We start from the raw sequence: 162,693 nt of genomic DNA, 5'->3' as shown, positions 1-162,693 counted from the left end.
GTCTCACATCTCTGACACTCCTTGCCAACACTCTCTCGCAAGGGCCGATAAGCGATACCGTTGCCCACAACATGGCACGCAATGGTCTGCTGCAAGCAGCGCGTTGCAATGCCGAGGTCGTGCAAGCTCTCGGTCTTGGAAAGCGGATCGCTGCCCGATGGCAAAAGGCCAATGCCAAGTGTCTGGCCGCCAACCGGAAAGCTGGGGATGTGGCAGGTGGGCTGGGTGCCATTTCAAAGTCGCTGCGCGTGCTGCTGCAATCGGCCATTCTTGCCGTCGGTGCGTACCTTGTCGTCAGGGAAGAGGCTACGGCCGGGGTCATGATTGCCAGTTCGATCATGATGGGGCGTGCGCTGGCTCCGGTCGACCTCGCCATTTCAAGCTGGAAACCCTTCCTCATGGCGCGCCAGGGTTGGGCGCGGCTGGAGGACCTCTTGGAAAAGGTTCCTGAAACCGCTCCTGTTATGCTAATGCCTGCACCTGAACGCGAACTGCGCCTCGAAAGCGTGACAATCGTTCCGCCCGGCGAAAGCAAGCCGACCGTGACCGGCCTTGCGTTTGCCATTCAGGCGGGAAGCGCACTCGGGGTCATCGGCCCGTCGGGCTCGGGCAAGTCGACACTCTCGCGCGCCATCGTCGGCGCATGGACGCCGGTCGCCGGGAAGGTTCGCATCGACAGCGCAAGCCTCGATCAATGGGACCGGGAAGCACTAGGCCGTCACATCGGCTATCTGCCACAAGGTGTTGAATTGTTCGATGGCACCATTGCCGAAAACATCGCTCGTTTTGAAGATGATCCTGACCCTGAGGCTATTGTCGACGCGGCGAAAGCAGCGGGCACGCACGAACTGATCCTCCGATTTGAGCACGGATACGAAACTCCGATTGGTGAGGCCGGATCGGCACTTTCCGCCGGGCAGCGTCAGCTTATCGGTCTTGCCCGGGCCCTTTATCGAGACCCTTTCCTTGTCGTGCTGGATGAACCCAATGCCCATCTCGACGCGGAAGGCGAAGCTGCAGTCGTTAATGCGATCGCCTCCGTGCGCGAGCGCAAGGGCATTGCGGTTGTCGTCGCCCATCGGCCGAGCGCCATCCGCGCCGTCGATTTGGTGTTGGTGATGGAAGGTGGACGGCAGCGATCATTCGGTGCGCGTTCCAAAGTCCTGAAGGCCATCCAGTCTACACAGGATCACGTGGCAGAGCGCGCTGACATGGAGGATCCCGGTGTCCGGCATTCATCAGAACAATGACGTTTCGAGTCCATTCGCCGGCACCTTGTGGCGGGCCTTCTGGCGAGCGTGATCTTTGTGGGAGGAGCCGGAGCCTGGGCGACCGACCTTCACGAATCTCTCCGGTGCGGTTGTAGCGTCCGGACACTTTGTCGTCGTTTCCTAGTGAGAAGATACAGCACCCGACTGGCGGGGTGGTCGGAGAAATCCTGGTGAACCCGGCATTTCGTACTACCTGGTGCGCCTGTCGGTTCCGATCTCGGCTCGCGCGAACGCGCTCCCTAACGTTCCATTGCTCGCAATGGGCAGTGCCGGCGCGACTCGGCAACACAGCCCCATGCCCGTTCTTCCGAGGGCGGCCCAACCAGGACGACCGGTTGCCAAGTTTTCCTGGACCGTTCTTTGAGTGTGAATGTTCGGGCCGATTGCCTGGGGCGTGTCCCCGCCGCCTGCGAGCCCGCAACTGCTCAGCAGAAGGGCGAAGTGAACGAGAATGCATCCATTTCGTAAATGTATGCCTATCCAAGCAATCGATTTCTCCAATTGTCCGATGACGAATATGAACGACTCAGGCAGGGGCATCATTAGGAGTATTTTCAATGGCAAAGATTATCGAAGGTGGCCCGAGTTCCGAAACACTCCTCGGCACCGAGGGTGTTGACTGGATCGAGGGTTACCAGGGCGGTGACTGGCTTGACGGTCGTGGCGGCAACGACGAGATCTCGGGTGGCGCGGGCAGTGACCGAGCCATCGGCGGCAAGGGTAACGACCGCATCTTCGGCGGAGATGGCTGGGACGATCTCTCCGGCGACAACGGCCGCTTCAACGCGCGCGTCTCCGGTGAGGACAATGACAGGCTCAGCGGCGGACCCGGCCAGGATGTCCTCTACGTGGGTGACGGCCAGGACACGTTGACCGGGGGCAGCGACAGTGACACGTTCGTGTTCCAGTTCCACAATCCGGTGCCTGGGGTTGTCGGGTCGACGTCGGACATTACCACTATCACCGATTTCAACCCGGCGGAGGACAAGTTCGCCTTCGATGCGGTGGGCCTCTACAACGATGGTTTTGGCGCGAACTTCGTCAACAACGCCAGCATACAGTCCGGCTACCCGGTGAGCAGCTTCTACAGCGGTGCGGCCTCGGGTGCGAACGGCGAACACGTCGTGGTGATCACTGGCGAATCTTTCAACTCTGCTAATGAGGCGGCGAGTGCGATCTCCGGCGAGCACGCCGGCGACATCATTGTCTACCAAAGCAGCTACACCGACAGACTCGCAACTCTGGCCTATGTCACCGCCGACGGCAGCGCGCACGAGTTCGCCCACCTGGGCGGTGTGGTCACCGTGGCAGACCTGGGCCTGACCGCGTCCGACTTCACCTTCGTTTGATCCAGAAAACCCATACGGAACCGCGCCCGCCCCGCCCCCCTGGGCGGGCGCTTTCCCGTTTCCGCTACTTGCCATGGGCCGGGGCGCCCGAGAGCAGTCAGCGTGTACAGTGACGAAGCCCTGCGCGTCGCGCTGGTCGTGCACCGAAATCTCCCTGAAGGTGTGGAGGCGGATTCGCCTGTTCGGGCCCTTGCGGCCGACCACGATGAATCCCTTCCAAACTTTCAGCCGGACGGTGTTGTTGACCCGCTCCATTAAATGCTGGGACCAAACATATTCGGCGGGAGCACTGATCCTGAACCAGGTAGCGGATGCAGTCGGTTGCCGGTCGGGGAGCAATATAGGGAGCTGGGTCGCCAGCCTCCGGAGACTTACGTGACAACCATTCCTTAAAGGATTCAGCTTTGAGACCCTTCCCTCTGACTTCCGCGATTTGGGGCATTGTGTTGATCAGCGGCGTGGTCAACGTGCTTGCGCTCATCTCGCCGCTGTTCATGCTTCAGGTCTATGACCGCGTTCTGGCAAGTGGCAGCGTATCCACTCTAGTGGGGCTCGTCGTGCTTGCTGCGGGGCTTTATGCGTTCCAATGCCTGCTCGACATTTTGCGCGCCCGCGTGCTGCTGCGGATTGGCGAGCGTTTCGATGGACAGTTTTCCGGACGCGTTCACGATGCGATCGTTCGCCTTCCGCTTTCAACGCGCATGCCGGGCGACGGCTTGCAGCCGCTTCGCGATCTCGACAATGTTCGCGGCTTCTTAGGTGGAAACGGTCCGACAGCGTTCTTTGATCTGCCATGGATGCTGTTTTATCTTGGCATTTGCTTCCTCCTTCATTTCTGGATCGGCATGACGGCACTTATCGGGGCGGTCGGTCTCACATCTCTGACACTCCTTGCCAACACTCTCTCGCAAGGGCCGATAAGCGATACCGTTGCCCACAACATGGCACGCAATGGCCTGCTGCAAGCAGCGCGATGTAATGCCGACTTGCGCCTGCAGGTGCAATCGGCCATTCTTACCGTCGGTGCGTACCTTGTCGTCAGGGAAGAGGCTACGGCCGGGGTCATGATTGTCAGTTCGATCATGATGGGGCGTGCGCTGGCTCCGGTCGATCTGGTCATTTCAAGCTGGAAACCCTTCCTCATTGCGCGCCAGAGTTGGGCGCGGCTGGAGGACCTCTTGGAAAGGGTTCCTGAAATCGCTCCTGTTGTGCCTATGCCTGCACCTGAACGCGAACTGCGCTTGGAAGGCGTGACAATCGTTCCGCCCGGCGAAAGCAAGCCGACCGTGACCGGCATTGCGTTTGCCATTCAGGCGGGAAGCGCACTCGGGGTCATCGGTCCATCGGGTTCGGGCAAGTCGACACTCTCGCGCGCCATCGTCGGCGCATGGACGCCGGTCGCCGGGAAGGTTCGCATTGACAGCGCAAGCCTCGAACAATGGGACCGGGAAGCACTAGGCCGTCATATCGGCTATCTACCACAAGGTGTTGAACTGTTCGACGGCACCATTGCCGAAAACATTGCTCGTTTTGAACATGATCCTGACCCTGAGGCTATGGTCGCCGCGGCGAAAGCAGCGGGCACGCACGAACTGATCCTCCGATTTGAGCACGGATACGAAACTCCGATTGGTGAGGTCGGATCGGCACTTTCCGCCGGGCAGCGCCAGCTTATCGGTCTTGCCCGTGCCCTTTATCGAGACCCTTTCCTTGTTGTGCTGGATGAACCCAATATCCATCTCGACGCGGAAGGCGAAGCTGCAGTCGCTAAGGCGATCGCCTCCGTGCGCGAGCGCAAGGGCATTGCGGTTGTTGTCTGCCATCAGCCGAGCGTCATCCGCGCCGTGGATTTGGTGTTGGTGATGGAAGGTGGACGGCAGCGATCATTCGGTGCGCCTTCCAAAGTCCTGAAGGCCATCGAGTCTACGCAGGATAACGTGGCAGAGCGCGCTGACATGGAGGATACCGGTGTCCGGCATTGATCAGAACAATGACGTTTCAAGCTCCATTCGCCGCCACCTGGTGGCGGGCCTTCTGGCGAGCGTGATCTTTGTGGGAGGAGCCGGAGCCTGGGCGAACTTCACGAATCTCTCCGGTGCGGTTGTAGCGTCCGGACACTTTGTCGTCGTTTCCTATGTCAAGAAGGTGCAGCACCCGACTGGCGGGGTGGTGGGAGAAATCCTTGTGCGCGAAGGCGATAAAGTAAAAGCCGGCGACATCCTCATGCGGCTCGATGCCACCCAGACGCGCGCTAATCTCGCCATAGTCACCAAGCGGCTCGATGAGCTGGCCGCCTACCTGGCAAGACTCGATGCTGAGCGTGACGATCTCGCGGAAATCGCCTTCCCGGACTGGCTACTCGCCCGAAGAGATGTTCCGGACGTAGCTTCGGCAATAGATAGCGAGACGTTGCTGTTCGAATTCCGCAGGCAATCCCGCGACGGGAAGCAGGCGCAATTGGCGGAACGCATTACTCAATATCACCACCAGATCGAAGGACTCAAGGCGCAGGAAATTGCTTGTGAAAAAATGATCCAGGTTCTCCAAAAGGAAATTGCTGTTCTAAGTGGGCTGCGCAACCAAGGCATTGTCTCGGACCAACGGTTGAACAGCCTGAAGATCCAGGTTGCCACTTTCGGTGGCGAACGCGGTGAGAAGATCGCAGATCAGGCACAGACGGCAGCCCGCATAGCCGAAACGCGCCTGCAGATCCCGCAGATCGATCAGGATTTCAAGTCGGAAGTGGGCCAGGAGCTCAGAGAGGTTCAGGCGCAGGTCGGGGAGTATGTTGAGCGCAAGGTGGCGGTTGAACAGGAACTGCGGCGGATCGATATCGTCGCGCCGCAGTCAGGCACCATTCAACAACTCGCAGTTCATACGGTCGGCGGAGTGATTACGCCCGCCGATCCGATCATGCTAATCGTGCCGGAAGGCGACGATCTTGCGCTTGAAGTACGAATCACCCCGAAGGACATCGACCAAATCCAGCTTGGTCACAAGGCCGTGCTGCGGATGTCAGCCTTCAATCTGAGAACCACGCCGATATTGAACGGATATGTCAGCCGGATCGCAGCGGATCTGGCGACGGATGAAAAAAACGGCATTTCGTACTACCTGGTGCGCCTGTCGGTTCCGCAGGCGGAACTGACGAAGCTCAAGGGCCTGACGCTCGTGCCCGGTATGCCGGCCGAAGCAATGGTCCAGACGGGCGAGCGTACGGCGCTTTCCTATTTCGTGAAGCCGCTGTCGGACCAAATCAGTCGGACATTCCGGGAGGAATGAAATAACCCACCAGAATATATTGTTGGTATTTCTGTTGGTTGTCCGCAGGCCATGTGCGTGGTAAGATCTGAAAGCACAGACATTTCCTACTTGCCCCTGGGCACCACTTGTTTCTGTAATATTCAGCTCATGTTACACCATGTAGCAACTGAGTATCCTTGGTTTCCGACGGTTTTTACTGATGCGCGGCTGATGGACGCGACATGAAACGCGACATGAAAAACCCGCCACCAGCAGCAGCGGGCTGTTCGTTTCTCTTCTGCGGAATGAAAGTCAGTCAGTGCCGCGTGGCTGACATCGCCTCGAACATATCCCAAGCCGCATCTCGGTTTCGGTGCTTGCCGGGAATGGGGACCCAGCACTGCTTCGCAAAGATCCGAGCTTCTAGATCGTCGTCAGGATGCGTATCGGTGACAAGCGCCGCCCAGTCCCACTTCCGGGCTTCGCGGCGCATCACGTCGACCACAAACCAGCCGGAAGGCGGTCGATCACGTTCGGTCGTTCGCATGGCAGTTTCCTTCTGAACGAAAGATCATTGCCGTTCACTCAGCGGCCTGAAGTCAACGCCGACAGTCTGCAAGACGAGCAGCGCACGCGTGGCTGGCGAGGGCACCGTTTCCCATGTCGGGCTATAACTCTCGGTCATCGTAGCGGGAAATGGTAATGCGCCGCAAGAGTGTTGCAGGGCACGAGGGCTGTTTGGCGGTAGGGGTTGCGCTCGCCAGGGTAGATGTCGCGCATAAGCAGCAGACGTTCGAAGAACAGCCACTCACTGTAGGCTTGCAGCAGTTCCTCCTGGGAGGGCAGAGGCGCCGGTTGCGGCGAGACATGCGCCGCGGCCGCGCCTCTTATGCCCGGAATAGAGGCGATGGCACCGAGCAGGGCGCGGGAAAATCTTCTAAGGGAAGGCAGCGGCCATAGCTTCGCCGGCCTCCAGAAGAGGGGTGTTAGGCATTTGGGTCTGCATTTGCGATAACGTTGCACTAATGGTATAAGGCTGCACGTATCGTACAGTCGCACTTTAATGTAAGGTTTAACTAAAATGACAATTTCGCCATCTCAATGCCGGGCAGCCCGGGCGCTTGTTGGATGGTCGCAGGATCAGCTGGCAGCGGCCTCCCAGGTGGCCAAGACGACCATTGCCAATTTCGAAGCTGGCAAGCGGACGCCATACGACCGCACGTTGGTCGACCTGCAGGCCGCTCTGGAGGCTGCCGGGGTTGAGCTCATTCCGCAGAATGGAGGAGGCGCCGGCGTGAGGCTCGCAAAGCCGTAGCCGGGCCGGCGCTTGCGTTCGCGCTCAACCGGCGCGAAGCTGCCTTTTGAGGAACGGGAGGGCATACGTATGGCAATCAGCTATCGGGCGACGACAACGATCCGGCTCAACACGGATGGCATATGGGGTGCTTGGATGTTGATCGTGTCTCCGCTGGTGCAGGCGATTAGCTGGTACTACTATTTTGCGAAGCCGGACTATGGATGGCTCGGCCTTATTGCCCTCACCAGCGTGACAGTGCCCTGCGGCTTCGTGCTGCTACTGATCGGCCGCGACTATGACAGTATCGTCGGCGAGACGAACTGACGCCTCGCCGATGGATCGGCGCGATGCCCAAGGACAATACGTCTGGCATGCAGCGGGGGGAGGAAGACCTAGGCTGGCGCGTCCCGATGGGCTTTGCCGCGTCGCTCTGGCTGCATTCCTGCTTGGAAGGCATTGGCCCGACTACTCGACGATCTGCCGAGATGGCCAAGGCGGCGCCATTTGCGCCCGAGAATGGATCGGCGCGGATGTGGCCTGGATCGGCCAGCTGAGCACGGAGGGGCGTTGGATCGTCATCTCTGGCGATCGACGCATTACCCGGAACAAGGTCGAATATGCTGCATTTCGAAGCTCTCGGCTCGTCGGGTTTTTTCTTTCGAAGGGCCTCTACAAGGCTCCGGTCCTCAAGCAAATGGAGCGGCTACTCGCCCTTTGGAGCACGATCGAAAAGCAATCGGAAATTGTCGCGGGCGGCGCGATGTTCGAACTTCCAATAAAGAGCACGCGCATCGAGCAACTGAAGGTGTAGTCTAAAGGCAATCGCTACACTTTCGCTTTCCGCCAGCCCGCCCACCACGCTTCCCATTGTGAGCAGAACCAGCGCTCTCCTCGAGCTGGGTTGACGCGCGTAGCAGAGTAATATTCCTGCCCCGGCATATGGTAGATATGCTCGCCGCGCTCGTTAATGTTGCCCTTGATATCGCAGCCCGCCTCGCGGACAGCCGCGTTGCTGGCCGACGAATCGCCGCCATGGTGAACGCGCGGCAGCTCGTGCCGATCGTCGCCGACTGCAAGATAGCCCGCGGAAGTCGCCCCGAGCATCACCAGAACGGCGGCGAGACGATAGCGGAAAAGCGAGCGCCACCAAGGCCGTCGCCTCTGCAACCTCCTGGCATGAACAGAATTGCCCATGATCCCTTCCCCGAGGCGAGAATGCATCGTCTGAAGCCGGGAGTCCAGTATCAGGCCGCAGCGCTGTAGCCCGCTTCCTTGATGCGGCGCCCGCGACGCTACAGGCGCGAGACATGGTCGGCATGACCGCTTCCCTCCTGATGGTGGCGCTTGGCGCCTGGCCCTATCGCTCCTGTGAGAGTAGGCCAGGAGCTGCACTTGTCAGGCAGCGTGGCATGTAGGACTATGGTCCGCGTTGCGGCGAACCCCATCAAGCGGAGATCGCCAATGGCCCAGAACCAAACCTTCCGAACAGCTTTCTCGGGCTGAAATCCGAGCGCTTCCTGGCGGCAGCCGAAGCGGCTGCACAAGAGCATCGTCGGGCCGCTTCTGCGATCGATTGGGCTCAGAAGACGGAAACCCGTCAACTCCACAATACAAGTATTTGGCCCGGAACATTAGTGGTCCCTTAAGCATTTCTCCACAATCGGTACTTGTCCGGCTTGGCGCGTTTTGCTAATGATTCTGTACAAACGGGGGTTTGAATAATGTCGAAACGCAATTTCCTGTCACCAATGGCCTTGTCGGCCACGATGATTCTCGGCGGCCAAGTTCAGGCTGCAGTCCTTGTCGAATCGGCAAATCAGCCTTCGACCAAGCTCGCTGAAGCTGGCACTGTCCCGGCGGACCTCGGCTACGGTGAGGTGCTAGACCGCTCAAATGGTACGGACGTTATCATGGCGTACCACACCAGCCATTCGAGCCATGCTAGTCACGGGTCTCACTGCTCTGGCTACAGCTATTGTTGATGGCGGACACCTCTCGCGAGAGCGAGCTCGTCCAGACTGCCCAAGTCAAGTTTGATCTGTCAGTCTTCAGCCTCGACTGTGTAAAGCGCGCAGCGTATCGGGTAACCGGAAACGCTGCGGTTGAGATCACGATCGAGGGCGGCTTCGCAGTATGCACGATCAACTTCAGCAAGGCGGCCGCGCGAACTTCGGCCGACGCAGCGGTAGAAAGACTGCGGCTAGAGGTCTTGGATCAGGACCTGCGTAGCAGCATCGCCGCCGAAACCGCCACTGTTAGAAACGCGATACTGGCGCTTGCGTTTTCCAGATCGGGCCTGCAGTCCGATGACTAAGTTTGCTCCGGCAACTGAGTTCCAACGACCGTTGGACGACATTTATCAGCTCGCGTACTTCCGTTTTTCCCAGTTGGACGACGAGCGGTATGTGCTGACCAACCAAGCGGGCGAATATCTGGTATTGCCGCGCGCCGTGCTGGCCTCGTTTGTCAGGCACGAGCTTCCCAGCACACACCCCGCCTACTCCCGCCTGCGCAGCAGGCAATTCCTCTTTGATGCATCCTCCAATATCGGCAAGGAGCTGCTGGCGCTGAAGGTTCGGACTAAAGCAAAAAGGCTGGAGAACTTCACATCGCTTCACATAATGGTCGTGTCTTTGCGGTGCGAGCACTCTTGCCCTTACTGTCAGGTATCTCGTCAAAGCGAAGATCGATCAGCCTTCGATATGACCGAGGAGACAGCCGAGAAGGCCTTGGGACTCATTTTTCAATCTCCAAGCCCGGCTATCAAGATCGAGTTCCAGGGTGGCGAGCCGCTTTTGAACTTCCCATTGATCCAACACGTCGTGCATCGGGCTGAAGCGATCAACAAAGTCGCCGGGCGGTCGCTGCAGTTCGTTATTACGACGAACCTCGCTGTCGTTACGGACGAAATCTTGGAGTTTTGCCGCGAGCACAGCGTCCTAATTTCTACGTCGCTTGATGGTCCGGCCACTCTTCACAATGCCAATCGACCGCGCCCGGGAAAAAACAGCTATGAATTGGCTGTGGCAGGTATCCACAAGGCCAGACTGGCCCTCGGCCATGAACGCGTCAGCGCACTTATGACGACGACCAAAGCCAGCCTTCCACTGGTACGCGAGATCATTGACGAATATGTCCGGCTAGATTTCCCCGGAACATTTCTTCGGCCACTTTCTCCGTACGGTTTTGCGGTCAAGACGAAGTCATACGCCGCCTATGATGTGGACCGCTGGCTCGACTTCTATTTTGATGGGCTGAACTACATCCTGGAACTGAATCGGAACGGCATTCCTTTCAAGGAATTTTACGCAGCCACCATCCTCACAAAGATGCTCACGCCTTTCGAGCCGGGATATGTGGACCTGATGAGCCCGGCAGGCATTGGCATCTCCGCCGTTGTCTACAACTATGACGCCAGCGTCTACGCGTCCGACGAAGCGCGAATGTTGGCCGAAATGGGCGACAAGACATTTCTGCTCGGGAATGTCCACGAAAACAACTACGCTGAGATTTTCGGGTCCGACGCTCTCCTCGATCCTATCGAGCAGTCTTTTGCAGGCTCCGTACCGATGTGCGCCGACTGCGCTTATGAACCGTTCTGTGGCTCCGATCCGGTGTTCCATACCGCAACGCAGGGCGACTTTGTTGGCCTCAAAACGCGCTCGGGATTCTGCAATCGCAATATGTCGATCTTCAAGAGGCTGATCGACCTCATGGAGAAGGACGTTACCGCCCGAGAACTCTTTCTAAGTTGGGCGAATTAGGATGTTGCGACTGAGTGGCTTCGCTGCGTCAGCAAGCGTCGGTGATTTTTCACAGCGAGTGGCTCTTAGGCTCGTGACGGGTCAAGCTGATCAAGCGTCCAACCCGGAGCATGATGCGTATCTTTTCAAGGGGCAGGCGTTTCATCCTGAATGCCAGTGGGTTGTCACCTTTGAGGAGCATCGGCCGGAGGCTGAGCGACTGTTTTCAGACCGACGACTAGTCGTTCTGCCCCACGAGTTCGACTACCTCAGCGAGGGAGACGTTATCCGCTTTGTGCCGGATCGGAAGGCAGTGCGTGTCCTGTTCAGAAAGGATGCCAACGCGAACTATTTCCTCGTAACGGAGCGGTGCAACCACCTGTGCTTGATGTGCTCCCAGCCACCCAAAGACGTTGACGATCGCTGGTTGGCGCGGGAGATTTTGGATGTGCTGCCCCTGCTGCCCGCAACGACCCCGTTTCTCGGGATCACTGGCGGTGAGCCAACGCTGGTGGGTGAGGACTTTTTTGACATTTTGTCCTCGGCTCGTGACCACCTTCCTACGACGCCAATTCATATTCTTTCCAACGGCCGGACATTTAAGGACAAGGCGTTTGCTGAGCGGTATCAAGCAATTGGACATCGCCGCCTTTCGGTCGGCATACCGATCTATTCCGCCGACCCGGAAGTTCACGATTACGTGGTTCAGTCCAAGGGCGCTTTTGACGAAACAATCCGCGGAATCATGAACCTTAAGTCCGTTGGTGCTGAGGTCGAGATACGAGTTGTCGTTCACAAGCAGACCTATCAAGGTCTCGCCGACCTGTCGGATTTCATCTTCAGAAACCTGACTTTTGTTGATCACGTGACGTTTATGGGGCTTGAGATCACCGGGTACACGAGAGCAAACATGGATAAGCTCTGGATGGACCCGTACGACTATCGGAGTCAGCTGCGGGCGGCCGTGCAATATCTGGCTGCGGCCAGGATCAACGTTTCAGTTTACAACCACCAGCTCTGCCTCCTCGACGGATCGATACATAAGTACGCAAAGCGGTCGATCAGCGATTGGAAAAACGAGTACGTCGATGAGTGCAAAGGCTGCTCCAGACGGAGCGAGTGTGGCGGGTTCTTTTCATCAAGCAATCTCGCGCGAAGTTCTCATATCTCGGCGTTTCGGTAACTATTTAGATCCTAGTGGAGGGGGTGGATGGCACGAACAGGCTGCGAGAGCCGGGCATTTGTATTCCGGCAGTCGTGCCATGTCCTGCTACGACAGCCCTTGTCGGCTTACGTCACGTATAGTGTGGATGACATCCAAATCAGGAGCGGCATTTGAGTTTCAACCTCGTCAGGCTAACGCTCTATGGACTCATCACAGCGATCGATGCTGACTTGCGCGCGCTTGTGAGGTTTCAGTTGGGTTCATCAACGGCCATCGAGGCGATTTTCCCTGCAGATACCTTGGCCAAGTTGCGAGATCGGGCCGCTCGAGACGGCGCGGCCGACGACGACGACATTTATGAGTATCTGGACTTCGCCGATTCGGCGCAAATTCTGCGTGCGCACAAAGCATCACTGGACCCGGCGATCGCCAAATTTGTCAATGTAAATTCAACTGAACTCGACCGTCTGATCCCGATTCGGAATCGCGTTATGCACGCTCGACCACTTCAATTTGCTGATTACTCTACCGTTGATATATTTGTTAAGCAACTACACTCTTACCCGAAGGCCTTATTCCCTCGCGTCATCGAATTTGAGGAGCGTGTTAGAGAAAATCCTAACTTTGTTTACTCGGTCGACATCTCGCAGGCCGATCAACAGGTCGATCGTATCCCGCATAATTTGCCATTGCCTGACTATGATGAAACGGGTTTTCTGGGGCGAGAGCAGGAGACAAGCGAGCTTCTCGCGGCCTGCAAGAGCAATTGGCCTGTGGTGACTGTGGTTGGAGAGGGCGGCTTCGGCAAGACTGCCCTCGCTTTGAGAGTGGCTTACGATCTATTAGACGACGAAACCGCAGGCTTCGAAGCGATCGTGTGGACCACCGCCAAGCGCACGGTTCTCACGCTCAATGATATTCAGACCATTGATGGCGCTATTCAAAACTCGCTTGGGTTGATTAGATCGGCGTCTGATGTCTTGGGGGGCGTCGGATCCGATGAGGCAATACTCGACGAAGTGGCCTCCTATCTCAACACCTTCAAGATTCTGCTGGTTCTCGACAATTTGGAGACCGTGCTTGATCCGCTCCTCACGCGTTTCATCAGAAAATCTAGCGGCAACAGCAAGATCTTGGCGACGTCACGTGTCGGGATCGGTGAGATGAGCTATCCATTTAAATTGGGCGGACTCAATAGCCAAGAGGCCGTGCAACTCCTCAGGTTAACGGCCAAGGTTCGCCGGGTTCCGGATATCTATAAGGCGAAAAATGAAAGCCTGAAGAAATACGTGCAACAGATGAAATTGAACCCGGGCTTCATAAAATGGTTCGTGTCTAGCGTCCAATGTGGGAAGCGGCCGGAACAAGCGCTGGCCAATCCGAAGATCTTCTTGGATTTTTGCCTTTCCAACGTCTACGAATTCCTGACAGCTGACGGAAAGACGGTCTGCAAAGCTATGATTGCGGTTCCGGGAAAGCAATCACTTCCGCTCATATCTTATTTGACCGAGATTTCTGGAGATCGCCTGCAAGAGGCGCTCGCGGGACTTCAATCGGCGAATATTCTTCAAATGTCCAGCACGTTAACGGAGGCTGGATCTGAAACGGTCTTTCAACTGAATGAGCTTCCCCGTTTGTTCATACTCCGCAACCATCCGCCGAACGCGGTGGAGGATGCTATTTTCAAGCAGCGAATGCGTGACGTCTCGACGCAGTACGAAAGGCTGCAAGCAGAACGAGGAGCCAATAAATACAATCCCCGTGTGATTGCGTGTCGCAATCAAGCTGACGCGATAACTGCCAAGCTACTATCGGAAGCGCTAGGGAGTGTTTACTCCAACGACAGGGAGAAGGCGCTGAACCTAGTGGAGCGAGCAAAAGAACTCGACCCTGCCTTTTATGAGGTGTACCGGGTTGAGGCATGGGTGCACGCGCACACAGATAATCCTGCTGCTGCCGCCGACGCGTATCAGAGTGCGATAGTGTTCGAGCCCCGATCCGCTCCGACACGCTACTGGTATGCTGGCTTCCTGCTGAGAGCCGCACATGATCCAGATGGAGCCCGCGAGCAGCTTTTGGTGGCCGAGGGGCTTGACCCGGATTCCGCCGCCGTCCTCGTGGAACTGGCACGCGTGGAGATGTTTCTTGGGCACAATGCAGAGGCCGACGGCCGCCTGCAGCGCGTGTTCCATAATCCAGACGTCTCGACTAGGCAACAGCGTGTCGCTTACGACACTTGGTGTCAGGTGGCACTCAGGAAAGCTTCCGCATTCTTTGACGAAGGGCGCTATTCGGACAGTCTATCTGCTTGCCAAGATGTTCTGACGCGATTTCGTAGCGTACCTGACGAATTGTTAGATGAGCGAATTGTTTCGACCGGGAAGCGTACTCTTGGCGTACTTTCCCAACTGGCCGATCAACTCTCTCTAAGCAGCCTGCTGCCGGAAGTGCAGCGATGCTATGCTGATATAGAGGATATTAGGTTCAATCCCGTTGCAAATATCAAGCTTCCGTTTTCATCTCGCGGTGACGCGACTGGGGACCTCGCCCTATTGCAGCGAATCGGGACGATCTGCACAGGCTCTATCGACAGGGTGAACGTCCCCAAACGCTACGGGTTCATTCGCTTCGAGGGCGACAAGAGGGTTTTCTTCCACTTCTCGGCCTTTCCTCACGCCCTCACCTTTGCGATACCTGGGAATGAGGTCCGTTTCACGATAGTCGAACGAGAGGGGCGGCCAGCCGCCGGTGAAATTGCGATGGTGGGCAGTCAATTGGCTGCCGAGGAACCGAGCCAGCCGGGTTGGATAAAGAGTGTATTTCCCGATAAATCGTTCGCTTTCCTTACTGACTCTGCCGGTCATGACTATTTCTTTCACCGAAGTAATTTGGCAGCTAGGGTGGAGCTGGAATCTCTAAATGTAGGTGACCGTGTGACATTCCGGATTGGCCAGAACCACAAGGGTCCTGTCGCGGACGATGTTCGCCCACATCCAAGCGAGTTGATCGTTGTCGGACCGTCTTCACCCGCCGGTGCAGACGTCTAGCGATCATGTGGGTATACCCCTGGGTGACGTAACCAGCCGGCGATGCGTCAGCGTAACATCTGGGTTGACATCGACTATTTGTGACAAGGTAGCGTTGAGCCTAAACCTTGAGGTGACAGGCTATGGCTCGCATTGGTTACGCTCGCGTCAGCACAATTGATCAAGATCTCGAAAGCCAGCATGCAAAGCTGAAGGCTGAGGGCTGCGAAATTGTCCGTTCCGAGAAGGTGTCGGGTGGCAGTCGCGACGGGCGTACCGAGTTGGCGACTGTTTTGGACTTCCTACGGCCAGGTGATGAACTTGTGGTCACAAGGCTGGATCGCCTCGGCCGCGATACACGCGACGTCCTAAATCTAATCTACGAGTGTGAACAGAAGGGAGCGTTCGTCACTGTCCTTGACCCGCACGTTTCTGACCTGCCACTGAACTGTCATCCAGCTGCGATTAGAGCCTCGACCGTTTTTGATCCGATACCATTCTTTGGACCGCCGGAAGGTGGAGTTTTCCGGCTGTTTCACGATGGCGGGCTGACGGCGCCATCGGGATTGATCAACGAGATCGGAACCTTGTGCCCGATTGCGCCATGTGGGCGCACCTCGTTGTAGTATCTGCGCCAATCCTCCAACTTTTCGGCCGCGTCGGCAAGCGTCAGGAACCAGTGGGCGTTCAAACATTCCGCCCTGAAGCGGCCGTTGAAGCCTTCGATGTAAGCGTTGTCCGTTGGCTTTCCCGGTCGCGAGAAGTCGAGCGTGACGCCCCTGGTGTAGGCCCACAGGTCGAGGTCGCGGGAGACGAACTCCGAGCCTTGATCGACCCGGATCGTCTTTGGATAGCCGATCTTGGGGCAGACCTGTTCCAGCATCCTGACCACATCCTCGGCGCGGTAACTGAAGCGTGGGTCGAGCACCGGCACGTAGCGTGAGAACGTATCTACGACCGTCAGGACCCGGATCTTCTTGCCCGTCGCGAGCTGGTCGTGAACGAAGTCCATCGCCCAGACGTCGTTGGGTTCGACGGCTGGCTGGCGATCGTCTCGCAGCTTCGCCTTCACCCGGCGCTTCGGCGTCTTGTTCCTCAGTTGAAGGCCCAAGTCCCTGTAAATGCGATAGGTCCGCTTCATGTTGATGTCCCAGCCCTCCCGCGTGAGCATCACGTGCACGCGCCGGTAGCCATAGCGAACCCGCGTCGCGCAGATGTCTTTGATCCGAGCTTCGAGGCCGGCCTGGTCACGGCGGCGGGACTTGTAGTGATAGGTCGAGGTGTCGAACTCCAGAACACGGCACGCTCGCCGGATCGACACGTTCCAATCAGCACAGGTATCGGCCACCAGCTCGCGTTTGCGACCAGGCCTCACAGTTTTCGGCGGATCACGTCCTGCAGCATCTCCTTGTCCAGCGACAGGTCGCGACCAGCTTTCTGAGCTTGCCGTTCTCGTCCTCGAGTTGCTTCAGCCGCTTCATCTCTGTCGGCAGCAGCCCGTCATATTTCTTCTTCCAGTTGAAATAGGTCGCCTGGCTGATCCCGGCCCTCCGGCAGATCTCCGCCACAGGAAACCCATCCGCTCCCTGCTTCAGAATGAACGCCTTCTGCGCGTCCGAAAACTTCGATGCTTTCATCGCTTCCGCTCCTCTCCCAGCCGGGAAACTACAGCGGAAAACTCCAATTCTGAACGGTCCAGTTTCTGGGGATCAGATCATTTCGACAAGAGGTGAGATGGGCCACATTGTGCTTCGGTTCTTGGGATGGTCGCCCAAATGGAGCGCCGGCTCATTAAAGAGCGGCAGCGTGACGGCATCGAGCAGGCTAAACGTAATGGCATCTACAAGGGTGGTCAGCAGCGCTTAGATTACCACCGAGTGATCCAACTCCACGGCGACGGGGTCAAACCCACCGAAATAGCGAAAGCTGTTGGCTGTTCTCGGATGCAGGTTTACCGCATTTTGGACGGGAGAGCTAAGAAGTGAACCGATCGTCCTAAGGCAGCAACGCTGGGCGGTCATTGAATGACCAGAATGGGGCCGGCAGCGGTCTGTCCGGTCTTCGGAGCGATGTGCGAGCAAATTGCCATTCGAGACGGTGGGGCCCGGACGAACTTGAGCTGCTTGCACTCTGCCTCACTCGACTGCGTTGGAGCTGCTTGGACGGAAGCCCGAAATCAACGTGCAGTTGCCGACACATCGCTCACGTGTCAAAAAAGGAGGTGCAACTGAGCTGGGGCGTGCCAACATTGCAACGGCCATTCAGATCGAAGTCGCCATCCTACTTGTCCTTGCCAATACAGGGCGATAGCCTTGTGACGCACGTGAAAATCTAGCCCCGAAGAGGCGTGCTTGTGCGTTGAGTGAAACACCAGGGCATTTCCGGTCGAGGAGTCCGTGGTCTTCACAGCCCGGCGCAAGGCTGCCGGGCTTGCAATTACTTGTTACAAGACCGCCCTCGGTCTATGTCTTGCTATAGGCTCGTCCATAAATGGCTTCGGCCACTTTCTGGCCGGCCTCCTTGCCGCCCTCTGCGTCGAATTGCCAGTGAACACCTAACAAGACTCTGCTGCGGTTGTTATCATCAATTGCCTTCTCGATGTCACGAAAATCATCGGTACGACGCCCACGAAGCTCCGGCTTGAAATTGTCCACAGCAATGCCATCGAGTTCATTGGACGGAAACCGATCGACTCCAATCCAATCTGGATCCTTCAATCTCTCCGCTCTGACCTTGCGCAGCATCACTAGACACGCTGTTCCAAACGTTGCGTGTCCAGATGGATAAGCTGGAAAGTTCGGCGTGAACGCGGCAGCTTTGTAGTTATCGTCGGGGACCGGCTCGGCAGCTTTGCTAGATCCAGCTAAAAGGCTCTGGGCAGACTCTTGGCCCTCAAGTGCCACCGATACCAAGCTCTGCAGTTCCGCATCGGCCGCAAAGGGCATATTGAAGGCAAAGTCAGACCGATTTGTTTTTGGCGAACCATGTGGCACCCACTTGATATCCTCCTTCTTAGGCTGCTTCGGCAGATCAGGATTCAACCCTCTGACGGGACGCCACACTTTATGCAAATATTTTGCGTGCCATGCCACGTTGCCCGCATCTGACATCGCCAAGTTGCACAGAGCGAGAAGTCGGGCCAGTCGACGCGGACCCAATTTATCCTGCCGTGCAACTTGGCGAACGAACTGATTATAAAGTCTCGGCGGCGTACCAATAAACGGCGGGGCATCGTACGCCCAGAATAAGCCTGGGACAATTTGCTCCGGTGTTCGCTGTGGGTTCTCAATCCCTCCTCGCAATTCGCCGACGAGCCGAACGTCATTTGAATCTCTTTTGTAATCTGGAGTTCCGATCGCCGGAGGATCAGACGGAGCGCAGCCACCTTGCGCAATCTTCTTCGTTACTTCATCCGGCGTCAGAGCTAGCGGTTTCGGTTCGACACCCCAACTGTGACCGTAGTAACCTTGGTCCGGATTAAATGGGTCGACTGTATGTTGTTGAGGCCCAGGAGTGTAGGTGAATTTCTGGTTGTCTATGCGCGCCCATATATCAGTCCAGTCCCATTTGTCTTTAAAAACAGAATCGCTCCCAAAAACCTGGCCAAGCTGCCACGAACTCCGGTTGCCAAGACCGATTCGCCTAAGAAACTCGGCCCTCTTCATCCTTAAGAACGTCTCGTGTTCGGGCCCTTGGTATATATGGGACATAATCGCCGCGCACGCACCTCCCACGAACGCTGCTGGTGATGACGGTTTCTCCTTAAGGGCGACGGTGTATAGAAACGGCTTGTAAAGTGGATCGGGATATGAGCGAGCCACAGCGTCTGCGAGCACCGTGTGGATCAATCCCAAAGCTCTAGCCGAAGCGACTGGTCCTGGCGCACGGGCTTGACCGACCTTAATCGTATGGTCATTTGCATTCAGCTCAAGGGCTACATCATTCCAGTATTCGACAGCGTTTCGGTTATCACCACCGAACACATCCGCTTCCGCTTCTGACAATTTACTTGGTTCGACGTCATCATTTTGCGATTGCGTGGCCGCCGCGCGCGACATGGCAGCCCCGGCTGTGGCAGACAAACCCAAGAAGATCGCACTGCGCCGGCTCAAATTAGACATGGATATTTCCTCTAACAGTGTGTTTTAAGTTACAGGTAGAGCGCATCAACAAAGCGCATAACGCTAAGAATTGAGTTTTACCGCCTGCAACTCGTCGCCTTTGGTCCACAGACTCACAGTAATGGCCTTGTCTTTGGGGGGATGGAAATTAGACTGGTGCTCTCATTCCCGATTTTCGGGTGCCGCATCGGGGATGGATCCATTGCTATAAATGAGCGAAACTGAGTTCCGCGACGAACCAGAAGCGAGTGGTCGATACTGAGAATCTCGCGGACACTTGCCAGCGCCGCGTCATTCACCTCGATATACGCCACGATGTACCATTCGCCGTTTTCTTCCCTCGCCATCCCCATCGGCTCGGCGCGCCATTTGAGGGCGCCGTGGTGCGGCATGAAGTAGGTTTCCTGGATGCCGCCGACGGCGCTGAGGCCCTCCTCGAGAGCAAATTCCATCACGGCGCAGCACAGTTGCGTGAGCGTGCCCCGCAGCCCGGTTGAGCGTTTGTCGGGGACAACGAAAGTGCGTGTCCATTCGGCCCAGTCAGGGCGCCTCGGAACACCCGATTTTTCACACATATGCGGAAAGACTTCGGAGACCATATGCGGTTCGCTGGTCGGAATCAGCCGAGCCGACGTCACCACGCGACCGTCTTCGATACCCAGCAGGTAAGTCGCCGCGTCCGTATCGAATTGGTCGAGCTCGCGACCATCCGGGCTTGGAGGGCGCCAATGTTTCTGGTGCACGAAGAAGTCGTGCCGACGGCGCAAAAACTCGTCGAATTCGTTTTGATAGAGATGCTTGTTATGCGAATTGACCACGTGAGCCGTTATCATGGCGCAATACCCCGACCGTTCTCGGATGGGATAGTCGCAGCCGCGCTAATATACGTCACCTGTCCGATCGGACAGTTGACGCAGTTATGGATGGATCAGCCGCCTGCGCACCGCCTCTACGACGGCTTGCGTGGTCGTCGCGACGCCAAATGCCTCGCGGGCGCGCGTTGCGTGCCATTTGACAGTGCGCTCTGTCAGGCCGAGGATTTGCGAGGTTTCCGAAGAAGTCTTGCCACCGGCGGCCCATAGCAGGACTTCTTTTTCCCGGTCGGTCAGCGGGCCCTCACCATCTTCGTCATCATTGGAAAGAGCCTGGATGGTCATGCCGGCGTAAACGGCCATGGTGACCAGTTGCACTTGCTGGCGCGGCGACAGCTTGCAGGACTTCGCGGAAGAGGCAAACGACAGCACGGATTGCCAATGATGGACGCTTAACATCGGCACGGCAAAGCCACTCCAGATGCCGAACTCCGTCGCTTCGCCGGCAACGCGCCGCGAAGCCTCCGTTCCAGACCACTTGATAGGGACTTCGGACCAAAGGAACGGCTTCAAAGTCTTTGCCGAATAGATGCAGACGCCATCCACCTCGGCGTGCTCGGCTTCGACATAGCGCTCGAACCAGCCGTTGGGCCAACCGTTCAGCTCCACCATTGGCGCGAGCTTCTGCCCACCCAGAGGGACGCCGCTCAAGATAAGATGTTCGAAACCAAGGTTTTTTACAGTGTCAAGGAGATCGCTCAAAAGCGCGCCGGTTGCCGTATGCTTCCTGCAACGTTCGACAAAGTCGAATACGTCCGAGTCAATCATGTTAGAGATCCCCATCCCCACACAATCGATTATAGCATATTTTAGCAGTTCCGAATACTGCAAACGCGGGATACAGAGGTTAGCCTGAAGTAAGCCGCGACATCACGCCCAGCGGCGAGAGTGCGTCGGATCGTCGATCGCCGTCATCTCTCCATAGCGCCGCGCGCGCCGACACCATGGCTCCCAAGTCTCCTCCGTTATTGCGGAGGATCCGTGGGTTGATTTGTGGCCCCATTCGACCAGCTTTTCCCGTCTCATTTTCAAGGCGAACACGGTTGGCGTGGCATCCAGAGGGACGATGGGGGACGACAACAACACCGCAGGAACATCCGCTGATGGCAAAGCCGCGAGCGACAAGTTCACCAGTCGCTGACAGCTCTGTCCAGGCCGAAGGTGGAGCCTGAGCCCGAGCTCGTCCCGGCGGTGCCGATCAAAAAGTCCGTGACGCGGGACTATAAGCGCCCGCAATAGCATCAAGTCGCAGGCAAGATCGCAGACAAGATCGACGTGGAGTTCGTACTGGGCGCTCCACCGCTGGTACAACGGCGGGTCCCAATCCTCAATCTTATAGAACTTCATAGTGAATAGCAGCTCGCCGCGCCGCGGCGATCGAGATGGTTACGAAGCGTTTCATGAAAGTCTTGGGGTACCCGCTGAAAATTCCGGAACGCGGTCTCGAGACTGACGTACCTACCCGGCCAGATTCGTCCTAGTAGCCATTGCCGGAGTGTTTCCAGATCATCATCGTTTCGGCGCGGATGCGGGGTTGGCCGCTGCCGAGAATGTAGCTGCTACAGCCGGTCCAGGTGTCGACGTGCGAAAGGCGGGCAGACTAGTCGATATAATCGGCGTATGTCGTGTCCTCGCGCAGTTTGATCCGGTCGAGCCCAAGCGATTGCTCGATCCACGCTTCGTGCGCCTGCTTAAGCTGCTTAAGCGCCTCGACCGTCCACGTCTTCTCGTTATCGTCGACGATCTTGTGATGAATATTGCATAGAAGGACAAGTTTCCATATCGATTGCGGTCTTCTACGGGCAAACTCGGATCGCCGCGCGGGCCGTCATCCTTCTCGGCAACGATGTGGCAGTTTCGCCGACGAGCGTGGGATCATCGGTTTCGGCGATGTCTTCCACCAGGTGTCGCCAACGTTAAGGAAAGGCGCGGCGCGCGGCCGCGCGACCCCATAGCACCTTTTGCACGGGTTCGATACTCCAGAGAATTGAACCGGCCTTTTCGATGAATGTTCGCTTTATGGCAATAAGGATCGATCGACCCAACGGCGAGCACCTGCATTTACTTGCGAAGCTGTTCCATAGGACCCAACGGCAAAAGGCCGGCTGTGTTCCCAAAACGGAAAAGGCCGGCGCACACAAGCGGTCGACGGGCATTAAGTTCCATTGCTAGATCACCAGCAAGCGCGCTTACCTGCAGCGGAACCTGATGGCCACTACGACCGTTGTTCGAAAGGACAACGAAAGGAGATCGCCATCATGGACTGGAACCGCGTCGAAGGAAATTGGAAGCAATTCAAAGGCAAGGTCAAGGAGCAGTGGGGCAAGCTCACTGATGATGATCTCGACCGCATAGCCGGCAACCGCGATCAGCTCGAAGGTACGATCCAGGAACGCTACGGCATTGAGAAGGATCGCGTGCGGCGAGACGTCGACGACTGGTATGGTCGACAAGACTCGTAGGCAGGACAGTTGAACCTAGTCAAATAAAGGGCGCGGTCATGAACCGCGCCCTTTTCGCGTTTTTGGCATCCGTGCGCCGTTCGGCCCGGCCTTGAACAAGCGATTTATGGGAACGTGTCGGCTTCCAGCCGCGTTGATTTCTACATGGAGATTGTAGCAATGTCCATCCACAAAGAAGACTATCGAACGAACAAGGCTGACTACCTGATAGCGAAAAGGCCAGATCTGGTTGAGAAGACCAAGCCGAAAAAGAAGACATTGCGGCGTACAGATCAGCGTTCCGCAAAGTTATTGGAAAACCCCGCCGCGTTATCCGAGAAGCCGGCCTCACGCCGTTAGAAATCGCAGAAGGTCAAGAGGAACATTTTAGCGATATTGAATGTTCGACTGTCTATGAACAGCCGAACCGTACTCTCAGCAGACCAATCCAGAGCAGCACGAGCCCTACTGAACTGGTCGCGTGTGCGACTTGCCGCTAAGGCCAATCTTAGCGAAATGGTGATCAGCGATCTTGAGAACGGATTCAGCAAATCGCGTCCCCACAACATCGCAGCCATCCGCAAAGCGTTTGAAGACGCCGGAATTGTCTTCACAGTCGAAGGCACTCCATCGCTCGCCCGCTCAGAAGGTGATAGCGGCCTCGCCGCCGATAATAGACAGTGGCGCCGCCGGGAGAAAAAAGGATAAGGGGAAAAGCCTGTGTACCCTCCTCTGCAACCCGATCTCTAAAGCGGCCGCTGACAAGGGCGGTTGTTCACTGACTTTGTTCCGACTTCAGTCAGGCGAACCCTCCGGGGAACCTCCCTTGAGATAGCCTCTGCTTCAGGTCGTTGGCATTCAGGATGGCGGCCAGCTCTTCGGCATACTCCATGTCGGGAAGGTCGACAGATGGGTGGCCCGCTACAATAGCCGGCAGCCCGGTGAACACGTCGAACACCGTCCACGTCGCATCCGGTTCCCGCCTTACGCCGTACCGCAGAGTTGCCATGAGGGGATGCTAATGGAAGTCGGGAATATGTTGTACAAAAATGCGAGCGGGCGATCGGTGCCGGAACCCGGAACTTTTCCCGCTGCAACGGGTTAGGCCGGGCATAACCAGAATAGCCGACCTCGGACCGCCCATGCCCGGCAAGCCATATGACCCTGACTGGGAATTCTATGCGCGCCCCATCTGCGGCCAGCGGGTCGACCGGCGTGACTTCCGCCAGGTCATGGGGCACGAGCAACCGGCCCATGAGCCGCTCGAACTGGATCAGTGAGGCAGGAAAAACTGGGCAGCCTTCATTTTTCAGTATCGAACCAGCGTTTGCGCGCCACCGCTTCTAAGCGCATGGTGCATAGATGAGCTCCATCGATCGGAAGCTGGCGGAATTGAATCACATTCAGGAGGCCTTGACTGAAGAGGCTATAATCCTGCGCTATCTCTCCGAGATTTCGCGCCAAGACGCGAGAGAGATATGCGAAGAGCTCCGCCAAATGGTAGGTGTGGCTCGCAGCAGCAACAAATTCGCGTCCGTCATCACCGGCTCGTGCAAAGGCTAGGCGACGGCGGCCCGCGCCACCCCAGGAAGGAAAGCACGGGCCCGACTGTTGCTGTCTTCCATCTTCCGGAGGGCGAAGACGATGGCGTCATCGGGCAAAAACTTGGCACCACTCCACGCATGATGAGACAAGGTGCAGGTGCAAGGCATTGAGAGAAATAGGAACCGAACCAATCCACAGGAATATTTTGTTGGTATTTATGTTGGTAGCAGATGCGGCTAACATTCCCCTAAGTATCTGAAAGCAAAGCGGGATTTTCTTCACTTGAATTCCGCCTCTGGGCACCAGTTTTCTCTGAACATCAAGGGCTTGACTTCCTGGCGCCGCACCGACGGATTCCTGATTTCGGCCTGCCGGCTGTGCCGGCAAGCCTGCGCAACCGAGTTATGAACTTTCGGGGCGCACGGTCTCCACGCGCAGCGAGCCGGCTGGAAGCGGCTGCAGCAGTTCGGCTTCCGGCTTCGTCAGACTGAGCCAAGCCGCCCAATCGCCGGGCCGAAGCACCACGACCTGCCGACTGTGATAGGGCGCAATATCCGGTCCAAGCTCGGTTGTCAGCATGGTGAAGGTTGGCGGCTTGTTGCCGGCAGCTTCACGCCAAAGCCCTGCGATGGCCATGAACGGCGAGCCGTTGAGCGTGAAGCGATGCTTTGCCTTCGGATACTTCGTGCCCGTGAACTCGAAGAAGGCGGATGCCGGCACGAGGCAGCGTTTGCTGCCGGCGAATTGCCGGCCTTCGGAGCGGAAGTTGAACACTGGTCCGCCTTTCGGGCCGGCCGGCGGAAATCCAAACGTCATCGACGTCAGTTCAACAACGCCAGTGTCGCCGGCGGCGCGCATGATCGGGGCTGGATCGTTGATATGGATGTCATCAACCCGCGGCAGGTCAAGTTCGGTCTGATGGGTCGGGATCTCGAGTGCCAGCGACTCCAGCATCCGGCAATATTCAGCCCAGAGAATATGCTGCTCATAGTCGTTGCACATGGACGGCTCCCGACCGGTCTGCCAGTTTACCTCACGCCAAAGAAAGAGGCGATGGACCGCTCAACTCTCGCGGTCGCGCTCGAGCAGTATATCGGCCTCGATCGCCGCGTTGACGAAGGCGGCGCGGGCATAGCGCGCCTCTTGAAGGCCTTCCAGAACGCCAAGGCAGGCTTTGCGGGCGGCGACGTGATAGCCGCCTGTCTTCACGGGCCATCGGTTCATGAGGATGTCAGCGGCCTGCGCGACACGCTCCACCTTGTAGATCGTGTTTCTGGACCTGCCGAGCGCCACGCGAACCGGCTCATCGAAATGCTGATCTTGCATGCTTCCCCTCCCGAACGCGATCGCGAGTCAATTCGGGGGAGGCAAGTTCGGTTCCACGGGAGCGATTTGCCAACGCAATAAACCCGCCTTCTGAAATCACTTTGCGCGCATCGGCCAAATGGCGGATTTGATTTGCTTGGTGATCCCCTCTCCCTGGGGCAAACTGCCTGCCGGGGCTGCAGGAGGAGAAATGCGAGCACGCGCAGCTACGATCGGCGATCTCGAAAGTGTCTTCCGTGATCTGTCCACGCGGATGTCGGACGAGTATGTGGCCGCCGGCAAGGACAGCAAGGTCGCCTACGACAATCTGATGATGAATTTGAAGGAAGGCCGAGCGCACGCGCTGGTCGAGGGCGACAAGACGGTGGCGATCGTCGCCTGGCACGAGAACAGCGACGCCGCCGACACGCTGTTTGCCGCGCAGGAGGGTTTCTTCAGCGCCGCGACGGTCCGCTTCTGCAGGCGCCACATCCGCCACATTCAGGCGCTGGCCGGCAACCTTCCCATCCACTCGCGCAGCTGGCTGCAGCGGGCCGACGTCGGCAAATGGTTCCGTGTCATCGGTTATGTCGAACGCGGCCGAGAGAACGGCGCCACTGTGTTCGAATTGCCGCCGGCACGGGGAGCGTCAGCTGCGCGGGCTGCCTAGGGCTGCGCACCCACGGATGCCATCACGGAAAAGCCCCCCGCCAAGATGGCGATGGGCCAATATCGCCTGCAATGGCCTCATATCGGGGGCTCAGATGTCGGGGCTCAGATATCGGGCTGATCCAGCGCCTCGAAAATCACCCGTTCCAGCGGACCGAGATCCTCTTCGATCTCGCTGACCTCAAGGCCTAAATGCCGAGCATCCAGGGCAGCTCGCGTGGTTAGGGTTCGAGCCGTTGCCTTGTCGGCAGGCAGTTCGCCCGGCAGGTGCTCGTGGATCCAGCCCTGCAGGAAATCAACGCCGCGCTCGCTCATCGATTTATCCCTTCCGTTATCTGGGGGATCATTCCCCCAGAATGACCCCAGAAGCGACGATCTGAGCCGTCAGGCTGGTGAGCCTGCCTCGCTTCACGAGCGTCGGCTTTTGGTAGATTTTCTTCATGGCGGTGCCTTTCGCGACAAATCGCTCGTCGGCAACAACGTCCGTCGCGGGGCAGCGTTCCATGGCGGGCTGTTGAGCCCGACCCCCTGACACATCGTATTTGAGAACAGCCCCGCTCCCGCGACCCGTGATGTTGGTGCCGCGGCAGGTTGCGAAGCCGATGCAGGGCGTGGCAATTGTCGATGCCGATCATTGGGATGGCAAGCAGGACATGGGACGGCCACCAGACATCGCCCGACACCAGGCCGCGAGCGCAGGCGTCAGCCTGAACCGGGCGCTTTCCAAACTCGGCCTGTGTTCGCGCAAGCAGGCCGAGCTGCTGATCGCCGAAGGGCGCGTGCGGGTTGGCGGCAAGGTGGTGCGCGATCGGTCGCTGCGCGTCGATCTCGGCCGCGACCGCATCGCTGTCGACGGCGAGCAGATCGTCGGCGAGGCAAAAGTCTACCTGATGATCAATAAGCCGCGCGGACAGGTCACCACGCGCGATGACCCGCAGGATCGTGGCACCGTCTATGACTGCCTGGTGGATCTGGAGTTGCCTTTCGTGTCGCCGGTCGGCCGCCTCGACAAGGCCAGCGAAGGCCTGTTGCTGATGACCAACGACACGCGCTGGGCCAACGGCCTGCTCGATCCGGCCTCGCATGTCGCCAAGACCTATCATGTGCAGATCGGTACCGCGCCCGACGATGCGATGCTGGCGCGCTTTCGCGACGGAGCGATCGTCGACGGCGAACTGCTGATCGCAAGTTCGATCGAACTGCTGCGCAGCGGCGGCCGCACTGCCTGGCTGGAAATCGTGCTCGACGAGGGCCGCAACCGCCAGATCCGCCGCCTGCTCGGGGCATTCGATATCGAGGTGCTGAGGCTGGTTCGGGTGGCGATCGGCGGTTTGCAGCTCGGCGAACTCGCCAAGGGCAAGGCGCGGCATCTGACATCGGAGGAATTGGCGGTGCTCGCGCGTTAAGAGGCAGGCTTGCCGCGAAACCCTACTTCTGGTTCCACCTGCGTATCACCGGCTCGCTCAGATCGTGCTCATAGCCGAGGATGCTGAGGCTCGCGGTATCAAGTACGAAGTGCGCACCGCCTTCGGGTGGCAGACCGAGCCAGCGCGCGGCCAGCACGCGCAGGAAATGCGAGCTTGAAAACACCAGCACATTGCCCTCGATTGCCCGCAGCCCGGCGATGATCCTGTCGGCCCTGGCGCCAACATCCGCTACCGACTCGCCGTCGGGACAGCCGTCACGGAACAATTGCCAGCCGGGGCGCTGCACAAGAATCTCCTTGGTCTTAACGCCCTCATAGGCGCCATAGTCCCATTCCTGCAGGTCGTCCTTCTTGACGGCAGCAGCGCCGAAGCCGGCAAGCGTGCAGGTGCTGTAGGCGCGCTGCGACGGGCTCGACCACACCGCCTGGAAGGACAGATCCTTGAGCCGGTCTGCCACGCCGCGAGCTGCCGCCTCGCCCTTTGCCGTCAACGGTATGTCGGTGCGGCCGGTGTGTTTTCCCGAAGCGCTCCACTCCGTCTCGCCGTGACGGACCAGATAGATCTCGGGGTATGCACTGCTCATTCGCCGGCCTTTCGGTTGAAAACCGCCGACATCCTAGCCGGGAAGCTTTGGCCAACACCAGCCGCCATGCGCGCCAAAACAAAAGGCCGCAACGGGCGAACCGGCTGCGGCCTTGTGGCGAACGTCTGCGTTCAGTAATCAGGCGGGCTGCAGATCGCCCGACAGCGCCAGGTCGGCTTCCTCGGACAATGTGCCGGCCATGGCGGCGGCGAACTTGGTCTGGTCGAGTTCGCCTTCCCAGCGCGCCACAACGATCGTAGCCACTGCATTGCCGACGAAGTTGGTCAGCGCCCGGCATTCCGACATGAAGCGGTCGACCCCTAGGATCAGCGCCATGCCGGCAACGGGTACCGTAGGCACGACAGAGAGCGTGGCGGCCAGCGTGATAAAGCCGGCGCCGGTGATGCCGGCGGCACCCTTGGAGCTCAGCATGGCAACCAGCAGCAGCAGAATCTGGTCGCCATAGGTGAGCGGCGTATCGGTCGCCTGGGCGATGAACAGCGCCGCCAGCGTCATGTAGATGTTGGTGCCGTCGAGGTTGAAGGAATAGCCGGTCGGGATGACCAGGCCGACCACCGAGCGGTTGCAGCCGGCGCGCTCCATCTTGGCCATCAGGCCGGGAAGAGCGGCTTCCGAGGACGAGGTGCCGAGCACCAGCAGCAGCTCTTCCTTGATGTAGCGGATCAAGGCGAGGATCGAGAAGCCGTTGTACCAAGCGACAGCGCCGAGCACGACCAGCACGAAGAGCAGCGACGTCAGGTAGAAGGTGCCGATCAGAAAGGCGAGGTTGGCAATCGCGCCGATGCCGTATTTGCCGACGGTGAAGGCCATGGCGCCGAAGGCGCCGATGGGGGCGGCCTTCATCAGGATGGCGACCAGGCGGAAGATAGGCGAGGTCAGCGCCTGCAGGAAATCGACGACCGGGCGGCCGCGCTCGCCGACCAGAGCGAGAGAGATGCCGAACAGTACCGAGAAGAACAGCACTTGCAGAATGTCGCCTTGCGCGAAGGCGCCAGTGATGGTGTCGGGGATGATGTTGAGCAGGAAGCCGACGATGGTCGTGTCATGCGCCTTCTCGGTGAAGGTGGCGACCTTCGAGGGGTCGAGCGTCGCCGCATTGATGTGCATGCCGGCGCCCGGTTGGACGACGTTGGAGACGACCATGCCGACGACCAGCGCCAGGGTCGAAAAGACCAGGAAATAGATCATCGCCTTGCCGGCGACGCGGCCAACCTTTTTCAGGTCGGAGACGCCGGCAATGCCGGTGGTCACCGTCAGGAAGATGACCGGCGCGATCACCATCTTGACCAGCTTGATGAAGGCATCGCCGAGCGGCTTCAGCGAAGCACCGAGTTCGGGATAGAAATGACCGAGCAGCACGCCGGCGGCGATCGCCGTCAGGACCTGCACGTAGAGATGACGGTAAAAGGGTAGCTTGCCGCGCGGTTCGGCGGCAGCGAATGCTGGCTGCATGACGTCCTCCATGGCGCCCCGATCGAAAGCTCGACCTCCCGGGGCAGTTGTTTCCGCAGCCTTGCGACTGCTGTATCGGTGATTGCAACTGCCGTGCCAGACTGTGCGGCATTACCGCAGCCATTGATTTTGTTGGGTATTCGACCGATGGAGGCTGATGCCGCTTAACCGCAAGTGCGGACATCCGCATGATTGAATTGTGCTTTGTGCGAAATTATGCACAAATAGGGAATGCTGCAACGCCCTGCCGCGGTCCTGTCGCCGACGTCCGAGCAACTCGGCAAAAGCGCGCGTCGCGCCTGGCTGCTGTTTGCGGCGATCGCGCTGGTGATCGTTGCCACGGCGCTCACCGGCGCCGGCTTCTACGCGCGCCGCGCCGAGGTCGCGGCACTGGCGGCGCAAGGCCGCACCGATGCCAATCTGAAGGTAGCGTTGCTGCGCGCCGTGCTGGAAAGCCCGCGGGCGCTGCCGCTGCTCTTGTCCGAGGACCAGCAGGTGCACGACGCCCTGCAGAACAAGGGCGCTGTCACGATCGACGTGCTCAACCGCAAGCTCGAAGGGCTGGTCTCCGGCACCAAGGCTTCGGTGCTTTACGTCACCGGCGTCGACGGGTTTGCGATCGCCTCCAGCAACTGGCGCGAAACAACCAGCTTCGTCGGCAACGACTATGGCTTCCGCGCCTATTTCTCCGGCGCCATGCAATCGGGAACGGCCGAATATTTTGCGCTGGGCAACACCAGCAAGCGCCCCGGCCTCTACATTTCGCGTCGCGTCGGCAATGCGGCGGCACCGCTCGGCGTCGTCGTCGTCAAGATGGAATTCGACCAGCTTGAAGCCGACTGGCATGAGGCCAACCGGCCGGCCTATGTCAGCGACGACCACGGCGTCGTGCTGATCACCAGCGTGCCGTCCTGGCGCTTCATGACCACCGCGCCGCTGGCCGGCCCGGTGGCTGCCGCCATCCGGAGCAGCCAGCAATTCGGCAACGCGCCGCTGATCCCCTTGCCGATCACACGCCCCGAGGCATTGAGCCCTGACGTGTCGATGGTGCATGCGATAACACCGGGCGGCAGCGATGCCGAATATCTCAGGCTTTCGACACTGGTCCAATCGACGCCATGGCGGCTCGATTATCTCGTGCCGGTCGAAGCGCCGATCGCGGCTGCGGTGCGTGAGATGCGGCTGCTGGCGCTGGGCGTCGTGGTGCCGTTGCTGGCGCTGGCCGGCTACCTCCTGTGGCGCCGTCAGTCGGCGCAGATGCGCATCGCCGCCGAACAGGCAGCGCGCATCGAGCTCGAGCGCCGCGTCGTCGAGCGTACGCATGACCTCAGCCTGGCTCGCGACCGGCTGCAGGCCGAGATCACCGATCACCGCAGCACCGAAGCCAAGCTGCAGGTCATGCAGCAGGAATTGGTGCAGGCCAACCGTCTTGCTACCCTCGGCCAGGTTGCCGCCGGCGTCGCGCATGAGATCAACCAGCCGGTGGCGACCATCCGCGCCTATGCCGACAATGCGCGTGTGTTCCTGGAGCGCAAGCAGACCGCCTCGGCCGAGGAGAACCTTGGAGCGATTGCCGCGCTGACCGAGCGCATCGGCGGCATCACCGAAGAGTTGAAGGTCTTTGCCCGCAAGGGGCGCACGGCAGCCGAACCGGTCGAACTGCGCGGCGTCATCGAGGGCGCCGTGGTGCTGCTCAGAAGCCGCTTTGCCGGCCGGCTGGACGCGCTCGATATCACGCTGCCGCCGGTAACGCTCAAGGTGATGGGCAACCGGCTGCGGCTCGAACAGGTGCTGATCAACCTGTTCCAGAATGCGCTGGAAGCGCTGGACGGGCGCGACGGCGCCAGGGTGCAGGTGTCGGCCCAGGAGACGGCCGACGGCGTGGCGCTTGCCGTCGCCGACAATGGGCCGGGCATTTCGCCTGCCATCCTCAAGTCATTGTTCACGCCGTTCAACACCTCGAAGGAAAAAGGCCTCGGGCTCGGCCTCGTCATCTCGCAGGACATCGTCGCCGACTATGGCGGACGCATCGAGGTGGCGAGCGGCCAGGCCGGCACGCGCTTTACCATTCACCTCGCCAGGGCAGCATGATGGACACCGCACCGGTCGTATTGATCGACGACGACAGCGAATTGCTGAGGGCCACGCGGCAGACGCTGGAACTCGCTGGTTTTTCTGTCTCGGCCTTTGCGGTGGCGGCCGAGGCGCTGGCCGGGCTCGACGCCAATTTTCCCGGCGTGGTGGTGTCCGACATCCGCATGCCCGGCATTGACGGCCTGCAGCTCTTCGACCGCGTCTTGCAGCTTGATGCCGACATTCCGGTAATCCTGGTCACCGGACATGGCGACATCGCGGTTGCGGTCAAGGCGATCAAGGACGGCGCCTACGACTTCATCACCAAGCCGTTCGCCGCCGACCGGCTGGCGCAAAGTGTGGCGCGGGCGGCGGAAAAACGCCGACTGGTGATGGAGAACCGCGCGCTGCGCGAAAGCGCCGAACAGGCGCAGGACGGCCTGCCGCTGATCGGCCAGACGCCGGCGATGGAGCGGCTGCGCCGCACGCTGCGGCAGATCGCCGACACCGATGTCGACGTGCTGGTGACTGGCGAGACCGGCTCCGGCAAGGAGGTGGTGGCGAGCCTGCTGCACCGCTGGAGCCGCCGCGCCAAGGGCAATTTCGTGGCGCTGAATTGCGGCACGCTGCCGGATACGGTGATCGAAAGCGAACTGTTCGGCCATGAGGCCGGCGCGTTCACCGGCGCACAGAAGAAGCGCATCGGCCGCATCGAGCATTCGAGCGGCGGCACGCTGTTTCTCGACGAGATCGAAAGCATGCCGGCCTCGACCCAGGTGCAGATGCTGCGGGTGCTGGAAATGCGCGAGGTGACGCCGCTCGGCACCAATGAAATCCGGCCGGTCGACCTGCGCGTCGTCGCCGCCGCCAAGGTCGATCTCGGCGATGCCAGCCGGCGCGGCGCCTTCCGCGAGGATCTCTACTACCGGCTCAATGTGGTGACGATCTCGATCCCGCCGCTGCGCGAACGCCGCGACGACGTCGCCCTGCTGTTCTTCTACTTCGCAGAGCGTGCAGCCGCCCGCTTCCGCCGGCAAATGCCAGCCGTGCCTGCCTCAGTGCACCGCCATCTGAGCCAGCACGACTGGCCGGGCAATGTGCGTGAACTCGCGCATTTCGCCGAGCGTTTCGTGCTGGGACTCGAGGAAGCGGCGCAAGCGCCACCTTCCGCCCCGGCGGAGCCGGATGACGCCAGCTCACTGCCGGAACGGCTGGAACGCTATGAAGCCAATGTCATCCGCGAGGCGCTTGGCCGCAATGACGGCGATGTCCGGCGCACGATCGAAGCGCTCGGCATTCCGCGCAAGACCTTCTACGACAAGCTGCAGCGGCACGGCATCGTGCGCAGCGATTTTTCCAGGTAATTCATTTTCCAGGCAATTCAGGCGTGTGGACCCGAAAGCAGGGTAGATTTTGTGAACCGGCGCAAAAAAACCGTGGCAAGTCGGCATCAGAAAGTGTTGAAGACCGCATCGGCGGCCTTCGGCACGGCGCGATCCGGTTGCGCTCGGCAGATGTTGATGATTTGTTGCCGGTCAGCGGAGAATGAATGATGCGAGAACCTGTCGGTCAAGATGAATATGGATCGACCAATCCGTTCGATCCGGACGATCTGACGAATTTGAACGCGATCGGCCCGGCCATGGGCGGCGGCAACGACTTCGAGAAATACGCCGTTGCCGTGATCATCGTCTTCGGCGCGCTGATCATTGGCGGGCTGATGGCCGCTTCCATGACCTTTGGTCACCGGAACGGCTTCCTGTTTGCGCTTGGCGGCGCAACCGCGGCCTGGATATCGGGCAATGCGCTGCTCCTCGACCGTCCCCGCATCTACGCGGCGTTCGTCGTGATCGCCGCGCTGATGCTCGTCGGGTCGACGCTTACGCTCGTCCTCTGATCAATCTCTTGTTTTGATCAGTAGCCAATCGCCTCGCCGGATGCGGCGCGGCTGTCGATGGCGCCGTTGTAGCGGGAGCCGCCGCCCTTCTCGATTTCCGCCAGGCTCTTGCCGCCGACAAGAATGCCGGCCGCCTGCCCCCAAGTAGAATCCGCGAGATCGAGGTGGTAGCCCATGCCGGCCAGCAGTTTTTCAGTGTCGGGCGACAGGCCGAAGGGTTCGACATAGATCGTGTCGGGCAGCCATTGATGGTGGATGCGCGATGCGTCGATCGCCTCCTGGATGTTCATGCCGTGGTCGATGACGTTGACGATGGCTTCCAGCGTGATGGTGATGATGCGCGAGCCGCCGGGGCTGCCGATAACCATGAACGGCTTGCCGTCCCTGGCGACGATAGTCGGGCTCATCGATGACAGCGGCGTCTTCTTCGGCTGGATAGCATTGGCCTCTCCCTGCACGAGACCGTAGAGGTTGGGCACGCCAGGCTTCTGGGTGAAATCATCCATCTCGTTGTTGAGCAGGATGCCGGTGCCGTCCGCGACCACGCCGGCGCCGAACGAGCCGTTCAGCGTATAAGTGACCGCGACCGCATTGCCGTCATCGTCGATGATCGAATAGTGCGTCGTTTCCTTCGACTCGCCGAAGCCCTTCGGCATCAAATCCTGCGAGACGCCGGCGCGGAACGGGTCGATCTTGTCGCGGATCTCCTTGGCGTAACCCTTGTCGAGCAGTTTCGAGACCGGATTGTCGACGAAATCTGGATCGCCGAGCGCCGAGTTGCGGTCCACATAGGCGTAACGCATCGCCTCGACCATGACATGCACCGTCTCGGCCGAGCCGGCGCCGAGATAGGACAGCGGGTAGCCCTCCAGCACGTTGAGGATTTCGCAGATGATAACGCCGCCGGAGCTTGGCGGCGGCGAGGACGTGATCTCATAGCCGCGATAGGTGCAGCTCACCGGTTGCAGCTCGCGTACCTTATATTGCTCGAAGTCTGCCTTGGCCAGAATGCCGCCCCTGGCGCCGCTCGCCTTGACGATGGCGCCGGCGATGGCGCCTTTGTAGAAGGCGTCGGCGCCTTTTTCGGAGATGGCGGCGAGCGAGGCTGCAAGATCGGGCTGGAGGAGACGCTCGCCGGCGCCATAGGGTTTGCCGTCCGGCTTCAGGAAGATGGCGGCGGCGGCAGGGTCCTTCGCCAGCCGTGCGGCATTGCTTGCGAATGAAGCAGCGTCGCCCTGGTCGAGGATGAAGCCATCCTTGGCATAGGCAATTGCCGGCGCCATCAAATCCTGGCGTGGCAGCGTGCCATATTTTTCACGAGCCATCTCGAACCCTGCCACGGAACCCGGTACGCCGACCGCAAGGTAGCCATCAAGGCTGGCGCCCTTCACCGGATTGCCGTCCTTGTCGAGATACATGATCTTGGTTGCCGCCAGCGGCGCGCGCTCGCGGAAATCGAGGAAGGTCGATTTGCCGTCCTTGAAGCGGATGGTCATGAACCCGCCACCGCCGATATTGCCGGCATTAGGGTAGACGACGGCGAGCGCATAGCCGACGGCGACCGCCGCATCGACGGCATTGCCGCCCTTCTTCAGCACCTCGACGCCGGCTTCCGACGCCAGATGCTGGGCAGTGACGACCATGCCGTGCTCGCCCTTCGCCGGTTGAGGCGAGGCGGCATGGAGCGCGCCGGATGGCGCGAGCGCAATTGCGAGCGAAAGGGTGACGCCAATCAGCGTCCGGCGGGTCAAGGGCATGGCGGTGCTCCAAGTGCGGTGTGCCTAGAAGAGCTACATGGAGCGGCCGAGTCCATCATCAATATGAGCGAACACATATTGGTGTTCGCCTGCCGGCAGAGGCAAGCTGATCTCCCCCCTGTGGTGGAGATTAGCCAATCTCAAACAATCCCGCCTGAACCGCCCACAACCGCCGGCCGTTCCGCCGCGACCTTCGCCCGGTAGCCCGCCGCGCGATATGCGGCGACTGGATCGATGGCGCCGCCTGTGTTCAGCCGCGCCATGGCAAGGATCGGCTCGACATCGGTGCGGTAGGCAGCTTTCAGAGTCTGCGTCGCCATCAGCGCATCATTGCCGTCTTGGAAACCCTCGAGCGCCTTGCGGTCGACCAGCAGCGCCTGCGCATAGGCGCGCTGCACCTCGACTGCCGACAGCATCAGGCTTTCGATCGGGTCGGTGACGTTGTGGCTCTGGTCGAGCATGTGGGCGGGATCGAAACCCTCGGCGCCGGAAAGCTCTGCATCAACCAGTTCGTTGAAGACCAGGAACAGCCGATAGGGATCGATCGAGCCGGCATCGAGATCGTCGTCGCCATACTTCGAATCGTTGAAATGGAAGCCGCCCAGTTTTTTGAACTGGATCAGCCGCGACACGATCATCTCGATGTTGACATTGGGCGCATGGTGGCCCAGGTCGACCAGGCAGAACGCCTTGTCGCCCAGCTCCTTGGCGATCATGTAATTGGTGCCCCAGTCCTGCACGACCGTGGAGTAGAAAGCCGGCTCGTACATTTTGTGTTCGGTGAACAGTTTCCAGTCGGCGGGCAGTCCGGCATAGATCTCCTTCATGGCGTCGAGATAGCGCTCGAAGGCTTTGGCGAAATTGACCTGGCCGGGGAAATTCGAGCCGTCGCCGATCCACACTGTCAGCGCCCTGGACCCCAGCGTCTTGCCGATCTCGATGCATTCGAGATTATGCTCGACGGCCTGGCGGCGCGTGCCGGCATCGGCATGCGAAAGCGAGCCGAATTTGTAGGAGAGCGTCTGATCCCTGGCATCCGAAAAGGTGTTGGAGTTCATGGCGTCGAAGCCGAGGCCGAAGCGCGAGGCGGCCTGCTTCAGCCGGTTCGGATCGGCCTTGTCCCACGGGATGTGCAACGAGACGGTCGGTGTCGCCTGCGTCAGCTGGCTGATGACGGCGCAGTCCTCGATCTTGTCGAAAATGTCGCGCGGCTCGCCGGCGCCGGGAAAGCGGGCAAAGCGTGTGCCGCCGGTGCCGACGCCCCAGGACGGAATGGCGACGGCGAATTTCTCGACCTTGCCGCGGATGGCGTCGATGGCGATGCCGCGACGGTCGAGGCGTTCCCCGAGCGAGGCGTAGTCGCGTTCGAGGTCGGGTTTGCGCTGGGCGTTGTGGCTGGAGACGAGATCGGCGGCGATGATGGTTTCGGACAAGTGCTATTCCTCCCAATGCGTTCAGTCAGCGCTGCCCCTCATCCGGCCCTTCGGGCCACCTTCTCCCCGTATAGTGACGGGGAGAAGAGAAGCGCTCCGCCCTTAACTCAGCGCGTAAAGCTCTGCGCGTTGCCGGCGTCGACGTTGATGATGTTGCCGGTGGATTTGGCCGACATGTCGGACGCCAGGAAATAAATCGCTTCGGCAATGTCTTCCGGAAGCACCGAGCGCTTCAGCATCGAGCGCGAGCGGTAGTGCTCTTCGAGGTCGTCGGTCGACATCTTGTAGGCGGCGGCGCGCTGTTCCTTCCACTCGCCGGTCCAGATCTTCGAACCGCGCAACACGGCGTCCGGATTGACGACGTTGACGCGGATCTGGGCTTCCGCGCCTTCCAGCGCCAGGCAGCGGGCGAGATGGATTTCGGCCGCCTTGGCGGTGCAATAGGCGGCGGCGTTGGGTGACGCGGCAAGACCGTTCTTGGAGGCGACGAAGACGACATTGCCGCCGATCTTCTGGGCGCGAAACAGCCGGAAGGCTTCGCGCGAGACCAGGAAATAGCCGGTCGACAATATGTCCATGTTCTTGTTCCACAGCGCCAGCGTCGTCTCCTCGATCGGCGCCGAGGAGGCGAGGCCTGCGTTGGAGACGAGAATATCAATGCCGCCGAACTCGACGGCTGTCTGGGCGAAGCCGGAAATCACCTGCTCCTCCGCGGTGACGTTGATCAGCACCGGCCGGACGAAGTCCTTGCCATAGGCTTTCGCCAGTTCGTCATTGGCGCTGGCAAGTGCGGCCTCGTCGATATCGGCCAGCACCACGCAGGCGCCTTCGCGCAGCAGCCGGCTGGCGGTGGCGCGGCCGATGCCGCCGGCGCCGCCGGTGACCAGCGCGATTTGGCCGGCGAGCGACTTCGGCTTCGGCATGCGCTGCAGCTTCAAATCCTCGAGCAGCCAGTATTCGATGTCGAAGGCCTCCTGCGCCGGCAGGCCGACATAGGACGAGACGGTCGAGGCTCCGCGCATGACGTTGATGGCGTTGACGTAGAATTCGCCAGAGATGCGGGCGGTGGCCTTGTCGCCGGCGAAGGTGAACATGCCGACGCCGGGCATCAGGTAGACCACGGCATTGGGGTCGCGGATCGGGGGCGAGTCCGGATGCTTGCAGCTGTCGTAATAGGCCTGGTAGCCGACACGGTACTCAGCAATATCGTCGGCGAGGCGCGCAATCACGGCTTCGACGTCGGGCTTCGCTGGGTCGAACTCGATAACCAGCGGGCGGATTTTTGTGCGCAGGAAATGATCCGGGCATGAGGTACCGAGTGCCGCCAGCGGGCGCAAATCCCTGGAGTTGACGAATTCGAGCACAGCGGCGGAATCGTCGAAATGGCCGAGCTTGTGGCTCTTCTCCGAAATCAGGCCGCGGATCCTCGGCATCAGTCTCGCCGCGATGGCGCGGCGCTCAGCGGCGTCTAGCGATTTGACGACTTCGCCGCCGAAGATGGCGAGACCCTCGGAGCGGCGCTCGAACCATTCGATCCCCTGGTTGATGACCGAGATCGTCGTCTCATAGCACTCCTTGGGTGTGTCGCCCCAGGTGAACAAGCCGTGGCTTTCGAGGATGACGCCCTTGGCCTCGGGGTGTTCGACGCAGAATTTCTCCAGCCAGAGGCCAAGTTCGAAGCCCGGCCGCTTCCACGGCAGCCAGCCGATGGCGTCACCGAATATCTCCTTGGTCAACGCCTTGGAATCCTTGGCCGCGGCAATCGCGATAATGGCATCGGGATGCATGTGATCGACGAACGGCTTCGGCACATAGGCGTGCAGCGGCGTGTCGATCGAGGCCGCGCGCGGGTTGAGATTGAAGGTGCAGTGGGGAAGATAGCCCACCATCTCGTCCTCATGCGCGACGCCGCGATAAAGGCCTTTCAGCGCCTGCAGTTTGTCCATGTAAAGCGTGGCGAAACCGTCCAGCTTGATCGAGGCGCTGTCGCCGCCCGAGCCCTTGACCCATAGCACTTCGACTTCGGCGCCGGAGAGCGGGTCCTTCTGCCGGATCTTGGACGAGGTGTTGCCGCCGCCATAATTGGTGACACGCTTGTCGGAGCCGAGCGTGTTGGAGCGATAGACCAGAAGCTCAGGCTCGCTCAGCCCCTTGGCTTTAGCATCGTCCCAAAGGTTGGCAAGGCGCGAGCCGGAGCGCTTGTCGAGCATGATTATCCTCCCTGGACGCAAAAGGCGCGGTCCATTTTGCCGGAAATGTCTACGCAAGCATCTCGGTTGTCAATCATAAACGATCAAGATCGATCATATTGCACTGCACAATGAAATTATATGAGCGGAAATGATTGACACTGGTGGTTTTCTAGTGCCTCATGACCATGCAGGGAGGAACCATGCACGAAAAAGAGCGCCACAGGATCATTCTGTCCGCCGTCCAGGAAAAGCCTGTGGTGACGGTGCAGGAGATGGTCGACCTGACGGACTCCTCCGAGGCGACGATCCGGCGCGATATCGCGGCTCTTCATGTGCAAAAGCGCCTGCGTCGCGTGCGTGGCGGCGCCGAGGCGATCTCGCCACCGCAGTTCATCGGCCTCGCCGGCCGGCCCTTTTCCGTCAACGAAACGCTTAACGCTTCGCAGAAGCGCGCGATTGCGCGCGAAGCGGTGGAGCTGTGCAAGGACGGCGAACCGATCATCATCAATGGCGGCACCACCACCTTCCAGATGGTGCATTTCCTGACCGGACGCCGCATGCCGATCTTCACCAATTCGTTCCCCATCGCCGAGCACCTGCTCAAGCATTCGAAGAACACCGTCATGCTGTCGGGCGGCACCATCTACCGCGAGCAGAACATCATCCTCTCGCCCTTCGACAATGACGTGACGCGTAATTTCTACGCGCGCCGCATGTTCATGGGCGCTCAAGGGCTCGGGCCGCTTGGCCTGATGGAAGGCGACCCGCTGCTGATCCAGGCGGAGCAGAAACTGATCGACCAGGCCGACGAACTGGTGGTGCTGGTCGACTCATCGAAATTCCGCCAGCGCTCGAGCCTGATCCTGTGCGGGCTCAAGCGCATCGCCACCGTCATCACCGATGACGGCATCGAGGATCGCGAAGCCAACATGCTGGAGGCCGCGGGTGTGACGCTGATCGTCGCCCGCAAGTCGGCAAAGGAAGAATCCTCGCTGCAGGCCTGAGGCCAACCGCAGCGACGATGGAATGCAACGCTCAAGGGAGGAAATACGATGAGCTTTCTGAAGAAATTGATGGTGACGGCCGCGTTCTCGGCCGCCATGTTCGTGAATGCCGCCTATGCCGAGAACGTCAAGATCGCGCTGGTGGCGAAGTCGCTCGGCAACGGCTTCTTCGACGCCGCCAATAAGGGCGCCGAAGAGGCGGCCAAGGAACTCGGCGATGTCGACATCATCTACACCGGCCCGACCAAGGCGACCGCCGAAGCGCAGATCGAAGTGGTCAATTCGCTGATCGCGCAGAAGGTCAACGCCATTGCGATTTCGGCCAATGACGCCGACGCGCTGGTGCCGGTGCTGAAGAAGGCCATGGAGCGCGGCATCACCGTCATCTCGTGGGATTCGGGCGTCGCCAAGGAAGGCCGCCAGCTGCATCTCAACCCGTCCGACACCGGCCTGATCGGCGAGACCATCATCAAGCTGGCCGCCGACTATCTGCCGGAAGGCGGCGAAGTCGCCATTCTGTCGGCTTCGTCGACCGCGACCAACCAGAACGCCTGGATCGACGCGGCCAAGAAGATCCTGCCGGAGAAATTCCCCAAGATCAAACTCGTCGCCACCGTCTACGGCGATGACGATTCGGCCAAGAGCACCGACGAAGCCAAGGGCCTGCTGAAATCCTATCCGAACCTCAAGGCGATCATCGCGCCGACCACCGTCGGCGTCGTTGCCGCTGCCCAGGTCGTCACCGACGCGAACCTGATCGGCAAGGTCAATGTCACGGGTCTGGCGCTGCCGTCGGAGTTCAAGAAGTTCATCGACAACGGTTCCAGCCAGGCGGTTGCCCTCTGGAATCCGATCGACCTCGGCTACTCCGCCGTCTACCTCGCTCATGATCTGGCGGTGAAGAAGGAAGAGGCAAAGCCGGGCGCAACGCTGTCGATCGGCCGCGTCGGCAAGGTCACGCTCGATGACAGCAACTCGGCTGCGATGGCTCCGCCCTTCCAGTTCGACAAGTCCAACATCGAAAAGTTCTCCAAGATCTATTGATCTCGGACGTCTCGGACCAAGCGCGGCGGGACCAAAATCCCGCCGCGACTTTAAACGGACCTTGTTTCAGGGCTTGATACGGATATGGACACGACAGCCCAGCACGGCATTGCGAAGGAGGAGCCCACGGGTCCTGCCCCGCGCCTGACGCTGTCCGGCGTCTCCAAAAGCTTTCCCGGCGTGCGCGCGCTGCACAATGTCAGCCTGTCGCTTTACCCCGGCCAGGTTACGGCGCTGATCGGTGAAAACGGTGCCGGCAAGTCGACGCTGGTCAAGATCATGACCGGCATCTACCAGCCCGACGCCGGCACGATCAGCATTGACGGCCAGGCCGTCACCCTGCCCAGCGCGCATGCCGCCTTCGGCCACGGCGTCACCGCCATTCATCAGGAAACCGTGCTGTTCGACGATCTGAGCGTCGCCGAAAACATTTTTCTCGGCCATGCGCCGCGCACGCGGCTAGGCACCATCGACTGGCGCACCATGCGAAAACACGCGCGCGAAGTGCTCGACACCATGCATGCCGGCCATATCAACGCCGATGCGCGGCTGAAAGACCTCGGCATCGCCAACAAGCATCTGGTAGCGGTTGCTCGCGCGATGTCGATCGATGCGCAGATCGTCATCATGGATGAGCCGACCGCAGCCCTTTCGATGAAGGAGATCGAGGAGCTTTTCCTGCTGATCGAATTCCTCAAGGAGGAAGGCAAGGCGATCCTGTTCATCAGCCACAAGTTCGACGAGATCTATCGGATCGCCGATCGCTACACCGTGTTCCGCGACGGCGAGATGGTTGGCGAGGGCCTTATAAAGGATGCCGGCCAGAGCCAGATCGTGCGCATGATGGTCGGCCGCTCGGTCGACCACATCTTCCCGCAACGCAAGGCCGAGATCGGCGCGCCGGTGCTGTCTGTATCCGGCCTGTCGCACCCGACCGAATTCAGCGATATCGGCTTCGAGCTGCACGAGGGCGAGATCCTCGGTTTCTATGGCCTGGTCGGCGCCGGGCGGTCAGAGGTGATGCAGGCGATTTCAGGCATCACCCGCATATCGGGCGGCACGATCACGCTGGAAGGCAAGGTGATCACGCCGAAATCGGCGGCGGATTCCATCGAAGCCGGCATCGTCTACGTGCCGGAGGAGCGCGGCAAGCAGGGCGTGGTGATCGGCCTGCCGATCTTCCAAAACGTCTCGCTTCCCTCGCTCAAGCGCACCTCCAAATCCGGCCTGCTGCGATTGTCGGACGAATTCGCGCTCGCCCGCTCCTACACCGAGCGGCTAGACCTGCGCGCCTCGTCGCTGAGCCAGGATGTCGGCACGCTGTCGGGCGGCAACCAACAGAAGATCGTCATCGCCAAATGGCTGGCGACAGCGCCCAAGGTGATCATCCTGGATGAGCCGACCAAGGGCATCGACATCGGCTCCAAGGCCGCCGTGCACGGCTTCATGGCGGAGCTCGTCGCGCAGGGCCTGTCGGTGATCATGGTGTCGTCGGAACTGCCGGAGATTCTGGGCATGTCCGACCGCGTCGTCGTCATGCGCGAAGGGCTGGTTGCGGCGGTCTACGATAATAAGGGGCTGGACGCCGAAACGCTGGTCCGGACGGCAGCGGGGATCGCGGCATGAAGGCTCTCCTTAAATACCGCGAGATCTGGCTGGCAGCGGCGATCGTCGTTTTGATTGCTGTGATCTCGACGCGTTTCCCGGCCTTTGCCGACCCCGGCAATCTCGCCCAGGTGTTCAACGACACCTCGATCCTGATGATCCTGGCGCTGGGACAGATGGTCGTCATCCTGACCCGCTCGATCGACCTGTCGATGGCCTCCAACCTGTGCTTCACCGGCATGGTGGTGGCGATGCTGAACGCCGCGCATCCGGCGATCCCGATCCCGCTGCTGATCGTCATTGCGCTGGCCGTCGGACTGGTGCTCGGCGCCATCAACGGCCTGCTGGTGTGGCGGCTGAACATCCCTTCGATCGTGGTGACATTGGGCACGCTCACCATCTATCGCGGCGCCACCTTCGTCCTGTCCGGCGGCGCATGGGTCAATGCCGACAAGATGAGTCCTGAGTTCATCGGCTTCCAGCGCGCAGCTTTCCTGGGCATTCCGGTTCTGTCCTGGATCGCCATACTGGTCATCGCGCTGTTCTTCGTGGTGATGACGCGAACCGCGCTTGGCCGTTCGATCTATGCCATCGGCGTCAACCCGACGGCGTCGGTCTATGCCGGCATCGATGTCGGCCGAACCAAATTCATCGTCTTCTGCATTTCCGGCATGATCGGCGGGCTCGCCGGTTATCTCTGGATTTCTCGTTATGTCATCGCCTCGGTCGAGGTCGCCAACGGCTATGAACTCAACATCATCGCCGCCTGCGTCATCGGCGGCATTTCGATTGCCGGCGGCATCGGCTCGGTCGGGGGCGCGGTGTTAGGGGCGCTGTTCCTCGGCATCATTTCCAACGCGCTGCCCGTCATCAACATCTCGCCCTTCTGGCAGATGGCGATTTCAGGCAGCGCCATCATCCTGGCCGTCGTGCTCAACGCGCGTGGCGAACGTCAGCAGGGGCGGATCATTCTGAGGAAGGCGGAGGCGGCATGACCGACACCCCCGCCCCGCGCCACATTCCCGACCGGCTCGACAAGCCGCTCTCCTCGGCGATCTTTTCCTGGGAAGCGCTGCTGGTCGTCGTGGCGGTCGCCATCTTCGCCATCAACAGCTTCGCATCGCCCTATTTCCTCGATGCCTATTCGCTGTCGGACCTGACCTTCAATTTCACCGAGAAAGGCCTGATCGCCTTCGCCATGGCGCTGCTGATCATTTCGGGCGAGATCGACCTGTCGGTCGCCGCCATCATCGCGCTCGCCTCGACCATGATGGGCATGGCGGTACAGGCCGGCGCCGACACGCCGGTGCTGGTGGCTATCGGCATCGTCGTCGGGCTCGGTTGCGGCGCCTTCAACGGCCTGTTGGTGACGAGGCTCGGCCTGCCGTCCATCGTCGTTACCATCGGCACGATGAGCCTGTTTCGCGGCATTGCCTTCATCATCCTCGGTGACCAGGCCTACAAGGGCTATCCCGAGAGTTTTGCTTTCTTCGGCCAGGGCTATGTCTGGTGGGTGGTGTCGTTCGAACTGGTGCTCTTCCTCATCGCGGCCGTCGCCTACTGGTTCCTGCTGCATCGCACCAGCTTCGGCCGCCGTGTCTTTGCCATCGGCAACAATCCGGTCGCGGCACAGTTTTCCGGCGTTCGTGTCGGCCGCATCAAATTCATCCTGTTTTGCCTGACCGGGCTGATGGCCGGCATGGCCTCGGTGCTGATCACCTCGCGGCTCGGCTCGACGCGGCCGTCGATCGCGCAGGGCTATGAGCTTGAGGTCATCACCATGGTGGTGCTGGGCGGCGTCAGCATTCTGGGCGGCTCCGGCAGCATTGTTGGCGTCGTGCTCGCCGCCTTTATCATGGGGCTGGTGACCTTCGGCCTCGGCCTGCTCAACGTGCCCGGCATCGTCATGTCGATCTTCATCGGCCTGCTCTTGATCGTCGTCATCGCGCTGCCGATCGTCTGGCGGCGGCTGCGTGGTAACGGCTGATGCCTGAGAAATACGCCTTCAAGATGCAGCTCAAACCCGGCATGAAAGCCGAGTACAAAAAGCGCCACGATGAGATCTGGCCGTCGCTGGTGGCGCTGCTGAGAGAGGCCGGCGTCGCCGATTATTCGATCCATCTCGATGAAGACACCAACATCCTGTTCGGCGTGCTGTGGCGGCGCGACGACCATGGCATGGCCGACCTGCCGAAGCACCCGGTGATGCAGCGCTGGTGGGCGCACATGGCCGACATCATGGAGACCAGGCCGGACAACCAACCGGTGGCCATCCCCCTGGAAACAATGTTCCATTTGGCATGAGTGGGCTGCGCCATATCGCCGTCATCGACATCGGCAAGACCAACGCCAAGGTCGCGCTGGTCGATCTCGTCACGTTGAGCGAAGTGGGGTTGCGCCGCATGGCGAACGCGCCGCTGCGGCAAGCGCCCTACCCGCATCACGATGTCGAGGCGCTGTGGACGTTCATCCTCAACAGCCTTGCCAGCCTCAACCGCGAACAGCGTATCGAAGCGATTTCGATCACCACGCATGGTGCGACCGGCGTGCTGGTCGACGCAGCGGGCGAACTGGTGCTGCCTGTCCTCGACTATGAGTTCGACGGCCCCGACAGGCTGGCTACAGAGTATAGTGCGATCCGTCCGCCCTTCATTGAGACTGGGACGCCGCGCCTGCCGCTCGGCCTCAATCTCGGTGCGCAATTCTTCTGGCTTGAGAAGCGTTTTCCCACCGAATTCGCCAGGGCCGCCGCGATGCTGATGTATCCGCAATACTGGGCGCTGCGCCTGACCGGCGTTGCCGCCAACGAGGTGACCTCGCTCGGCTGCCACACCGATCTGTGGAGCCCTTGGGAGGCGGACTTTTCCTCGATGGTCGACAGGCTGGATTGGCGCAGGCTGATGGCATCGGTGCGGCCGGCCAGGGACCAGCTCGGCCCGATCCTGCCGGCGCTTGCCGCGCGCACCGGGCTCGATCCGCAGACGCCGGTATTCTGTGGCCTGCACGATTCCAACGCCTCCCTATTGCCGCATCTTCTGTCCGACGAGCCGCCCTTCTCGGTCGTCTCGACCGGCACCTGGGTGGTATCGATGGCGGTCGGCGGCAGAGAGATTGCGCTCGATGCTGCGCGCGACACGCTGGTCAATGTCAGCGCGCTTGGCGCTCCCGTCCCCTCGGCGCGGTTCATGGGTGGCCGCGAGTTTTCCCAGCTGACCAAGGACAAGCCGCAGGACTGCAGCGGCAGCGAGGTGCTGGCCGTTCTGACAAAAAAGATGCTGCTTTTGCCTTCTACCCAGCAGGGATCAGGACCGTTCCCGCACCATGCCGCGGCATGGCTTGGTGCCGAGGGCATCAGCAAAGGCGAGCGGTTCGCCGCCATTTCCTTCTATCTGGCACTGATGACGGCGACCTGCCTCGAGCTGATCGGCGCCGACGGCCCGACCACCGTGGAAGGACCGTTTGCTCGCAACCGGCTCTTTGTCGGCATGCTGGCGGCAGCGACCGCGCGCATCGTCATCGCCTCCGAGGCGGCCACCGGCACCAGCATCGGCGCGGCACTGCTCGCATTCGATCAGCCAGTGACGCACGGCAAGGGCGAAAGAATTGAGCCGCAGACCGACCCGGTCTGGGCGGCCTATGTCACCGCGTGGCGCGGCAGTCGACGCGCAAGGCTGATCACAAAATCCGCTTCCCAAAGGCCGACATGACGAAGTTGACGGCGTCGGCGCCGATCCGCGGCTCCAGACCGGCGGTCAGCCCGGAAACATCCATCGACAGCAGACCGCCGGACAGCGAGATCGCCTCCATTGCCTGATGCGTCTCGCGCACCGTCAGCCCGCCCGAGCCCGCAGCCCAGCCGGTAAATTCGGTCGCCGTCGGCGAATAGCTGACGTGAAAGCCCTGCGTGCCCGACGTCGCGATGCGGATCGCCTCATGCATGAGGTCGCGCATGCCCATGGCGTCGATGTCGGTCATGGTGAAGGCCGAGACACGCGAATCCTTGAGCACCCTTGCCTCCGCCGGATCGGCATGGCGCAGGCCCACGATGACGACATTTTCCGGCGACAGCTGCGGCTGCAGCGCGCCGGGCTTGTGATCGAGACCGAGCGCGCGGGCCAGCACCGAGACTTCAGGCATGTCTTCGGCCTCCTCGTCCTCGGGCATCAGGGCGGCGAGGGAATCGATCCAGATCAGGCCAAAGGAATGCGTCGCCCGCGCCGTTGCGGTCAGCGCCTTGTGGGCGATACGGCGATCTGCGCCGGCGGCGAGACGGACGAGGCCCGAGGGCGGCCGCTCGACGTCGGCGAGTTCGACCACGTCGAAATTCATTGCCTCCAGACGCGCGCCGGTTCCCTCGCGGGCGATAATCCCGCCGGCTTCCGGTTCGGCCGAGATCGACACCATCTTGCGGCCGGAGAAATCCGCGACGTCGTGCATCGGCGCCTTCTCGACATATTCCGAGGTCATCGCCAGAAGCATGGCGCCATAATTCATTCGGAAGGCGACACGGTCGCCGACGGTAGGTCGCGGATCGGCATCCTGCACATCGAGCAGCAGATGGTCGCTGGAAGCGCCGAGCACCCTCACCCCCTTGGCGATCGGCGTCAGCCCTTCGACCAGCACGTCCTCGCGGCCTATATTGGCGATGGCGCGCAGCCGGTCGCCCTCGTCGGCGAAGACCGGCTGGTTGCCGAAGGCGTCGTAGCCGGATGTGCCGATCGGCCGCGAAGGCTTGAGTTTGACCTCGATGATGTCGCTGGTCAGCCGGCAGGCATCGGGTTCGAGTTCGGGCCACGGCACGTCGCGAAAGGTTTCGACACCGCCTTGCAGGATCGCCTCGCCCACGCGCAGATTGTTGATGCCGGGCGGCAGCTTGCCTTCGAGCAGCAGCGTCAGCGATGACGAGGCGCCGCCGGAAATGAAGTCGAGGCTTTTGCCGGACAGGCGCTCGGTTTTGTAGGCATGGGCGACGAGTTGGCCAAGGTTCTCCGGCGTCGGCATTATGGCGCCGAAGCAGCCGAGATTGGTGCCGATGCCGGCGATGCGCACGCCCTTGAATTGTAGGATCTGCTCGACGGTGGGGATCAGGTCGCTTGGCCAGATGCCTTCGCGGAGATCGCCGAGATCGATCATCAGCATGATATCGTGGACGCGGCCCATGCGCTCGGCAATGCGCGATATCTCGCGGATGGTGGTCAGTTCCGACTGCAGGCTGATGTCGACGGTGCGCACGACCTCCTCTACGCGCGCCATGGGCGGGCTGCGCAGCAGCATGACCGGCGCATTGATGCCGCTGTCGCGCAGCCGGCGGATGTTTTCGAAGCGCGATTCCGCGATGCCGGCAACACCGCCGCGCAGCATGGCCCGCGCCACTTGCGGCATGCCGCATGTGCCCTTCGTAACTCCGAACACCTTGATGCCGGACAGCGCGCAGCGCTCGACGATGGTGCGGGCGTTGCGCTCGATGCGGCCAAGGTCGATAGCGACTTGCGGTCCCGACATTTCGTCACTCAGGGTTTGTAGAATCTGTCAGCCAGATGCATCTTCCAGATCGTCGTACGATATTTGTCAAACTTTGCGCAGTGACGGCCTCAATGTTGGAAACCAGAGCAATTGTATGTGGGCACGTCTTTCGATCGGAGAGGCCGGTGACGCTGGTCGTTCATCATTTCGATGGTGAGTGGCAACTGACCTGCGGCGAACATGATCATCCCGCGGACTGTGGAGATTTCGAAGTTATCGGTCTCGGCCATTTGACCTCCAGGCAGGAAAACTTGGCACAGATTGGCCAGCTTGAGCGCGGATGGCTTGCCGAATGGGTGCACGACGAATGGACTCGATGCCAACACGACGATTAGAGCTCCCTCAGTTCCCGTAGACCAGCCCTTGCGGGTCGATCTCCGGCTTGCGGCCGGCGACGAGGTCGGCCAGGAACTTGCCCGAGCCGCAGGCCATGGTCCAGCCGACATGGCCGTGGCCGGTGTCGAGGTAAAGGTTCTTGTATTTCGCCTTGCCGATGACCGGCACCGAGTTGGGCATCATAGGTCGCAGACCTGCCCACAACAGCGCCTTCTTCTCGTCGAAAGCGCCGGGGAAAAGGTCTTTGCCGGTGCTCAGCATGGACTTGAAGTCGCTGAGCTTGAAGCTGCGGTCGAAGCCGGTGAACTCGGCTGTCGAGGACATGCGCAGGCGGTTTCCGAGCCTGGAGTAACCAACCAGCCGGTCCTCGTCGGCGCCGCCCATGGTCGGTCCCTTGCTCTCGTCCTCCAGCGGGATGGTCGCGCTATAGCCTTTAACCGGATAGACGGGCAGGTCGATACCGTAGCGGCGACCGATCAGGCCGCTCTCGGGGCCCATGGCGATGACGACGGCGTCGCCCGTCACCGGGCCGGCCGATGTCATGACCGCACGCACCCAGTCGCCCTCTATGTCGAGCCCCTCGATCGTGGTGTCGAACAGGAATCTGACGCCAAGCTTTTCGGCCGCATAGGCGGCGAGCCCGTCGACGAATATCCTGGAATCCCCGGTCTGGTCGATCGGCGAATAAACGCCGCCGGCGATCTTTTCCTTCACGCCCGCGAGCCCGGGCTCAAGTTCGACCAGCCGGTCGCGGCCCACTATCTCGATCGGCAGGCCATGCTTCGCCAGAAACTGGTAGTTGTCGGTGCCGGTGTCGAGGCTGTGCTGCGAGCGGAAGAAATAAAGAATGCCCTTCTTGCGCTCGTCATAGTGGATGCCGGTGGCGTCGGAGAGCGCGTTGATGCAGTCGCGCGAATAGAGCGCCAGGCGCAGTTTGACCTGGCTGTTGGCGCGCAGCCGGGCCACGGTGCACTGGCGCAGGAAACGCAGGCTCCAGGCGAGGAAATAAGGATCGAAGCGCAGCCTGACCTTGATGCCGAGATCATGGTTCCAGAGCGCGCGCAGGAAGGTCTTCAGCGCCGCCGGCGAGGCCCAGGCGGTGGCGTCGCCCGGCGACACCAGACCGGCATTGGACTGGCTGGTGCCGCGCGCCGGCGCCGGATGGCGCTCGATCACGGTGACCTCATGGCCGTCGGCGGCCAGATAATAGGCGGCCGCGGTACCGACAACGCCGGCTCCAAGCACCGTTATCTTCATGCCACCCCCTCTTCGCGGCACAGCGCCTCCACGCCGCACCGCCATTGCTTCAATAGCGCTTCGCCGCGCGCCTTGCGAGCCCTCGGAAGTGCCCGGCTCAGCCCCGCGCGGAGTTCTTGCCGGTGAGGATACGCTCCCAGGCGAGTGCATCGGCGACGATCTGGTCGAGGTCGTCGCGTTGCGGGGTCCAGCCGAGTTCAGCGCGTGCAAGGTCCGAATTGGCAACCACGGCGGCGGCGTCGCCGGGGCGCCGGTCGCCCATCTTGACCTCGAAATCCCGGCCGAAGGCGCGCCGCACGCTGTCGATGACCTCGAGCACCGAATAGCCGTGGCTGTAGCCGCAATTGGCGACGAGGCTGCCGCCGCCGGCGCGCAGGCGCTGCAGCGCCAGCCGGTGCGCCGCAGCCAGGTCGCTGACATGGATATAATCGCGCATGCAGGTGCCGTCCGGCGTCGGATAATCGGTGCCGAACACCTGCATGAAGGGGCGTTTGCCGAGCGCGGTCTCGCAGGCGACCTTGATCAGATGCGTGGCGCCAGGCGTCGACTGCCCCGTCCGGCCCCTGGGATCGGCGCCGGCGACGTTGAAGTAGCGCAGCGCCGTGTAGCGCAAGGGATGCGCAAGCGCTGCGTCGCGCAGCATCCATTCGCTCATCAGCTTGGACAGGCCGTAGGGCGATTCCGGCGCCAGGCGGGCATCCTCGCGCACCGGCTCCAGGCCGGCGCCGCCATAGACGGCGGCGGTCGAGGAGAAGATGAAATGCGGCACGCCCTCGTGCACCGCGGTTTCGATCAGCGTGCGGGTCTTGGAGGTGTTATTCTCGTAATAGGCGAGCGGGTCGGCAACCGATTCCGGCACCACGATGGAACCGGCGAAGTGGATGATCGCGTCGACCTCGTTATCCCGGATGATCTGGCCGACCAATTCCCTATCGGCGACATCGCCGACGACAAGCTTGGCTTCCGGCGCTACCGCCCATTCGAAGCCCGTGGAAAGGCGGTCGAGAACGACGACGCTCTCGCCGGCATCCAGCAGTTCCCAGACCATGTGGCTGCCGATATAGCCGGCGCCGCCCGTTACCAAAACCGTCATCCGCGTCCTCTTTTACTCATGATTTATCGGAAACTGTCTCAATCACCGCCTTACTGGAAAGCCTGCGGCAAGGCCATTAGAAACGCCTGAATGTTAAATCCGTAACAGTCTCACCGGCCTGTGGCATCGTACGGAAACAAAATTGATCCACATCAAGGGAATAGGCCACGATCCGGGGTCGTTAGGAACAGGCTTGGGGCGTGGCATTTTGACCAAAACGGCCCGGTGGACGACGAATGGCCCAACGATTATGATCCCGCGCAAAACTGGGAAGGCGACATGAACTATCAGCGGTTCTTCGAGGAAGCGATCGACCAGCTCCACGCCGAGCGGCGCTACCGGGTTTTCGCCGATCTCGAGCGCATTGTCGGCAAGTTTCCGCGCGCCATCTGGCGTTCAAACGGCCGCGCCGAGGAAATCACCGTCTGGTGCTCCAACGACTATCTCGGCATGGGCCAGAACCCCGATGTCATTGCCGCGTTCCAGAATGCAGCCGGCAAGATGGGTTCGGGCGCCGGCGGCACCCGCAACATTTCCGGCACCTCGAACCCGCTCGTCGAGCTCGAGCTGGAACTGGCCGACCTGCACGACAAGGAAGCGGCGCTGGTCTTCACCTCCGGCTTCGTCTCCAACGAGGCCTCGATCTCGACCATTGCGCGGCTTTTGCCCAATTGCCTGATCATTTCGGACGAGTTGAACCATGCCTCGATGATCGAAGGCGTACGGCGCTCGGGCGCCGAAAAGAAGATTTTCCGCCACAACGACGTCGCGCATCTCGAAAGCCTGCTGCAGGTGGCGGGCCGCGAACGCGCCAAGCTGATCGTGTTCGAGAGCGTCTATTCGATGGATGGCGACATCGCGCCGATCAAGCAGATCGTCGAACTGGCCGAACGCTACAACGCCATGACCTATATTGACGAGGTCCATGCCGTCGGCATGTACGGACCGCGCGGCGGCGGCATCACCGAGCGCGAGGGGCTGGCCGACCGTATCGACATCATCGAAGGCACGCTGGCCAAGGCGTTCGGCACGCTGGGCGGCTATATCGCCGGCAACAGCGCCGTCATCGACGCGGTGCGCTCCTATGCGCCGGGCTTCATCTTCACCACGGCGCTGCCGCCGGCGATCGCTGCCGCCGCCACCACCTCCATCCGTCACCTCAAGCGCTCGCAAGCCGAGCGCGATGCGCAGCAACAGCAGGCATCGCGGACCAAGGAGGTTCTGTCTGCAGCCGGCCTGCCGGTGATGGAATCGCCGACACACATCGTGCCGGTGCTGGTCGGTGACCCCGAACTCTGCAAGATGGCCAGCGACCGTCTGCTCGGCGTGCACGGCATCTACATCCAGCCGATCAACTATCCGACCGTGCCGCGCGGCACCGAGCGGCTGCGCATCACCCCGACGCCGTTCCATACCGATGCGCTGATTGCGGGACTTCAGGGCGCGCTGATCGAGACATGGGATGCGCTCGGCATTCCTTACGGCTCCGCCGGACGGCCCACTGTCGCCAAGAGCGACCGGATTGTGCCGCTGCTTGTGCCGAAGTCGGGCGGCTGAAGCCGCCGCCCATTCACCTCAAACCGTCCTCATCCATCCCGCCAGCCGGTGTGCCGCTTCCTCGAGTTGGTCGAGGCGGCGGTGGAAGCACAGGCGCAAAAACGCCTCTCCGCCAGGGCCGAAGGCGGTGCCCGGCGCCAGGCCGACATTGGCCTTGTCGACGATGTCGAAAGCAGCCCGGCGCGGATCGGTGATGCCGTCGACCGTGAAAAACAAATAGAACGCGCCTTGCGGCACGGTGAAGCGCGCTTTGCCGGTTGCGCCGAGAATATCGCAGACCAGGTCGCGCGCCTTTCGCGCCCGCTCAACCTGTTCGACGATGAACGCATCACCGTGGTCCAGCGCCGCGACGGCGCCGCGCTGCATGAACTGGGCGACGCCTGAGGTCGAATACTGGATCAGGTTCTCGAACACCTGCTGCAGCTCGGGATGGGTCTTGATCCAGCCGACGCGCCAGCCGGTCATCGCCCAGTTCTTGGAAAAGGAGTTGACGAACAGGATGCGGTCTTCCGAGGTCGAAATGTCGAGGAAGGACGGCGCACGGCCGTGGCCGTAGTGGAACAGCGAATAGATCTCGTCGGCGATGATCCACAGGCCCTTTTGGCGGGCGAGATTCAGGATCGCCTGCAGCGTTTCCTTATCGGCCGTCCAGCCGGTGGGGTTCGATGGCGTGTTGACGAACAGCGCCTTGGTGCGCGGCGTCACCGCAGCCGCAATCTTGTCGACATCGCAGGACCAGCCATTGCCCGACTGGTCGAGCGTGACCGCAACCGGGGTAGCGCCGGAAATACCGGCGGCGGCGGCGAAATTCGGCCAGGCCGGGGAGAGATAGACCACCTCGTCGCCGCTGCCGGCGACCGCGGCTAACGCCAACTGAATGGCATGCATGCCGGAACCGGTGGCGATGAATTCCTCTTCGGCGAAGCTCTTGCCGAAATGCCTGGCATAGTAGCGGGAAAGCGCTTGCCTCAGCTCCGGAATGCCTTTCTGCCAGGTATAGAATGTCTCGCCATTGGCGAGCCCCTTGGCGGCGGCTTCCGAAATGAAGGCAGGCGTCGGCAAATCGCCTTCACCGGCCCAGAGCGGGATCATGCCCTCGCGCGTACGGCCGTAATTGACGACGGCGACAATGCCGCTTTCGGGGGCGGCCACCGCTTCGGCGCGCAAGCTATCGATCAGGGTCATGAACAGGTCCGTTTTGATGTCTGCTTTGATGCATGTCATTATCCAGAACCGCTGCGCACTTGTGGGCGACATGCATTGGCGGATGCTCTTAGCAGATGCGGCAACAGAAAACCCCGGCCGCGAACGACCGGGGTTTTGGTCCAGAAATCTGGCCTTGTCTATTTCCTGGCGAGGAGATCGCGAATTTCGGTGAGCAAAGCGACGTCGGCCGGTGGCGGAGCCGCAGGTGCGGCCGGCTTCTCCCGCTCGAGCCGCTTGCGCATGTTGTTCACGGCCTTGACCATCAGGAAGATGATGAAAGCCAGGATGACGAAATTCAGCGCCACGGTGATAAAATTGCCGTAGGCGAACACCGCGCCTTCCTTACGCGCGTCGGCAAGATTGGTCGAATGCACTGTTGATGAGAGGCCTATGAAGTAGTTGGAAAAGTCGACGCCACCAAGTGCGCCGATGAAAGGCATGATGATGTCGTTGACAAGAGAATCGACGATCTTGCTGAAGGCCGCGCCGATGATGACGCCGACCGCAAGGTCCATCACATTTCCTTTGGAAATGAATTCCTGGAATTCTTTCAGCATTCGACCCTCCTTGTCATGACGGACCGCGCTGCCGCCGTCCCTCCGGCGTCGGCCCGTGCGCACCATAACAAAAACCTGCGGTTGCAACAGAAGCAAAAGCTGGAAAACACCGCTTTCTCCTTACCTTGGTTCACGGTTCGACAGGGCGGCGTCGCGACCATGCGCCGAAAGCCGCGATGGACTTGACCTTAGAGCTGTGATTGCCTCTGGGCAGGCCGGGGTGAAAACTGGCCGAGGAGGATTTTCGGGCCGTGCAGGGCTGGTTCATCGTCATCATTGCCGTCGCCTATGTGACGCTGCTGTTCGCCATCGCTAGCCTCGGCGACCGGCGGTCGACGGCGTCGGGACCCGGCCGCGCCCGGCCCTTCATCTATGCACTCAGCCTCGCCATCTACTGCACCTCCTGGACCTTTTTCGGCTCGGTCGGCCTGTCCTCCGAGCGCGGCCTCGAATTTCTCGGCATCTATACCGGCCCGGTGCTGGTGTTCGTGTTCGGCTTTCCGCTGCTCAATCGCATCGTGCGGCTGGCCAAGAGCGAGAAGATCACCTCGATCGCCGACTTCCTGGGCGCCCGCTATGGCAAGAGCTTTGCCGTCTCGGCGATCGCCACGCTGATCGCCACCATCGGCGCGGTGCCCTATATCGCACTGCAATTGAAGGCGATCTCCGGTTCGGTCGGCCTGATGGTCGAGCATTATACGGGATCGCCGCCCTCCTTCGATCCCTTCGTCAGCGACATCTCGCTGGTGGTGGCCATGCTCTTGGCGCTGTTTGCGGTGCTGTTCGGCACCCGCCATGCCGACGCCACCGAGCACCAGGACGGGCTGGTGCTGGCGGTGGCGGTCGAAACCGTGGTCAAGCTCGCCGCCTTCCTGGCGATCGGCCTTATGGTCACCTTCCTGATCTTCGGCGGCCCGGGCGACATGATCGACAAGCTGGCCGAAAACAGCCAGGTGCGGCAGGCCATGGGCTACGACACCTCGCTCGCCACCTGGCTGGTGCTGACTTGCCTGAGCGGCTTTGCCATCATCATGCTGCCGCGCCAGTTCTACGTCACCATCGTCGAGAACCGCGGCGAGGCCGAACTGCGCACCGCGACCTGGGTGTTCCCGCTCTATCTCGTAGCGATAAACCTGTTCGTGCTGCCGATCGCCTTCGCCGGCCTGGCGCTGGTCGGCACCAAAACCACCAGTGACCTCTATGTGCTGGCGCTGCCCTTGTTCGGCGGCCATGACTTCCTCGCCATGGCCGCCTTCATCGGTGGGCTGTCGGCGGCGACCGCCATGGTGATCGTCGAAAGCGTGGCGCTGTCGATCATGATCTCCAACGACCTCGTCATCCCGCTGTTCGTGCGCCGCCTGCTCAAGACCACGACCTCGGAGAATGAGGATTGGTCGACGCTGATCCTCAACGTGCGGCGCGGCGCCATCTTCATCCTGTTGTTCATTGCCTTCCTCTACTACCGCGAAAGCACCAACTCGGCGCGGCTGTCGTCGATCGGCCTGATGTCGTTCGCGGCAATCGCCCAATTCGCGCCGGCGCTGATCGGCGGGCTGATCTGGCGGGGCGCCAATGGCCGCGGCGCGGCCCTTGGCATGGTCGCCGGCATCCTCGTCTGGGGCTATACGCTGCTTTTGCCGTCGCTCTCGGCAGCCGACGCGGACATCGTCGTGCAGGGGTTGTTCGGTTTCGAGGCGCTGCGGCCGCAGGCTCTGTTCGGCACCGTCGCCGAGCCGTTGAACCACGGCGTGCTCTGGAGCCTGTCGGTCAACACGCTGTTCTTCGTGCTCGGCTCGCTGTCGCGCGCGTCAGTGCCGCTGGAGCGGATCCAGGCGTCGATCTTCGTGCCGCGCGAATCCGGCCCGATGCCCAGCCTGCGCCGCTTCCGCACCGCCATCACCGTCAACGTGCTGAAGGACACCATCTCGCGCTACCTCGGCGTCGAGCGCACCGAGCGCTCCTTCCAATCCTTCGAGAAAAGCAATGGCGTCTCGCTGCACGGCAATGAGCAGGCCAGCATGGATGTCATCCGCTTTTCCGAGCAGCTGCTGGCGAGCGCGGTCGGCTCGTCTTCGGCGCGGCTGATCCTGTCGCTGCTGTTTCGCCGCAACGACCGCGAGTCCAAGGACGCCTTTCGCCTGCTCGACGACGCCACCGAAGCGCTGCAGCACAATCGCGACCTGCTGCAGATCGCGCTCGACCAGATGGAGCAGGGCATCACCGTATTCGACCGCGATTTTCGTCTGATATGCTGGAACAGACAATATCGCGCGCTGTTCGACCTGCCCGACGAGATGGGCCAGGTCGGCGTCTCGCTCGACCGCATCCTGCGCCACCTCGCCGAGCGCGGCGATATTCCGGCCGACCAGCGCGTGGCGATGCTCAACCGGCTGACCAGCTTCGTCAGCCCATGGCAGATGGAGTTGAAGACCAGTGGCCGTATCCTCGAACTGCGCTCCAACCCGATGCCGGACGGCGGAATCGTCGCCACCTATGCCGACATATCAGGACGCGTCGAACAGGATTTGGCGCTGAAGCGGGCCAATGAATCGCTGGAGCAGCGGGTCAAGACGCGGACCATCGAACTGACTAGGGTCAACGAGGAGCTGGCGCAGGCGCAGATGCTGGCCGAGGAGGCTAATCTGGGCAAGACGCGCTTCCTCGCCGCCGCCGGCCACGACATCCTGCAGCCTTTGAACGCCGCCCGGCTCTACTGCTCGTCGCTGATCGAAAAAGCCGGCAAGGGGCCGGCGGGCAAGGCTGCCGTCAACATCGAATCCTCGCTGGAATCGGTCGAGACGATCCTGGGCGCCGTGCTCGACATTTCGCGCCTCGACGCCGGTGCAATGAAGCCGGACGACAGCGCCTTCCGCCTGGACGGGCTGCTGCGCCAGATCGGCAACGACTTCCAGCCGCTCGCCGCCGAAAAGAAACTCGATCTGACGATCATGGCCTCGTCGCTCAGCGTGATGACGGACCGCAACTTGCTGCGCCGGCTGATCCAGAATCTGGTCTCCAACGCCATCAAATACACCCCCCATGGCCGCATCCTGGTCGGCGTGCGACGGCACGGCGAACTCGCCGAGATCCAGGTGATCGACACTGGTATCGGCATTGCCGGCGACAAGCTGAACACGGTCTTCAACGAGTTCACCCGGCTGGACGAAGGCGTGCGCGAGGCCGAAGGTCTCGGCCTTGGCCTGTCCATCGTCGACCGCATCGCGCGGGTGCTGCGGCTCGAGATCCAGATCTTTTCCAACCCGGGCAAGGGTACGCGCTTTTCCGTTATCCTGCCGGTTGCGGCGGTTGAGGCGCCGCGGCGCGAGGTCGAGCCGAAGGCGCCTGCCCGCACCGCGAATTCGCTGGCCGGCCTGCGCGTCATGTGCATCGACAACGACGCGCGCATTCTCGATGGCATGCGGCTTCTGCTCGAAGGCTGGGGCTGCAGCGTCGGCACGTTTTCGGGCTTGGAGGATTTTGACAGAGCCGATCGTCCCGACATCGTGCTGGCCGACTATCATCTCGATGGCAGAACAGGCCTCGACATGATCGCGCGGCTGCGTGACGTCCACGGCCGTGACCTGTCAGCCGTGCTGGTCACCGCCGACCGTTCCACCGAGGTCCGCACTGCCGCCGCTGCGCTGGACGTGCCTGTGATCAACAAGCCGCTGAAGCCGGCCGTGCTGCGCTCGATGATGGCCAGGGTCAGGCCGCTGGCCTCGGCGGCCGAGTAGGGTTCAATGCATGTCGCCCAGAAGTGTGCCGCGGTTCTGGGACCACGACATGAATCAAACAAAGAGCTAAAGCGGGTCGCATGAATCCGTTTCAGCGCGACGCGCTTTAGCCTGCTGGCTGCAACGGATCGCTGCCGATCTTGGACAACTGGATCACCGCCTGGGTGCGGCTGTCGACGCCGAGCTTTTGCAGGATGGCCGAGACATGCGCCTTGACAGTCGCTTCGGAGACGCTGAGCTCGTAGGCGATCTGCTTGTTGAGCAGGCCTTCGGCCAGCATGCCGAGGACACGCGTCTGCTGCGGCGTCAGCGCCTGCAGCCGCTTGATCAGGTCGGATATTTCGGGGTCGCGCTCGATGCCGAGGTCGATGCCGACGGGCGCGGCGATGTCGCCGGCCAGCACCGTCTGCACGGCGCCGCGGATCTCTTCCATACTGGCCGATTTGGAGATGAAGCCGGACGCGCCAAGCTCGAGCGCGCGCCGGATGGTCACCGGGTCGTCGTGGGCCGACACCACCACCAGCGGCACCGCCGGGTGGATGCCGCGCAGCGCGATCAAGCCGGACAGGCCGCTGGCGCCCGGCATCGACAGATCGAGCAGCACGAGGTCGACATCCTCATGGGCCACGACCAGCGCCTTGGCGCTTTCGAAATCGCCGGCCTCGTGAATGGCGGCGACATCGCCGACGCCGGCAAGCGCCTCTTTCAAGGCGCCGCGGAACAGCGGATGGTCGTCGGCAATGACGAAGGTGTAGCCCGACGGCAAATGTTCCTCCCCAAATCCCGTTGTTGCCCAAACTTCGTTATCGATTGACGGCTTTTACGGGATCGGACGATTATGCGGCGAAGCGCTTTGTTTTCAAGCGGCAATGGCCGGACGGCACTTTGCGCCGGGCAGCTCAGGTCTTTTGCGAGTTGAGCTTGGCGCCGTCGCCATTGTCCTTGTCCATCTCCTTGACGATGCCCATGAAGCCGCGCAGCATGCGCTCCATATAGCTCATCGTCTTGTCGAAATCCTCTTCGCTCGGCAATTTCGACTCGAGACGGGCCGACAGCGAATTCTCCAACCTGGTGACGCGTTCGTTCATGGCCTTCATCGAGGCCTGCAAACGATCGATCTCATCCTGGAAGGCGGCGCGTTCGTCGGCCGCTATCTTGCAGACGAGCTGGCCGGAGCGCTCCTCGCAGATCGACATGGCGCCGGTCTGGGTGTCCATGCGGACATAGCCGTTGGCCGATTTTTCCAGCCGGTAGTGGTCGGTCTCCTCCGACCAGGCCGATGCCGCGACCAGCGAGACCAGTGCGGCGGGGATCAGTATGTGCTGCAGACGCATGTTCCATCCTCCACGAGCCAGTGTGCGCAACCTATCACAGCTTTGCGCCGTAAATGCGGACGAGTTGCCCTTCCGTGCATGAGCCATCTGGACCAGAGCGGGTCGCCGTTCCACGGCGCTCCGCTCTATCTCCTTGTTTTAACGCAATTCCGGCGGAAAACCGCTTCACACTTTTCCTGGAATTGCTTTATAGCGCAACAATGTCTCAGATCATCTACAAGATCGCGCCCGAAGCCCTTTGGCGCGAGGCCGAGAAAAACGGCCGCTTCACCGGCGCTCCGATCGACGTCGCCGACGGCTTCATCCATTTCTCCACTGCTGATCAGGCCAGGGAGACGGCGGCGAAGCATTTCGCCGGCCAGACGGATTTGCTGCTGATCGCCATCGACGGGGCGCTGCTCGGTGACGCGCTGAAATACGAGGTCTCGCGCGGCGGCGCGCTGTTTCCGCATCTCTATGGCGTGCTCGACATGAACGCCGTGCTGTGGGTGCGGCCACTGCCGCTCGGGGCCGACGGCGCCCATCAATTCCCGGCGCTGGAGGCCGAATGATCGTGTTCGATCGCATCGGCCAGAAACTGCTGTTCACCTTCGATCCGGAAACGGCGCATGGCATGTCGATCGCGGCGCTGCGATGCGGTCTGCCGGTCGGCGCGCGGACGGTGCGCGACGATAGGTTGAAGCTCAGCCTCTGTGGCATCGCCTTCCCCAATCCGCTCGGCATGGCCGCAGGCTACGACAAGAACGCCGAGGTGCCCGACGCGCTGCTTGGCCTCGGCTTCGGCTTTGCCGAAGTCGGCACCGTGACGCCGCTGCCGCAGGCCGGCAATCCGAAGCCGCGCATTTTCCGGCTGACTGAGGATGATGCGGTGATCAACCGCCTGGGCTTCAACAATGAGGGCCACGAGGCGGCGGAAAAACGCCTTGCCGCGCGCCAGGGACGCGGCGGCATTGTCGGCGTCAACATCGGCGCCAACAAGGACAGCGCCGATCGTGTCCGTGACTATGAGTTGGGCGTTTCCCGCTTTGCAAAATACGCCAGCTATCTCACCGTCAACATCTCGTCGCCCAACACGCCCGGCCTGCGCACCATGCAGGCGCGCGAACAGCTCGGCGAACTGTTGTCTCGGGTCATGTCGGTGCGTGCAGCAGCTTCGGCGCAGCCGCCCCTCTTCCTCAAGATCGCGCCCGATCTGGTCGAGGCCGAGCTTGAAGACATCGCCGCCGAAGTCAGCGAGAAGCAGATCGACGGCGTCATCGTCTCCAACACGACGCTCTCGCGATCCGGATTGCGTAGCCCAAGCGGCGCCGGCGAGACCGGCGGTCTCTCGGGAAAACCGCTGTTCGAGCGCTCGACCATCGTGCTCGCCAAGATGCGTCGGCTGCTCGGGCCGGATCGCGCCATCATCGGGGTCGGCGGCGTCGATTCCACTGATGCCGCGCTGGAAAAGATCCGCGCCGGCGCCGATCTGGTGCAGCTCTACACCGGTATGATCTATGCCGGGCCGGCGCTGCCGGGGCGCATCCTTGCCGGGATGGTGCGATTTGCCGACAAGGAGCGGCTGAAATCATTGCGCGAACTGCGCGACAGCCGGCTCGATCAGTGGGCTGCCAGGCCGCTCTAAAACGCCGTGCGCAACCGGAGCCGCAGGATGGCCAGCAGGCTGAAGCCGCGCACCAGCAGGAAAACGTGCAGCGCCGCCCACAGGCCGTGATTGCCGAGAGACGGCGCCAAGCTGAATAATGCGGCGCTGAAGGCCAGGAACGACACCAGCATCATGTTGCGCATATCGCGCGACCACGTGGCGCCGATGAAGACGCCGTCCATCTGGAAGGCCAGCACGCCGCTCAGCGGTGTCAGTGCCGCCCACGGCAGATAGATGTCGGCAACAGCACGAACGTCCTGCGACGTGGTGATCAAAGAAATCAGGCCGGCGCCGCCGAGCCAGAAGATCAGCGTCGCGGTTCCGGCGAGGCCGAACCCCCAGAACAAGGTCAGACGCACCGCCCGGCGGAACGCCGTCTCGGCGCGTGCGCCGATCGCGCGTCCCGCCAACTGCTCGGCGGCTGTGGCAAAACCGTCGAGGAAATAGCCGGCGACGAGAAAGAAGTTCATCAGCACGGCATTGGCGGCCAGCGTCAGCGTGCCGAACTGCGCGCCTTGGCGGGTGAACAGCGCGAAGGCGGCGAGCAGCGAGAACGAGCGGATCATGATATCGCGGTTGAGCGACAGCATGCGCAGGAAAGCGGGCATGTCGAGCAGGCGATGCCGCGGCAGGCGGGGTGCGGCCCGGAAGCGCCAGACAACGATGGCGAGACCCAGCAGCATGGCCAGACATTCGCCGGTGACGGTCGCCCAGGCCACGCCGGCGACGCCCCAGCCAAGCTTCAGGCCGAGCAGGATGCAAAGCACGATGTTGATGCCGTTGAGCACCGCCTGCAGCATCAGCCCAAGCCCGCCCTCGCCGCGTCCAAGGACATAGCCGAGGATGGCGTAGTTGATAAGCGTGAAGGGGGCGGCGAGCATTCTGATGTGGATATAGACGCCCATCGCCTCGCCGACGCGCGCTTCGCCGCCGATGAATTTCTGGCCGGCGATGGCAATCAGCGGCGCAAGGACGACAAGCACGATGCCGGCGGCGACCGCGATCAGCACGGCGCGCCAGAACACCGCCTGCTCCTCCAGTTCGTCGCCGCGCCCAAACGCCTGGGCGACGAGGCCGGTGGTGCCGGAGCGCAGGAAATTGAAGGTGCTGAAGACCACGTCGAAGACCAGCGCCCCGGCCGCCAGGCCGCCGAGCAGGGCGGCATCGCCGAACTGCCCGACCACCGCCGTGTCGACGATGCCGAGCAGCGGCGTCGTCAGATAGGCGAGCGTCATCGGCACGGCGATGGCGAGCACCGAACGGTTAGTGACGGCGAAGGGTCTCGCGTCGGCTGGGATTGCACCCGTGTCCAGGGGACTGCTGCCTTGCTGATTGCGGCTTGATCGAACAGCCGATGTGCCCCATTTTCCGGCCACCGCGCAATCACTCTTGCCGTGACGGCCAACCGAAATGTTCTTCTGGCGCGAGCCCGCCGGATCCGAGTACTGGTTTTAAGCAATTCCCAAGGGGAAGCGCTACGCGCTTCTCCCGGGAAAACCGCTGCCCACTTTTCCTGGAATTGCTTTAGCCATGCCTTTGCAGATCGTCCATCACCCCGACTACGATGCCGGCTTCGCGGTCAATCATCGCTTTCCGATGAGCAAATATCCGCTGCTGATGCAGGCCTTGCATATCAGGGGTCTGATCCACGCCGAGGCGCTTGCGATGCCCGAGCCGGCGCCGGCCTCCTGGCTGAAGCTTGCCCATGCGGCTGATTATGTCGACCAGGTCATCGCTTGTTCGGTGCCTGAGAAGATCGAGCGCGAGATCGGCTTTCCCGTGGGTCCGCGCGTTTCGCTCAGGGCGCAACTCGCCGCCGGTGGTACGGTGCTGGCCGCACGGCTGGCGCTTATCAACGGCATTGCCTGTAACACTGCCGGCGGCAGCCACCATGCGCGGCGTGCGCAAGGCGCGGGCTTCTGCACTTTCAACGATGTCGCCGTCGCTTCGCTGGTGCTGCTAGCCGAAGGTTCCGCCCAAAAAATCCTGATCGTCGATCTCGATGTGCATCAGGGCGACGGCACGGCGGATATACTGAGAGACGAACCACGCGCCTTCACCTTCTCCATGCATGGCGAGCGCAATTATCCGGTGCGCAAGATTGCCTCCGATCTCGACGTTGCGCTGCCGGACGGCACCGGCGATGGCGCCTATCTCGAGCGGCTGGGCGCCCTCCTGCCGGAGCTCTCGGCCAAGGCGCACTGGGACATCGTCTTCTACAATGCCGGCGTCGACGTGCATGCCGAGGACCGGCTCGGCCGGCTATCGCTCAGCGATGACGGCGTGCGTGCCCGCGACGCCATGGTGATCGGTCATTTCCGCGCGCTGGGCATCCCGGTCTGCGGTGTCATCGGCGGCGGCTATTCGACCGATGTCGCAGCGCTGGCCGCGCGCCACGCCATCCTGTTCGAGGTGGCGTCGGACTTTGCCTGAGTGGCCTTCGGTTTGAGCACAATCTTTTCCGAAAACCGGTTGCCACTTTTAGGGATCATGCCTCCGCTTCACTTCCGGTAGTTCGCGACCCTGAGCAGGATGAACACCGGCACGACGATCGCGGCGCCGAGCAGGATATAGCCCAAGAAGCGATAGACCGCGTTGAAGCCGAGGTTCCACAAATCGATGAAGAAACCCTGGATGCGGTAGAAGACGTCCATCGGCGTCCAGCCGAACGCATTCATGACCAGGCCGACGAGGAACGACACGACCAGCAGCTTGACGATCACCCTGACGGGCGAGTCACCGAGAAAGCGCGTCACTGTGGACAAGGGGCTGCCTCCAGATTGGTATGCCCGGATTCGGGGTACAAACCCACGAATACGCACTTGCTGCGCCCGCATCAAGGCAGGCGGACTGGTGCAATCGGTCGGGGTTTCCAACAGCCGTTTCCGAAGAGCTGTCCAAGGGCGATTGCCCGAAGCACGCCCCTCATGATATCGAGAGGCAAATGCGGGTATGATGTAATGGTAGCTTGTCAGCTTCCCAAGCTGAACGCGAGGGTTCGATTCCCTCTACCCGCTCCAGTTCCTATCCCACTTCCCGCAAGATAAAATCGTGCAGCATCTTGGCTGCCGGCGACAACACGCGGTTCTTCACCGTGATCAGGCTGTAGGGGCGGACCTCGATGTCGAACTCGGTCTGGACGACATCGATGGCGCCGGCGAGACCGTCGGGGTTCTGGATGAATTTTGCCACCTGAATCGACACCGGGGCGATGGCGTCGGACTGCGCCACCATGACCAAAGTCAGCAGCAGCGAAGAGGTGTTGAGGATGCGGTCAGGCAGGGCGATGTTGCGGTTCAGGAAATTGCTCTCCATCGCTTGGCGCAGCGGCGACCCGCCCGACTGGAACACCCAGTCAAAGGCGGCGGTGTCCTCCAGCCGCACCGCCTTCCCATTGTTGAGAGGATGGCCGTTGCTCAGCGGGTGGCCTCGGCGCACGATCAGGCAGGCCTTCTCGACGCCGATGACACGCGATTCGAACAGCCGCGGATTGAGGTCTTCGGGAACACGGGCGATGATGAAATCATGGCGCGTGGCGATCAGTTCGCGCGCCAGCACATTCGACGTCTCGACCTGCATGGTAATCTCGATGCGCGGATAGAGGCGGCGTATCTCGCGGATCGCCGGGACCGCCAGTTCGATCGCCGGCGCCGTCACCGCGCCAAGGAACACCGAGCCGCCCTTGCCGGCCTTGAGCTCCGATATTTCGCGGTCGGCCTCGCGCATTTCGAGCAGGATCGAGCGCGCGCGCCGGGCCAGCGCCTTGCCGTAAGGGGTGAGCGTGATGCCGCGCGGCAGCCTTTCGCACAGCTTGACCTCAAGCACCGCTTCCATCTCGGAAATCATGCGCGAGGCCGCCGGCTGCGAGATGTTCATCACCTGGGCCGCCGCGCTCACCCGACCGTGATCGTCGAGTGCTGCGATCATGCGCATGTGACGCAGGCTCAAGCCACTGCGCAGAAGTGTCTCGCCATCGCCCGGCAATTCATCGTAACCGCTTGAAATTCCCTGAGGACCTCGTAAAGCCGCCATGCCTTTTCCCGCTTCCGCCACTGTTCCAGCCCGGTCTAGTCATATACCGGTTTTGGTATAGCAACCACCGAAGATCGCATTTGACAGTTATGGCAAAGGGTCACACTTTCGCGCGTCCTCAAGACTTGACGGTCGATGACGAGCAAAATCATATCGATTTAAATCAAGACTGAGGGCCGATTGGGAGGATACCGGAGATCGATTATGACGGCGGCGGCGCTTTGGCGCATCCGCCCGACTGCGCGGCCCGCGAAGCCCCGAGGTGTCGCGTCCATCAACCAGGGAGAGTTTTACGTGAAAATCATCAAGACACTGGCCGCCGTCGCGGCCCTTGGCATCGCTGCCATGACCTACTCGGCGCACGCAGCCGACAAGGGTCTTGTCGGCGTGCTGATGCCGACCAAGACCTCGCAGCGCTGGATCAATGACGGCGATGCCGTCAAGTCCCAGCTCGAAGCTCTCGGCTACACGGTCGACCTGCAGTACGCGCAGGACGACATCCCCAACCAGCTCAGCCAGCTGGAAAACGAAATCACCAAGGGCCCGAAGGCGCTGATCATCGCTTCGATCGACGGCACGACCCTGTCGGACGCGCTGCAGAAGGCCGCTGACGCCGGCGTCGTCGTCGTCGCCTATGACCGCCTGATCAAGAAGACCGCCAATGTCGATTACTACACCACCTTCGACAATTTCGGCGTCGGCGTGATCCAGGCGAACTCGCTGGTCAAGGGCCTCAAGGAGCGCTTCCCGAACACCAAGCCGTGGAACGTCGAACTGTTCGGCGGCTCGCCGGACGACAACAACGCCTTCTTCTTCTACAACGGCGCAATCTCGGTGCTGCAGCCGCTGATCGATGACGGCTCGATCAAGATCAAGTCCGGCCAGACCGGCATGGACAAGGTCGGCACGCTGCGCTGGCTCGCCGCCACCGCCCAGGCGCGCATGGACAACCTGCTGTCGGCCAACTACTCGGACGGCAGCCGCGTCGATGGCGTTCTTTCGCCCTATGACGGCCTGTCGCGCGGCATCACCGCTTCGCTGCGCGCCGTGGGTTACGGCACCGACGCCCAGCCGTGGCCGATCGTGACCGGCCAGGACGCCGAGACTGCTTCGGTCAAGCTGATCATCACGGGCGAGCAATACTCGACCGTGTTCAAGGACACCCGCGAACTGGCCAAGGCCACCGTCGAGCTCGTCGACAAGGTGCTCTCGGGCGGCAAGCCGGACGGCCTCGACGAAAAGACCTACAATAACGACGTCAAGGTCGTTCCCTCGATCCTTTTGACGCCGCATGAGGTCGACAAGTCGAACTACCAGGCACTGGTCGTCGACTCCGGCTACATCAAGGCCGACGAACTGAAGTAATCCCGGTTACAAAATCAGGGGTCCTGCGCAACGCAGGGCCCCTTTTCGTTCACCAGCGAGCCCGGTATTGTTACCGACCTCGCCGGCAGTGTTTGCCAACCTCTCAAGGAGCGGTAGTTCCCATGGCCTCGACGATTTTGGAGATGCGCGACATCACCAAGACCTTCCCCGGCGTGAAGGCGCTGTCGAACGTCAACCTCAGCGTCGAGGAAGGCGAGATCCACGCCGTGGTTGGCGAGAACGGCGCCGGCAAGTCGACGCTGATGAAGGTCCTGTCGGGCGTCTATCCCGCCGGCACCTATGACGGCCAGATCATTTTTCAGGGTCAGGAATGCCAGTTCAAAGGCATTCATGACAGCGAACACAAGGGCATCGTCATCATCCACCAGGAACTTGCTCTGGTGCCGATGCTGTCGATCACCGAAAATATCTTCCTCGGCAACGAAAACGCCCGATACGGCGTCATCGACTGGGATGCCAACGAGGCGCGCACCGCTGCCCTGTTGAAGAAGGTGGGCCTCAAGGAGGACCCCAAGACACTGATCACCAATATCGGCGTCGGCAAGCAGCAGCTGGTCGAGATCGCCAAGGCGCTGAGCAAGGACGTCAAGCTTTTGATCCTCGATGAGCCGACCGCGTCGCTCAGCGAGAAAGACAGCCAGGCGCTGCTCGATCTTCTGCTCGAATTCAAGCGGCAAGGCATGACCTCGATCCTGATCTCGCACAAGCTCAACGAGATCAACCGGGTCGCCGACAAGGTAACCGTCATCCGTGACGGGCGCACCATCGAGACGCTGGCCAAGAAGGATATCTCCGAAGACCGCATCATCACCTCGATGGTCGGCCGTTCGCTAGACGACCGCTATCCGCCGCGCGAGCCCAAGATCGGCGAAGTCGTGTTCGAGGTGAAGAACTGGTCGGTCTATCACCCGCTCCATGCCGAGCGGCAGGTGATCAAGGGCATCGACATCAATGTGCGCAAGGGCGAGGTGGTCGGCATCGCCGGGCTGATGGGCGCCGGCCGCACCGAATTCGCCATGAGCCTGTTCGGCCGCTCCTATGGCCGCCGCATCACCGGCGAAGTGCTGCTCAAGGGCAAGCCGGTCGATGTCTCCTCGGTAAGCAAGGCGGTCCAACACGGCATCGCCTATGTCACCGAGGACCGCAAGACCTACGGCCTCAACCTCATCGACCATATCAAGCATAACATTACGCTGGCCAATCTCGACGGCGTGTCGCGCCACAGCGTGATCGACGACATGCGCGAACTTGCGGTCGCCAACGACTATCGCAAGAAGACCAATATCCGTGCGTCAAGCGTCTATCAGATGACCGGCAATCTTTCCGGCGGCAACCAGCAGAAGGTGGTGCTGTCGAAATGGTTGTTTGCCGACCCTGACGTGCTGATCCTCGACGAGCCGACACGCGGCATCGATGTCGGCGCCAAGTATGAAATCTACACGATCATCGCGCGCCTTGCCTCGGAGGGTAAGGCGATCGTGGTCATCTCGTCGGAAATGCCGGAATTGCTGGGGATTACCGACCGCATCTACGTCATGAACGAAGGGCGCATGGTGGGCGAAATGCCGGCGGCGGAAGCAAGCCAGGAAAAGATAATGCGCGCCATCGTCCGGGGAGAAGGAAAAGCAGCATGAGCACCGAAAGCGCCCCCGCCCCGCAGGGCAACGTCGCCGACGAACAGCGCCCGCGCATCGCCGTCTCGGCGCTGGCGACGAATTTACGCGAATACGGACTGATCATAGCCCTGATCGTCATCATGCTGTTCTTCCAGTTCACCACGTCGGGGACGTTGTTCAAGCCGGTCAACCTCAGCAATCTGGTGCAGCAGAACTCCTTCATCATCGTGATGGCGCTGGGCATGCTGCTGGTGATCGTATCGGGCTATATCGACCTCAGCGTCGGATCGGTCGCCGGTTTCATTGGCGCGCTGGCGGCAAACATGATGGTCATCTGGCAACTCGGACCGCTGAGCAATCCCCTGGTGGTTTCGATCGTCTGCCTGGTCGCGGGTGGCCTGATCGGCGCCGCGCAAGGGTATTGGATCGCCTATCACCGGATACCGAGCTTCATTGTCACGCTGGCCGGCATGCTGATCTTCCGCGGCATTTGCCAGGCGTTGCTTGGCGGCGGCTCGTCGGTGGGTCCGCTTCCCGACGACTTCAAGATGCTCAGCTCCGGCTTCATCCCGGATGTGATCGGCCCACTGACGCTCGTCCCGCCGGTCGTGAACGCAGCCGGCAAGACCATCATGGGCAGCGGCGTGACCCTGCACATGACGACGGTCGTGCTGGGGCTGATCGCCGTGCTCGCCTATGCCTATTTCGGGGTCCGCACCCGGCGCAAACGAGAACGCCATGGTTATGAGGCCGAGCCCTTCACCCTGTTCGTGGTCAAGACGCTGGTCGCCAGCGCGCTGGCGCTGTTCCTGGTCTATGAGTTTGCCAGCTACCGCGGCCTGCCGGTGGTGCTGCTGGTCATGGGCGTGCTGATCACGCTGTTCGTCTTCGTCACCAAGCGCATGACCATCGGGAGGCGCATCTACGCCATGGGCGGCAATCCCAAGGCGGCGCAGCTGTCGGGCATCAACACCGAGCGGCTGACGCTGATGGTGTTCATCAATATGGGCGTGCTGTCGGCGCTTGGCGGCCTGATCATCGCGGCTCGTCTCGGCCAGGCGGTGCCGGCGGCGGGTCTCGGCTCGGAGCTCGATGTCATCGCCGCAGTGTTCATCGGCGGCGCCTCGGCGATGGGCGGCGTCGGCCAGGTCATCGGGGCGGTCGTCGGCGGCTTCATCATGGGCGTGATGAACAACGGCATGTCGATCATGGGCGTCAATGTCGACTGGCAGCAGGTGGTCAAAGGCCTGGTGCTGCTCGGCGCCGTGATCTTCGACGTCTACAACAAGAACAAGGCCTGACAAGCTTCAGGCGAGGCAAGCAGGAGGCATACGGTCGCGGCGCAGCCGGCAAGTTGTCGGCATAAGAAGTCCCCCGAGGGATGGAGCTCGCGAGCGCAATCCGGACGAAGAGTTCAACCCGTGGCGCGGCGAGGTCCGAGCCGCGCAGGTCAAGGTTTGCCAAGGGGCAACCCGGCCAAGGCACATGAGAGAGGATTTCATCATGCTAATCTCCCAGATCCTCGACGACGCCGAGACCATCCGCGTCGTCGCCCGCAATGGCGGCGGCAAGACCAGGATCATCAACGGCGCCCGCAGCGTCTATTCGCTGGCCATGGAAGCCGCGCGCACCGGAACGGGCCTCGCCGCGCTGATCGAGCGCAAGGGGTTCGGTGAAGCGATAGACCTCGACGCCGTCTACAAGAAGGGCCGGCTGGTGTCGCCGATCAACCATCCCGATCCTGCGCATCTGCATCTGACCGGCACCGGCCTGACCCATCTCGGCTCGGCGGCGACGCGCGATTCCATGCACAAGAAGCTCAGCGATGGCGGCGAGGAGCAGCTTACCGATTCCATGAAGATGTTCCGCATGGGGCTCGAAGGCGGCAAGCCGGCCAAGGGCCAGACCGGCGTGCAGCCGGAATGGTTCTACAAGGGCAACGGCACCATGGCGGTGGCGCCGGGCGCCGCACTGATGTCGCCGGCCTTTGCGCAGGACGCCGGCGAGGAGCCGGAAATCGCCGGCATCTATGTCATCGGCGACGACGGCGCGCCGTTCCGCGTCGGCTTCACGCTGTCGAACGAGTTTTCCGATCATGTTACCGAGCGGGTGAACTATCTGTTCCTGGCACATTCCAAACTGCGCAACGCCTCGTTCGGGCCGGAAATCCTGATCGGCGACCTGCCGGCCGACGTCAGGGGCTCATCGCGAATCTATCGCGACAGCAATTTGCTGTGGGAAAAGCCGTTCTTGTCGGGCGAAGCGAACATGTCGCACACAATCGCCAATCTCGAACATCATCACTTCAAATATTCGGCCTTCCGCCAGCCGGGCGACGTGCATGTGCACATGTTCGGCACGGCGACGCTGTCCTTTGCCGACGGCATCAAGACTCAGGCCGGCGACGTGTTCGAGATCGAGGCCGGGGATTTCGGCCTGCCGCTGCGCAACCCGCTGGAGATCGAGCAGCCGGTGAAGGTGGCGGTGAAGGCGCTTTGAGGCAGCATCACATTTGGGAGCCGGAATGAACGGAATGCGGCTTGTCATTGTGTTCACGGGCGTGGCCCTGTTCCTGACCCAACCGTCGGTGGCCTTTAGCGCCGGCCAGTGCAGCCCGAAGTCCTATCGTGAAGCCCGTTTGGCGATGACGAGCCGTCTTCTGGCAACCGGCTATTCGAAAGCCCAGGTGAGCTTTCTGATGCGCAACACGGATCACATGACATCAGCGCTTCGCACCGACAGGCTGAACAACAATGGCAAGGTCTGCGGCATCGACTCCGCCAAGGCCCATGTCCTCGGTTGCCTCGACAAGCAGTTGTTCCCGTTGAAGCGCGGCTCAAACGCTTCGCTCGACGAGGTCAAACTGACCGAAGGCTTTTGGGGCAGGAAACGTTTGGCCGCACGCGAACTGCTGTTTATCGGCCATTTTCATGCCTGCCTTGGCGCCGCGAAAGAGTATCTCTTTCGCGGCTGACTCCGGCGGGCCGGAAGTCAATAAATATCGAAATCGAAATACTTGGCCTGGATCTTCTTGTAAGTGCCGTCGGCGACGATGGCGTCTATCGCCGCATTCAGCTTGTCGCGCAGCGCCGTGTCTTCCAGGCGGACAGCGATGCCGGCTTGGGTCTGGGTGCCCTTGACGTCGCCGACAAGCTTGCAGCAGCCTTCGCTCGCCTTCTTCAGCCAGTCCATCAGCACGAACTTGTCGGAGATGACGGCATCGAGACGGCCGTTCTGCAGGTCGGTGATCGCCTCTTCCTGGGTGGGGTAGAGTTTCGCCTCGGCGCCGGCCTTGCCATAGGCGTCCTGCGCATAGTCGGCCTGGGTGGTCGAGGCCTGCGCGCCCACCGTCTTGCCGGCAAGGGCTGCCGGTTCGGTGGAAGTGAGGTCGCTGTCCTTCGGCGCCACCAGTGCCAGCGGCGTCGTGTAGTATTTGTTGGTGAAGGCGACCTGTTTCTTGCGCTCCTCGGTGATGCTCATCGAGGCGATGATGGCGTCGAACTTTTTCGCCTGCAGCGCCGGGATGATGCCGTCCCAGTCCTGGGTGACGATCTCGCACTCGACCTTCATCTGCGCACACAGCGCATTGGCAATGTCGATGTCGAAGCCCTCGATCTTGCCGTCCGCGGTGATGGTGTTGAAGGGCGGATAGGCGCCCTCGGTGCCGATCTTCAATTTCTCCTGCGCCTCAGCCAGCGAGCCGGCCGATATCACCAGCATGGCAGCGCTCGCTGCCGATATGATCCATCTTGAAATCTGCATTTTGGTTCCCCTTGCGCGCCGTTCTCTTGCCGGCCACCGAAAGGCAGCCAAGCATGGTGAGGCAGCGCAGGCAAGTATTTTGCCTGACGGTGATCGAAGGTTCAGCCGGCGGGGCGGAAATGCTTGGAGAGCTTGAGGCCTTGCGCCTGGTAATTCGAGCCGAGATCGGTGCCGTAAAGCGCCTGCGGCCGCTTCAGCATGTGTTCGTAGACCAGCCGGCCGACGATCTGGCCGTGGTCGAGGATGAACGGCACTTCGTGGCTGCGCACTTCGAGCACCGCCCGGCTGCCGGTGCCGCCTGAGGCCGAATGGCCGAAGCCCGGATCGAAGAAGCCGGCATAGTGAACACGGAATTCGCCAACCAGCGGATCGAAGGGCGTCATCTCGGCGGCGTAGAGCGGCGGCACGTGCACGGCTTCGCGGCTGACCAGGATGTAGAACTCGTCCGGGTCGAGCACCAGTTCGCCGGCGCCGCTCTTGTAGAGCGGCTCCCAGAAATCGACGGCATCCTGGGCGGCGCGCTTGTCGACATCGACCAAGCCGGTGTGATGCTTGCCGCGATAGCCGACCAGGCCGTTCTGGTCGCCGTCGAGATCGATCGACAGCGCAATGCCGCCGCCGGAAATGTTGGGCGGCTCGGTCGCCACCAGCATCTCGGCGCGGTGCAATTCGTTCAGCTCTGCCTCCGACAACAGCGCGTTTCCGGTGCGAAAGCGGATCTGCGACAGTCGCGATCCGGCGCGCACGACGATCGGGAAGGTGCGCGGACTGACTTCAAGATAAAGCGGCCCGTGATAGCCGGCGGCGATCTTGTCGAACTCATGGCCGCGATCGGTCATCACCCGGGTGAAGATGTCGAGCCGGCCTGTCGAGCTCTTCGGGTTGGCCGAGGCGGACACGTTTGCGGGCAGCGCCAGGCTTTCGAGCAGCGGCACGATGTAGACGCAGCCGGTTTCCAGCACCGCGCCCTCGGCGAGACTGAACTCATGCAATTTCAGCCGGTGAAGCTTGTCGGCCACCAGATGATCGGGACCCGGCAGGAAGGAGGCGCGCACGCGAAAAGCCTTGTCGCCGAGCCTCAGATCGAGGCTCGCCGGCTGCACCTGGTCGACATCGAGCGCGCGCGGCGACTCCAGCGCGCCGGACTGAAACAGCGCGGAAATGTCCTGATCGGGAAGAATGCCTGTCTGCCGCAAAAGGCTGGCTCCGCTCCAAGGTCGGTCTCTTTGTGGCAGGTTCTTGCCGCAAAACCGCTGGATATTATTGCGGAACCTGCCTGGTACAAACCTCTTAATGAAGCCGGCAATTGACGCAAGCGCAGGTGAGGTCTAAAGGGTCGTTATCCCGTGGTGATTTGGCCGGTCGGCTTGCAGCCACGTTAAACAAGTCGCTAAAGGACCGTCGGGCCGCAAGGCCATATGGACCGGTTGCGACTTTCGCGGCCGGTTTTTTTGTGTCTGGAACAAAAGCGATGAGCACCAAGAAGCGTAACTGGAAGCCTCAGACCGCACTCGTGCACGGGGGAACACTGCGTTCACAGTTCGGCGAGACGTCGGAAGCGATGTATCTCACCCAGGGCTATGTCTATGAAACGGCGCAGGCCGCGGAAGCCCGTTTCAAGGGCGAGGAGCCGGGCTTCATCTATTCGCGCTACGCCAACCCTACCGTCGACATGTTCGAAAAGCGCATGTGCGCGCTGGAGGGTGCCGAAGATGCGCGCGCCACGGCGTCCGGCATGGCGGCGGTGACGGCAGCGCTCCTGTGCAGCGCCAAGGCCGGCGACCATATCGTTGCGGCGCGCGCGCTGTTCGGCTCCTGCCGCTGGGTGGTGGAGACGCTGGCGCCGAAATACGGCATCGAGGCAACGCTGGTCGACGGCACCGACATCGCCAACTGGGAAAAGGCGGTGCGGCCGAACACGAAACTGTTCTTCCTGGAAAGCCCGACCAATCCGACGCTGGAAGTGGTCGACATCGCAGCGGTGGCGGCGCTCGCCACCTCGATCGGCGCCAGGCTGATCGTCGACAATGTCTTTGCCACGCCCTTGCAGCAGAAGCCCTTGCAGCTCGGCGCCCATATCGTCGTCTACTCCGCGACCAAGCACATTGACGGCCAGGGACGCTGTCTCGGCGGCATCATCCTGTCGGACAAGAAATGGATCGACGAGAATTTGCACGACTATTTCCGCCACACCGGCCCGAGCCTGTCGCCGTTCAATGCCTGGACGCTGCTCAAGGGCCTGGAGACGCTGCCGGTTCGGGTGCGCCAGCAGACGGAAAGCGCGGCCAAGATCGCGGATTTCCTGGCAGGACGGCCGGAAATCGCCCGCGTCATCTATCCCGGCCGCGCCGACCACCCGCAGGCCGACATCGTCAAGAAGCAGATGACGGGCGGATCGACGCTGATCTGCCTCGACGTCAAGGGCGGCAAGCAGGCGGCCTTCGCCTTGCAGAACGCGCTCGACATCGTGCTGATCTCCAACAATCTCGGCGACGCCAAGAGCCTGATCACCCATCCGGCGACCACCACGCACAAGAACCTCAGCGACGAAGCTCGCGCCGAGCTTGGCATCGGGCCGGGAACGCTCAGGCTGTCGGTCGGTCTTGAGGATACGGACGATCTGCTGGAGGACGTTGCGCAGGCGCTGAAGGCAGCCGGATAGGCCGCGAGGCGTCACGCTCCCGACGAAACCTCTTCCAGTTCGGCCGTCTTGGTGCCGATGGTCATGGTGTTGCCGCGCCAGTCGACGGCGCCGCTCAGCCAGCCGCGCGCCCAGATGGCGGGAAGCATCATGTCGCGGACCATCATCGCCGGGACCATGCGCAGCGACAGATGCCAGCCCTTGGCCGCGGCCAGCGCGCATTCGGGAATGTAGGCCGCCGTCAGCACGGCCATCACCGTGGCCGGCAGGCTGATGCCGGCACTTGCGGCCGCCACCAGCGCCAACGCCAACGGCACGGCGACGCCGGTCAGGATCTCGGGTGCGAAAAACAGTGGGAAGGTGACGCGGCGCAACCGCGCCCAGCGCGCCTGGCGCGACCAGATGTCGGCAAGTCGGCGCTGCCCCAGTGGTTGCTCGAAAGGCGAGGCAACGAGATTGACGTGCAGGCCCAGTCCGTTGACCAGCTTGGTTGCAGCAGCATCCTCGGCGATCTCGGCGGCCAGCGCGCGGATACCGCCATTGGTATCGAGCATCGGCTTGTTCCACAGCATGCTCTTGCCCTGGGCAAAGCCGAGACCGAGCGCCTCGCCGGCATATTGCCAGCGCGCCTGCAGCGTGTTGAGGAACGCGCATTCGACCTCGGCCCAAAAGCCATCCGGCCGAGAGCCGATCGGCGTCGAGCAGATAAGCCCGGTATTGGTCCGCCAGGCCGCCATCAGGTGCTGGACGTAATCCCTTGGCATCAGCACGTTGGAATCCGCCAGAATAACCCAATGATAGCGCGCCGCTTCCCAGCCCTTGACGCAGTTGTTGAGCTTCGGGTTGCTGCTGACGCGGTCGTCGCCGATCAGCAGCCGGGCCGGCACGTTGGGAAACAGGACGATCGCCCTGTTTATCAGTTTGACGACGGGATCGTCGGCGTGAGCGACGCAGAAGATCAGTTCGTAGCGCGGCCAGTCGAGCGAGAAGGCTCGCTGCAGCGTCTCTTGTGTGAACGGCTCCACGCCGCGCGACGGCACGACGATCGAGACCGGTGGCTGCTCGCCGGACGGCGGAGGGATAAGGCGACGCGCTTGCAGTTTCGACGAAGCAAGCAGGATGCTGGCGAGATTGGAAAGAAGCAAAGCGGAGGAAGCGAAGGCGGCTGTGAGAGCTGGTTCCATCGAGATCTGGTCACTCCGGAAAGGCCGCTCGCGGCTGCTTTGTCAGTCGACAGATGGGCCTTGAGTCGCCGGCAAGGTTTGCGCACACCAACATTGTCATGTGTCACTTAAATGACATTGTTTGTCGGCACTGCGCTTTGAGGCTGGCAGGACATGCCGCTCTGCGCGTATCAAACCGCATGGCGCGACAAATGTTCCCTGCTGCGCAACCGGAGCAGCCCATGTACCGCGCCGTCACGCGCAACATCGAAGTGCAGGTCAGACCGTTCTACCTGGAGGACCGCTCGGACCCGGCGGAGAACCGTTATGTCTGGGGCTACCAGGTGACGATCGACAACCAGTCGGACGATTTCGTGCAGCTTATGGCGCGTTACTGGCACATCACCGACGGCAGCGGCCGGGTCGAGGAAGTGCGCGGCGCCGGCGTGGTCGGCGACCAGCCTGAGCTCAATCCCGGCGACAGCTATCAATACACGTCAGGCTGCCCGCTCTCGACGCCCTCCGGCTTCATGGTCGGCCACTACACCATGCGCAACAAAAAGGGCGAGACGTTCGACGTCGCTATTCCCGCGTTTTCGCTGGATCTGCCGGGGACCCGACGGACGGTGAATTAGGGGTTTTCTCCCCGTCACTATACGGGGAGAAATGCCCGGCAGGGCAATGAGGGGCAGCGCCAGAGTCATGAGGTTATCTTCCACGCACATGACCTAGGCTATGCGCGGCCATTCACCAAAGTTCGCGCTGCCCTCATCCGCCCTTCGGGCACCTTCTCCCCGTGAACGGGGAGAAGGAAGAGATGCTACTGAGTTGCAAACTCCGCCGGGTCGAAGTCGTACTGCTTCGAGCAGAACTCGCAGGCGACGTGGATGCCGCCATCTTCGGTGCTGTCCTTGATCTCCTGCGCGGAAAACCCCTCGAGGATGCCGCGTATCTTGTCCCTTGAGCAGGAACATTGGTCGGCGACCGGCACGCCGCCGAAGACGCGCACGCCATGTTCGTGGAACAGCCTGTAGAGCAGCCGCTCGGCGCCGATGGTCGGGTCGATCAGCTCGGTCGGCTCGATGGTGCCGAGCAGCGCCACCAGCTCGCGCCACGAATTGTCGGCCGGCTCCTGCGTCACGTCACGCGGATCGCCGTCGCCGCCCGAAATGTCGGGCACGCGCATGCGCTCGGGTGACTGCGGCAGGAACTGCGCCAGGATGCCGCCGGCGCGCCACTGCTCACGAGCGCCGCCGGGACCTGGCGTCAGAAGCTTGGCCACCGACAGCCTGAGGTCGGTCGGGATCTGCTCCGACTGGCGGAAATAGGTGCGCGCGGCGTCCTCCAGCGTCTCGCCGTCGAGCTGGACGATGCCCTGATAGCGCTGCGTGTGCGCGCCCTGGTCGATGGTCAGCGCCAAAACGCCGCTGCCCAGCAGCGTCTGCTGCGAGGTCTGGCCTGCGGCCACCAGGGCCTCCAGCCGGTCGGCGTCGAAACGCGCATAGGCGCGCAATGCCGAAGGCGTGGAGAAATCCGCGACCAGCATGTCGACCGGGCCGTCGGTGCGGGTCTGCAGGATGAACTTGCCTTCGAATTTGAGCGAGGTGCCGAGCAGCACCGTCAGCACACAGGCTTCCGCGAGCAGGCGGGCGACCGGCTCGGGATAGTCGTGACGGTTGAGGATGGCGTCGAGCATCGGCCCGAGTTGCACGGTGCGGCCGCGCACGTCGAGCGGGCCGACCTCGAAGGGTACGACATGATCGTCGCCGGCATAGCCGAACTCGCCGAGTTTGGGGTGATGTTCAGTCACTTGATGCGTTTCCAACATGACAAAGCTCCAGGGCGCGGCCATGCGGCCCGGAGGGGTGCATGCGTCCAAACGCGCTTGATTTGCGTGATGGGGCGCAAATAGGCATCGCGCCGCCCCGGATCAAGCGCTTGGAGATCAAGCGCCTGGAGATCAAGCGCCCAGACACCAGGCCAAAACCGCCTTCTGGGCGTGGAGCCGGTTCTCGGCTTCGTCGAAGACAACCGAATGCGGACCGTCGATGACCTCGTCGGTGACTTCCTCGCCGCGATGCGCCGGCAGGCAGTGCATGAACAGGGCGTCGGGCTTGGCCCTGGCCATCAGCGCCGCATTGACCTGATAGGGCGAGAAGACATTGTGGCCGCGGGCGCGGTGTTCCTGGCCCATCGACACCCAGCAGTCGGTGACGATGCAGTCGGCTTGGTCGACGGCTTCCTCGGGCGAGCGGGTGAAGTGCAGCTTGCCGCCATTGCTCTTCGACCAGTCGATATGCTTTTGCGCCGGCTCGCTGCCTTCCGGCACTGCGACGTTCAGGTTGAAGCGGAACCGCGCCGAAGCTTCGAGCAGCGAATGCAGCACGTTGTTGCCGTCGCCGGTCCAGGCGATGGTCTTGCCGGCAACCGGACCGCGATGCTCCTCGAAGGTCATGATGTCGGCCATCAGCTGACAGGGATGGGTGTCGTCGGTCAGCCCGTTGATGACCGGAATCGTGGCATTCTCGGTCAGCTCGAGCAGCCGCTCATGCGACGTGGTGCGGATCATGATGGCGTCGACATAGCGCGACAGCACCTTGGCGGTGTCGGCAATGGTCTCGGAACGGCCGAGCTGCATTTCGGTGCCGGTCAGCATGATGGTCTCGCCGCCGAGCTGTCGCATGCCGACGTCGAAGGACACGCGCGTGCGCGTCGACGGCTTGTCGAAGATCATGGCCAGCACCTTGCCTTCGAGCGGTTTGGTCCGTTCGCCGGCCTTGAGGCGCGCCTTGCGCACCACCGCATCGTCCAGCATCAGGCGCAGATCGCCTTCGGAAACGGCGGAAAGATCGGTGAAATGGCGAAGGCTCATCGGGAATGGTTCTCGGGATTACTTCGCGGCGGCCGCGGCGATGGCGTCGGTCAGGCCCTTGGCGCCGGCGCGGATGCGATCGAGCGCTTCGCCGATCTCGGCGTCGGTGACGGTCAGCGGCGGCAGCAGACGAATGACGTTGTCGCCGGCCGGCACCGCCAGCAGATGCTGGTCGCGCAGCGCCATGTTGACCTTGGTGTTGGGCATGGCGCATTTCAGGCCAAGCATCAGGCCGCTGCCCCTGATGCCTTCGATGACATCGGGAAATTCGTCGGCGACCGCCGCCAGGCCCTGCTTCATCAGCAATGCCTTGCGCTGGACGTCTTCGAGGAAGCCGTCTTCCAGCACGACGTCGAGCACAGCGTTGCCGACCGCCATGGCCAGCGGATTGCCGCCGAAAGTGGTGCCATGCACGCCTGCCGTCATGCCGACGACAGCGTCGTCGGTGGCGAGGCACGCGCCCATCGGGAAGCCGCCGCCAATGCCCTTGGCAATCGCCATGATGTCGGGCGTCACGCCGGTCCATTCATGCGCGAACAGCTTTCCGGTGCGACCGATACCGCACTGGACCTCATCGAAGATCAGCAGCAGGCCGTGCTGGTCGCAGAGCTGCCGCAGCCGTTTCAAGGATTGCGTCGGCACCGGGCGGATGCCGCCCTCGCCTTGCACCGGTTCGATCAGGATCGCGGCGGTCTCTGGTGTGATCGCCTTCTCGGCGGCGTCGATGTCGTCGAAGCCGACCTGGTCGAAGCCTTCGACCTTGGGCCCAAAACCTTCGAGATATTTGTACTGGCCGCCGGCGGCGATGGTCGCCAGCGTGCGGCCGTGGAAGGCGCCTTCGAAGGTGACGACCCGGAAGCGCTCGGGATGGCCCTTGACGAACTGGTAGCGCCGCGCCGTCTTGATCGCGCATTCGAGCGCCTCGGCGCCGGAATTGGTGAAGAACACCTTGTCGGCGAAGGTGGCGTCAGCCAGCCGCTCGCCGAGCCGGGTCTGCCCCGGGATCTCGTAGAGATTGGAGACGTGCCAGAGCTTGGCCGCCTGTTCGGTCAGCGCCGAGACCAGATGCGGATGGCTGTGGCCCAACGAATTGACCGCGATGCCGCCAGCGAAATCGAGATATCGCTCGCCCTTGTCGGTAACCAGCCAGGTGCCTTCGCCATGATCGAAGGCCAAAGGGGCGCGGGCAAAGGTCTCGTAAAGCGCCGAACCGCTCATTATATGCGTCTCCGGTACCGGAAAAATCAAAAAAGCCGCCAAAGCGGCGGCCTTTGCGGCTTATCGTGTTTTTCGGCCATGAAGTCAACGAAAACGTCGTGCAGAGGCGCGTGGCCAGCTCCCGACGAGACGCCGGCTCATAAGCGACCGGGCAAGTTGGGGAAAACCTAAAAAACCGATTCGTGTTGCACCTGGGACTCTTGTCACCGAGTCAACACATGAGGTAATTGTAGTCGGGAAATAACTAGATTTCGTGCGGCGGACCTAATCACCTAATATATGTGGTGTCTGCCCCGGCAAAGATTGCCGGGTCGGGAACGGATTCCGGCTGCCGCACACTTAGCAGGAGCGCGGTCTCATGAACTGGACTGACGAGCGGGTCGAACTTCTCAGGAAACTGTGGTCGGAGGGCTTGAGCGCAAGCCAGATCGCCGCACAACTCGGCGGGGTCAGCCGCAACGCGGTCATCGGCAAGGTGCACCGGCTGAAGCTGTCGGGCCGCGGACGCTCGACCGCGACGCCGGCGCGTCAGAAGAAGACAACGCAGGGATCTTCGATCCAGAAATCGGTGCCGCGCGCCGCAACCACGCAGCGCCATGTCACGACGTCGATCGGGGCGAACGCGCTGCAGGCGCAGTTCGACGCCGAGCCAGTGGCGCGCCACTACATCCGCCCGGTCGAAAACGTCGTCGTGCCGATCTCGCGGCATCTGCAGCTCACCGATCTCACCGAGCGCACCTGCAAATGGCCGAATGGCGACCCGCTGTCGGAAGACTTCAACTTCTGCGGCAACGAGGCGGCCGAAACCGGACCTTACTGCAAGTACCACGCAAGGGTGGCGTTCCAGCCGGCTTCAGAGCGGCGCAGAAGCCGGTAGTTAGGAATAGGGATTGGGGACTGGGCAGTAGGGAATGGGGTAGCGCTCGTGAGGCGCTACCTTATTCTGCCTACTGCCTACTGCCTACTGCCTACTGCCTACTGCCTACCATCACAGCCACCCACTCTTCCGAAATCGCCAATACAAAAACGAGCAGATCAGCGCGATCGAGACCAATACGACGGGATAGCCGTATTGCATCTTCAGCTCCGGCATGTCGTCGAAATTCATGCCGTAAATGCCGGCGAGCGCCGTCGGCACCGCCAGGATCGCGGCCCATGAGGCCAGCTTCTTGGTGTTCGCGGTTTCCTGGCTCTGGCCGACCAGCAGGCTGGCTTCGAAAGCGAAGGCCAGAACCTCGCGCAGGCTGTCGATCTTTTCCTGCACGGTGCGGATATGATCGGTGACATCGCGAAACAGCGGATGCATGGCGGTATGGATCTGCGGCAGGTCGGCGCTGGTCAGCCGGCGGCAGACCTCGACCAGCGGCAGCGCCGCATTGCGCAGGCGCAACAGATCGCGGCGCAGCATATAGAGCCGCTCGATGTCGGGACCGGTCATCGGCTTCAGCAGCACCCTGTCCTCGATCGCCTCGACCTCGTCCTCGATCTGCTCGAGCACCGGCATGTAGTTGTCGACGATGAAGTCGAGAATGGCGTAGAGGACGAAATCCTCGCCCTTGGCCAGTGAGTGCGGACAGCTTTCCCAGTGCTGGCGCACGGCGGCGTATGAGGTCGAGGGACCATGCCTGACGCTGACGATATAGCCTGAGCCGACGAACAGATGCGTCTCGCCGAAGGTGACGCGTCCGTCGATCAGCTGTGCAGTGCGGGCAACGATGAACAGCGCATCGCCATATTGCTCGATCTTCGGCCGCTGGTGCGGATGTTCGGCGTCTTCAATCGCAAGCTCATGCAAATGGAATTGCGCCTTGACGCGCAGCAGAAGCTCGCGGTCGGGTTCGAGCAGCCCGATCCAGACGACATGGCCCGACTTCTTGGCCCATTCACCGGCTTCCTCGATCGGAATGTCGGCGATGCGCTTGCCGGCGGTGTAGACGCTCGACGCGATGATGCCGGACGATGCCGGCGCCGGCTTGAACTCTCGGACATATTCCATCGCAGCCTCCTGAGCGCCTGGCCTTGGCCAGGAACCGAGACGCTAACATCCGGGTAGTTTAGCGCAACATGATTAAGCGTTCGAGGGGCGCGCGATCACTTCACCGGCAGCGCCGGAAGGGCAATCTTGTCGGTCTTGTCGCCCTTTGGACGCTCGGCCGGCAACTGCTCGCCGGTGACGATGTAGTAGATCGTCTCGGCAATGTTGGTGGCGTGGTCGCCGATGCGCTCGATGTTCTTGGCGCAAAACAGCAGATGCGTGCACGGCGTGATGTTGCGCGGATCTTCCATCATGTAGGTCAAAAGCTCGCGAAACAGCGAGGTGTACATGGCATCGATCTGGTCGTCGCGGTCGCGAACGAAGCCTATTTTCTCGACCGAGCGCGAGGCATAGACGTCGAGCACTTCCTTGAGCTGGGTCAAAGCGAGTTCGGCCAGCGCCTCGAGGCCGCGAAACAGGCTGGTCGGCTGGCGGCCATCAATGACGCTGACCACACGCTTGGCGACGTTCTTGGCGAGGTCACCGACCCGTTCGAGGTCGGCCGAAATGCGGATGGCGCCGACGATCTCGCGCAGATCGGTCGCCATGGGCTGGCGCTTGGCGATGATGACGATGGCTTTGTCGTCGATTTCGCGCTGGCCCTCGTCAAGCACGATGTCGTCGCGGATGACCTTCTGGGCGAGGCCGGGATCGGCATTGACCAGCGCCTGGATCGCCTGCTCGACCATGCGCTCGGCATGGCCGCCCATCGCAGCGATGCGCTTCGCCAGGTATTTCAGCTCTTCGTCATAGGCGCTGACAATGTGTACGGACTGCATGGGCGAAATGCCTTCCTTAAATCTTTGGCCTTTTGAGTCGTTTCCTCGACCCCTGTGCTGATACGCTAGCCGGATGACAGAAAGAAGAAACAGGCAGTTAGCAGATAGTACCGCCTCAGCCTGCCGGCAAATGGACCGTGAACGCCGCGCCCTTGCCAACCTCCGACTTGATCGAAAGCCGGGCGTTGTGGCGCGTCAGAATATGCTTGACGATGGACAGGCCAAGACCGGTGCCTTTCTGCGTGCGGCTGCTCTCCACGTCGACGCGATAGAAGCGCTCGGTAATGCGCGGTATGTGCTCTTCCGGGATGCCCGGGCCGTAGTCCCTGATGGTTACATCGATGCCCGGTTCCGGGCCGGCCTCGCCCCGCGCGATCGACACCGTGACGCGTCCGCCAGGCTGGCCGTATTTGCAGGCGTTTTCCAAGAGATTCTCGAACACCTGGAACAGCTCGTCGCGGTCTCCGGGCACGTCGAGCGGCCCTTCGGCGTAGTCGCGTTCGATGACGACGCCGTTCTCGCTGGCGAGCGGGCCTAGTGAATCGATGACGCTGTCGATGGTCTGGCGCAGATCGACCTCGGTTCCCGGCCTCAGGTAAGGCTTCATTTCAAGCCTCGACAGCGACAGGAGATCGTCGATGAGGCGCGCCATGCGGCCGGTCTGGTTCTGCATGATCTGCAGGAACTGCTCGCGCGCCGCCGGATCGTTGCGGGCCGGGCCGCGCAACGTCTCGATGAAGCCCGAGATTGAAGCAAGCGGGGTGCGCAACTCGTGGCTGGCATTGGCTATGAAGTCAGCGCGCATGCGGTCGATGCGGCGCGTCTCACTCTGGTCCTTGAATACCAGCACATAGAGATCGGTGGCGTGGCCGACCGAGGACGCGCTGACCCGGTAGGCCCGTTCCACCGGCAGCTTCTCGGTGTAGTCGACGGCATCGGAGGCGACGGTTCCCGACAGCACGCCGTCCAGCAAGGCCTGCATTTCCGGCGCGCGGAATTTTAGCGACAGCGACAGGCCGGGCGCGATACCGACAAAGGCGGCAAAGGCGGCGGCATTGGCGTGGACGATGGTGGCGGTGCGGTCGAAGATGATCAGCGGATCGGCAACGGCAGCCGCAAGATATTCGCCGGAAAGCCGCTGCAGCCCGCTCGCCTCGACCGTGGTAATGGTCTCAGCAGACCGGCTGGCGCCACCGGTTGGCAGAAGCGCGGCGGCCAGCAGCACCGTCAACGCAGCCAGGACGACATAGGCGGAGATACCGGCAAACCCATAAACGGCCAGGATAGCGATCGCACCGGCGGCCAGCAGCCATCGGCTGTTCCACAGCCGGCCGGCGACGGCCTGCCCCGTGGTTGTCCGCTCTGCCCCGGTGTCAGCCATCGTGCTTTCCGTGCTTCTGCGCCGGTCCCTCCGAAACTTCCGCTGGACCGAGTTTGAGGCCCCCCATAGCATGAGTCCGCAAGCTGGAAAGGTTCGTCTCGATGAAAAAAGCCAAGGAAAGTCCCGCCGCAGAGCCGGCAAAGGGGCCGCTGAAGATCAAGGTGGACGGCAAGGAGCGGGAGTTCGACATCGAAAACCCTGAGCTTCCCAGCTGGATCGAGGACCACAAACTGACCGCAGGCGACTACCCCTACGACAAGAAAATGAAGAGCGAGGAGTATGACGAGACGCTGGAGCGGCTGCAGATCGAACTGGTCAAGGCGCAGGCCTGGCTCCGGGCGACCGGCAGCAGAGTGATGTCGCTGTTCGAGGGGCGCGATGCCGCCGGCAAGGGCGGCACCATCTCGGTGCTGCGCCAGTATCTCAATCCTCGAACCGCGCGCAATGTGGCGCTGACCAAGCCGACCCCAACCGAAGTCGGGCAATGGTACTACCAGCGCTACGTCGCCCATTTCCCGACATCGGGCGAATTCGTCACCTTCGACCGGTCCTGGTACAACCGCGGCGGCGTCGAGCCGGTGATGGGCTTCTGCACACCGGAACAGCATGCAAAATTCCTCGACGAGACGCCGCATTTCGAGCGGATGATCTCCAACGACGGCATCTATTTCTTCAAATTCTGGCTCAACATCGGCCGCGAAACCCAGCTCGAACGGTTTCACGACCGCCGCTGGTCTCCGCTGAAGAACTGGAAGTTCTCGCCGATCGATATTGCCGGCATTACCAAATGGGACGACTACACCAAGGCGCGCGACCAGATGGTCGAGCGCACGCACAAACAGTTCGCGCCCTGGATCATCGTGCGGGCCAATGACAAGCGACGCTCGCGGCTGGCCGTCATGCGGCGCATCCTGTTGTCACTGCCCTATGATGGGCGCGATCTCGACGCCATCGGCAAGGAAGATAAGAAGATCGTCGGCGACGGGCCGTCGTTTCTCGAGAAGTAGAGACTGGCCTCGATGCAGAGGCTGAAATTACAGAGCCCACCCCCACACGGAGGTGGGCTCTGTGGCCATTGTCTAAAGCGCGTCGCATTTGAACGGATTCACGCGACGCGCTTTAGGTCTTTGTTTCATGCATGTCGTTCTCTCAAAACCCGGGCCACTTTGAGCGACATGCATTAAAGCGCGTCGGGTGAAGACAGTCTCACGACGCCTGCCGCATGCCGAGCATGTGGGGGGTGCCCCTGACCAACACCGGGGCGTGATGGTTGCGGCGCGAACGCACGACATCCAGCGTATGCTCGTTGAAGGTCAGCAGTGTGGCGACGACCTGCTGGTTGCCATAGGTGCGCTGGTAACCGAGCGGCGTCGCCAGGAAGTGCAACTGCAGCGTCCGCAGCACCCACACCGGCTCGACCTCGATAATGACCTGATCGACATTGCGAGCAAGGCCCCATTCGACGAAGCCGGCGATCAGTTCGGTGCCGACCGTAGACACGCCGCGCTTGCCATCGCGAAAGCCTGGCGCCACCGCGTAACGGGTTAGCTCCCAGACATTCGGTCCCGAAGGGCGCTTTCCCTCGCAGAGTTCCGGCATCACATCGCTAAGGAGATGCGGCCGTGTGGTCGGCAGCATCCGATGATAGCCTGCAAGCTCGCCATTGCGGATGACCAGGTGGTGTTCGGCCTCATCATGGTCGAATTGATCGATTTCGAGGCCGTCCGGGCGATCGAGATCGGTCCACCGCATCTCATCGACGAAGACCTTGTAACGCAGGCGATGGACGGCCTCCCATAGGTCGGGACGTTCCATCAGTTGTTGAGTGGTAAGGGAAAATAGCATTAGCCGTCTCCTGGGCTTAAGAGGAAGATACGGCCGGGCTTTCCCGAAAAAATTGCGCGAAGGTGTTGGCAAGGATTTCCAGGCTGCCACAGCCGACATGGCTAATATAGCTGCGTCTAAACGCCTCCGCGATGGCGTGCACCCTGTTGGCGACGCCGAGTCTGCTTTTGGCGTTAAGAAAGCATTAGCCGTCTCAAGAGGACGACAGGGGCCGGTCTTTTCTGAAGATATGACGCCAACAATGCGGCCATAAATTTCGGGCCGCCAGAACCGGCCTAGCTGATATAGCCGTGCCTGACTGCTTCGGCGACTGCCTGCACACGGTTGGCGGCGCCTAGTTTGCTCTTGGCGTTGAGAAGGTGTTTCTCAGAGGTATGCTCCGAGATGCCGAGGATCTGCGAAATCTCCCACTCGGATTTTCCGACCGCCGCCCATTGCAGGCATTCGCGCTCGCGCGGCGTCAATTCAATGTGATCGATAGATTTGCCGGCCGTCGTTTGAAGCTGCATGGCGCGGCCGATGGCATAGGTGGAGGCCAGCGAGACCATTGCGAATTCGGCTTCGGACAGTTCGACCGCCTCACCGCCCAGCGAGACCAGCGCGATCTGGCCTTCGAGCGTGATCAGCGGGAAGGCGAGGCCGTCACGCAGCTTGAACTGGCGGGCGTCGCGCATTACCTCGGCGCTGCTCTTGTCGGCGGGCATGCTTTGAACGGCATCGCGCCATTGGAATGGCGCCCGAAACTGCTTCAAATGGCTGACGACCGGATCGTGGTCGACGTAGTTGCGCGATAAGTAACGCTCCAGCCATTCGCTAGGCCAATCGCAGAGCAGCACATGGTCCTTCGTCTGGCTGCTTGGTGTACCGGGCTGCGGCACCGTTGCGGCTATCAGGGCCGTCAATCCGAAATTCGAGGTGACACTAAGTAGCTGCTCGCACACCGCAGCCGACGTGTCGGCACGCTGCACCCGGTCAATATATTCAAGTGTCCGGTCAAAATAACCCATCGCAACATCTACCCCATGTTGCCTACCGCTCTTGAGACCGATGCTACGTGCCTGACCCGCACTTCGCCATCAACCCCGGATTGCATAGCCACATCCTTAGCTTTTCTAACGCCAGCGACCGCCAACCTCGGGCCGACTCTGTGCGGCTATTTGCAACCTCACCAAAGCATAACCCGAAATTTGCCCGTTGAAATCAAAAACAATTGTGCCTGCGCCGTTTTCGTATCACAAGCCAACGGCCAAGACGGGCGGAGTTTTTTCGTGACACCTCGCTGGATAGCCATCGCCTTACTGTCGATGCTGATGGGAGTGCAGCCGTTTGCCGGCGCTGCGCGAGCCGCGGAACCGCAGGTACCGGTGCTTTGGGATGCCAAGGAGCGGCTGCCGAAACCGGACCTTTCGGCGCTGCCAAGGCTCAGGTTCCTCACCACAACCGATTTCCCGCCCTTCAACTTTCTCGACGGCACGGGCCGATTGTCCGGCTTCCACATCGACCTGGCGCGGGCGATTTGCGCCGAACTCGACATCGCCGACAAATGCCAGATCCAGGCGCTGCCCTGGGCCGAACTCGACGACGCGTTGCAGAAGGGCGAAGGCGAGGCGATCATCGCCGGCATCGCCGCTACGCCGGAGACGCGGGCGAAGTACAGCTTTTCGCGCTCCTATCTACAGTTTCCGGCGCGCTTCATCATGCCGAAGACCAAGGCCTTCGCCGAGCCGATCCTCGACAAATTGCGCTCGAAGCGGGTCGGCGTGCTGGCCGGCTCGGCGCATGAAAAGATGCTGCGCGACTATTTCGGCACCGTGCAGATCATCCGATTCGACCGGCCGGAAGACCTCTACAGCGACTTGAAGAGCGCCAAGATCGATGCCGCCTTCGGCGACGGCATGCGCTTTTCCTTCTGGCTGGGCGGCACGGACGCCGCCGGTTGCTGCCGCTTCGCCGGTGGCCCTTACCTGGCGCCGGAATATCTGGGCTCCGGCATGACCATTGCCACCCGGGCCAGCGACCCAGCGCTGGCCGCAGCCATGGACTACGCGCTGCAGGAGATATCGGTGAAAGGCACCTTCGCCGAATTCTACCTCCGCTATTTCCCGGTCAGTTTCTTCTGATCCGGTTCCAGGTCGTTTCTTCTGATCCGGTTCCCGGTCAGCTTTTTCTGATCCGGTCCCGGTCAGCTTCCTCTAGGGGCTGGATCAGGTCAGCGTGCGCAGGCGGGCCTTCGCCCCGCGCGCGATGGCCGCGGCAGTCAGCGTGTCGAGATCGAGTTCACGCCGGATCAACTGCAGCACCCGCAATTCCTCCATGCGCATTTCGAGATCGACCGCGGCAACCTCGAAGGCCGCGGCATAGGCGGTGTCGTGCAGCCGTTCGGGCAAAGTCTCGGCGACACGCTCGAGCACGCCTTCCAACCCATCCTTTTCATGCAGCATCTTCTGGCAGTCCTGCGCAATGGCGATCAGCCTGTCCTGCTTGAAATCCTCGAACACCGGCCAGCTGCGGACGACGTCGCCGATGCGCGCCAGTTCGATATCGGTCATGTCGCGATCGGAAGCCGAGGTGATGACCATCAGGTAGATCAGGGCTTCATGGGTGGACGGCAACGGCATTCAAGACTCCTTGATAGTGAGGGTCGAAGGTAGGGACGCTACGGCGCCGTCGCAACGAAAACGCCTGATATCGTTGACGCTCCGCCCTGTCGCGCCTAGAGACCCGGTTGAAAAATCTTACCAGCCGCGAAAGCCGGCCATGACTGGAACTTTGACATGACGGGATCAAACATCGCCGATCTCAACCCCGAAATGCTTGCGGCAGCCGCCGAAAGCAAGGCTTGGCCGTTCGAGGAAGCCAAAAAGATCATCGAGCGCTACAAGGGCGGCGACTTCCCGGAGATCATCCTGTTCGAGACCGGCTACGGCCCGTCGGGCCTGCCGCATATCGGGACGTTCGGCGAGGTCGCGCGCACCTCGATGGTGCGCCATGCCTTTCACGTGCTGACCGGGAACAAGGTCAAGACCAAGCTGCTCTGCTTCTCCGACGATATGGACGGCATGCGCAAAATCCCCGACAATGTGCCGGATCGCGCAGCCCTCGAGCCCTATCTGCATATGCCGCTGTCGGCGGTGCCCAATCCGTTCGGCGGCGACTATCCGAGCTTTGGCGACCACAACAACGCGATGTTGTGCCGCTTCCTCGACACGTTCGGCTTCGACTACGAATTCGCCAGCGCGACGCAGTACTACAAGGCCGGCCGCTTCGATGCGATGCTTGTGCGCGCAGCCGAGCGCTACGACCAGATCATGGCGGTGATGCTGCCGACACTGGGACCCGAGCGCCAGGCGACCTACAGCCCGTTCCTGCCTATCTCGCCGAAGAGCGGGCGCGTGCTCTACGTGCCGATGAAGCATGTCGACGCCAAGGCCGGCACCATCACCTTCGACGATGAAGGCACCGAGACCACGCTTTCGGTGACCGGCGGCAAGGTCAAGCTGCAGTGGAAGCCGGATTTCGGCATGCGCTGGGCAGCGCTCGCCGTCGATTTCGAAATGTTCGGCAAGGACCACCAGACCAATGCGGTGATCTACGACCGCATCTGCAACATTCTCGGCGGACGCGCGCCGGAGCATTTCGTCTACGAATTGTTCCTCGACGAGAACGGCCAGAAGATCTCGAAGTCGAAGGGCAACGGGCTGACCATCGACGAATGGCTGCGCTACGCGCCGACCGAAAGCCTCGGCCTCTATATGTACCAGCGGCCAAGGCAGGCGAAAAAGCTCTATTTCGACGTCATCCCACGCGCCGTCGACGAGTACTACACCTTCCTCAACGCCTATCCGCGCCAGGACTGGAAGGAGCGGCTGGGCAATCCGGTCTGGCACATGCATGACGGCAAGCCGCCTTCCATCGACATGCCGGTGCCGTTCTCGCTGCTGCTCAACCTGGTCAGCGCCTCCAACGCGCAAAACAAGGATGTGCTGTGGGGCTTCATCTCGCGCCATGCATCTGGCGTGACGCCGGCGACGCATCCCGAACTCGACCAGCTGGTCGGTTTCGCCATCCGCTACTTCGACGATTTCGTGAAGCCGACGAAGACCTTCCGGCCGGCCGACGATGTCGAACGCGTGGCGCTGGAAGCGCTTGGCAACGCGCTTGCTGGCCTGCCGGCCGGCGCCGACGGCGAAGCGATCCAGAACGCTTCGCTCAACGTGGCGCGCAAGATCGAACGCTATCAGGACCATTCGAAGAAGAGCCCGGACGGCGGCCCTGGTGTCTCGGGCGCTTTCTTCCAGATGATCTACCAGGTGCTGATCGGCCAGGAACGCGGACCGCGCTTCGGTTCGTTCGCAGCCCTCTACGGCATCGCCGAAACCCGCGCGCTCATTGAGCGGGCGCTGGCTGGTCAGCTGGCGGCGTAATTTCCGTCCCGGCCGGCGGCGTGTCCATCGCCGGGGCATCGAGGATCGGTTGCGACGCCGTCGGTGCCGCAACCGGCGTTGGCGCCGGTGGCAGGCCGCCAAGATCGGGCGCGGCACCGAAGACGCCCTTCTTGGCGGCGCGCGCCTTGTCGCCCGCTTCGACATAGGGGCCGCCTGCCGTGGCGCGCGCCCAGCCGTTTTCGACCAGCCACTGGCCGACATCCAGCTTGCCGATGCGGCATTCGGCGGCGATCAGCGCACGGTCGGCCTCCGGCGGCACCTTGCAGGCAACGGCCCGGCCGCGCAGGAAAGACCGGAACGCGGTGCGCGCCCTGATACCGCAAGCCCAGGACTTGCCGCCCTCGGTGCAGGTCTCGTCTTGCCTGACGATGTCGATGCCGGAGACCGTCACGGAATAACCATTGGCTTCGATCAGGCCGGCGGCGGCCGCGACCGGCTGGAACAGTTTTGTTCCTCCCCAGTCGTCGACCGCTCTGCGCCCACGCGGCTTGGGCGGTCCGGCCAGCGCCAGGTCGCTCAGCGGCTCGCGTGGCTCAACCCGTTCAAGTTCTTCTACCGGCAGCGGCGGCGGTGCGATGGCCTCGGGATCGATCGCCCTCGAATGCACCTGAGGCGAGTGCATCGGAGGCTTGACGGGCTGGACCTCGGGGATCGCCGACGTCGCCGGCTCCTCGGGCACGGCCTCGGTGTCCGGGTCGATCTGGTCGACAGTAATGGCGGGGCCGTCGCGATGCAGCGCGCGACCGCCGGCGACGACAATGGCGACCATCACCGGGATCGCCAGGAGGGCTATGAGGATTTGAAGCAGACGCACCGCGAGACCTACTGGCTTGCCCAGACGATCCGCGCCACCCATTCGACATCGCGCATCGCGATGTCGCGGTCCGGATGGTCGGGGTTGAGCGAAATCAGCACGATCGATTTCGTCGTCTGGCGGTCGAGCACCTTGGCCATGACTTCGCCGGCATTGGTCTTGACGACGACGCGGTCGCCCTTGCGGGTAGCGGCGCCCGGCTCGACGATCAGCACATCGCCATTGCGGTAGAGCGGCAGCATGGAATCGCCCTGCACCTTCAACGCATAGGAGGTTTCGGTCGCCCGTGCCGGAAGCTCGACAAGGTCCCAGCCCTGGCCTGAGGGATAGCCGGCATCATCGAAGAAGCCGCCGGCGCCGGCCTGGGCGAAGCCGAGCAGCGGCACCGCTGAACGCTGCGGGGCTAACGAGCCCGAAGCTGTCTTGGCGCGGCCTTCGACCAGTCCGGTGAATTCGTCGAGCGAAGCGCCTGTCGCCTCGATGATCTTGGCCAGCGATTCGGTCGAGGGCCAGCGCGGTCGCCCATCCGAGGACAGCCGCTTCGACTTGTTGAAAGCGGTGGAGTCCAGACCGGCTCGCCGGGCCAGGCCGGAGGCCGACAATGAATAGCGCTCGGCGAGAGCGTCGATGGCTGCCCAAACTCGGTCATGCGAGAGCAATTCGCTCTCCTCAAAACAGGAAAAAATACCTTTTCCTTCTAACGCGCGGTCATCCGATTGTCCACCGGCGCGCGGCCCGATCCCCTAAAAAGCTGTGTGCGGCGAAGTCGTCATGGATGCCTCAAACTGCCTTGGCAAGGCTGCGCAATCCTTGGTGGGAGGTCATGCAAACCCGCTCGGCCTCGGTCGGCGGCCGCGGTTGAACGGAGCGGGCAAGCGTCCTATTGGACGCGCCAAGGACGCAGTAGCATTTGATTTGGCGCATGATCCTTTCCGAAAATCGATTCCGATTTTCGGGGTCATGCGCGAGGCCGGCGAGCATCATGTAGCGGGCGTTGTTGAGATGGAGGTTGAAGTCGATGTCGGCAGGCAGCGAAAAGCCAGCCGACTTTCGCTGCCGACCGCGTAAGGGCCACGGCGCCTTGTCGTGGCCATCATGCAAGCAAGGCGCCCTCAGACGTACATGGGGCGCTAGCTCAAGCGGCCTTCTGCACCTCGCCTTTTGCATAGGGATCGAAGCGCTGGTAGAAGGTCTCGCCCTTCTCCGCCAGGTCGAGCAGCAGCTTGGGCGCCTTGAACTCGGCGCCGTATTTCTTCTGCAGGCCCTTGGCTATTCTGACGAACTCCCCGGCGCCGATGCCGTCGATATAGGACAGCGCGCCGCCGGTGAATGGCGCGAAACCAAAGGCGAGGATCGAGCCGACATCGGCCTCGCGCGGATCGGTGACGATGCCTTCCTCCATCACCCGGGCCGCTTCCAGCGCAATGGTGACCAGCAGGCGCTGCTGCAGTTCCTCATAATCGACCTTCTCGGCCTTCAGCTGCGGGTAGAGGTCCTTCAGCCCCGGCCACAGCTTCTTCTTGGCAGGCTTGGCCGGATAGTCGTAAAAACCCTTGCCGTTCTTGCGGCCGAAGCGGCCATGGGTGTCGACCAGCGTGTTGATCAGCGCCATCTGCCTGGGGTCGACAGACTTGTCTCCGAGATCCCTGACGGTCTGCTTCATGATCTTCTGGGCAAGGTCGATCGCCGTCTCGTCGGTCAGCGCCAGCGGGCCGACCGGCATGCCGGCGGCCTTGGCGGCATTCTCGATCATCGGCGCCGGAACGCCTTCGATCAGCATCTTGTAGGCTTCCGACATGTAGCGCAGCACGCAGCGGTTGACGTAGAAGCCGCGCGTGTCGTTGACGACGATCGGCGTCTTCTTGATGGCGCGCACGAAATCGATCGCGGTGGCCAGCGCCTTGTCGCCGGTCTTCTTGCCCAGAATGATCTCGACCAGCATCATCTTGTCGACCGGCGAGAAGAAGTGGATGCCGACGAAATTCTTCGGCCGCGCCGAATTCTTGGCCAGCGCGGTGATCGGGATGGTCGAAGTGTTGGAGGCGAAGATCGCCGACGATTTCAGCACGGCTTCGGCCTGCTCGGTGGCAGCCTTCTTGACGGCCGAATCCTCGAAAACCGCCTCGACCACCAGATCGCAGCCGGCGAGATCGGCATAGTCGGCCGTCGGCGTGATCAGCGACAGAAGTCTGTCCTTCTCCTCGGGCTTGGCGCGGCCCTTCTTGACCTGATCGGAGATCAGGCTGTCGGAATGCGCCTTGCCTTTTTCGGCCGACGCCATGTCGCGGTCGAGCAGGACGACCGGGATGCCGGCGTTGGCGGTGACAAAGGCGATGCCGGCGCCCATGAAGCCGGCGCCGAGAATACCGATCTTCTTGAACTTGGTCTCCGGCACGCCGGCCGGACGGCGGGCGCCCTTGTTGAGCTCCTGCAGCGAGACGAACAGCGAGCGGATCATCGCTGCTGCTTTCTTGGACTGCATGATTTCGGTGAAATAGCGCTGTTCGATGCGCAGACCGGTGTCGAACGGCACCAGCAGGCCCTCATAGACGCATTTCAGGATGGCCGCGGCGGCCGGATAGTTGCCGTAGGTCTCGCGACGCAGGATGGCGATGGCCGGCGGCCACAGATTGAAGCCGGCGGGCGAATAGATCAGGCCGCCGGGCAGCTTGAAGCCCTTCTCGTCCCAGGGTTGGACGGCTTTCAGGCCGTTCCTGATCATCGCCTTGGCGGTCTCGATCAGCTTGCCGGGTTCGGCGATCTCGTGGATCAGCCCCATCGCCTTGGCTTTCTGCGGCGACAGCGTCTGGCCGGTGGTCAGCATCTGCAACGCCTGCTGCTGGTCGGTCAGGCGCGGCACGCGTTGGGTGCCACCGGCGCCGGGGAAGATGCCGACCTTGACTTCCGGCAAGGCCATCTTGACCTTTTCGGAGTCAGCGGCAACGCGGCCATGACAGGCCAGCGACAGCTCGAACGCGCCGCCCATGCAGGTACCGTTGATCGCCGAGACCCAGGGCTTGCCCGACGTTTCGAGCTTGCGCCACAGGCCCCCCATGCGGCCGGCATTGTCGAACAGAAGCTGTGCCGCCTTCTCCGGGTCCTTGGTCTTCTCCTTGGCAAATACGGCCAGCATCTTCTGCAGCATGGTCAGGTCGGCGCCGCCGGAGAAGCTGTCCTTTCCCGAGGTGATCACCGCGCCCTTGATGGCGGCGTCGGCCACCACCTGGTCGATGATCTTGTCGAGCTCGTTCATTACCTCTTCGGTGAAGACGTTCATCGAGCGGTCCGGCATGTTCCAGGTGACCAGCGCGATGCCGTCTGCGTCGGTGTCGACCGTGAAGTTTGTATAAGTCATGTCTCTCTCCTTCCGGCCGAAAATCAGACGCGTTCGATAATCGTTGCGGTGCCCATGCCGGCGCCGATGCAGAGCGTCACCAGAGCGGTGTTCAAATCGCGGCGCTCGAGCTCGTCCAGCACCGTGCCCAGGATCATCGCGCCGGTGGCACCGAGCGGATGGCCCATGGCGATGGCGCCGCCATTGACGTTGATCTTGTCGTGCGGGATTTCGAATGCCTGCATGTAGCGCAGCACCACCGAGGCGAAGGCCTCGTTAAGCTCGAACAGGTCGATATCCGACAGCTTCATCTTGGCGCGCTTCAGAAGCTTCTCGGTGACGTCGACCGGACCGGTAAGCATCAGCACCGGCTCGGAGCCGATGTTGGCAAAGGCGCGGATACGCGCGCGTGGCTTCAAGCCCATCGTTTTGCCGGCCTTCTTGGAGCCGAGCAGCACTGCGGCGGCACCGTCGACGATGCCCGACGAATTGCCGGCATGGTGGACGTGATTGACCTCTTCCACCTCAGGGTGCTTCTGCACGGCGACCGCGTCGAAGCCGCCCATTTCACCAGGCATGACGAAGGACGGGTTGAGCGAGGCCAGCGACTGCATGTCGGTCGACGGCCGCATATGCTCGTCATGATCGAGGATGGTGAGGCCGTTCTGGTCCTTGATCGGTATGACGGAGTTCTTGAAACGGCCATCGGCCCAGGCCTTGCCGGCGCGCGCCTGGCTCTCGACCGCATAGGCATCGACGTCGTCGCGCGAAAAACCATACTTGGTGGCGATCAAATCGGCCGATATGCCTTGCGGCACGAACCAGCCGGGCAGGCCGACGGACGGGTCCATGAACCAGGCGCCGCCCGAGGCGCCCATGCCGACGCGCGACATCGATTCCACGCCGCCTGCAATGACGATCTCGTCGGCGCCTTGAGCGATCTTGGCGGCGCCGAAATTGATGGCGTCGAGGCCTGAGGCGCAGAAGCGCGAGATCTGCATGCCCGGCGCCTTGTTGTCGTAGCCGGCCTCGAAGGCGGCGGCACGCGGGATGACGGAGCCGGCTTCGCCGACCGGATCGACGCAGCCGAAGATGATGTCGTCGACGTTTGCAGTGTCGAGGCCGTTGCGGTCGCGCAACGCTTCAAGCGTCCTGGCCGCAAGCCGCACCGCCGGCACCTCGTGCAGCGAGCCATCCTTCTTGCCCTTGCCGCGCGGTGTGCGCACGGCGTCATAGACATAAGCTTCAGCCATTTGCTTGCTCCTTGCTTTGCCGACGTCGCTCTCAGAGAGAGCGGCCGATCAGCAATTTCATGATCTCGTTGGTGCCGCCGTAGATGCGCTGGACGCGGGCGTCGCGGAACATGCGGGCGATCGGATATTCATTCATGTAGCCATAGCCGCCATGCAATTGAAGGCATTCGTCGACGACTTTTCCCTGCAGGTCCGAGAGCCAGTATTTCGCCATCGACGCCGTCACCGGATCCAGCCCGCCATTGATGTGGCGGGTGACGCAATCATTGTAGAAGACGCGGCCGATGGTCGCCTCGGTCTTGAGTTCGGCGAGCTTGAACTGGGTGTTCTGGAACTCGATGATCGCTTTGCCGAAGGCCTTGCGATCCTTGACGTAGTCGATGGTCAGCGCCAGGGCGCGTTCGATCATGGCGATGGCGCCGGTGCCGATCTGCAGGCGCTCCTGCGGCAATTGCTGCATCAGCTGGATGAAGCCCTGTCCCTCTTCGTGGCCAAGCAGGTTCGAGGTCGGCACGCGCATATCATTGAAGAACAGCTCCGACGTGTCGTTGGCCTTCAGGCCGATCTTGTCGAGGTTGCGGCCGCGTTCGAAGCCTTCGGCCTCGTCGGTCTCGACGACGATCAGCGAGGTGCCCTTGGCGCCTTTGGCCGGATCGGTCTTGGTGACGACGATGATGAAATTGGCCAGTTGCCCATTGGTGATGAAGGTTTTCGAGCCGTTGATCTTGTACTGGTTGCCGTCCTTCTCGGCGCGCGTCTTGACGCCTTGTAGGTCGGAGCCGGCGCCCGGCTCGGTCATGGCGATGGCGCCGATCAGTTCGCCGGTTGCCAGCTTCGGCAGCCACTTCTTCTTCTGCTCCTCGGAGCCGTAATGAAGGATGTAAGGGGCAACGATCGCATTGTGCAGGCCGATGCCGAAACCGTCGACGCCGACATGGCCGATCGCCTCGATGATGGCGCTCTCATGCGCGAAGGTGCCGCCGGAGCCGCCATATTCCTCCGGCATCGAGGCGCAGAGCAGGCCGGCGGAACCTGCCTTGCGCCAGCTCTCGCGGTCGACCATCTCGTTCTTCTCGAACTCGTCGTAGCGCGGCGCGATCTCTTCCGACATGAAGCGATGCGCCATGTCGTAGAGCATGCCGACTTCGTCCGCCGCCCAGGCGGGCGTCGGCAAGGAGAGCACTTCTGATGGATTTGTCATGCCGTTTCTCCCGCGCCAACGTCCCCCTCCCCCTCGAGGGGAGGGTGGCCGCGAAGCGGTCGGGTGGGGTCGCCGATGACGTGCTCGACCTTATCTTCGGAATTGACGCGGGTTTGGGGCATTGCGATCATCTCCTACCAAAGCGCCAACCAGCCGGCGCACTGCACGCAGGACCCCTCCCGGCCCTTCGGGCCACCCTCCCCTCTAGGGGGAGGGGGACGCCAGCCATTTCTAGAACGCTTCCGCAGGCAGCGCCATTAGCGTGTCCGCACCACTGGAAATGCGGGCCAGATGTGCCGACGTCTCGGGCATGATCCGCTCCATGAAGAAGCGCGCCGTCACCACCTTGTTGTCGTAGAAAGCCCCATTTTCGTGGACAGACTGCGAGCCGTTGGCGCCGGTCTTGCCGAGCGCGGCCTTGGCCATCTGCGCCCACATGTAGCCCAGCGCCACAAGGCCGAAGAGATGCATGTAATCGGTCGACGCGGCGCCGGCATTGTCGGGCTTGGCCATGCCGTTCTGCACCAGCCACATGGTCGCCGCCTGCAGATCGTTGAGGCCTTTCTTCAGCGCCTTGGTGAACGGCGCCAGCTTGTCGTCGGCACGGTTCTCCTCGCAGAACTCGCCGACGTCCTTGAAGAAGGCCTGCACGGCGCGGCCGCCATTCAGACCAAGCTTGCGGCCGACGAGGTCGAGCGCCTGGATGCCGTTGGCGCCTTCATAGATCATGGCGATGCGGGCATCGCGCACGAACTGGCTCATGCCGTGCTCTTCGATGTAGCCGTGGCCCCCGAACACCTGCTGCGCCATGACGGCATGGTCAAAACCCTTGTCGGTGAGCACGCCCTTGATCACCGGCGTCAGCAGGCCGGTATAGTCGTCGGCCGCCTGGCGATCCTTGTCGTCGGCGGAGCGGTGGGCGATGTCGGACTTGATCGCCGTCCACAGCGCCAGCGCGCGGCCGGCCTCATTGAAGGCCTTCATGGTCATCAGCGAGCGGCGGATGTCGGGATGGACGATGATCGGATCGGCTTGTCTGTCCGGCGCCTTGGCGCCAGACAGCGAGCGGCCCTGCAGCCGGTCCTTGGCGTAGGAGACCGCGTTCTGGTAGGCGATCTCGGACAGCGACAGGCCCTGCAGGCCGACGCCGAGCCGGGCTTCGTTCATCATCGTGAACATCGCCTTCAGGCCGCCATTGGCCTCACCGAGCAGCGTGCCTTCGGCCTCGTCATAATTCATGACGCAAGTCGAATTGCCGTGTATGCCCATCTTCTCCTCGATCGACCCGCAGGAGAGCGTGTTCTTCTCGCCCGGATTGCCCGAGGCATCGAGCTTCAGCTTTGGCACGATGAACAGCGAGATGCCCTTCACGCCCGCCGGCGCGCCTTCGATGCGGGCCAACACGAGATGGACGATGTTTTCCGACATGTCGTGCTCGCCGGCCGAGATGAAGATCTTCTGGCCTGAGATCTTGTAGGTGCCGTTGCCGTTCGGCACCGCCTTGGTGCGCAGCAGGCCGAGATCGGTGCCGCAATGCGGCTCGGTCAGGTTCATGGTACCGGTCCAGGACCCCTCGACCAGCTTCGGCAGCCATGTCGCCTTCTGCTCGTCGGTGCCGTGTGTGATGATCGCAGCGATAGCGCCTTGAGTCAGGCCGGGATACATCATCAGCGCCATGTTGGCCGAAACCATGTATTCGGCAACCGCGGTGTGCACGGCATAGGGCAGCCCCTGGCCGCCGAACTCGACGGGCGCCGCCAGTCCCATCCAGCCGCCTTCCCGATACTGGTCGTAGGCTTCCTTGAAGCCCTTCGGCGTCGTCACCGAGCCGTCCTCATGGCGCACGCAGCCTTCCATGTCACCGACGCGGTTCAGAGGATGCATGACGTTTTCGGCGAGCTTGGCGCCTTCGGCGAGGATCGCCTCGACAACGTCGGGCGTCGCGTCGGCAAATCCGGGAAGGTTGGAGTAGCGCTGATAACCCAGCACCTCGTTGAGCACGAACAGCGTGTCCTGGACCGGCGCCCTGTAGATCGGCATGTGTTTCCTCCACCATGCGGGTCTTGGCCGCGAGATCGAGCCCCGAAACATGAGGTTGGGGCGGCATGCGGGCCAATGTTGAAAGCGGGATAGCAAAAATTGACGTTTGCGTAAACGTCAATTTTGTCGCCGGGACAAAATTTACCTATGCCAGCCTATCGGCACGAGCGGTGCATGGCTTTGTGCAAAGCGAGGGGGTCAAACAAAAAGAGCCGCGCGGGCGGCCGCGCGGCTCTTAAGTTCAAAGCTTTCGCCGGGAGCTGCGGAGCAAAATCAGCTGGCGGCGCTGGCCGGGGCCGAACGCTCGGACAGCATCTGGCGCACGGCCGACATCGAGCCGCTCAGCTCGTTGATGGCGTCGTCGATCAGCGCGCGCTGCTTCTGCAGGCGGGCTAGCTGCTTCTCCGACTTGTCGAGAGCCAGCCGCAATTGCTTGGTGTTGGATCCCGTGGGATCGTAGAGATCCATCATCTGCTTGACGTCGCGCAGCGAGAACCCGACCTTGCGGCCGAGGAGGATCAGCTTCAGCCGCGCCTTGTCGCGGCGCGTGTAGAGGCGCGTTGCCCCATCGCGTTTCGGATTGAGCAGGCCCTTGTCTTCATAGAAACGCAGCGTGCGCAGCGTCACGCCGTATTTCTTGGCCATCTCGCCGATGCGCACGAGCTCCTCACTGGCTTCGGCAGACATATTGTTGGTGTTGGCCGCGGCTTCGCCGGGCGAAACAAGTTTCATAGTCACTGGCTTTCCCCTGTCGTGGCATCGCGGTCTCGGACCTTGCAACGCCTGAGTGGAAGCGGGGGCATGCTTCCAGTCGTGGTTTCAACTAATTCATCGCAAAAGGCACGAACGGCGCCCCTCTTACGTTTACGTCAATTCTATAACGATAGCCGTCGCATGACGCAAGGGCGTTCTGGGATTGCGAAACCTTATGCCGCACCCCCGGCGCCGGGTCCGAACGGGCACCGCCTGTATTTCAGCAATGCCGTAACTTCTTAAGCTTGGTTAACACCTTGTTTACCACGATGGGTGAAATGTGCGGATGTCGGTCACCCGTGTTTATCCTGTAGCGAATTTTTCACGGTTTTTCGGAGAGCGGGCCTGGCCCGGGAAGCTCGTCTTCCGCCGCAGCAGTGCCGCGCGGCCGCCTTCGTTCCCGACAAGGACTTGGGAAACTGGCAGCAAGCCAGCCATTCTGAAAACGGACGCATCGATGAACAGCAAGCGGTCCTATCTCGATACACTCAACGCCGGCAGGCCGCGCAGGCCGAACACCACGCTTGATGAATTGAACCGCTCGCTGGAAACGCTGGAGCAGCGGCTGGAGCGCAAGCGCGAGGACGCCGCCGAGCGCTTCGATCCGCGCCGGCCGCCGGCAGAGCCGCGCTACGCAAGCGCCCAGCCCTACGCCCCGCCGCGCTGGTACGAGGACCCGCAGCCCACGCCGCGGCCGAAAGGCGCCGGGCCGGCCGGCTTCGACCAGAACTATCAGGCGATCGCGCGCGACATCGACCGCGTGCGCGGCCAGGAAGACAGCGTCGCCGTGGTCGGCAAGATCGCCGGCGAATTGCGCGGCCTGCGCGAGGAACTGCGCCATCAGATGACGGCCGGCCTGCAGCGCGAATTCGCCGCGTTGCGCAAGGACATCGAACGGGCCTTCCAGGCGAGCAACCAATCGGGTGGTCAGGCAGGCGGCTTGCCCGGCAAGGGCAGCGCCGAACTCGGCGTCGAATTCGAGCGGCTGTCCGGCGCCATCCAGACGCTGGCCGAGAAGAGCGACGACCGAAGCGTCAACATGCTGCGGCTCGAGCTCGAGCAGGTAAAGACGGCGCTCGACACATTGGCGCGCGAGGAAAGCGTGCTGAAGGTCGACCGCCGCTGGGACGATTTCGACCGCCGCTGGAGCGCGTTCGAGGACCGTGTCGACGCCGACCAGCGCAACCGCGCCGACGGCCCCGGATTTTCGGCCCTGACCGACCGGCTCGAACAGATCAGCAATGCGGTCCACAATCTGCCGGAATCGCTGTCGCTGCGCTCGATGGAAGAAAAGGTCCGCACGCTTGCCGGCGCCGTCGATCATTTCGTCAGCCAGCAGAGCAACCGCGGCGGCGACACGCTTGGCCTGATCGACGAACGGCTCGACGAGATTTCGCGCGCCATCGTCGCCTCGACCGTCGCCGCACAGGCCAATTCCTTCGACCCCGAACCCTTTGAACGCATCGAGAAGCGGATCGCCTCGCTGGCGCAGCAGATCGAGGAAGTCGTGCAGGTTCGTCCGAGCGGCGAGGTTCTCGACCGTCTCAGCACGCTGTCGAACAGGGTCGACGAGCTTGCCGGCCGCGCCAATCTGCCGGAACAGGCGATGGAGCGCCTCGGCAAGCAGATCGCGATGATCGCCGACAAGATCGATCGCGCCCCGGCCATGCCCGACGCCGACTATATCTTCCAGGGTCTGGAACAGCGCTTCGACGTGCTGTCGGGCATGATGGAACGTCGGCAGGGCGACGCCATCGAACAGGGCAACATGCTTTTTCGCGATCTCGAGCGGCGGCTGGACGAGGTTGCCGACCGGCTGGACCAGCGCCAGCCGCAGGCTGACAGCGCCGGCATCATGGACGCCATCGACGCACGCTTCACCGCGCTCGCCCAACGCATGGAGACGCGCATTCCCGATCCTGCCAACGAGGCGGCGATCCGCGGCCTGGAAAGCCGGCTCGAAGACATTTCAAGCCGGCTGGAATCGTCGGCCGCGCAGGTCGCCGGCATCGATCCGGCACTGATCCGCAGCCTTGAGGCGCAGGTCTCCAGCCTATCGGCGCATCTGTCGAAGCCCGGCACGCCGCTGCCGGAATTCGAGGACATCAGCCCGCGCCTCAACGAAATCGAGAAGTCGCTGGCCGGAACCCGCGAATCCATCATGGGCGCGGCACGCGAAGCAGCCGAGAGCGCCGTGCGCTCGCTGGCAGATTCCAACGCCAACACCGCGGCCGTTACCGGCCTTGCCCAGGATCTGAAGACGCTGGAAGCGCTGACGCGCCGTTCGGACGAGCGCAATTCACGGACATTCGAGGCGATCCACGACACGCTGCTCAAGATCGTCGATCGTCTGGGCTCGCTGGAGACCAGCGAACCGGCCGAGGCGGTGAGCGAGCTTCTGGATGCCCAGGCCGAGCCGGCGCGGCGGGCCCGCGCTGCACGCGCCTCCAAGATTTCGGTGCAGGACGCGCCGTCGATGGATATCGACCAGCCGCTGCCGCTGACCGGAGACATGGCCGATCTCGACGGCCGCGCCGCCGCCATCATGCGCAGCGAGCCGGATATGCGCGCCGACCCGGGTACGCGTAGCGACCCGGTCATGGGCAGCGAACCCGTGCGGCGCTCGCCAGCCGAGGCTGCCGCGGCCGCTGCCCAGGCAGCGCTCGGTTCCGACAGGATTGCCGAGAAAGGCGAAGCCACGGCCAAGAAGTCGCTGTTCGGTGGATTTGCGCGCGCCTTCAGGGGCAAGAAGTCGGCTGACATGCCGCCGCTTGCCGGCTCGGGGCCTAATGTCGACATGCCGAGCGTCGATCTCGACGAGCCGCTCGATCCGAAGCTCGCCAACCGACCGTTGGAGCCGGGCTCCGGCGCGCCCGACCTCAACGCCATCATGAAGCGCGTGCGCGACGAGCGCGGCCCGCCGGTGCGCCAAAACTCCGGCGATGCGTCGAAATCCGACTTCATTGCCGCGGCCAGGCGCGCGGCGCAGGCCGCGGCCGCCGAGGCCGACGCGCTGAAACGCCAGTCCACCATGAAGGGCCCGGTCAAGGCGCTTCGTATCGGCGACCTGCTCAAGGCGCGGCGCAAGCCGATTCTGATGGGAGCGGTCGCGATCATGCTGGCGCTTGCCGGCCTCCAGTTGGGCAAGGCCTTCTTCGCCGACCCGGTCGAGGTCGCAAGCAACGATACAGCGCCGATCGTCGCCTCGCAGCCGGTCGAGACTGCCTCGGTCAACGCTGCCAGCCAACCCAAGGCAGAACAGCAGGTGGCCGTGCAGGACGTGCCGGCCCGGATCGTCAGGCAGGCGGAGCCCACGGAACCGGCAGCTGGCAACGATGCGCCAATGAATGCGGCCTCGGTCGCTGGGCCCGAAGTGCCGGCGGTGGAGCCCGCGCCAGCGCCGATGGCTTTGGCCGATCCGGCCCCCACGCCAAATGCAATGCTGCCGACCACCGCCACTGCGGAACCGGCGGCTGCCGACGCGCAGCCTGCGGCCGCCGTCATGGCGCCCTCGGATACGACGGCCTCGGATACTACCGGCGCCGTTCCGCCGGCTGATGCTGCGGTAGCACCTGTCGTGGCCAAGATAGACGTTCCGGCCGATGCAGGCCCGCAAGCCTTGCGCGACGCGGCTGCCGGCGGTGACGCCAAGGCGCTGTTCGAGCTCGGTTCGCGCTATGCTGAATCACGCGGCGTCAAGGAAGACATGGCGGCAGCGGCCAAATGGTACGAAAAGTCGGCCGAGCTCGGCTTCGCGCCGGCGGAATACCGCATCGGCAATTTCTACGAGAAGGGCATCGGCGTCACGCGCGACGTCAAGAAGGCAAAGACCTTCTACCAGCTCGCCGCCGCGCAGGGTAATGCCAGCGCCATGCACAACCTGGCCGTTCTGTTTGCCATGGCTGCCGACGGCGTGACCGACAATGAATCGGCCGCGCACTGGTTTCAGGCGGCGGCCGATGTCGGCGTCAAGGACAGCCAGTTCAATCTCGGCATCCTGGCGGCAAAGGGCGTCGGCATGAAGCAGAGCCTGGAGGAATCCTACAAATGGTTCGCGCTCGTCGCCAAGACCGGCGACAAGGATGCGGCTGCAAAGCGCGACGAGGTCGCCACTGCGCTGCGCCCCGAACAGCTGGAGCGGGCGCGCGCCGCCACGGAACTGTGGAAGCCGAAGCCGCTCGACCCGGCGTCCAACTCGGCCGATATTCCTGAATCCTGGCAGGAAGGCACGCCGCAGACCACCGCCAGCGTCGACATGAAGAAGGCGGTCAAGAACATCCAGCTCATCCTCAACAAGAACGGCTACGATGCCGGCGGCGCCGATGGCGTGATGGGCGGCAAGACCAAGACCGCAATCATGGCTTTCCAGACTGACAACAAGATGCAGGCGACCGGCGAAATCGACGAAAAGCTGGTGAAGGCGCTGCTGGCGCACAAATAACGGCAGATGCGTCGCTAACGCGACGCCCTTGCCATACATTTGCCTGTTAACTGCTTGAGATGTTTTTTGTTTCGGTAGGGCGGCGGGGTTTGATCCCACTGCCCCGGCGGTGCAAGAAAGAATTGGCTTTTCGGTGCGACAATGCCCTGGAATGGCTGCAATCGCCGACAGGCAAACTGATCGAGACTGACGGGTGGGCATCTATCTCCCGATCGCGGAAATTTCCGTCAACGTCTTCGTGCTGCTGGCAATGGGCGCGGCGGTGGGTTTCCTGTCGGGCATGTTCGGGGTCGGTGGCGGCTTTCTGATCACGCCGCTCTTGATCTTCTACAACATCCCGCCGGCAATCGCCGTTGCTACCGGCGCCAACCAGGTTATCGCCTCCTCCTTCTCCGGCGCGCTGTCGCACATGAAGCGCGGCACGCTCGACTTCAAGCTCGGCGGGGTGCTGCTGGCCGGCGGCATCGTCGGCTCGACCGGCGGTATCTTCGTCTTTGCCTTCCTGCGTCGGCTCGGCCAGCTCGATTTGTTTATCTCACTGCTTTACGTCGTGCTGCTTGGCACCGTCGGCGGGCTGATGCTGGTCGAGAGCGTCAATGCGCTACGCGCGACGCGCAGCGGTGCGGCGCCGGTCTTGAAGAAATCCGGCCAGCACAACTGGATCCACCGGCTGCCGCTGAAGATGCGCTTCAGGGCCTCGAAGCTGTTCGTCAGCGTCATTCCGGTGCTGGGGCTCGGCGCCGGCATCGGCTTCCTGTCGTCGATCATGGGTGTCGGCGGCGGCTTCATCATGGTGCCGGCGCTGATCTATCTCTTGAAGGTGCCGACCAACGTCGTCATCGGCACCTCGCTGTTCCAGATCATTTTCACCTCGGCCTACACCACGCTTGTCCACGCCACCACCAACCAGACGGTCGACGTCATGCTTGCCTTCCTGCTGATGGCGGGCGGCGTTGCCGGCGCGCAATATGGCGCCAAGGCAGGACAGAAGCTGCGCGGCGAACAGCTCAGGGCACTGCTGGCGCTGCTGGTGCTGGCGGTCGCGATCCGGCTTGCCATCGATCTCTTCGTCACGCCGCCAAACCTCTATTCGCTGACCGCCGCGGGCCTGAACTGATGCTGCGGTGGGGGATTTTTTCGGCCGCCGTTTTGCTTTTCGCCCTCGCTCTGCCGGCGGCAGCGCAATCGCCGAACCCCTTGCCGGAAGGCATCCAGATCGGTCTCTCCACCGACGCGGTGTCGATCACCGCCGGCTTTTCCGGCGCCGACCTGACCATTTTCGGTTCGCTGGAAAACCCCGACCCGCTGGTCGCGCGGCAGGGGCGCTATGACGTCATCGTCGTGCTCGAAGGGCCGCCGCGGCCGGTTGTGGTGCGCCGCAAGGACCGGGTGCTCGGCGTCTGGGTCAACCTGGAATCCGAGACCTTCGAGAACGTGCCGGTCTCCTACTCCGTCGCCACGACACGGCCGCTGCAGGACATCACCGAACCCAACAGCTACAAGCAGCTGTCGCTCGGCGCCTCCAACCTTTACATGCAGCCGGCCGAGGTAACCGACAGTCCGGCGACGATCGAGGAATTCACCGTGGCGCTGCGCGAGCGCAAGGCGGCGACCGGCCTCTATAGCGAGAATGTCGGCGGCGTGCAGTTCTTGTCGCAGAACCTGTTTCGCGCCACGGTGCGGCTGGCGCCCAACGTCCCGGTTGGAACCCATAAAGCCCGCGCGTTCCTGTTCAAGAGCGGTCTGTTCCTCAAGGAAAGCTCGGCCCAGCTCGAAATCCGCAAATCGGGCTTCGAACAGTCGATCTTCCGCGTCGCGCATGATTACTCGTTTCTCTACGGCGTCTTCTCCGTGTCGCTGGCCATGATCACCGGCTGGCTGGGCAGGCTGATTTTCCGCAGGGATTGACGCGCAGGACCCATTTCCGGGGAAAAGGGGTTCCCCTTTTCTCAGTCTTGCGATAGACCGCCGCCTCCCAACCCTCGGGTTACACGCACAATCATCGGCAGAACGGTCAGGCCTCTGGACGGCGCGCGTCTTGCGGACGCCTGCCACAGCGACGACCCAATGACAGGAGGCTGCAATGCACCAGGCATTTGGCGGCATCGATTTCGGCACGTCCAATTCTACGGTGGGCGTGATCCGCAACGGCCAGGCACGGCTGGTGGCGCTGGAAGGTGAACAGCCGACATTGCCAAGCGCGGTTTTCTTCAACTTCGAGGACGGTCACACCTATTTCGGCCGCCGCGCCATTGCCGACTACACCGATGCCATCGAAGGCCGGCTGATGCGGTCGCTGAAGAGCGTGCTCGGCAGTTCGCTGGCGCATGAGAAGACGCGGATCAAGGCCCGGCAGATCGGTTTCATCGACATTGTCGGCATGTTCGTCGGCCATTTGAAGAAGCGGCTTGAGGAAGATGCCGGCGCTCCGGTGGAGAACGTTGTGCTCGGCCGGCCGGTGCAATTTGTCGACGACGATGTGGAAGCCGATGCCAAGGCGCAAAGCGAGCTTGAAAAGGCGGCGCGCGCGCAAGGCTTCAAGCACATCGCCTTCCAGTTCGAACCGATCGCGGCAGCGCTCGACTATGAGCAGGACGTGAAGCGCGAGGAACTGGCGTTGATCGTCGACATGGGCGGCGGCACGTCCGACTTCTCGATCGTGCGGGTTTCGCCGCAACGCGCCCGCTCACGCGACCGCAAGGACGATATCCTGGCCAACCGCGGCATCCATATTGGCGGCACCGATTTCGACCGGCTGCTCAGCATTGACCATGTCATGCCCAAGCTCGGCTACCTGACGCCGACAAAAGACGGCAAGCGCAACCTGCCGGCGAGCTATTTCATCGATCTCGCGACGTGGCAGCGCATAAACCTCGTCTACACTGCCAAGGCGATGACGCATCTGAGGCAAATCCGCTTCGAGGCCGTCCGCGCCGACCTTGTCGACCGCTTCATCCATATTGTCGAGCACCGTTACGGCCATGCGCTGGCCGGCCTCGTCGAACGAGCCAAGATCGCGCTGACAGATCAGGCTTCGGCTGATGTGACGGTGGCACTGCCCGGCGCGCGTTTTGCCGCCGAGATCACGCGAGACGGCCTGGAAGAGACGATTGCCGCCGACATCGAGCGGGTGTCCGCGACGGTGCGGCAGACGATCGCCGATGCTGGCGTGAAAGCGTCCGACATCACCGCCGTGTTCCTCACCGGCGGCTCGACCGCCATCCCGCTGGCACGGCGCGAAATCCTGTCGCTGGTGCCGCAAGCCGCCGTTATCGAGGGCGACATGTTCGGTTCGGTCGGCCTTGGCCTGGCGCTGGATGCACAGCGGAAGTTTAGCTAGAGCTCACGATGCGGTTCCCGCCCTCAGCGCCGAGATGCGCCTTGAGCGCCATCTGGGCCAGGCTTGCCTGGCGGTCACGATGGGTGATCATGGCGAAGTCGCGCTTCGGCAGTTCGAGCGGCACCGACCGGAGACTGCCCTCGGCGACGGCGCGTCCGACGACGAGGTCCGAGATGATGGTGGCGCCGGCGCCGGCCTCGACCGCCTGGCGAACCGCCTCGTTGCTCGGCAGCACCAGAAATATCTGCAGGTCGCCAAGCGATATCCCCTCGCGGCGGGCCAGGTCCTCCAGCACCTCGCGCGTGCCCGAACCACCCTCACGGATGATCCAGCGCAGCCCTCTGATATCCGGGCGGCCCGGCGCGATCTCGGCGATTTCGGGATGCGAGGCGGCGACGACCAGCATCAACCTGTCGACGTCGACCTTGGTGCGGCGGAGGATGTCTGACTCGGTGCGCCCCTCGACCAGACCGAGATCGGCGGTGCCGTCGAGCACATTGGCCTCGACCTGCCTGGTGTTGCCGATGCTGACGCTTAAGCGCACCGCCGGGTAGGCTTCATGGAAAGAGGCCAGCCTGCGCGGCAGCCAGTAGCTGGCGATGGTCAGGCTGGCGGCGATCGACAGGCTGCCGGCGACCGTCTCCGAGACATGCTCCAGCACATTTCGGGCGGCGGCGGCGCGTTCCAGCACCGCCTTGGCCTCGGGCAGGAAACGGTGGCCGGTCTGAGCCAGCTCGATGTTGCGGCCGACACGGTTGAACAGATGAACGCCATGCTGCTCTTCCAAAGCGCGGATGGCCGCCGACGCCGCCGACTGGGAGATGCCCAAAAGCTCCGCCGCCTTGGTCATATGGCCGCGTTCGGCAACGGCAACGAAAATGCGCAACTGGTCCAGCGTCATGTGTGCATTAAGAACCAATTCCGATCGAATTTACAAGAACAACTGATTAGACGGATCGATAGCTTTATTCTACTTTTTCAGTCGAAGTTAGAAAAAATTCGCCAACAAGTCGCGGCCAACAAAATGATCGGGCGGTTCAGATCCCTGTTTGCGCATTGGACCCGTGGCCTCAGGCGGCGGCTGGCCGGCGATCGATATCATCCTGAAGAACACTATATGCGTGGCCCCGGACCGAAGACGCGGGCCAAATTCGCAGGTAGCAAAAGCACGCCGGCATCATGAACCCAGCTGCGCCGCGCGGAGCCAATTCCGCACCGTCGCAACGGCCGCTTGGCGACACGCGCGCGCCTGATGAAGGCGACGGCGTCGACACCTCGCCCGCTATCTCCGACAGCATCGCCAAGACCACCTGTTATATGTGCGCCTGCCGGTGCGGCATCGACGTCCACATCAAGGACGGCAAGGTGCGCTACATCAACGGCAACAAGGACCATCCGGTTAACCGCGGCGTAATCTGCGGCAAGGGCAGCTCCGGCATCATGCAGCACTACAGCCCGGCGCGGCTGAAGAAGCCGCTGTTGCGCAGCGGCCTGCGCGGCTCGGGCGAATTCCGCGAGATCGAGTGGGAGGAAGCGTTTTCGATTGCGACCGGGCGGCTATCGAATATCCGCCGGGCCGATCCGAAAAAGCTCGCCTTCTTCACCGGGCGCGACCAGTCGCAGTCGCTGACCGGCTGGTGGGCGAGCCAGTTCGGCACGCCGAACTTCGCCGCCCATGGCGGCTTCTGCTCGGTCAACATGGCGGCCGGCGGGCTCTACACGATCGGCGGCTCGTTCTGGGAGTTCGGCGAGCCGGACTGGGACAATACGAAATACTTCATGCTGTTCGGCGTCGCCGAGGACCATGATTCCAACCCGATCAAGATCGGCTTGGGTAAACTCAAGGCGCGCGGCGCCAAGGTGGTGTCGATCAACCCCTGTCGCACCGGCTACAACGCCATTGCCGACGACTGGATCGGGATCCGGCCCGGCACCGACGGCCTCTTCGTCTTCGCCCTAATCCATGAACTGCTGAAGGCAGGCCGCGTCGATCTCGATTATTTGTTGCGCTACACCAACGCCCATGTGCTGGTCGTCCAGGAGCCGGGTGCGGCGGACGACGGGCTGTTCCTGCGCGACAGCGACAACAATCTTCTCGCCTGGGACAGAGTGGCGAAGACAACCGTCAACGCAGCCGATGCGGATGCGAAACCGGCGCTGACCGGCAGCTTCGCATTCGCCGGCCGCCGTTGCGTGCCGGTGTTCCGGCTTATCGCCGACCGCTACATGGACGACAGCTACGCACCCGATGCGGTCGCGGCACGATGCGGCATTCCGGCCGACACCATCCGCCGGATCGCTGCCGAACTCGCCCACGTCGCCTTCGAACAGACGATCGAACTGCCGGTTGCGTGGACCGACTGGGCCGGACGGCGGCACGAGACGATCAAGGGACGGCCGGTGTCGATGCATGCCATGCGCGGCATCTCGGCCCACTCCAACGGCTTTCACTCCTGCCGTGCCATCCACCTGCTGCAGGTGCTGCTCGGCACGGTGGACGTGCCCGGCGGCTTCCGTTTCAAGCCCCCCTACCCGCGCTCGGCGCCGCCGGGACCGAAGCCGGCCGGCAAGGTGGTCAGGCCGATGACGCCGCTCGACGGCATGCCGCTCGGCTTCGTCTGCGGGCCGGACGATCTCCTGGTCGACGAGGCCGGCACGCCTTTGCGCATCGACAAGGCTTATTCCTGGGATGCGCCGCTCGCCGCGCATGGGCTGATGCATACGGTCATCCGCAATGCGTGGGCCGGTGACCCGTACCCAATCGACACGCTGATGATGTACATGTCGAACATGGCGTGGAATTCCTCGATGAACACCGTCGAGACCATTGCCATGCTCACCGACCATGACGAAGCGGGTAACTACAAGATCCCCTTCATCATCTATTCCGACGCCTATTATTCCGAGACGGTGCCGTTCGCCGACCTGGTGTTGCCCGACACCACCTATCTCGAACGTCACGACTGCATCAGTCTGCTCGACCGGCCGATCAGCCATGCCGACGGGCCGGGCGACGCGATCCGCCATCCGGTGGTCGAACCGGACCGAGATGTCAGGCCGTTCCAATCGGTGCTGATCGAACTTGGCGCTCGGCTTGGCCTGCCCGGCTTCGTCGAGGACGATGGCTCGGCCAGATATGCCGACTATGCCGACTACATCGTCAATCACGAACGCACGCCGGGCATCGGCCCGCTGGCCGGCTGGCGCGGCAAGGACGGCACTTCCGTCGGCAAGGGCGAAGTCAATCCCGACCAGTTGCAGCGCTACATCGGCAATGGCGGCTTCTGGCACCAGGATTTTGCTGAGGACCAGCGCTATTACAAGATGGCCAACCGCTCCTATCTCGACTTCGCAGAGCAGATGGGGTTCATCCCCAAGGCCGAGCCGATCGTGTTCCAGCTCTATTGCGAACCGATGCAGCGCTTTCGCCTCGCCGCGCGCGGTCATGGTCGCGTCCAGCCGCCCGAGAGCGAACGCCGGCGCATCGAGACCTATATGGATCCGCTGCCGTTCTGGTTTACCCCGTTCGAAGAGGCCGCCGTCGATCCGCAGAAATATCCGCTGCATGCGCTGACGCAGCGGCCGATGCACATGTATCATTCCTGGGGTTCGCAGAACGCGTGGCTGCGGCAAATCACCAGTCAGAACCGCCTGTTCGTGCACCGCAAGACCGCGGCGGGCCTCGGCCTTTTCGACGACGACTGGGTGTGGATCGAAAGCATCAATGGCCGGGTGAAGGGGCAGATCAAGCTGGTCGACGGGGTCAATGCGGATACGGTCTGGACATGGAACGCCATCGGCAAAAGGCGCGGCAGCTGGGGGCTTAAGGACAACGCCGCCGAGAGCAATCGCGGCTTCCTGCTCAACCACATTATCGGCGACCAGACATCGGCTGACGCGAAAGGCAAACGCTATTCGAATTCCGATCCGGTGACCGGCCAGGCGGCGTGGTTCGACCTCAGGGTACGCATCGTCAAATGCTCTGATGAGGAAGCCGGCTTCACCGAACCGCAATTCGAGCGTTTCAGCCAGCCGCCAAATGTCGAGCCTTCGCCCGACATCCTTCGCTTCGGCGCCGAGTTCCGCGTCAATAGGGAAGCCGTGGAATGACCTGCCTTCCCGCCCATACAGACAAGAAGCTTGGCCTGGTCATCGACCTCGACACCTGCGTCGGCTGCCAGGCCTGCGTCACCGCCTGCAAGGAGTGGAACACCGGCGGCCACATGGCGCCACTGACCGACATCGACCCCTATGGCGGCCATGTCGACGGCGTCTGGTTCAACCGCGTGCACAGCTACGAGCACACGACCGAGGCGGGCGGGCGCACGGTCAACTTTCCGCGCTCCTGCCTGCATTGCGAGACGCCTGCCTGCGTCACTGTCTGCCCGACCGGCGCGTCCTACAAGCGGGCGTCGGACGGCATCGTGCTGATCGACGAAAGCAAATGCATCGGCTGCAAACTGTGCAGCTGGGCGTGCCCCTATGGCGCGCGCGAATTCGACACCGATGTCGGCGTGATGAAGAAATGCACGCTTTGCGTCGATCGCATCTACAATGACAATCTGGCCGAGGAAGACCGCGTGCCGGCCTGCGTTGCCGCCTGCCCGACCAGCGCCCGGCATTTCGGCGATCTCGGCGATCCCTCGTCGGCTGTCTCGCAACTGGTGGCGGAGCGTGGCGGCGTCGACCTGATGCCGGAGATGGGCTACAAACCGACCAACAAATATCTGCCGCCGCGCGCCCAGCGCGCCGCATGGGTGCCGGCGCCAAGGCTCGAGCCAGTCACGGCCGAAGGCGGTTTTCTCAGCTGGATCGACCGCATGCTTTCGAACTGACCAATGCATCCAGCCTTTTCCGTCGTCTTCTTCACAACTGCCACAGGAGCGGGCTATGGCCTGCTGGCGCTGCTTGGCGTGCTTGGCGGACTGGGTTTTATCCCGGCCCATTTCTGGCTCGGCCTTATCGGCATGGGGCTGTCGCTCGGCCTGATCGCCGCCGGCCTATTGTCCTCGACCGGCCATCTCGGCCGCCCCGAACGTGCATGGCGCGCCTTCTCGCAATGGCGCAGTTCCTGGCTGTCGCGCGAAGGCGTGGCCTCGGTCGCGACCTTCATTCCCGCCGGGCTGTTCGGCATCGGCTGGGTGTTTTTTGGCCGCACCGGAGGCTGGATGGCCATCGCCGGGTTTCTCGCAACTATCGGCGCAATCGTCACCGTCTGCACCACCGGCATGATCTATGCCTCGCTGAAGCCGATCGCGCAGTGGCATAGCCCGTATACGCTGCCGGGCTATCTCATCTTTTCGGCGATGACCGGCAGCGTGCTGTTGAACGCGCTGCTGCAGGCTTTCGCCATCAGCGCGACCGCCGTTGCGGTAGCCGCCCTGCTGCTGACCTTGCTCGGCTGGGGCTGGAAGCTGGCGACGTGGCGATACAATGACGCGCTGGAGATCGCGACCACCGCCAACACGGCGACAGGCCTCGCCGGAGGGACGGTGCGCTCGCTGGAATGGCCGCACACCGAGGAGAACTACCTGCTCAAGGAAATGGGCTTTCGCATCGCCCGCAAGCACGGTGCAAAGCTGCGGCTGATCACGCAGTTGCTGGCTTTCGCCTTGCCTGCCCTGCTGCTGCTTTCTGTCTTATTCGCTTTGCCCTGGCCATTCGCAGCGGTGCTGTCGGTGCTTGCGGCAACCGTCCAGTTCGCCGGCATGCTGGTCGAGCGCTGGCTGTTCTTCGCCGAGGCCAAGCACACCGTCACCCTCTATTACGGCCGGTAGAGCGTCCCGCCGTCAGGCGGCCCGTGCTCGTGGCGCCGCCGGCAAATCCTTAAGCAGGATTTCGATCGCGGCATCGATTACAGCTGTCCTGCGGTCGTGCGCGTAAAGGCCGTATTGGACCGTGAGCGGCTCGGGCAGGCCGGCTGACGTCTTCAGCACCCGCATCGAAGCAGTGCGCACGGATTCGGGCGGAAGCAGTCCAACGCCCAGTCCGTTCTCGATCGCGGCCTGAAGGCCGGTGACGCTCTGGCACGACAGGACGATCCGGTGCTCCCGGCCGGCGGCGACCAGCGCCTCGATCATCCGCCTGCGCCAAGGGCAGGTTGCGCCGAAGGCGGCGAGATCGAGTGGCCGGTCATGGTCCAGCACATAGTCCTGGGCGCAGACCCACTGCAGTTCGACGTTCCATGTCGTCACGGCATCGGCCGCGACGACGGATGTCGGGGCAATCATGACATCCAGCGCATCCTCGCTCCACAGCCGTCCCAGCGCGACGCTGTGCTCGACCATCGCGTCGAGGCTGATGTCGGGATAGGTGCGATGCAGCCGCCCAAGCGCGGCCGAAAGCGCGGCCGTGGTGACCTCTTCGGCAAGACCAATACGCACGCCGCCGCCAATGCTAGCCTGCTGCAGACGCGCCACCGCTTCGTCGCCGAGAGCGAGGATGCGGGTCGCGTATCCCAGAAAGAGCTCTCCCGCCGCAGTCGGTACGACACCGCGGCCGGTGCGCTGGAACAAGTGCCGTTGGAGCAGGCCCTCCAGCCGGCGCATCTGCATGCTCATCGCCGATTGGGTCTTGCCGGTCTGCGCGGCGACCCTGCTCAGGCTACCTTGCAGGCAGACCGCGACATAGGTGCGGAGAAGGTCGAGGCCGATCTGCTCAGATATCATTTTGTTTGAACTCTGATGTCATAGGTATCAGTCTACAATGATATCTCGCCACGCGCTATCTCACACTCAAGAGAAACAGCGCAGGGAAGAAAACCATGAAAGCGATCCGTGTTCACCGCCATGGCGGGCCAGATATGCTCGCCTACGAAGATGTCGACATCGGCCAGCCCGGACCGGGCGACGTGCGCGTGCGCAACCGGGCGGTCGGCCTCAACTTCGTCGACATCTATTTTCGCACCGGCGAATACGCGCCGCCCGCTCTGCCATTCATTCCCGGCAATGAAGGCGCCGGCGAAATCGTCGCCGTCGGTGAAGGCGTCAGCGGCTTCGCGCCTGGCGACCGAGTCGCCTATGTCGAGACGCTCGGCGCCTATGCCGAAGAACGCATCGTGCCCGCGCATTTCGTCGTGCATCTGCCCGACGCCATCGATTTCGAGACAGGTGCGGCGATGATGCTGAAAGGGCTGACGGCGCAATATCTGCTGCGCCGCACGTTTCGCGTCGAGGCGGGCCATACCATCCTGGTGCATGCCGCGGCGGGCGGCGTCGGCCTCATCCTGACGCAATGGGCCAAACATCTCGGCGCGACCGTCATCGGCACGGTCGGTTCACCCGAAAAGGCCGAACTTGCGCGCGCCAATGGCTGCGACCATGTCATCGACTACATCAAAGAGAATTTCGCCGCACGGGTGAAAGAGGTCACCAACGGCGAAGGCTGCCACGTCGTCTATGACGGCGTCGGCAACGCGACCTTCCCCGCCTCACTCGACTGCCTGCGGCCGTTCGGCACCTTCGTCAGCTACGGCACAGCGTCGGGGTCGATCCCGCCATTCGACATCATGCTTTTGATGCAAAAGGGTTCGCTGTTCGCCACCTGGCAGTTGCTGTTCCATCATCTCGCCAGGCGTGAGGACGTCGTCGCCATGAGCGAGGATCTGTTCAGCGTCGTCCTCAGCGGCGCAGTGAAAATCCCGGTGCACACAAGCATGCCGCTTGCCGAAGTGGCGGAGGCGCATCGCCGGCTCGAGGCACGGCAGACGACAGGCGCAACCGTGCTTATACCGTAGAAACTCAGCCCGGCCGCAGCATCGAACCGGAAATGGCGAAGATGCGCGCGGCGCCCATCATATAGGCCATCAACGTCTCGCGGCGGAACAGGCCGGCATAGGCGCGGTCGAGCACGTTGAGCGAGCCGGTATAAGCGCCGAAGGCCGGCATGATCATGCGGCCGCCATCGCCGGCAAAGCAGCGCCGCCGCACCGAGCGGCCCTGCTGGACGATGCGGGCGCAAGGGTGAAGATGGCCGGCAACTTCGCCCTCGGTTCTTATCTTCGACGGCTCGTGGCGGAACAGCAGCGAGCCGATGGCGAGTTCGCGCACCGTCTCGCCGGGCAAATCCGCCGGCGCTTCCGGGTCATGGTTGCCGGCGACCCAGAACCAGTCGCGGCCGGCCATCAATGCTTCCAGCCGATCGCGGAAGGTTTGATGCATGCGCTCGGCGCCGCCGCCGTCGTGGAAGGAGTCGCCCAGGCTGATGACGATGGCCGGCTGGTAGTCCGCGATTACCGCCTGCAGCCGGAGCAGAGTGGCGCCGGTATCGTAGGGCGGGATCAGTGCGCCGCGCCTGGCGAAGGACGAGCCCTTTTCCAGATGCAGGTCGGAGACCGCGAGCAGCCTCAGATCGGGGAAATAGAGCACGCCGCGCGAATCACAGATCGCGCGCTCGCCCGCGATGCCGACAAAGTCGGCCTCGGCGATCAGCGATGCCCGCGCCAGCGAAAAATTCATTCCTCAACCATCCCAGGACCCATGGCTTCCTCGACCAAAGTCGCGGCATCCATCAGCAGCGTTTCGTCGGCCTCGCCGTTCACCGGCATCTTGCCGATTTCGAGCATGATCGGCACGGCCAGCGGCGATATCTGTTCGAGTGCCTTATGCACGATTCGACCCTGGATACGCGAGAGCATGTCGGCAAGTCTGCTGACATCGAGCAGACCGGTCGCCGCGTCGGCGCGCGTCGCCTGCAGCAGGATGTGGTCGGGCTCATGGCTGCGCAGCACGTCATAGATCAGATCGGTCGAGACGGTGACCTGGCGGCCGCTTTTCTCCTGGCCGGGGTGACGTTTCTCGATCAGGCCTGAAATCAGCGCGCAGTTGCGGAAGGTGCGCTTGAGCAGCCAGCTGTCGGCCAGCCAAGCCTCGAGGTCGTCGCCCAGCATGTCCTGGTCGAACAGAGCGCCAAGCGAAGGTTTCCGCGATTTGAACATCGCGCCCATATCGCCCAGCGACCAGATGGCCAATGCGTAGTCGGTGGCGACGAAGCCAAGCGGCCTGGCGCCGGCCCTGTCCAGCCGGCGGGTGAGCAGCATGCCGAGCGTCTGGTGCGCCAGCCTGCCCTCGAAAGGATAAGCGACGAGATAGTGACGGTTGCCGCGCGGAAAGGTCTCGATCAAGAGGTCGTCGCGTTTGGGCAATACCGATTTGTCAGCCTGGAACCGCAGCCAGTCCGATACCTGCTCGGGCAGCTTCTTCCAGCGCTGCGGGTCGTCCAGCATGGCGCGCACCTGCTCGGCGAGGTAAGTCGAAAGCGGAAATTTGCCGCCGCCATAATAAGGAACCTTGGCGTCGCTTCCCGGCGCATTCGAGACGAAGCATTCGTTCTCGCGGATGCCTTCGAAGCGCAGCACTTTGCCGGCAAACATGAAGGTGTCCCCATGCGTCAGCGTTTCGAGGAAGGCCTCCTCGATCTTGCCCAGAGCCCGGCCGCCGTGCGAAGCCGAGCCTTTGCTGCCGGCCTTGACGTAACGCACATTGAGCGCCGGCACCTCGATGATGGTGCCGACGTTCAGCCGATATTGCTGCGCGACGCGGGGATTGGAGACCCGCCACATGCCGTCCTTGTTGAGGCGGATGCGGGCGTAGCGCTCGTAGTTCTTCAGTGCGTAGCCGCCGGTGGCGACGAAATCGATGACGCGGTCGAATGTCGGCCGGTCGAGGCTGGCATAGGGCGCTGCTGTCAGCACTTCCTCGTAGAGATCGTCGGCGCGAAACGGCGCTCCGCAGGCGCAGCCCAGCACATGCTGGGCCAGCACATCGAGCCCGCCATTGACCAGCGGCGGCGTATCCTGGGCGCCCAGATAGTTGGCGTCCAGCGCTGCCCGGCACTCCAGCACCTCGAAACGATTGGCCGGGATGAGGATCGCCTTCGACGGCTCGTCCATGCGGTGGTTGGCACGGCCGATGCGCTGCGCCAGCCGGCTGGCGCCCTTGGGCGCCCCGACATGCACGACCAGATCGACGTCGCCCCAATCGATGCCGAGATCGAGCGTCGAGGTGGCAACGATGGCACGTAAGGCATTGTCTCCCATCGCCTTCTCGACGCGGCGGCGCTGGGTGACATCGAGCGAGCCGTGATGCAGCGCGATCGGCAAGGTATCCTCGTTGACCCGCCACAATTCCTGAAACAGCAGCTCGGCCTGGCTGCGGGTGTTGACGAACAGCAGGGTGGTCTTGTGGCGCTTGATCTCGCGGTAGATTTCCGGCGTCGCATAGCGCGCCGAATGGCCGGCCCATGGCACGCGCTCTTCCGAATCGAGGATCGAGATTTCGGGCTTCGCGCCGCCGGTTACGACGATGAGCTCAGACATATCGGGACTTGCCAGGCCTTTGGGCGGATTCTGGCTCACCAGCCAGCGCCGCAACTCGTCGGGCTCGGCCACCGTTGCCGACAGACCGATCGTCTGCAGGCCGGGCACGATGCTGCGCAGCCGCGCCAGCCCGAGCGCCAGCAGATGGCCGCGTTTCGATGTCACCAGCGAATGCAACTCGTCGAGCACGACATAGCGCAGATCCTCGAAGAAGCGCCCGGCATCGCCGGCCGCAATCAGCAGCGCCAATTGCTCGGGCGTGGTGAGCAGGATATCGGGCGGCGCCAGCTTCTGGCGCTGCCGCTTGTGGGAAGGCGTGTCGCCGGTGCGCGTCTCGATGGTGACGGGCAGGCCGATCTCCTCCACCGGCTTGCCGAGGTTGCGCTCGATGTCGACGGCCAGCGCCTTCAGCGGCGAGATGTAGAGCGTATGGATGCCGCGCCGTGCCATACCGGCTTTGCGTCTGGGGCGGTTGGCCAGTTCGGTCAACGATGGCAAGAAGCCGGCCAGTGTCTTGCCGGCGCCGGTCGGTGCGATCAAGAGCACCGATTGCCCGGCTTGAGCCTTCGCCAGCAGCTCGATCTGGTGAGCGCGCGGCGACCAGCCTTTTTCGCCAAACCATCTGATGAATGGCTCGGGCAGAAGGACGGCGGCATTTTGTTTGGCAAGGCGCGGCTGCTCGGTCACGCGAAAGAGGTAGCGCGACGGCGCGCGATCGCCAAGGAAAATCGGAACAAAAGGTGATCGGGTGAGTTGCCCTCACCCCGTACGGGGAGAGGATGCCGGCAGGCACGTGAGGGACAGCGCGAGCTTTCAATCGCTGGCGCCGCCCCTCATCCGCCCTTCGGGCACCTTCTCCCCGTGAACGGGGCGAAGGAAGAGGCGCTAAGGCCGCCGAAACCCAGTCGGCCCGCCATAGAGATACCCAATCCGATCAACCGCATCCTTCAGCCCTTCGCGCGAGACCAGCATGGTGTGGCCGTTGGCGTGGATCATGGTCTCGGCGTCGGTCATAACGGCGACATGCCCCTTCCAGAACACGAGGTCACCGCGTTTTAGCCCGGCATAATCGGATCCCGGATCGAGCGGCTCGCCGAGGCCTGCCGCCTGCATGTCGGAATCTCGAAGCACATTGCGGCCGGCCATGCGCATGGCCAGTTGCACGAGGCCAGAACAGTCGATGCCGAAGCCGGAGGTGCCGCCCCAGAGATAGGGCGTGCCGATAAACATCTCGGCGACCGAGACATAGTCGGCGGCGATATCGCTGACGGGGCGCACATGGCCGGCGATCAGCGCCTCGCCGGAAGGCAACAGCGCATAGTGCGTGCCGCGCGTTTCGGCAGCGCCGGTTACCGTCACCGTCGAGCCCATTGACAATTGGCCGCTGATCGGGAAGCGCAGATCCGGGCCAGGATAGAGGAAGGTGCGCGGCGCCGTGACGATGTGGGTTGGCGCATGCTCGCGTGCGCCCAGCATGGTGGCGCCGACGTAGCCGACATAGCCGTCGCGTTCGGCCTGGACCCAGGCCCATCCCTCGGCTTCCTCGAAGACAAGCACATCGTCGCCGAACAGTACCTGCGTGTTGACGCCGGCATCCGGGCGCGGTGCCTTGCGCAGGTCAGCCACGGAGGCTGTGATCCGAGCCGGACGGCCGGTGACGAAGCGATCGGCCGAAACCTTCCCTTTCAGCCTTGCATCGGCGAGGTCGGAACGGAAGGCGTGGAGGCGGGCATCCCTGGCAGTCAAATCGGTACTCGTTCTAATTCAGCGATTGATCAGATGGGCAGTTCGTGGGCCCTGGCAACGATACCATCCCCGAAGCGCTCGACAAAGAGCGCGCCTTCGACCGTGCGCCGGATCAGCACATTGCGCTTGTCGAGCTCGTCGCGATGGCGTGACACCAGTTTCAGCGCACCCATAGTGTCGAGGGCGCGGGTGATGACCGGCTTGGTGACATTGAGGCGGGCTGCCAGGCCGCGCACCGTGTGCGGCGGCGGGTCGAGATAGATGGTGAACAGGATCGCCGTCTGGCGCATGGTGAGATCTGGCGCGCCGGCGCGCACCTGCGACAACATCACCTGCTGCCATAGTCGCATCGCCTGGCTCGGACGCATCGAAATCGACATCGCGCGAGCATGACGGAAAATTGTTTCGGTTCCGTTTCAGTTTAGAGGCAGTGTGCTTTGCTCACGACCCTAGGCATAGCGCCTCGAAATGACCCGCTCCAGTGCACGGATGCCTTGCGCCTCGCCGCCGGCGGGTCCGTAGGGGCGATCGGACGGGTTCCAGGCGAAGATGTCGAAATGCGCCCAGCCCGTTGTCCGTTCGACAAAGCGCTTGAGGAACAGCGCCGCGGTGACCGAGCCGGCGAAACCGTCCGTGGTGACGTTGTTGATGTCGGCGATCTTCGACGCCAGCCTGGCGTCATAGGGCCGCCACAACGGCATGCGCCACAACGGATCCTCGACGGCCACCGAGGCCGCAGCCAGTTCGGACGCCAGCGCTTCGTCGCCAGTGTAGAAAGGCGGCAGATCGGGACCGAGCGCGACACGCGCTGCCCCGGTCAGCGTCGCCATGTCGATCAGCAGTTCCGGCTCCTCGTCATCGGCCAGCGCCAGCGCATCGGCCAGCACCAGCCGCCCTTCGGCGTCGGTGTTGCCGATCTCGACGGTAATGCCCTTGCGGCTGGTCAGTACATCTCCAGGCCGGAAAGCGTTGCCGGCAATCGAATTCTCGACCGCCGGGATCAGGACGCGCAGCCGGATCTTCAGCCCGGCAGCCATGATCATCGAGGCCAGGCCCAGCACATTGGCGGCGCCGCCCATATCCTTCTTCATCAAGAGCATGCCCGACGACGGTTTGATGTCGAGGCCGCCAGTGTCGAAACAGACACCCTTGCCGACCAGCGTCACCTTCGGCGCGCCTTCCGGTCCCCAAACCATGTCGATCAGTCGCGGCGCTCCGACCGAGGCCCGGCCGACCGCATGGATCATCGGGAAATTCTGCTTCAGGAGATCATCCCCCTTGATCACCGACACCTCGGCCTTGTGAGTGGCCGCCAGGGTCCGCACGGCCTTCTCCAACTCGTCCGGTCCCATGTCGCTGGTCGGCGTGTTGACGAGGTCGCGCGCCAGGAAGACGCCGTCGGCGATGCGCCGGACGCGTCCTGCATCTACGCCGAGCGGCAGCGCAAAACGCAGCGTCTTGCCTGATTTCTTTCCGTAGCGAGTGAAGACGTAACCGCCGAGCACCAAGGCTATGGCCGCGAGTTCCGGCTCGGCTGGAGCGGCGGCAAAATGCCAGTCGCCTTCCGGCAAGGCTCTCGCCAGCATGCCGACCGCCAGCGCGCCCTCGCCATCACCGACGCCGAACAAGGCGCCGGCAAGGGAACCGTTGTCGCCGGGGACGGCGAGCGTCCTACCGGCTTCGCCGGAAAAGCCGTTGGCGGCCGCCCATGCGGTCATGGAAGGCGAAAGCCCCAAGGCCTCCAGTCCATCGCTCGCGACCAGATGGACCGGCAGGGCAGTGTTTAGTGTCTCGATGAGTTCGACGGGCATTCGATGGTCTCCGGGAGGCTTGCAGGTCGTCCTCAGTCAAGTGACAGGGACGTCGGATGATTTCAACATCTATGCACAGGGGCCGGCATGGGACTGCCAGGCCAAAGGCTTCCGGCGGGCCGTTCACCGATCCGACGGCTCACTTTTTAACTGTCCGTTAGGGTTAACAGAATATTTCTGCGGGGATGAAGATGGCCACGTGAATGGCCACGCGCAGGAATGGAGAGCCCCGTGCCGATGCCCACCAACCGCAGGATGAACGTCACGGGCAAACGGTTGGTCACCACGGCACTGCTGATGGCGCTGGCGGCCGGTGTTGCCGGGTGCGGAACCAGCAAGCTCACGACCGGCTCGATCGGGCGCACCAGCGGCAAACCGCTGGAAACCATGTCGGCCAGCGAGTTGCACGGGGCGACCGGGCGGCTGGGCGAATCCTACGCAAAGAACCCCAACGACAAGCGGCTGGCGACAAATTTTGCGGCGGCGCTCCAGATGGACGGCGATGCCGACCAGTCGCTTGCCGTGATGCGCAAGCTGGCGATCGCCTACCCCAAGGATCGCGACGTGCTTGCCGCCTACGGCAAGGCGCTGGCCGCCAACGGCCAGTTCGAGCCGGCGCTCGACGCCGTGCGCCGGGCGCAGACGCCGGAATATCCGGACTGGCGGCTGATGTCGGCCGAGGCCGCCATTCTCGACCAGCTTGGCCAGAAGGATGAAGCGCGCCAGAACTACCGCAAGGCGCTGGACCTAAAGCCGAACGAACCCTCGATCCTTTCCAATCTCGGTATGTCCTATGTGCTGGAAGGCGATCTGCGCACCGCCGAGACCTATATGCGCTCGGCAGCCCAGCAACCGAATGCCGACAGCCGGGTGCGCCAGAACCTTGCGCTGGTCGTGGGACTGCAGGGCCGCTTCGACGAGGCCGAGAAGATCGCGTCGCAGGAGCTTTCACCCGAACAGGCGCAAGCCAATGTAGCCTATCTTCGCCAGATGCTTGCCCAGCAGAACGCCTGGAGTCAGCTCAAGGATCAGGACAAGGCAAAGCCGGCGACCAACTGAGCGCCGCATGGGCGCCGGCTCCGCACAGCGCAAAATCCGTCCACATCTCAAAGCTGAAAACAAGAGCCGCACTGCATTGGCAGTGCGGCTCTTTTGTATGGCTGCAACGAGGCCTACTGGCTTGAGGAATTGTGCTGGTCGCCGAAGATGCCGCGCTGACTGACCTGAATGCCGGCTGGGCCCAGAATGATAGCGAACAAAACCGGCAGGAAGAACAGGATCATCGGCACGGTAAGCTTCGGCGGCAGGGCGGCGGCCTTCTTCTCGGCGGCATTCATGCGCATGTCACGGCTTTCCGAGGCCAGCACGCGCAATGCGTGCGCCACGGGTGTGCCGTAGCGTTCGGCCTGGACCAGCGCCTGGGACACTGACTTCACCGACTCCAGGCCGGTACGAGCCGAGAGGTTTTCATAAGCCTGCTTGCGCTCCTGCAGATAAGAGAGTTCGGCGTTGGTCAGCACGAATTCCTCCGCCAGCGCCACCGACTGCGAACCGATCTCCTCGGAGACCTTGCGCAAGGCGGCCTCGACCGACATGCCCGATTCGACGCAGATCAGCATCAGGTCGAGCGCATCCGGCCACGCCGCCTGGATCGACTGCTTGCGCTTGGCGGCACGATTGTTGACGTAAAGGATCGGCGCGTAGAAACCGGCGTAGGCGACAAGGATGCAGACGAACAGTTTCACGAAGGCCGGCCGGTCAGGCAGTCCGCCGAGCACGAACAGATAGATCGCTGCCAGCGCGAAACCGACAAAAGGCAGGATCAGGCGGAAGAACAGGAAGCGGGTCAGCGGGTTCTGGCCACGAAAGCCCGCCACCTTGAGCTTCTGCAACGTGCCTTCATCGGCCAACGCACGCCGCAGGTCCAGCCTGTCGACGATGTTGCGCATGCCGATCGACTGCTCTTCGCGCAGCCCCTTGCGGCGACGATCGGCTTCATTGGCAAGCCGCGCGCGCTGCTTGGCGCGCAATTCGTCACGCTCCAGCGCCACCGATCTCATGCGAGTCTTGAGCTGATTGCCACCAAGGGCCGGCAGCACCGTGAAGACGGTCGCGAACACCGCAATGCCAACCAGCAACGCTATCAGGAAGGCAGGATCGGTCAGCGATTTTACGACTTGGTCGGTCATTCGTTTTCAGTCTTTTCGTTTCGAGCTTTCCAAGGTCGGCCTAAACTTCAAAGTTCATCATCTTGCGCATCACCAGAATGCCGATCGACATCCAGACGCCGGAACAGCCGAGGATCAGATTGCCGGTGCTGGTGGTGAACAGCGGCATGATGTAGTTCGGGCTCGACAGATAGACGAGAAGGGCGACGACAAAAGGCAGCGCGCCGATGATGACGGCCGACGCCTTGGCTTCCATGGAAAGCGCCTGGACCTTGGCCTTCATCTTCTTGCGATCGCGAAGCACGCGCGACAGGTTGCCAAGCGCCTCGGAGAGATTACCGCCGGCCTGTGACTGGATCTGGATAACGATGCCGAAGAAGCTTGCCTCGCTGCACGGCATGGTTTCAGCCATGCGCAAGGTGGCATCGGGGATGGACATGCCAATCTGCTGTGAATCGACGATCCGGCGGAACTCGGTCTTGACCGGCTCCGGCGATTCACTGGCGATCAGGCGAATGGCGTCGTTGAGCGGCAGGCCGGATTTGACGGCGCGCACGATGATGTCGAGGGCGTTGGGAAATTCGTTGAGGAACGCCTTGACCCGGCGCGCGCGGCGAAACGAGACGAACCAGCGCGGCAGGCCGAGCGCCCCCGCCAGCAGCGCGCCCGGCAGGACCAGAAGCGGCGCGCCGGCGAGATAGGCAAGCACCGTCAGCGCGATGCCGCAAATGACGGAGTAGATATAGAAACGCTCGATCGAGACCTGCATGCCGGCCTGACGAATCTGGGCCTTTAACGGTGGCTTCTTGACGGCGAGTTCGTTGGTTTTCTGCTTTTCGTCGAGCAGTTTCAGCGTGTCCTGGACAGATTTACGCCGCTTGACCGCCTCCGCGACACGGTCGCGCGAAGCCTTGACGACCGAACGATCGGTCTCGGCGGCCTTGATCGTCTCGAGCCGCTTGCCGGCCTGCTTCTCGTTGCTCATCTTGGTGAACAGGAAGGCATAGGCGACCGCACCAGCGCTGAAGCCGGCGAGCACGATGAACGCCATTACGGTGGTGTCAATTCCGAACATCGACCTCGGTCCCCAGCGCATATCGCCGTTTCAAGGAAACGGCGATATGCGCTATCGCTTTGTTTTGACGCAATCCCCAAGGGAAAGCGCTACGCGCTTTTCCCGGGAAAACCGCTTCACACTTTTCCTGGAATTGCTTCCAACCTCGATATGCGTCAGTCAGCGCGTTTCTCCATCGATTCCAGCGCATTGGCGAGGCGCTGTTCCTCGCCATAGTAGCGGGCGCGATCCCAGAAATGCGGACGGCCGATGCCGGTCGACACGTGCTCGCCAAGCAGCCTTCCATTCGAGTCCTCGCCCTTGATGTTGTAGAGCACGATATCCTGCGTGATGATGACGTCGCCTTCCATGCCGATCACCTCGGTGATGTGGGTGATGCGGCGCGAGCCGTCGCGAAGGCGTGCTGCCTGGATGATGACATCGATGGAGCCGACGACGATTTCACGCACGGTCTTCTGCGGCAGCGAATAGCCGCCCATGGCGATCATCGATTCGATACGGTTCAGGCATTCGCGCGGGCTGTTGGAGTGGATCGTTCCCATCGACCCGTCATGGCCGGTGTTCATCGCCTGCAGCAGGTCGAAAACCTCCGGTCCGCGCACTTCGCCGACGATGATGCGTTCGGGCCGCATGCGCAGGCAGTTCTTGACCAGGTCGCGCATGGTCACCTCGCCTTCGCCCTCGAGATTGGGCGGGCGGGTTTCGAGACGCACCACGTGCGGCTGCTGCAGTTGCAGCTCGGCCGAGTCCTCGCAGGTGATGACGCGTTCCTCGCGGTCGATATAGTTGGTCAGGCAGTTGAGCAGCGTCGTCTTGCCAGAGCCGGTACCGCCGGAGATGACGATGTTGCAGCGGACGCGGCCGATGATCTTGAGGATCTCGGCGCCCTGCGGCGAGATGGCGCCGAACTTGACCAGCTGATCGAGCGTCAGCTTGTCCTTCTTGAACTTGCGGATGGTGAGCGCGGTGCCGTCGATGGAGAGCGGCGGGGCGATGACGTTGACGCGGGAGCCGTCGGGTAGGCGGGCGTCGCAGATCGGACTCGATTCGTCGACGCGGCGGCCAACCTGGCTGACGATGCGCTGGCAGATGTTGAGCAGCTGCTGATTGTCGCGGAAGCGGATGCCGGTCTGTTCGACCTTGCCATTGACTTCGATGTAGACGTTCTTGGAGCCGTTGACCATGATGTCGGCGATATCGTCGCGGGCGAGCAGCGGCTCCAGCGGGCCGTAGCCCAGCACATCGTTGCAGATGTCCTCGAGCAACTCTTCCTGCTCGGCGATCGACATTGCGAAATTTTTGATGGCGATGATGTCGTTGACGATGTCGCGGATTTCCTCGCGCGCGCTCTCGGGATCGAGCTTGGCGAGTTGCGACAGGTCAATGGTGTCGATGAGCGCGGAGAAGACCTGGCTCTTGGTGTCGTAGTAGGTTTCACTTTTTTCGCGCTGGATCTTTTTTGGCGGCTCCGGCGCCATCGATGGCGCCTCAACGGCACGGCGAGTTGGCGGGGTTCCCGGCGCTCCAGGCGGCGCTGCCGCGGGCCGGGCAAGTACCGCCATGTCCGCAGGCGTTGCAGTGGCCGGCGCCGCTGGCGCCGGTGCTGGCTGACGGAACTCCGGGGTGAACCGGCCGCCGTCGTCGGAGCCTCTTTTACCAAACATGATCGACTACCAATTCCGTCCAGAACATGATGCCGAAGCGGTTTTCGGACGACATCATGCTCTACTTCTTGATTTGGAGGGGAGCGTCATTTCTTGTTACGCGAGAGCTTGCCGAGCAGGCCGCCAAGGCCTGCCTTCTTCCTGGCCTTGATTTCGCTGCGACCGGTCAGGACATGCGCGATTTCGTTGATCATGCCGACGACCGGGCTCCTGGCATCCATCTCGCCCAGCATGCGGCCGTTGTTGGCGGCATTTCCAAACAACAACGGGTCGAAGGCGATGACCGACATCGGCGTGAGGCTGAGCGGCTCGGCGAAGTCGGAAGCGGATATCTCGGGTCGCTTCGGTACGCCGGCCTGGTTGATGATCAGTTTCGGCGGCGGATCGTTCGGGCGAAGCCGCGTCAGCATATCGACCAGGTTCTTGGTGTTGCGCAGATTGGCCAGTTCCGGCGTCGCCGTGATGACGATCTCGTCAGCCTTGATCAGTGTGTTCTTGGTCCAGCCAGTCCAGACATGAGGAACGTCGAGCACCAGCAGCGGCACACTGCGCTGCGCGGTGTCGATGAGTTGCGTGAAGGCATCGGGATCGAAATCATAGACACGTTCGAGGGTGGAGGGCGCGGCGAGCAGCGACAGATGTTCGGCGCACTGGGCAAGCAGACGGTCGAGATAGACCTCGTCAACTCGTTCGGGCGAAAATACGGCTTCGGCGATGCCTTGCGCAGGGTCCTGGTCGAAATTTATGTTGGCCGTCCCGAAAGCCAGGTCGAGATCGGCGACGACCACTTCCGACTTGAACAGCGATGACATCGCCCACGCTACATTGTGGGCGATGGTCGAGGAGCCGACGCCGCCCTTGGCGCCGATGAAGGCGATCGAGCGGCCGATCGGCTCGGCTTCCGGATCGACGAAGATCGATGAAACCACGGAGACGATATCGGCCATCGACACCGGCGCGATGACATATTCGGAAATACCGAAGCGGATGAGTTCGCGGTAAAGACCGACATCGTTGTAGTGGCCGATCACCACGACTTTCGAGGAGGGATCGCAATATTCGGAAAGCTGGGCAAGCTGCTCCAGCAACTGCTTCGGTTCGCTGCGCGATTCCAGCAGGATCAGGTTCGGCGTCGGCGCCGACTGGTAGAATTCGATCGCCGTGGCGATGCCGCCCATATGCACTTTCAGATGCGCCTTGGCCATGCGGCGATCCTCGCCGGCCCGCTCCACCGGATGCGCGACACCTTCCGTCTCGCAAAATGCCTGGATCGAAATACGCGGCACCGGCCGCAGCGCCTGCATCGCGGCAATATCCGATTGCGAGCTGTCGCCGCCGTCTCCGGGCGTGTCGTAGGCAAGATTGCTCATCGTCATGCTCTTTTCCGTGACTTCTCTTTCCGGTCTCTACGCGGGGCCGGCGCTCCTAATACGTCACTTCCGAATTGCCGAGGAACTCGTCCGAAATACCTCTGCCGCGATAGACGTCGATCACCGCGCCGCGGTTCTCGGCGTCGATATCGGACGACTTTCTTGGCCCGAGCAGATCGGCCGGATTGGCGAGTTGCGCGGCGAGGTTGTTTTGAGAGGAGCAGCCGTAATCGGCGTAGTGCTTGTTTTCGGAGGTTGCGAGGATGTCTTCGGGCCAGCGCCCGCATTTGTCGGTCTGGGCTCTCACCGAAATATAGGAAACGCGGATAGGCGCCGAGGCTTCCGGGGAAACCGACTGGTAGGAGGTCACCACGATCCGGTTTCGCTTGATGCCGCTGGCAACCGCCAGCCTGGCGAAATCGCGCGCCGCGGCAGTCGCCGCCACCTCATTGGCCGAGCCGATCGGGGTTGCGATCGTCAGCGCCGGGGCAGCGCTCCTGTCGTAGCCGTCAAGGAAGCCTAGAAGCGTGTCGCGCTGCGAGCCGGTCATGCCGCGATCGCCGGCGCCGACCGGGAGGTCCAGCTTCTGGTTCTTCTCGGCAATCACGATCGGATGCGTGGTGCGATAATCATCGGGAATCGCCCCAACCGTGATGCTGTCGCGCTTAGCGCAACCGGCAAGCGAGGCGGCGATCGCGACCGCCATGATCGGCATTGCCGATCGGCGGATCCGGCCACGGCCAGACCATGCCGTAGCGGCAATCGCCAGTACCTTTGATGCTGACTGAGACATGTCCGCTTCCCCGCTTACTTGTAGATGAAGCCGACAACGCCGTGGTAGCGGCCGTTGGGCTTGTCGGTCTGCATGGTGCCGTAGACGCGGTTGACGCGGCCAAGGAACATGGCCGGACCATCGCCGGCGGCATTGAAATTGTCGTCCGGCTTAGCCAGGTCGTTGCGCGCCACCGGCCGAGCCAGATAAGGCGTGATGATGATGACCAGTTCAGTTTCATTGCGGACGAAATCGCGGCTGCGGAATAGCGTGCCGAGCACCGGGATCTTGGTCAGGCCGGGCAAGCCCGATACAGCCTGGCGGACGTCGTCGCGAACGAGGCCGGCAATCATCATCGAACCGCCCGACGGCAATTCGACGGTGGTGTCGGCAAGTCTCTTGCGGATCGACAGAAGCGTCAGGCCGGGCAAGCTGCCGCCGCCTTCCAGGGTGGTAGCACCTTCCGAGGTCGGCTCCGAAACCGATGTTCTGACCTTGAGGCTGATCCGACCCGCCGACAGCACAACGGGCTGGAACTCGAGGCCTATGCCGTATTCAAGCTTTTCGTTGGTGTAGGTGACCTGGCCGGTCTGGTTGTCGGTCGAAACGTTGTTCGTACGTGCCGTGATGAGATTGAATTCGCCGCCGACCCTGAACGTTGCCTTCTCGCCCGAAACCGCGGTGAGGGTCGGTTCTGCAAGCGTCTTCATGACGCCGCTTTGCTCCATGGCATTGATGTAGGCTTTGAGGCCACTGCCGCCCAAGTTAAAGCCTGAATTCTGCGAAAGCGGCTTTCCCAAACCGTAGTTGGGCGAACTCAGCGCACCGTAGGCGATGCCGTCCATGCTGCCGCTGCCAACCATGTTGACGCCGAGCTGCTTCATCACCGAGCGGCTGACTTCGGCCACGGTCACCTTCAGCGTCACCTGGTCGTCGCCGATGATCTGTAGCAGGTTGACGATCTTCGAGACCCGGCGTTCGGCATCCGGGTTGTTGATGTCGACGCCGCCATTGGCATTACCGCCGGCCGCGGTCTGCGAATACTGGCCCGTCGTCGCTTCACCGCCGGACACGAAGATGGTTGCCAGATCGACGGCGCGCTTGGCATCGAGCGGCGTATCCACCGTCCCGGTCAGGACGACGTTGTCGTTCAGCAATTCGACCTTGATCTCGGCATTCGGAAGGAAGCGCTTGAGGTAGTCTTCCAATCCGGCGACGTCGCGTTCGACGGCCAGATCCAGGCTGGCAATCTGCTCGCCATTGGGACCGAAGACGAAGATGTTGGTTTCGCCCACCGACTTGCCGAACAGATAGATGCGCCTTGCAGTGCGGGTCACCGCATCGGCGACCGCGGGATTGGCGACAAGGATGTCGTAGGCGTCGCTCGGCAGATCGATGACGACAGATTTGTTGAGGCCGAGCTTGACACGTTGCGTGGCGGTCGAGCCCGTGACCCCGACGCTCTTTCCGGCGGCCTTGGCGTCGCCGAGGCCACTTGCATGGGCTCCGAGGAAAAGCAGGCCGACGGCTGCAGCCATGGTGACCGGCAGTTTAGCGATTAACCTCATTTCCTTGCCCCTACTTCGGAAACTTCGCCCGATTTGATCAACCGCACCGTTCCGCGCCGCCCACTGCCGGAAACGAGGTAGTCGGCTTCATCGGTACCCTTTTCCTTGTTGTCGGTGATCGAGCGCAGCGCCAGCGTCAGGCGATCGGCCATCTGCTGGGCGACGGTTATGATCTCGGCCTGCTGCGGCGTCAGTTCCAGCGTCGCCGTCTGTCCGACCCTGGTCTTCTTGCCTTCCTCGTCCTCCTGGATGGTCTGATCGATCGCCAGGACGCGGATGTTCTTGAGGATGGTCTCGGTGGTGAATCCGCTGCCGCCGTTGCCGGTGTCGGATCTGCGGGTCATGATGACGTCGACAAAATCGTTGGGCAGGATGAACCCGCCTGCCGACGTGTCAGCCGAGATCGCGGTGGCGACGGCACGCATGCCGGTGGGCAGGATCGAAGACATGAAGCTTTGCCCCTCGCCGATCAGCTTGGAGCGCCGCAGCGGCTCACCGGTGTACATCGCCATGCGGGCGACGGAGCCCTTCAGTTTCTCCCGCGCTTCGGGTTCGGCGGCACGGGTGATGAAATTCGCATTGATCCCGTCGGACGGCCAGGACTCCCAGCTGAGATTGTTCTCAAGTGGGCTGCCCATCGGCACGTCGCCGGAGAGCACGAGCACATCCTGCAAGGCAATGGCCGGCGCCTGCGGGGCATCGGCGACGACCTGCTGGGGCGGGACCGCCACCATATTCTTCGCAACATAACCTGCACCACCCGCCGCAGCCACCGCCACGCCCAGAATAATCAGTCGGGATGCTGGCATCTGTCCGAACCCTCGCCTTTAGGCAACCACCTAGCCAGGCCGGACTTTGCAGCGGCAATCGTCAAAACAAGGTTAATGCAATGCTTACGATCGTGATTAATTTAAGGTTTACATAAATTGGACGGACCCGTGCTCCGACGACAGAAAGGGCGACCAGCGGCCTCTTTTCAGACCGATGTCGGAGCGGCAAAGGTTGCTTGCTGTTTCAGTTCGCCAGCTTTGCCAGTGCCCAAACCATCAGGGGTGAATCCGGATAGGTCAGCAGCCCGCCAATGCCGAGTGCAATGCCGTAGGGAACGCCAGTCGTGTCGTCGGCGAAATGGCGCAGGAATAGATTGTGGCTGGTGTAAATCGCCAGCGGCGATTTCCGGTAGAGAAGGATGGCGAGCGTCAGCAGTCCGCCGATGAACGTCGATATCACGAGATACTCGACAAGGTGAATGTTGAACCCCATCCAGACGGCGGTGCCGGCGAGCAGCTTGGCGTCGCCGCCACCCATGCCGCCGAGTGCAAACAGACCGAACGTCACGGCCAGCACCAGGCCGCCGGCGGCGAAATGCCAGCCATAGGTTGCCAAGTCCATGGCCGTCAGCGGCGCAACCAGCGCAAACACCGCCAGCAGCAGCACCGGTACGCGGTTGGCGATCGTCATCGACAGCATGTCGGAGATCGCGGCGAAGAGCATGCAGAAGGGAAAGACGACGAAGATCAGGGCTTCAAGCATCGGTGCGGCGCCTTGGTCAGATGCATCAGGCTTGAGCCTAGGCCGGTTCGATTAACGATTGATGAGGCAACGATCTCAATTTGCCTGGTGTCGCCGGCAAATTGCGGATCGAGATCCTGCGCATCGCACAAATGAAACAAGGGCCGCCAAGGCGGCCCTTGTTCTGAAAACGATCGCAGATCCGTAATGTATTACGGAGCCTTGCCGGTCGAGACGGCAGTGGCGATGGCGCTGAACTTGTTGTTCAGGGCATTGCCGAGCTGACCAGCGCCAACCATGATGGCAAGCGCGATGAGAGCGGCGATCAGACCGTATTCGATAGCGGTCGCGCCGGATTCGTCCTTCGCGAAACGTGCGATGAGATTAGACATTCGAGAGCTCCTACTCCACGTGTTACAGCACTTCCGTCAACTTCTGTGGTGGTTGATCGGATGCTGCCAATCTACGGAGAAGCTCTTTCAATCGGCTTAATAAACAGCCTTACCGATTCCTTTCCCGCTTCGAACAGCTTGCGTGGTTAACCGTAAACTAAACGCTGGAAAGTAGCTCGCCTGCCCGTGAAAAGCTGTAATCTCACGGCTATCGGCAGGATGCATTGTTATATTAGCTGGCAGCAAGATTGGTGCGAATACCCCGGCGCCGGTCAAGGGTTTAACCGTTGGTTCACCAATCTCCTTCATGTTTCTTTGAACAAGTTTTGCCGCTGTGGAGCGCCTTGATGACTGCCATGAAATCGTCATTCCTGCTTGTCGCGCTTCTCGCCGTCCCGGCTTTTGTGCTGCCGGCCAAGGCCGGAGCCGGCATCGAAGTGACGATGAATCAGGCCAAGATCGTCAAACTGACACGTCCCGCCGACACCATAGTCGTCGGCAATCCGGCGATTGCCGACGCCTCCGTCCAGGATGCATCGACGATCGTACTGACGGGCAAGGGGTTCGGCGTCACCAATCTGGTTGTCCTCGACCACGATGGCAGCCCGATCGTCGACGAGCAGGTGACCGTGGTGCGCCAGGACGCGTCGTCCGTGCGTATCTACAGGCGCGCCTCGGTACAGACCATGTCCTGCACGCCCTATTGCGAAAGCTCGTACAAGAGCGACTCGGAAAAGTCGTCCGAAGCCGAGATGAGCGCTGGGCAGTAAGCGCCTCAGTTGGCTTGATTGTCTCGGGAAAGCCGCTTCGGTTAGCGGCCGGTTAATGTCGCCTGGTCGAATTTTAACGGTCATTCAAACCGGAGCTAAATGGGTTCTTGATAGTGGTGCTGACGGTACCGCATCAGGATCGGCAGGAACGGGATATGGGCGACGTTTTGGACGAGGATTCAGAACGCGAGATCTGCAAGGCCAAGGCAGGGCGCGTGACGTTTGCCCGTCTTTTCCTTGGTGATCGGCGCGGCAGCACGGCGATAGAATTTGCGATGCTTGCGTTACCGTTTGCGGCTCTCGTCTTCGCCATCCTCGAGAGCTGCGTTTCATTTGCCGGACAGGAGGTGATGGCCAACATCACCGATGATATAGCCCGTCAGTTGCGTACTGGCCAGCTCAGGCAGGCCAACATATCCGGAACCCAGTTGCGGGATAAGATCTGCGGTAGGCTGGAGATCATGGTGGCCAAGGGTTGCCCCGGATTGCAGGTGGACCTTCGCGAATTCACGACCTTCGAGGCGGCGTCCACCGCCGGCTTCAAGATATCGGGCGATCACGTTGAGCTGACCGGTGTGGCCAACACGAGTTTTCAGAACAAGGTAGGCCCGTCGGAATCAAGAAACATGCTGCGGGTTTTTTACCCTTGGCCGGTCATGACCGATTTCATGGCCAAGTATATGTCCAACATGGCAAACGGCAAAAAAACGCTGCACTACGCATCGGCCGTCTGGCAGAACGAACCGTTCGACGACTGAAAAACGTACCGGTGTGATGGCTTAAAAAGGGAAGCATGCATGTATCGTGCGGGGGCACATCAAGGATTTTCGACCATCTGGGCGAGAGCGATGCGGTTCTGCTCGGATCGCCGCGGCGTTGCGGCCATCGAGTTTGCTTTTGTCGTGCCGGTCCTGCTGATCATGTATTTCGTGACCATGGAGGCCTCACAGGCCATCGAGACCAGCAAGAATGTCAGCCGCGTCAGTTCCATGGTTGCGGATCTGATCACGCAGCAGCAGACAATCGTGGCCACCGATATCGATGCGATCATGAAGATCGGCACGTCGACGCTGCAACCCTATCGTCGCTCGACCCCGACCATCATCGTCACGGCAATACATATATCAGACAGCGCCGCGCTGAACGTAGAGGTTGTGTGGTCGCGCAAGGTCGGTAGCTCCGCGGGCGGTCCAATCACGGTTCCCCCGGCGCTCAGGATCAGGAACACTTTCCTTATCCGCGTCCAGAGCATTCTCGGATACGTGCCGGTCATCGCATGGAGTGCCGACAATTCGCAGCAGCTCGGATTGACCTCCGCCTTCAGCACCATAGTAATGAAAGAGACCTACTATCTCAGGCCGCGCCGGAGCACGACGATCCCCTGCAGCGGCTGCTGAAGCGGCCCTAACCCGCATCCGCCGTCGGATTTACTGCCCGCTGCTGTCGGTGCTGGCTGACACCAGGCGCACGATGGAAGCGGCCATCGCATAGTCACTCGCAGCGGCGAGCGTGAACCCTCCCGAATGTCTCGATTCCACGAAATCGTAGACTTCCGGCGACTGCGATCTGAGATTGGTGAGGAAGACGGTCAGTCGGCGTTTGGCTTCGGGGTCGAGATCGCTGCGGACGGCGTGAGGGCCGTATCTGAGCACGCCGGAAGTCCAGATGATCTGGAGCGCGGCTTCTGGAATCCCCGCCGCCTCCAGCCGCGCCGCCGTGCCGTCCGGATCAGCCGGCTGATCGCCAGCAATCGCCGTCTTTTCCGCCGTGGCCCGCTCCCAGCCGAATACGGCATCGGCCTGGCCATCGGCCAGCATCGCTTCTGCGGCGGCAGCCGAGCCGGCATGAGCGAGGAATGGCGCATCCTGGCTGATCTTGATGCCGTCGGCCGCCAGCCCGGCGAGCGGTAGAAGCGAACCGCCGACATAGTCGGAAGGCGCCATGGCGATGCGGTGCGTTTCCAGGGCCGCGAGATCGGAAAGCCTGCCGTCGCGCGTCAAAAGCACGGAGCGGATGCCCGTGGGACCGTCGGCGTCGACCGGCGCCACAAGAGGTTCGACGCAGCCGCAGCGCTCCGAGGCGGTGGCGTAGGCGGTCGCCGAATAGACCGCGTATTGAACCCGGCCATTGGCCTGCGCCTCGATCAGCGCCGCATAGTCATGCGCGACGACGAATTCCACCTTCATGCCGAGCGCCCTGCCGTAGGCGTCAGTCAGCATGGCCAGACCCGGAACCGTGTTGCCGGCGCCCGGCTCGGCAACGATGCCGATCCGAAACGTGCCGATCTGGTCGCGCCAGTCGGCGTGCGCGGCGAGCTGCGAGCCCAGCAGTGCTACAGTGGTCGCCAGTGCACTCCAACCGAGGTCAGCCCGTCTCATCGATCCATGCCCCGCACACCGTTCCTTGAAGCGCATTGCATGTCTCAAGGATGCGTACACCACGCCTGCCCGACTTCGCGACCATCGCGTCAGGCCGTTGCCGCCTGGTTTACGATTTGCCAATGCCGCGACGGGACCTTATGTCTGGTCAACCAGACTGGCAATGACGGCACCGATGTCACGCGCTTTCCTCTTCGTTCTCGATTCTTTCGGCATTGGCGGCGCCGCCGATGCCGAACGCTATGGCGACGCCGGCTCGAACACATTGGGACATATCGCGCTGGCCTGCGCGGAAGCCCGCGCCGATCGCGAGGGCCTGCGCGAGGGACCGCTGAAGGTGCCCACCATGGTTTCGCTCGGTCTCGGCCGCGCAGCAGAAACCGCAACCGGCTTCCAATTCGACAGCAAAGCCGCCGTTTCAGCCTCCGCCTTCCACGGCGCCGCGCAGGAGATTTCGAGCGGCAAGGATACGCCGTCGGGTCACTGGGAAATCGCCGGGCTGCCCGTGCGGTTCGACTGGGGCTATTTCCCCGATAAGGTGCCCGCCTTCCCTGCCGAACTGACCGAAGCGATGATCCGCGAGGGCAAGGTCCCGGGCATTCTCGGCAACTGCCATGCACCCGGCACCGAGATCATCGAGCGCTTCGGCGAGGAGCATATCCGCACCGGCCAGCCGATCTGCTACACCTCGGTCGATTCCGTCCTGCAGATAGCAGCGCACGAAGTTCATTTCGGCCTGGAGCGGCTCTACGAGTTCTGCAAGACGGTACGCCGGCTGGTCGACCCGCTGAAGATCGGACGGGTGATCGCACGGCCTTTCCTGGGCGAAACATCAGCCACGTTCGAGCGCACCTACAACCGCCATGACTACGCCGTGCCGCCGCCTGAGCCGACGCTGCTCGCCCGCTTGACCGGGCGCGGCAGCCGGGTGATCGCGGTCGGCAAGATCGGCGACATCTTCGCCCACCGCGGTATCTCGGAAGTACGCAAGGCGCCCGGCAACATGGCAATGTTCGACAAGGCGCTGGGCGCGATGGACGATGCCGGCGACGGCGACCTGGTGTTCGCCAATTTCGTCGACTTCGACACCGAGTTCGGCCATCGCCGCGACGTCGCCGGCTATGCTGCGGCGCTCGAAGCCTTCGACCGCCGGCTGCCCGAGGCACTGGCAAAGCTGAAGCCGGGCGATCTGCTCATCCTCACCGCCGACCATGGCAACGATCCGACATGGCGTGGCACCGACCACACGCGCGAACGCATCCCGGTCATCGGCATCGCACCGGGTCTCACGGGCGGCGACATCGGGCTCAGGACCACCTTCGCCGATATCGGCGAGACGGTCGCCGAACACCTCAAGCTGGCGCGCGGCCGCCACGGCGCTTCCTTCCATGCGGCGATAGGCGGCCATGCCTGAACTGCCCGAGGTCGAAACCGTCCGGCGCGGCCTGCAGCCGGTTCTGGAAAGCGCTCGGATCGTACGCGTCGAGGCGCGCCGGCCCGATCTCAGATTTCCGTTTCCGGCGAAATTTGCGCAGCGGCTGACCGGCAAGACCGTCATCGCGCTTGGCCGCCGCGCCAAATATCTCACCATACACCTGGACGATGGCCCGGTGCTGATCTGCCATCTCGGCATGTCGGGCTCGTTCCGCATTGAGATCGCTGATGACAAAGAGACGCCCGGCACGTTCCATCAAGAGCGCTCGAAGAATGCCAAGCACGACCATGTGGTGTTCCATGTCGTGTCGCCTGTCGGCGTCCAGTCTCGCGTGGTCTTCAACGACCCGCGTCGCTTCGGCTTCATGCTGTTTGCGGAAGGCCTGGCCGAGGCGCATCCGATGCTGGCGGGACTGGGCGTCGAGCCGACCGGCAATGCGCTGGAAGGCGCCCTGCTCGCCTCTCTGCTGAAGGGCCGCAGATCGCCGTTGAAGGCGGCGCTGCTCGACCAGAAGCTGATTGCCGGGCTCGGCAATATCTATGTGTCGGAAGCGCTGTGGCGCGCTGGCCTTTCGCCATTGCGCGAGGCAGGCACCATCGCCGGGACCGGCAAGAAGGCCAAGGAACAAAGCGAACGACTGGCCGAGGCAATCCGTTCGGTGATCGCCGATGCGATCGCCGCCGGCGGGTCTTCGCTGCGCGACTATGTGCACACAGACGGATCGTTGGGCTATTTCCAGCATTCCTTCGCAGTCTACGATCGCGAAGGCGAGCCCTGTCCGACGCCCGGCTGTCGCGGCCACATCGCGCGCATCGTGCAAAGCGGCCGCTCGACCTTTTATTGCCGGACCTGCCAGCGGTAAGCTGCACGGTCCTTCAGTGCCGCAACCAGGAGGCCAGCCCATGAGCTATGAAACCATCATCGTCGAGACGCGCGGCAAGGTCGGCCTGATCACGCTGAACCGGCCCAAGGCGCTCAACGCGCTGAACGCGCAGGTGCTGGAGGATTTGCTGACGGCGGCAAAGGGGTTCGACGCCGATCCCGGCATCGGCGCCATGGTCATCACCGGTTCCGAGAAGGCTTTTGCGGCGGGCGCCGACATCAAGGAAATGCAGGCCGTCACCTACGCCGAGGCCTATGTGCAGGATTTCTTCGTCGGCTGGGAAGAGTTTACCCGTGCGCGCAAGCCGATGATCGCGGCGGTCGCCGGCTATGCACTGGGCGGCGGCTGCGAACTGGCGATGATGTGCGATTTCATCATTGCCGCCGACACGGCGAAATTCGGCCAGCCCGAAATCACGCTCGGCGTCATTCCCGGCATGGGCGGGTCGCAACGGCTGACCCGCTTTGTCGGCAAGTCGAAGGCCATGGACATGTGCCTGACCGGTCGGATGATGGATGCCGCCGAAGCCGAGCGCAGCGGCCTGGCCTCGCGCGTCGTGCCGGCCGGCGAGTTGATCGAGGAGGCGATGAAGGCCGCGGCCAGGATATCAGAGTTTTCACTGCCATCGGTGATGATGGCCAAGGAGGCAGTCAACCGCGCCTACGAGACGACGCTGGCGGAGGGACTGCGCTTCGAACGCCGGCTGTTCCACTCGCTGTTTGCGCTCGACGACCAGAAGGAAGGGATGGCAGCCTTTGCCGAGAAGCGGAAGCCGAATTTCACCAATCGCTAGAGTGGCGGCGGCGAGGACCAAAAAGAAGCCAAAGCGGCGTTGACGCGCCGGAAAAGCTGAACTATAAGCCGCTCCAACCGAGGCGGCCGTTGGCTGCCCGTTTGTTTTTTGCGCCCTGCGGCATCCCGCATGCGCCCACCAGATCAGAAGAGAGGCATCATGGCCAATACCTCCTCGGCCAAAAAGGCAACGCGCAAGATCGCCCGCCGCGCAGCGATCAACAAGAACCGCCGCTCGCGCGTGCGTACATATGTCCGCCAGGTCGAAGAGGCACTGGCTGCCGGCGACAAGGCAGCCGCGCTGGAAGCCTTCAAGACCGCAGAGCCGGAATTGATGCGCGCCGCGACCAAGGGCGTGATCCATAAGAATACGGCATCGCGCAAGGTGTCGCGTCTGGCTCACCGCCTCAAGGTGCTGTCGGCCTGATCGACCGTTCCTGAACTGTCGTTCTTTCAAACCCGGCCAATCGCGCCGGGTTTTTTCGTTTGCCGGCAAGCACTTAAAAAGAAGGGCCGCAAAGCACGCCCGAGCCGCATTCCAGAGTCCGGAATCCTTTGCCGGCACATACACTCCCACTGATATTCCAATCCGCCGAAACGGCCCACGCCAATAAATTTGGCTGTCACAAATTGCTGATATTTTTCAGTGGCTTGCTGGAAGTGATCCACAGCTTGTTCACATAGCCTGTGGGCGATAGGCAGCAAGTTGGTGTCAAGCGAATTATTTCAGAAAATTTCAAACCGCACAGCCATTTTCATATTCGCGGCAAAAGGGTTTGAATCCCAATGGCTTTGTCAAAATATGCGCTTCCAGCACGGAGCCCGAACCGTTGTTCACTAACCAGATTCCTTAAAAATCCGTTAGAGGTGGCCTTGCCCTATCCACAGCGATTTCGGTAATGTCGATCTATCGAAAGGGACGGGCCATTAGCCCTTAACCCAGCCTGAATCGGCCAGCTAACAGTGGCAGAATTCATGACGTGGATCAATTCCGCGAACGGGTATGGCTTGCCTTTTCGATACGATAGGGGACTGGCGTAATTGTACATGGCAGCTTGATGGCGCACCGGCGTTTTCGCCGGGTAGCACCGCTTTGCCCGAACATGTCAGACGGACTGGCCTTAAGCAGCCGGGACCGATCCCATTCTGACGAGGCAACGTCATCCGCCGGCGGCGGCGGTGGTGTTGTAGCGAAGATACGGTCGCTGGAAACATGGGTGCAGGAGGCGCACTCCCGGCGGAAAAAAGGTACAAAGGAAAAGGGACGCACAATCATGCAGAGCGGCATCGAGCGGGAGCTTACGGGCGACCTGCCATTTCCCGGAACATTGGTCGGAGCGCACGATACGGCGGCTTCCAGCGACGCGGAACAGAAGTTCGACCGGGTCAAGGCCCAGTTGAAGGCGCGCCTGGGAACCGAGGTCTATTCGAGTTGGTTCGGCCGTATGAAGGTGGCTGAGGCTTCCCGGGGCATTGTACGCATCTCGGTGCCCACGGCCTTCCTGCGCTCGTGGATCAATGGCCATTATCTCGATCTCATCGCCGATCTGTGGAAGCACGAGGATCCCGAAATCCTCAAGATCGAGATGGTCGTGCGCACCGCGACCCGTCCTGCCCGCAATGGCGTCGAACCCGAGGTCGTGCCGGCGCGCAAGATGACCAAGCATACGCAGACCGCATTGGCGGCCGGCACGGTCGGCCCCGGCAGGGTGGAGCGGGCGCCCGTCCCTCGTCCCGGCACGCCGATCGAGAGCGAATTCCGGCACAATGTGCTGGGGTCGCCGCTCGACCCGCGCTACACGTTCGGCTCCTTCATCGAAGGCCCGTCGAACCGGGTGGCTTTCGCCGCAGCCAAAGCCGTGGCGGAATCGCAGTCGAGCGCGGTGCGCTTCAACCCGCTGTTCCTTCATGCAACCGTCGGGCTCGGCAAGACGCACCTTTTGCAGGCGATTGCGGCCGAATCCCTGAAACAGAACCCGAAATCGCGCGTCGTCTATCTGACGGCCGAATATTTCATGTGGCGCTTCGCCACCGCGATCCGCGACAACAATGCGCTGACGCTGAAGGAACAGCTGCGCGACATCGACCTCTTGATCATCGACGACATGCAGTTCCTGCAGGGCAAGTCGATCCAGCACGAATTCTGCCATCTCATCAACATGCTGCTCGACAGCGCCAAGCAAGTGGTGGTTGCCGCCGACAGGCCGCCGTCGGAACTGGAATCGCTGGAACCGCGGGTGCGCTCGCGCCTCAATGGCGGTGTCGCGCTGGAAATGTCGGCGCCGGACTTCGCCATGCGCATCGGCATGCTCAAGCTGCGGCTTGCCACGGCCAAGGTCGACGATGCGTCGCTCAATATTTCGGAGGAGATCCTCAACCATGTCGCCCGTACCGTCACCGGCAGCGGGCGTGAGCTGGAGGGCGCGTTCAACCAACTGCTGTTTCGTCAGTCGTTCGAGCCGGCGATCACCATCGACCGCATCGACGAGATCCTGGGGCACATCTATCGCTCTGGCGAGCCGAAGCGGGTGCGCATCGAGGACATCCAGCGCATCGTGGCGCGCCACTACAATGTGTCGAAGACCGAGTTGCTGTCCAACCGGCGCACGCGCACCATCGTGAAGCCCAGGCAGGTCGCCATGTACCTGTCGAAGGTATTGACGCCGCGCTCGCTGCCGGAGATCGGCCGGCGGTTCGGCGGGCGCGACCACACCACGGTGCTGCATGCGGTGCGCAAGATCGAGGACCTTTCCGGCGTCGACAACACGCTGGCGCAGGAACTGGAACTGTTGCGCAGGCTGATCAACGACCAAGCCTGATCGGCGCGGCAAACGGAGCGCGCCGGGTTAGAGTATTCGGTCGTCGCGCTTTAAATTTTCTTGTTTTGATGCATGTCTTTGTCCCAAAATCGCTGCGCAGTTTTCGGCGACATGCATCGGTTGCCGGCCAACGTCCGCTTTATCCCCAGAAAGCCCGCTTAACCGGCGCGAACCGGTGGCCCGGACTTGCGTTTGCTGGCTTTTTCCTGTCAGTTTGCATAGATTCTGAGCCTGTTCAGACCTTTCGCGGGGCGCCGCCCACTGGTGACCCGTCCATTCATTCAAGCGAGCCTGTTTCGTCATGCGTGTTATCCTGGAACGGTCCAATCTCCTGAAGTCGCTCAACCACGTTCATCGCGTGGTCGAGCGGCGCAATACCATACCGATCCTGTCGAACGTGCTGCTCAGCGCCGAGGGCGCCAGCCTTGAAATGAAAGCCACCGACCTCGACCTCGAAGTGACCGAAGCGACGCCGGCAAAGGTCGAGCGCGGCGGGGCGACGACGGTTCCGGCGCACCTGCTCTACGACATCGTGCGCAAGCTGGCCGACGGCGCCGAAGTGATGCTGAAGACCGACGAGGACGGCAACGCCATGACGGTAACGTCGGGCCGCTCGAGCTTTCGCCTGCAATGCCTGCCGCAGTCCGATTTCCCGGAGCTTTCGGCGGGATCCTTCTCACACATCTTCCGGCTCGATTCCGTCGCCCTGAGAGGCCTTATCGAAAAGACCCAGTTCGCCATATCCACCGAAGAGACGCGCTACTATCTCAACGGCATCTACCTGCACACGCATGAAACTGGCGGCAAGCTGAAGCTGCGTTCGGTGGCGACCGACGGCCACCGCCTGGCGCGCGCCGAGATCGACGCTCCGGCCGGGTCCGAAGGCATGCCGGGCATCATCATTCCGCGCAAGACGGTCAGCGAGTTGCAGAAGCTGGTCGACGATCCCGATGTCGCGGTGACCACCGAATTGTCCGACACCAAGATCCGCTTCACCATCGGCAGCGTGGTTCTGACCTCGAAGCTGATCGACGGCACTTTCCCGGACTACCAGCGCGTCATTCCGACCGGCAACGACAAGAAGCTGATCATCGACCGCCAGAGCTTCGCCGCCGCCGTCGATCGCGTCTCGACCATTTCCTCCGAGCGCGGCCGCGCGGTGAAGCTTTCGATCACCGAAGGCCAGGTGACGCTTGCCGTCAACAATCCGGATTCGGGCAGCGCCACCGAGGAACTGGCGGCCGACTATTCGTCCGACCCGATCGAGATTGGCTTCAACGCCAAATATCTGCTCGACGTCGCTGCTCAACTCACCGGCACGGAAGCCAAGTTCATGCTGGCCGATGCCGGCTCGCCGACGCTGATCCACGACATGGCCGATGAGACCGCGCTCTACGTGCTGATGCCGATGCGGGTGTAGCCGCACTGCGGCACACTGCAGCATAGTGATTGCGGCGACTTCTATAGGCGGATAGCGGTTGCCGGAACAAAATCACATAAGTAAGCTCACACTTACGAATTTCCGCAATTATGCGGCGTTGTCGATCGGCTTTTCACCCGGCGCGGTGGTGTTTTCCGGCGACAATGGCGCCGGCAAGACCAATCTCCTGGAAGCCATCTCGCTGCTGACGCCTGGCCGCGGCCTGCGCCGGGCGCCCTATGTCGACGTGGCCCGCGAAGGCGGCGATGGCGGCTTTGCGCTGCACGCAAGGCTCGACGGGCCGGAGGGGCAGGTCGAGATCGGCACCGGCATCACCGGGGGTGAAGCGGCCGGCGAGGGCGGTCGCAAGGTGCGCATCAATGGCGCGCCGGCACGGTCGGCCGACGCCATGCTGGAATGGCTGCGCGTGGTCTGGCTGACGCCGGCCATGGACGGCCTGTTCCCGGGGCCTGCCGCGGACCGGCGGCGCTTTCTCGACAGGCTGGTGCTTGCGATCGATCCCGGCCACGGCCAGCGCGCGCTCGACTATGAGAAGGCGATGCGCGGACGTAACCGATTGCTTACGGAAGGTTCGCGAGACGGCGCATGGTTCGACGCCATCGAGATGCAAATGGTCGAAACCGGCGTGGCGATTGCCGCGGCGCGCGCCGAGCTGGTGCGCCTGCTGGCCGCCATGATCGACAGGTTGCCGTCCAGCGGGCCGTTTCCGCAAGCCGACATCAGCCTCTTCGGCGACCTTGAGAGCCATGTCGCCTCAGCACCCGCTGTGGATGTCGAGCAACGCTATCGCGACGCCCTTGCCGACGGCCGCGAGCGCGACCGCGCCGCCGGACGCACGCTCGACGGCCCGCACCGTTCGGATCTACTGGTGCGCCACCGCCCCAAGGCGATGCCGGCCGAACTCTGCTCGACCGGAGAGCAGAAGGCGCTGCTGGTCGGCATCGTGTTGTCGCACGCAAGGCTGACCGGCGAGATGTCGGCGATGACGCCGATCCTGTTGCTCGACGAGATTGCCGCGCATCTCGATGCCGGCCGGCGCGCCGCGCTGTTCTCGATCCTGGAGGAGCTGAACTGCCAGGCCTTCATGACCGGAACCGACGCCGCGCTGTTTTCCAGCCTGAGGGGACGCGCGCAGTTCCTCACCGTCGACCACGGCACGGTTGGGCCAACCGAAGAGACCTGACAAGGTTTTTGCTCCGCTATATGGTCGGGCAATGACCCCTGCCGCCCTCACCGACGAAGAACTCGAACGCTATGCCCGCCACATCGTGCTGCCCGAGATCGGCGGCGCCGGCCAGCAGAGGCTGAAGCGGGCCCGGGTACTGGTCATCGGCGCCGGCGGGCTCGGCGCGCCGGTGCTGGAATATCTCGCTGCCGCGGGCGTCGGCACGCTTGGCATCGTTGATGACGACATTGTCTCGCTGTCCAATCTGCAGCGGCAAGTGATCCACGCCACCGATACGGTCGGCACGGCGAAGACCGAGAGCGCCAAAGCAGCGATCGCCCGGATCAATCCCCATGTCGCGGTGGAATTGCACGATTTCAGGCTGACGGCCGACAATGCTGCCGTCCTCGTCACGCGCTACGACGTGGTCGTCGATGGCTCCGACAATTTCGAGACGCGCTATGTGGTGGCTGATGCCTGCGCGGCGGAAAAGCGGCCGCTCGTGCATGCCGCCGTCGGCCGCTTCGACGGCTCAGTGACGGTGTTGATGCCGTTCGGCACCGGCGCCGACGGCAAGCCGAACCCTGGATATCGCGACCTCTTTCCCGAAGCGCCGCCAGAGGGGCTGGTGCCGTCCTGCGCCGTGGCCGGGGTCGTCGGTGCGCTGACCGGCGTCGTCGGCACGCTGCAGGCGATGGAAGCCATCAAGCTGATCACCGGCATCGGCGAACCACTGGTCGGCCGGCTGCTGCTCTACGATGCGCTGTCGGCGCGCTTCGACACGATCCGCTACAAGAGAAACTGAGCTTATGGATCAGTCCACCAGCGTCCTTGTTACGCAGCTCGCCTCCGATTTCGAGCGCTGGGATGAACTGCTCAGCCTAATCATGCATTCCTTTGCGCCGATGGACGGCGTCATCGATCCGCCCTCCTCTGCGCATCTGTTGAGCGTCGAAAGCCTGAGGGACAAGGCTGGGCGGGAAACGGTGTTCATGGCTCTGCAGGGCGGCCAGATCGCAGGCTGCGTTTTTGCGCTGGAGAGACCCGATGATTTCTATGTCGGCAAGCTCGCCGTCGAACTCGGGCTTCAGGGCCGAGGCATCGGCAGACGATTGATGCAGGCTGTCGAGGATCTTGCCCGCAACCGCAACAAACCCGCCATCGAACTGCAGACGCGGGTCGAGCTCACGGCAAATCACGCAACCTTTGCGCGTCTCGGCTTCCGCGAAACCGCGCGCACGGCGCATGACGGTTATGACCGGCCGACCTCGATGACCATGCGCAAGGAGTTCGCGTGAGCCCCGCCCTCAGCGCACAGGAGCAGACAATCGCCTCCGGCCATGACGGGGCGGCGATGGCGATGCGCATCGTTGCCGAAAGCGCTGCGCTGCTCGGCGCGCCGCGACTGATCCCGATCGCCTCGACGCATATAGACGGCGCGCTCTATCACGGCGATTCCGGCACGCTGTTTGCCGAAAGGCTGGTCGATGGCGGCGCCAGGGTCGCGGTGCGCTCGACGCTCAATGTCGGCGCGCTCGATCTGATGGGCTGCTCGCGCGTGCGCCTCGAAGAGCCGGCGCGCGGCATGGCGCGACGAATGATGGAGGCCTACCGCAAACTTGGCTGCGAGCAGAGCTGGACCTGCGCGCCCTATCAGGCCGGCCACAGGCCAGCGCTTGGCAGCGATGTCGCCTGGGGTGAATCGAACGCGGTGGTGTTCTGCAATTCGGTGCTGGGGGCACGCACCAACCGCTATGGCGACTTCCTCGACATCGCCTGCGCCATATCGGGCCGCGCGCCGGATTGCGGCCTGCATCGCCCCGAGAACCGGCAGGCACGATTGGCGTTCGATGTGTCCGGCCTCTCCGCCTCGTTCCTTGGTTCGGAGATCGCCTGGCCGGTGCTGGGCAACCTCTACGGCCGTGAGGTCGGCAATGCGGTCGGCGTCGTCACCGGCATATCCAGCCATCCCGGCGAGGATGCGCTGAAGGCCTTCGGCGCGGCGGCGGCATCGTCGGGCGCCGTCGGCCTGTTCCACATTGCCGGCGTCACGCCAGAAGCGCCCGACGCCGAGGCCATCCTGGTGGGCGGCAGGCCGGAAACGATGATCCGCGTAACGCCGGAGATGGCCATGAAGGCCCGCGCCGGCCTGTCCACCGCAGCCACGCAGACCGCCATCGATGCCGTGGCGATCGGCAGTCCGCATCTGTCCTTGGCCGAATTCGATGCACTTGAGCGGCTGATTGGCGGGCGGCGGCTCAGCGTGCCGATTTACGCCTGCACCGGCCGCCACGTGCTCACCAGGCTGGAGCAGAACGGCAAGCGCAAGATGCTCGAAGCCAGCGGCGTCATCATCGTCGCCGACACCTGCGTGGTGGTGACGCCGATCCTGCCGGATCTGGCCGGCGGCGTGCTGATGACCAATTCGGGAAAATTCGCGCACTACGCGCCGGGCAATACCGGTTACGCCGTGCTTTACGGCTCGCTGGCCGACTGCGTGGAAAGCGCGGTTGCCGGTAAGCCCAGGTTTACGGACATCGCCGCATGAATGCTGCAGCCGACATACTGGTGCCGGGCAGCGGAGGCGAAGGGCTGGCCTTGGTGCTGACCGCGCCAATCAGCTTCTGGGGTGGCGTCGATCCGAAGAGCGGCCGCATCGCCGATGTCCGTCACCCGCATCATGGCGAGACCATTTCCGGGCGTGTGCTGTTCCTGCCCGGCACGATCGGCTCGTCCTCAGCGTCAGCCGTGCTGATGGAACTCGTCCACAATGGCCATGCGCCGACGGCACTCGTGCTGCACGAGCCGGACGCGATCCTGCTGCTTGGCTTGATCGTGGCCAGGGAAATGGGCTGGCCGACGCCGGTAGCGCTCAGGCTCGAGCGCGACGATTTTGAGGCCTATCGCGGCAAGCGTGTGAGTGTCGCGGCGGATGGCGCCCTCACAACCGCATCCTGAACGCGGCCCGCTTCAAGTCCGTAGCGGCAGCACGCGGTCCGGCGGCCGGTGGCCGTCGAAGAAGGCGCGGATGTTGATGATCACCTTCTCGCCCATGTCGATGCGGCCCTCGATCGTCGCCGAACCCATATGCGGCAAAAGCACGACCTTGTTCTTCGCGGCAAGCTTCAGCAGTTTCGAGTTCAGCGCCGGTTCGTGCTCGTAGACGTCGAGGCCGGCGCCGGCGATCTTGCCGTCCTGGATCAGCTTGACCAGCGCTTCCTCGTCGATGATGTCGCCACGCGCGGTGTTGACCACATAGGCGGTGGGCTGAAGCAGAGCCAGGCGCCGCGCCGAAAGCAGATGAAAGGTCGCCGGCGTCGACGGGCAATTGACCGAGATGATGTCCATGCGGGCAAGCATCTGGTCGAGGCTTTCCCAGTAGGTCGCCTCAAGCCCTTCCTCGACCGCCGGCAGCACGCGATGGCGGTTATGGTAGTGGATCGACAGGCCGAAAGCCTTGGCGCGCCTGGCAACAGCGGTGCCGATGCGGCCCATGCCGACAATGCCGAGGCGCTTGCCCCAGATGCGCCGGCCGAGCATCCAGGTCGGCGACCAACCGGCCCATTTCTTGTCGCTGGTGAGCACATTGGCGCCTTCGGCCAGCCGCCGCGGGCCGGCCAGCATCAGCGCCATGGTCATGTCGGCCGTATCCTCGGTCAGCACGTTCGGCGTGTTGGTGACGGTAATGCCTTTCCTGGCCGCCGCCGCCACATCGATCTTGTCGACGCCATTTCCGAAATTGGCGATCAGCTTGAGATTGTCGCCGGCCTGGGCAATCAGCGCCGCATCGATCTGGTCGGTGATGGTCGGCACCAGCACATCGGCTTCCTTGATCGCCGCGACCAGCTCCGGCTGCGTCATCGGGCGGTCCTCGACATTCAGCCTGGCGTCGAAGAGTTCGCGCATGCGGGTCTCGACCGGATCGGGCAGCTTGCGCGTGATGACGACGAGAGGCCGTTTTTTGCCTGCCATTGTTTCCTCGAACCCGATCTCGTTGAGACCTCTTTAACCAAGACAGGCGAAACTGAATACCGGTCGCGGTGCCTGCCACTCCTGTAACAAGCGGTGCCGCCGAAGACAAAGAAAAAGGGGCGCCCGGACCAAAGGGCACGCGCCGAAAGGAATGAAAGTGTCTGGTTTCGCGTCGCTTCGCCTGATCCTCAGCGCAGCGCTTCTCGGCGCTCTCCTGCATTTCCCGCAAGCCGCGGCGCAAGGTGCCGCCGCACCTGTGCAGACGGTCACGCTCGGGCCGAGCGGCCTGCCGCTGCCGCGTTTCGTCAGCCTGAAATCGGCTCGCGTCAACTCGCGCGTTGGGCCCGGCGCCAACTATTCCGTCGACTGGATGTACACAAAGGCCGGCCTGCCGATGGAGATCATCCAGGAATTCGATACCTGGCGGCGCGTGCGCGATGCCGATGGCTCGGAGGGTTGGATCAACCAGTCGCTGCTGTCGGGCCGCCGGACCGCGATCGTCGCCCCCTGGCAGCGCACCAAGGGGGGCCGAATCAATCTGCTCGACGATGCCGACAAGGACGCCAGCGTCATCGCCATCATCGAGCCGGGCGTTACGGGCACGATCAAAACCTGCGATGGCCAGTGGTGCGAAATGACCTTCGACGGCCACACCGGCTGGATCGCCCAGTCGCAGGTGTGGGGCGCCTATCCCGGCGAGCACGTCAAGAATTGAGATTGCTGGAGGCCTAACGGCCGATACGGCCGAGATGGGTGTCCTGAAAACCGGTCGACAGTTTGAGACCGTAGCCGAGCGCGCGGTCGACGGCGATGTGGATGATCCAGATCAGACCAATCGCGGTCGCCGTCGAAATGGCCAGAACATATCCGGCGAGCGCCAGCAACAGCGGGACGATCAATATGTGCAAGGCATTGTAAGCGACAGCGCCGATCCGTGCCCGGGCGAGATAGCCCAGCATCGACAGGTCTGGCGCCAGGATAAGCAGGGCGAACAGCCACCAGGAAACGCCTGACGCGGCATAGGCGACTATAGCCACGACCGCGACCGCAACCCACTCGAGCCGGATTGCAAAATCGACAGGTTTCACGGGTTGGGGCTTAAACGCTGCGTTTCGGGCGCAGCCTCACCACGATGTCGACATTGGCGATCTCCATGCCTGCGGGTGGCTCCGGCAGGTTGGAGACGGTCACCGGACCGCTTTCTATATCGAAGATCCTGTTTTCGCCTTCGATGTAAAAATGATGGTGATCGGAGGTGTTGGTGTCGAAATAGGTCTTGGACCCCTCGACCGCCAGGATGCGCAGCAGGCCGGCCTGGGTGAACTGGTGAAGCGCGTTGTAGACGGTGGCGAGCGAGACCGGCACGCCGGCGGCGACCGCCTCTTCATGCAGTTCCTCGGCCGAAAGGTGGCGGTCGCCCTTGGCAAACAGCAGATCGGCCAGCGCAATGCGTTGGCGTGTCGGCCTGAGGCCGGCTTCGCGAACCCGCTTGTCCACAGCGACATTTTCCTTCCGGCAGCCCAGATCCATCTATCCGTCCAAGCCCATAGTTCTGCCTCAAGACACGCCCGAGTGGCGAAAAAACGTCATTCGCCGAAACTGGATACCTCCAGACATATATTCTGTTGGCCGAATACGATCAATAGAGCGACGTGCGTCCAGTTGGACGCACTAAGTGCGCTCTATCGCTGTTTTGGGATCGCATGGTGCTTTCCGGAAATCGAAATCGATTTCGGCCGATGCGAGAGCGCGCATTGACCCGGGCAGACGGGCGGGTTAACGCAAACGCCGGTTTCCGGCCCGAAAGGGATTGTGTTAGGAAACCAACGACAAGGGCGCCCACCGCCCAGGACATTATGGGGACGAGACATATGGCGGGTTCGAAATCCAGCTACGGTTATGAGGAATTGCTCGCCTGCGCCCGCGGTGAGCTGTTCGGGCCCGGCAACGCCCAGTTGCCCTACCCGCCCATGCTGATGTTCGACCGCATCACCGAGATCAGCGAGACCGGCGGCGCCCACGACAAGGGCTTCATCCGTGCCGAATTCGACATCAAACCGGACCTGTGGTTCTTCGCCTGCCATTTCATCGGCAATCCGATCATGCCGGGGTGCCTGGGCCTTGACGCCATGTGGCAATTAACGGGTTTTTACCTCGGCTGGCTCGGCGAGCCGGGCAAGGGCATGGCGCTGTCGACCGGCGAGGTCAAGTTCAAGGGCATGGTGACGCCTTCGGTCAAGAAGGTGGAATACGGCATCGATTTCAAGCGCGTCATGCGTGGACGCCTGGTGCTCGGTATCGCCGATGGCTGGCTTAAGGCCGACGGCGAACCCATATACGCTGCGACAGACCTCAAGGTGGGGCTGTCCAAGCAATCGGCCGCCTGACCGGCGCCACTGCAGCGGCGCGTTCTTCCGAGACGCAACGCCGCTGCGGCATTTTGATTTTGCGTATGATCGCCGGTGAAAACCGACTAGGGTTCGGGATCATCCGCTGGAAGGAGTTGCGAATGAGAAGGGTCGTCGTCACAGGCCTCGGCATCGTATCGTCGATCGGCAACAACGCCAACGAGGTGCAATCCTCGCTCCACGATGCCAAATCAGGCATCAGCTTCTCAGATTCCTTCGCCGAACACGGCTTCCGCTGCCAGGTCTGGGGCGCGCCGACGCTCGACCCGACCCCTATGATCGACCGGCGCGCCATGCGCTTCCTGAGCCCGGGCGCGGCCTGGAACCATGTCGCGATGGACCAGGCGATCGCCGACGCCGGGCTTGGCGAAAGCGACATCACCAATGAGCGCACCGGCATCGTCATGGGCTCGGGCGGCCCCTCGACCCGCACCATCGTCGAGGCGGCCGAGACCACGCTCAAGAACAACAGCCCCAAGCGCATCGGTCCGTTCGCGGTGCCGAAGGCGATGTCGTCGACCGCGTCGGCGACGCTCGCCACCTGGTTCAAGATCCACGGCGTCAACTATTCGATCTCGTCGGCCTGCTCGACCTCGGCGCATTGCATCGGCAACGCCTACGAACTGATCCAGTGGGGCAAGCAGGATGTGATGTTTGCCGGCGGCCATGAGGACCTCGACTGGACGATGTCGGACCTGTTCGATGCCATGGGGGCGATGTCGTCGAAGTATAACGATCGTGCGCCGACAGCTTCCCGCGCGTATGACGCCAATCGCGATGGCTTCGTCATCGCGGGCGGCGCGGGCGTCCTCATCCTGGAGGAGCTCGAACACGCCAAGGCGCGCGGCGCCAAGATCTACGCTGAGATCGTCGGCTATGGCGCGACGTCGGACGGTTACGACATGGTGGCGCCGTCGGGCGAAGGCGCGGTGCGCTGCATGCGCCAGGCTCTGGCGACGGTGTCCACGCCGGTCGACTACATCAACACCCACGGCACCTCGACGCCGGTCGGCGATTCCCGGGAAATGGGCGCCATCCGAGAGGTGTTCGGCGACACGATGCCGTTCATCACCTCGACCAAGTCGCTGACCGGCCATTCGCTGGGTGCCGCCGGCGTACAGGAATCGATCTACTCGATCCTGATGATGCAAGGCGGCTTCATCGGCGAGAGCGCCCATATCGAAAACCTCGATCCCGAATTCGAGGACATGCCGATCGTGCGCAAGCGCATCGACGACGCCAGGATCGACACGGTTTTGTCCAACTCGTTCGGCTTCGGTGGCACCAACGCAACGCTGATTTTCCAGCGCTATTCCGCATAAGGCCAGCGTTTTATTGTAGGGGGATTGCCGGCCATGGACGGACTGATGAAGGGCAAGCGCGGGCTTGTCATGGGCGTCGCCAACGATCATTCGATCGCCTGGGGCATCGCCAGGAAATTGTCCGAACACGGGGCGGAGCTTGCCTTCACCTATCAGGGCGACGCATTCGGGCGCCGCGTCAAGCCGCTTGCCGAGAAGCTTGGCGCGTCTCTGGTGGTGCCCTGTGACGTCGAGGACAGCGCATCGGTCGCCGCCACCTTCGAGACGCTCGGCAAGGAATGGGGCGGGCTCGACTTCGTCGTCCACGCCATCGGCTTTTCCGACAAGAACGAGCTCAAAGGGCTCTACGCCGACACCAGCCGCGACAATTTCGTCCGCACCATGGTCATCTCCTGCTACTCCTTCACCGAGGTCGCCCGCCATGCCGCCCCGCTGATGAGCGAAGGCGGCGCGATGATCACGCTGACCTATGCCGGCTCTGTCCGCGTCATGCCGAACTACAACGTCATGGGCGTCGCCAAGGCCGGGCTGGAAGCCAGCGTGCGCTATCTCGCCAACGATTATGGCCCGCGCGGCATCCGGGTGAACGGCATATCGGCGGGACCGGTGCGTACTTTGGCCGGCGCCGGAATCTCGGACGCCCGCCACATGTACTCCTACCAGCAGCGCAACTCGCCGCTGCGCCGCACGGTGACCATCGACGAGGTCGGCGGCTCGGCGCTCTATCTTTTGTCCGACCTCTCGTCAGGCGTCACCGGCGAAATCCATTATGTGGATTCCGGCTATCACATCGTGTCGATGCCAACCCTGGATGAGTTGAAGCAGACCGACAGCGTACGCGATTAACTCACCAGTAAAATTAGATGCATCGGCGGAAACTCATTTTAAGGAGATATCCGCTAGAAGTCCTATGGGCTTGGGCTCTGCGCGTTCTTGCTGGGCGCAAAGGATGCTTTAGCCTTTATGAATTTGCGCTTGATATTTCCCGAAAGTCGAGTTGATTTCGGGATCATGCGACAGGGACTGAGCAATGCCTGCTGTCAGCAACCCGAAGCGAACACCTGTGTTCCGGCTGCTCACCGTCGCCAGTTCGGGCCTTGGCAGTTTCATCCTTGGGCTTTGGGGCCTCCGGCATGGTTTCGGGGACGGCTTTGCCGGCATGCAGGCGGAAACCATGATCGGCGTCGCGTCGGCGCTATGCGCGCTGGCCGCCGCCGGTGCTGCCTTGTCCTTCTTCGCCGGCGTCGATGAATCGGTGGACTACGTTTTCAACGAAACCCATTTCGACAAGCTGACCGGGCTTTTTGCGCGGCCGGCGATGGTCGGCAGGATTGCCGACGCGGCGTCCGCGACGATCAGGACCGGTGAGCCGGTGTTCCTCATCGACATCGACATCGACCGCTTCAAGCAGATCAACGACGCCATCGGCTACAGCCATGGCGACGAACTGATCCGCGGCTTCACCAAGCGGTTGAAGGCCTGCATGCCCGAAGGCGCGGTGATGGGGCGCATCGGCGCCGGCGAGTTCGCTATCCTTGTCTGGGAACACCAACTCCAAAGGTCCATGGAAAGCACCGTCGAAACCATGATCGAGGAGATGCTGAAGCCGTACCAGCTCGATTCTCACCTGCAGTCGGTCGGCCTGTCGGTCGGCATCGTGGCGATGCCAAAGGATGGCGTCGATCCGGTCCTCATCCTGCGCCGCTCCAACCTGGCGCTGCAGAATGCCCGCGCCGGCGGCGTGGGCAACTGGTCGGTCTTCCATTCCGACATGGGCCAGGTCGCCGACTACCGCCACTGGATCGAATCCGAACTGCACATCGCCTTCGTCCGTGGCGATTTCGACCTTCACTACCAGCCGCAGCTCGACCTGCCGACCGGCCGTATCGTCGGCTACGAGGCGCTGATCCGCTGGAAGCACCCGGAACGCGGCATGATCCCGCCGATGGAATTCATTCCGATCGCCGAAGAGACCGGCATGATCCACCCGATCGGCAATTGGGTGCTGAACAAGGCCTGCAGCGATGCCCGTCATTTGCCCGAGGACTGCTTCGTTGCCGTCAACATCTCGCCGGTCCAGTTCATGACCAAGGATTTCGTCGGCATCGTGCGCGATACGATGGCCAGCACCGGCATCAAGCCGTCGCGGCTGGAGCTCGAAGTGACCGAGACGGCGATGATGCAGGACCGCGACCGCGCCGCCACCATCCTGCAGCAGCTTGCCGACATGGGCATTTCGGTGGCCGTCGACGATTTCGGCACCGGCTATTCCAATCTCAGCTACCTGATCGACTTCGCCTTCGGCAAGCTGAAGATCGACCGCTCCTTCGTCAGCCGCATCGACACCGATTCGAATTCGGGCGCCGTCGTCTCTACCATCGTCGGCCTGTCGCGGGCGCTCGGCGTCGGCATCATCGCCGAAGGCGTCGAGACCGAGAACCAGGCGACGCTTTTGCGAGCAGCTGGTTGCGAGATGGTGCAGGGCTATCTGTTCGGCAGGCCGGCGCCGCTCAAGATCAAGCCTGGCGATATCAGACCGACCATTCCCGTCCACGAGCCGGCGCGCATCGTCAGCATGCATTGAGGCGACCGGCACCGTCCTATCGGCGCGCGGAGAAAATCTTGAACATGCCGTCGCGGCCGAGCTCGGCATGGCTGGAGAAGACGGCCTTCAGAACCGGTTCGTAAGGCAGCTGACGGTTCGCCACCATGAACAGCCGCCCGCCCGGCTTCAGCGCCTTGCCCGCCGCCTGGATCATGCCGGCGCCGATTTCCGGCTCGGCCGCCCGGCTGCGATGGAAGGGCGGGTTCATGACGATGGCATCATAGCGCCGCTCGACCGGCTCGCTCAGCAGATCGGTCCAAAAGAAGCCGGGCTCGAAGCCTGTCTGGCCGATATTGCCCTTGGACGCCTCAAGCGCGTCGAAATCCGCTTCGTAAAGGTCGAGCCCCGTTATACCGGATGAACGTGCCGCGACCTCGGCGGCGACATAACCCCAGCCGGCGCAGAAATCAGCAATGTTGCCGCGCAGGTCTTTGGGCAGGTTGTCGACCAGAAGTTTCGAGCCGGCGTCGATCCGGTCGAAGGAGAACATGCCCGGCGCAGTGCGGAAGCGGTCCTCTACGACCAAGGCAGGATTGGCGACGCGCAGTTTTTCCGCAGGCGCCAGATCGACCGGACGGCGAAGCCAGAAGGCGATGCCGTGATATTTCGGCAGATGCCCTTCGATGGGGACAAGCTCGTCGATGCGCTTGCGCAGGCTGGCGATGCCTTCGTCCTTACCGCCGGCGACAATGATCAGACCGCCCGGCGTGACGCGTTCGATCGCCTCGGCAATACGCATCTCGTTTAGCCCACGATGGCGGCCGGCAAGCACGAGCGCTGCATCGAATGCATCGCCTTCCGAGCGGGGCGTTACCTTGTGACCGGCACGCTCCAGCGCTCGGAGATGCGGCCGGAAACCCTGTGCAAGATGGAGCTCTGCCTCGAAGCCTTCCGGCAAGCGGAAGCCGGGCTCCGCACCCAGGAACAACACACGCTCGCCCTTTTGCGGCAGAGGGAGCCCCTCGGCCTCGAAGGGATGGAACAGTGTCTTCAGCGGCTCAGCGGCCATTCTTCGATTCTCATGTCGTAGACGGGTATTAAACGAAAACGGGCGCGACATAAGCCGCGCCCGTTCAACTCTATTGTCAGACCACTCAGGCGGCGTTTTCTTCGCCTTCGGCCTTCTTGTCGCGGGCGATTTCCTTGCCGGTGGCCTGGTCGACGACCTTCATCGACAGGCGGACCTTGCCGCGCTCGTCGAAGCCCATCAGCTTGACCCAGACCTTGTCGCCTTCCTTGACGACGTCCGAGGTCTTGGCGACCCGGTCGTTGGCAAGCTGCGAGATGTGGACGAGGCCGTCACGCGGACCGAAGAAGTTGACGAAAGCGCCGAAGTCGGCGGTCTTGACGACCGTGCCTTCGTAGATTTCGCCGACTTCCGGCTCGGCGACGATGGTATGGATCCACTTCTTGGCCGCCTCGATCTCCTTGGCGTTCGACGAAGCGATCTTGACCGTGCCGTCGTCCTCGATGTTGATCTTTGCGCCGGTCTTCTCGACGATCTCACGGATAACCTTGCCGCCGGAGCCGATCACGTCGCGGATCTTGTCGGTCGGGATGTGCATAACCTCGATGCGCGGTGCGAACTCACCGAGTTCGGGGCGGGCGCCGGTCAGAGCATGCGCCATCTCGCTGAGGATATGCTGGCGGCCGTCCTTGGCCTGGTCCAGCGCGATCTTCATGATCTCCTCGGTGATGCCCTCGATCTTGATGTCCATCTGCAGCGAGGTGATGCCGCCTTCGGTACCGGCAACCTTGAAGTCCATGTCGCCGAGGTGATCTTCGTCACCCAGGATGTCGGACAGAACCGCGAAGCGCTCGCCTTCCTTGATCAGGCCCATCGCGATACCAGCAACCGGCTTGGCCAGCGGAACGCCGGCATCCATCAGCGCCAGCGATGTGCCGCAGACGGTGGCCATCGACGACGAACCGTTGGACTCGGTGATCTCCGAGACGACGCGCAGCGTGTAGGGGAACTGGTCCGCGCTCGGCAGCATCGGACGGATGGCGCGCCAGGCGAGCTTGCCGTGGCCGATTTCGCGGCGGCCCGGCGAACCCATGCGGCCGGTCTCGCCGACGGAGTAGGGAGGGAAGTTGTAGTGAAGGAGGAACTTCTCCTTGTACATACCGGTCAGCGAATCGACATACTGCTCGTCCTCGCCGGTGCCCAGCGTGGCAACGACCAGCGCCTGGGTCTCGCCGCGGGTGAACAGCGCCGAACCGTGCGTGCGCGGCAGGACGCCGACTTCCGAGACGATCTTGCGGACAGTCTTGAGGTCACGGCCATCGATGCGCGAACCGGTGTCGAGAATGTTCCAGCGCACGACCTTGGCCTGGAGTTCCTTGAACACCGAACCGATCTGCTCGGAGGTGTACTTGGCGTCTTCGCCTTCGGCCGGAGCGAACGCTGCCTTGACCTTCGCCTTGACTGCGTCGACGGCGGCGTAACGCTTCTGCTTATCGACGTTCTTGTAGGCATTGCTGAGCTCGTCGCCGACGATCTTCAGCATTTCGGCTTCAAGCGCGGAGTAGTCCGGCGCTGTGAAATCGCGCGGCTCCTTGGCGGCAACTTCGGCCAGCTTGATGATGGCGTCGATCACCGGCTGGAAGCCCCTGTGGCCGAACACGACGGCGCCGAGCATCAGCTCTTCGCCGAGTTCCTTGGCTTCGGACTCGACCATCAGCACGGCGTCGGCGGTGCCGGCGACAATGAGGTCGAGCCTGGATTCCTGCATCTCGTCGACATGCGGGTTGAGCACGTATTCGCCGTTGATGTAGCCGACGCGAGCGCCGCCGATCGGGCCCATGAAGGGAACGCCCGACAGCGTCAAAGCGGCCGAGGTGGCGACGATCGACAGGATATCGGGATCGTTCTCGAGGTCATGCTGGACGACGGTGACGACGATCTGGGTGTCGTTCTTGTAGCCGTCGGCGAAGAGCGGGCGGATCGGGCGGTCGATCAGGCGGGAAACCAGCGTTTCCTTTTCGCTCGGACGTCCCTCGCGCTTGAAGTAGCCGCCCGGGATCTTGCCGGCGGCGTAGGTCTTTTCCTGGTAGTTGACGGTCAGCGGGAAGAAATCGAGGCCTGGCTTCGGCTCCTTCATCGAAACGACGGTGGCGAGAACCTTGGTTTCGCCATAGGTCGCAAGCACCGCGCCGTCAGCCTGACGTGCGATCTTGCCGGTTTCCAGGATGAGCGGACGGCCGCCCCATTCGATTTCCACTTTGTGGTAGTTGAACATATCTTGTCCTTAGTAAGCGGAAAGGGCCGCGCCGTTTCACGGTGCGCGGATGCCCTTTCCCTGGCTTCCTTTCTCGGGCAGCCACGGGCAAGACAACGGGAAGCTCGGGTAGATTCGGCGCTGGTTAGCGCACGAGCGTCCTGCAATCCTGCCCCATGACCGTCCATGGGCGGTTTCGAGTGGCCTCTGCACGCTCGAAACCGGGTCTGGCCAATCGATGCGACTGGCAGAATGCGCGACCGGCGGGCTCTCCTTCGAAAGCCCGCCGGTCAATTCGTCAACGGCGCAGACCGAGCTTCTCGATCAACGTCTGATAGCGCGCGTCATCCTTGCGCTTGAGATAATCAAGCAGGCTGCGGCGCTGGGAGACGAGAGCGAGCAGACCACGGCGGGAATGGTTATCCTTCTTGTGGTCCTTGAAGTGGTCGGTCAGGTTCTTGATGCGCTCGGAAAGGATGGCCACCTGGACTTCCGGAGACCCGGTATCGCCCTTGGCGGTTGCGAATTCACCCATCAATTCCTGTTTGCGCTCGGCAGTAATCGACATCGTGTTTTTCCTTATCTGTTTGAGGAAACGGGTCGCCCTCAGCCGGGATGTCGTCCAGCAGGGGCCGGTGCAAGCAAAGCGACATGGCGCGATGCTGCGGCGCATATAAGGCAATTCCCTGGAAAACACCAGCCCATTCATAAAGCCGGCTCGTCGCAGCCCTTTGCTCAGGAATCCAGGATCCCCCTGACACCTGAAGCTTACAGCCACTTCTTGCTTTTGAAGAAGACGATCAGCCCGACAGCAACGGCCAGCATGAACAGCAGCGAAGCCGGGTAGCCATAGTAGGCTTTCAGTTCCGGCATGTTCCACGGCGAGCTCTCGGGATCGAAATTCATCCCCCAGATACCGACCAGGAAGGTTAGCGGCATGAAAATCACCGAGACGATGGTGAGATAAGAGATCACATCGTTGGTGCGCGCCTGGCTCAGCGACAAATGCATTTCGATCAAGCCGGTCAGCATATCACGCTGGTTCTCGACCAGCTCGATCAGCCGCAATGCGTGGTCGAGCGTGTCGTTGAAGAAGATTTTCGTCTCCGGCTTCACATAGGGCACGTCGTTGCGGATCAGCGTCGCCAGCGCGTCGCGCATCGGCCACAGCACGCCCTTGAGCACATTGGCGTCGCGCCGCAATTCGTGCAGCTGGCGCATCTGATGCTTGTGAGGCGTGTTGAGCATCTCGTCCTCGATGCCATCGACCTCCTCGCTAGCGGCCTCAATCGGCGGGAAATAGCTGTCGACGATGGAATCGATGAGCGCATAGGCCAGATAGTCGGCGCCGCGCATCCGCAAGCGGTTGGGCAACGCTGCGGCGATGCGCTTGCGCACGGGGTCGAACGGATCGCCTTCGCGCTCCTGGAAGGTGACGACGAATTTCTTGCCGAAGAACACCGCGATCTGCTCATAGCGATGTACCTTGACGTCGTCGATCATGCGCATGACGACGAAGGCGTGGTCCTCGAAGAAGTCGACCTTCGGCCGCTGGCCGGTGTTGACGACATCTTCCAGAGCCAGTGGATGCAGGTTGAAGATCCGGCCGATCTCCTCGATCAGCTGGATGTTGGCGAGACCGGTGCAGTCCAGCCAGACGACCGGCCAGTTGTCGCAATGGGTGTTGAGATCGTCGATGCTGGCGTCGTTGATGGTCTTGAATTTTTCAGGCGAAATCAGCGTCAGCCGCAGCTCGGACCGTCGCGCCGCCGGATCGGCGATCAGCGTGCCAGGCGAGGCGCCAACCGGCGGCCGGCGCGTTGTCACCGGCGCCCGCTTCTTCACCGCCTCAGCCTTTGCCATGTGCCCCTCGGATGTGACGTCGACGTAAGACTAGACGAGAGTGGTCAGCCGGCAAAGACCCGCTTCGGCTTGAACATGCCTTGCTCGATGGCGCCGATGGCGACAAGCTTGCCGCGCGCGGTGGCGCAGGCTTCCTCGGCTTCCACGGGCGCGTCGCGGCCGCGGATGATGACGGGATTGCCAAGCCGGATTTTCGTCGCCGCTTCGTCGCTGATGGCAATCTGCGGCAGGCAGTCGAGCGCGGCGGCCGTGTCGACGAGCAGCGCATCGATGGCGCCAAAGTCGATCGGCGCGTCGGCAACATCGGCGTCGCCCTCTTTGTCAGCTTCGCGCTGTTCGCCGAAACGGGCGCCTTCCAGTTCGGCGACGGTGACGAAATCCTCCTGGGTGAACGGCTCGACCTCGACCCTGCGCAATTCGGCGATGTGGCCGAAGCAGCCGAGGTCGCGGCCCATGTCGCGGGCCAGCGAGCGCACATAGGTGCCTTTGCCGCATTCGACCTCGAACAAGGTGTGGTCGGCAGCGTGCTCGACGATGTCCAGACGGCCGATCTCGATCTCGCGCGCGGGGATGTCGACTGTCTCGCCCCCACGGGCGAGATCGTAGGCGCGTTCGCCTGATATCTTGATGGCCGAGAATTGCGGCGGTGTCTGCATGATGACGCCGGTGTAGTTCGGCAGCAGCGCCCTGACATCTTCTTGCGCCGGACGGCGGTCGGAACTTTGCGTCACCGGGCCTTCGAGATCGTCGGTCGAACGCTCCTCGCCCCAAGCGACGGTGAACCGGTAGATTTTGGCGCCGTCCTGCACATAAGGCACGGTCTTGGTTGCCTCGCCCAGCGCGATCGGCAGCATGCCAGAGGCCAGCGGGTCGAGCGTGCCGGCATGGCCGGCCTTTTCGGCCTGGAAAAGCCATTTGATCTTGGAGACGGCTTCGGTCGAACCCATGCCAACCGGCTTGTCCAGCACCACCCAGCCGGAGATCGGCCGGCCCTTCTTCTTGCCGCGGCGCCCCACTATTTCTCGTCCTTGTCGTTGTCTTCGCCATCGGTACCCAAGTCTCGCGCGACTTCCGGCGATTTCAGCAAATCGTTGATCCTGGCGAAATTGTCGAAGGACGTATCGAGCTTGAAGCGGAACTCCGGCATGAACTTCATCTGGCGGAGCGCGCCGGAGACGCGGCCACGCACGAACTTCGCGTGCTTGTTGAGCGCGTCGATGACCGCACCCGTGTCCTTGGCGCCGAGCGGCGAAACGAAGGCCGTTGCGACCCTCAGATCAGTGGACATGCGCACTTCCGAGACCGAAACCACGGTGTTCTCGATCAGCGGGTCGATAATCTCGCCGCGCTGCAAGGTTTCCGACAGCGCATGGCGCACCTGTTCGGCGACGCGAAGCATGCGCTGGGATGGGCTGGAGGCGGTTGGACGGGGCATTTTTCTCAATCCGGAAAGCGTGAGGCGCGGGATGGGACCGTGCCGCCATGTCTCATATTTGTTCTATGCATGTCGTTTATCCCGCACTTTTGGGCGACAGGCATTAAAGTTAGGGCGGCGGTCTTTCGACCACCGCCCGGTCGTATCGACAGTATACGAACTCAGAGCGTCCGGGTCACCATCTCGACGCGGAAGCACTCGATGATGTCGCCGACGCGCATGTCCTCGTAGTTCTGGAAGGCCATGCCGCACTCCTGGCCGCCCGGAACTTCCGCGACTTCATCCTTGAAGCGCTTGAGGGTCTTCAGCGTACCTTCGTGGATGACGACGTTGTCGCGGATCAGGCGCACGCCCGCTCCACGCTCGACCTTGCCTTCGGTGACACGGCAGCCGGCGATCTTGCCGACCTTGGTGATGTCAAAGATCTCGAGGATCTCGGCATTGCCGATGAAGGTCTCGCGGCGTTCCGGCGACAGCAGGCCGGAAAGTGCTGCCTTCACATCGTCGACGAGGTTGTAGATGATCGAGTAGTAGCGGATTTCGATGCCCGCGGCCGCCGCGGCCGCACGTGCCTGCACGTTGGCACGGACGTTGAAGCCGATGATCGCGGCCCCCGAGGTCTCCGCCAGCGACACGTCGCTTTCGGTGATGGCGCCGGCGCCGGCATGAACGATGCGCGCACGCACCTCGTCGGTGCCAAGCTTGTCGAGAGCGGCGTTGATCGCCTCGATCGAACCCTGCACGTCGCCCTTGATGACCAGCGGGAATTCCTTCAACCCGCTCGTCTGCAGCTGCGACATCATCTGTTCGAGCGAGCCGCGCTGGCCGGCATGGCGAGCCACTGCCTTCTCGCGCGCCAGACGCTGGCGATATTCGGTGATCTCACGGGCGCGGGCCTCGTTGTTGACGACAGCGAAGCGGTCGCCGGCTTGCGGCGTGCCTTGCAGGCCGAGCACCTCGACCGGCATTGCCGGCGGCGCCTCCTTGATCTGCTCGCCATGGTCGTTGACCAGCGCGCGCACCCGGCCCCATTCGTTGCCGGCGACGAGGATGTCGCCCGGCATCAAAGTGCCGGTCTGCACCAGTACGGTGGCGACGGGGCCACGGCCCTTGTCGAGCTGGGCTTCGATGACCACGCCCTCGGCGGTACGGTCCGGATTGGCCTTGAGGTCGAGGATTTCGGCCTGCAGCAGGATCGCCTCGAGCAGCTTGTCGAGGTTGGTGCCCTTGGTCGCCGACACTTCGACGTCCAGCACTTCACCGCCCATCGATTCGACGAACACCTCATGGCGCAGCAGTTCCGACCGCACCTTCTGCGGATCGGCATCATGCTTGTCGATCTTGTTGATCGCCACGATGATCGGAACGCCGGCCGCCTTGGCATGGCTGATCGATTCGATGGTCTGCGGCATGACGCTGTCGTCGGCCGCCACCACCAGGATGGCGATGTCGGTCGCCTGAGCGCCGCGGGCGCGCATCGCCGTGAAGGCGGCGTGACCGGGCGTGTCGATGAAGGTGATCTTCTGCCCGTTCTTCTCGACCTGGTAGGCGCCGATATGCTGGGTGATGCCGCCGGCTTCGCCGGAGACGACATTGGCATTGCGGATTGCGTCGAGCAGCGAGGTCTTGCCGTGGTCGACATGGCCCATGATGGTCACGACAGGTGGCCGCGACACCAGGTCCTCGGCATTGTCGGCAATGTTGAACAGGCCTTCCTCGATGTCGGACTCGGCGACGCGGCGGACCGTGTGGCCGAATTCGGTGGCGACCAGCTCGGCCGTGTCGGCGTCGATGATGTCGCCCGGCTTCAGGATCTGGCCCTGCTTCATGAAGTACTTAACCACATCGACGGCGCGCTCGGACATGCGCTGCGCCAGTTCCTGGATGGTGATGGTTTCAGGCAGGATCACTTCGCGCATAACCTTCTCGCGCGGCTCATTGTGCATCGCGCGCTTGAATTTTTCCTGGCGGCGACGCATGGACGACAGCGAGCGGGCGCGCGCGTCCTCGTCGGAAAGAGCCGTGTTGAGGGTCAGCTTGCCGCGACGACGGTCTTCCTCGGCCTTGGTCGGCTTGGCCGGGCGCGCCACTTCGGGCGTAACCGGACGGCGTACCGGGGCGCCGGCGGCGGTGCGCTTCGGCTTGACCTCTTCCTCGTCGTCCGATGCCACAAGCTCGGCAGCCTGCGGCGCGCGGCGGCGCGCTTCTTCCTCGGCGCGGCGGCGGGACTCGGCCTCGGTCTGCAGGCGGGCTTCTTCCTCGGCCTGACGGCGCGCGGATTCCTCGCGCTCGCGCTTGCGGCGTTCCTCATCCTCGTTGCGGCGCTTGGCCTCTTCGATGGCGCGTTGGCGGTCCTCGACGTCGCGAACCTTGGAGCCTTCGAGCGCCCTGCGGCGCGCTTCCATTTCATTGCGCGACAGTTCGTTCAGCACCATGCCGCCGCGTTCGGCCGGGGGCGGAGGCGGCGCCTTGGGCGCTTCCTGCACGACGGGGGCTGCCACTACCGCGGGCTTGGGCGTAAATACGGGTGCAGCCACCGGCTCCGGCTTGTCGCCGGGCATGGAGAATTTGCGCTTCTTGATCTCGACCTGGACCTGCTTGGTGCGGCCATGCGAGAAATTCTGTCGCACGACGCTCTGCTCGGTACCGGGGCGCTTCAGCGT

Annotated in this window: 144 protein-coding genes, 1 tRNA gene, 5 pseudogenes and 1 riboswitch (1 of these 151 running past the window's edge); of the genes and pseudogenes, 76 read left to right on the top strand and 74 right to left on the bottom strand. The window is 62.3% G+C overall.

Annotated features, from left to right (window positions below; all coding sequences use genetic code 11):
* From NKJ77_RS07400 to NKJ77_RS07385, 4 genes are all read left to right on the top strand, one after another.
* A partial coding sequence (locus NKJ77_RS07400) for a type I secretion system permease/ATPase (RefSeq protein WP_352534687.1) occupies positions 1–1,250 on the top strand: 1,250 nt, incomplete at its 5' end.
* Positions 1,251–1,828: 578 nt separating this feature from the next.
* Positions 1,829–2,620, top strand: coding sequence for a calcium-binding protein (locus NKJ77_RS07395; RefSeq protein WP_023690711.1), 792 nt, complete (start codon positions 1,829–1,831; stop codon positions 2,618–2,620).
* A gap of 446 nt (positions 2,621–3,066) precedes the next feature.
* Positions 3,067–4,602, top strand: a complete 1,536-nt coding sequence (locus NKJ77_RS07390; protein WP_502904429.1) for a type I secretion system permease/ATPase — start codon at positions 3,067–3,069, stop codon at positions 4,600–4,602.
* Positions 4,589–5,902, top strand: a complete 1,314-nt coding sequence (locus tag NKJ77_RS07385) for an HlyD family type I secretion periplasmic adaptor subunit (protein WP_031243881.1) — start codon at positions 4,589–4,591, stop codon at positions 5,900–5,902. Before NKJ77_RS07390 ends, NKJ77_RS07385 begins: the two co-directional genes overlap by 14 nt.
* A gap of 277 nt (positions 5,903–6,179) precedes the next feature.
* On the opposite strand, the gene NKJ77_RS07380 is transcribed toward NKJ77_RS07385, so the two are convergent.
* Positions 6,180–6,410, bottom strand: a complete 231-nt coding sequence (locus NKJ77_RS07380; RefSeq protein WP_031202508.1) for a hypothetical protein — start codon at positions 6,408–6,410, stop codon at positions 6,180–6,182.
* 534 nt (positions 6,411–6,944) lie between these two features.
* Between NKJ77_RS07380 and NKJ77_RS07375 the strand changes: the two are divergent.
* From NKJ77_RS07375 to NKJ77_RS07365, 3 genes and pseudogenes are all read left to right on the top strand, one after another.
* Positions 6,945–7,172 (top strand): annotated as a pseudogene (locus tag NKJ77_RS07375) (helix-turn-helix domain-containing protein); the annotation flags it as partial.
* A 75-nt stretch (positions 7,173–7,247) separates the two neighbouring features.
* Positions 7,248–7,484 (top strand): hypothetical protein, encoded by a 237-nt coding sequence (locus NKJ77_RS07370; RefSeq protein WP_023687371.1) that lies wholly within the window; start codon positions 7,248–7,250, stop codon positions 7,482–7,484.
* 10 nt (positions 7,485–7,494) lie between these two features.
* Complete coding sequence (locus tag NKJ77_RS07365; RefSeq protein WP_198021031.1) at positions 7,495–7,971, top strand: PIN-like domain-containing protein; 477 nt, start codon at positions 7,495–7,497, stop codon at positions 7,969–7,971.
* Between the two features lie 14 nt (positions 7,972–7,985).
* Here NKJ77_RS07365 and NKJ77_RS07360 read toward each other — a convergent pair whose 3' ends face one another.
* On the bottom strand, positions 7,986–8,354 hold the full coding sequence (locus NKJ77_RS07360; protein WP_023750018.1) for a sunset domain-containing protein: 369 nt from the start codon (positions 8,352–8,354) through the stop codon (positions 7,986–7,988).
* Between the two features lie 787 nt (positions 8,355–9,141).
* On the opposite strand from NKJ77_RS07360, the gene hxsD reads away from it, so the two are divergent.
* The 5 genes and pseudogenes from hxsD to NKJ77_RS07335 form a co-directional block, all read left to right on the top strand.
* The gene (hxsD, locus tag NKJ77_RS07355) at positions 9,142–9,474 is read left to right on the top strand and encodes a His-Xaa-Ser system protein HxsD (RefSeq protein WP_023712893.1); all 333 of its coding nucleotides are present in this window, start codon (positions 9,142–9,144) and stop codon (positions 9,472–9,474) included.
* Between the two features lie 31 nt (positions 9,475–9,505).
* Positions 9,506–10,924, top strand: coding sequence for a His-Xaa-Ser system radical SAM maturase HxsB (gene hxsB, locus NKJ77_RS07350; protein ID WP_198021030.1), 1,419 nt, complete (start codon positions 9,506–9,508; stop codon positions 10,922–10,924).
* Between the two features lies 1 nt (position 10,925).
* The gene (gene hxsC, locus NKJ77_RS07345) at positions 10,926–12,086 is read left to right on the top strand and encodes a His-Xaa-Ser system radical SAM maturase HxsC (protein ID WP_050588833.1); all 1,161 of its coding nucleotides are present in this window, start codon (positions 10,926–10,928) and stop codon (positions 12,084–12,086) included.
* Between the two features lie 152 nt (positions 12,087–12,238).
* Complete coding sequence (locus NKJ77_RS07340; protein ID WP_023749027.1) at positions 12,239–15,115, top strand: cold shock domain-containing protein; 2,877 nt, start codon at positions 12,239–12,241, stop codon at positions 15,113–15,115.
* Positions 15,116–15,237: 122 nt separating this feature from the next.
* A pseudogene (locus NKJ77_RS07335) lies at positions 15,238–15,528 on the top strand (recombinase family protein); the annotation flags it as partial.
* 101 nt (positions 15,529–15,629) lie between these two features.
* On the opposite strand, the pseudogene NKJ77_RS07330 reads toward NKJ77_RS07335, so the two are convergent.
* Positions 15,630–16,731 (bottom strand): annotated as a pseudogene (locus NKJ77_RS07330) (IS3 family transposase).
* 70 nt (positions 16,732–16,801) lie between these two features.
* On the opposite strand from NKJ77_RS07330, the pseudogene NKJ77_RS07325 reads away from it, so the two are divergent.
* Positions 16,802–17,079: pseudogene (locus tag NKJ77_RS07325) on the top strand (helix-turn-helix domain-containing protein); the annotation flags it as partial.
* Between the two features lie 477 nt (positions 17,080–17,556).
* Here NKJ77_RS07325 and NKJ77_RS07320 read toward each other — a convergent pair.
* The 3 genes from NKJ77_RS07320 to NKJ77_RS07310 all read right to left on the bottom strand — a co-directional run bounded on the left by NKJ77_RS07320 (position 17,557) and on the right by NKJ77_RS07310 (position 20,855).
* Positions 17,557–19,215, bottom strand: a complete 1,659-nt coding sequence (locus NKJ77_RS07320; protein ID WP_156932501.1) for a vanadium-dependent haloperoxidase — start codon at positions 19,213–19,215, stop codon at positions 17,557–17,559.
* Positions 19,216–19,328: 113 nt separating this feature from the next.
* Positions 19,329–20,048, bottom strand: coding sequence for an acyl-homoserine-lactone synthase (locus tag NKJ77_RS07315; protein WP_023749021.1), 720 nt, complete (start codon positions 20,046–20,048; stop codon positions 19,329–19,331).
* A gap of 84 nt (positions 20,049–20,132) precedes the next feature.
* Positions 20,133–20,855 carry a helix-turn-helix transcriptional regulator gene (locus NKJ77_RS07310; RefSeq protein ID WP_023749020.1) on the bottom strand — a complete coding sequence of 241 codons (723 nt, stop codon included), beginning with the start codon at positions 20,853–20,855 and terminating at the stop codon, positions 20,133–20,135.
* 1,490 nt (positions 20,856–22,345) lie between these two features.
* Between NKJ77_RS07310 and NKJ77_RS07305 the strand changes: the two genes are divergently transcribed.
* The 3 genes from NKJ77_RS07305 to NKJ77_RS07295 all read left to right on the top strand — a co-directional run bounded on the left by NKJ77_RS07305 (position 22,346) and on the right by NKJ77_RS07295 (position 23,236).
* Positions 22,346–22,549: a CsbD family protein gene (locus tag NKJ77_RS07305; RefSeq protein WP_023673385.1), complete on the top strand. Its 204-nt coding sequence runs from the start codon at positions 22,346–22,348 to the stop codon at positions 22,547–22,549.
* A 159-nt stretch (positions 22,550–22,708) separates the two neighbouring features.
* Positions 22,709–22,888, top strand: a complete 180-nt coding sequence (locus tag NKJ77_RS07300; RefSeq protein ID WP_352534681.1) for a hypothetical protein — start codon at positions 22,709–22,711, stop codon at positions 22,886–22,888.
* 54 nt (positions 22,889–22,942) lie between these two features.
* Positions 22,943–23,236, top strand: coding sequence for a helix-turn-helix domain-containing protein (locus NKJ77_RS07295; protein ID WP_084567094.1), 294 nt, complete (start codon positions 22,943–22,945; stop codon positions 23,234–23,236).
* 91 nt (positions 23,237–23,327) lie between these two features.
* Here NKJ77_RS07295 and NKJ77_RS07290 read toward each other — a convergent pair whose 3' ends face one another.
* On the bottom strand, positions 23,328–23,537 hold the full coding sequence (locus NKJ77_RS07290; RefSeq protein WP_023746712.1) for a hypothetical protein: 210 nt from the start codon (positions 23,535–23,537) through the stop codon (positions 23,328–23,330).
* A gap of 133 nt (positions 23,538–23,670) precedes the next feature.
* Between NKJ77_RS07290 and NKJ77_RS07285 the strand changes: the two genes are divergently transcribed.
* Positions 23,671–23,808, top strand: coding sequence for a hypothetical protein (locus NKJ77_RS07285; RefSeq protein WP_198020962.1), 138 nt, complete (start codon positions 23,671–23,673; stop codon positions 23,806–23,808).
* Between the two features lie 667 nt (positions 23,809–24,475).
* Here NKJ77_RS07285 and NKJ77_RS07280 read toward each other — a convergent pair.
* Both NKJ77_RS07280 and NKJ77_RS07275 read right to left on the bottom strand, forming a co-directional pair.
* The gene (locus NKJ77_RS07280; protein WP_023732391.1) at positions 24,476–25,075 is read right to left on the bottom strand and encodes an SOS response-associated peptidase; all 600 of its coding nucleotides are present in this window, start codon (positions 25,073–25,075) and stop codon (positions 24,476–24,478) included.
* Between the two features lie 60 nt (positions 25,076–25,135).
* Positions 25,136–25,399 (bottom strand): DUF982 domain-containing protein, encoded by a 264-nt coding sequence (locus NKJ77_RS07275; protein WP_023831016.1) that lies wholly within the window; start codon positions 25,397–25,399, stop codon positions 25,136–25,138.
* 190 nt (positions 25,400–25,589) lie between these two features.
* Here NKJ77_RS07275 and NKJ77_RS07270 point away from each other — a divergent pair, with 190 nt between their 5' ends.
* Positions 25,590–26,048: a hypothetical protein gene (locus tag NKJ77_RS07270; protein ID WP_023669674.1), complete on the top strand. Its 459-nt coding sequence runs from the start codon at positions 25,590–25,592 to the stop codon at positions 26,046–26,048.
* 104 nt (positions 26,049–26,152) lie between these two features.
* On the opposite strand, the gene NKJ77_RS07265 is transcribed toward NKJ77_RS07270, so the two are convergent.
* Complete coding sequence (locus tag NKJ77_RS07265) at positions 26,153–26,362, bottom strand: DUF768 domain-containing protein (protein ID WP_023669673.1); 210 nt, start codon at positions 26,360–26,362, stop codon at positions 26,153–26,155.
* Between the two features lie 28 nt (positions 26,363–26,390).
* Entirely contained in the window at positions 26,391–26,552 is a 162-nt protein-coding gene (locus NKJ77_RS07260; protein WP_023669672.1) for a hypothetical protein, read from the bottom strand.
* 148 nt (positions 26,553–26,700) lie between these two features.
* Between NKJ77_RS07260 and NKJ77_RS07255 the strand changes: the two genes are divergently transcribed.
* The gene (locus NKJ77_RS07255; RefSeq protein ID WP_023831015.1) at positions 26,701–27,453 is read left to right on the top strand and encodes a pseudouridine synthase; all 753 of its coding nucleotides are present in this window, start codon (positions 26,701–26,703) and stop codon (positions 27,451–27,453) included.
* Positions 27,454–27,475: 22 nt separating this feature from the next.
* On the opposite strand, the gene NKJ77_RS07250 is transcribed toward NKJ77_RS07255, so the two are convergent.
* Both NKJ77_RS07250 and NKJ77_RS07245 read right to left on the bottom strand, forming a co-directional pair.
* Positions 27,476–28,057 carry a histidine phosphatase family protein gene (locus NKJ77_RS07250; protein WP_023699534.1) on the bottom strand — a complete coding sequence of 194 codons (582 nt, stop codon included), beginning with the start codon at positions 28,055–28,057 and terminating at the stop codon, positions 27,476–27,478.
* Positions 28,058–28,195: 138 nt separating this feature from the next.
* Entirely contained in the window at positions 28,196–29,530 is a 1,335-nt protein-coding gene (locus NKJ77_RS07245) for a dicarboxylate/amino acid:cation symporter (protein WP_023681916.1), read from the bottom strand.
* A 231-nt stretch (positions 29,531–29,761) separates the two neighbouring features.
* On the opposite strand from NKJ77_RS07245, the gene NKJ77_RS07240 reads away from it, so the two are divergent.
* The 3 genes from NKJ77_RS07240 to NKJ77_RS07230 all read left to right on the top strand — a co-directional run bounded on the left by NKJ77_RS07240 (position 29,762) and on the right by NKJ77_RS07230 (position 33,500).
* Positions 29,762–31,621 carry a sensor histidine kinase gene (locus NKJ77_RS07240; protein WP_023696666.1) on the top strand — a complete coding sequence of 620 codons (1,860 nt, stop codon included), beginning with the start codon at positions 29,762–29,764 and terminating at the stop codon, positions 31,619–31,621.
* Entirely contained in the window at positions 31,618–32,967 is a 1,350-nt protein-coding gene (locus NKJ77_RS07235; RefSeq protein ID WP_023730992.1) for a sigma-54-dependent transcriptional regulator, read from the top strand. The genes NKJ77_RS07240 and NKJ77_RS07235 overlap by 4 nt, the downstream gene beginning before the upstream one ends.
* A 185-nt stretch (positions 32,968–33,152) precedes the next feature.
* Positions 33,153–33,500 carry a hypothetical protein gene (locus NKJ77_RS07230; RefSeq protein WP_032885862.1) on the top strand — a complete coding sequence of 116 codons (348 nt, stop codon included), beginning with the start codon at positions 33,153–33,155 and terminating at the stop codon, positions 33,498–33,500.
* Between the two features lie 17 nt (positions 33,501–33,517).
* On the opposite strand, the gene ggt is transcribed toward NKJ77_RS07230, so the two are convergent.
* The 3 genes from ggt to NKJ77_RS07215 all read right to left on the bottom strand — a co-directional run bounded on the left by ggt (position 33,518) and on the right by NKJ77_RS07215 (position 38,900).
* A complete protein-coding gene (ggt, locus tag NKJ77_RS07225; protein WP_352534676.1) occupies positions 33,518–35,257 on the bottom strand; it encodes a gamma-glutamyltransferase in 1,740 nt (579 codons plus the stop codon).
* Positions 35,258–35,397: 140 nt separating this feature from the next.
* Positions 35,398–36,690 (bottom strand): L-rhamnose catabolism isomerase, encoded by a 1,293-nt coding sequence (gene rhaI, locus NKJ77_RS07220; protein ID WP_023726817.1) that lies wholly within the window; start codon positions 36,688–36,690, stop codon positions 35,398–35,400.
* A 107-nt stretch (positions 36,691–36,797) separates the two neighbouring features.
* The gene (locus NKJ77_RS07215) at positions 36,798–38,900 is read right to left on the bottom strand and encodes a bifunctional rhamnulose-1-phosphate aldolase/short-chain dehydrogenase (RefSeq protein WP_023831987.1); all 2,103 of its coding nucleotides are present in this window, start codon (positions 38,898–38,900) and stop codon (positions 36,798–36,800) included.
* Positions 38,901–39,082: 182 nt separating this feature from the next.
* Between NKJ77_RS07215 and NKJ77_RS07210 the strand changes: the two genes are divergently transcribed.
* The 7 genes from NKJ77_RS07210 to NKJ77_RS07180 all read left to right on the top strand — a co-directional run bounded on the left by NKJ77_RS07210 (position 39,083) and on the right by NKJ77_RS07180 (position 46,242).
* Positions 39,083–39,886, top strand: a complete 804-nt coding sequence (locus NKJ77_RS07210; RefSeq protein ID WP_023669662.1) for a DeoR/GlpR family DNA-binding transcription regulator — start codon at positions 39,083–39,085, stop codon at positions 39,884–39,886.
* Between the two features lie 48 nt (positions 39,887–39,934).
* Positions 39,935–40,930 carry a rhamnose ABC transporter substrate-binding protein gene (gene rhaS, locus NKJ77_RS07205; protein ID WP_352534674.1) on the top strand — a complete coding sequence of 332 codons (996 nt, stop codon included), beginning with the start codon at positions 39,935–39,937 and terminating at the stop codon, positions 40,928–40,930.
* A gap of 84 nt (positions 40,931–41,014) precedes the next feature.
* Positions 41,015–42,556: a sugar ABC transporter ATP-binding protein gene (locus NKJ77_RS07200; RefSeq protein ID WP_023730989.1), complete on the top strand. Its 1,542-nt coding sequence runs from the start codon at positions 41,015–41,017 to the stop codon at positions 42,554–42,556.
* On the top strand, positions 42,553–43,530 hold the full coding sequence (locus tag NKJ77_RS07195) for an ABC transporter permease (protein ID WP_023730988.1): 978 nt from the start codon (positions 42,553–42,555) through the stop codon (positions 43,528–43,530). Before NKJ77_RS07200 ends, NKJ77_RS07195 begins: the two co-directional genes overlap by 4 nt.
* Entirely contained in the window at positions 43,527–44,522 is a 996-nt protein-coding gene (locus NKJ77_RS07190; RefSeq protein ID WP_023831986.1) for an ABC transporter permease, read from the top strand. Before NKJ77_RS07195 ends, NKJ77_RS07190 begins: the two co-directional genes overlap by 4 nt.
* A complete protein-coding gene (gene rhaM, locus NKJ77_RS07185) occupies positions 44,522–44,839 on the top strand; it encodes an L-rhamnose mutarotase (RefSeq protein ID WP_023715347.1) in 318 nt (105 codons plus the stop codon). The genes NKJ77_RS07190 and rhaM overlap by 1 nt, the downstream gene beginning before the upstream one ends.
* Positions 44,836–46,242, top strand: a complete 1,407-nt coding sequence (locus NKJ77_RS07180; RefSeq protein WP_352534671.1) for an FGGY-family carbohydrate kinase — start codon at positions 44,836–44,838, stop codon at positions 46,240–46,242. Before rhaM ends, NKJ77_RS07180 begins: the two co-directional genes overlap by 4 nt.
* On the opposite strand, the gene NKJ77_RS07175 is transcribed toward NKJ77_RS07180, so the two are convergent.
* Positions 46,211–48,037 (bottom strand): alanine racemase, encoded by a 1,827-nt coding sequence (locus NKJ77_RS07175; protein WP_023699528.1) that lies wholly within the window; start codon positions 48,035–48,037, stop codon positions 46,211–46,213. The genes NKJ77_RS07180 and NKJ77_RS07175 overlap by 32 nt on opposite strands.
* Before the next feature lie 146 nt (positions 48,038–48,183).
* Here NKJ77_RS07175 and NKJ77_RS07170 point away from each other — a divergent pair, with 146 nt between their 5' ends.
* Positions 48,184–48,393, top strand: a complete 210-nt coding sequence (locus NKJ77_RS07170; RefSeq protein WP_031195626.1) for a hypothetical protein — start codon at positions 48,184–48,186, stop codon at positions 48,391–48,393.
* Positions 48,394–48,400: 7 nt separating this feature from the next.
* Here NKJ77_RS07170 and NKJ77_RS07165 read toward each other — a convergent pair whose 3' ends face one another.
* Together NKJ77_RS07165 and galE are read right to left on the bottom strand one after the other, a co-directional pair.
* Positions 48,401–49,651, bottom strand: a complete 1,251-nt coding sequence (locus NKJ77_RS07165; RefSeq protein WP_023831984.1) for a D-amino acid dehydrogenase — start codon at positions 49,649–49,651, stop codon at positions 48,401–48,403.
* 97 nt (positions 49,652–49,748) lie between these two features.
* Entirely contained in the window at positions 49,749–50,744 is a 996-nt protein-coding gene (gene galE / locus NKJ77_RS07160; protein ID WP_023831983.1) for a UDP-glucose 4-epimerase GalE, read from the bottom strand.
* 279 nt (positions 50,745–51,023) lie between these two features.
* On the opposite strand from galE, the gene hemA reads away from it, so the two are divergent.
* Positions 51,024–52,301, top strand: a complete 1,278-nt coding sequence (hemA, locus tag NKJ77_RS07155) for a 5-aminolevulinate synthase (protein ID WP_023831982.1) — start codon at positions 51,024–51,026, stop codon at positions 52,299–52,301.
* Positions 52,302–52,319: 18 nt separating this feature from the next.
* Here the strand turns inward: hemA and NKJ77_RS07150 are convergent, their stop codons facing one another.
* Entirely contained in the window at positions 52,320–53,486 is a 1,167-nt protein-coding gene (locus NKJ77_RS07150) for a pyridoxal phosphate-dependent aminotransferase (protein ID WP_352534668.1), read from the bottom strand.
* Positions 53,487–53,644: 158 nt separating this feature from the next.
* A complete protein-coding gene (gene mscL, locus NKJ77_RS07145) occupies positions 53,645–54,064 on the bottom strand; it encodes a large conductance mechanosensitive channel protein MscL (protein ID WP_023681933.1) in 420 nt (139 codons plus the stop codon).
* Between the two features lie 251 nt (positions 54,065–54,315).
* On the opposite strand from mscL, the gene NKJ77_RS07140 reads away from it, so the two are divergent.
* Positions 54,316–57,798 carry a PAS domain-containing hybrid sensor histidine kinase/response regulator gene (locus tag NKJ77_RS07140; RefSeq protein WP_352534666.1) on the top strand — a complete coding sequence of 1,161 codons (3,483 nt, stop codon included), beginning with the start codon at positions 54,316–54,318 and terminating at the stop codon, positions 57,796–57,798.
* Positions 57,799–57,904: 106 nt separating this feature from the next.
* Here the strand turns inward: NKJ77_RS07140 and NKJ77_RS07135 are convergent, their stop codons facing one another.
* Complete coding sequence (locus NKJ77_RS07135) at positions 57,905–58,564, bottom strand: response regulator transcription factor (protein WP_023831979.1); 660 nt, start codon at positions 58,562–58,564, stop codon at positions 57,905–57,907.
* A gap of 133 nt (positions 58,565–58,697) precedes the next feature.
* On the bottom strand, positions 58,698–59,132 hold the full coding sequence (locus NKJ77_RS07130) for a hypothetical protein (protein ID WP_023831978.1): 435 nt from the start codon (positions 59,130–59,132) through the stop codon (positions 58,698–58,700).
* A 200-nt stretch (positions 59,133–59,332) separates the two neighbouring features.
* Between NKJ77_RS07130 and NKJ77_RS07125 the strand changes: the two genes are divergently transcribed.
* A complete protein-coding gene (locus tag NKJ77_RS07125; protein WP_023831977.1) occupies positions 59,333–59,683 on the top strand; it encodes a DUF952 domain-containing protein in 351 nt (116 codons plus the stop codon).
* Positions 59,680–60,756 (top strand): quinone-dependent dihydroorotate dehydrogenase, encoded by a 1,077-nt coding sequence (locus NKJ77_RS07120; RefSeq protein WP_352534663.1) that lies wholly within the window; start codon positions 59,680–59,682, stop codon positions 60,754–60,756. The genes NKJ77_RS07125 and NKJ77_RS07120 overlap by 4 nt, the downstream gene beginning before the upstream one ends.
* Here the strand turns inward: NKJ77_RS07120 and NKJ77_RS07115 are convergent.
* Positions 60,753–62,090: an MATE family efflux transporter gene (locus tag NKJ77_RS07115; protein ID WP_023831975.1), complete on the bottom strand. Its 1,338-nt coding sequence runs from the start codon at positions 62,088–62,090 to the stop codon at positions 60,753–60,755. The genes NKJ77_RS07120 and NKJ77_RS07115 overlap by 4 nt on opposite strands.
* 217 nt (positions 62,091–62,307) lie before the next feature.
* Between NKJ77_RS07115 and NKJ77_RS07110 the strand changes: the two genes are divergently transcribed.
* Positions 62,308–63,210 carry a histone deacetylase family protein gene (locus tag NKJ77_RS07110; RefSeq protein WP_023831974.1) on the top strand — a complete coding sequence of 301 codons (903 nt, stop codon included), beginning with the start codon at positions 62,308–62,310 and terminating at the stop codon, positions 63,208–63,210.
* 68 nt (positions 63,211–63,278) lie between these two features.
* Here NKJ77_RS07110 and NKJ77_RS07105 read toward each other — a convergent pair whose 3' ends face one another.
* Entirely contained in the window at positions 63,279–63,542 is a 264-nt protein-coding gene (locus tag NKJ77_RS07105) for a DUF6460 domain-containing protein (protein ID WP_023681941.1), read from the bottom strand.
* 181 nt (positions 63,543–63,723) lie between these two features.
* On the opposite strand from NKJ77_RS07105, the gene NKJ77_RS07100 reads away from it, so the two are divergent.
* Positions 63,724–63,797 (top strand) — tRNA-Gly (locus tag NKJ77_RS07100).
* Positions 63,798–63,801: 4 nt separating this feature from the next.
* On the opposite strand, the gene NKJ77_RS07095 is transcribed toward NKJ77_RS07100, so the two are convergent.
* Positions 63,802–64,809 (bottom strand): LysR family transcriptional regulator, encoded by a 1,008-nt coding sequence (locus NKJ77_RS07095; protein ID WP_023681942.1) that lies wholly within the window; start codon positions 64,807–64,809, stop codon positions 63,802–63,804.
* Between the two features lie 294 nt (positions 64,810–65,103).
* On the opposite strand from NKJ77_RS07095, the gene chvE reads away from it, so the two are divergent.
* From chvE to NKJ77_RS07070, 5 genes are all read left to right on the top strand, one after another.
* Entirely contained in the window at positions 65,104–66,174 is a 1,071-nt protein-coding gene (gene chvE, locus NKJ77_RS07090; RefSeq protein WP_023681943.1) for a multiple monosaccharide ABC transporter substrate-binding protein, read from the top strand.
* A gap of 122 nt (positions 66,175–66,296) precedes the next feature.
* A complete protein-coding gene (gene mmsA, locus NKJ77_RS07085; RefSeq protein WP_023696689.1) occupies positions 66,297–67,829 on the top strand; it encodes a multiple monosaccharide ABC transporter ATP-binding protein in 1,533 nt (510 codons plus the stop codon).
* Positions 67,826–69,112 (top strand): multiple monosaccharide ABC transporter permease, encoded by a 1,287-nt coding sequence (gene mmsB, locus NKJ77_RS07080; RefSeq protein ID WP_023669637.1) that lies wholly within the window; start codon positions 67,826–67,828, stop codon positions 69,110–69,112. The genes mmsA and mmsB overlap by 4 nt, the downstream gene beginning before the upstream one ends.
* Before the next feature lie 202 nt (positions 69,113–69,314).
* Positions 69,315–70,310 (top strand): AraD1 family protein, encoded by a 996-nt coding sequence (gene araD1, locus NKJ77_RS07075; protein WP_023669636.1) that lies wholly within the window; start codon positions 69,315–69,317, stop codon positions 70,308–70,310.
* A gap of 34 nt (positions 70,311–70,344) precedes the next feature.
* Complete coding sequence (locus NKJ77_RS07070; protein ID WP_023696690.1) at positions 70,345–70,785, top strand: hypothetical protein; 441 nt, start codon at positions 70,345–70,347, stop codon at positions 70,783–70,785.
* Positions 70,786–70,802: 17 nt separating this feature from the next.
* Here NKJ77_RS07070 and NKJ77_RS07065 read toward each other — a convergent pair whose 3' ends face one another.
* Both NKJ77_RS07065 and NKJ77_RS07060 read right to left on the bottom strand, forming a co-directional pair.
* On the bottom strand, positions 70,803–71,573 hold the full coding sequence (locus NKJ77_RS07065; RefSeq protein ID WP_352534659.1) for an ABC transporter substrate-binding protein: 771 nt from the start codon (positions 71,571–71,573) through the stop codon (positions 70,803–70,805).
* Positions 71,574–71,674: 101 nt separating this feature from the next.
* Positions 71,675–72,769: a 2'-deoxycytidine 5'-triphosphate deaminase gene (locus tag NKJ77_RS07060; RefSeq protein WP_023738218.1), complete on the bottom strand. Its 1,095-nt coding sequence runs from the start codon at positions 72,767–72,769 to the stop codon at positions 71,675–71,677.
* Positions 72,770–72,909: 140 nt separating this feature from the next.
* Positions 72,910–72,987, top strand: a riboswitch (SAM riboswitch).
* A 57-nt stretch (positions 72,988–73,044) separates the two neighbouring features.
* On the opposite strand from NKJ77_RS07060, the gene NKJ77_RS07055 reads away from it, so the two are divergent.
* Positions 73,045–74,235: an O-succinylhomoserine sulfhydrylase gene (locus tag NKJ77_RS07055; RefSeq protein WP_023669633.1), complete on the top strand. Its 1,191-nt coding sequence runs from the start codon at positions 73,045–73,047 to the stop codon at positions 74,233–74,235.
* An 11-nt stretch (positions 74,236–74,246) separates the two neighbouring features.
* On the opposite strand, the gene NKJ77_RS07050 is transcribed toward NKJ77_RS07055, so the two are convergent.
* Positions 74,247–75,398 carry a ceramide glucosyltransferase gene (locus NKJ77_RS07050; RefSeq protein ID WP_023669632.1) on the bottom strand — a complete coding sequence of 384 codons (1,152 nt, stop codon included), beginning with the start codon at positions 75,396–75,398 and terminating at the stop codon, positions 74,247–74,249.
* 221 nt (positions 75,399–75,619) lie between these two features.
* Between NKJ77_RS07050 and apaG the strand changes: the two genes are divergently transcribed.
* A complete protein-coding gene (gene apaG / locus NKJ77_RS07045) occupies positions 75,620–76,012 on the top strand; it encodes a Co2+/Mg2+ efflux facilitator ApaG/CorD (RefSeq protein WP_023669631.1) in 393 nt (130 codons plus the stop codon).
* A 185-nt stretch (positions 76,013–76,197) separates the two neighbouring features.
* Here the strand turns inward: apaG and NKJ77_RS07040 are convergent, their stop codons facing one another.
* The 3 genes from NKJ77_RS07040 to NKJ77_RS07030 all read right to left on the bottom strand — a co-directional run bounded on the left by NKJ77_RS07040 (position 76,198) and on the right by NKJ77_RS07030 (position 79,467).
* Entirely contained in the window at positions 76,198–77,229 is a 1,032-nt protein-coding gene (locus tag NKJ77_RS07040) for an Hsp33 family molecular chaperone (RefSeq protein ID WP_031195623.1), read from the bottom strand.
* A gap of 108 nt (positions 77,230–77,337) precedes the next feature.
* Positions 77,338–78,249, bottom strand: coding sequence for an ornithine carbamoyltransferase (gene argF, locus NKJ77_RS07035; RefSeq protein WP_023669629.1), 912 nt, complete (start codon positions 78,247–78,249; stop codon positions 77,338–77,340).
* An 18-nt stretch (positions 78,250–78,267) separates the two neighbouring features.
* A complete protein-coding gene (locus NKJ77_RS07030) occupies positions 78,268–79,467 on the bottom strand; it encodes an aspartate aminotransferase family protein (protein ID WP_023669628.1) in 1,200 nt (399 codons plus the stop codon).
* 358 nt (positions 79,468–79,825) lie between these two features.
* Here NKJ77_RS07030 and NKJ77_RS07025 point away from each other — a divergent pair, with 358 nt between their 5' ends.
* Entirely contained in the window at positions 79,826–80,344 is a 519-nt protein-coding gene (locus NKJ77_RS07025) for a GcrA family cell cycle regulator (RefSeq protein WP_023669627.1), read from the top strand.
* Positions 80,345–80,455: 111 nt separating this feature from the next.
* Here the strand turns inward: NKJ77_RS07025 and NKJ77_RS07020 are convergent, their stop codons facing one another.
* From NKJ77_RS07020 to NKJ77_RS07010, 3 genes are all read right to left on the bottom strand, one after another.
* Entirely contained in the window at positions 80,456–81,463 is a 1,008-nt protein-coding gene (locus NKJ77_RS07020) for a magnesium and cobalt transport protein CorA (protein WP_023669626.1), read from the bottom strand.
* A 95-nt stretch (positions 81,464–81,558) separates the two neighbouring features.
* Positions 81,559–82,281 (bottom strand): phosphate signaling complex protein PhoU, encoded by a 723-nt coding sequence (gene phoU, locus NKJ77_RS07015; RefSeq protein WP_023669625.1) that lies wholly within the window; start codon positions 82,279–82,281, stop codon positions 81,559–81,561.
* 115 nt (positions 82,282–82,396) lie between these two features.
* Positions 82,397–83,662 carry an ATP-binding protein gene (locus NKJ77_RS07010; RefSeq protein ID WP_023831971.1) on the bottom strand — a complete coding sequence of 422 codons (1,266 nt, stop codon included), beginning with the start codon at positions 83,660–83,662 and terminating at the stop codon, positions 82,397–82,399.
* Between the two features lie 101 nt (positions 83,663–83,763).
* Between NKJ77_RS07010 and ppk2 the strand changes: the two genes are divergently transcribed.
* Entirely contained in the window at positions 83,764–84,669 is a 906-nt protein-coding gene (ppk2, locus tag NKJ77_RS07005) for a polyphosphate kinase 2 (RefSeq protein WP_023831970.1), read from the top strand.
* 199 nt (positions 84,670–84,868) lie between these two features.
* On the opposite strand, the gene NKJ77_RS07000 is transcribed toward ppk2, so the two are convergent.
* On the bottom strand, positions 84,869–85,507 hold the full coding sequence (locus NKJ77_RS07000) for an acyl-homoserine-lactone synthase (RefSeq protein WP_023692538.1): 639 nt from the start codon (positions 85,505–85,507) through the stop codon (positions 84,869–84,871).
* A 275-nt stretch (positions 85,508–85,782) separates the two neighbouring features.
* Positions 85,783–86,514 carry a helix-turn-helix transcriptional regulator gene (locus NKJ77_RS06995; protein WP_023669621.1) on the bottom strand — a complete coding sequence of 244 codons (732 nt, stop codon included), beginning with the start codon at positions 86,512–86,514 and terminating at the stop codon, positions 85,783–85,785.
* A gap of 303 nt (positions 86,515–86,817) precedes the next feature.
* Between NKJ77_RS06995 and NKJ77_RS06990 the strand changes: the two genes are divergently transcribed.
* The gene (locus tag NKJ77_RS06990) at positions 86,818–87,627 is read left to right on the top strand and encodes an ABC transporter substrate-binding protein (RefSeq protein WP_502902101.1); all 810 of its coding nucleotides are present in this window, start codon (positions 86,818–86,820) and stop codon (positions 87,625–87,627) included.
* A gap of 84 nt (positions 87,628–87,711) precedes the next feature.
* Here the strand turns inward: NKJ77_RS06990 and NKJ77_RS06985 are convergent, their stop codons facing one another.
* Positions 87,712–88,125 carry a tellurite resistance TerB family protein gene (locus tag NKJ77_RS06985; RefSeq protein WP_023688697.1) on the bottom strand — a complete coding sequence of 138 codons (414 nt, stop codon included), beginning with the start codon at positions 88,123–88,125 and terminating at the stop codon, positions 87,712–87,714.
* A gap of 156 nt (positions 88,126–88,281) precedes the next feature.
* On the opposite strand from NKJ77_RS06985, the gene NKJ77_RS06980 reads away from it, so the two are divergent.
* The gene (locus tag NKJ77_RS06980) at positions 88,282–89,931 is read left to right on the top strand and encodes a lysine--tRNA ligase (RefSeq protein WP_352534656.1); all 1,650 of its coding nucleotides are present in this window, start codon (positions 88,282–88,284) and stop codon (positions 89,929–89,931) included.
* On the opposite strand, the gene NKJ77_RS06975 is transcribed toward NKJ77_RS06980, so the two are convergent.
* The 8 genes and pseudogenes from NKJ77_RS06975 to NKJ77_RS06940 all read right to left on the bottom strand — a co-directional run bounded on the left by NKJ77_RS06975 (position 89,894) and on the right by NKJ77_RS06940 (position 99,326).
* Positions 89,894–90,766 carry a thermonuclease family protein gene (locus NKJ77_RS06975; protein WP_352534654.1) on the bottom strand — a complete coding sequence of 291 codons (873 nt, stop codon included), beginning with the start codon at positions 90,764–90,766 and terminating at the stop codon, positions 89,894–89,896. The two genes, NKJ77_RS06980 and NKJ77_RS06975, sit on opposite strands and share 38 nt — an antisense overlap.
* 8 nt (positions 90,767–90,774) lie before the next feature.
* Positions 90,775–91,425 carry a S24 family peptidase gene (locus tag NKJ77_RS06970; protein WP_023715330.1) on the bottom strand — a complete coding sequence of 217 codons (651 nt, stop codon included), beginning with the start codon at positions 91,423–91,425 and terminating at the stop codon, positions 90,775–90,777.
* A gap of 319 nt (positions 91,426–91,744) precedes the next feature.
* Positions 91,745–91,863: pseudogene (locus NKJ77_RS32385) on the bottom strand (thioesterase family protein); the annotation flags it as partial.
* A 38-nt stretch (positions 91,864–91,901) separates the two neighbouring features.
* Positions 91,902–94,121, bottom strand: a complete 2,220-nt coding sequence (locus NKJ77_RS06960; RefSeq protein WP_352534650.1) for a 3-hydroxyacyl-CoA dehydrogenase NAD-binding domain-containing protein — start codon at positions 94,119–94,121, stop codon at positions 91,902–91,904.
* Positions 94,122–94,144: 23 nt separating this feature from the next.
* On the bottom strand, positions 94,145–95,353 hold the full coding sequence (locus tag NKJ77_RS06955) for an acetyl-CoA C-acetyltransferase (protein ID WP_352534648.1): 1,209 nt from the start codon (positions 95,351–95,353) through the stop codon (positions 94,145–94,147).
* Positions 95,354–95,384: 31 nt separating this feature from the next.
* Positions 95,385–96,554, bottom strand: a complete 1,170-nt coding sequence (locus NKJ77_RS06950; RefSeq protein ID WP_023738205.1) for an acyl-CoA dehydrogenase family protein — start codon at positions 96,552–96,554, stop codon at positions 95,385–95,387.
* A gap of 231 nt (positions 96,555–96,785) precedes the next feature.
* On the bottom strand, positions 96,786–98,594 hold the full coding sequence (locus NKJ77_RS06945) for an acyl-CoA dehydrogenase (RefSeq protein WP_023746692.1): 1,809 nt from the start codon (positions 98,592–98,594) through the stop codon (positions 96,786–96,788).
* Positions 98,595–98,867: 273 nt separating this feature from the next.
* Positions 98,868–99,326 carry a MerR family transcriptional regulator gene (locus NKJ77_RS06940; protein WP_023669610.1) on the bottom strand — a complete coding sequence of 153 codons (459 nt, stop codon included), beginning with the start codon at positions 99,324–99,326 and terminating at the stop codon, positions 98,868–98,870.
* Between the two features lie 478 nt (positions 99,327–99,804).
* Between NKJ77_RS06940 and NKJ77_RS06935 the strand changes: the two genes are divergently transcribed.
* From NKJ77_RS06935 to NKJ77_RS06920, 4 genes are all read left to right on the top strand, one after another.
* A complete protein-coding gene (locus NKJ77_RS06935) occupies positions 99,805–103,788 on the top strand; it encodes a peptidoglycan-binding protein (RefSeq protein WP_352534646.1) in 3,984 nt (1,327 codons plus the stop codon).
* A gap of 193 nt (positions 103,789–103,981) precedes the next feature.
* Complete coding sequence (locus tag NKJ77_RS06930; RefSeq protein ID WP_023669608.1) at positions 103,982–104,905, top strand: sulfite exporter TauE/SafE family protein; 924 nt, start codon at positions 103,982–103,984, stop codon at positions 104,903–104,905.
* A complete protein-coding gene (locus tag NKJ77_RS06925; RefSeq protein ID WP_023740748.1) occupies positions 104,905–105,696 on the top strand; it encodes a TIGR02186 family protein in 792 nt (263 codons plus the stop codon). Before NKJ77_RS06930 ends, NKJ77_RS06925 begins: the two co-directional genes overlap by 1 nt.
* A gap of 175 nt (positions 105,697–105,871) precedes the next feature.
* Positions 105,872–107,128: an Hsp70 family protein gene (locus NKJ77_RS06920; RefSeq protein ID WP_023696706.1), complete on the top strand. Its 1,257-nt coding sequence runs from the start codon at positions 105,872–105,874 to the stop codon at positions 107,126–107,128.
* Here NKJ77_RS06920 and NKJ77_RS06915 read toward each other — a convergent pair.
* The gene (locus NKJ77_RS06915) at positions 107,121–108,029 is read right to left on the bottom strand and encodes a LysR substrate-binding domain-containing protein (protein ID WP_023831962.1); all 909 of its coding nucleotides are present in this window, start codon (positions 108,027–108,029) and stop codon (positions 107,121–107,123) included. The genes NKJ77_RS06920 and NKJ77_RS06915 overlap by 8 nt on opposite strands.
* A 278-nt stretch (positions 108,030–108,307) precedes the next feature.
* Between NKJ77_RS06915 and NKJ77_RS06910 the strand changes: the two genes are divergently transcribed.
* The 3 genes from NKJ77_RS06910 to NKJ77_RS06900 are packed head-to-tail and all read left to right on the top strand — an operon-like array spanning position 108,308 to position 112,905.
* The gene (locus tag NKJ77_RS06910) at positions 108,308–111,238 is read left to right on the top strand and encodes a molybdopterin oxidoreductase family protein (protein ID WP_023755144.1); all 2,931 of its coding nucleotides are present in this window, start codon (positions 108,308–108,310) and stop codon (positions 111,236–111,238) included.
* Complete coding sequence (locus NKJ77_RS06905) at positions 111,235–111,963, top strand: 4Fe-4S dicluster domain-containing protein (RefSeq protein ID WP_023831961.1); 729 nt, start codon at positions 111,235–111,237, stop codon at positions 111,961–111,963. The genes NKJ77_RS06910 and NKJ77_RS06905 overlap by 4 nt, the downstream gene beginning before the upstream one ends.
* Before the next feature lie 3 nt (positions 111,964–111,966).
* On the top strand, positions 111,967–112,905 hold the full coding sequence (locus NKJ77_RS06900) for a dimethyl sulfoxide reductase anchor subunit family protein (protein WP_023755145.1): 939 nt from the start codon (positions 111,967–111,969) through the stop codon (positions 112,903–112,905).
* Positions 112,906–112,917: 12 nt separating this feature from the next.
* Here the strand turns inward: NKJ77_RS06900 and NKJ77_RS06895 are convergent, their stop codons facing one another.
* Positions 112,918–113,796, bottom strand: coding sequence for a LysR substrate-binding domain-containing protein (locus NKJ77_RS06895; protein ID WP_023831960.1), 879 nt, complete (start codon positions 113,794–113,796; stop codon positions 112,918–112,920).
* Positions 113,797–113,891: 95 nt separating this feature from the next.
* Between NKJ77_RS06895 and NKJ77_RS06890 the strand changes: the two genes are divergently transcribed.
* A complete protein-coding gene (locus NKJ77_RS06890; RefSeq protein ID WP_023831959.1) occupies positions 113,892–114,863 on the top strand; it encodes a quinone oxidoreductase family protein in 972 nt (323 codons plus the stop codon).
* A gap of 4 nt (positions 114,864–114,867) precedes the next feature.
* On the opposite strand, the gene pdeM is transcribed toward NKJ77_RS06890, so the two are convergent.
* Positions 114,868–115,584, bottom strand: coding sequence for a ligase-associated DNA damage response endonuclease PdeM (pdeM, locus tag NKJ77_RS06885; RefSeq protein ID WP_023692555.1), 717 nt, complete (start codon positions 115,582–115,584; stop codon positions 114,868–114,870).
* Complete coding sequence (locus NKJ77_RS06880; protein ID WP_245263045.1) at positions 115,581–118,085, bottom strand: ligase-associated DNA damage response DEXH box helicase; 2,505 nt, start codon at positions 118,083–118,085, stop codon at positions 115,581–115,583. The genes pdeM and NKJ77_RS06880 overlap by 4 nt, the downstream gene beginning before the upstream one ends.
* Between NKJ77_RS06880 and NKJ77_RS06875 the strand changes: the two genes are divergently transcribed.
* Positions 117,993–118,187 (top strand): hypothetical protein, encoded by a 195-nt coding sequence (locus NKJ77_RS06875; RefSeq protein WP_245260071.1) that lies wholly within the window; start codon positions 117,993–117,995, stop codon positions 118,185–118,187. The genes NKJ77_RS06880 and NKJ77_RS06875 overlap by 93 nt on opposite strands.
* A 141-nt stretch (positions 118,188–118,328) precedes the next feature.
* On the opposite strand, the gene NKJ77_RS06870 is transcribed toward NKJ77_RS06875, so the two are convergent.
* The 3 genes from NKJ77_RS06870 to NKJ77_RS06860 form a co-directional block, all read right to left on the bottom strand.
* Positions 118,329–119,189, bottom strand: a complete 861-nt coding sequence (locus NKJ77_RS06870; RefSeq protein ID WP_023831958.1) for a C40 family peptidase — start codon at positions 119,187–119,189, stop codon at positions 118,329–118,331.
* Positions 119,190–119,218: 29 nt separating this feature from the next.
* A complete protein-coding gene (locus NKJ77_RS06865; RefSeq protein WP_023669596.1) occupies positions 119,219–119,569 on the bottom strand; it encodes a MarR family winged helix-turn-helix transcriptional regulator in 351 nt (116 codons plus the stop codon).
* Between the two features lie 69 nt (positions 119,570–119,638).
* A complete protein-coding gene (locus tag NKJ77_RS06860) occupies positions 119,639–121,000 on the bottom strand; it encodes a leucyl aminopeptidase family protein (RefSeq protein ID WP_023726845.1) in 1,362 nt (453 codons plus the stop codon).
* A gap of 237 nt (positions 121,001–121,237) precedes the next feature.
* On the opposite strand from NKJ77_RS06860, the gene NKJ77_RS06855 reads away from it, so the two are divergent.
* Positions 121,238–122,059 carry a tetratricopeptide repeat protein gene (locus NKJ77_RS06855; protein WP_023669594.1) on the top strand — a complete coding sequence of 274 codons (822 nt, stop codon included), beginning with the start codon at positions 121,238–121,240 and terminating at the stop codon, positions 122,057–122,059.
* 113 nt (positions 122,060–122,172) lie between these two features.
* Here NKJ77_RS06855 and NKJ77_RS06850 read toward each other — a convergent pair whose 3' ends face one another.
* The 9 genes from NKJ77_RS06850 to NKJ77_RS06810 all read right to left on the bottom strand — a co-directional run bounded on the left by NKJ77_RS06850 (position 122,173) and on the right by NKJ77_RS06810 (position 131,521).
* On the bottom strand, positions 122,173–123,189 hold the full coding sequence (locus NKJ77_RS06850; RefSeq protein WP_023696714.1) for a type II secretion system F family protein: 1,017 nt from the start codon (positions 123,187–123,189) through the stop codon (positions 122,173–122,175).
* Between the two features lie 40 nt (positions 123,190–123,229).
* On the bottom strand, positions 123,230–124,243 hold the full coding sequence (locus NKJ77_RS06845) for a type II secretion system F family protein (RefSeq protein ID WP_023831957.1): 1,014 nt from the start codon (positions 124,241–124,243) through the stop codon (positions 123,230–123,232).
* Between the two features lie 155 nt (positions 124,244–124,398).
* Positions 124,399–125,907, bottom strand: a complete 1,509-nt coding sequence (locus tag NKJ77_RS06840) for a TadA family conjugal transfer-associated ATPase (RefSeq protein ID WP_023688717.1) — start codon at positions 125,905–125,907, stop codon at positions 124,399–124,401.
* Positions 125,908–125,993: 86 nt separating this feature from the next.
* On the bottom strand, positions 125,994–127,277 hold the full coding sequence (locus NKJ77_RS06835; RefSeq protein WP_023726846.1) for a CpaE/TadZ family protein: 1,284 nt from the start codon (positions 127,275–127,277) through the stop codon (positions 125,994–125,996).
* Between the two features lie 55 nt (positions 127,278–127,332).
* Positions 127,333–128,070 carry a CpaD family pilus assembly protein gene (locus tag NKJ77_RS06830; RefSeq protein WP_023831956.1) on the bottom strand — a complete coding sequence of 246 codons (738 nt, stop codon included), beginning with the start codon at positions 128,068–128,070 and terminating at the stop codon, positions 127,333–127,335.
* A 14-nt stretch (positions 128,071–128,084) separates the two neighbouring features.
* On the bottom strand, positions 128,085–129,617 hold the full coding sequence (locus NKJ77_RS06825; protein WP_023831955.1) for a type II and III secretion system protein family protein: 1,533 nt from the start codon (positions 129,615–129,617) through the stop codon (positions 128,085–128,087).
* Positions 129,614–130,426, bottom strand: a complete 813-nt coding sequence (gene cpaB / locus NKJ77_RS06820; RefSeq protein WP_023681985.1) for a Flp pilus assembly protein CpaB — start codon at positions 130,424–130,426, stop codon at positions 129,614–129,616. Before cpaB ends, NKJ77_RS06825 begins: the two co-directional genes overlap by 4 nt.
* Positions 130,427–130,631: 205 nt before the next feature.
* Positions 130,632–131,150, bottom strand: a complete 519-nt coding sequence (locus NKJ77_RS06815) for an A24 family peptidase (protein WP_023831954.1) — start codon at positions 131,148–131,150, stop codon at positions 130,632–130,634.
* 191 nt (positions 131,151–131,341) lie between these two features.
* Positions 131,342–131,521, bottom strand: coding sequence for a Flp family type IVb pilin (locus NKJ77_RS06810; RefSeq protein WP_023831953.1), 180 nt, complete (start codon positions 131,519–131,521; stop codon positions 131,342–131,344).
* Positions 131,522–131,868: 347 nt separating this feature from the next.
* On the opposite strand from NKJ77_RS06810, the gene NKJ77_RS06805 reads away from it, so the two are divergent.
* From NKJ77_RS06805 to NKJ77_RS06795, 3 genes are all read left to right on the top strand, one after another.
* The gene (locus tag NKJ77_RS06805) at positions 131,869–132,291 is read left to right on the top strand and encodes a pilus assembly protein N-terminal domain-containing protein (RefSeq protein WP_023681988.1); all 423 of its coding nucleotides are present in this window, start codon (positions 131,869–131,871) and stop codon (positions 132,289–132,291) included.
* 155 nt (positions 132,292–132,446) lie between these two features.
* Positions 132,447–133,049: a TadE/TadG family type IV pilus assembly protein gene (locus NKJ77_RS06800; RefSeq protein WP_050589920.1), complete on the top strand. Its 603-nt coding sequence runs from the start codon at positions 132,447–132,449 to the stop codon at positions 133,047–133,049.
* Between the two features lie 90 nt (positions 133,050–133,139).
* On the top strand, positions 133,140–133,688 hold the full coding sequence (locus NKJ77_RS06795) for a TadE/TadG family type IV pilus assembly protein (RefSeq protein WP_245266154.1): 549 nt from the start codon (positions 133,140–133,142) through the stop codon (positions 133,686–133,688).
* 30 nt (positions 133,689–133,718) lie between these two features.
* Here NKJ77_RS06795 and NKJ77_RS06790 read toward each other — a convergent pair whose 3' ends face one another.
* Positions 133,719–134,669, bottom strand: a complete 951-nt coding sequence (locus tag NKJ77_RS06790) for a PhnD/SsuA/transferrin family substrate-binding protein (RefSeq protein WP_023831950.1) — start codon at positions 134,667–134,669, stop codon at positions 133,719–133,721.
* Between the two features lie 175 nt (positions 134,670–134,844).
* On the opposite strand from NKJ77_RS06790, the gene NKJ77_RS06785 reads away from it, so the two are divergent.
* The 5 genes from NKJ77_RS06785 to dnaA all read left to right on the top strand — a co-directional run bounded on the left by NKJ77_RS06785 (position 134,845) and on the right by dnaA (position 140,598).
* Positions 134,845–136,083, top strand: coding sequence for a phosphopentomutase (locus NKJ77_RS06785; protein WP_023831949.1), 1,239 nt, complete (start codon positions 134,845–134,847; stop codon positions 136,081–136,083).
* Complete coding sequence (gene mutM / locus NKJ77_RS06780) at positions 136,076–136,966, top strand: bifunctional DNA-formamidopyrimidine glycosylase/DNA-(apurinic or apyrimidinic site) lyase (protein WP_023831948.1); 891 nt, start codon at positions 136,076–136,078, stop codon at positions 136,964–136,966. Before NKJ77_RS06785 ends, mutM begins: the two co-directional genes overlap by 8 nt.
* A 40-nt stretch (positions 136,967–137,006) precedes the next feature.
* The gene (locus NKJ77_RS06775; protein WP_023831947.1) at positions 137,007–137,780 is read left to right on the top strand and encodes an enoyl-CoA hydratase; all 774 of its coding nucleotides are present in this window, start codon (positions 137,007–137,009) and stop codon (positions 137,778–137,780) included.
* A gap of 159 nt (positions 137,781–137,939) precedes the next feature.
* The gene (rpsT, locus tag NKJ77_RS06770) at positions 137,940–138,206 is read left to right on the top strand and encodes a 30S ribosomal protein S20 (RefSeq protein ID WP_023681995.1); all 267 of its coding nucleotides are present in this window, start codon (positions 137,940–137,942) and stop codon (positions 138,204–138,206) included.
* An 847-nt stretch (positions 138,207–139,053) separates the two neighbouring features.
* On the top strand, positions 139,054–140,598 hold the full coding sequence (gene dnaA / locus NKJ77_RS06765) for a chromosomal replication initiator protein DnaA (RefSeq protein WP_352534638.1): 1,545 nt from the start codon (positions 139,054–139,056) through the stop codon (positions 140,596–140,598).
* 27 nt (positions 140,599–140,625) lie between these two features.
* Here the strand turns inward: dnaA and NKJ77_RS06760 are convergent, their stop codons facing one another.
* Complete coding sequence (locus NKJ77_RS06760) at positions 140,626–140,901, bottom strand: hypothetical protein (RefSeq protein WP_352534636.1); 276 nt, start codon at positions 140,899–140,901, stop codon at positions 140,626–140,628.
* Between NKJ77_RS06760 and dnaN the strand changes: the two genes are divergently transcribed.
* Genes dnaN through NKJ77_RS06730 form a run of 6 tightly spaced genes read left to right on the top strand, consistent with a single transcriptional unit; the run spans position 140,900 to position 146,162 of the window.
* A complete protein-coding gene (gene dnaN / locus NKJ77_RS06755; RefSeq protein WP_023669575.1) occupies positions 140,900–142,018 on the top strand; it encodes a DNA polymerase III subunit beta in 1,119 nt (372 codons plus the stop codon). The two genes, NKJ77_RS06760 and dnaN, sit on opposite strands and share 2 nt — an antisense overlap.
* Before the next feature lie 58 nt (positions 142,019–142,076).
* Complete coding sequence (recF, locus tag NKJ77_RS06750; protein ID WP_023669574.1) at positions 142,077–143,222, top strand: DNA replication/repair protein RecF; 1,146 nt, start codon at positions 142,077–142,079, stop codon at positions 143,220–143,222.
* A 31-nt stretch (positions 143,223–143,253) separates the two neighbouring features.
* Positions 143,254–144,009, top strand: coding sequence for a molybdopterin-synthase adenylyltransferase MoeB (locus tag NKJ77_RS06745; protein ID WP_352534634.1), 756 nt, complete (start codon positions 143,254–143,256; stop codon positions 144,007–144,009).
* 4 nt (positions 144,010–144,013) lie between these two features.
* The gene (locus NKJ77_RS06740; protein ID WP_352534632.1) at positions 144,014–144,502 is read left to right on the top strand and encodes a GNAT family N-acetyltransferase; all 489 of its coding nucleotides are present in this window, start codon (positions 144,014–144,016) and stop codon (positions 144,500–144,502) included.
* Positions 144,499–145,752, top strand: coding sequence for an aconitase X (locus NKJ77_RS06735; RefSeq protein ID WP_352534630.1), 1,254 nt, complete (start codon positions 144,499–144,501; stop codon positions 145,750–145,752). The genes NKJ77_RS06740 and NKJ77_RS06735 overlap by 4 nt, the downstream gene beginning before the upstream one ends.
* On the top strand, positions 145,749–146,162 hold the full coding sequence (locus NKJ77_RS06730; RefSeq protein WP_023669571.1) for an aconitase X swivel domain-containing protein: 414 nt from the start codon (positions 145,749–145,751) through the stop codon (positions 146,160–146,162). Before NKJ77_RS06735 ends, NKJ77_RS06730 begins: the two co-directional genes overlap by 4 nt.
* 12 nt (positions 146,163–146,174) lie before the next feature.
* On the opposite strand, the gene NKJ77_RS06725 is transcribed toward NKJ77_RS06730, so the two are convergent.
* Positions 146,175–147,176 (bottom strand): 2-hydroxyacid dehydrogenase, encoded by a 1,002-nt coding sequence (locus NKJ77_RS06725; protein ID WP_023669570.1) that lies wholly within the window; start codon positions 147,174–147,176, stop codon positions 146,175–146,177.
* A gap of 157 nt (positions 147,177–147,333) precedes the next feature.
* On the opposite strand from NKJ77_RS06725, the gene NKJ77_RS06720 reads away from it, so the two are divergent.
* Complete coding sequence (locus tag NKJ77_RS06720) at positions 147,334–147,891, top strand: SH3 domain-containing protein (RefSeq protein WP_023703477.1); 558 nt, start codon at positions 147,334–147,336, stop codon at positions 147,889–147,891.
* 13 nt (positions 147,892–147,904) lie between these two features.
* On the opposite strand, the gene NKJ77_RS06715 is transcribed toward NKJ77_RS06720, so the two are convergent.
* A complete protein-coding gene (locus NKJ77_RS06715; protein WP_352534628.1) occupies positions 147,905–148,264 on the bottom strand; it encodes a DUF4260 domain-containing protein in 360 nt (119 codons plus the stop codon).
* Between the two features lie 10 nt (positions 148,265–148,274).
* Complete coding sequence (irrA, locus tag NKJ77_RS06710; protein ID WP_023688734.1) at positions 148,275–148,706, bottom strand: iron response transcriptional regulator IrrA; 432 nt, start codon at positions 148,704–148,706, stop codon at positions 148,275–148,277.
* Between the two features lie 341 nt (positions 148,707–149,047).
* On the opposite strand from irrA, the gene fabA reads away from it, so the two are divergent.
* The 4 genes from fabA (at position 149,048) to NKJ77_RS06690 (ending at position 153,490) form a co-directional block, all read left to right on the top strand.
* A complete protein-coding gene (gene fabA / locus NKJ77_RS06705) occupies positions 149,048–149,563 on the top strand; it encodes a 3-hydroxyacyl-[acyl-carrier-protein] dehydratase FabA (protein WP_023669566.1) in 516 nt (171 codons plus the stop codon).
* A 122-nt stretch (positions 149,564–149,685) separates the two neighbouring features.
* Entirely contained in the window at positions 149,686–150,906 is a 1,221-nt protein-coding gene (gene fabB, locus NKJ77_RS06700; RefSeq protein WP_352534626.1) for a beta-ketoacyl-ACP synthase I, read from the top strand.
* A gap of 33 nt (positions 150,907–150,939) precedes the next feature.
* Positions 150,940–151,752 (top strand): enoyl-ACP reductase FabI, encoded by an 813-nt coding sequence (gene fabI, locus NKJ77_RS06695; RefSeq protein WP_023669564.1) that lies wholly within the window; start codon positions 150,940–150,942, stop codon positions 151,750–151,752.
* 184 nt (positions 151,753–151,936) lie between these two features.
* Positions 151,937–153,490, top strand: coding sequence for a putative bifunctional diguanylate cyclase/phosphodiesterase (locus NKJ77_RS06690; protein ID WP_023831945.1), 1,554 nt, complete (start codon positions 151,937–151,939; stop codon positions 153,488–153,490).
* Between the two features lie 16 nt (positions 153,491–153,506).
* Here the strand turns inward: NKJ77_RS06690 and NKJ77_RS06685 are convergent, their stop codons facing one another.
* The 7 genes from NKJ77_RS06685 to infB form a co-directional block, all read right to left on the bottom strand.
* A complete protein-coding gene (locus tag NKJ77_RS06685) occupies positions 153,507–154,520 on the bottom strand; it encodes a class I SAM-dependent methyltransferase (RefSeq protein ID WP_352534624.1) in 1,014 nt (337 codons plus the stop codon).
* 85 nt (positions 154,521–154,605) lie between these two features.
* Positions 154,606–156,753 (bottom strand): polyribonucleotide nucleotidyltransferase, encoded by a 2,148-nt coding sequence (gene pnp, locus NKJ77_RS06680; protein WP_352534622.1) that lies wholly within the window; start codon positions 156,751–156,753, stop codon positions 154,606–154,608.
* Positions 156,754–157,030: 277 nt separating this feature from the next.
* A complete protein-coding gene (gene rpsO, locus NKJ77_RS06675) occupies positions 157,031–157,405 on the bottom strand; it encodes a 30S ribosomal protein S15 (protein ID WP_280790898.1) in 375 nt (124 codons plus the stop codon).
* A 95-nt stretch (positions 157,406–157,500) separates the two neighbouring features.
* Positions 157,501–158,595 (bottom strand): magnesium/cobalt transporter CorA, encoded by a 1,095-nt coding sequence (corA, locus tag NKJ77_RS06670; protein WP_023682006.1) that lies wholly within the window; start codon positions 158,593–158,595, stop codon positions 157,501–157,503.
* 44 nt (positions 158,596–158,639) lie between these two features.
* The gene (truB, locus tag NKJ77_RS06665) at positions 158,640–159,611 is read right to left on the bottom strand and encodes a tRNA pseudouridine(55) synthase TruB (RefSeq protein WP_352534621.1); all 972 of its coding nucleotides are present in this window, start codon (positions 159,609–159,611) and stop codon (positions 158,640–158,642) included.
* Positions 159,611–160,030, bottom strand: coding sequence for a 30S ribosome-binding factor RbfA (gene rbfA / locus NKJ77_RS06660; RefSeq protein WP_023692585.1), 420 nt, complete (start codon positions 160,028–160,030; stop codon positions 159,611–159,613). Before rbfA ends, truB begins: the two co-directional genes overlap by 1 nt.
* A gap of 161 nt (positions 160,031–160,191) precedes the next feature.
* A protein-coding gene (gene infB, locus NKJ77_RS06655; protein ID WP_023826822.1) for a translation initiation factor IF-2 crosses the window boundary here: on the bottom strand, positions 160,192–162,693 show its 3' portion. It continues 60 nt past the right edge of the window; only the last 2,502 of its 2,562 coding nucleotides appear in the window; its start codon lies beyond the right edge, outside the window; the stop codon is at positions 160,192–160,194.

The sequence above is a fragment of the Mesorhizobium sp. M0052 genome, assembly GCF_040323255.1.
Taxonomy (GTDB): domain Bacteria; phylum Pseudomonadota; class Alphaproteobacteria; order Rhizobiales; family Rhizobiaceae; genus Mesorhizobium.
Note: the sequence above shows the minus strand (reverse complement) of the source record. Positions and strands in the feature narration are given on the sequence as shown.

Bases quoted from the DNA above. Each gene is read 5' to 3' on its own strand.
- mmsA (WP_023696689.1), top strand. From the start codon at position 66,297: ATGGCCTCGACGATTTTGGAGATGCGCGACATCACCAAGACCTTCCCC.
- NKJ77_RS06920 (WP_023696706.1), top strand. From the start codon at position 105,872: ATGCACCAGGCATTTGGCGGCATCGATTTCGGCACGTCCAATTCTACG.
- galE (WP_023831983.1), bottom strand. From the start codon at position 50,744: ATGACGGTTTTGGTAACGGGCGGCGCCGGCTATATCGGCAGCCACATG.
- corA (WP_023682006.1), bottom strand. From the start codon at position 158,595: ATGGCAAAGGCTGAGGCGGTGAAGAAGCGGGCGCCGGTGACAACGCGC.
- NKJ77_RS07070 (WP_023696690.1), top strand. From the start codon at position 70,345: ATGCGGCTTGTCATTGTGTTCACGGGCGTGGCCCTGTTCCTGACCCAA.
- NKJ77_RS06855 (WP_023669594.1), top strand. From the start codon at position 121,238: ATGCCCACCAACCGCAGGATGAACGTCACGGGCAAACGGTTGGTCACC.
- NKJ77_RS06825 (WP_023831955.1), bottom strand. From the start codon at position 129,617: ATGAGGTTAATCGCTAAACTGCCGGTCACCATGGCTGCAGCCGTCGGC.
- NKJ77_RS06685 (WP_352534624.1), bottom strand. From the start codon at position 154,520: ATGGCCGCTGAGCCGCTGAAGACACTGTTCCATCCCTTCGAGGCCGAG.
- NKJ77_RS06810 (WP_023831953.1), bottom strand. From the start codon at position 131,521: ATGTCTAATCTCATCGCACGTTTCGCGAAGGACGAATCCGGCGCGACC.
- NKJ77_RS06815 (WP_023831954.1), bottom strand. From the start codon at position 131,150: ATGCTTGAAGCCCTGATCTTCGTCGTCTTTCCCTTCTGCATGCTCTTC.
- NKJ77_RS06915 (WP_023831962.1), bottom strand. From the start codon at position 108,029: ATGACGCTGGACCAGTTGCGCATTTTCGTTGCCGTTGCCGAACGCGGC.
- NKJ77_RS07310 (WP_023749020.1), bottom strand. From the start codon at position 20,855: ATGATTGACTCGGACGTATTCGACTTTGTCGAACGTTGCAGGAAGCAT.
- NKJ77_RS07255 (WP_023831015.1), top strand. From the start codon at position 26,701: ATGGGACGGCCACCAGACATCGCCCGACACCAGGCCGCGAGCGCAGGC.
- araD1 (WP_023669636.1), top strand. From the start codon at position 69,315: ATGCTAATCTCCCAGATCCTCGACGACGCCGAGACCATCCGCGTCGTC.
- NKJ77_RS06945 (WP_023746692.1), bottom strand. From the start codon at position 98,594: ATGCCGATCTACAGGGCGCCGGTCCAGGACACGCTGTTCGTGCTCAAC.
- argF (WP_023669629.1), bottom strand. From the start codon at position 78,249: ATGAGCCTTCGCCATTTCACCGATCTTTCCGCCGTTTCCGAAGGCGAT.
- NKJ77_RS07030 (WP_023669628.1), bottom strand. From the start codon at position 79,467: ATGAGCGGTTCGGCGCTTTACGAGACCTTTGCCCGCGCCCCTTTGGCC.
- NKJ77_RS06730 (WP_023669571.1), top strand. From the start codon at position 145,749: ATGAATGCTGCAGCCGACATACTGGTGCCGGGCAGCGGAGGCGAAGGG.
- fabB (WP_352534626.1), top strand. From the start codon at position 149,686: ATGAGAAGGGTCGTCGTCACAGGCCTCGGCATCGTATCGTCGATCGGC.
- NKJ77_RS06840 (WP_023688717.1), bottom strand. From the start codon at position 125,907: ATGTTTGGTAAAAGAGGCTCCGACGACGGCGGCCGGTTCACCCCGGAG.
- NKJ77_RS06775 (WP_023831947.1), top strand. From the start codon at position 137,007: ATGAGCTATGAAACCATCATCGTCGAGACGCGCGGCAAGGTCGGCCTG.
- NKJ77_RS07200 (WP_023730989.1), top strand. From the start codon at position 41,015: ATGGACACGACAGCCCAGCACGGCATTGCGAAGGAGGAGCCCACGGGT.
- dnaA (WP_352534638.1), top strand. From the start codon at position 139,054: ATGCAGAGCGGCATCGAGCGGGAGCTTACGGGCGACCTGCCATTTCCC.
- NKJ77_RS07040 (WP_031195623.1), bottom strand. From the start codon at position 77,229: ATGGCCGCGCCCTGGAGCTTTGTCATGTTGGAAACGCATCAAGTGACT.
- NKJ77_RS06805 (WP_023681988.1), top strand. From the start codon at position 131,869: ATGACTGCCATGAAATCGTCATTCCTGCTTGTCGCGCTTCTCGCCGTC.
- NKJ77_RS06955 (WP_352534648.1), bottom strand. From the start codon at position 95,353: ATGGCTGAAGCTTATGTCTATGACGCCGTGCGCACACCGCGCGGCAAG.
- NKJ77_RS07380 (WP_031202508.1), bottom strand. From the start codon at position 6,410: ATGCGAACGACCGAACGTGATCGACCGCCTTCCGGCTGGTTTGTGGTC.
- mmsB (WP_023669637.1), top strand. From the start codon at position 67,826: ATGAGCACCGAAAGCGCCCCCGCCCCGCAGGGCAACGTCGCCGACGAA.
- NKJ77_RS07315 (WP_023749021.1), bottom strand. From the start codon at position 20,048: ATGATAACGGCTCACGTGGTCAATTCGCATAACAAGCATCTCTATCAA.
- hxsC (WP_050588833.1), top strand. From the start codon at position 10,926: ATGTTGCGACTGAGTGGCTTCGCTGCGTCAGCAAGCGTCGGTGATTTT.
- NKJ77_RS06950 (WP_023738205.1), bottom strand. From the start codon at position 96,554: ATGACAAATCCATCAGAAGTGCTCTCCTTGCCGACGCCCGCCTGGGCG.
- NKJ77_RS07050 (WP_023669632.1), bottom strand. From the start codon at position 75,398: ATGGAACCAGCTCTCACAGCCGCCTTCGCTTCCTCCGCTTTGCTTCTT.
- NKJ77_RS07260 (WP_023669672.1), bottom strand. From the start codon at position 26,552: ATGGAACGCTGCCCCGCGACGGACGTTGTTGCCGACGAGCGATTTGTC.
- NKJ77_RS07095 (WP_023681942.1), bottom strand. From the start codon at position 64,809: ATGGCGGCTTTACGAGGTCCTCAGGGAATTTCAAGCGGTTACGATGAA.
- NKJ77_RS07230 (WP_032885862.1), top strand. From the start codon at position 33,153: ATGATGCGAGAACCTGTCGGTCAAGATGAATATGGATCGACCAATCCG.
- NKJ77_RS07290 (WP_023746712.1), bottom strand. From the start codon at position 23,537: ATGGCAACTCTGCGGTACGGCGTAAGGCGGGAACCGGATGCGACGTGG.
- hxsD (WP_023712893.1), top strand. From the start codon at position 9,142: ATGGCGGACACCTCTCGCGAGAGCGAGCTCGTCCAGACTGCCCAAGTC.
- NKJ77_RS07215 (WP_023831987.1), bottom strand. From the start codon at position 38,900: ATGCTCGACAAGCGCTCCGGCTCGCGCCTTGCCAACCTTTGGGACGAT.
- NKJ77_RS06940 (WP_023669610.1), bottom strand. From the start codon at position 99,326: ATGAAACTTGTTTCGCCCGGCGAAGCCGCGGCCAACACCAACAATATG.
- NKJ77_RS07250 (WP_023699534.1), bottom strand. From the start codon at position 28,057: ATGAGCAGTGCATACCCCGAGATCTATCTGGTCCGTCACGGCGAGACG.
- rpsO (WP_280790898.1), bottom strand. From the start codon at position 157,405: ATGCGCCGCAGCATCGCGCCATGTCGCTTTGCTTGCACCGGCCCCTGC.
- NKJ77_RS07365 (WP_198021031.1), top strand. From the start codon at position 7,495: ATGGATCGGCGCGATGCCCAAGGACAATACGTCTGGCATGCAGCGGGG.
- NKJ77_RS07065 (WP_352534659.1), bottom strand. From the start codon at position 71,573: ATGCAGATTTCAAGATGGATCATATCGGCAGCGAGCGCTGCCATGCTG.
- NKJ77_RS07395 (WP_023690711.1), top strand. From the start codon at position 1,829: ATGGCAAAGATTATCGAAGGTGGCCCGAGTTCCGAAACACTCCTCGGC.
- NKJ77_RS06740 (WP_352534632.1), top strand. From the start codon at position 144,014: ATGGATCAGTCCACCAGCGTCCTTGTTACGCAGCTCGCCTCCGATTTC.
- NKJ77_RS07370 (WP_023687371.1), top strand. From the start codon at position 7,248: ATGGCAATCAGCTATCGGGCGACGACAACGATCCGGCTCAACACGGAT.
- rhaM (WP_023715347.1), top strand. From the start codon at position 44,522: ATGCCTGAGAAATACGCCTTCAAGATGCAGCTCAAACCCGGCATGAAA.
- dnaN (WP_023669575.1), top strand. From the start codon at position 140,900: ATGCGTGTTATCCTGGAACGGTCCAATCTCCTGAAGTCGCTCAACCAC.
- ppk2 (WP_023831970.1), top strand. From the start codon at position 83,764: ATGAAAAAAGCCAAGGAAAGTCCCGCCGCAGAGCCGGCAAAGGGGCCG.
- rbfA (WP_023692585.1), bottom strand. From the start codon at position 160,030: ATGCCCCGTCCAACCGCCTCCAGCCCATCCCAGCGCATGCTTCGCGTC.
- NKJ77_RS07010 (WP_023831971.1), bottom strand. From the start codon at position 83,662: ATGGCTGACACCGGGGCAGAGCGGACAACCACGGGGCAGGCCGTCGCC.
- NKJ77_RS07110 (WP_023831974.1), top strand. From the start codon at position 62,308: ATGCCTTTGCAGATCGTCCATCACCCCGACTACGATGCCGGCTTCGCG.
- NKJ77_RS07025 (WP_023669627.1), top strand. From the start codon at position 79,826: ATGAACTGGACTGACGAGCGGGTCGAACTTCTCAGGAAACTGTGGTCG.
- NKJ77_RS07150 (WP_352534668.1), bottom strand. From the start codon at position 53,486: ATGACCCTGATCGATAGCTTGCGCGCCGAAGCGGTGGCCGCCCCCGAA.
- NKJ77_RS07265 (WP_023669673.1), bottom strand. From the start codon at position 26,362: ATGAGCGAGCGCGGCGTTGATTTCCTGCAGGGCTGGATCCACGAGCAC.
- NKJ77_RS06790 (WP_023831950.1), bottom strand. From the start codon at position 134,669: ATGAGACGGGCTGACCTCGGTTGGAGTGCACTGGCGACCACTGTAGCA.
- NKJ77_RS07130 (WP_023831978.1), bottom strand. From the start codon at position 59,132: ATGCGTCTGCAGCACATACTGATCCCCGCCGCACTGGTCTCGCTGGTC.
- NKJ77_RS06860 (WP_023726845.1), bottom strand. From the start codon at position 121,000: ATGCCCGTCGAACTCATCGAGACACTAAACACTGCCCTGCCGGTCCAT.
- NKJ77_RS06845 (WP_023831957.1), bottom strand. From the start codon at position 124,243: ATGTTCGGAATTGACACCACCGTAATGGCGTTCATCGTGCTCGCCGGC.
- hemA (WP_023831982.1), top strand. From the start codon at position 51,024: ATGAACTATCAGCGGTTCTTCGAGGAAGCGATCGACCAGCTCCACGCC.
- fabI (WP_023669564.1), top strand. From the start codon at position 150,940: ATGGACGGACTGATGAAGGGCAAGCGCGGGCTTGTCATGGGCGTCGCC.
- NKJ77_RS06935 (WP_352534646.1), top strand. From the start codon at position 99,805: ATGAACAGCAAGCGGTCCTATCTCGATACACTCAACGCCGGCAGGCCG.
- NKJ77_RS06835 (WP_023726846.1), bottom strand. From the start codon at position 127,277: ATGAGCAATCTTGCCTACGACACGCCCGGAGACGGCGGCGACAGCTCG.
- NKJ77_RS06795 (WP_245266154.1), top strand. From the start codon at position 133,140: ATGCGGTTCTGCTCGGATCGCCGCGGCGTTGCGGCCATCGAGTTTGCT.
- cpaB (WP_023681985.1), bottom strand. From the start codon at position 130,426: ATGCCAGCATCCCGACTGATTATTCTGGGCGTGGCGGTGGCTGCGGCG.
- NKJ77_RS07295 (WP_084567094.1), top strand. From the start codon at position 22,943: ATGAACAGCCGAACCGTACTCTCAGCAGACCAATCCAGAGCAGCACGA.
- NKJ77_RS07190 (WP_023831986.1), top strand. From the start codon at position 43,527: ATGACCGACACCCCCGCCCCGCGCCACATTCCCGACCGGCTCGACAAG.
- NKJ77_RS07280 (WP_023732391.1), bottom strand. From the start codon at position 25,075: ATGTGCAACGACTATGAGCAGCATATTCTCTGGGCTGAATATTGCCGG.
- NKJ77_RS06990 (WP_502902101.1), top strand. From the start codon at position 86,818: ATGGGAGTGCAGCCGTTTGCCGGCGCTGCGCGAGCCGCGGAACCGCAG.
- NKJ77_RS07305 (WP_023673385.1), top strand. From the start codon at position 22,346: ATGGACTGGAACCGCGTCGAAGGAAATTGGAAGCAATTCAAAGGCAAG.
- rpsT (WP_023681995.1), top strand. From the start codon at position 137,940: ATGGCCAATACCTCCTCGGCCAAAAAGGCAACGCGCAAGATCGCCCGC.
- mutM (WP_023831948.1), top strand. From the start codon at position 136,076: ATGCCTGAACTGCCCGAGGTCGAAACCGTCCGGCGCGGCCTGCAGCCG.
- NKJ77_RS06890 (WP_023831959.1), top strand. From the start codon at position 113,892: ATGAAAGCGATCCGTGTTCACCGCCATGGCGGGCCAGATATGCTCGCC.
- NKJ77_RS07000 (WP_023692538.1), bottom strand. From the start codon at position 85,507: ATGCTATTTTCCCTTACCACTCAACAACTGATGGAACGTCCCGACCTA.
- irrA (WP_023688734.1), bottom strand. From the start codon at position 148,706: ATGGATCTGGGCTGCCGGAAGGAAAATGTCGCTGTGGACAAGCGGGTT.
- NKJ77_RS07270 (WP_023669674.1), top strand. From the start codon at position 25,590: ATGCGAGCACGCGCAGCTACGATCGGCGATCTCGAAAGTGTCTTCCGT.
- NKJ77_RS06865 (WP_023669596.1), bottom strand. From the start codon at position 119,569: ATGTCGATTTCGATGCGTCCGAGCCAGGCGATGCGACTATGGCAGCAG.
- NKJ77_RS07320 (WP_156932501.1), bottom strand. From the start codon at position 19,215: ATGTCTAATTTGAGCCGGCGCAGTGCGATCTTCTTGGGTTTGTCTGCC.
- NKJ77_RS07275 (WP_023831016.1), bottom strand. From the start codon at position 25,399: ATGCAAGATCAGCATTTCGATGAGCCGGTTCGCGTGGCGCTCGGCAGG.
- NKJ77_RS06800 (WP_050589920.1), top strand. From the start codon at position 132,447: ATGGGCGACGTTTTGGACGAGGATTCAGAACGCGAGATCTGCAAGGCC.
- NKJ77_RS07285 (WP_198020962.1), top strand. From the start codon at position 23,671: ATGCCCGGCAAGCCATATGACCCTGACTGGGAATTCTATGCGCGCCCC.
- NKJ77_RS07020 (WP_023669626.1), bottom strand. From the start codon at position 81,463: ATGGAATATGTCCGAGAGTTCAAGCCGGCGCCGGCATCGTCCGGCATC.
- NKJ77_RS06905 (WP_023831961.1), top strand. From the start codon at position 111,235: ATGACCTGCCTTCCCGCCCATACAGACAAGAAGCTTGGCCTGGTCATC.
- NKJ77_RS07120 (WP_352534663.1), top strand. From the start codon at position 59,680: ATGATCGTGTTCGATCGCATCGGCCAGAAACTGCTGTTCACCTTCGAT.
- NKJ77_RS06895 (WP_023831960.1), bottom strand. From the start codon at position 113,796: ATGATATCTGAGCAGATCGGCCTCGACCTTCTCCGCACCTATGTCGCG.
- NKJ77_RS06980 (WP_352534656.1), top strand. From the start codon at position 88,282: ATGACGGGATCAAACATCGCCGATCTCAACCCCGAAATGCTTGCGGCA.
- NKJ77_RS07055 (WP_023669633.1), top strand. From the start codon at position 73,045: ATGAGCACCAAGAAGCGTAACTGGAAGCCTCAGACCGCACTCGTGCAC.
- NKJ77_RS07240 (WP_023696666.1), top strand. From the start codon at position 29,762: ATGCTGCAACGCCCTGCCGCGGTCCTGTCGCCGACGTCCGAGCAACTC.
- apaG (WP_023669631.1), top strand. From the start codon at position 75,620: ATGTACCGCGCCGTCACGCGCAACATCGAAGTGCAGGTCAGACCGTTC.
- NKJ77_RS07175 (WP_023699528.1), bottom strand. From the start codon at position 48,037: ATGTCGGGACCGCAAGTCGCTATCGACCTTGGCCGCATCGAGCGCAAC.
- NKJ77_RS07180 (WP_352534671.1), top strand. From the start codon at position 44,836: ATGAGTGGGCTGCGCCATATCGCCGTCATCGACATCGGCAAGACCAAC.
- NKJ77_RS07195 (WP_023730988.1), top strand. From the start codon at position 42,553: ATGAAGGCTCTCCTTAAATACCGCGAGATCTGGCTGGCAGCGGCGATC.
- NKJ77_RS07165 (WP_023831984.1), bottom strand. From the start codon at position 49,651: ATGAAGATAACGGTGCTTGGAGCCGGCGTTGTCGGTACCGCGGCCGCC.
- NKJ77_RS06985 (WP_023688697.1), bottom strand. From the start codon at position 88,125: ATGCCGTTGCCGTCCACCCATGAAGCCCTGATCTACCTGATGGTCATC.
- ggt (WP_352534676.1), bottom strand. From the start codon at position 35,257: ATGCCCTTGACCCGCCGGACGCTGATTGGCGTCACCCTTTCGCTCGCA.
- NKJ77_RS06725 (WP_023669570.1), bottom strand. From the start codon at position 147,176: ATGGCAGGCAAAAAACGGCCTCTCGTCGTCATCACGCGCAAGCTGCCC.
- fabA (WP_023669566.1), top strand. From the start codon at position 149,048: ATGGCGGGTTCGAAATCCAGCTACGGTTATGAGGAATTGCTCGCCTGC.
- NKJ77_RS07210 (WP_023669662.1), top strand. From the start codon at position 39,083: ATGCACGAAAAAGAGCGCCACAGGATCATTCTGTCCGCCGTCCAGGAA.
- NKJ77_RS07125 (WP_023831977.1), top strand. From the start codon at position 59,333: ATGTCTCAGATCATCTACAAGATCGCGCCCGAAGCCCTTTGGCGCGAG.
- NKJ77_RS06925 (WP_023740748.1), top strand. From the start codon at position 104,905: ATGCTGCGGTGGGGGATTTTTTCGGCCGCCGTTTTGCTTTTCGCCCTC.
- NKJ77_RS06850 (WP_023696714.1), bottom strand. From the start codon at position 123,189: ATGACCGACCAAGTCGTAAAATCGCTGACCGATCCTGCCTTCCTGATA.
- NKJ77_RS06745 (WP_352534634.1), top strand. From the start codon at position 143,254: ATGACCCCTGCCGCCCTCACCGACGAAGAACTCGAACGCTATGCCCGC.
- NKJ77_RS06690 (WP_023831945.1), top strand. From the start codon at position 151,937: ATGCCTGCTGTCAGCAACCCGAAGCGAACACCTGTGTTCCGGCTGCTC.
- phoU (WP_023669625.1), bottom strand. From the start codon at position 82,281: ATGCAGTCCGTACACATTGTCAGCGCCTATGACGAAGAGCTGAAATAC.
- NKJ77_RS06830 (WP_023831956.1), bottom strand. From the start codon at position 128,070: ATGTCTCAGTCAGCATCAAAGGTACTGGCGATTGCCGCTACGGCATGG.
- rhaS (WP_352534674.1), top strand. From the start codon at position 39,935: ATGAGCTTTCTGAAGAAATTGATGGTGACGGCCGCGTTCTCGGCCGCC.
- NKJ77_RS06785 (WP_023831949.1), top strand. From the start codon at position 134,845: ATGTCACGCGCTTTCCTCTTCGTTCTCGATTCTTTCGGCATTGGCGGC.
- NKJ77_RS07235 (WP_023730992.1), top strand. From the start codon at position 31,618: ATGATGGACACCGCACCGGTCGTATTGATCGACGACGACAGCGAATTG.
- mscL (WP_023681933.1), bottom strand. From the start codon at position 54,064: ATGCTGAAAGAATTCCAGGAATTCATTTCCAAAGGAAATGTGATGGAC.
- pdeM (WP_023692555.1), bottom strand. From the start codon at position 115,584: ATGAATTTTTCGCTGGCGCGGGCATCGCTGATCGCCGAGGCCGACTTT.
- NKJ77_RS07300 (WP_352534681.1), top strand. From the start codon at position 22,709: ATGTCCATCCACAAAGAAGACTATCGAACGAACAAGGCTGACTACCTG.
- NKJ77_RS07360 (WP_023750018.1), bottom strand. From the start codon at position 8,354: ATGGGCAATTCTGTTCATGCCAGGAGGTTGCAGAGGCGACGGCCTTGG.
- NKJ77_RS06960 (WP_352534650.1), bottom strand. From the start codon at position 94,121: ATGACTTATACAAACTTCACGGTCGACACCGACGCAGACGGCATCGCG.
- NKJ77_RS06900 (WP_023755145.1), top strand. From the start codon at position 111,967: ATGCATCCAGCCTTTTCCGTCGTCTTCTTCACAACTGCCACAGGAGCG.
- pnp (WP_352534622.1), bottom strand. From the start codon at position 156,753: ATGTTCAACTACCACAAAGTGGAAATCGAATGGGGCGGCCGTCCGCTC.
- NKJ77_RS07245 (WP_023681916.1), bottom strand. From the start codon at position 29,530: ATGCAGCCAGCATTCGCTGCCGCCGAACCGCGCGGCAAGCTACCCTTT.
- NKJ77_RS06910 (WP_023755144.1), top strand. From the start codon at position 108,308: ATGAACCCAGCTGCGCCGCGCGGAGCCAATTCCGCACCGTCGCAACGG.
- NKJ77_RS06760 (WP_352534636.1), bottom strand. From the start codon at position 140,901: ATGACGAAACAGGCTCGCTTGAATGAATGGACGGGTCACCAGTGGGCG.
- NKJ77_RS06995 (WP_023669621.1), bottom strand. From the start codon at position 86,514: ATGGGTTATTTTGACCGGACACTTGAATATATTGACCGGGTGCAGCGT.